Annotated in this window: 191 protein-coding genes, 2 tRNA genes, 2 rRNA genes, 3 pseudogenes and 1 riboswitch (2 of these 199 only partly in view); of the genes and pseudogenes, 109 read left to right on the plus strand and 89 right to left on the minus strand. The window is 69.8% G+C overall.

Translation table 11 applies throughout. The annotated features are described in order from the left end of the window. From ACQEVJ_RS03275 to ACQEVJ_RS03300, 6 genes are all read left to right on the plus strand, one after another. Positions 1-768: ribosomal RNA gene (locus tag ACQEVJ_RS03275) — 23S ribosomal RNA — on the plus strand (it extends 2,337 nt beyond the left edge of the window). A gap of 71 nt (positions 769-839) precedes the next feature. Continuing rightward, a 5S ribosomal RNA gene (gene rrf / locus ACQEVJ_RS03280) occupies positions 840-956 on the plus strand. Between the two features lie 439 nt (positions 957-1,395). Further along, positions 1,396-2,649, plus strand: a complete 1,254-nt coding sequence (locus tag ACQEVJ_RS03285) for an ISL3 family transposase (RefSeq protein WP_433112536.1) — start codon at positions 1,396-1,398, stop codon at positions 2,647-2,649. Continuing rightward, positions 2,550-2,957, plus strand: a complete 408-nt coding sequence (locus ACQEVJ_RS03290) for an ISL3 family transposase (RefSeq protein ID WP_433112539.1) — start codon at positions 2,550-2,552, stop codon at positions 2,955-2,957. Before ACQEVJ_RS03285 ends, ACQEVJ_RS03290 begins: the two co-directional genes overlap by 100 nt. An 834-nt stretch (positions 2,958-3,791) precedes the next feature. After that, complete coding sequence (locus ACQEVJ_RS03295) at positions 3,792-3,959, plus strand: hypothetical protein (protein WP_433097002.1); 168 nt, start codon at positions 3,792-3,794, stop codon at positions 3,957-3,959. Between the two features lie 431 nt (positions 3,960-4,390). Further along, positions 4,391-4,774: a cell division protein SepF gene (locus ACQEVJ_RS03300; RefSeq protein ID WP_433097004.1), complete on the plus strand. Its 384-nt coding sequence runs from the start codon at positions 4,391-4,393 to the stop codon at positions 4,772-4,774. A 220-nt stretch (positions 4,775-4,994) separates the two neighbouring features. On the opposite strand, the gene ACQEVJ_RS03305 is transcribed toward ACQEVJ_RS03300, so the two are convergent. The 4 genes from ACQEVJ_RS03305 to ACQEVJ_RS03320 all read right to left on the minus strand — a co-directional run bounded on the left by ACQEVJ_RS03305 (position 4,995) and on the right by ACQEVJ_RS03320 (position 9,965). Further along, positions 4,995-6,308: a hypothetical protein gene (locus tag ACQEVJ_RS03305; protein ID WP_433112542.1), complete on the minus strand. Its 1,314-nt coding sequence runs from the start codon at positions 6,306-6,308 to the stop codon at positions 4,995-4,997. Positions 6,309-6,576: 268 nt separating this feature from the next. Next, entirely contained in the window at positions 6,577-8,298 is a 1,722-nt protein-coding gene (gene argS / locus ACQEVJ_RS03310; RefSeq protein ID WP_433097006.1) for an arginine--tRNA ligase, read from the minus strand. Between the two features lie 51 nt (positions 8,299-8,349). Beyond that, a complete protein-coding gene (plsX, locus tag ACQEVJ_RS03315) occupies positions 8,350-9,378 on the minus strand; it encodes a phosphate acyltransferase PlsX (protein ID WP_433097008.1) in 1,029 nt (342 codons plus the stop codon). Between the two features lie 17 nt (positions 9,379-9,395). Continuing rightward, the gene (locus ACQEVJ_RS03320) at positions 9,396-9,965 is read right to left on the minus strand and encodes a DUF1707 SHOCT-like domain-containing protein (protein ID WP_433097010.1); all 570 of its coding nucleotides are present in this window, start codon (positions 9,963-9,965) and stop codon (positions 9,396-9,398) included. Between the two features lie 388 nt (positions 9,966-10,353). Here ACQEVJ_RS03320 and ACQEVJ_RS03325 point away from each other — a divergent pair, with 388 nt between their 5' ends. Then, on the plus strand, positions 10,354-11,313 hold the full coding sequence (locus ACQEVJ_RS03325) for a hypothetical protein (RefSeq protein WP_433097012.1): 960 nt from the start codon (positions 10,354-10,356) through the stop codon (positions 11,311-11,313). 164 nt (positions 11,314-11,477) lie between these two features. On the opposite strand, the gene ACQEVJ_RS03330 is transcribed toward ACQEVJ_RS03325, so the two are convergent. From ACQEVJ_RS03330 to ACQEVJ_RS03345, 4 genes are all read right to left on the minus strand, one after another. Then, entirely contained in the window at positions 11,478-11,648 is a 171-nt protein-coding gene (locus tag ACQEVJ_RS03330; RefSeq protein ID WP_433097014.1) for a hypothetical protein, read from the minus strand. A 61-nt stretch (positions 11,649-11,709) separates the two neighbouring features. Further along, a complete protein-coding gene (locus ACQEVJ_RS03335) occupies positions 11,710-12,246 on the minus strand; it encodes a YbhB/YbcL family Raf kinase inhibitor-like protein (protein ID WP_433097016.1) in 537 nt (178 codons plus the stop codon). A 19-nt stretch (positions 12,247-12,265) separates the two neighbouring features. Further along, on the minus strand, positions 12,266-13,057 hold the full coding sequence (locus ACQEVJ_RS03340; RefSeq protein ID WP_433112545.1) for an ABC transporter ATP-binding protein: 792 nt from the start codon (positions 13,055-13,057) through the stop codon (positions 12,266-12,268). Positions 13,058-13,079: 22 nt separating this feature from the next. Beyond that, on the minus strand, positions 13,080-13,985 hold the full coding sequence (locus tag ACQEVJ_RS03345; RefSeq protein WP_142563547.1) for an ABC transporter permease: 906 nt from the start codon (positions 13,983-13,985) through the stop codon (positions 13,080-13,082). Between the two features lie 397 nt (positions 13,986-14,382). Here ACQEVJ_RS03345 and ACQEVJ_RS03350 point away from each other — a divergent pair, with 397 nt between their 5' ends. From ACQEVJ_RS03350 to ACQEVJ_RS03370, 5 genes are all read left to right on the plus strand, one after another. Continuing rightward, positions 14,383-16,062, plus strand: a complete 1,680-nt coding sequence (locus ACQEVJ_RS03350) for a peptide ABC transporter substrate-binding protein (RefSeq protein ID WP_433097018.1) — start codon at positions 14,383-14,385, stop codon at positions 16,060-16,062. 133 nt (positions 16,063-16,195) lie between these two features. Continuing rightward, complete coding sequence (locus ACQEVJ_RS03355) at positions 16,196-17,122, plus strand: ABC transporter permease (RefSeq protein ID WP_433097020.1); 927 nt, start codon at positions 16,196-16,198, stop codon at positions 17,120-17,122. Next, positions 17,115-18,062: an ABC transporter permease gene (locus ACQEVJ_RS03360; protein ID WP_433097022.1), complete on the plus strand. Its 948-nt coding sequence runs from the start codon at positions 17,115-17,117 to the stop codon at positions 18,060-18,062. Before ACQEVJ_RS03355 ends, ACQEVJ_RS03360 begins: the two co-directional genes overlap by 8 nt. 13 nt (positions 18,063-18,075) lie before the next feature. Beyond that, complete coding sequence (locus ACQEVJ_RS03365) at positions 18,076-19,107, plus strand: ABC transporter ATP-binding protein (RefSeq protein WP_433097024.1); 1,032 nt, start codon at positions 18,076-18,078, stop codon at positions 19,105-19,107. After that, the gene (locus ACQEVJ_RS03370; protein WP_433097026.1) at positions 19,091-20,107 is read left to right on the plus strand and encodes an ABC transporter ATP-binding protein; all 1,017 of its coding nucleotides are present in this window, start codon (positions 19,091-19,093) and stop codon (positions 20,105-20,107) included. The genes ACQEVJ_RS03365 and ACQEVJ_RS03370 overlap by 17 nt, the downstream gene beginning before the upstream one ends. Positions 20,108-20,118: 11 nt before the next feature. Here the strand turns inward: ACQEVJ_RS03370 and ACQEVJ_RS03375 are convergent, their stop codons facing one another. Further along, positions 20,119-20,925, minus strand: a complete 807-nt coding sequence (locus ACQEVJ_RS03375) for an SAM hydrolase/SAM-dependent halogenase family protein (RefSeq protein WP_433097028.1) — start codon at positions 20,923-20,925, stop codon at positions 20,119-20,121. Positions 20,926-21,031: 106 nt separating this feature from the next. Here ACQEVJ_RS03375 and ACQEVJ_RS03380 point away from each other — a divergent pair, with 106 nt between their 5' ends. The 4 genes from ACQEVJ_RS03380 to ACQEVJ_RS03395 all read left to right on the plus strand — a co-directional run bounded on the left by ACQEVJ_RS03380 (position 21,032) and on the right by ACQEVJ_RS03395 (position 23,512). Next, the gene (locus ACQEVJ_RS03380) at positions 21,032-21,313 is read left to right on the plus strand and encodes a DUF3263 domain-containing protein (RefSeq protein WP_433097030.1); all 282 of its coding nucleotides are present in this window, start codon (positions 21,032-21,034) and stop codon (positions 21,311-21,313) included. A gap of 94 nt (positions 21,314-21,407) precedes the next feature. After that, a complete protein-coding gene (gene otsB / locus ACQEVJ_RS03385) occupies positions 21,408-22,229 on the plus strand; it encodes a trehalose-phosphatase (protein WP_433097032.1) in 822 nt (273 codons plus the stop codon). 10 nt (positions 22,230-22,239) lie between these two features. Continuing rightward, positions 22,240-22,839 carry a hypothetical protein gene (locus ACQEVJ_RS03390; protein WP_433097034.1) on the plus strand — a complete coding sequence of 200 codons (600 nt, stop codon included), beginning with the start codon at positions 22,240-22,242 and terminating at the stop codon, positions 22,837-22,839. 73 nt (positions 22,840-22,912) lie between these two features. Further along, positions 22,913-23,512 carry a hypothetical protein gene (locus tag ACQEVJ_RS03395; RefSeq protein ID WP_433097036.1) on the plus strand — a complete coding sequence of 200 codons (600 nt, stop codon included), beginning with the start codon at positions 22,913-22,915 and terminating at the stop codon, positions 23,510-23,512. Positions 23,513-23,525: 13 nt separating this feature from the next. Here the strand turns inward: ACQEVJ_RS03395 and ACQEVJ_RS03400 are convergent, their stop codons facing one another. Both ACQEVJ_RS03400 and ACQEVJ_RS03405 read right to left on the minus strand, forming a co-directional pair. Beyond that, the gene (locus tag ACQEVJ_RS03400) at positions 23,526-24,683 is read right to left on the minus strand and encodes an MFS transporter (RefSeq protein WP_433097038.1); all 1,158 of its coding nucleotides are present in this window, start codon (positions 24,681-24,683) and stop codon (positions 23,526-23,528) included. 111 nt (positions 24,684-24,794) lie between these two features. Then, positions 24,795-26,219, minus strand: a complete 1,425-nt coding sequence (locus ACQEVJ_RS03405) for an alpha,alpha-trehalose-phosphate synthase (UDP-forming) (RefSeq protein ID WP_433097040.1) — start codon at positions 26,217-26,219, stop codon at positions 24,795-24,797. A 103-nt stretch (positions 26,220-26,322) separates the two neighbouring features. Here ACQEVJ_RS03405 and ACQEVJ_RS03410 point away from each other — a divergent pair, with 103 nt between their 5' ends. The 5 genes from ACQEVJ_RS03410 (at position 26,323) to groL (ending at position 31,173) form a co-directional block, all read left to right on the plus strand. Continuing rightward, the gene (locus tag ACQEVJ_RS03410) at positions 26,323-26,874 is read left to right on the plus strand and encodes an RNA polymerase sigma factor (protein ID WP_433097042.1); all 552 of its coding nucleotides are present in this window, start codon (positions 26,323-26,325) and stop codon (positions 26,872-26,874) included. Between the two features lie 96 nt (positions 26,875-26,970). Beyond that, positions 26,971-27,110: riboswitch (SAM riboswitch) on the plus strand. A gap of 14 nt (positions 27,111-27,124) precedes the next feature. After that, on the plus strand, positions 27,125-28,399 hold the full coding sequence (gene thrC, locus ACQEVJ_RS03415) for a threonine synthase (RefSeq protein ID WP_433097044.1): 1,275 nt from the start codon (positions 27,125-27,127) through the stop codon (positions 28,397-28,399). Positions 28,400-28,444: 45 nt separating this feature from the next. Next, a complete protein-coding gene (locus ACQEVJ_RS03420; RefSeq protein WP_030509193.1) occupies positions 28,445-28,720 on the plus strand; it encodes a MoaD/ThiS family protein in 276 nt (91 codons plus the stop codon). A 256-nt stretch (positions 28,721-28,976) separates the two neighbouring features. Further along, the gene (locus ACQEVJ_RS03425) at positions 28,977-29,177 is read left to right on the plus strand and encodes a cold-shock protein (protein WP_030509192.1); all 201 of its coding nucleotides are present in this window, start codon (positions 28,977-28,979) and stop codon (positions 29,175-29,177) included. A 373-nt stretch (positions 29,178-29,550) separates the two neighbouring features. Continuing rightward, positions 29,551-31,173 (plus strand): chaperonin GroEL, encoded by a 1,623-nt coding sequence (groL, locus tag ACQEVJ_RS03430; protein WP_433097047.1) that lies wholly within the window; start codon positions 29,551-29,553, stop codon positions 31,171-31,173. Between the two features lie 72 nt (positions 31,174-31,245). Here the strand turns inward: groL and ACQEVJ_RS03435 are convergent, their stop codons facing one another. After that, on the minus strand, positions 31,246-31,674 hold the full coding sequence (locus ACQEVJ_RS03435) for a GNAT family N-acetyltransferase (protein WP_433097049.1): 429 nt from the start codon (positions 31,672-31,674) through the stop codon (positions 31,246-31,248). Beyond that, positions 31,671-33,656, minus strand: coding sequence for a HelD family protein (locus tag ACQEVJ_RS03440; RefSeq protein WP_433097051.1), 1,986 nt, complete (start codon positions 33,654-33,656; stop codon positions 31,671-31,673). Before ACQEVJ_RS03440 ends, ACQEVJ_RS03435 begins: the two co-directional genes overlap by 4 nt. Positions 33,657-33,793: 137 nt before the next feature. Between ACQEVJ_RS03440 and ACQEVJ_RS03445 the strand changes: the two genes are divergently transcribed. Beyond that, positions 33,794-34,102 carry a hypothetical protein gene (locus ACQEVJ_RS03445; protein WP_433097054.1) on the plus strand — a complete coding sequence of 103 codons (309 nt, stop codon included), beginning with the start codon at positions 33,794-33,796 and terminating at the stop codon, positions 34,100-34,102. Positions 34,103-34,573: 471 nt separating this feature from the next. Here the strand turns inward: ACQEVJ_RS03445 and ACQEVJ_RS03450 are convergent, their stop codons facing one another. After that, a complete protein-coding gene (locus ACQEVJ_RS03450) occupies positions 34,574-35,443 on the minus strand; it encodes an SCO6745 family protein (protein WP_433097056.1) in 870 nt (289 codons plus the stop codon). Between the two features lie 97 nt (positions 35,444-35,540). On the opposite strand from ACQEVJ_RS03450, the gene ACQEVJ_RS03455 reads away from it, so the two are divergent. Beyond that, a complete protein-coding gene (locus ACQEVJ_RS03455; protein ID WP_433097058.1) occupies positions 35,541-36,080 on the plus strand; it encodes a CGNR zinc finger domain-containing protein in 540 nt (179 codons plus the stop codon). Between the two features lie 10 nt (positions 36,081-36,090). Here the strand turns inward: ACQEVJ_RS03455 and ACQEVJ_RS03460 are convergent, their stop codons facing one another. The 3 genes from ACQEVJ_RS03460 to ACQEVJ_RS03470 all read right to left on the minus strand — a co-directional run bounded on the left by ACQEVJ_RS03460 (position 36,091) and on the right by ACQEVJ_RS03470 (position 40,808). Next, the gene (locus tag ACQEVJ_RS03460; RefSeq protein WP_433097060.1) at positions 36,091-37,746 is read right to left on the minus strand and encodes a DNA repair helicase XPB; all 1,656 of its coding nucleotides are present in this window, start codon (positions 37,744-37,746) and stop codon (positions 36,091-36,093) included. Positions 37,747-37,836: 90 nt separating this feature from the next. After that, positions 37,837-38,373 (minus strand): hypothetical protein, encoded by a 537-nt coding sequence (locus ACQEVJ_RS03465; RefSeq protein WP_433097062.1) that lies wholly within the window; start codon positions 38,371-38,373, stop codon positions 37,837-37,839. 47 nt (positions 38,374-38,420) lie between these two features. Continuing rightward, positions 38,421-40,808 (minus strand): helicase-associated domain-containing protein, encoded by a 2,388-nt coding sequence (locus ACQEVJ_RS03470; protein ID WP_433097064.1) that lies wholly within the window; start codon positions 40,806-40,808, stop codon positions 38,421-38,423. Positions 40,809-41,017: 209 nt separating this feature from the next. Here ACQEVJ_RS03470 and ACQEVJ_RS03475 point away from each other — a divergent pair, with 209 nt between their 5' ends. After that, positions 41,018-41,416 carry a cold-shock protein gene (locus ACQEVJ_RS03475; protein ID WP_433097066.1) on the plus strand — a complete coding sequence of 133 codons (399 nt, stop codon included), beginning with the start codon at positions 41,018-41,020 and terminating at the stop codon, positions 41,414-41,416. A gap of 121 nt (positions 41,417-41,537) precedes the next feature. Here ACQEVJ_RS03475 and ACQEVJ_RS03480 read toward each other — a convergent pair whose 3' ends face one another. Then, complete coding sequence (locus ACQEVJ_RS03480) at positions 41,538-42,797, minus strand: MFS transporter (RefSeq protein WP_433097068.1); 1,260 nt, start codon at positions 42,795-42,797, stop codon at positions 41,538-41,540. A 107-nt stretch (positions 42,798-42,904) separates the two neighbouring features. Between ACQEVJ_RS03480 and ACQEVJ_RS03485 the strand changes: the two genes are divergently transcribed. After that, positions 42,905-43,702 (plus strand): DUF3027 domain-containing protein, encoded by a 798-nt coding sequence (locus ACQEVJ_RS03485; protein WP_433097070.1) that lies wholly within the window; start codon positions 42,905-42,907, stop codon positions 43,700-43,702. A 2-nt stretch (positions 43,703-43,704) separates the two neighbouring features. Then, on the plus strand, positions 43,705-46,695 hold the full coding sequence (locus tag ACQEVJ_RS03490) for a sacsin N-terminal ATP-binding-like domain-containing protein (protein WP_433097072.1): 2,991 nt from the start codon (positions 43,705-43,707) through the stop codon (positions 46,693-46,695). 62 nt (positions 46,696-46,757) lie between these two features. Here ACQEVJ_RS03490 and ACQEVJ_RS03495 read toward each other — a convergent pair whose 3' ends face one another. After that, positions 46,758-47,018: a DUF2530 domain-containing protein gene (locus ACQEVJ_RS03495; protein WP_433097074.1), complete on the minus strand. Its 261-nt coding sequence runs from the start codon at positions 47,016-47,018 to the stop codon at positions 46,758-46,760. A 136-nt stretch (positions 47,019-47,154) separates the two neighbouring features. On the opposite strand from ACQEVJ_RS03495, the gene ACQEVJ_RS03500 reads away from it, so the two are divergent. From ACQEVJ_RS03500 to ACQEVJ_RS03510, 3 genes are all read left to right on the plus strand, one after another. Next, positions 47,155-48,618: an NCS2 family permease gene (locus ACQEVJ_RS03500; protein ID WP_433097076.1), complete on the plus strand. Its 1,464-nt coding sequence runs from the start codon at positions 47,155-47,157 to the stop codon at positions 48,616-48,618. A gap of 74 nt (positions 48,619-48,692) precedes the next feature. Then, positions 48,693-49,175, plus strand: a complete 483-nt coding sequence (locus ACQEVJ_RS03505) for a helix-turn-helix transcriptional regulator (RefSeq protein ID WP_433097078.1) — start codon at positions 48,693-48,695, stop codon at positions 49,173-49,175. Positions 49,176-49,185: 10 nt separating this feature from the next. After that, a complete protein-coding gene (locus ACQEVJ_RS03510) occupies positions 49,186-49,611 on the plus strand; it encodes a VOC family protein (RefSeq protein WP_433097080.1) in 426 nt (141 codons plus the stop codon). 63 nt (positions 49,612-49,674) lie between these two features. Here the strand turns inward: ACQEVJ_RS03510 and ACQEVJ_RS03515 are convergent, their stop codons facing one another. Further along, entirely contained in the window at positions 49,675-50,361 is a 687-nt protein-coding gene (locus ACQEVJ_RS03515) for an alpha/beta fold hydrolase (RefSeq protein WP_433097082.1), read from the minus strand. A 74-nt stretch (positions 50,362-50,435) separates the two neighbouring features. Here ACQEVJ_RS03515 and ACQEVJ_RS03520 point away from each other — a divergent pair, with 74 nt between their 5' ends. The 4 genes from ACQEVJ_RS03520 (at position 50,436) to thpR (ending at position 53,433) form a co-directional block, all read left to right on the plus strand. After that, positions 50,436-51,092, plus strand: a complete 657-nt coding sequence (locus tag ACQEVJ_RS03520; protein WP_433097084.1) for a winged helix-turn-helix transcriptional regulator — start codon at positions 50,436-50,438, stop codon at positions 51,090-51,092. A gap of 106 nt (positions 51,093-51,198) precedes the next feature. Then, the gene (locus ACQEVJ_RS03525) at positions 51,199-51,642 is read left to right on the plus strand and encodes a MarR family winged helix-turn-helix transcriptional regulator (protein ID WP_433097086.1); all 444 of its coding nucleotides are present in this window, start codon (positions 51,199-51,201) and stop codon (positions 51,640-51,642) included. Positions 51,643-51,647: 5 nt separating this feature from the next. Then, positions 51,648-52,901, plus strand: coding sequence for an MFS transporter (locus tag ACQEVJ_RS03530; protein ID WP_433097088.1), 1,254 nt, complete (start codon positions 51,648-51,650; stop codon positions 52,899-52,901). Continuing rightward, positions 52,864-53,433 (plus strand): RNA 2',3'-cyclic phosphodiesterase, encoded by a 570-nt coding sequence (thpR, locus tag ACQEVJ_RS03535; protein ID WP_433097090.1) that lies wholly within the window; start codon positions 52,864-52,866, stop codon positions 53,431-53,433. Before ACQEVJ_RS03530 ends, thpR begins: the two co-directional genes overlap by 38 nt. Before the next feature lie 100 nt (positions 53,434-53,533). Here thpR and ACQEVJ_RS03540 read toward each other — a convergent pair whose 3' ends face one another. Beyond that, the gene (locus ACQEVJ_RS03540; protein WP_433097092.1) at positions 53,534-54,502 is read right to left on the minus strand and encodes an aldo/keto reductase; all 969 of its coding nucleotides are present in this window, start codon (positions 54,500-54,502) and stop codon (positions 53,534-53,536) included. 51 nt (positions 54,503-54,553) lie between these two features. Next, positions 54,554-55,123, minus strand: a complete 570-nt coding sequence (locus ACQEVJ_RS03545) for a helix-turn-helix transcriptional regulator (RefSeq protein ID WP_433097094.1) — start codon at positions 55,121-55,123, stop codon at positions 54,554-54,556. A gap of 255 nt (positions 55,124-55,378) precedes the next feature. Here ACQEVJ_RS03545 and ACQEVJ_RS03550 point away from each other — a divergent pair, with 255 nt between their 5' ends. From ACQEVJ_RS03550 to ACQEVJ_RS03560, 3 genes are all read left to right on the plus strand, one after another. Further along, a complete protein-coding gene (locus tag ACQEVJ_RS03550; protein ID WP_433097096.1) occupies positions 55,379-56,347 on the plus strand; it encodes an FAD-dependent monooxygenase in 969 nt (322 codons plus the stop codon). 37 nt (positions 56,348-56,384) lie between these two features. Next, a complete protein-coding gene (locus ACQEVJ_RS03555; RefSeq protein ID WP_433097098.1) occupies positions 56,385-56,966 on the plus strand; it encodes a TetR/AcrR family transcriptional regulator in 582 nt (193 codons plus the stop codon). A gap of 81 nt (positions 56,967-57,047) precedes the next feature. Further along, entirely contained in the window at positions 57,048-57,800 is a 753-nt protein-coding gene (locus ACQEVJ_RS03560) for an SDR family NAD(P)-dependent oxidoreductase (protein WP_433097100.1), read from the plus strand. Here the strand turns inward: ACQEVJ_RS03560 and ACQEVJ_RS03565 are convergent. After that, entirely contained in the window at positions 57,792-58,766 is a 975-nt protein-coding gene (locus tag ACQEVJ_RS03565; protein WP_433097102.1) for a helix-turn-helix transcriptional regulator, read from the minus strand. The two genes, ACQEVJ_RS03560 and ACQEVJ_RS03565, sit on opposite strands and share 9 nt — an antisense overlap. A gap of 62 nt (positions 58,767-58,828) precedes the next feature. Between ACQEVJ_RS03565 and ACQEVJ_RS03570 the strand changes: the two genes are divergently transcribed. Together ACQEVJ_RS03570 and ACQEVJ_RS03575 are read left to right on the plus strand one after the other, a co-directional pair. After that, complete coding sequence (locus ACQEVJ_RS03570; RefSeq protein WP_433097104.1) at positions 58,829-59,950, plus strand: epoxide hydrolase family protein; 1,122 nt, start codon at positions 58,829-58,831, stop codon at positions 59,948-59,950. A gap of 94 nt (positions 59,951-60,044) precedes the next feature. Continuing rightward, complete coding sequence (locus tag ACQEVJ_RS03575; protein ID WP_433097106.1) at positions 60,045-61,094, plus strand: hypothetical protein; 1,050 nt, start codon at positions 60,045-60,047, stop codon at positions 61,092-61,094. A gap of 142 nt (positions 61,095-61,236) precedes the next feature. Here ACQEVJ_RS03575 and ACQEVJ_RS03580 read toward each other — a convergent pair whose 3' ends face one another. Then, positions 61,237-61,671, minus strand: coding sequence for a CBS domain-containing protein (locus ACQEVJ_RS03580; protein ID WP_433097108.1), 435 nt, complete (start codon positions 61,669-61,671; stop codon positions 61,237-61,239). A gap of 63 nt (positions 61,672-61,734) precedes the next feature. Next, positions 61,735-62,097: a hypothetical protein gene (locus ACQEVJ_RS03585; RefSeq protein WP_433097110.1), complete on the minus strand. Its 363-nt coding sequence runs from the start codon at positions 62,095-62,097 to the stop codon at positions 61,735-61,737. A gap of 91 nt (positions 62,098-62,188) precedes the next feature. Between ACQEVJ_RS03585 and lhgO the strand changes: the two genes are divergently transcribed. The 3 genes from lhgO to ACQEVJ_RS03600 are packed head-to-tail and all read left to right on the plus strand — an operon-like array spanning position 62,189 to position 65,512. Further along, positions 62,189-63,373, plus strand: a complete 1,185-nt coding sequence (gene lhgO, locus ACQEVJ_RS03590) for an L-2-hydroxyglutarate oxidase (protein WP_433097112.1) — start codon at positions 62,189-62,191, stop codon at positions 63,371-63,373. 18 nt (positions 63,374-63,391) lie between these two features. Continuing rightward, the gene (locus ACQEVJ_RS03595) at positions 63,392-64,114 is read left to right on the plus strand and encodes a response regulator transcription factor (protein ID WP_433097114.1); all 723 of its coding nucleotides are present in this window, start codon (positions 63,392-63,394) and stop codon (positions 64,112-64,114) included. A gap of 3 nt (positions 64,115-64,117) precedes the next feature. Continuing rightward, entirely contained in the window at positions 64,118-65,512 is a 1,395-nt protein-coding gene (locus ACQEVJ_RS03600) for a HAMP domain-containing sensor histidine kinase (RefSeq protein WP_433097116.1), read from the plus strand. Between the two features lie 211 nt (positions 65,513-65,723). Here the strand turns inward: ACQEVJ_RS03600 and ACQEVJ_RS03605 are convergent, their stop codons facing one another. Further along, positions 65,724-65,852: a hypothetical protein gene (locus ACQEVJ_RS03605; RefSeq protein ID WP_433097118.1), complete on the minus strand. Its 129-nt coding sequence runs from the start codon at positions 65,850-65,852 to the stop codon at positions 65,724-65,726. Positions 65,853-65,926: 74 nt separating this feature from the next. Continuing rightward, entirely contained in the window at positions 65,927-67,834 is a 1,908-nt protein-coding gene (locus ACQEVJ_RS03610; RefSeq protein WP_433097120.1) for an efflux RND transporter periplasmic adaptor subunit, read from the minus strand. 145 nt (positions 67,835-67,979) lie between these two features. Between ACQEVJ_RS03610 and ACQEVJ_RS03615 the strand changes: the two genes are divergently transcribed. The 10 genes from ACQEVJ_RS03615 (at position 67,980) to ACQEVJ_RS03660 (ending at position 79,650) form a co-directional block, all read left to right on the plus strand. Then, the gene (locus ACQEVJ_RS03615) at positions 67,980-69,134 is read left to right on the plus strand and encodes an efflux RND transporter periplasmic adaptor subunit (protein WP_433097122.1); all 1,155 of its coding nucleotides are present in this window, start codon (positions 67,980-67,982) and stop codon (positions 69,132-69,134) included. Then, positions 69,131-69,886: an ABC transporter ATP-binding protein gene (locus ACQEVJ_RS03620; RefSeq protein WP_433097124.1), complete on the plus strand. Its 756-nt coding sequence runs from the start codon at positions 69,131-69,133 to the stop codon at positions 69,884-69,886. Before ACQEVJ_RS03615 ends, ACQEVJ_RS03620 begins: the two co-directional genes overlap by 4 nt. Then, on the plus strand, positions 69,883-71,166 hold the full coding sequence (locus ACQEVJ_RS03625; RefSeq protein WP_433097126.1) for an ABC transporter permease: 1,284 nt from the start codon (positions 69,883-69,885) through the stop codon (positions 71,164-71,166). The genes ACQEVJ_RS03620 and ACQEVJ_RS03625 overlap by 4 nt, the downstream gene beginning before the upstream one ends. A 28-nt stretch (positions 71,167-71,194) precedes the next feature. Continuing rightward, positions 71,195-71,800 (plus strand): hypothetical protein, encoded by a 606-nt coding sequence (locus tag ACQEVJ_RS03630; protein WP_433097128.1) that lies wholly within the window; start codon positions 71,195-71,197, stop codon positions 71,798-71,800. Further along, positions 71,797-72,486 (plus strand): response regulator transcription factor, encoded by a 690-nt coding sequence (locus ACQEVJ_RS03635; RefSeq protein WP_433097130.1) that lies wholly within the window; start codon positions 71,797-71,799, stop codon positions 72,484-72,486. Before ACQEVJ_RS03630 ends, ACQEVJ_RS03635 begins: the two co-directional genes overlap by 4 nt. Then, the gene (locus tag ACQEVJ_RS03640; protein WP_433097132.1) at positions 72,470-74,062 is read left to right on the plus strand and encodes a sensor histidine kinase; all 1,593 of its coding nucleotides are present in this window, start codon (positions 72,470-72,472) and stop codon (positions 74,060-74,062) included. The genes ACQEVJ_RS03635 and ACQEVJ_RS03640 overlap by 17 nt, the downstream gene beginning before the upstream one ends. 6 nt (positions 74,063-74,068) lie before the next feature. Beyond that, positions 74,069-74,626: a hypothetical protein gene (locus tag ACQEVJ_RS03645; protein ID WP_433097134.1), complete on the plus strand. Its 558-nt coding sequence runs from the start codon at positions 74,069-74,071 to the stop codon at positions 74,624-74,626. Between the two features lie 49 nt (positions 74,627-74,675). Further along, positions 74,676-76,406 (plus strand): ABC transporter, encoded by a 1,731-nt coding sequence (locus ACQEVJ_RS03650; RefSeq protein ID WP_433097136.1) that lies wholly within the window; start codon positions 74,676-74,678, stop codon positions 76,404-76,406. After that, complete coding sequence (locus ACQEVJ_RS03655) at positions 76,403-78,136, plus strand: GTPase (RefSeq protein WP_433097138.1); 1,734 nt, start codon at positions 76,403-76,405, stop codon at positions 78,134-78,136. Before ACQEVJ_RS03650 ends, ACQEVJ_RS03655 begins: the two co-directional genes overlap by 4 nt. Before the next feature lie 134 nt (positions 78,137-78,270). Next, a complete protein-coding gene (locus ACQEVJ_RS03660) occupies positions 78,271-79,650 on the plus strand; it encodes an FAD-dependent oxidoreductase (RefSeq protein WP_433097140.1) in 1,380 nt (459 codons plus the stop codon). 2 nt (positions 79,651-79,652) lie between these two features. Here the strand turns inward: ACQEVJ_RS03660 and ACQEVJ_RS03665 are convergent, their stop codons facing one another. From ACQEVJ_RS03665 to ACQEVJ_RS03690, 6 genes are all read right to left on the minus strand, one after another. Beyond that, positions 79,653-80,744, minus strand: a complete 1,092-nt coding sequence (locus tag ACQEVJ_RS03665; RefSeq protein WP_433097142.1) for an SPFH domain-containing protein — start codon at positions 80,742-80,744, stop codon at positions 79,653-79,655. Between the two features lie 3 nt (positions 80,745-80,747). Further along, a complete protein-coding gene (locus ACQEVJ_RS03670; protein WP_433097144.1) occupies positions 80,748-81,179 on the minus strand; it encodes an NfeD family protein in 432 nt (143 codons plus the stop codon). Between the two features lie 106 nt (positions 81,180-81,285). Further along, the gene (locus ACQEVJ_RS03675) at positions 81,286-81,717 is read right to left on the minus strand and encodes a VOC family protein (RefSeq protein ID WP_433097146.1); all 432 of its coding nucleotides are present in this window, start codon (positions 81,715-81,717) and stop codon (positions 81,286-81,288) included. 46 nt (positions 81,718-81,763) lie between these two features. Then, a complete protein-coding gene (locus tag ACQEVJ_RS03680) occupies positions 81,764-82,954 on the minus strand; it encodes an Ig-like domain-containing protein (protein ID WP_433097148.1) in 1,191 nt (396 codons plus the stop codon). A 38-nt stretch (positions 82,955-82,992) separates the two neighbouring features. After that, entirely contained in the window at positions 82,993-84,084 is a 1,092-nt protein-coding gene (fahA, locus tag ACQEVJ_RS03685) for a fumarylacetoacetase (RefSeq protein WP_433112548.1), read from the minus strand. Further along, positions 84,081-85,247 (minus strand): homogentisate 1,2-dioxygenase, encoded by a 1,167-nt coding sequence (locus tag ACQEVJ_RS03690; protein ID WP_433097150.1) that lies wholly within the window; start codon positions 85,245-85,247, stop codon positions 84,081-84,083. The genes fahA and ACQEVJ_RS03690 overlap by 4 nt, the downstream gene beginning before the upstream one ends. Positions 85,248-85,339: 92 nt before the next feature. Between ACQEVJ_RS03690 and ACQEVJ_RS03695 the strand changes: the two genes are divergently transcribed. Further along, the gene (locus ACQEVJ_RS03695; RefSeq protein WP_433097152.1) at positions 85,340-86,095 is read left to right on the plus strand and encodes a uridine kinase; all 756 of its coding nucleotides are present in this window, start codon (positions 85,340-85,342) and stop codon (positions 86,093-86,095) included. On the opposite strand, the gene ACQEVJ_RS03700 is transcribed toward ACQEVJ_RS03695, so the two are convergent. Beyond that, positions 86,064-86,717, minus strand: coding sequence for a helix-turn-helix domain-containing protein (locus ACQEVJ_RS03700; protein WP_433097154.1), 654 nt, complete (start codon positions 86,715-86,717; stop codon positions 86,064-86,066). The genes ACQEVJ_RS03695 and ACQEVJ_RS03700 overlap by 32 nt on opposite strands. A gap of 100 nt (positions 86,718-86,817) precedes the next feature. Here ACQEVJ_RS03700 and ACQEVJ_RS03705 point away from each other — a divergent pair, with 100 nt between their 5' ends. Then, positions 86,818-87,942 (plus strand): NAD(P)/FAD-dependent oxidoreductase, encoded by a 1,125-nt coding sequence (locus ACQEVJ_RS03705; protein ID WP_433097156.1) that lies wholly within the window; start codon positions 86,818-86,820, stop codon positions 87,940-87,942. Here ACQEVJ_RS03705 and ACQEVJ_RS03710 read toward each other — a convergent pair. Both ACQEVJ_RS03710 and ACQEVJ_RS03715 read right to left on the minus strand, forming a co-directional pair. Next, the gene (locus ACQEVJ_RS03710) at positions 87,939-89,060 is read right to left on the minus strand and encodes a PucR family transcriptional regulator (protein WP_433097158.1); all 1,122 of its coding nucleotides are present in this window, start codon (positions 89,058-89,060) and stop codon (positions 87,939-87,941) included. The two genes, ACQEVJ_RS03705 and ACQEVJ_RS03710, sit on opposite strands and share 4 nt — an antisense overlap. A 104-nt stretch (positions 89,061-89,164) precedes the next feature. Continuing rightward, complete coding sequence (locus tag ACQEVJ_RS03715; protein ID WP_433097160.1) at positions 89,165-89,479, minus strand: EF-hand domain-containing protein; 315 nt, start codon at positions 89,477-89,479, stop codon at positions 89,165-89,167. An 8-nt stretch (positions 89,480-89,487) separates the two neighbouring features. Here ACQEVJ_RS03715 and ACQEVJ_RS03720 point away from each other — a divergent pair, with 8 nt between their 5' ends. Then, the gene (locus tag ACQEVJ_RS03720) at positions 89,488-90,402 is read left to right on the plus strand and encodes an SDR family oxidoreductase (protein ID WP_433097162.1); all 915 of its coding nucleotides are present in this window, start codon (positions 89,488-89,490) and stop codon (positions 90,400-90,402) included. Between the two features lie 329 nt (positions 90,403-90,731). On the opposite strand, the gene ACQEVJ_RS03725 is transcribed toward ACQEVJ_RS03720, so the two are convergent. Continuing rightward, positions 90,732-92,939 carry a sialidase family protein gene (locus ACQEVJ_RS03725; protein WP_433097164.1) on the minus strand — a complete coding sequence of 736 codons (2,208 nt, stop codon included), beginning with the start codon at positions 92,937-92,939 and terminating at the stop codon, positions 90,732-90,734. Positions 92,940-93,120: 181 nt separating this feature from the next. After that, entirely contained in the window at positions 93,121-94,242 is a 1,122-nt protein-coding gene (locus tag ACQEVJ_RS03730; protein WP_433097166.1) for a cellulose binding domain-containing protein, read from the minus strand. Between the two features lie 857 nt (positions 94,243-95,099). Between ACQEVJ_RS03730 and ACQEVJ_RS03735 the strand changes: the two genes are divergently transcribed. The 10 genes from ACQEVJ_RS03735 to ACQEVJ_RS03780 all read left to right on the plus strand — a co-directional run bounded on the left by ACQEVJ_RS03735 (position 95,100) and on the right by ACQEVJ_RS03780 (position 106,246). Beyond that, positions 95,100-96,380, plus strand: a complete 1,281-nt coding sequence (locus ACQEVJ_RS03735; RefSeq protein WP_433097168.1) for a cytochrome P450 — start codon at positions 95,100-95,102, stop codon at positions 96,378-96,380. A gap of 60 nt (positions 96,381-96,440) precedes the next feature. Beyond that, complete coding sequence (locus ACQEVJ_RS03740) at positions 96,441-97,334, plus strand: terpene synthase family protein (protein ID WP_433097170.1); 894 nt, start codon at positions 96,441-96,443, stop codon at positions 97,332-97,334. After that, positions 97,331-98,947 (plus strand): prenyltransferase/squalene oxidase repeat-containing protein, encoded by a 1,617-nt coding sequence (locus tag ACQEVJ_RS03745; protein ID WP_433097172.1) that lies wholly within the window; start codon positions 97,331-97,333, stop codon positions 98,945-98,947. Before ACQEVJ_RS03740 ends, ACQEVJ_RS03745 begins: the two co-directional genes overlap by 4 nt. Before the next feature lie 190 nt (positions 98,948-99,137). After that, entirely contained in the window at positions 99,138-101,438 is a 2,301-nt protein-coding gene (locus tag ACQEVJ_RS03750; protein ID WP_433097174.1) for a nitrate- and nitrite sensing domain-containing protein, read from the plus strand. Beyond that, positions 101,435-101,869 (plus strand): roadblock/LC7 domain-containing protein, encoded by a 435-nt coding sequence (locus ACQEVJ_RS03755; protein ID WP_433097176.1) that lies wholly within the window; start codon positions 101,435-101,437, stop codon positions 101,867-101,869. The genes ACQEVJ_RS03750 and ACQEVJ_RS03755 overlap by 4 nt, the downstream gene beginning before the upstream one ends. Next, complete coding sequence (locus tag ACQEVJ_RS03760; protein ID WP_433097178.1) at positions 101,866-102,240, plus strand: DUF742 domain-containing protein; 375 nt, start codon at positions 101,866-101,868, stop codon at positions 102,238-102,240. The genes ACQEVJ_RS03755 and ACQEVJ_RS03760 overlap by 4 nt, the downstream gene beginning before the upstream one ends. Beyond that, positions 102,221-102,820, plus strand: a complete 600-nt coding sequence (locus ACQEVJ_RS03765) for a GTP-binding protein (RefSeq protein WP_433097180.1) — start codon at positions 102,221-102,223, stop codon at positions 102,818-102,820. Before ACQEVJ_RS03760 ends, ACQEVJ_RS03765 begins: the two co-directional genes overlap by 20 nt. A 357-nt stretch (positions 102,821-103,177) precedes the next feature. Then, positions 103,178-104,458, plus strand: coding sequence for an extracellular solute-binding protein (locus tag ACQEVJ_RS03770; protein ID WP_433112551.1), 1,281 nt, complete (start codon positions 103,178-103,180; stop codon positions 104,456-104,458). A gap of 7 nt (positions 104,459-104,465) precedes the next feature. Then, the gene (locus tag ACQEVJ_RS03775) at positions 104,466-105,392 is read left to right on the plus strand and encodes a carbohydrate ABC transporter permease (protein WP_433097181.1); all 927 of its coding nucleotides are present in this window, start codon (positions 104,466-104,468) and stop codon (positions 105,390-105,392) included. Continuing rightward, a complete protein-coding gene (locus ACQEVJ_RS03780) occupies positions 105,389-106,246 on the plus strand; it encodes a carbohydrate ABC transporter permease (RefSeq protein ID WP_433097183.1) in 858 nt (285 codons plus the stop codon). The genes ACQEVJ_RS03775 and ACQEVJ_RS03780 overlap by 4 nt, the downstream gene beginning before the upstream one ends. Here ACQEVJ_RS03780 and ACQEVJ_RS03785 read toward each other — a convergent pair. Then, complete coding sequence (locus tag ACQEVJ_RS03785; protein WP_433097185.1) at positions 106,212-107,765, minus strand: glycosyltransferase family 39 protein; 1,554 nt, start codon at positions 107,763-107,765, stop codon at positions 106,212-106,214. The two genes, ACQEVJ_RS03780 and ACQEVJ_RS03785, sit on opposite strands and share 35 nt — an antisense overlap. Positions 107,766-107,883: 118 nt before the next feature. Here ACQEVJ_RS03785 and ACQEVJ_RS03790 point away from each other — a divergent pair, with 118 nt between their 5' ends. Next, positions 107,884-108,708 (plus strand): N-acetyltransferase family protein, encoded by an 825-nt coding sequence (locus ACQEVJ_RS03790; protein ID WP_433097187.1) that lies wholly within the window; start codon positions 107,884-107,886, stop codon positions 108,706-108,708. A gap of 132 nt (positions 108,709-108,840) precedes the next feature. Here the strand turns inward: ACQEVJ_RS03790 and ACQEVJ_RS03795 are convergent, their stop codons facing one another. From ACQEVJ_RS03795 to ACQEVJ_RS03825, 7 genes are all read right to left on the minus strand, one after another. Further along, positions 108,841-109,554, minus strand: a complete 714-nt coding sequence (locus tag ACQEVJ_RS03795) for a hypothetical protein (protein WP_433097189.1) — start codon at positions 109,552-109,554, stop codon at positions 108,841-108,843. A gap of 156 nt (positions 109,555-109,710) precedes the next feature. Beyond that, on the minus strand, positions 109,711-111,885 hold the full coding sequence (locus tag ACQEVJ_RS03800) for a multicopper oxidase family protein (RefSeq protein WP_433097191.1): 2,175 nt from the start codon (positions 111,883-111,885) through the stop codon (positions 109,711-109,713). After that, entirely contained in the window at positions 111,882-112,373 is a 492-nt protein-coding gene (locus ACQEVJ_RS03805; RefSeq protein ID WP_433097193.1) for a DUF6220 domain-containing protein, read from the minus strand. The genes ACQEVJ_RS03800 and ACQEVJ_RS03805 overlap by 4 nt, the downstream gene beginning before the upstream one ends. A 213-nt stretch (positions 112,374-112,586) precedes the next feature. Further along, positions 112,587-113,072 carry a hypothetical protein gene (locus ACQEVJ_RS03810; protein WP_433097195.1) on the minus strand — a complete coding sequence of 162 codons (486 nt, stop codon included), beginning with the start codon at positions 113,070-113,072 and terminating at the stop codon, positions 112,587-112,589. Between the two features lie 75 nt (positions 113,073-113,147). Then, the gene (locus ACQEVJ_RS03815; RefSeq protein ID WP_433097197.1) at positions 113,148-114,206 is read right to left on the minus strand and encodes a glycosyltransferase family 9 protein; all 1,059 of its coding nucleotides are present in this window, start codon (positions 114,204-114,206) and stop codon (positions 113,148-113,150) included. Then, the gene (locus ACQEVJ_RS03820) at positions 114,194-115,027 is read right to left on the minus strand and encodes a glycosyltransferase family 2 protein (RefSeq protein WP_433097199.1); all 834 of its coding nucleotides are present in this window, start codon (positions 115,025-115,027) and stop codon (positions 114,194-114,196) included. The genes ACQEVJ_RS03815 and ACQEVJ_RS03820 overlap by 13 nt, the downstream gene beginning before the upstream one ends. Positions 115,028-115,069: 42 nt before the next feature. Continuing rightward, positions 115,070-116,527, minus strand: a complete 1,458-nt coding sequence (locus ACQEVJ_RS03825; RefSeq protein ID WP_433097201.1) for an MFS transporter — start codon at positions 116,525-116,527, stop codon at positions 115,070-115,072. A 78-nt stretch (positions 116,528-116,605) separates the two neighbouring features. Here ACQEVJ_RS03825 and ACQEVJ_RS03830 point away from each other — a divergent pair, with 78 nt between their 5' ends. Continuing rightward, positions 116,606-117,259 (plus strand): helix-turn-helix domain-containing protein, encoded by a 654-nt coding sequence (locus ACQEVJ_RS03830; RefSeq protein WP_433097203.1) that lies wholly within the window; start codon positions 116,606-116,608, stop codon positions 117,257-117,259. Between the two features lie 81 nt (positions 117,260-117,340). Here the strand turns inward: ACQEVJ_RS03830 and ACQEVJ_RS03835 are convergent, their stop codons facing one another. The 3 genes from ACQEVJ_RS03835 to ACQEVJ_RS03845 all read right to left on the minus strand — a co-directional run bounded on the left by ACQEVJ_RS03835 (position 117,341) and on the right by ACQEVJ_RS03845 (position 120,151). Further along, positions 117,341-118,480: a cation diffusion facilitator family transporter gene (locus ACQEVJ_RS03835; protein ID WP_433097205.1), complete on the minus strand. Its 1,140-nt coding sequence runs from the start codon at positions 118,478-118,480 to the stop codon at positions 117,341-117,343. Next, a complete protein-coding gene (locus tag ACQEVJ_RS03840; protein WP_433097207.1) occupies positions 118,473-118,880 on the minus strand; it encodes an ArsR/SmtB family transcription factor in 408 nt (135 codons plus the stop codon). The genes ACQEVJ_RS03835 and ACQEVJ_RS03840 overlap by 8 nt, the downstream gene beginning before the upstream one ends. A 167-nt stretch (positions 118,881-119,047) precedes the next feature. Continuing rightward, a complete protein-coding gene (locus ACQEVJ_RS03845) occupies positions 119,048-120,151 on the minus strand; it encodes a sensor histidine kinase (protein WP_433097209.1) in 1,104 nt (367 codons plus the stop codon). 188 nt (positions 120,152-120,339) lie between these two features. On the opposite strand from ACQEVJ_RS03845, the gene ACQEVJ_RS03850 reads away from it, so the two are divergent. Then, positions 120,340-121,134 (plus strand): lytic polysaccharide monooxygenase, encoded by a 795-nt coding sequence (locus ACQEVJ_RS03850; RefSeq protein ID WP_433097211.1) that lies wholly within the window; start codon positions 120,340-120,342, stop codon positions 121,132-121,134. A 58-nt stretch (positions 121,135-121,192) separates the two neighbouring features. Here ACQEVJ_RS03850 and ACQEVJ_RS03855 read toward each other — a convergent pair whose 3' ends face one another. Continuing rightward, positions 121,193-121,756 carry an Ohr family peroxiredoxin gene (locus ACQEVJ_RS03855; RefSeq protein WP_433097213.1) on the minus strand — a complete coding sequence of 188 codons (564 nt, stop codon included), beginning with the start codon at positions 121,754-121,756 and terminating at the stop codon, positions 121,193-121,195. 174 nt (positions 121,757-121,930) lie between these two features. On the opposite strand from ACQEVJ_RS03855, the gene ACQEVJ_RS03860 reads away from it, so the two are divergent. Beyond that, a complete protein-coding gene (locus tag ACQEVJ_RS03860; RefSeq protein WP_433097215.1) occupies positions 121,931-122,884 on the plus strand; it encodes a Gfo/Idh/MocA family protein in 954 nt (317 codons plus the stop codon). 32 nt (positions 122,885-122,916) lie between these two features. Here ACQEVJ_RS03860 and ACQEVJ_RS03865 read toward each other — a convergent pair whose 3' ends face one another. Then, positions 122,917-123,147 carry a hypothetical protein gene (locus tag ACQEVJ_RS03865; RefSeq protein ID WP_433097217.1) on the minus strand — a complete coding sequence of 77 codons (231 nt, stop codon included), beginning with the start codon at positions 123,145-123,147 and terminating at the stop codon, positions 122,917-122,919. 283 nt (positions 123,148-123,430) lie between these two features. Here ACQEVJ_RS03865 and ACQEVJ_RS03870 point away from each other — a divergent pair, with 283 nt between their 5' ends. After that, positions 123,431-124,048 carry an HAD-IA family hydrolase gene (locus tag ACQEVJ_RS03870; RefSeq protein ID WP_433097219.1) on the plus strand — a complete coding sequence of 206 codons (618 nt, stop codon included), beginning with the start codon at positions 123,431-123,433 and terminating at the stop codon, positions 124,046-124,048. 4 nt (positions 124,049-124,052) lie between these two features. Here the strand turns inward: ACQEVJ_RS03870 and ACQEVJ_RS03875 are convergent, their stop codons facing one another. Together ACQEVJ_RS03875 and ACQEVJ_RS03880 are read right to left on the minus strand one after the other, a co-directional pair. Continuing rightward, positions 124,053-124,841, minus strand: coding sequence for a class I SAM-dependent methyltransferase (locus tag ACQEVJ_RS03875; RefSeq protein ID WP_433097221.1), 789 nt, complete (start codon positions 124,839-124,841; stop codon positions 124,053-124,055). A gap of 42 nt (positions 124,842-124,883) precedes the next feature. Beyond that, positions 124,884-125,549 (minus strand): TetR/AcrR family transcriptional regulator, encoded by a 666-nt coding sequence (locus ACQEVJ_RS03880; protein WP_433097223.1) that lies wholly within the window; start codon positions 125,547-125,549, stop codon positions 124,884-124,886. A 76-nt stretch (positions 125,550-125,625) separates the two neighbouring features. Between ACQEVJ_RS03880 and ACQEVJ_RS03885 the strand changes: the two genes are divergently transcribed. The 3 genes and pseudogenes from ACQEVJ_RS03885 to ACQEVJ_RS03895 all read left to right on the plus strand — a co-directional run bounded on the left by ACQEVJ_RS03885 (position 125,626) and on the right by ACQEVJ_RS03895 (position 127,152). Continuing rightward, the gene (locus ACQEVJ_RS03885; protein ID WP_433097225.1) at positions 125,626-126,459 is read left to right on the plus strand and encodes a class I SAM-dependent methyltransferase; all 834 of its coding nucleotides are present in this window, start codon (positions 125,626-125,628) and stop codon (positions 126,457-126,459) included. 101 nt (positions 126,460-126,560) lie between these two features. Then, a pseudogene (locus tag ACQEVJ_RS03890) lies at positions 126,561-126,761 on the plus strand (glycerophosphodiester phosphodiesterase); the annotation flags it as partial. A gap of 91 nt (positions 126,762-126,852) precedes the next feature. Continuing rightward, entirely contained in the window at positions 126,853-127,152 is a 300-nt protein-coding gene (locus ACQEVJ_RS03895) for a glycerophosphodiester phosphodiesterase (RefSeq protein WP_433097227.1), read from the plus strand. 9 nt (positions 127,153-127,161) lie between these two features. Here the strand turns inward: ACQEVJ_RS03895 and ACQEVJ_RS03900 are convergent, their stop codons facing one another. Continuing rightward, positions 127,162-128,229 (minus strand): spore photoproduct lyase family protein, encoded by a 1,068-nt coding sequence (locus tag ACQEVJ_RS03900; protein ID WP_433097229.1) that lies wholly within the window; start codon positions 128,227-128,229, stop codon positions 127,162-127,164. Between the two features lie 101 nt (positions 128,230-128,330). On the opposite strand from ACQEVJ_RS03900, the gene ACQEVJ_RS03905 reads away from it, so the two are divergent. The 5 genes from ACQEVJ_RS03905 (at position 128,331) to ACQEVJ_RS03925 (ending at position 131,928) form a co-directional block, all read left to right on the plus strand. Further along, positions 128,331-128,819 (plus strand): nucleoside deaminase, encoded by a 489-nt coding sequence (locus tag ACQEVJ_RS03905; RefSeq protein WP_433097231.1) that lies wholly within the window; start codon positions 128,331-128,333, stop codon positions 128,817-128,819. Between the two features lie 157 nt (positions 128,820-128,976). After that, positions 128,977-129,504 (plus strand): hypothetical protein, encoded by a 528-nt coding sequence (locus ACQEVJ_RS03910; RefSeq protein ID WP_433097233.1) that lies wholly within the window; start codon positions 128,977-128,979, stop codon positions 129,502-129,504. A 28-nt stretch (positions 129,505-129,532) separates the two neighbouring features. Then, positions 129,533-130,000, plus strand: coding sequence for a histone-like nucleoid-structuring protein Lsr2 (locus ACQEVJ_RS03915; protein ID WP_433097235.1), 468 nt, complete (start codon positions 129,533-129,535; stop codon positions 129,998-130,000). Between the two features lie 386 nt (positions 130,001-130,386). Next, positions 130,387-131,304, plus strand: coding sequence for a TIGR03619 family F420-dependent LLM class oxidoreductase (locus tag ACQEVJ_RS03920; RefSeq protein WP_433097237.1), 918 nt, complete (start codon positions 130,387-130,389; stop codon positions 131,302-131,304). Between the two features lie 285 nt (positions 131,305-131,589). Continuing rightward, entirely contained in the window at positions 131,590-131,928 is a 339-nt protein-coding gene (locus ACQEVJ_RS03925) for a hypothetical protein (RefSeq protein WP_433097239.1), read from the plus strand. Between the two features lie 314 nt (positions 131,929-132,242). On the opposite strand, the gene ACQEVJ_RS03930 is transcribed toward ACQEVJ_RS03925, so the two are convergent. Genes ACQEVJ_RS03930 through ACQEVJ_RS03950 form a run of 5 tightly spaced genes read right to left on the minus strand, consistent with a single transcriptional unit; the run spans position 132,243 to position 139,895 of the window. Further along, a complete protein-coding gene (locus tag ACQEVJ_RS03930) occupies positions 132,243-133,226 on the minus strand; it encodes a DUF2804 domain-containing protein (protein WP_433097241.1) in 984 nt (327 codons plus the stop codon). Next, a complete protein-coding gene (locus ACQEVJ_RS03935; RefSeq protein ID WP_433097243.1) occupies positions 133,223-134,908 on the minus strand; it encodes a glycoside hydrolase family 2 protein in 1,686 nt (561 codons plus the stop codon). Before ACQEVJ_RS03935 ends, ACQEVJ_RS03930 begins: the two co-directional genes overlap by 4 nt. After that, on the minus strand, positions 134,898-136,922 hold the full coding sequence (locus tag ACQEVJ_RS03940; protein WP_433097245.1) for an alpha-galactosidase: 2,025 nt from the start codon (positions 136,920-136,922) through the stop codon (positions 134,898-134,900). Before ACQEVJ_RS03940 ends, ACQEVJ_RS03935 begins: the two co-directional genes overlap by 11 nt. Then, positions 136,919-138,574 (minus strand): glycoside hydrolase family 13 protein, encoded by a 1,656-nt coding sequence (locus ACQEVJ_RS03945; RefSeq protein WP_433097247.1) that lies wholly within the window; start codon positions 138,572-138,574, stop codon positions 136,919-136,921. The genes ACQEVJ_RS03940 and ACQEVJ_RS03945 overlap by 4 nt, the downstream gene beginning before the upstream one ends. Beyond that, positions 138,564-139,895 (minus strand): MFS transporter, encoded by a 1,332-nt coding sequence (locus ACQEVJ_RS03950; protein ID WP_433097249.1) that lies wholly within the window; start codon positions 139,893-139,895, stop codon positions 138,564-138,566. Before ACQEVJ_RS03950 ends, ACQEVJ_RS03945 begins: the two co-directional genes overlap by 11 nt. Positions 139,896-139,970: 75 nt before the next feature. On the opposite strand from ACQEVJ_RS03950, the gene ACQEVJ_RS03955 reads away from it, so the two are divergent. Beyond that, entirely contained in the window at positions 139,971-140,600 is a 630-nt protein-coding gene (locus tag ACQEVJ_RS03955; RefSeq protein ID WP_433097251.1) for a TetR/AcrR family transcriptional regulator, read from the plus strand. A 55-nt stretch (positions 140,601-140,655) separates the two neighbouring features. On the opposite strand, the gene ACQEVJ_RS03960 is transcribed toward ACQEVJ_RS03955, so the two are convergent. Together ACQEVJ_RS03960 and ACQEVJ_RS03965 are read right to left on the minus strand one after the other, a co-directional pair. Then, on the minus strand, positions 140,656-141,966 hold the full coding sequence (locus ACQEVJ_RS03960; RefSeq protein ID WP_433097253.1) for an MATE family efflux transporter: 1,311 nt from the start codon (positions 141,964-141,966) through the stop codon (positions 140,656-140,658). A gap of 127 nt (positions 141,967-142,093) precedes the next feature. Further along, positions 142,094-142,840 (minus strand): TetR/AcrR family transcriptional regulator, encoded by a 747-nt coding sequence (locus tag ACQEVJ_RS03965; RefSeq protein ID WP_433097255.1) that lies wholly within the window; start codon positions 142,838-142,840, stop codon positions 142,094-142,096. A 145-nt stretch (positions 142,841-142,985) separates the two neighbouring features. Here ACQEVJ_RS03965 and ACQEVJ_RS03970 point away from each other — a divergent pair, with 145 nt between their 5' ends. Next, positions 142,986-143,282, plus strand: coding sequence for a hypothetical protein (locus tag ACQEVJ_RS03970; RefSeq protein WP_433097257.1), 297 nt, complete (start codon positions 142,986-142,988; stop codon positions 143,280-143,282). A 45-nt stretch (positions 143,283-143,327) separates the two neighbouring features. On the opposite strand, the gene ACQEVJ_RS03975 is transcribed toward ACQEVJ_RS03970, so the two are convergent. Beyond that, positions 143,328-144,341, minus strand: a complete 1,014-nt coding sequence (locus tag ACQEVJ_RS03975; RefSeq protein WP_433097259.1) for a hypothetical protein — start codon at positions 144,339-144,341, stop codon at positions 143,328-143,330. Positions 144,342-144,789: 448 nt separating this feature from the next. After that, positions 144,790-146,193 carry a cellulase family glycosylhydrolase gene (locus ACQEVJ_RS03980; protein ID WP_433097261.1) on the minus strand — a complete coding sequence of 468 codons (1,404 nt, stop codon included), beginning with the start codon at positions 146,191-146,193 and terminating at the stop codon, positions 144,790-144,792. A 544-nt stretch (positions 146,194-146,737) separates the two neighbouring features. Here ACQEVJ_RS03980 and ACQEVJ_RS03985 point away from each other — a divergent pair. Then, complete coding sequence (locus ACQEVJ_RS03985; protein WP_433097263.1) at positions 146,738-147,382, plus strand: response regulator; 645 nt, start codon at positions 146,738-146,740, stop codon at positions 147,380-147,382. A 385-nt stretch (positions 147,383-147,767) separates the two neighbouring features. Here the strand turns inward: ACQEVJ_RS03985 and ACQEVJ_RS03990 are convergent, their stop codons facing one another. After that, a complete protein-coding gene (locus ACQEVJ_RS03990) occupies positions 147,768-153,032 on the minus strand; it encodes an amino acid adenylation domain-containing protein (RefSeq protein ID WP_433097265.1) in 5,265 nt (1,754 codons plus the stop codon). Between the two features lie 186 nt (positions 153,033-153,218). On the opposite strand from ACQEVJ_RS03990, the gene ACQEVJ_RS03995 reads away from it, so the two are divergent. From ACQEVJ_RS03995 to ACQEVJ_RS04005, 3 genes are read left to right on the plus strand one after another with little or no spacing between them, the layout of a single operon-like run. Continuing rightward, positions 153,219-159,227 carry an amino acid adenylation domain-containing protein gene (locus ACQEVJ_RS03995; RefSeq protein ID WP_433097267.1) on the plus strand — a complete coding sequence of 2,003 codons (6,009 nt, stop codon included), beginning with the start codon at positions 153,219-153,221 and terminating at the stop codon, positions 159,225-159,227. Further along, a complete protein-coding gene (locus ACQEVJ_RS04000; RefSeq protein WP_204050578.1) occupies positions 159,224-159,391 on the plus strand; it encodes an MbtH family protein in 168 nt (55 codons plus the stop codon). The genes ACQEVJ_RS03995 and ACQEVJ_RS04000 overlap by 4 nt, the downstream gene beginning before the upstream one ends. Then, the gene (locus ACQEVJ_RS04005; RefSeq protein ID WP_433097270.1) at positions 159,388-161,031 is read left to right on the plus strand and encodes a condensation domain-containing protein; all 1,644 of its coding nucleotides are present in this window, start codon (positions 159,388-159,390) and stop codon (positions 161,029-161,031) included. The genes ACQEVJ_RS04000 and ACQEVJ_RS04005 overlap by 4 nt, the downstream gene beginning before the upstream one ends. A gap of 5 nt (positions 161,032-161,036) precedes the next feature. On the opposite strand, the gene ACQEVJ_RS04010 is transcribed toward ACQEVJ_RS04005, so the two are convergent. After that, a complete protein-coding gene (locus ACQEVJ_RS04010; RefSeq protein ID WP_433097272.1) occupies positions 161,037-162,791 on the minus strand; it encodes a glycoside hydrolase family 15 protein in 1,755 nt (584 codons plus the stop codon). A 1,017-nt stretch (positions 162,792-163,808) separates the two neighbouring features. Between ACQEVJ_RS04010 and ACQEVJ_RS04015 the strand changes: the two genes are divergently transcribed. Further along, the gene (locus tag ACQEVJ_RS04015) at positions 163,809-166,436 is read left to right on the plus strand and encodes an ATP-binding protein (RefSeq protein ID WP_433097274.1); all 2,628 of its coding nucleotides are present in this window, start codon (positions 163,809-163,811) and stop codon (positions 166,434-166,436) included. 129 nt (positions 166,437-166,565) lie between these two features. Here the strand turns inward: ACQEVJ_RS04015 and ACQEVJ_RS04020 are convergent, their stop codons facing one another. Next, positions 166,566-166,775 carry a hypothetical protein gene (locus tag ACQEVJ_RS04020; protein ID WP_433097276.1) on the minus strand — a complete coding sequence of 70 codons (210 nt, stop codon included), beginning with the start codon at positions 166,773-166,775 and terminating at the stop codon, positions 166,566-166,568. 252 nt (positions 166,776-167,027) lie between these two features. Here ACQEVJ_RS04020 and ACQEVJ_RS04025 point away from each other — a divergent pair, with 252 nt between their 5' ends. Together ACQEVJ_RS04025 and ACQEVJ_RS04030 are read left to right on the plus strand one after the other, a co-directional pair. After that, positions 167,028-171,464: an HAD-IC family P-type ATPase gene (locus ACQEVJ_RS04025; protein WP_433097278.1), complete on the plus strand. Its 4,437-nt coding sequence runs from the start codon at positions 167,028-167,030 to the stop codon at positions 171,462-171,464. A gap of 376 nt (positions 171,465-171,840) precedes the next feature. Beyond that, positions 171,841-172,080, plus strand: a pseudogene (locus tag ACQEVJ_RS04030) (DUF2637 domain-containing protein); the annotation flags it as partial. Positions 172,081-172,176: 96 nt separating this feature from the next. On the opposite strand, the gene ACQEVJ_RS04035 reads toward ACQEVJ_RS04030, so the two are convergent. Next, the gene (locus ACQEVJ_RS04035; RefSeq protein WP_433112553.1) at positions 172,177-172,563 is read right to left on the minus strand and encodes an RNA-binding S4 domain-containing protein; all 387 of its coding nucleotides are present in this window, start codon (positions 172,561-172,563) and stop codon (positions 172,177-172,179) included. A 61-nt stretch (positions 172,564-172,624) separates the two neighbouring features. Here ACQEVJ_RS04035 and ACQEVJ_RS04040 point away from each other — a divergent pair, with 61 nt between their 5' ends. The 3 genes from ACQEVJ_RS04040 (at position 172,625) to ACQEVJ_RS04050 (ending at position 174,628) form a co-directional block, all read left to right on the plus strand. Then, positions 172,625-173,086: a hypothetical protein gene (locus ACQEVJ_RS04040; RefSeq protein WP_433097280.1), complete on the plus strand. Its 462-nt coding sequence runs from the start codon at positions 172,625-172,627 to the stop codon at positions 173,084-173,086. Positions 173,087-173,214: 128 nt separating this feature from the next. Then, positions 173,215-173,634, plus strand: coding sequence for a hypothetical protein (locus ACQEVJ_RS04045; RefSeq protein WP_433097282.1), 420 nt, complete (start codon positions 173,215-173,217; stop codon positions 173,632-173,634). A 211-nt stretch (positions 173,635-173,845) separates the two neighbouring features. Next, complete coding sequence (locus tag ACQEVJ_RS04050) at positions 173,846-174,628, plus strand: transposase family protein (protein ID WP_433097284.1); 783 nt, start codon at positions 173,846-173,848, stop codon at positions 174,626-174,628. A 7-nt stretch (positions 174,629-174,635) separates the two neighbouring features. On the opposite strand, the gene ACQEVJ_RS04055 is transcribed toward ACQEVJ_RS04050, so the two are convergent. The 15 genes from ACQEVJ_RS04055 to pglW all read right to left on the minus strand — a co-directional run bounded on the left by ACQEVJ_RS04055 (position 174,636) and on the right by pglW (position 207,268). After that, entirely contained in the window at positions 174,636-176,513 is a 1,878-nt protein-coding gene (locus ACQEVJ_RS04055; RefSeq protein WP_433097286.1) for a hypothetical protein, read from the minus strand. Between the two features lie 164 nt (positions 176,514-176,677). Further along, positions 176,678-178,945 carry an AAA family ATPase gene (locus ACQEVJ_RS04060; RefSeq protein WP_433097288.1) on the minus strand — a complete coding sequence of 756 codons (2,268 nt, stop codon included), beginning with the start codon at positions 178,943-178,945 and terminating at the stop codon, positions 176,678-176,680. Then, positions 178,926-180,041 carry a hypothetical protein gene (locus ACQEVJ_RS04065; RefSeq protein ID WP_433097290.1) on the minus strand — a complete coding sequence of 372 codons (1,116 nt, stop codon included), beginning with the start codon at positions 180,039-180,041 and terminating at the stop codon, positions 178,926-178,928. The genes ACQEVJ_RS04060 and ACQEVJ_RS04065 overlap by 20 nt, the downstream gene beginning before the upstream one ends. Positions 180,042-180,123: 82 nt before the next feature. Then, the gene (locus tag ACQEVJ_RS04070) at positions 180,124-183,369 is read right to left on the minus strand and encodes a DEAD/DEAH box helicase (protein WP_433097292.1); all 3,246 of its coding nucleotides are present in this window, start codon (positions 183,367-183,369) and stop codon (positions 180,124-180,126) included. Continuing rightward, positions 183,366-184,613, minus strand: a complete 1,248-nt coding sequence (locus ACQEVJ_RS04075; protein WP_433097294.1) for a protein kinase domain-containing protein — start codon at positions 184,611-184,613, stop codon at positions 183,366-183,368. Before ACQEVJ_RS04075 ends, ACQEVJ_RS04070 begins: the two co-directional genes overlap by 4 nt. Before the next feature lie 94 nt (positions 184,614-184,707). Further along, complete coding sequence (locus ACQEVJ_RS04080) at positions 184,708-185,382, minus strand: vWA domain-containing protein (RefSeq protein WP_433097296.1); 675 nt, start codon at positions 185,380-185,382, stop codon at positions 184,708-184,710. 2 nt (positions 185,383-185,384) lie between these two features. Beyond that, complete coding sequence (locus ACQEVJ_RS04085) at positions 185,385-186,452, minus strand: FHA domain-containing protein (protein ID WP_433097298.1); 1,068 nt, start codon at positions 186,450-186,452, stop codon at positions 185,385-185,387. A gap of 79 nt (positions 186,453-186,531) precedes the next feature. Next, complete coding sequence (locus tag ACQEVJ_RS04090; protein WP_433097300.1) at positions 186,532-188,457, minus strand: DNA/RNA helicase domain-containing protein; 1,926 nt, start codon at positions 188,455-188,457, stop codon at positions 186,532-186,534. Positions 188,458-188,562: 105 nt separating this feature from the next. Beyond that, positions 188,563-188,826: a MazG-like family protein gene (locus tag ACQEVJ_RS04095; RefSeq protein WP_433097302.1), complete on the minus strand. Its 264-nt coding sequence runs from the start codon at positions 188,824-188,826 to the stop codon at positions 188,563-188,565. A 718-nt stretch (positions 188,827-189,544) separates the two neighbouring features. Further along, complete coding sequence (locus ACQEVJ_RS04100; protein WP_433097304.1) at positions 189,545-191,635, minus strand: DEAD/DEAH box helicase; 2,091 nt, start codon at positions 191,633-191,635, stop codon at positions 189,545-189,547. Then, positions 191,632-192,972, minus strand: a complete 1,341-nt coding sequence (brxD, locus tag ACQEVJ_RS04105; protein ID WP_433097306.1) for a BREX system ATP-binding protein BrxD — start codon at positions 192,970-192,972, stop codon at positions 191,632-191,634. The genes ACQEVJ_RS04100 and brxD overlap by 4 nt, the downstream gene beginning before the upstream one ends. Beyond that, the gene (gene pglZ, locus ACQEVJ_RS04110) at positions 192,969-195,677 is read right to left on the minus strand and encodes a BREX-2 system phosphatase PglZ (RefSeq protein ID WP_433097308.1); all 2,709 of its coding nucleotides are present in this window, start codon (positions 195,675-195,677) and stop codon (positions 192,969-192,971) included. The genes brxD and pglZ overlap by 4 nt, the downstream gene beginning before the upstream one ends. Next, on the minus strand, positions 195,674-199,324 hold the full coding sequence (locus tag ACQEVJ_RS04115) for a phage resistance protein (protein ID WP_433097310.1): 3,651 nt from the start codon (positions 199,322-199,324) through the stop codon (positions 195,674-195,676). Before ACQEVJ_RS04115 ends, pglZ begins: the two co-directional genes overlap by 4 nt. Positions 199,325-199,424: 100 nt before the next feature. After that, the gene (pglX, locus tag ACQEVJ_RS04120) at positions 199,425-203,084 is read right to left on the minus strand and encodes a BREX-2 system adenine-specific DNA-methyltransferase PglX (protein WP_433097312.1); all 3,660 of its coding nucleotides are present in this window, start codon (positions 203,082-203,084) and stop codon (positions 199,425-199,427) included. Then, positions 203,081-207,268, minus strand: coding sequence for a BREX system serine/threonine kinase PglW (gene pglW / locus ACQEVJ_RS04125; RefSeq protein ID WP_433097314.1), 4,188 nt, complete (start codon positions 207,266-207,268; stop codon positions 203,081-203,083). Before pglW ends, pglX begins: the two co-directional genes overlap by 4 nt. Positions 207,269-207,525: 257 nt before the next feature. Between pglW and ACQEVJ_RS04130 the strand changes: the two genes are divergently transcribed. The 9 genes from ACQEVJ_RS04130 (at position 207,526) to ACQEVJ_RS04170 (ending at position 215,005) form a co-directional block, all read left to right on the plus strand. Beyond that, positions 207,526-209,370: a GmrSD restriction endonuclease domain-containing protein gene (locus ACQEVJ_RS04130; RefSeq protein WP_433097316.1), complete on the plus strand. Its 1,845-nt coding sequence runs from the start codon at positions 207,526-207,528 to the stop codon at positions 209,368-209,370. Beyond that, positions 209,367-210,341, plus strand: coding sequence for a CBS domain-containing protein (locus ACQEVJ_RS04135; RefSeq protein ID WP_433097318.1), 975 nt, complete (start codon positions 209,367-209,369; stop codon positions 210,339-210,341). Before ACQEVJ_RS04130 ends, ACQEVJ_RS04135 begins: the two co-directional genes overlap by 4 nt. Positions 210,342-211,101: 760 nt before the next feature. Then, positions 211,102-211,347 (plus strand): hypothetical protein, encoded by a 246-nt coding sequence (locus tag ACQEVJ_RS04140; protein ID WP_433097320.1) that lies wholly within the window; start codon positions 211,102-211,104, stop codon positions 211,345-211,347. 116 nt (positions 211,348-211,463) lie between these two features. Further along, positions 211,464-211,595, plus strand: a complete 132-nt coding sequence (locus tag ACQEVJ_RS04145; RefSeq protein WP_433097322.1) for a hypothetical protein — start codon at positions 211,464-211,466, stop codon at positions 211,593-211,595. Between the two features lie 175 nt (positions 211,596-211,770). Beyond that, on the plus strand, positions 211,771-212,877 hold the full coding sequence (locus ACQEVJ_RS04150) for a replication initiator (RefSeq protein ID WP_433097324.1): 1,107 nt from the start codon (positions 211,771-211,773) through the stop codon (positions 212,875-212,877). After that, positions 212,874-213,065 (plus strand): helix-turn-helix transcriptional regulator, encoded by a 192-nt coding sequence (locus tag ACQEVJ_RS04155; protein WP_169983532.1) that lies wholly within the window; start codon positions 212,874-212,876, stop codon positions 213,063-213,065. The genes ACQEVJ_RS04150 and ACQEVJ_RS04155 overlap by 4 nt, the downstream gene beginning before the upstream one ends. Continuing rightward, the gene (locus ACQEVJ_RS04160) at positions 213,062-213,769 is read left to right on the plus strand and encodes a hypothetical protein (protein ID WP_433097326.1); all 708 of its coding nucleotides are present in this window, start codon (positions 213,062-213,064) and stop codon (positions 213,767-213,769) included. The genes ACQEVJ_RS04155 and ACQEVJ_RS04160 overlap by 4 nt, the downstream gene beginning before the upstream one ends. Next, positions 213,763-214,416, plus strand: coding sequence for a tyrosine-type recombinase/integrase (locus ACQEVJ_RS04165; RefSeq protein WP_433097328.1), 654 nt, complete (start codon positions 213,763-213,765; stop codon positions 214,414-214,416). Before ACQEVJ_RS04160 ends, ACQEVJ_RS04165 begins: the two co-directional genes overlap by 7 nt. A 67-nt stretch (positions 214,417-214,483) precedes the next feature. Next, a complete protein-coding gene (locus ACQEVJ_RS04170; protein ID WP_433097330.1) occupies positions 214,484-215,005 on the plus strand; it encodes a hypothetical protein in 522 nt (173 codons plus the stop codon). Between the two features lie 188 nt (positions 215,006-215,193). On the opposite strand, the gene ACQEVJ_RS04175 is transcribed toward ACQEVJ_RS04170, so the two are convergent. Next, positions 215,194-215,266, minus strand: a tRNA-Arg gene (locus ACQEVJ_RS04175). Positions 215,267-216,138: 872 nt separating this feature from the next. On the opposite strand from ACQEVJ_RS04175, the gene ACQEVJ_RS04180 reads away from it, so the two are divergent. Then, positions 216,139-217,269 (plus strand): D-alanyl-D-alanine carboxypeptidase family protein, encoded by a 1,131-nt coding sequence (locus ACQEVJ_RS04180; protein WP_433097332.1) that lies wholly within the window; start codon positions 216,139-216,141, stop codon positions 217,267-217,269. 65 nt (positions 217,270-217,334) lie between these two features. On the opposite strand, the gene ACQEVJ_RS04185 is transcribed toward ACQEVJ_RS04180, so the two are convergent. Continuing rightward, the gene (locus ACQEVJ_RS04185) at positions 217,335-217,970 is read right to left on the minus strand and encodes an SAF domain-containing protein (RefSeq protein ID WP_433097334.1); all 636 of its coding nucleotides are present in this window, start codon (positions 217,968-217,970) and stop codon (positions 217,335-217,337) included. A 184-nt stretch (positions 217,971-218,154) separates the two neighbouring features. Then, positions 218,155-218,961 (minus strand): S-methyl-5'-thioadenosine phosphorylase, encoded by an 807-nt coding sequence (locus tag ACQEVJ_RS04190; protein ID WP_433097336.1) that lies wholly within the window; start codon positions 218,959-218,961, stop codon positions 218,155-218,157. A gap of 72 nt (positions 218,962-219,033) precedes the next feature. Here ACQEVJ_RS04190 and ACQEVJ_RS04195 point away from each other — a divergent pair, with 72 nt between their 5' ends. After that, positions 219,034-219,204: a hypothetical protein gene (locus ACQEVJ_RS04195; protein WP_433113331.1), complete on the plus strand. Its 171-nt coding sequence runs from the start codon at positions 219,034-219,036 to the stop codon at positions 219,202-219,204. A gap of 62 nt (positions 219,205-219,266) precedes the next feature. Here ACQEVJ_RS04195 and ACQEVJ_RS04200 read toward each other — a convergent pair. From ACQEVJ_RS04200 to ACQEVJ_RS04210, 3 genes and pseudogenes are all read right to left on the minus strand, one after another. Next, positions 219,267-219,464: pseudogene (locus ACQEVJ_RS04200) on the minus strand (FmdB family zinc ribbon protein); the annotation flags it as partial. 86 nt (positions 219,465-219,550) lie between these two features. Continuing rightward, positions 219,551-221,056 carry a potassium/proton antiporter gene (locus tag ACQEVJ_RS04205; protein WP_433097338.1) on the minus strand — a complete coding sequence of 502 codons (1,506 nt, stop codon included), beginning with the start codon at positions 221,054-221,056 and terminating at the stop codon, positions 219,551-219,553. A 33-nt stretch (positions 221,057-221,089) separates the two neighbouring features. Beyond that, the gene (locus ACQEVJ_RS04210) at positions 221,090-221,656 is read right to left on the minus strand and encodes a 5-formyltetrahydrofolate cyclo-ligase (protein ID WP_433112555.1); all 567 of its coding nucleotides are present in this window, start codon (positions 221,654-221,656) and stop codon (positions 221,090-221,092) included. Between the two features lie 33 nt (positions 221,657-221,689). On the opposite strand from ACQEVJ_RS04210, the gene galU reads away from it, so the two are divergent. The 7 genes from galU to ACQEVJ_RS04245 all read left to right on the plus strand — a co-directional run bounded on the left by galU (position 221,690) and on the right by ACQEVJ_RS04245 (position 226,662). Further along, complete coding sequence (gene galU, locus ACQEVJ_RS04215; RefSeq protein WP_433097340.1) at positions 221,690-222,595, plus strand: UTP--glucose-1-phosphate uridylyltransferase GalU; 906 nt, start codon at positions 221,690-221,692, stop codon at positions 222,593-222,595. Between the two features lie 4 nt (positions 222,596-222,599). Continuing rightward, entirely contained in the window at positions 222,600-223,784 is a 1,185-nt protein-coding gene (glp, locus tag ACQEVJ_RS04220; RefSeq protein ID WP_433097342.1) for a molybdotransferase-like divisome protein Glp, read from the plus strand. Next, the gene (gene moaC / locus ACQEVJ_RS04225) at positions 223,781-224,257 is read left to right on the plus strand and encodes a cyclic pyranopterin monophosphate synthase MoaC (RefSeq protein WP_433097344.1); all 477 of its coding nucleotides are present in this window, start codon (positions 223,781-223,783) and stop codon (positions 224,255-224,257) included. Before glp ends, moaC begins: the two co-directional genes overlap by 4 nt. A gap of 4 nt (positions 224,258-224,261) precedes the next feature. Then, on the plus strand, positions 224,262-224,738 hold the full coding sequence (locus tag ACQEVJ_RS04230; protein WP_433097346.1) for a MogA/MoaB family molybdenum cofactor biosynthesis protein: 477 nt from the start codon (positions 224,262-224,264) through the stop codon (positions 224,736-224,738). Between the two features lie 55 nt (positions 224,739-224,793). Further along, on the plus strand, positions 224,794-225,435 hold the full coding sequence (locus ACQEVJ_RS04235; protein ID WP_433097348.1) for a GNAT family N-acetyltransferase: 642 nt from the start codon (positions 224,794-224,796) through the stop codon (positions 225,433-225,435). A 386-nt stretch (positions 225,436-225,821) separates the two neighbouring features. After that, positions 225,822-226,535 carry a divisome protein SepX/GlpR gene (gene sepX, locus ACQEVJ_RS04240; protein ID WP_433097350.1) on the plus strand — a complete coding sequence of 238 codons (714 nt, stop codon included), beginning with the start codon at positions 225,822-225,824 and terminating at the stop codon, positions 226,533-226,535. 50 nt (positions 226,536-226,585) lie between these two features. Then, positions 226,586-226,662, plus strand: a tRNA-Ala gene (locus ACQEVJ_RS04245). A 272-nt stretch (positions 226,663-226,934) separates the two neighbouring features. Here ACQEVJ_RS04245 and ACQEVJ_RS04250 read toward each other — a convergent pair. After that, positions 226,935-228,470 carry a S8 family peptidase gene (locus ACQEVJ_RS04250; protein WP_433097352.1) on the minus strand — a complete coding sequence of 512 codons (1,536 nt, stop codon included), beginning with the start codon at positions 228,468-228,470 and terminating at the stop codon, positions 226,935-226,937. 376 nt (positions 228,471-228,846) lie between these two features. Between ACQEVJ_RS04250 and ACQEVJ_RS04255 the strand changes: the two genes are divergently transcribed. Beyond that, positions 228,847-230,289 (plus strand): sensor histidine kinase, encoded by a 1,443-nt coding sequence (locus ACQEVJ_RS04255; RefSeq protein ID WP_433097354.1) that lies wholly within the window; start codon positions 228,847-228,849, stop codon positions 230,287-230,289. A 62-nt stretch (positions 230,290-230,351) separates the two neighbouring features. Next, a protein-coding gene (locus ACQEVJ_RS04260) for a TetR/AcrR family transcriptional regulator (protein ID WP_433097356.1) crosses the window boundary here: on the plus strand, positions 230,352-230,686 show its 5' portion. 304 nt of this gene lie beyond the right edge of the window; only the first 335 of its 639 coding nucleotides appear in the window; its start codon is at positions 230,352-230,354; its stop codon lies beyond the right edge, outside the window.

The following is a 230,686-nucleotide window of genomic DNA, read 5'->3' on the forward strand; positions in this document are numbered from 1 at the left end:
GAAGCTCTGACGCTAGTCAGGGTGGAGTCATTGGTGAAATACCACTCTGGTCGTTTTGGACGTCTAACCCGCGCCCGTGAATCCGGGTGGGGGACAGTGTCTGGTGGGTAGTTTAACTGGGGCGGTTGCCTCCTAAAAGGTAACGGAGGCGCCCAAAGGTTCCCTCAGCCTGGTTGGCAATCAGGTGTCGAGTGTAAGTGCACAAGGGAGCTTGACTGTGAGACTGACGGGTCGAGCAGGAGCGAAAGCTGGGACTAGTGATCCGGCATCGGCGTGTGGAAGCGGTGTCGCTCAACGGCTAAAAGGTACCCCGGGGATAACAGGCTGATCTTCCCCAAGAGTCCATATCGACGGGATGGTTTGGCACCTCGATGTCGGCTCGTCGCATCCTGGGGCTGGAGTAGGTCCCAAGGGTTGGGCTGTTCGCCCATTAAAGCGGTACGCGAGCTGGGTTTAGAACGTCGCGAGACAGTTCGGTCCCTATCCGCTGCGCGCGCAGGAGACTTGCGAGGGGCTGTCCCTAGTACGAGAGGACCGGGACGGACGAACCTCTGGTGTGCCAGTTGTTCCGCCAGGAGCACGGCTGGTTGGCTACGTTCGGTAGGGATAACCGCTGAAAGCATCTAAGCGGGAAGCTCGCCTCAAGATGAGGTCTCCCACCACGAGAGTGGGTAAGGCCCCCTAGAGATGATGGGGTTGATAGGCCGGAAGTGGAAGCGTAGTAATGCGTGGAGCTGACCGGTACTAATAGGCCGAGGACTTGACCATAATATGCTCGCGTCCACTATGTGATCTCAGAGACAGCAACCATTGCTTGGTGGTTGTGTGTTTCATGGGGTTACGGCGGTCATAGCGGCAGGGAAACACCCGGTTACATTCCGAACCCGGAAGTTAAGCCTGTCAGCGCCGATGGTACTGCACCGGGGACGGTGTGGGAGAGTAGGACACCGCCGGACAATCTTTCATGCGGTAGGGCCACCCTGGTTTGGGGTGGCCCTACCGCATTTTCGGGACCATTTTCAGCCGCCACCGTTGGTGGGGTGTGGGAGATGGTGTGTGGTGGGGGTGCCCCGGCCGGTTGGCCGGGGCTTTCGCATTTCCAGAGGCTCCGCCCGCGGGGTGTGGTGGTGCGTTCCATGGCGTCCTGGTGGCGTCCTCCTGGGTGCGACCGTGTGCCGCGACAGGCTGGGCCGGCGCGAGGCGGCGGGCCGAGATGACAGGGCGGCGTGGTGCCGCCGCTTTGCCGGAACCGTAGAGGGTCAGTATTCGGGCTCTGGCACTAGTTTTGTGATTTTCCCGCGCTCGGCTGCAAGGCGTTGCTGATCATGCTGATTGACGATCTCTGAGTTGCTCGCGGTTCTCTTCCCTCACCTGGCCTGCCTGCAGATTGACGAGGTGTGCCGGTCCGGCAGGTCGGTACGGATACGAGCCAGGACCCGCGCTTCGCAAGCGGCGTGCTCGCGGTGCGGGACGATCTCCCAGCGCGTGCACAGCAGCTACGAGCGGCGGGTGTGCGACAGCGCGGTCGGCGGCCAGGAGACGGTGCTCCACCTGCGGGTACGGCGGTTCCGGTGCGGCAACGACGACTGCACTGTGAAGACCTTCGCCGAGCAGGTGCCCGGACTGACCATCCGCTACGGCCGCTACAGCGTCCCGCTCCGCACGCTGCTGCAGACAATCGCCCTGGCCCTGGGTGGCCGGGCGGGTGCCCGGCTCACCTGCCGCCTGGCCGCCACGGTGAACCGGATGACGCTGATCCGGATGATCCGATCCCTGCCCGATCCCCAGCCGGGCGACGGGCCACAGGTGCTGGGCGTGGACGACTTTGCCCTGCGCCGCGGCCGCACCTACGGCACGATCCTGATCGACATCACCGCCAGCCGGCCGGTCGACGTGCTGTCCGAACGCTCATCCGACGCCCTGGCCGCCTGGCTGCGCGAGCGTCCCGGCGTGGAGATCATCTGCCGGGACAGGGCCGGCTGCTACGCCGACGGCGCCGCCCGGGGTGCCCCGCAGGCGATCCAGGTCGCCGACCGGTGGCACATGTGGGCAAATCTGGGTGACGCCGTCGAGCGCACCGTCACCAAGCACCGCGCTCACTTACGGGACCTGCCGGTCGTCACCCCGCCGGTCGAGGTGACGGCACCGGCCCCGGCGCCGGTCGCCGCCCCACCTGCAGGCGAACCCGCTTGCCCGGAGCGGCGGCCCGGCCGTCTGGCCGAGTGGACCCGCCACCGGCACGCCCTCGTCCACCAGTTGCTCGGGCAAGGCCGCGACCTGCGCGCAATCGCCCGCGAGCTGAAGTTGGCCCGTAACACCGTCCGGCGCTTCGCCCGCGCGAGCAGCCGGGAGGAGTTGCTCGTGCACAACGGCACCGGCAAACGCCCCAAGATGATCGAGGAGTACGCCGGCTACCTGCGGCAGCGCTGGGAGCAGGGCTGCACCAACGCCGAGCAGCTCTATCAGGAGATCACGGCCATGGGCTACCGCGGCAAGGCCACCTGGTGCGCCAGCTCGTGGAGCCCTGGAGGTCACAGACCAGCATCGCCCTGCCGCCACCCCCGCCCACCGTCCGCCAGGCCACCGGCTGGTTCCTCCGCCACCCCGACGCACTCGACGCCGACGAGCACCAGCACCTGCAGACCTTGACCGCGGCCTGCCCGGCCCTGGCCGCGCTCCGCGAGCACGTCCGCGCCTTCGCCCAAATGATGATGCGGCTCACCGGTGACGGCCTGGAGCAGTGGATGAAGCGGGTCCAGGCCGACGACCTGCCGGAACTGCCCTCCTTCGTCACAGGGCTGCGGCGCGACTTCGACGCCGCCAAAGCCGGCCTGACCCTGCCCCACAGCTCCGGGAAGGTGGAGGGCCACTTCAACCGCGTCAAGATGCTCAAGCGGCAGATGTATGGCCGGGCCAACCCCGATCTCCTGCGCAAACGCGTCTTCCTCGCCGACTGAGGCGGGTCAACGCACGGAATCAGTGCCAGAGCCAGCATTCGGCGTCCGTTGACGAGGGGGATGTGGTGCCGCCGTGGGTGGGCGCGAGCAGCAAGCGGGAGGAGCGGAGCGGGCGGGAGGGAGGACCGCAGCGAAGGCCCAGCGGAGCGGGCTTCGCGAGGACCGGACCTTCCGGCCGGCGCAGTGACGTCCCACCCCACCCGGCCAACACGCCCCACCGTGAGACCTCCCGCCGCCGGGCGCAGCGACAAGACCTACAGGCCGTCTCCAGCGGCGGCCGGCGAGACGCCGGAACCGACGGCCGTGGGCACGCCCGCGCTCGGCAAGCGGATGCAGCACTTCCTACGCCCGTAACCAACCTTGTCCCGTCTCCCCGCCTCGCTGTCCCCCCGTCGAGGTGCATGAGGACTCCTCGGCGTTTCTACGCCCAGCAGACGCTCTGAGCGACACGCCGTTGTCTGGCCCCGAATTTTCAAGGGCTGGGCCATCGACCGGCCCACTGCACGCGCGAGAGAATCGGCGGGTGCTTCTGGAGAGACCACGGCTGTGCGAACGCTGCTCCCGGCCCGCCGAGTCCGGGGACGCGCGGCTGATCGTCGCCTATCGTTCTCGGCCGCGGCGGCCGCACGGTGTCGGACGACGCCCTGTTCGGTCAGCTCGCCGAGAACCGGCACCGGTCACCAGCACGCGTCGCCGGTGTCTCCCATCGGCCGCGAGACCGGAGAGGCGTCCAGGCCTTGCGGCCTGCACCGGCTTCACGGCCTGCACCGGCTTCACGGCCTTCCCACGCTTCTCAGTGCTCTCAGCCTTCTCAGAGTTCTCCATGCTCCCCTCGTGGAGCGTGAGCAGGATGCGGGTCTGTGCCGCTTCGAAAACCGTGAGCCGGTCGAAATGGTGCTCGATATCGGTTCCACGGGAGACGCTGCGAGGAAAGAGTTTTCCATGGCCGTTCCCCCAATTGCGGCGACTCCCGTTCGCGGGCTGGCGTCCGGAGAGCGGTGATATGCGCCACACGCCGCTGTCGAAAACATTTTCGAAATGTGAATTCGGAGCGTCTCCGCGCGCAATTCGATCTTCATTGCAGCCGCCTCGATTCGCGCCTCTCGGTGACGCCATACGGGGTTCTACCAGCAAGATCGTATTTTGGGAACCCGGCATCGGCGGCGTCCGTTGTGATCTACTGAAGGCCTGCCGTCGTTCGAGGTGACTGTGAGAAATGTTTGCGAAGGGTTCCATGGGGTAGGCGGGTTCGCGAGTTACCCTGGAAGGGCTGACGGAATTGACGACGAAGACACACATGCCCGGCCTCCACATTATCCAGCCAACAACACTTAAACGGCCGGGCGTGTCGGCGGGGGTTCGCTGAATCGTCGATTACGGTCCCGTGTATCGGGACGAGCCCGGAAAAGGACAAGCCGGAAAAGGACGAACCGATGGGGGCTGTGCGCAAGGTGGCGAGCTACCTTGGCCTGGGTGGGGCAGAGCAGTACGACGACGAGACCTACGCCGAGGACGAGTACGAGGACGACTGGATGCCGGCGGCCGAGCGTGCCGCCAAGCGCTGGCACCCCAACGCCGACCCGGCCCGTATTGTCATGGTCCGCCCGCAGAAGTATGACGACGCCCTGACGATCGGCCGGCACTTCCGCGAGGGCCACACGGTGGTCATGGACGTGGCGAGCATGTCGATGGCGGAGGCCACACGAATGGTGGACTTCGCCGCGGGCTTGGCCTACGGCTGTGAGGGACGTATCGAGCGGATCGCGGACAAGGTCTTCCTGATCACACCGGCGACGGTGGAGGTCTCCACCGCCTGAACCGCCGGTCAGAGTCCGAACCCTGTGCCCGCCGCCCACTCCGGTCGGCGGGCACAGTCGTCCGCGGCGCCGGCGCTTACGCAATCAGCACGCCCCAGCGCAGGCGTCGGCCTCCTACACGGCCCGGCGTAGTAGCCGTAGCGCAGGTGTCGACGTCCCACGCGGCCCGCAGACCCCGGTGCAGGCGCCAGCCCTTACACGGTCTGCAGAGCCCGGTGTCCTACGCGGCCCGCGGGCCCCGGCGCAGGAGGGTGGACACCTCGGCGAGGTCGCGGGCGGCGGCGGAGGCGCGCTCCTCCGACTCCCTGGCGTACTCGTGCAGGGCCCAGACGGCCTTGTCGGCGAGGTCGGTGAGCTTGCCCGCCCGTGTCTGGACGTACCGCACGTCGGAGTGTTCCCGGACGCGGTGCCGCCAGAGCAGATGCCCGCCCACGGCGGCGATCAACAGGCCGACGAGGGCGAGCGGCGGCGAGACCACGAGCCCGGCGACCAAGACGACGACGGCGAGGACCAGGAGGACGTATCCGGGCCAGGGCCGGGTGCGTTTCGGCACGCACTCGGTGACGAGCCGCTGCTCGGCCGCCGCCATCGACTCCTGGTCGGGGCCCTCGGGTCTGAGCCTGATCGGATAGCCGAGGATCGGCACATCCAGGGTGTCGGGCGGCGGCTCGCTCACCACCTCGACGAGGGACTCCGCCGCCGCCCTGACCGCCGGCGCCGCCACGTGCAGGGCGAGCGCGGACAGGTGGGGATCGGCGTCGGGACCCAGGTCCTGCAGCAGATGCCCGGTGAGCGAGCTCAACGGCCCTTCCTGGCCGCCCTGGCCGGCCAGGGCGCGGAGCACGGCCAGCGGCTCGTCCTCGGCCCACACCGTGCCGCGTACGACCTTGGTGACCTCGCCTGCCTGCCGGGTGGAGGTGATCTCGGTGCAGCGCTCGCGCAGGCGGCACAAGGTGACCGACGCCCGTAGCGACCGCTCGATCTCGGCGACCTTCGCCAGTTCGGGGAACGCCTCCAGAGAGGCGGGCACGGACGTCTCCGGCAGACCGGGCACGAGGGCCTTCAGCCACCGGTCGTCGGTGGCCGGCACGTCCACCGCGTCGAGCTTGCGCAGTACGAAGATCTTGCCCACCGGTCCGTACGCCCCGCGGGCGGCGGCGAGCCACAGCGCCCGTTGGCCGGGAGCCACCGGACGGTCTTCGGACAGGTTGCCGAAGGCGGTGCCCAGCCAGGAGGCGTGGATCCGGTCGCCGTGGCCGCAGACGGCGAGGGCCAGACACAGGAACAGGGCGGTGCGCCGCTCGTCCAACTGGTTGGCCAGGGCCAGCGGCTCCAGGGCGTCCTTGCCGGACAGGATGAGGACGAGGGCCTCGACGGTGGGCCCCAGCCAGTAGCCCGGCACGTCGGTGATCCCCGGCGGCAGGTCGGGCACGGTCCCGTCGGCCGCCAGGCTGACGATCAGCGCCTCGGCGTAGCGGTGCAGCTCCGTGGCCTCGGCCAGGTTTCCAGGGTCCGGACTTGTGGTCAGGTCCATGCTCACGCGGAACGCTCCCCGAGGGCTCGGCTGGCACTCCCTTGACCGCGCCAGACTAGACGCTTGGTGCGACAGTCACGGATGAGGCGCGCCGTGGACGAGCCTGACCCGCGGAAACCGAGAGGCCGGGCCGCCCTGGACTGGAGAGCGGCGGTACGGGCGGCCGGCCGTGGTCGGGCGGGAATGCCGTCCCCGGCCTCGGAGACGGCGTCTCCGGCGCCGGGGACACTTTCCCCGGTGTCCGCCGAAGCGGAATCCGGCACCTCGCTCACATCCGCTCGGGGACTTCGATGCCGAGCAGGTCGAGCCCGCGCAGCAGCACACGCAGAGTGAGCGCCGACAGAGCCAGACGCGACTGCCGTACGGACTCCTCCTCGGCCTTGAGGACCGGGCAGCTCTCGTAGAACGAGGTGAACGCCTGGGCCAGGTCGAACAGGTAGTTGCACAGCCGGTGGGGCTCGGACAGCTGGGCGACGGCGGCGACGACCGAGCCGAAGCCGAGCAGCTGCAGCGCGAGCGCCCGCTCGGCCGGATGGCCCAGCGTGATCGGGCCGGTGACCGACTGCGGGTCGATCCCGCCGTTGCGGAAGATCGACCGGATGCGGGCGGTGGCGTACTGGAGGTACGGCCCGGTGTTGCCGGTGAGGGCGAGCATGCGGTCGAAGTCGAACACGTACTCGCTGTCGTGGCTGACCGACAGGTCCGCGTACTTGACGGCGCCCATGCCGACCTGGCGCGCGATCTGCCGGCGGGCCTCGGGGTCGTACCCGCGGTCGGCGATGACGGCCTCGGCGCGGACGACGCCCTCGTCCAGCAGCTCGGTGAGCTTGATCGAGGCGCCGCTGCGGGTCTTGAACATCTTGCCGTCGCTGCCGAGCACGCTGCCGATCTGGACGTGCTCCGCCTTGACGTCGTCGTGCAGCCAGCCGGCCATCCGCGCCGCGGCGAAGACCATCTGGAAGTGGAGCGACTGGGTGGCGCCCACGACATACAGGATGCGGTCGGCCTTCAGGTCGCGCACCCGGTAGCGGATCGCGGCGAGGTCGGTCGTGGCGTAGCCGTACCCGCCGTCGCTCTTGCGGACGATGAGCGGCAGCGGCTGGTCGTCGCGGCCCTTGAAGCCGGGCGGGAACACGCAGAGCGCGCCCTCGCTGATCTCGGCCACGTCCGTGCGCTCCAGTTCGTCGCAGACGTCGGCGAGCATGGGGTTGTACATGCTCTCGCCGGCGATGTCGTCGTCGGTCAGCGTGACGCCGAGCGTCCGGTAGACCTTGTTGAAGTAGCGGTTGCTGTAGTCGACGAACTCGCGCCAAAGGCGCAGGGTCTCCGGGTCGCCGCCCTGCAGCAGCGGCACCCGGCGGCGGGACCGCTGCTGGAACTCGGGGTCGGTGTCGAACTTGTGCCGCGCCGCCTGGTAGAAGGCGTTGCCGTCGCCGGCGGCCAGCATGCCGAGCGCCTCCTCCTCGCCGATGTCGAGGAGGTGCTCGATGAGCATGCCGAACTGCGTGCCCCAGTCACCGAGGTGGTTCTGCCGGATCACCTGGTTGCCCAGGTGCTCATGGGTGCGCGCGAGGGTGTCGCCGACGATCGTGGTGCGCAGGTGGCCGACGTGCATCTCCTTGGCGGCGTTCGGCGCCGAGTAGTCGACGATCACGGTCTGCGGGGCCGGCTGCGGCACGCCGACGCGCTCGTCGAGCAGCCGCTGCGCCGCCTGCTCGGCGATCCAGCCGTCGCGCAGCGTCAGGTTGAGGAATCCGGGCCCGCTGACCTCCACGCTCACGTCGGCCGTGTCGAGGTGGTCGGCGATGGCCTGGGCGACCTCCCGCGGGGCACGTCGGAGCCGCTTGGCCAGGCTGAGCGCGACGTTCGCCTGATAGTCGGCGAACTGAGAGGGCCTGATCAGCGGATCTTCGGTGGCGTACTCCGTACCGAAGGCGGAACCCAGCGCCTGCTGGACCCGCTCGGTGAGCACGAGCTGCGGGTCGGTCATGCACCAAGCTTATCGGCGCGCACCTTCTGTCCGCCGTTCCATATCCGGTGGTCACCAGCGGCGGTGGGACTTGTTGGTGGAGGCGATCCGCTCGCCGATCCTGGCGACGATGCCCTGGGCCGACAGGCGGGCCGCGAGCTCGCAGGCGGCGGCCACGCCGCGCGCCCGCGACGAGCCGTGCGCGATCACCACGGTGCCGTTGAGGCCGAGCAGTACGGCCCCGCCGTGCGCCTCCGGATCGAGCCGGCCGGCCAGCTCCCGGAGCCGGGCCCGCTGCAGCATCCCGCCGAGCCTGGCCACCCGGCTCTCCGCGATCGTCTCTCTGAGCTGCTCGAAGGCGTACCGCACGGTGCCCTCGACGGTCTTGAGCGCCACGTTGCCGGTGAACCCGTCGGTGACGACCACGTCGACCTTCCGGTTGAGCAGGTCGTGCCCCTCGACGTTGCCGGTGAAGTCGACGCCGGGCGTGGCGGCGAGCAGTTCGTGGGCCCGTTTGGCGAGCTTGTTGCCCTTCTCGGCCTCGGAGCCGATCGTGAGCAGGCCGACGCGGGGGCGGTGTATGCCGAGCGCCGTCTCGGCGTACGCCACGCCGAGGTGGGCGAACTGCACCAGCATCTCCGGCTTGGCGTCGGCCGTGGCGCCCGCGTCGAGCAGCACGGTCGGCTGGGGCAGGGTCGGCAGGCCGACCGCGATCGCGGGGCGCATGACTCCCTGCTGGGCTCGCAGCCGCAGCCGGCCGGTGGCGACGACGCCCGCTGTCGACCCGGCGGACACGACCGCGCAGGCGTCGCCGCGCCGTACGAGATGGCAGGCGATGGCGATGCTGGAGCGGGGCCGTCTCAGGCTCGCCAGCGCGCCCTCGTCCATCGCCAGCGCCTCCTCGGCGCGCACGATGGGGATCTCGGTGACCGCGTGGTGCCGGGCCAGCTCCTGGTAGAGCAGGCGGGGATGACCGACGAGCACGACGGGCACGTCCCGCTCCCGAACGGCCTGTACGGCTCCCGCGACGATCTCCCCGGGCGCGTTGTCGCCGCCCATGGCGTCGAGGGCCACGGGCAGCGCACGGCCGGCGGGCTGCATGGCCGCATCGTAGGCCGTCAGCGACGGGTCCCGCGGTAGACCACGATCTTGCCGAAGCGCGCGTTGCCGGTGACGCGGATGAGCGGGCCGTCGCCGTCGCCGTTCCCTCCGGTCACCGAGCGCTTCGAGAAGACCGCGCTGCCCTCGTCGACCACCCTGGCGTTGGCCGGCACGGTGACGATGAGCTTGCCGCAGAAGGAGTTCAGCTCCAGGGTCACCTCACGGCCGGGCAGGACCGCGTCGCTGAGATCCACGATCAGCGCGCCGAAGACCGAGCTGAGTTCGGTGTGCCGCCCGGCGATCCAGCGCCCACGCCGTATGATCTTGCTGAACACCGCGGAGACCCGGTGCCGTTCCGTGGAGAGCGCAGCCGGTGGATGGGACACGTCGGGCAGGTCCCTGGTCAGGGGGACGAGGTCGCCGATGGTCACGGCGCTGTAGGTGGCGTCGAGCCTGTCGGCGTGCTCGACGCTCGTCAGGCGGCCGGTGGCCAGCGCCTCACCGAGGACGGCCGCGACCTGGTCGCGGTCGGCGTCCGAAGCGCGCTGTGCGGGGTCGTCGCCCGCGTACGGCGTGAGGGAAGTCACCTCGCCAGCGTAGCTCTTATCGAGATATGTCGCGATACGGCGGCTTCGTGGCCGGTCCCGGTCCTGCCGGGTCGCGACGCCCGTCGGCGCGTCGCTAAAAGTGAGCGGAAAGATCTGCGGGGGGGCCTGGGCGCGGTGTTTACCGTCGCTTTCTCCTGAGGCGGGATTGGGGTGACCGCGAAGTGGTCGTCCGGTGCTCGATATACCGACTTTCCCGGCGGGGTGCCCGCCGGGCATCCCCTGGTCGGCAGGGCTTTCCGCCGTGATCGGCAGTGATAGAAATGCCGACGTCTTTGTCGGCGTGCTCGCCGACGCACGGGGGTTCTTGGGTTCGTCATTCCCACTCTCGTGAAAAGGAATATGAACCGGGGGCAAGTCAATGAAACGAGTGGTTAGGACAGCCGTCGTCGCCGTCACGATCGGCATCGCCGGCATGCTGGCCGCGCCCGCGCAGGCCGACGTGTGCGCGCAGAAGTGCACGGAGCACCGGGTCACGGCGCTGGCGAGGCTTCTGGCCGATCTGCAGGGCACGGCCGTCGCCGGGGCGACGGGCGGCGTCGTCGCACAGGCCGACGCGGCCGCCGAGGTGGCGGTGAACCTGACCGCTGACATCAGGGCCGACCTCGTCGCGGTCGCGAATCTCACCGGCACCGTGACGGCCAGTCTGTGCGCCGAGGCGAACGCGCAGATCAGCGCGGCGGCCGACATCGCGGCCGACATCGTGGCCGACGCCGCCGTCACCGTCAACGCCAACGTCGTCGCCAGGCTGGAGGCCCACCTGACGGCCGCCCTGACCGCGGTCGCGAGTGTCAACGCCGACGTCATCGCGGCCGTCGCCGCCAAGGTGGACGTCGCCGCGGTCGTCGCCGCCCAGGTCGGCAAGCCGGTCGTCGCGGCCTCCGGCCAGGCCGCCGCCGCCGTGGACGCCTCGGCCGCGGCCGTCGCCACTGTGGGCGCCACGGTCCGCGCCGGGCTCAACGTCACCGCCAGGCTCAACGCGCTGCTCAGCCTCAAGGGCGCCGTCGCGGCGACCGCCGGCAGCGCGGGCGGCCTGCTGTCGCTGGTGCCGTGCGAGACTCCGGCGGACCGCGCCGTGAGCAGCACCCAGACGACGACCGCCGAGGCCGCCGCCCGGGCCGACGCCAACGCCCACGCGGTCACCAGGACCGCCCAGAACACCACGGACGCTCCGGCGCAGGGAGCCGCCGCAACGGTGGGAGCGGCGGCCGAGCTCGCCACCTCCGCGACGGCCACGGCCGACGCCGCGGCGTCGAGCGCGGTCTCGTCCGCCCCGGGCACGATGACCGGCATCGCGCCGACCGGACGCCAGGGTGGATACGGCAGGTGAGCCACGCTTGAGGGCCTCCGCCGCCGTTGCGGCGACATGCCGGGCGGCACCGTGGCCCCGCGTACGGCAGGACCACAGGAAAGACGTCGATGACGAAAGCGGCCGGCGCCCCCGAGGGCGCCGGCCGTCCGGCGTCGCGCCCGGTCCCGTGGACGGGAAGGGCGCTAGTTCGGCGAGTCGAAAAGGGTGCGCAGGTGGGTGCGCCTGGCGATCTGGGCCTGCAGGCGGGCCATCTGCCAGTGCAGCTCGATGAGCTGCTCGGCGATCAGCCCGACGGGAAGCTCCGAGGGATCTTCGGCGGCCAGATTGTCGATCGCCGTCGCCAGGTCGCTCATCCGACCCTCCCCTATGTCGAATCTACGTTCGAATCATAGGGGAACGAGCGGCCCTCTCGCATCAGGTTTCGTACACAGGTGCGATATAGCCTCGGGCGAGCGTGTTGGCGGTGATGTTGAAGCCGACCACGGCCGGCGGCGTGTCGGTGTCCACGCCCAGGGACTCCACGCCCAGGGCGTGCACGGCGAACAGGTAGCGGTGCGGGTGGCCGGGGGGTGGCGCCGCTCCGCCGTACTCCTTTGTGCTGAAGTCGTTGCGCGCGTGCTTGGCGCCCTCCGGCAGCCCTTTGAAGTCGGGGCCGTTGCCCGCGCCCGCCGGCAGCTCGGTGACGGTGGCCGGGATGTCGTACAGCACCCAGTGCCAGAAGCCGCTGCCCGTCGGCGCGTCCGGGTCGAAGCAGGTGACGGCGTAGCTCCTGGTGCCCTCGGGGGCACCCGACCAGCGCAGATGCGGGGAGACGTTCTGCCCGCTCATGCCCCAGTCATTGAATACGTGAGCCTCGGGGAGCCGCTCGCCGTCGCGCACGTCGTCGCTCTCGACGGTCAGCGCGGGCACCTCGGGCAGATGGTCGTACGGGATCGGTGGCGGCGTCGGCACGTTCGCCCCTCCGTTTCTCTCAGGCCTTGTTGTACGCCTCCAGGACCTCCTGGGGGTCGCCTTCCATTCTGATCTTCCCCTTGTGCAGCCAGATCACCCGGTTGCACGTTTCCTCGATCACGTCGAGGTTGTGGGCGACCAGGAAGACCGTGCCGGCGGAGTCGCGCATCTGCTTGATGCGCTGCTGGCTCTTCTTCTTGAACTCGCGGTCGCCGGTCGCGAGGGCCTCGTCGATGAGCAGCACGTCGTGCGTCTTGGCGGAGGAGATGGCGAAGCGCAGCCGGGCGCCCATGCCGGACGAGTACGTCGACATGGGGAACTGGACGAAGTCTCCGATGCCGGAGAAGTCCACGATCTCGTCGTACTTCTCGCGCACCTCGCCCGGGCTCATGCCCATCGCGTAGCAGCCGAGGATGATGTTGCGCTCGCCCGTCAGCTCCTTCATGAGGGCCGCGTTGACGCCGAGCAGGGACGGCTGGCCGTTGGTGTAGACGGCGCCCTTGTGCGGGGGCAGGAGGCCGGCGATCGCGCGCAGCAGCGTCGACTTGCCCGAGCCGTTGCGGCCGATGATGCCGATGGCGTCGCCGTGGTGGGCGACGAAGCTCACGCCCTTGACGGCGTGGACCTCCTTCATCTGCGGCCGGCCCTGCCGCCGCAGGATGCGCATCAGCGCGCTGGCCGCGTTGCCCTTCTCGGAGTCGCTGGCCGAGCCGTACACCTTGTAGACGATGTGGAGGTCGTCGACGATGACGGTCGGGCTTCCGGCCTTGGGATTCTGCGGGTTCTGCGTCTCTGGGGTTTGGGGCGCCACCTGCGACAGCTCCTTGGTCAGCTCAGCCACGGCCGTACCTCTCCTCGGCCCGCCAGAAGTACCAGAAGCCGACGATCAGCGCGAACACTGCCCAGAATAGACAGGTGACCCACGCCCAGCGCTCGGGAAACCGCTGGTAGATCAGCAGGTCGCGCATGAACTCGATGTAGGCGGCGGCGGGGTTGAACTCCAGCGCCCACCTGAGGAAGTCCGGCAGGTCCTTGGTGCGGTCGTCGATCGCGTAGAAGACGCCGGAGGCGTACAGCCAGGTGCGCGTGATGAACGGCAGCAGCTGGTTCATGTCCCGCATGAACGCGCCGAGGCGGGCCATGAACATGCCCATGCCGATGTTGAAGACGAGCTGCATGAGCAGGACGACGGGGATCAGCAGCCAGAGCCAGCTAATCGGCTCTCCGGTGACGAGCACAAGGAGGACGAGCACGGCCATGGAGTAGCCGAGCTGCTGGAGCTCCTGGATCGTGTACGCCAGCGGGAGCGCGCCCCGGGGGAAGTGCAGCGCCCGGATGAGGGACAGGTTCGACGAGATGGACTTCGCCCCGCTGATCACCGTGCGCTGGGTGAAGGTGAATACCATGACCCCGGTGATGAGGAACGCCGGGTAGTTGTCGATCTTCTTGCTCTGCCCGAGGATGACGCCGAACATCAGCCAGTACACCGCGGCGTTGAGCAGCGGGGTCAGCACCTGCCAGAGCTGGCCGAGCATCGACTCGGAATACTTGGAGACGTTGCGCGAGGTGGCGTACGTGAGGATGAAGTGCCGCCGGTCCCACAGTTGGCGCAGGTAGGCGGGCATGCTGGGGCGTGCGATGGCGCGTCGTAGTCCGTGACGCTCGGCGAGCGCGGCCAGCGACTCCGGGGCTCGGCCGCCACCCTGGGCCTCCGCGAGCGCGGATTCCGGCTGGCTCATGGCATGGACTCTATTGGATGGAGGTCGGTGGGACGGCTGTCGCACCGAACGTGGCTGCGACTGGTCAAAGGTAGCCCAGGACATCCTGATCCGGGGACCGGGGCGCGGGTGTGGCCCCACGCCCGGTCAAAGGACCCACCGTCTGTCGGTATATGTACTCTAAAGGGGAGTTTGATGCCGTGCTGGGCATTTAAGGTTGGGCTCACAGGAATGTGTGTGACGCCCGACTGACGCACGTGTGACCGAACTGCAACGTGCCGGAGACTCCTCTGGTGCGCCCGGTAAGGGATGCTCCGGACGACTGGCAGGACGTCAGCTGGTTTGACGAAGCCCGGCAAACCGGGTGCCAACCAGCGCGAACGCCCATCCTTAGAGGGAGGACCAATCCACTATGCGCGTGACTAAGGGCGCAAAGATCGCCACCGGCACCGCGCTGCTTGCGCTCGGCGTCGCCGCGTGCGGCGGGGGCAGCGGCTCCAGTAGTGGCGGTGGGGACAACCCCCGGGCCGCCACGGGGACCGTCTACATCCGTGGTTGTGAGCCGCAGACCGGCTTCGTCCCCGGAAACATCAACGAGACCTGCGGCGGCACGATCAACGAGTTCGTGTACAGCCGGCTCGTCAAGTACAACTCGGACACGGCCGCTCCCGAGCTCGACCAGGCGGAGTCGATCGAGACCACCGACAACAAGGTGTGGACGATCAAGCTCAAGCCCGGTCTGAAGTGGACCGACGGCACACCGGTCACCGCGAAGAACTACGTCGACGCCTGGAACTACACCGCGTACTCGCCGAACGCCCAGCTCGGCAGCTTCTGGTTCGGTGACATCGTGGGCTACGACAAGGTCAACACGCAGGACCCCGACGGCCCCGACGGGCCGAAGGAGGCCCCGAAGCCGGAGACCGACAAGCTGGAGGGCCTGGAGGTCGTCGACGACCTCACCTTCAAGGTCACGCTGTCCGCGCCCGTCGCCGTGTTCCGCACCAAGCTCGGCTACACGAGCTTCGCGGCGCTCCCCGACGCCTTCTTCAAGGACCCGAAGGGCTTCGCGCAGAAGCCGGTCACCAACGGTCCCTTCAAGTTCGTGCAGTGGGACCACAACTCGCAGATCATCGTCGAGGCGAACCCCGACTACGCCGGGCCGGAGAAGCCCAAGGTCAAGAAGATCGTCTACAAGATGTACAAGGACGACAACGCGGCGTACGCGGACCTGGTCTCCAACAACCTCGACTTCACCGAGCTGATCCCGCCGTCGGCCCTCGCCGGCGACAAGTGGAAGACCGACCTCGGCGACCGCGCGATCGACGGTCAGCAGGGCGTCATCCAGACGGTCACCTTCCCGCTGTACGACAAGGAGTTCGGCGGCAACGCGGACTTCCGCAAGGCGGTGTCGTACGCGATCGACCGGAAGACGATCACCGACAAGATCTTCAACAAGGGCCGCGTGCCGATCAACGGCTGGGTCTCCCCGATTGTCGAGGGCTTCAAGGACGGCGGCTGTGGTGACCTGTGCACCTACAACCCCGCCAAGGCCAAGGAGTACCTCGCCAAGGCCAAGTCCGAGGGCTACACCCCGCCGGCCGAGTTCCCGATCTGGTCCAACGCGGACGGCACTCACAAGGAGTGGATCGAGGCCACGGTCAACAGCATCAACCAGGCCTTCGGTCCCGACGCCGGCGTGAAGTTCGTGCACAAGGACATGCCCACCTTCGCCGAGCTGCGCGACACCATCACGCAGCACAAGATCAAGGGCGCGTTCCGCACCGGCTGGCAGATGGACTACCCGCACATCGAGAACTTCCTGAACCCGCTGTACAAGACCGGCGCCTCCTCCAACGACGGTCTGTACGACAACAAGGAGCTCGACAAGAAGCTCCACGAGGCCGACACCGCCACCGATCCCGCGCAGGCCAACACCCTCTACCAGGAGGCCGAGGCTATGCTGCAGCAGGACATGCCCGCGATTCCGCTGTGGTCGTACGGTCTGCAGGCCGGCACCTCCAAGTGGGTGACCGGCGTGAAGGTCACCCCCTTCGGCGTGCTCGACCCGCTGTCGATCGCGATCAAGGAAGCGTAGGGACAGCTCGTAGGTGAACCCCCCGAGGCCGGTTCCCCACCGGGGCCGGCCTCGTGGGCTGTCCATTCGCGACTTCCCGTGTTGACCCACGGGGGTCGCATGTACGACCTTTAGCGTCAGATCGGAGGTGCGCATGGGCCGATACGCGATCCGGCGCCTGCTGCAACTCGTGCCTGTCGTGCTGGGCACGACCTTCATCATCAACTACATGGTCTGGCAGCTCCCAGGTGATCCGTTCGCCGGGAGATGCGGCCAGCGGCCCTGTCCGGACAGCTATGTCACCGCCATGCGCGAGCAGTTCGGCCTGGACCAGCCCATCCTGGTGCAGTACTGGAGCTTCCTGAAGAACCTGTTCACCGGGAACCTGGGCACCGACTTCAACGGCGTGTCCGTCGCGACCCAGCTCGGCGACGCCTGGCCGATCACCATCAGGCTCGCACTGATGGCGGTGCTCTTCGAGGCACTCATCGGGATCGGCGCCGGCGTGCTGTCGGGGCTCAAGCGCGGCGGCTTCCTCGACAACGTGGTGACGATCTCCACGCTGTTCCTGCTGTCGCTGCCCATCTTCGTCACCGGTTACCTGCTGCAGTGGATCCTCGGCGTGCAGTTCGGCGTGATCTCGCCGACCGTGACGGACGAGGCGACGATCCCCGAGCTGATCGTCCCGGCGCTCGTGCTGGCCAGCCTCAACATGGCGTTCACCGCGCGGCTCACCCGTACGAGCATCGTGGAGAACCTGCGCGCCGACTACGTGCGGACGGCCGTGGCCAAGGGACTGAGCAACCGGCGGGTGGTCGGGATCCACCTGCTGCGCAACTCGCTCATCCCGGTGCTGACGTTCCTCGGCACCGAGATCGGCTCGCTGATGTCCGGCGCCATCATCACCGAGGGCATCTTCAACATCCACGGCATCGGCGGCCTGCTCTGGCGGGCGATCAACGGCCAGGACTACACGATCGTGGTGCCCGTGGCCACGCTGCTCGTGCTCGTGTACCTGCTCTCCAACCTGCTCGTCGACCTCCTCTACGGCGTGCTCGACCCGAGGATCCGCTATGAGTGACCCGACCGCGACGCAAGACCTGATCAAGGGGGCGGACGACCCGACCGCGAGCCCGGTCGCAGTCCGGGACAGCCAGCGCAGCCTCTGGCGCGACACGTGGGACATCCTGAAGCGACGCAAGATCTTCTGGATCTCGCTCGTGATGCTGGTCGTGTTCCTCCTGATGGCGGCCTTCCCGTCGCTGTTCACGCACAAGGACCCGGAGTACGCCACGCTCGCCAAGAGCATGGAGCTGCCGAGCGCGGACGCGTGGTTCGGCTACGACCTGCAGGGGCGCGACGTCTACGCCCGCGCCGTGTACGGCGCCCGCACCTCGATCATCGTGGGTGTGCTGGCCACGCTGGCCACCGTCCTGCTCGGCGGCCTGACGGGCGTGCTCGCGGCCTACTTCGGGCGCTGGATCGATGCGATCGTCTCCCGCGTCGGCGAGATGTTCCTCGGCCTGCCGTACGTGCTGGGCGCGATCATCATCCTCGGCACCATCGCGCCGGCCCAGTCGAACCCCGGCAAGGCCATGATCATGGCGGTCGTGATCATCGTGCTCGCCCTGCTGGGATGGCCGATCCTCATGCGTATCGCCCGCTCGGCCGTGATCCAGGCAAAGCACCAGGACTACGTGCAGGCCGCCAGGGCGCTCGGCGCAGGCCCGCTGCGGATCATCTTCAGGCACCTGCTGCCGAACTCGATGGCGCCGATCCTCGTGTACTCCACGATCACGATCGGCAGCTACATCGGCGCCGAGGCCACGCTGTCGCTGCTGGGCATCGGCCTGCGCTCGCCGGTGATCTCCTGGGGTATCGCGATCGCCGACCACGCCTCGTACATGAGGACCGGGGCGCACGCGTTGCTCTTCCCCGCGGCGTTCCTGTCCCTGTGCGTGCTGACCTTCGTCATGCTCGGCGAAGCCGTACGCGACGCCCTCGACCCGAAGCTTCGATGAGGAGGCACAGCGAGTGACGGAAGTGCTTTCCGAGCAGGTGGGCAGAGGCTCCCACAGCGGCGCCCTGCTGGAGGTGGACGACCTCCACGTCGAGTTCCGCACCCGGGCGGGCGTGGCCAAGGCCGTCAACGGCGTGACCTACAGCGTGGACGCCGGCGAGACGCTCGCCGTGCTGGGCGAGTCGGGCTCGGGCAAGAGCGTCACCGCCCAGACCATCATGGGCATCCTCGACATGCCCCCGGGGAAGATCACCGGGGGCGAGATCCGCTTCCGGGGCGTCGACCTGCTCAAGCTCCCGGAGGACCAGCGCAGGAAGATCCGCGGGGAGGGCATCTCCATGGTCTTCCAGGACGCGCTGTCCGCGCTGAACCCGGTCTTCCCTGTCGGCTGGCAGATCGCCGAGATGTTCCGCATGCACCGCGGCACGTCGCGGGCGGAGGCCAAGAAGAAGGCCATCGAGCTGATGGACCGGGTCAGGATCCCGGCCGCCAAGGATCGGGTCAACGACTTCCCGCACCAGTTCTCCGGCGGCATGCGTCAGCGCATCATGATCGCCATGGCGATCGCGCTCGACCCGGAGATCCTGATCGCGGACGAGCCGACCACCGCGCTCGACGTGACCGTCCAGGCACAGATCATGGGTCTGCTCGCGGAGCTGCAGCGCGACAGCAACATGGGCCTGATCCTGATCACCCACGACCTCGGCGTCGTCGCCGACGTCGCGGACAAGATCGCGGTCATGTACGGCGGGCGCATCGTCGAGAACGCCCCGGTGCACGACCTGTACAAGAACCCGGCCCACCCCTACTCGAAGGGGCTGCTGGAGTCCATCCCCCGGGTGGACCAAAAGGGCCAGGAGCTCTACGCGATCAAGGGCCTGCCGCCCAACCTGCTGGAGATGCCGACGGGCTGCGCCTTCCACCCGCGGTGCCCGTACCGGCGGGACAACTGCGTGACCGACGCGCCCCCGCTGTACACGATCAGTGGTACCCGCGGCAGCGCCTGCCACTACTGGAGGGAGGTCATCGATGAAGAAGAACGCTGAGTCGATCCTCGAAGTCCGCGACCTGGTCAAGCACTTCCCGCTCACTCAGGGCATCGTCGTCAAGCGGCAGATCGGCGCGATCAAGGCCGTGGACGGGGTCTCCTTCGACCTGCACCGGGGTGAGACGCTCGGGATCGTCGGCGAGTCGGGCTGCGGCAAGTCCACCCTGGCCAAGCTGCTGATGGCGCTGGAGCGGCCGACGTCGGGCTCCGTGCGCGTCCACGGCAGGGACATCGCCACGGCCAGGGGCGCCGAGCTCAAGCGGATGCGCCGCAACATCCAGATGGTGATGCAGGACCCCTACACCTCGCTGAACCCGCGGATGACCGTCGGCGACATCGTGGGGGAGCCGTTCGAGATCCACTCGGACGTCGTGCCGAAGGGCGGCAGGCGGCGCCGGGTGCAGGAGCTGCTGGAGGTGGTCGGCCTCAACCCCGACCACATCAACCGCTATCCGCACCAGTTCTCCGGTGGTCAGCGTCAGCGCATCGGCATCGCCCGGGGTCTGGCGCTCCAGCCTGAGATCATCATCTGCGACGAGCCGGTCTCCGCGCTCGACGTGTCGATCCAGGCCCAGGTCATGAACCTGCTGGAGCGGCTGCAGAACGAGTTCGACCTCGCCTACATCTTCATCGCGCACGACCTGTCGGTGGTCCGCCACATCTCCGACCGGGTCGCGGTGATGTACCTCGGCAAGATCGTCGAGCTGGGCAGCGACGCCGATATCTACGACGGCCCGACGCATCCGTACACGCAGGCGCTGCTGTCGGCCGTGCCGGTGCCCGATCCCGAGGGCCGGGAGACCCGTCAGCGGATCATCCTGCAGGGCGACCCGCCCTCGCCGGCCAACCCGCCCTCGGGCTGCCACTTCCGGACGCGGTGCTGGAAGGCGCAGGACATCTGCGCCGAGCAGGCGCCCGCGCTGGAGGCGCGCCCGGGCAGCGACCACCCCAGCGCCTGCCACTTCGCGGAGGTCCGCGACGTGGTGAACGCCCAGTAGGACCGGCCGGGTCAGCGCCCGGGCGACAGCCGTACGTGCGCGCCCGGGGGCAGACCCAGGCGGTCGGCGGCGTCCCCGGCGTTGATCGCCATCGCGACCAGGCCGGCGGAGTCGGCGAACGCCACCAGGTCGCCGGGCGGCACGGCGGTGAACGTCTCCCGGAACGGCACGGAGACCTGGCGGCGCCCGAGCCAGACGGCGATGGTGTCGCCGAGCCGTACGCCGAGCTCGGCCAGGTCGGAGGCGGTGATCGACAACTGGACGTTGCCGTGCCTGTCCACCGACAGCACCTCGCCCTCGGCCGCGCCGTCCCGCAACCGGCAGGTCGGCGCGGGCAGGGTCACCAGGCGGTCCACCGGCATCGGCGGCCCCACATCGGCGGCCGTACGTCCGGTGCACAGGTGGGCGGCCACCGGGGCGAACAGGTCCCGTCCCGGGAAGGTCGGAGAGACGTTCGCCAGGAACAGGTCCTTGTTCGTTATCTCGTAGGCGGCCTCGGCGCCCCCCGCGGCGCGGACGGCCCACGACAGGACGCCGTTGTCCGGGCCGAGGAACACCCGTCCCCCCGCCTCCACGGCGACCGCGCGGCGGTTCACTCCCACGGCGGGATCGACGACCGCGAGGTGGACGCCGGCCGGCAGGTAGGGCAGGGTCTGCGCGAGGATGGCCGCGCCGCGCCGTACGTCCCCAGCGGGGACGAGATGACCCACGTCGATGATCCGAGCCTGCGGAGCGATGCCCGCGATCACGCCGTGGCACGCGGCGACGAACCCGTCCTCCAGCCCGTAGTCGGTCAGAAGCGTGATTACAGAGCTCACACCACGTGACATTACGTCCGTCCTGCCCGGCCTGAACACCCCGGGTTCGTCTGCCGGGCTTGGCATTACCATGGGACGGGCCCGCGAGCCGATCGAGGAGGAGCGGATGGACACCGAACCGGCCGGCGGCGAAGGGCTCGACCTCTCGGACCGCGACCGCGAGATGCTGGCGTTCGAGCGCCAGTGGTGGCGTTACGCGGGCGCCAAGGAGCAGGCGATCAGGGAGGCCTTCGGCATCTCCGCGACCCGGTACTACCAGTTACTCGGGGAACTCATCGACCGGCCTGAGGCGCTGGAGCACGACCCCATGCTCGTCAAGCGGCTGCGCCGGATGAGGGCCGGCCGGCGGCGCGACCGCTCGGCCCGCCGCTTCGGACTGAACTCCTGATTCCCGTCGGTTTCTCCCATCGCATGCATGAGCCCCGCTCCCGGGGCATGAGGTCGTCGAGGCGTACGCACGTGACCCCCTTCGGAGTGAGGACATGACCCTGCCCGCGCACGCAGGACTCGACGCGATCGCCGCCGATCCGGCCGGCGCCGTGATCGGGCTCGACTACGACGGCACGCTCTCCCCGATCGTGCCCGACCCCGCCGCCGCCCGGGTGCATCCCGGCGTGCCCGGCGTGCTGGCCGCCCTCGCCCCGCTGGTGCGTGCCGTCGTGATCGTAACCGGCCGCCCGCCGCGTACGGCGCTCGCCCTCGGCGAGGTCCCCGGCGGACCGTCCCTCGCCGACGTGCCCGGCCTGGTGATCCTCGGCCACTACGGACTGGAACGCTGGGAGGACGGCCGCCTGACGGCCCCGCCACCGCCTCCCGGGCTCGACCTGGTCCGCGCCCGGCTGCCCCAGCTCCTGGGGGGCCTCGACGGTGTGTGGATCGAGGACAAGGACCGGGCCGTCGCCGTGCACACCCGGCGGTGCGCCGACCCCGCGGGGGCGCTCGAGGCGCTGCGCGGGCCGGTCGCGGCGCTGGCCGAGGAGGCCGGGCTGGCGGTCGAGCCGGGCCGCATGGTGCTGGAGCTGCGGCCGGCCGGAATGGACAAGGGACAGGCCCTGTCGGCCTTCCTCGCCGAGCGGGACGCCCGCTCGGTCATGTTCGTCGGCGACGACCTGGGGGACCTCGCCGCCTTCGACGCGGTCGAGTCGGCCGGGATCCCCGGCGTACGGGTGTGCAGTGGCTCCACGGAGGTGACCGCCCTGGCGGAGCGCGCCGACGTGGTGGTGGACGGGCCCGACGGTGTCGTGGCCTTCCTCGGCGACCTCGTGGCGAGGCTCGGCAAGCCGTCTGCAAGCGGCCGGGCGTAACGTCCGGGGCATGAGGAAGACGATCTCGGCTGCGGCGGCCGGCCTGGCCGTGCTGGCGGCGTCCCTGGCGGCTCCGGCGGCGGCGTTCGCGAACGACAGCGCGGCCACCAAGCCGCTGCACCTGCGCAAGGGCCTGACTCTCAGGATCCCGTCGTCCTGGAAGGTCGACGACAGTCGCAAGGACTGGCTGCGGGTCATCACCGGTTCGTGCCCGACCGAGGGCACCGACACGTACGGCTTCCGCGACTCGGGATGCCACAGCTTCTGGGTCATGGGGCCCAAGGCCATCAAGGTCGGCCACGAACTGTTCCGGCAGTACACGCCGGACGGCCAGTTCTACCCGGCTACCGACGTCGGGCCCTGCCCGATCAAGAAGAACCTCTACATGGGCCAGAGCAAGCTCGCCGAGAAGGGGCTGCGGCAGGTCGGGCCGGGGCACAAGGCGTACTACCGCGACTGGGCGGGGACCTGCGTGACCATGAGCTCGTACAAGGTGAAGGCGCACTACAACCAGCGCGAGTGGTTCCTGCCGACGTCGAAGATCCTCGTGATCGACCAGTGGGGGACCCCAGGCCTGAGCACGATCCTCAAGAACGCGACCTGGAACTGACGCAGCGTTCGGGCGATCCCTTGGATATCGGGCCGCAAGTCGTCCGCAAGTGACCGCGCCTAGTGTGCCGGACATGTTCAGAAAGACGATCTCGGCCGCGGCGGCCGGCCTGGCCGTGCTGGCGGCCACCCTGACGGCTCCGGCGGCGGCGTTCGCGAGCGAAAGCGGCGGCACCAAGCAGGTCCACCTGCGCAACGGCCTGACCCTCACGATCCCCGCGTCGTGGAAGGTGGCCAAGGACGACAAGGACTGGGTCCGCGTCATCACCGGCTCGTGCCCCACCTACGGCACCGAGGACTTCGGTTTCCGCGACTGGGGGTGCCACAGCTTCTGGGTGCTGGGCCCGAAGGCGCTCAAGATCGGGCTCCGCACGTTCCAGGCGTACAAGTCGAAGTACGGCTACGACCCCGCGACCGACGTCAGCATCTGTCCCAAGAGCTACAAGCTGTACAAGGGCGAGTGGAAGGTCGCGGACAAGGGGCTGCGGCAGGTCGGGCCCGGCCACCAGGCGGACTACCACAAGTGGGCGGCGACCTGCGTCGACAAGAAGTGGCGGGTGAAGCTGCACTACAACCAGCGCGAGTGGTATCTGCCCACGTCGAAGATCCTGGTCCTCGACCAGTGGGACCACCCGGAGCTGAACGCGATCCTCAAGAACGCGACCTGGAACTGACCGGCCCGGGTTCTCAGGAACGCGATCTGGAAGCGGCCATTCCGCCCGCGGCCATCGCGATCAGGGCGGGCGCGAGCAGGAACGCCGTGTGCGTACCGAAGCCGTCGCCCAGCGCGCCGAGTACGAACGGCCCGCTGCCCGAGCCCACGCCCGCCCAGATCGAGGCCGTGCCCGACGCCTGGTCCGGCCGGCCTCCCGACACCTCGATCATGCGCGTGAGGCCCATGGGGAACTGGACCGAGATGCCGAGCCCGCTGAGCGCGAGCCCGGCGTAGCAGACCGGCGCCGAGGTCCCGGCCCAGAACAGCGCCCAGCCCGCCAGGGTCACCCCGAGCGAGCCCAGCAGCACCGACCCCGGCGCGAAGCGCAGGGCCAGCCGGGCGCCGCCGAACCGGCCCACGGCCATGCCGGTCAGCATCGCGGTCAGCCCTGTCGCCGCCACACCGGGCGACAGCCCGGTCCGCTGGGAAAGCAGTTCGGCGGCCCACAGGTTGAAGGCGAACTCCAGGGCCACGCAGCACAGCAGGACCACCCCGGCGACGTGGAAGCGCCAGCCGTACGGGACCCTGGAAGAGGTCATGGGCGACGGCGGCGGGGCGGGCAACGGCGTCACCCAGACCCGGCCCATGAGCAGGGCCAGCAGGAGCGTGGAGGCCACCGGCACGAACAGCGCGGGCCGCCAGCCGACCGGCGACTCGGCCACCACGCTGAAGACGTAGGTGGTGGCGATTCCGGCGGTGACGCCGACCGCGTTGGCCTCGCTGATGACGGCCGCCCCTGCCGGGCCGTGGTGGTCGCTGAGCACCGCCATCATCACGTACAGGGCCGTCGAACCGCAGCCGCCGGCGAGCGTGAAACCGGTCAGTGTGAACGGGAGCGCGTGCCCGAACGCGACGAGGAGCACCCCGGCGTTCATCCCGGTCAAACCGGCCCAGGTGACGACGCGGCGCCCGAACCGCCTGGTGAGCGCGGGCAGGGCCAGCCCGCCGGCGATGCCGCCGACTGCCATCCCGGTGCCGTGCAGCCCGGCGACGGCCTGGGAAACGCCGAGCTCGGCGCGCAGGAGCGGCAGGGCGGCCGACAAGCCGTACAGGTAGGTGGCGAAGGTGGCGAGCTGGAGATAGATCAACCAGGTGGGGCTGTCCCTGGTGACCTTTATGTTGCGGTCCAAAACCAGGCAAGGGTAGCGCAACAGATCATCCGCGACGAGAGCCGATCGCCCGGCGGCGACCCGGTTCAGGGCAGTGCGGCGACCCGGTTCAGGGCAGTGCGGCGACCCGGTTCAGGGCAGTGCGGCGAGCTGGTCCTCGAACCAGCGCTGGGGCGGCAGGGCGGTGGCGGCCTCCCGCAGCCGCAGGCCGCGCGTGAGACGCTCCTGCTCCGGCAGCGTCAGCGCCTCGTGCAGCGCCGCCGCCGTGCCCGACACGTCGTAGGGGTTGACGAGCAGGGAGTCGGCCCCCAGCTCGGCCGCCGCCCCCGCCTCGCGGGACAGCACCAGCGCGCACCGGGGCGACAGGATCGGGCCCTCCTTGGCCACCAGGTTCATGCCGTCCCTGATCGGGTTGACGAGCAGGACGTCGGCCAGCCGGTAGGCGGCCAGCGAGCGCGGGTAGTCGTCGTTCACGTTGAGGATCAGCGGGTCCCAGTCCTCGGTCGCGTACTCGTCCTCGATCTCCTTGGCGCAGCGCTGCACGGCCGCCGTGTACTCGCGGTACTCCGGCAGGTCGTGCCTGGAGGGGTAGGCGAACGCGAGGTGGACGACCCTGCCGTGCCATTCGGGATGGGCGGCGAGGAACTCCTGGTAGGCCCGCAGGCCGCGCACGATGTTCTTGGACAGCTCGGTGCGGTCGATGCGCACGATCAGCTTGCGGTCGCCCACGAGGTCCCTGATCACGGTCATGTGCGACTCGACGTCCGGCTCGGCCGCCCGGGCCAGCAGCGCCTCGCCGTCCACGCCGAGCGGGTGTACGCCGATCCGGGTGGTCCGCCCGTCGTACGTCACCGTACGGGCGGCCTGGTCCACCCGGGCCCCGAGCAGCGTTTCGCAGCAGTCCATGAAGGCGCGGGCCCAGCGCGCGGTGAGGAATCCGGCGTGGTCGGCGCCGAGGATGCCGGTCAGCACCTCCGCCACGACGTCCTCGGGCAGCAGCGCGAAGTATTCGGGCGGCGCCCAGGGCGTGTGCGAGAAGTGGGCGATGCGCAGGTCGGGCCGCTCGACCCGGAGCATCGCCGGGGTCAGCGTCAGGTGGTAGTCCTGCACCATGACGCGCGCCCGGTGCGCCGCCTCCTCGGCGAGGGCCAGCGCGAAGGCGCCGTTGTACGTGCGATACGACTCCCACTCGCGGCGAAACCGCGTGCCGAACTCGGGGGCGAAGGGCATGTTGTAAAGCAGGTGGTTGACGAACCAGAGGGTCGAGTTGGCCACGGCGTTGTAGGCCCGGTGGAAGACCGCGGGCGGGATGTCCAGCATGCGGATCGGACCCGTCTCGAAGGCCCGGTCGAGCCGTCCGCCGGGCGCCTGGCGCACCGCGCCCCGGTCGCCGTCCGACAGCGCCGCGCAGACCCACAGGACGTCGGTGCCCTTGACCACCTCGGACAGGCCGGAGACCAGCCCGCCCCCGCCCCTGCGCATGGTCAGGCCGCCGTCGTCCGACAGCGTGAAGGACACCGGGCCCCGGTTGGACGCGATGAGAATAGTGCTGCTCATCTTGGGATTCCCTCGATCAGAGCGGGCGCGCATGCCGGAAGATTAATAAAAGCCGACCTCCGTCAATAGGATGTCAACCGATCGCGGGAGGGCTGAATACGGCATGGCACTGGATGACACGACCGAGGAACTGGCCCGATCTGCTGCCCAGGGGGACCACCGCGCGCTCGGTGAACTGCTGCGGCGCATCGAGCCCGACGTGCTGCGGCATTGTGAGCGGCTTCTACCGTATCGGCAGGACGCCGAGGAGGCCGCGCAGGACACGCTGCTCGCCGTGGCGCGCAACATCGCCAGGTTCGAGGGGCGGGCCAAGTTCAGCACCTGGCTGCACATCGTGACGGTGAACTGCGCCAGGACCACCTATCGCACGCTCAAGCGGCGCTCGTCCGAGCAGGCGGAGGAACTGCCCGAGCAGCGGCCCGATCCCCGGCGGGTCAGCGTCATCGCCGGGTCGCGGCTCGACCTGCTCGACGCGATGGAGGCGCTGGAGGCCGAGAGGCCCGACCTCGCCCAGGCGCTCGTGCTGCGCGACATCTGCCAGCTCGACTACGCGGAGGTGGCCGACCAGCTGAAGATCCCCCTCGGGACGGTCAAGTCCCGTATCCACCAGGCGCGCAAGTACGTGCAGAGCGCCCTCGGCGAGGCGTACAGCTGATACGAATCGTCTCGCGATGTGAGACGTCGGAACGGACACCGGGGACGCCGGGGTACAGTGCTAGGGACCTTCTCGCGAAGGTCCCACAACTGAACATGCTCATCCAGAGGGGTGGAGGGACCGGCCCTGCGAAGCCCCGGCAACCTTCCCGGAGTCGAACTCGTGCCCACGAGGCCCGGCCGGGACAGGTGCCAATTCCGGCTCGCGGCCAGGGTGGTCGCGAGCGAAGATGAGGGAAAGGCCTCGCTTCATGGCGCACACCAGCACTGCCGTCAACCCCGCCGCGAACACCGTCGAGTTCGGCCCCGCCACCGGTCTTTCGTGTCGCGAATGTGGCGCTCTTTACGACCTCGGCCCGATTTTCGCCTGTACGGAGTGTTTCGGCCCCCTTGAGGTGGCATACGACTTCGGCGAGGTTCGCCGGGAGGACATCGAGTCCGGCCCGACGAACATCTGGCGATACCGCGCCCTGCTCCCCGTTCCCGCCGGCGTGGCGGCCAAGCCCAACCTCCAGCCCGGCTGGACCAAGCTCGTGAAGGCCGACAGGCTGGCGGCCGAGCTGGGCCTGCGGTCGCTTCACGTCAAGGACGACTCCGGCAACCCGACCCACTCCTTCAAGGACCGGGTCGTCGCGATCGCGGTCGAGGCCGCGCGCAACTTCGGATTCCACACCCTGTCGTGCTCCTCCACCGGCAACCTCGCCGGTGCGGTGGGCGCGGCCGCCGCCCGGGCCGGGTTGGACTCCTGCGTGTTCATCCCCGCCGACCTGGAGCCGGCCAAGGTCACCATGGCCGCCGTGTACGGCGGACGCCTGGTCGCCATCGAGGGCACCTACGACGAGGTCAACCGGTTCTGCTCCGAGCTCATCGGCGACGAGCTGGGCGAGAAGTGGGGCTTCGTCAACGTCAACCTCCGGCCCTTCTACGCCGAGGGCTCCAAGACGCTGGCGTACGAGATCGCCGAGCAGCTCGGCTGGCGGCTGCCCGACCAGATCGTCATCCCGGTGGCATCCGGCTCGCAGCTCACCAAGATCGACAAGGGCTTCCGCGAGCTGATCAAGCTGGGCCTGGTCGAGGAGCGGCCCTACCGGATCTTCGGGGCGCAGGCCGAGGGCTGCTCGCCGGTCTCCCAGGCGTTCAAGGCCGGGCAGGACGTGGTGCAGCCGGTGCGGCCCGACACCATCGCCAAGTCCCTGGCGATCGGCAACCCGGCGGACGGGCCGTACGTGCTCGACATCGCCCGGCGGACGGGCGGCGCTGTGGAGGACGTGAACGACCAGGAGGTGGTCGAGGCGATCCGCCTGCTGGCCAGGACCGAGGGCGTCTTCGCCGAGACCGCGGGCGGCGTCACGGTCGGCGTGCTGCGCAAACTGGTGCGCGAGGGCCGCCTCGACCCCGACGCCGAGACCGTGGTGCTGAACACCGGCGACGGGCTCAAGACGCTCGACGCGGTGGCCGAGCACGCCCGCCCCACCGCCGTCATCCGTCCCTCTCTCGACGCGTTCCGTGCGGCATTCGCCAACTGAAAGCGTTTCAAAAGGCCCATCGGCAGTAACGAAAGCGAGCGAACAATGAGCGTTTCCGTGCGGATTCCGACGATTCTCCGGACGTACACCAACGGAGCCGCGGAGGTGAGCGGCGAGGGGGGAACACTCCGCGAGGTCCTGCAGAAGCTGGACGCGGACTACCCCGGCATCGGCGGGCGCATCCTGGACGAGACGGGTAAGATTCGGCGTTTTGTCAACGTCTACGTCGGGGAAGAGGACGTCCGATTCGCCGACGGTCTGGACACCGCCACGCCGGACGGGGTGCAGATTTCGGTCATCCCCGCCGTCGCAGGAGGCTGAGCCGCCGCGCCGGGGCCGAGCACCTGACATGCGCTTCTATCGGGGAAGAAGTCGTGCGGTGCCATGGCAAATGGTGCAGCTCTCAACTATTAAACAGCAAAGTGAATATTCTTCGATCCCGCTTTGAGCGAACGCCAAGTAGTAGTTTGCGGATTGACTCTGTTGTCCTACGCCTTGACACAGGTATGGTCGAGGACGATCGACAAAACCGGGGGCTTCTTGGGTGTGGTCCCCAGCCCAGCAAGAGGAGTCGGAAGTGGCGCAGGGCACCGTCAAATGGTTTAACGCGGACAAGGGCTACGGCTTCATCGCGGTAGACGGTGGTAAGGACGTGTTCGTCCATTACTCGGCAATCATGATGGACGGCTACAAGGCCCTCGAGCAGGGTCAGCGGGTTGAGTTCGACATCACGCAGGGTCAGAAGGGCCCGCAGGCGGAAGCCGTACGGGCCGTCTGATCCCGTCATCGACCTTGGAAGGCCCGGCGCACGGATCCCGAGTGCCGGGCCTTCCGCTTGCTGTATTTCCCGCTTCGCCATCGGGGCGCTCACGTCCGCCGGGTCGTGCCGGAGGCGCGCCCCGCAGGCTCGTCCGGTGTCTCCCGCTTCGTCATCGGATCGCTGGTCTGGACATAACGTCCAAGCTGGTCAGCACGGCTTCCGCTTGCACTCTCAGGGGTAGAGTGCTAAATACTTGTTTGGCACTCTGAGGTCGAGAGTGACAACAATCGGGATCGGGGCGATGGGGCCCGCGCAGGGATAGCGGGTCCAAGCCGTCGCGGGCGTCGGCTCGGTCCGTTGAAGACACCCTGCTACTGGGAGGTCTAGCCTAATGGCAGCCAAGATGATCGCGTTTGACGAGGACGCCCGGCGCGGTCTCGAGCGCGGGATGAACCAGCTCGCCGACGCCGTGAAGGTGACCCTCGGCCCCAAGGGCCGCAACGTCGTGCTGGAGAAGAAGTGGGGCGCCCCCACGATCACCAACGACGGTGTCTCCATCGCCAAGGAGATCGAGCTCGAGGACCCGTGGGAGAAGATCGGCGCCGAGCTCGTCAAGGAAGTCGCGAAGAAGACCGACGACGTCGCCGGTGACGGCACCACGACGGCCACCGTGCTCGCCCAGGCGCTGGTCCGCGAGGGTCTGCGCAACGTTGCCGCCGGCGCCAACCCGATGGCGCTGAAGAAGGGCATCGAGGCCGCCGTCGAGCGCGTCAGCGAGGAGCTGTCGAAGCTCGCCAAGGACGTGGAGACCAAGGAGCAGATCGCCTCCACCGCCTCCATCTCCGCCGCCGACACCGAGATCGGCGCCCTCATCGCCGAGGCGATGGACAAGGTGGGCAAGGAAGGCGTCATCACCGTCGAGGAGAGCAACACCTTCGGCCTGGAGCTGGAGCTCACCGAGGGCATGCGCTTCGACAAGGGCTACGTGTCCGGCTACTTCGTGACCGACCCCGAGCGCATGGAGGCGGTCTTCGAGGACCCGTACATCCTGATCGTCAACTCCAAGGTCTCGGCGAACAAGGACCTGCTGCCGCTGCTCGACAAGGTCGTGCAGTCCGGCAAGCCGCTGGTCATCATCGCCGAGGACGTCGAGGGCGAGGCCCTGGCCACCCTGGTGGTCAACAAGATCCGCGGTCTGTTCAAGTCCGTGGCCGTCAAGGCTCCGGGCTTCGGCGACCGCCGCAAGGCCATGCTGGGCGACATCGCCATCCTCGCCGGTGGCCAGGTCATCTCCGAGGAGGTCGGCCTCAAGCTCGAGAACGCCACCCTCGACCTGCTCGGCCGCGCCCGCAAGGTCGTCATCACCAAGGACGAGACCACGATCGTCGACGGCGCCGGTGACGCCGAGCAGATCGCCGGCCGGGTCAACGAGATCCGCGCCGAGATCGAGCGCACCGACTCCGACTACGACCGCGAGAAGCTCCAGGAGCGCCTCGCCAAGCTGGCCGGCGGCGTCGCCGTCATCAAGGCCGGCGCGGCCACCGAGGTCGAGCTCAAGGAGCGCAAGCACCGCATCGAGGACGCCGTCCGCAACGCGAAGGCCGCGGTCGAGGAGGGCATCGTCCCCGGCGGTGGCGTGGCCCTGCTGCAGGCCGGCGCCAACGCGTTCGACAAGCTCGAGGTCAACGGCGACGAGGCCACCGGTGCCGCGATCGTCCGCAAGGCCCTCGAGGAGCCGCTGAAGCAGATCGCCGTCAACGCCGGCCTCGAGGGCGGCGTCGTGGTGGAGAAGGTCCGCAACCTCCCGGCTGGTGAGGGCCTCAACGCCGCGACCGGCGAGTACGTCAACATGTTCGAGTCCGGCATCATCGACCCGGCCAAGGTCACCCGCTCGGCGCTGCAGAACGCGGCGTCCATCGCGGCGCTGTTCCTGACCACCGAGGCCGTCATCGCCGAGAAGCCCGAGAAGGAGAAGGCCCCCGCCATGCCCGGCGGCGGCGACATGGACTTCTGATCCATCTGCCTGCTTCGTCTCAACGGAAGGGCGGTTCCCCCTCGGGGGAACCGCCTTTTCCCGTACTGCGCGTCAGGTGAGGCGCCTGACCCAGCGGGCGCAGTCGGTCTGCATCGCGTATCCCGCCGCCGTCCAGGCGTGGTGCGCCGGGGCGTTGTCGTGCAGGACCATCGCGTCCGCACGGAACGCGCCGAACTTCCGGAACCGTTCCTCGGCGGCCCGGATCAGCCCTGATCCGATGCCCATGCGCCGGTGGGCCGGGTCCACGGCGAGCCGGTAGAGGTGGGCGCGCCAGCCGTCCCACCCGGCGATGAGCGTGCCGACCATGCGGCCGTCGATCTCGGCGATGAGCAGCGCCTCGGGATCGCGCTCGACCAGGGCCACGACCTTGCCGGCGTCGTCGTGCCTGTCGGTGTTCTCGGCGGCCTCCAGCCAGAACCGCAGCACGGCGGGGACGTCGTCGAGCGCTCCATGGCGGATGCGTACGTCGGGCAGGTTCATCGCAGCTCCTCGGGCAGGTCGTGGCTGTGCAGGACGGTCAGTGACGTCACCGCCCGGGTGAGCACCACGTAGAGGCGGGCGAGGCCGCGCTCCTCCGCATCCGCGATCGCGGCCGGCTCGGCGACGATCACGTGGTCGTACTCCAGGCCCTTGGCGAGCGTCGCCGGGACCAGCAGCACCCGGTCGTCGCCCGTCGAGTCGGGGCCGAGCACCGTGTGCGGCACCGAGGCGGCCTCCAGAGCCGCCGAGAGCGCGGGAAGGCCGGAGTCCGCAGCGATGACGCCGATGGAGCCCTCCTGCGCGAGAGCCTGCCGTACGGCCCCGGCAAGAGCGGCGGCGACGTCGGTCTCGCGCCGTACGGACAGGGAGCCGGCGCCGGGCCGCAGCGAGCGCGGCGGGGCGAGCTCCGGCGCGACGGAGGGCAGCAGCCGCGCGGCGAAGTCGAGGACCTCGCGGGGCACGCGAAAGCCGAGCGTGAGCTCGGTGACCTCGCCCGAGGGCTGGCCGAGGTGGTCGAGCACGGTCTTCCACGAACGCGCCGACCAGGGCGTGGTGCCCTGCGCGAGGTCGCCGAGCACGGTCGCCGAGCCGTTGCGGCAGCGGCGTCCGAGCGCGCGCAACTGCATCGCCGACAGGTCCTGCGCCTCGTCCACCACGAGGTGTCCCTGCGACGGCGTCCGCTCGATCAGGTCGCCGAGTTCGTCCAGCAGCGCCGCGTCGGCGGCCGTCCACTTGGCCGACCGGTGCGACTTGTACGGCTTGTGCCACACGATGAGCTGCTGCTCCTCGGGGGAGAGGTCCGACCTGGCCGCCTTGGCCAGGAACTCGGGGTCCGACAGCAACCGGAACAGCACCTGCTCGGGGGTGAGCTTCGGCCAGGCGGCGTCCAGCACGGCCTTGACCGGCTTCGACCGGGCCACCGCGTCCTGCACCCGGTCGTCGGGCGACTCGCCGCGCCGTTCCATCTGCACGAGCACGGCGTGGGCGAGCCGCTGGGCCAGGGTGGCGCGGCCCGGGCCGTACCTCGTCGTGCCGCGCAGCGAGGCGACGATCTCACGGACCTCGTGATCGGGCACCCGGTAGCGGTTGATGCCCTTGGTGAACAGCACCCCTTCGGCCGGCTTGGTGACGTGCAGCCACAGCGCCCGCTTGACGACCTCGGCCATGCGGGCGTCGCCCTTCACGGCCGCCGCCGCGGGGTCCTCGGGATGGGCGTGGTCGCCAAGGACGCCGGCCACCGTCGTCTGGTCGACCTTCACCTCGCCGAGCGCGGGCAGCACCGAGGAGATGTAGGAGAGGAAGGCCCGGTTGGGCCCGACGATCGTCACACCCGAGCGCGACAGCTTCTCGCGATGGGTGAACAGCAGGTAGGCCGCGCGGTGCAGGCCCACGGCCGTCTTGCCGGTGCCCGGCGCGCCCTGCACGCAGACGGTCACGCCGAGGTCGGAGCGGACGATCTCGTCCTGGTCGGGCTGGATGGTCGCCACGATGTCCCGCATCGGGCCGGTGCGGGGCCGCTCGATCTCCTCGGTCAGCAGCCTGCTCTGCCCGAGAGCCCTGCCGTCGAGCGGTTCGTCCTCGTACGCGGTGAGGTCGCCGCCCTGGTAGCCGAACCTGCGGCGCAGCGCGACCCCCATGGGGTCGGCGGGGCTGGCCTGGTAGAAGGCGCGCGAGATCGGGGCGCGCCAGTCGATCACGAGGGGCCGGCTGCTCTCGTCGTGGACGTGCCTGCGGCCGACGTAGACCATGCTCGGCAGGTCGTCGTCGGCCGCGCGGTCCAACCGGCCGAAGAACAGCGGCGCGTCGGGGTGGTCGGCCAGTGCGGCCACCCGCTGGTCGAGCAGGCCCTGCAGGACCTGCTGCGACACCCAGTCGCCGGCGGCGTCCGCCGACAGCGACTGCGCGTGTTCGCGCATCGCTCGCAGCGCGGCGCGGGAGGCCGCGAGATGGGCGCGCTCGGCTTCGAGCACATTTCCGGGCATGCGGAAACTCCTCCGGGCATGACGGGGACAGGACTTGTGGAAGCGGGAAACACAAGAGCTTAGCGATGGGCACCGCGATGCCGAAACAGTATTTCTCTCGCGTGTCGCCGTTTCCCGGGGTGGGTATCTGTACCCGGGTGACGCGCACCGTGGTTCCTCCGGCGATCCAGGCGGCGGCGAGCCTGCTGCTCGCCACGCTGTGGGGGTTCGCGGTGTTCGGCGACTGGGGCAGGCAGGCGTTCTGCACGACGAGCCTGGGGCCGTCGCCGGACTGCGCGGACCGGATCGCCTCGGTGATCGCGTTGTCCGTGATGGTCGCGATGGTCGCGGCCTGCGCCACCGGGGTCGCCTGGCTCGCCAGGCGCGAGTCCCTGTACGGCGTCGCCGTGGCGGCCTGGGTGGTCGCGCTGGTGGTGCTGTTCGTCGGCGGCCTTGCCGCCCAGTGACCGGAACATCGACGGGAACGGCGACGGGAGGCCCGGCGGGCGCCGCCAGGTGACCTGAACCGTGCGGAGGACCGTCGCGCGACAACCGAAAGCTCACCGCGGTGCCATCGGGCACCCGGACGTTCCGCAAGGGCCGCCCGGGCGCGTGATGGCAGGCGTGGTTCCTATCGGTGCTTCTTCAGCGGGCACTCCGTGGTCGGACGCTCACGGAACGACGGCGCGGTAACGCCCGGCGCTCCTTGGCGGACAAACCAGAGGTAAGGCGAAAAAAGCGCATATTGCGTGATTCGCCTCACTTGGTGGGTATTGCCGCCACCAGGGCTGTGTCATGTGCGGGTAAGGCGCGAGGGGGTGATGTGGTGTCGAGGGCCAAGGGTATTTCCTGGACCTAGTTGTCCGGATCGGCCGGTGAAGACCGACGCGGGCTTCCGAGTGGGCGAAGAGCCTGCCGGCCGGTGAGCCGTTCGAGCCTCACTCAGGGGCCTGGATCTTGCCGATGCCGAGTGTGGTGACCGTGGGCAGCAGGCCCGACTCGAACACGGCCCCGAGCAACGGCCGGTTGAGCTCGGCCAGCCGCTCGGCCCCTGCCTCGCCGAGCGCGCGCCACGGGCCCGCCGCCAGCTCGTCGGTCATGCGCTCGACCTGGTCGCGCAGCGCCCGCCCCGCCGCGGTGGCCGTTCCCTCGTCGTCGACCAGTCCGCGTCCGGCGAGCCGGTCGCGTGCGGCGGCCCACTCGTCGTCGCTCCAGCCGCGACCGGCGAAGTTCTCGGCGGGGGCCGCCCCGACGGCCGCGAAGGAGACCAGGGCCTCGCAGGCGTCCAGGCCGGCGGCGTGCAGGGCCGTCAGGTGCCCGTCGCCGCGGTGCTCGCGCAGCACCGTGTACGCCTGCCACAGCGCGAGGTGCGGTTCCTCCGGCCAGGGGAGGTCGAGGTTGGCCGCGGCGAGCGGCCGGTGGGCGACGTCCACGCTCTCCGCCGCCCTGATCGCCAGCTCGGCCGCCTCCTTGATGTCGGCGCCCATCCCCTCGCCGAGGAGTCCGCGCAGCGTACGGTCCATCGCCCGCAGCCGCGCATCGAGCACCTGCGCGGGCGTCGCGGTCTCCCAGATGCCCGGCACGTAGTCGTCGATCATGCTCGGGCTGAAGCTGTAGTAGGTGGCGGCCGCCAGCGCGGGTCCGGCCGCGCCCAGCGGCGCGGTGCGCCAGGCGAAGTAGCTCGGCCAGCGCGTCGTGACGTCGTAGCCGAGGGCGGCGGCCTCCTCGAAGGCCTCCGGGCTGAAGTAGAGCGTGGCGTGGACCGGCTCGATCTGATGCCACATGGTGCGGGCCAAGCGTGCGGACATCCCTCAAACCTCACTGTCTACTTAAGATATGACAGTGACGATAGAGCCGTGGCGCATCACTGGTCAATCCGAGATAGACAGTTATGTCGGAAGCAGGGTGGAACTCGCCGTCCTCCTGGTGAACGTCCTGGCCGCCGAGTCGGTGCACGGCCGTCCTGTCACACCGCCGCGCACCGGCGGCGAACGGCTGGCCGCGATCCACGCCGGCCTCGCCGCCGCCGGTCGTCCCGCGAGCGGGCTCACGGCGGCCGACGCCGACCGGCTCGCGGAGGTCGCCGCCGAGCTGCGCCCGCTGTACGGCGCGGGGGACCGCCTGCCCGAGGCCGCCGCACGGCTCAACGACCTCCTGGTGCGGTACGGCGCTGTGCCCACCCTGCACGGAGACCCAGGAAAGCCGCTCCAGCTCGCCTTTCACCGGCCGGACGCGACGCTCGTGGACGCCTGGGCCGCCGACATGGGCACCGCGCTGGCCATGGTCGTCGGGGTCGGTCAGGGGGCGCGGCTCGGCGTGTGCCAGGCCGCGACGTGCTCCCTGGTCTTCTTCGACACCACGCGCAACGCCTCGCGCCGCTTCTGCGATCTGTCGTGCCAGAACCGGGCCAAGGCCAGCGCCTACCGCGCCCGGCGGCGTACGTGACCCAAGAAGGTCAGCGCGCCGGGTCCTCCTCGCCCACGTCGTCGGCGTCGATGATGTGGTAGGCGTATCCCTGCTCGGCCAGGAACCGCTGCCGGTGCGCGGCGAACTCCTGGTCGACCGTGTCGCGGCTGACCACCGAGTAGAACCGCGCGCCGCCGCCGTCCGCCTTGGGACGCAGCACCCGGCCGAGGCGCTGGGCCTCCTCCTGGCGCGAGCCGAACGTGCCGGAGACCTGGATCGCGACGGCCGCCTCGGGCAGGTCGATGGAGAAGTTGGCGACCTTCGAGACCACCAGAACCCGGATCTCCTTGTCGCGGAACGCCTGGAACAGGCGCTCGCGCTCCTTGACCTTGGTCTCGCCCTTGATGACCGGCGCGTTCAGGTGCTCGCCCAGCTCGTCGAGCTGGTCGATGTACTGCCCGATGACCAGCACCTGCTCGTCCGCGTGCCGTCGCACCAGCGCCTCGGTCACCCTCGTCTTGGCGGGCGTGGTCGAGCAGAACCGGTAGCGTTCCTCGGTTTCGGCCATGGCGTAGGACAGCCGCTCGTCGTCGCTCAGCGTCACCCGCACCTCGACGCACTCGGCGGGGGCGATGTAGCCCTGGTTCTCCATCTCCTTCCAGGGCGCGTCATACCGCTTCGGCCCGATGAGCGAGAAGACGTCGCCCTCCCGGCCGTCCTCGCGTACGAGCGTGGCGGTGAGGCCGATGCGCCGGCGGGCCTGCAGGTCGGCGGTCATCCGGAAGATCGGCGCGGGCAGCAGGTGGACCTCGTCGTAGACGACGAGTCCCCAGTCGCGGGCGTCGAACAGCTCAAGGTGCCGGTACGTGCCCTGCCGCCGGGTCGTCATGACCTGGTAGGTGGCGATCGTGACCGGGCGGATCTCCTTCTTGGTGCCGGTGTACTCGCCGATCTCGTCCTCGGTCAGCGAGGTGCGCCTGAGCAGCTCCTGCTTCCACTGGTGGGCCGAGACCGTGTTGGTGACCAGGATCAGCGTGGTCGCGCGGGCGTGCGCCATCGCAGCAGCGCCCACGATCGTCTTGCCCGCGCCGCACGGCAGCACCACGACGCCGGAGCCGCCGTGCCAGAACGCGTCGGCCGCCTCCTTCTGGTACGGCCGCAGCGACCAGCCGTCCTCGCGCAGGTCGATGGGGTGGTGCTCGCCGTCGACGTACCCGGCCAGGTCCTCGGCCGGCCAGCCGAGCTTGAGCAGCGTCTGCTTGATGTTGCCGCGCTCCGAGGGGTGCACGGCCACGATGTCGGCGCCGTAGCGCTCCCCGACCAGCGGCTGGATCTTCTTGGAGCGCAGCACCTCCTCCAGCACGGCGCGGTCGGTGCTGGTCAGCACCAGGCCGTGGATGGGGTGCTTCTCCAGCCGCAGCCTGCCGTACCGCGCCATGGTCTCGGCGATGTCCACGAGCAGCGCGTGCGGCACGGGGTAGCGGCTGAAGCCGATCAGCGCGTCGACCACCTGCTCGGCGTCGTGCCCTGCGGCCCGGGCGTTCCACAGCGCGAGCGGGGTGACCCGGTAGGTGTGGACGTGCTCGGGGGCGCGTTCGAGTTCGGCGAACGGCGCGATGGCCTTGCGGCACTCGCCCGCCCTCGGGTGGTCGACCTCCAGCAGCAACGTCTTGTCCGACTGGACGATCAGTGGCCCGTCACTCAATGCCTGCCCCCCTCATGCCCGGCTTCCCCCTCGTACGGCTAACGCCTATCAAACACGAGGCCGGGCCGAATCAGTCCCAGTCGCGGGTAATCAGTCCAGGTAGCCGTTGACCCCGGCCCAGATGACCGCGCCGATCCCGACCACGAACAGGACGACGTTGATGCCGATGGCGATCCACGTCCACTTCAGCAGCTTGCGGGCCTGGTCCGGCTCGGTGTCCACCTTGCTGAGCGCGATCCCGGACAGGATCGCCCCGGCGATGCCGCCGAGGGAGATGTAGCAGCTCAACGCCAGCACGAGGCTGATGACGAGGGCCACGATCGCGTGCGTGCGCGGGCCCTCCTGCCTCGGCGGGTAACCGCCGGGCGGGTAGTAGCCGTACTGCTGCTGGTAGGGATTCGGCCCCGGCTGCCCGTACTGGCCCGACTGGCCGTATTGACCGTACTGTCCGTACTGCTGGTTCGGGTCGGGTCCCGGCGGCGGGCCGTACGGCCCGTACTGCTGCTGTCCGTAGGGGTTGGAGCCGGACGGCTGTCCGTAGGGGTTGGAGCCGGACGGCGGTCCATAGGGGTTGGACGGGGTCTGCCAATCCTGGGGTCCCTGCCCCGGCTGCTCTGGAGTCGTCACCCTGAAATCCTTTACTACGGGGGACCTCAAGGTTTACCACGGTTCTGTCATCGGCCGATCTCGGCGATGCCCGTGATGCGGTGCAGGGCGAAGCGGTGGACCGTCGCCCTGGTCTCGTCGTACGCGGTGAGGTAGCCGCCCTCCATCCGGGCCGGTTCGAGGATGCGGCTGGTGGCGTGTCCCTGCGAGTCGAGGTAGCCGATCCACACCCGCGACCCCTGCCGGATGGCCTCCTGGAGCGCGCCGATCGTGGCGGTCGCGGGGGAGCGGGGCACCTGGCCCTCCGGCGCCTCCACGGGCCGCCGCCGCGCGTCTCCCGCCCGCATCGCCCGTACGGCCGCGGCGACCACCTCGGGGTCGGGCGCGGTGCTCGCGGTCACGCGGGCGGCGAGCTGCCCCTCGGTCCGCCGGGCGTCCGCCCGCGCGACGACCACGTCGCCGTCCAGCGACTCGGCCACCGGCGCGTACCCCATCGCCCGCAGCGAGTCGACCAGCGCGGCCCGGGACGTCTTGGAAGCCAGCACGGTCGGCGCGAGCCGCCGCAGCCGCAGCAGGTGGGCCCGCTTGTCGGCGAGCACCTCGTCGAGCAGGGCCGGGTCGTCGCACCGGATGTACGCCGACGCCGAGCCGACGCGCATGCGGCCGTGACGGCGGGCGACATCGGTGACCAGGTACGACAGCGGCTGAGGGACCGGGGTCGCCGAGTGGCGCCCCAGCATGGCGAGCAGATCGCCGGCCGAGTGTCCCGCGTCGAGCGCCCGGCGGACCGACTGCTCGGAGAAGCGGTAGACCGTCGCCCCGCCCTTGCTCTCCACGTCGGCCGTGAGCGCGAGCCTGCGGCCGAGGTCGGTGGTCAGCGGGCCCGGCGCCACGGCCGTGAGGTCGGCCTGCAGCAGCACGTGGTCGACCGGCTCCGGCAGCAGCGGCGCCAGCAGGCGGGCCGCCCCGCCGTCTCCGCGCGCGACCGCACGGCCGTGCGTGGACGGCACGCCGAGCCCGGTCACGCCGATGTGCTCGGCCTCGCGCAGGGCGAAGCGTACGAGCCGGTCGCGCAGCGCGGGGCGGCGGCGGGGCTGCTCCCAGGCGAGCCGGGCCAGCACGGACTCGGGCGTCGGCGCGAGGCCGGGCGGGGCCGGCTCCAGCACGGCGAGCATGCGCGCCCGCGTCTGGGCGGCCCCCGGCCTGCGCAGGTCGGGGTGGAGGGCGTTCAGCGGGCGGTCGCGGTCGTCCCGCTCGCCGATCAGCCCGGGGGCGCGTTCCATCGCGGCCCACGCGTCGGCGAGCACCGCCCAGCGGTCCTCGGTGGCCTTGATCCGCCAGCCGTCGTAGCCGCCCGTCGGCAGCCATTCCCCCTCGCCCGCGGCGACCAGCCCGGCCGCGTGCGCGACCTCGACGACCAGCCCCGCCGCCCACTCCGGCAGGTCGAGGAGCTGGGCCGTCCGCCTGAGGTCGCGTACGGCGAGGCCGCCCGCGCGCAGCACGCCCGGCGGGTCCACGCTCCACACCTCGCACAGCTCCTCGACCGTGCGCACGAACGTGAACGCCTGCCCGGCTGCCGTGCGGTCGGCCAGGCCCTGATCGCGTACGGGCCCGTCCAGGGCGGGCGCGCCGGGGGACAGGTCGCGGTGCACCCGGCCGTCGCGCAGCACGAGGGCGACCTCACGGGGGAGCGCGACGGTCTCCTCCCCGGTCGCGCCGAGCAGCCCGCGGGCCAGCAGCTGCTCGATGGGCGACTGGGCGCTCGCGGCGTCCACCTCGCGGCGGGCGTTCGGCAGCCGCCCGCTGGCCGGGCCCCAGACGAGTTCGCCGAGGGCCGCCCTCGCCTGCGGGGACACCTCGTCGACGAGGCGGGCGACCGTCGCGGGCTCGGCCAGCAGCGTCGCGAGGCGCTCCGTGGCCGCCCGCCCGCCGTCCGGCCGTTCACCGTCAGTCTGGCCGCCGCCCTTGTACGCCGGGTCGATGTCCCGCAGGAGCACCTCGAGCCGTTCGGGCGGGTGGTGGCGGAACACCTCGGCGGCCGGCGGCCCCAGGGCGGCCGGGGGTTCGAGCGCGTCGGCCACTCCCGGTGAGGGCAGCAGCGCGTCGTCGGGCCCGTAGACCAGGGCGCGCGTGGTCAGCAGGTCGAGAGCGGCGTCGAGGGCGGGCCGGAGGGCCTCGTCGTCCGGATCACCGGGAACGGCACGGCGGAGCAGGGACAGCAGCGTCCCGCGATCGGCGGGGCCGGGCCGCAGGGCCAGCGTCTCCAGCACGGCGAGCGAGAACCGGTCGAGCCGGTCGAGCGCCCTGCCGATGGCCGAGGGGCTGCAGGCGCGGGCGGCCAGACCGTCGATGTGGGCGGGGACGGGCGTGACGAGTTCGGGCCGCGCCGCCACGAGCGCCCGCAGTCGCTCGTCGGAACGGCCGCGCAGCCACTCGCTGAAGTCCGTGCCCATCATCTTCTCCATGGTAGGGCGGGGCGTTCATCCGGCCGCCGGAGCGCCGGTACGACAGGGGGTTTCGCGCGCTCGCGCGGCCCCGAGAGAGAAGATCCACACGAATCTATTCATGGGATGCTTCATTGGCCATTGAGTGGGTCCACGGGGCCTGTCTCTGGGCATAACCTACCTACAGTCACCTTCACGACAGTCTGAACGAGGTCACCCCTGTGCCGAGTGGCAAGGTCAAGTGGTACGACGCCGACAAGGGTTTCGGCTTCCTCACCCGCGACGACGGCGGTGAGGTCTTCGTGCATTCCTCCGCCCTGCCCAAGGGGGTCGAGGCGCTCAAGCCCGGGCAGAAGGTCGAGTTCGGTGTCGCCGAGAGCCGCCGCGGTCAGCAGGCGCTCTCGGTGACGGTGATCGACCAGCCCCCGACGCTGGCGAAGGCCACCAAGGGCAAGACGAAGCGGAAGAAGCCTGACGAGATGGTCGTGATCGTCGAGGATCTGATCAAGCTGCTCGACGACATCTCCAACTCCTACCAGCGGGGCAAGCACCCGGACGCGGCCCACGCCAAGAAGATCGCGACCGTGCTGCGCGCCGTCGCCGACGACCTCGACGCCTGATCGACCGCCTGACAGATCGCGTACGTCCCCGCCGCCCGGCCAGGCACTGGGCGGCCGGGCACTGGGCGGCCGGTACTGAGCGGCCGGGACTGGGCGACGGGGTGCGGCGGGCCCCGGGAGTTCAGGTGACCGCGGCGGCGCGGGCGGCGAGTCTGCGGCGGCGGAGCATGACGAGGCGGCCGAAGGAGAGCGCGAGGGCGGCGGACATCACGCCGAGCCCGGCGGGACCGGCCACGAACAGCGACATCACCAGGCCGAGCAGGCCGCCGAGGACCCAGGCGATTTGAAGCAGCGTCTCGGCGACGCCGAACGCCGAGGAACGCACCTCCTCGCCGATCTCACGTTGCACGATGGCGTCGAACGCGAGCTTGCCGAGGCCCTGGGCGAACGCGCCCACGAGGGCCACGGCCGCGGCGGTCCACACGTTGAAGAAGAACGCAGCGGCGACGGTCGCGACCGTGGCCAGCGCGAGCGTGGCCATGACGGTCAGGTGCGGCGACCGGGAGCGGGACCAGGAGCCTGCGGCGGCCCCGGCCAGGCCGCCCGCGCCCGCGGCAACGGCCAGCAGCGCCAGCGCGACCTTCGGGTCCACGCCGCGCAGGTGGCCGTCCTGGACGAGGAACAGCAGGAAGAACACGAGGAAGCCCGACTGCACCCGGATCGCGGCGTTGGCGCCCATGGCCTCGCTCACCACCGGGCCCAGGTTGAGCACGGTGCGCCATCGGGGGCGCGGCTCGGCCTGCTCCAGGTCGGGCGCGTCCACGTGCCGCGGCAGCCGTACGGCGAACACCCCGGCCAGCAGGAACAGTGGCACGGCGCCACGCAGCACCCAGTCGGCCCCGGCGGCGGCGGACAGGCCGGTGGCCACGCCGGCGCCGGCGCCGGCCGACACCAGAGCGAACAACGCGACCCTGGCGTTGGCGGTCACCAGCGGGATGTCGGCCGGCAGCACGCTCGGCATGATCGCCGCCCGGGACACGTTGTAGGCCTTCGACAGGACCAGCACGGCGAGTGCGGAAGGGAACAGCGTGACGGCGTCGGAGGTGTGGATGGCGCCGGCCATTCCCCAGCACAGCAGGCCCCGCGCGAGCAGGGTGCCGGCCATGATGTAGCGGCGGCCCGAGCGGAGCCGGTCGAGCACCGGCCCGACGAACGGCGCCACCACCGCGAACGGCAGCATGGTGATCAGCAGGTACGCCGCGACCTGGCCGCGGGCCTGGCCGACCGGCAGCCCGAACAGCAGCGCCCCGGCGAGGGCCACGGTGACCAGCGCGTCCCCGGCCGAATGCGCGGCCGTCAGCTCGATGAGACGGCCGAGGCCGGTGCGGCCCGCCCCCTGGGCATGCGTGAGCCGGCGTGTCGCGCGCGCCGGTGCTCTCACAACACGCGTAACTTTCGCCCAAATCTTCACCATAGGCACCGAGGGTCCTTCCATGATTTGCCCATCGAGCCGGTGCGGTCCGCTCGCGGCGTGGGTGAAAATGGAGTGTGAGTCGTACCCGAATCCGTAGCACTCCAGTCGACGAGGCCTGTGCGGCGGCGGTCGACCTCGCCCGCCGGGCCGCGGACGATATCGCGCGCCCCGGGGAGGTGGGAGAGCACCTGGGCTTCGACAACGAGGGCGACCGGGTCGTCACCCATTACTTCGAGTGCCTCGACCGCGCCTACCGCGGCTGGCGCTGGGCGGTGACCGTCACCCGGGCCTCCCGTGCCCGCATCGTGACCGTGAGCGAGACCTTGCTTCTGCCCGGCTCCGGCGCGCTGCTCGCTCCCCCCTGGGTGCCGTGGAACGAGCGGCTGCGCCCGGGCGATCTCGGCGTGGGCGACCTGCTGCCGGCCGAGGCCGACGACGACCGGCTCGTGCCCGGGTTCTCCACCGCCGAGGAGGACGCCGACAAGCAGATGATCTTCGAGCTGGGCCTGGGACGCGCCCGCGTCCTGTCGGTGCTCGGCCGCGACCTCGCCGCGCGGCGCTGGCGCGCCGGTGAGGCCGGACCGCACACCCCGATCGCGCACGCCGCCCCCGCGCAATGCTCCACCTGCGGCTTCTACTGGCAGCTCGCCGGGGCGCTCGGTCTCGGCTTCGGCGTCTGCACCAACGAGTACGCGCCGGACGACGGCCGCGTGGTGTCCGCCGACCACGGTTGCGGGGCGCACTCCGAGGCGACCACCGTGCCCTCGATGGTCATGGACCCGGCGCCCCCGATCCTGGACGATATGGGATACGACATCATCGAGTCGGGCTCCGTGGACGAGGCCGGCTCCGAACCTCTGGGCCACGCCTGATCATGTTCGACACCGCGCGCCTGCGTGACACCGTTCTCGCGGCCTGGACGGCCTCGTCTGCCCGCTTCCGCGAGGACGCCAACGCCGAGGAAGACTTCGCCCTCGGCGGCTACCGCGACCGGCTGGTCGTGGAGCTCGCCCAGAACGCCGCCGACGCCGCGCTGCGGGCCGGCGTGCCGGGCCGCCTGCAGCTGACGCTCGCCGACGGCGTGCTGCTGGCCGCCAACGTCGGCGCGCCGCTCGACGAGACCGGCGTCGAGGGTCTGAGCACCCTGCGTGTCTCGGGCAAGAAGGACGAGGCGGGAGCGGCCGGCCGGTTCGGCGTCGGCTTCGCCGCCGTGGTGTCGGTCACCGACGCGCCCTCGATCGCCTCCCGGCTGCCCTCCTCGGGTGAGGTCTACGGAGTGCGGTGGTCGCGTGAGGAGACCGCCGCGCTGGTCGCCGCCCGGCCGGAGCTCGCCGCCGAGCTGGAGGGCCGTGAGGGGCACGTCCCGCTGCTGCGTCTGCCGTTCTCCGACGATTCCCTCGACGTCCCCGAGGGTTACGACACGCTCGTCCGGCTCCCGCTGCGCGACCAGGCCGCCGAGCAGGCCGTACGGCGGATGCTGGAGGAGGCGGGGCCCGCGCTGCCGCTGTCGATGCCGGCGCTGGAGACCGTCGAGATCGTGGTGGACGGGCGGACCCGCACGATCTCGGCCGAGGGCTGGCACGTGGTCGCCGAGTCCGGCACGTTCACCTCCGAGCAGGTGGCCGAGCTGTTCGCCGACCGGCCGACCGAGGAGCGGGCCCGGCCCTACTGGGAGGTCCGCTGGGCCGTCCCCGGCGACCGCCGTGGCGACGTCCCCCGGGTGGTGCACGCGCCGACGCCGAGCGACGAGCCGCTCGACCTGCCCGCCCTGCTGATCGCGTCGTTCCCGATGACCACCGACCGGCGGCACGTCGCCCCCGGGCCGCTCACCGACTTCCTGGTCGCCCGGGCCGCCGAGGCCTACGTACGGCTGCTGGGGGAGCTCCCGGCGACCCCGGACCTGCTCGACCTCGTGCCCGGCCTGATGGGCAAGGGCGCGCTCGACGCGGCGATCAGGCGGGAGATCGTCAAGGCGCTGCCGGACACGCCGCTGCTGCCGACGATCTCCGAAGGCGTCGTGCCGGGAAACCAGGCGCGGGCGGTCGAGGGGTCGGCCGAGTTCCTGGCGAAGATCGCCGGCATCGTCCCCGGGCTGCTGCCCGCGGGCTGGGCCTCCCGGCATCCGGCCCTGACCACGCTCGGCGTTCGCCGGGTCGATCTGGCCGACGTCGTGGACATGCTGTCCGGCGAGGCCGTGGAGGACAAGGACCCGGCGTGGTGGCGGTCCGTGTACGAGGTGCTGCCCGCCGACGACCTGGAGGCGGTCGGCGCGATCCCCGTGCCGCTGGCCGACGGCCGCCTGGTGCGCGGCCCGCGCGGCACGCTCGTGCTGTCGCAGGAGGCGGGTTCTCCGGACCCTGTCTCTTCGCTCGCTTCGCTCGACCCTGCCCAGCTCGCGCCGCTCGGGCTGCGGATCGTCCACCGGGACGCCGTCCACCCGCTGCTGCTGCGGCTGGGAGCGGCCGAGGCGACCCCGCGTACGGTGCTGGAGGACCCGCTCACCCACGCGGCCGTGTCCGAGTCGCTGAACAGCGCCGACCCCGAGCCGGTGGCCCAGGCCGTGCTGGCCCTGGTCGACGCGGCGGGCCTGACCGCGGGGGAGGCCCCGTGGCTGACCGACCTGGCGCTGCGCGGCGCCGACGGCGAGCTGTACGCGGCGGGTGAGCTGCTGCTGGCCGAGGGCTCGCTGGCCGGTCTGATCGACCCCGAGGTGCCGTTCGGCGTCGCCGCCCCCGACCTGGTGGAGAAGTTCGGCCCGCACGTGCTGGCGGCGGCCGGGGTGCTCGACGGCTTCGCCGTCGTCAACGGCTCCGACGTGCTGCTCGATCCCGCCGAGTGCGACCACGACCTCGACCTCGAGGACGAGTGGCTGGAGGCCGTGCTCGACCTGCTGCCCGACTTGCTGAACGCCGACCTCGACGTGCCACCGGTGGTCCGGGAGTTCGCCGCCGTACGCGACCTGGAGTACGTCGCCGACTGGCCGAACGCGCTCGCGCTGCTGTCGCGGCCCCCGCTGCGCGCCGCCCTGCGGCCCATGCGGGTGCTCGCGGCGGGGGAGACCGTCGAGGTGCCGTCGTACACGGCCTGGTGGCTGTCGCGGCACCCGGTGCTCGGCGGGCGCAGGCCGACGGAGCTGCGGCTCCCGACGGGCGACCCGCTGCTGTTCGGCCTGTACGGCGAGGCGCCGGCGGGGATCGACGAGGACGCGCTGAAGATGATCGGCGTCCGGTCCACCCTCGCCGAACTGCTCGACTCGCACGGCGGCCCGGAAGAGCTGCTCGACCTGCTGGCCGACTCGTCCCTGGAGGTCGACCGGGCCCAGCTGCGGTCCCTGTGGATCGCGCTGGCGGCCGTCGATCCCGCCCGGGTGAGCCCGCCCGAGGCCGTACGGGCCGTGCTGAAGGGCACGGTCACGGTCGCCGACGTCGAGGACGGCCCTGTCGTGGTGGAGGCGCCCGACCTGCTCGCCCTGGTCGAGGACCGGCCGCTCGTGCTCGCGCCGTTCGACCTCGCCGAGGCGTTGTCGGAGGTGCTCGACCTGTCGCTCGCCGGTGAGGTGGTCACCGGGGCGGTCACCTCGACCGGAGCCGAGAAGCCCGTGCCGCCCGAGGTGCGCTCGCTGCTGCCCGGCGCCCCCGTGACGTACGTCGAGCACGACGAGCTGCTGGTGGACGGCAGGCCGGTGCCGTGGCGGTTCTTCGAGGGCGCGGTGCACGCCACCGGCGTCGACGGCCTGGCCAGGGGCCTCGCCTGGGCGGCCGGTCAGTGGGGCGACCGCCTCGCCGTGGCGGCGCTCCTGCGCGACCCCGCCCGGGTCCCCCTGCTGCTCGCCGAGGCCGACCTCGACCCCACGGCGTCGCTCTGAGCTCAGTCGCTCTGAGCTCAGTCGCTCTGAGCTCAGTCACTCTGAGCTCAGTCACTCTGACTTCAGGGACGGCGGGGTTCTGATTCGCCGACTTCGGCGGCGGGGGCGGACTCGCGCAGCCGGGCGTCGCGGCGGCGGATGTAGAGGAGCCCGAACAGGCCGAGGCCGATCCCGGCGACGCACACCCAGATCGGCCGCGGGTCGGCCGGTCTGACCACCAGCAGCACGACGGCCAGGGCGATCAGCCACAGGGCCGTCCCGACCAGGATCGTGAGGGTGTCCCTCGTCCTGAGAGGCATGGGGTCCGGCCGGCGCTCGCTCACGCCAGCCAGCTTAGAAGGTCGCGCGAGCGAGCCGGTATCTTCATGACAAACCGGTCACGAAAGGACAACGCTGCTCCCCTGGCTCTTTCCGCGGATGGTAAGGGCCTGCGACTCTGCGCGCGTGAATGCGAACCCCATGAACACCCCTAATTTCCTCGATCGATACTTCTCCATCTCAGCCCGTGGATCCTCCGTCGGCCAGGAGGTCCGCGGCGGCATCGCCACCTTCTTCACGATGGCCTACATCGTGGTGCTCAACCCGATCATCATCGGCACCGTCGCCGACAAGACGGGCCAGTTCCTCGGCGACGGGAACAACCCCAACATCCCGCTGGTCGCCGCGGCCACCGCGTTCGCCGCCGGCATCCTCACGATCATCATGGGCGTCTTCGGCCGGGTGCCGTTCGCCCTGGCCGCCGGCCTCGGACTGAACGCCTTCCTCGGCTTCGGCATCGCCAGCCAGATGTCCTGGGAGGACGCGATGGGCCTGGTGGTGCTGGAGGGCATCGTCATCGCGATCCTCGTGTTGACGGGCTTCCGCGTGGCGGTGTTCCACGCGATCCCGGCACAGCTCAAGACCGCGATCAGCGTCGGCATCGGCCTGTTCATCGCGCTGATCGGGTTTGTGGACGCCGGGTTCGTCCGGCGCATGCCGGACGCGAGCGGCACCACCGTCCCGGTCAAGCTCGGCGCGCTGGGCAACGGCTCGCTGACCGGCTGGCCCACGCTCGTCTTCGTCGTCGGCCTGCTCGTGACGGCCTTCCTCGTCGCCCGCAGGGTCAAGGGCGCCATCCTGATCGGGATCGTCGGCACCACCGTGCTCGCCGTGATCGTCGAGGCGATCGGCAAGATCGGGCCGCAGATGCCCGATGGCAGCAACCCCAACGGCTGGTCGCTCAACGTGCCCGCGTGGCCGAAGAACTTCATCGAGCTGCCCGACCTGTCGCTGCTCGGCCAGTTCAGCCTGTTTGGCAGCTTCGCCAAGATCGGCGGCCTGGCGGCCGTGATGTTCGTCTTCACCCTCATGCTCGCCGACTTCTTCGACACGATGGGCACGATCGTCGGCGTGGGCCGCCAGGCGAACCTGGTGCAGGAGGACGGGACCGTCGAGCGCACCAAGGAGATCCTGCTGGTCGACTCGCTCGCGGCGGCGGCCGGCGGCGCGGCCAGCGTCTCGTCCAACACCACCTACATCGAGTCGGCGGCCGGCGTCGGCGAGGGCGCGCGTACCGGTCTGGCGAGCATCGTCACCGGCGTGCTGTTCCTGCTGGCCATGTTCTTCGCCCCGCTGACGGAGATCGTGCCGTTCGAGGCGGCGACCCCGGCCCTCGTGGTCGTCGGCTTCCTGATGATGACCCAGGTCAAGGAGATCGACTTCAGCGACTTCGAGACCGCGATCCCCGCGTTCCTGACCATCGTGCTCATGCCGTTCACGTACTCGATCACCGCCGGGATCGGCGCGGGATTCGTGAGCTACATCGCCATCAAGGCGTTCCGCGGCAAGGCGCGCGAGCTCCACCCCCTGATGTGGGCGGTGGGCGCGCTGTTCGTCGTGTATTTCGCGCTGGAGCCCATCAAGAGCCTGCTCGGCCTGGGCTGACCTGCGCTTTCCGGGAGGCCGCCGCGGCGACACGCCGCGGCGGCCTCCTCGTTTTTCCAGGTTAGGGTCGTGACGTGGCATTGAGGGGACGGCGGACGGTGCCGGTGGAGCTGCTGCCGCGGCTGCGCCTGGCCAGGGACCGCATGGACCGCGACTACCAGAGCGAGCTCGATCTCGACCGGCTGGCTGCCGTCGCCGGGGTCTCCAAGTTCTACTTCGTCCGCTGCTTCGAGGCGGCGTACGGCGAGACGCCGATGCGCTACCTCACCCGGCGACGGCTGGAGCGCGCCCAGGACCTGCTGCGTTTCGCCAACCTGACCGTGACCGAGGTCTGCATGGCTGTGGGGTTCAGCAGCCTGGGGTCGTTCTCGGCCAAGTTCCGCCGGATGGTGGGGGAGAGCCCGAGCGAGTACCGCGACCGGTGGGCGGCGCGCGGCGGCCCCCGCGTCCCCGGCTGCTTCCTGTTCATGAACGGAGTGCTCGACCTGGGCGGCGCGCCGAAGCGGGACAACGATTGTGCAATTTTGGAGAAGCCCAGGTCAGAGGGGTCGAAGTAGCGTCTGGCGCATGATTCGGAACGTCTCCTTGATCACGCTCTACTGCCGGGACCAGGACGAGGCCCGCGACTTCTACGTGGACGTCCTCGGCTTCGTCCCCAACGCCGACGTCCAGTTGGACGGGTTCCGCTGGGTCACCATCAACCACCCCGACCACCCGGAACTCGAGATCACGCTGATGAAGCCGGGGCCGCCGCTCGACGACGAGGGCGCCGACTTCTACCGCAGGCAGCTCGACAAGGGCCAGGCCGGCGCCCTGGGGCTGCGCGTGGACGACTGCCGCAAGACCTGTCAGGAGCTCACGGCCAAGGGCGTGACGGTCCTGCAGGAGCCCGCGGATCGGCCGTACGGGGTGGAGGCGGTCATCCGCGACAACCAGGGCAACTGGCTCGTCCTGGTCGAGCCGAAGGAGTTCAGGCCGGAGGACTTCGCCTGACGCGAAGTACGCACGAGGCCCGGCCCCCCACGCGGGGACCGGGCCTCCCGCACGCAGAGGGGTTCAGAGGTAGGACACCAGCCTGTCGGCGAGCTCGACGGGACGGCTGAGGGCGACCAGGTGACCGCCGGGCATCTCGTCCACCTCGATGCCGAGCCGTTCGCGGACCACCCGGCGCTGGAACTCCAGCGGGAACAGGCGGTCTTCGCGGCCCTGGAGGAAGCGCGTCGGCACGTCCGGCCACCTGTCCAGCCGCCACTGGCGCGTGAACGGCGTGCCGGACTGGACGGTCTCGCCGTCGGCCAGGATCTTCCGTGTCACCTCGGGTGGCACATCGTGGAAAAAGTGGATCAGCGGGTCGACGCCGTCGCTCGCGGCGCGCCCCTCGCGCGCGGCCTGCTCCGCCATCGCCTCCGCCTGCCCCGTGGCGTCCCACCACTCTCCGGCCGTCTCCCCCGGTCGGGGAGTCATGGCGTTCAGCAGCACCACCAGGGCGACCGGCAGTCGCAGGCACACCAGCGGCGCGGTGTAGCCGCCCATCGACTGGGCGACCAGGACCGGCCGGGGCGTGTCCCCTACGGCCTTCACCACCACGTCGGCGTACTCGTCGAACCCCGCGGAGTCGTCGGCGGCCGGCAGTTCCACGGGGATGGCCTCGTGACCTCGGTTGCGCAACTCGGGAACGAGCCGGTGCCAGTAAGAGGCGTTGCCGCCCGCCCCCGGGATGAGCACGAACGTCGCCATGCTCATCGCCCCCGTCTTGTCGAGTTCATGCTCCTAATTTAGGAGTAAATGATCCTGTAAAACAAGCCTATGCTGACGGCATGGCCGGCAAGAGGGAGTACGACGATCCGTGCGGGGTCGCCCGCGCGCTCGACGTCGTGGGTGAGCGGTGGGCGCTGCTGGTGGTGCGTGAGCTGCTGCTCGGGCCAAAACGGTTCGGCGACCTGAGCCGCGGACTGCCGGGCATGAGCCCCAACGTGCTGAGCCAGCGGCTGCGTGAGCTGGAACAGGCCGGTGTCGTACGCCGCCGCAGGCTGGGCCCGCCCGCCGCCGCCCAGGCGTACGAGCTGACCGAGCGGGGGCGGGAGCTGGACGACGTCCTGCTCGTGCTGGCGAGATGGGGCAGCAGGGCGCCGCTGACCACTGGGGCGAGGCTCGGCGTGGACGCCCTGGTCCTCGCGTTGCGGACGACCTTCGACCCGGCGGCGGCGCAGGGGTGGGCGGCGCGGTGCGAGCTGCGGATCGGGGACGACCGCTTCGACGCCGTGATCGGTCCCGACGGCTTCCGGGTCGTGCGGGGCTGCGCCGAGCGGCCCGGCGCGGTCGTCACCGCCGATCCGGAGGTGTTCCGGGCCCTGGTGTTCGGCGGACGGCCGCTCGCCGCCGCGATAGAGGCGGGCGAGGTGCGGGTGGAGGGGGATCGCCGCATGGCCGAACGCTTCCTCGCCTGCTTTCCACGCCCCGTGCCGGCGTCCTGATCGCCCTCGGTTCCGCGCCGGTACGGTGTGTCGCGATCGACGTGCAGAGCCGGACGATTTGGAGGAATGCGGACATGCGCCATATAGTTAGCAAAGGTAATGAGTCATGCTAACGAACGCCCAGAACTTGCGCAGCGACGCCGCTCTCGCGTCCGCCTTGCGCGTATCCCTCGCGCGGCTGACGCGACGGATGCGCAGGCAGGCCGCACACCACTCACTGACGCCCACACAGCTCGCGACGCTCGTCGCCGTAGAGCGCCACACCGCGATGACCCCCGGCGAACTCGCGGAGCACGAGAAGGTGCAGCCGCCCTCGATGACCCGCGTGATCGCCAAGCTGGAGGCCCGGGGTCTGCTGGAGCGCGAACCTCATCCGACCGACCGCCGGCAGGTGACGGTGAGCGTGACGCCGCAGGGGGCGGCGCTGCTCAAGGAGGAGCGCCGAACGAAGGAAGCCTGGCTGGCGCAGCGGCTCAAGGACCTGACGCCGGAGGAGAGGGCGACGCTGCGAGCGGCGGCGCCGATCCTGGAGAAGCTGTCCACGATGTAGGCGGCATGTTCCGCTCGCTGCGGAACTACAACTACCGCCTGTTCGCCTCCGGCGGCGTGATCTCCAACGTCGGCACCTGGATGCAGCGCACCGCCCAGGACTGGCTGGTCCTCGACCTCGCGCACGGCCGCGGCTCGGCGCTCGGCGTCACCGTGGCGCTGCAGTTCCTGCCGACGATGCTGTTCGGGATGTTCGGCGGGGTGATCGCGGACCGCTACCCCAAGCGCCGGATCCTCATGGCGGCCCAGACGCTCATGGGGCTGCTTGCGCTCACCATGGGCGTGCTGGTCCTCACGGGGACGGCCCAGGTCTGGCACGTGTACGCCATGGCGTTCACGCTCGGCCTGGTGTCCTGTGTCGAGGTGCCCACGCGGCAGTCGTTCGTGGTCGAGATGGTGGGCCGGCGGGACCTGCCGAACGCCATCGCGCTGAACAGCTCGACCTTCAACCTCGCCCGGGTCGTCGGCCCGGCGGTGGCCGGCCTGCTGATCTCCTGGATCGGCACCGGCCCGATCTTCGTGCTGAACGCCGCGTCGTTCGCCGCAGTGATCACCGGACTCGCGCTCATGCGGGTGTCGGACCTGCGCTCGCCGGAGCCCGTGCCGCGGGGCAAGGGCCAGCTCCGCGAGGGCCTGCGCTACGTCGGCGGCCGGCCCGACCTGCTGCTGCCGCTGCTGCTCGTGGCGTTCATGGCGATCTTCGCGCAGAGCTTCTCGACCAGCATCGCGCTGATGGCCAAGCAGGCGTTCGGCGCGGGCGCGTCCTCCTTCGGCGTGGCGTCCAGCGCGTTCGCCGTCGGGGCGTTCGGCGGGGCGCTGCTGGCCGCGCGCCGGGTCAAGCCGAGCCGCAGGTTTCTGATCGCCGGGGCGCTGTGCTTCGGGCTGTTCCAGGTCGTCGCCGGGCTCGCGCCCGCGTACGCGGCCTTCCTGCTGATGCTCGTCCCCGCGGGCATGGCGATGATCACGGTCAACACGACCGCGAACACGATGGTGCAGCTCGGCGCCTCGCCTGAGATGCGCGGCCGGGTCATGGGGATCTACGTGCTGGTCTTCACCGGGGGAGCGCCGATCGGGGCGCCGCTGGTGGGCTGGCTCTCCGAACTGGCCGGTCCCCGGGTCTCGGTCGTGGCCGCCGGCGTGCTGAGCATGTGCGGCGTCTGCCTGGCGGTGCTGGTGACCCGGATGGTCGCGGCCCGCGTGGCGCTGAGGGAAGAATCGGCACGTGAGCAGATTGTTCGTGGCGCTGCTGCCGCCGCCTGAGGCGCTGGCGGAGATCGCCACGGCGGTCGAGCCCGTACGCGCCGAGTGGTCGGAGCTGCGCTGGGTCGATCCCGCGCTCTGGCACGTGACCGTGGCCTTCCTCGGCGAGGTGCCCGACGAGGTCCTGCCCGAGCTGCGCGTACGGCTGACCCGCGCGGCCGCCCGATACTCCCCCGAGACGGTGTCGTTCGGCGGCGCCGGTGCCTTCCCCTCCGCCTCCCGTGGACGCATCTTCTGGGTCGGCCTGGACGCCGGGCCGGCGTTGACCAGGCTCGCCGGGTCGGTGGCGGCCGGCGCCCGGCGGGCCGGGGCGGCGGAGACGGACCGCAAGCGGTTCCACCCCCACCTCACCCTGGCCCGCTCCAGGACCCGGTCACGCCACGGCGACGACCTGCGCCCCCTGGTCGGCGCCCTGAGCGCCTTCGGCGGGCGGCGCTGGGAGGTGTCGTCGGTGCACCTCGTACGCAGCCACATCGGGGCGAGCGTGCGGTACGAGCAGGTCGAGGCGTACCCATTGGCAGTGCGCGACTAGGCTCCATGACGTGGATCGTCCTCGTCGCTGGCTGTTGCCCACGGTGCTCGCGCTGCTCGTGATCATCGTGATCGTCGGCGCACTCCTCAACAGCGCCTGATCACCAGGCGTACTCCTCCGGGGAGGTCTTGAAGCCGGGGAAGATCTCGTCGAGCCGGGCGAGCGCCTTGTCGTCCAGCTCGATCTCCAGCGCCCGGATCGTGCCGTCGAGCTGCTCGACCGTACGGGGGCCGATGATCGGCGCGGTGACCGCCCGCTGGTGCAGCAGCCAGGCCAGCCCCACGTTGGCCGGGTCCTCACGGAGCTCGTCGCAGAACGCCTCGTACTGCTCGATCTTGTCGCGGTGCTTGTCGAGCTGGGCGACTATGTGGTCGGCCGCCGAGCGGCCCTTGTCGATCTTGCGGAGGATGCCGCCGAGCAGGCCGCCCGCGAGCGGGCTCCACGGGATCAGCCCGAGGCCGTAGTCCTCGCAGGCCGGGATGACCTCCAGCTCGGGCGCGCGGACGATCAGGTTGTAGTGGGACTGCTCGCTGACCAGGCCGAGGGTGTTCCGGCGGCGGGCCGACTCCTGGGCCTTGGCGATGTGCCAGCCGGCGAAGTTCGACGAGCCGACGTACAGGATCTTGCCCTGCTGCTTGAGGATGTCCATGGCCTCCCAGAACTCCTCGAACGGGGTGTCCCGGTCGATGTGGTGGGCCTGGTAGACGTCGATGTAGTCGGTCTGCATCCGGCGCAGCGAGGCCTCCGCCGCCCGCCGGATGTTCAGCGCGGACAGCTTCTCCTCGTTCGGCCAGTCGCCCATCGAGCCGTACAGCTTGGTGGCGATGACCGTCTTCTCGCGGCGGCCCCCGCCCTGGGCGAACCAGCGGCCGATGATGTTCTCGGTGATCCCCTCGCCCTTCTTCCACCCGTACACATTGGCGGTGTCGAAGAAGTTGAGGCCGAGCTCGTGGGCGCGATCCATGATCGCGAACGAGTCCTCCTCGGCGGTGAGCGGACCGAAGTTCATGGTCCCCAGGCAGAGCTTGCTGACCAGCAGGCCGGTGCGGCCAAGGTGTCCGTATTCCATGCCCTCCACCCTAGGTACCTGGAGTGGACTCCAGGCGAGTCGCGACACGCGTCAGATGTGGAAGTCCCAGGTGAGGCGGCCCTCGCTCAGGTCGTCGGCGAGGCCGCGCACGAACTCCAGCTCCGAGGTGACCTGGGCCCGCTGATACTCCGACTCCACGAGGAAGAGGCGGGGCACGAAGGTCAGGCTGTCGGCGATCTCGGCCTCGAGCGCGGACAGCCGTGCCTCCAGCGCGGCGATCCGCTGCCGCAGCGCCGCCAGCGCCTCCTCCGGCGTCAGGACGGGCAGGAAGGCGAGCGCGGCGGGAAACTCGGGGAACTCCCTGGCGGGGGTGGACACCATGGTCCGCATCCACTGCTTGAGCGTCTCCCGGCCCGTCTCGGTGGCCTCGTAGACGGTCCGCTCCGGCCGGTTCTCCTCGCGGGTGGTCTCGCGGACCGCCAGCAGCCCGTCGCGGACCAGGCGCTCGATCGTCTGGTAGACGCTGTTGCGCTGCGCGACGTTGACCACGTCGTCCTGGTGCCGCTCCTTGATCATCTGCTGCATGCGGTACGCGTGCATCGGCGACTCGCAGACCAGGGCGAGCACTGCCGTGGCCAGGGGGGAGCGCCGTGTCGACATGGCGCCCATCATAGAGGCCTTGCCGTTGAATAGTCATAATATGTATAGTCATCGCATGACCAAGAGAGCACTGATCATCGGTGGCGGGATCGCGGGTCCCGTGACGGCCATGGCGCTGCAGCGCGCCGGAATCGACAGCGAGGTCTTCGAGGCCTACGACCGGGGCGCCGAGGGCGTCGGCGCCTTCCTCACGCTCGCGGTCAACTGGAGGCTCTGCGCCTGCTCGACCTGCACGACCTCGTCTGCGACCTCGGCATGGACACGCCGGTCATGGAGATCCGCAACGCGCGCGGCAAGCTGCTGGCGACCACGAGCCAGCCGAGCCGTACGCTCCGGCGCGCCGACCTCTACCAGGCGCTGCGCGACGAGGCCGTACGGCGGGGCGTGCGGATCCACTACGGCAAGCGGCTCACCGACGCCTCGGCGACCTCGAACGGGGTGCGGGCGGTCTTCGCCGACGGGAGTGAGGCCGAGGGCGACCTGCTGGTCGGCGCCGACGGGCTGCGCTCGCGCACCCGCGCTCTCATCGACCCCGGCGCCCCCCGCGCCCGGTACGTCGGGCTGCTGAACACCGGCGGCTACGCCGAGGGCGCACGGGTGCCGGGCCGGCCGGGGGTCACCAACTTCATCTTCGGCAGGCGGTGCTTCTTCGGGTACATGATCCACCCGGACGGGCGGGTGTGGTGGTTCGCCAACCCGCCGAGCCGCAGGGAGATGGCCACCGAGGACCTCGCGGCGATCACCCCCGACCAGTGGCGGGCCAGGCTCATGGACCTGTTCGAGGGCGAGACGGGGCCGATGCGGGAGATCATCGCCGCGACCCCGCACATCCTGCCCGGCTGGAACACCTACGACTTCCCGAGCGTGCCGAAGTGGTTCACCGAGCGCATGGTCATCCTCGGAGACGCGGCCCACGCCACCTCGCCGTCCTCGGGGCAGGGGGCGTCGATGGCGATCGAGGACGCCGTCGTGCTCGGGAAGTGCCTGCGCGACGTGCCGGACACGGCGGACGCGTTCGCCGCCTTCGAGAGGCTGCGGCGCGAGCGGGTCGAGCGCGTCGTGGCGCAGGGCAAGCGCAACGGCGACGGCAAGGCGCCGGGCGCCGGCGGGGCCTTCGTCCGCGACCTGATCCTTCCCGTGATCATGCGTCAGGTGGAGAAGCGGAACGCGCTGGCCTGGATGCACGACTACCGCATCACCTGGGACGACCGCGTCCCGGCTTAATTGACCGATCGTTCTCGAATGGCCTAGGGTCGAGGCCATGGCACGGACCAAGGAGTTCGACCCCGACGTCGTGCTGGAACGGGCCCTGGACCTGTTCTGGCGGCGCGGCTACGAGGCCACGTCGATGGCCGACCTGGTCGAGCACCTCGGCATCGGCCGCGCCAGCCTGTACGCCACCTTCGGCGGCAAGCACGACCTCTACGTGAAGGCGCTGGAGCGGTACGCCCAGACGCGCGACCCTGACCTCGTCGAGCTGCTGTCGCAGCCCGGCCCCGCCCTGCCGGCCGTACGAACCCTGGTCGAGCTCTACACCGAGGACTCGATCCGCGACCGCGACCGGCGCGGCTGCATGATCGTGAATGCGGCGACCGAGCTCCTGCCGGACGACGAGCCGGTCGCCCGGCTCGTCGAGACCAGTTGGACGGGCCTGGAGACGGCGCTGGCCTCGGCGCTCATCCGCGCCCGCGCCCAGGGGGAGATCTCCGCCGAGGCCGACCCCCGAGCGCTGGCGCGGTTCGTGCTCGTCTTCCTGCAGGGGCTTCAGGTGATGGCGAAGGGCCACGGCGACCCCGCCCGCCTCCGCGACGCCGCCGCCCAGGCCCTCGCGATGCTCCGCTGACCTCTCACAGTGGGCTTTCTGCATGCCCTGATTTTTGACCGTTCAGTCTTGAAAGTAGCCGCTCAGGCAAGGGAGCGAGACATGAGGTTCGCGGACAAGGTCGTGCTGGTCACCGGAGCGGGTTCCGGCGTCGGCCGGGCGGTCGCCCATGGGTTCGCCCGGGAGGGCGCCGCCGTGGTGGCGGCCGGGCGGGGCCGGGAGTCGCTGGAGCAGACCGTCAAGCTGATCGAGGCCGAGGGAGGCCGGGCCGACGCGCTCACGGTCGACGTGACCGACTCGGCCGGTATGGGCCGGCTCGTCCGGGAGATCGTCACCCGGTTCGGCCGCCTCGACGTCGCGGTCAACTGCGCCGGGATCTTCGCGGCGGGCACGGTCGTGGAGATGCCGGAGGAGGACTGGGCGCGTGTCCTCCAGGTCAACACGACGGGCGTCTTCCTCGCGATGAAGCACGAGATCGCCGCGATGCGCGCGCAGGGATCCGGCGTGATCGTGAACATCGCCTCGAACATCGGGGCCCACACGCGCAGGGCCGGGCTGGGCGCCTACGCCGCGTCCAAGGCGGCCGTCAGCGCTCTGACCCGCACCGCCGCGCTGGAGAACATTCGGGAGGGCGTGCGGATCAACGCGGTCAGCCCGGGGCCGCTGGACACCGCGATGTCCCTGCGCCCCGGCGAGATCGAGGACGACCGGGCCGCCCGGATCCGGGAATCGCTGCCGATCGGCCGCGTCGGCGGTCTCGACGAGATCGCCGGCACCGTGCTCTGGCTCGCCTCGGACGACGCCGGTTTCGCGGTGGGGCTCGACCTGGTGCTCGACGGCGGCGCCTCAGCCTGACCCCTCTGCCGCGATGGCGGTCGCGCGGGCATAGCGGGCGGTGAGGGCGCGCAGGTGGTCCACCAGTTCCGGCGGGCCGGTGACCTCGAAGTCGAGGTCGAGCAGGCCGAGGTGGACGGCGAGCGAGTTCAGGGTGTCGGCGCCGGTGGCAAGCACGCAGGTATGGCCGTCGACGTCCTCCACGACGCCGACGGCGGGATTGATCCGCGCGACGACCACCTCGGCGGGGGCGTGGACGAGCACCCGGGCGTGGTGCCGCCAGGCCGACGACGACACGCCCCGGGCGACGTACGCCGCCGCGCCGCCCTCCGGAGGGTCGCGGGGCGGGAAGCGCGGGCCGGTGGGAGTGCGCGGCGCGATGCGGTCCACCCGGAACGTGCGCCAGTCGTCGCGGCCGACGTCCCAGGCCACGAGATACCAGCGGCGGCCCCAGGACACGAGCCGATAGGGCTCGGCCACCCGGCCGCCGGAGGAGCCGTCGTGGCCGCGGTAGTCGAACCGCAGCCGTTCGCGGTCACGGCAGGCCGCGGCCAGCACGCTCAGCACGGCCGGGTCGACCGCCGGACCTGGCCGGTCGGGCGGCACGGGCTCGGTATACGCCTGCAGGGCGCCGACCCGGCGGCGCAGGCGCGACGGCAGCACCTGTTCGAGCTTGGCGGCGGCGCGCTCGGCCGCCTCCTCGACGCCCGCCACACCGGCGGCGGCCCGCAGTCCGATCGCCACGGCCACCGCCTCCTCGTCGTCGAGGAGCAGGGGCGGCATCGCCGCCCCGGCGACCAGCCGGTAGCCGCCGTCCGTGCCCCGGCTGGACTCCACCGGATAGCCGAGATCACGCAGTCGGTCGACGTCGCGGCGCACCGTCCGCTCGCTCACGCCGAGCCGTTCGGCCAGGGTCGCGCCGGGCCAGTCGCGTCTGGCCTGGAGCAACGACAGCAGGCGCAGCAGCCGCGCCGAGGTTTCCAGCATGTTCTCAGTCTGGCGGCACTTCAGGACAGAACCTGTCCGGAAGGGTCCGTAATGTCGGCGTCATGAGCGAGAACACGCAGATCGCGTCCCTGATCAGGCCTTTCCGCATCGACGTCCCGCAGGCCGACCTCGACGACCTGAAGGACCGGCTGGGCCGGACCCGCTGGCCCGACGAGATCCCGGGAACCGGGTGGGAGTACGGCGTGCCGGTCGAGTACGTGAAGCGGCTGGCCGAGTACTGGCGGGACGGATACGACTGGCGTGCCCACGAGGCCGAGATCAACCGGTATCCGCAGTTCATCACCGAGATCGACGGGCAGGACATCCACTTCCTGCACGTGCGGTCGCCGCACGAGGACGCCCTTCCGCTGATCCTGACCCACGGCTGGCCGGGCTCGATCGTGGAATATCTCAAGGTCATCGAACCGCTGACGAACCCCGAGGATCCGGCGCAGGCGTTCCACCTGGTGATCCCGTCGCTGCCCGGCTTCGGCTTCTCCGGCCCGACGAGGGAGCGGGGCTGGAACCGGTTCCGTACGGCCCGGGCGTGGGCGGAGCTCATGCGCAGGCTCGGCTACGACCGGTACGGCGCGGTGGGCAACGACGGCGGCTCGTTCGTCTCGCCCGAGGTGGGCCGGGTGGACCCCGAGCACGTCGTCGGCGTCCACGTCACGCAGATCTACTCCTTCCCCTCGGGCGGCCCGGCGGAGATGGCGAACCTCACCGACGAGGAGCGGAAGGGACTGGAGGTGCTGCAGTGGTTCTACGAGAACAAGATGTCGTTCAACATGGTCCACTCGCAGCAGCCGCAGACGCTGTCGTACGGGATCTTCGACTCGCCTGCCGGGCTGCTGGGCTGGAACACCCAGTTGTTCGGTGAGGACGTCGACGACGACTTCATCCTGACCAACACGATGCTCTACTGGGCGACCGGCACCGCCACGTCGGCGACGCGGTTCTACTACGAGGACGCGCACGCCGAGCATCCCAAGGAGCCGACGACGGTCCCGCTCGGCCTGGCCATGTTCGAGGGCGACTTCGTGTCGATGCGCACCTTCGCCGAGCGCGACCACAAGAAGATCGTCCACTGGCGGTCGTACGACGGGGGTGGTCACTACGCCGCCCACCTGCGGCCGGACGTGCTCGCCGCCGATCTGCGCGACTTCTACGACGCCCTGCGGTGACGGGCCGGCCGCACACCCGCTCCTGACCGGTTCCGGGACGACCGGGGGCATGTCGCCCGCCGCGCGCGGGACGGGCATCGGGAATGATGGCCGCATGGGGAGCACAACGGGGCGGACGCGGACGAGAAGGATTCCGCGGGCCGTCCTGGCTCTCCTCGCGGTCGCGGGTGCGGTGCTACCGGCGACGGCGGCGCGGGCGGACGACCGGGAGCGGCTGCTGTTCCGGATCCGGGACGAGCGCGTCAGCGAGTCGAGCGGCCTCGCCGTCTCGCCCACGCACAAGGGCATCGTCTACACGCACAACGACAGCGGCCACGGACCGCAGATCTACGCGATCGGCCCGGACGGCCGTACGCGGGCGACCTTCACGATCGGGAACGCCGAGGCCAGGGACTGGGAGGGCATCGCGGCCTCCACCGACCCCGTGACCGGGCGCGGCGTGCTGTGGATCGCCGATATCGGCGACAACATGGACGGCGCCTGGCCGGACGTGTCCGTCTACAAGGTCGCCGAGCCCCGGACGATGGAGGACGCGACGCTGCGGGCCGTCCGGTATCGCTTCCGCTACGCCGACGGTCCCCGCAACGCCGAAGGCGTGATGGTCGATCCCCGCACAGGCCGGCTGTACATCGTCAGCAAGGAGTTCTCCGGGGGCGTCTACGCCGCCCCAGCGAAGCTGCGCACCGACAAGGTGAACGTCCTGCGCCGGGTGGGGCCCGCGCCCCTCATGGCCACCGACGCGGCGTACGCCCCCGACGGGTCGAGCTTCGTCATCCGTACGTACTTCTCGGCGTCCGTCTACCGTGCGCCCGGCGAACTGATCGCGCACGTCACGATGCCGCCGCTCTACCAGGCCGAGTCGATCACGTACACGCGGGACGGCACGGCTCTGCTCACCGGGAGCGAGGGGAAGGACAGCCCGGTCTACCGGGTGCCGCTGCCCGTCGCCGCCCGTCCGACTCTATCGCCCAGTCCGTCCCGGGCCTCCGCCCGGCCGCGCGCGGTCGCGGCGTCGAGCGCGGAGGCGAGCGGGGCGACCGCCGGGGGCGGCCTGCCCGCCGTGCCGATGCCGGTGTTATGGGTGACGGTCGCTCTCGGGGCGATCGGGATCATCGCGTTCATCGCCTACCGCACGGGCCGCTGAGGGAGGCGGTCCGGACCATGCGCCGCTCGGCGCGGGCGATCCTCGCCGTGGCGCTCGCCGGCCACGCGGCCGCGGGGAGGGGGCATGCGAAGGGCCGGGACGCCGCTCCCGGCGGCACCCGGCCCGGAGATCGCCGCGAGAGTCAGCCCCGCGCGTAGATGCGGTGCACGAACTCCGCGAGCTTGCTGTCGGGTAGCTCCTTGGCCAGGTCGGCCTCGGTGATCATCCCGACGATCCGGTGGTTGTCGATCACCGGCATGCGCTTGATCTGGTGCTCCTCCATCTTCGCCAGGGCGTCCTCGACGCTGGCGCCGGCGTCCACCCAGACCAGGCCGCGGGCGAGCTCGCTCGCCGTGGTCTGGTCGAGGTCCTTGCCCTCGGCGCAGCACTTGATCACGATGTCGCGGTCGGTGATGATGCCCTTGAGCCGGTCGTCGTCCCCGCAGATGGGCAGGGCACCCACGCTCATGTCCCGCATCATCTCCGCGGCCCTGCGCAGGCTCTCGTGCTCGCCGATGCATTCCGCGCCCTCGTGCATGACCTGACCGGCCGTCTTGCTCACTCCCTCTGTGGTCATGACTAACCCCCGATTCCCTCTTTTAGGCTGTTATGCCCCATTTGTCCGGAAATAAGAGCGCGGTCACAGCCGGGGTAGGAAGTGCTCGCCGAGCAGGGCTCGTTCCACGAGCGTGATCGACTCGGCCAGTCGTACGAGCCGGGGGCCCTCCTGGCGGTAGGCGTCCAGGACGGCCTCGATCGCGTGCGGGGGCAGGTGCTCCTTCAGGTCCACCGCCGCTCCCCGGTATCCCTCCCTGGCCGCCTGGATCGAGGCCGCCACCTGCTGGCGGGCCATCCGGGCGAGCGCGAGCGGATGACGGCGCAGCACGCCGTACGCACGGTAGTCCGGCGGCACCGCGTCGAGCAGCCACGAAACGGCCGAGACCTCCCAGTCGGGGCTGCCAGGAGGGCGCACCTCCGGTGGCCAGCCGGGTGGCACGTACACTCCGCCATCGTACCGAACACAGGTTCGATCACCATGGAGCGGCTCCGGCTGCGACAATGTCCCGCATGCTGTTGTCGACAACCGCACCGACATGAGGATCGGGATCGTCGGCGCGGGGATCCTCGGTCTGGCCGTGGCCCGGCAGATGGCGCAGGCGGGCGCCGAGGTGACCGTGCTGGAGAAGGAGCCCCGGGTCGCCGCCCACCAGACCGGGCACAACAGCGGGGTCGTGCACGCCGGGATCTACTACCAGCCCGGCTCGCTCAAGGCGACCCTCTGCCGGGAGGGCGCCGCCATGCTGCGCGAGTACTGCGCCGAGCACGGCCTGCCGTACGACGAGGCGGGCAAGCTCGTCGTGGCCTCCACCCGGGCCGAACTGCCCGGACTGCGCCGCATCGCCGAGCGGGCCGCGGAGAACGGCGTGCCCGGCATCGCCGAGCTCGACGCGATCGGCCTGCGGGAGGTGGAACCGCACGCGGTCGGAGTCGCCGCCGTCCACTCGCCGCACACCGCGATCACCGACTTCTCCGCGGTCGCGCGCCGCTTCGCCGCCGACGTGGCCGAGGCCGGCGGGTCCGTACGGCTCTCGCGTCCCATACGCGCGATCAGGCAGACCACCGACGGCGTGGCGGTGCTGGCCGGGCCGGAGAGGTTCACCTTCGACCGGCTGATCTCCTGCGCCGGCCTCGGCACCGACGGCGTGGCGGACCTGGCGAGAGCGGGCGGCGACGTGCGGATCGTCCCGTTCCGGGGTGAGTACTACCGGCTCGCCGGTCCGGCACGCGGCCTGGTGAGAGGCCTCATCTATCCCGTGCCCGACCCCCGCTACCCCTTCCTCGGCATCCACCTGACCCGCCGGATCGACGGGGAGGTCCTGGTCGGGCCCAACGCCGTGCCGGCGCTCGCCCTGGAGGGCTACTCCTGGCGGTCGGCCTCGCTGCGCGACCTGCGGCGGATCGTCGCCTGGCCGGGCACCCGGCGGATGGCGGCCGAGCACTGGCGCACCGGACTGCGCGAGGTGTACGGCTCGCTGGCCAAGCGGGCCTTCGTGGCCGCCGCCCGGAGGTACGTGCCCGAGCTGGCCCCGGCCGACCTCGTACGCGCCGGAGGCGGTGTGCGGGCACAGGCCGTGGCGCGGGACGGCAGGCTGCTCGACGACTTCGTCATCGATGTGCGCGGGCGAATCGTGCTGGTGCGAAACGCGCCCTCACCTGCGGCGACGAGCAGCCTGGCGATCGCGCGGCACATCGCTTTAACGGTTCCCTTAACTTCCTAGGTCTAGAGTGCTGCCGCCATGGTCGCTGAATCTCCCGAAGCCCGGCTGCTGATCGTCGAGGACGAGCCGAACATCCTCGAACTGCTCGCGGCCAGCCTCCGGTATGCCGGATTCGAGGTCCACACCGCATCCAACGGCGGCGAGGCGGTCGCCGCGGCTCAGCGGCACCGACCGGATCTGATCGTGCTCGACGTCATGCTGCCCGACATGGACGGGTTCGACATCGTGCGCAGGCTGCGCGGCGGCGGAACCCACACCCCTGTGGTCTTCCTCACCGCGCGGGACGCCACCGAGGACAAGATCCGGGGCCTGACGCTCGGCGGCGACGACTACGTGACCAAGCCCTTCAGTCTTGAGGAAGTCGTCGCCCGGATCCGGGCCGTGCTGCGCCGCACCGCCGGGGACCCGATGGTCATCCCGCCGCGGCTGACCTTCGCCGACATCGAACTGGACGAGGAGTCCCACGAGGTCTGGCGCGGCGGCCGGGCCGTGCCCCTGTCGCCGACGGAGTTCAAGCTGCTCCGTTACTTCATGTGCAACGCCGGCCGGGTGCTGTCCAAGGCCCAGATCCTCGACCACGTGTGGGACTACGACTTCCGCGGCGACGCCGGGATCGTCGAGTCGTACGTGTCCGTGCTGCGCCGCAAGCTCGACAACGCCCATTCCCGGCACCACCCCCGGCTCATCCACACGCTGCGCGGCGTCGGCTACGTCATGCGGACACCGCCCACCGGCGCCTGAGCCGTGGCGGGGCGCACGCCGCTGCGGATCCGGCTCAGCGCGGCCATGCTCGCGCTGGTCGCGGTCGCCCTCGCGGTCATCGGCGTGGGCAGCGTCTCTGTGCTGCGCGACTACCTGGTCAGCCGGGTGGACATGCAGGTCGGCATGCTGGCGCGCGAGACCGAGAAACGGCTCGACCGGGGTCCGGGGGCGTTCGTACGGCTCAGGGTGCCGCCCGAGGGCCGCGTGGAGATCCGGGACACCGGTGGCAGGACGCTGCTCGCCCAGGGGGGCATGGGCGTGGAGAGCCTGCCGGGCCCCGGCACCGTGACCTCCCGGAACCCGGTGACTGTGCCGGCGGTGTCGGGCGACGGCCTGTGGCGGGCCCGGGTGGTGCCCGTCGAGGGTGTCGGCACGGTCGTCGTCGCGATGGACATGGCCTCGGTCGGGCAGATCACCGGGCGGCTCGCCCTCATCGAGGCGCTCGTCGGCGGCGCCCTGATGGTCCTGCTCGCCGTCGTCGGCGTCGTGATCGTACGGCGCAGCCTGCGGCCCCTGGGGGAGATCGAGGCGACCGCCGAGGCCATCGTCCGGGGGAACCTCGGCAGCCGGATCCCCGACCGCGACCCGCGTACCGAGGTCGGGCGGCTCGCCCGCGCGCTGAACGGCATGCTCGCCCAGATCGAGGCGGCGTTCCAGGCCCGGGCGGCCTCCGAGGCGGCGGCCCGGGAGTCGGAGGCGCGCATGCGCCGCTTCGTGGCCGACGCCTCGCACGAACTGCGCACGCCGCTCACCTCGATCAGGGGCTTCGCCGAGTTCCACCGGCAGGTGCCGGACGCCGACACCACGCGGCTGATGTCGCGCATCGAGAGCGAGGCCGCCCGCATGGGGCTGCTGGTGGACGACCTCCTGCTCCTCGCCCGGCTCGACCAGCAGCGCCCGCTGCGCACGCAGCCCGTGGACCTGCTGGCCCTGGCGGCCGACGCGGTCCACGACGCCAGGACCCTCTGCCCCGACCGCGACGTCTCGCTGGTGGTCGAGGGGGACGCGGCGCTGATCGTCTCGGGGGACGAGGTGCGGCTGAGGCAGGTCGTGGGCAACCTGATGAGCAACGCCACGACCCACACGCCCGAGGGAACGCCGATCACCGTGCGCGTCGGCAGCCTGGACGGCACGGCGTTCATCGAGGTGGCCGACAAGGGGCCCGGCCTCGCTCCCGAGCAGGCCGCCCGGGTCTTCGAGCGCTTCTACCGCGCCGACCCCTCCCGTACGCGGCCGTCCGGGGGCAGCGGCCTCGGGCTCGCGATCGTGGAGTCCCTCGTCCGGGCCCACGGTGGCGAGGTCGGTGTGGAGACGGCCCCCGGCGTCGGCGCCGCCTTCCGTGTCACCCTTCCCCTCACCCCCGAAGCCCGCACCTGACCGGAGCGGTCCGCGGAAGATCGGCGCACCCGCGCGGTCCTTGTCATTGGAGTCGAGCGGCCGCGACCAGAGGGCCCGTATCGAGAAGCATCGTCAGATCGGGCGATTCAAACCCTGGCGGAGCACCTCTTCGTGGCGTTCCGCCAGCTCGCCGACTCCCGAGTTCATCGCGCCGATGAACGACAACCGTCGCCGGCCTTCTTGCTCCGCATCAAGACCTGTCTAGGCTCTCGTTCGCCTCGACCAGCCGGAGCGCGATCGTATGCAGATCGCGGACCTGCTCGGGCCGCAGCCTGTCCACCAGAGTGTGCAGATCCTCGTAGTCGCACCTTGTGGTCACGGGAACACTGTACGTTGTCGCCGTCCATCGACCAGGAGATCGTGTCTTCACGCCGGGCGGGTAGTGAACGGGCATCAGCGGGCGGCGGGGAAGCCCTCGTCGGGGAAGGCGGTGGAGGCGGCGGGCAGGACGACCTGGTCCCCTTCGGCGAGGCCGCCCGTGATCTCCACGTAGCTGTCGCCGCGTACGCCGACCTTCACCGTACGGCGCGACTGCGTCCCGCCGTTGGCCACCGTGACCACGGCCGTGCCGTCGCCCTGGGCGCGTACGGCCTGTGAGGGGACGTAGAGCGCGTCGGCCGCCTCGCTGGTCGTCACCCGTACGGTGGCGCTCTGTCCCAGCAGCAGCCGGGCGGGGCGGCTGTTCAGGACGATCGTCACGCCGTAACGGACCAGGCGGTTGCTGGTGGTCGCGGTCGGGTCGATGTGGGCGACCGTTCCGGGGTACTCCTGCCCCGGTTGGGTGGGCATCGTCACGGTGGCCGCCTGACCGACCTTCAGGAAGCGGATGTCCGACTCGGTGAACATCGCCTGGACCTGCAGGTCGTCGAGGTCGCCGAGGGTGAGGAAGGTGCCGGAGGTGTAGCGGGAGCCGGTGGTCCCCGCGACGGACAGGATCGTGCCGTCCGACGGAGCCTTGATCCTCACGCCGGCGAGCGCCTCCTTGGCCTCGGCCAGCTCGGTCGTCGCCTGGCTGACCTGCGCCTCGGCCTGGGCCTCGGTGAGCCGGGCGCCGCCTCCCTGACCGCCTTGGCCGCCCTGACCTGCCTGGCCACCCTGTCCTGCCTGGCCACCCTGTCCTGCCTGGCCGCCGCCGAAGCCCGCGCGCCCCTGTGCGCCGCCGCCCTGTCCTTGCCGGCCCTGTTCCTGCGAGTTCTGTCCCTGCGTGCCCTGTCCCTGGCCGCCCTGGCCGGGTGCGCAGGCGGAGGAGGAACCACTGGAGGAGGGGCTCGGCTTGGCGGACGGCTGCTGAACCGGCGCCGTCGGCAGGATCGAGACGCTCACCTCGGGATTCGGCGCGGTCGCGCCGCCGTCAGCGGGGGCCGGACGGTGCGCCCTGGACGGTTTCGGGTGCGGATGCGGGCGTGGTGTGGCGGTGGGCTCCCGACTGGGCTCGGGCTTGGAGCCGCCGTGGTCACCACCCAGGTACGTCACGAGCCTGATGCTCGCCGCGCTCGCGCGGTTGTTCGCGGCGGCGGCGGCCGGTCGGCCCGAAGGCCGGGCGGTCGCGGAAGACGGCGAGGAGGGACGTGCGGACGCCTGCCCGGAAGGCCGGACGGAGGGCGTCGGACACGAGATCGGGCCACCGTTGCCGGAGCCCCCAGAGCCGCCCGTGTTCCCCGCTCCGGTTCCGCTGCCAGAGCCGCCCGTGTTCCCCGCTCGGGTTCCGCCGCCGGAGCCGCCCGCGTTCCCTGCCCCGGCTCCCGCGCCCGTTGCGCCGCCGGGGGTCCCGGCTCCGCCTGCGCTTCCCGAGCGGTTTCCGCCGGTGGAAGCTCCGGTCCCGGATCCGCCCGCGTTCCCTGCCCCGGCGCCCGCGCCGGTTCCGCCGCCGGAGGCGCGGACTCCCGAGCCGGCTCCGCCGCCGGAGGCGCCGGCTGCGCTCGTGGTGGCGGTGCCGTTCTTGACGTCGTCGAGGGTCTCCTCGGCGGCGGCGAGGGCGGCCTTTGCGGCCTCGTAGTCCTCCCTGGCGATGGTGTCGTCGATCCGGGCGAGGATCTTGCCGCGGCGGACCTTCTGGCCCACCTTGACGTAGACCTTCTCGACCGTGCCCTCGGCTCCGAACGCGAGATCGCGCACGCCGGTGTCGATCGTGTTGCCGGCGGCGGAGACGTACGACGCGACCGTGCCCCGCTTGACCGAGGCGAGCGCTATCCGGTCGGCCACGGAGGTGTCGCCGCCAGTGGCGGAGATCACGGCGACGCTCGCGATGACGATCCCCGCCAGCGCGAGCCCTCCGACGCTGAGTGGAGTGCTCGATCTCATGGCGGACATCCTGCTGACGCCACGTGACCGGTGGCTTGGCCGTACCTGAGAGTTGTCTGTGGATGCGGGACCGGACGCGGACTGTCAGCAAACCCTCAGCATCGGCCTAGGTTGCCCGAAGCGGGGTTTGCCATGGTTCGTCGTCGTGAAGCTGTCGACGAAGCGCAGGACGCTGATCATCAACGGTGTCCTGGTGGTACTGCTGCTCGGCGGGATCGCGGCGGCCTGGGCATCCGTGGGAGGCGACGCCTCCGGAAACGGCGCCGCGCCGCTGACGACCCGGGTGACCCGCGGGACCGTGCTCGCCTCGGTATCGGCCTCCGGTTCCGTCGAGAGCGCCCGGACGCGCGCCCTCGATTTCGGTACGAACGGCACCGTCGAGTCCGTCCTGGCCGAGAGCGGCGACAAGGTCAAGAAGGGACAGGTGCTCGCGCGCATCGACGACACGGCCGCCCGGGAGAGCCTGGAGGCGGCCCAGGCGAGCCTCGACGCCGCCGAGGAGGCCGACACCTCGACGGCCTCGGGCTACTCGCAGTACATCAGCGCGAGGAACGCCTACCGGTCGGCCAAGCGGGCGCTGGCGGGCACGGTGATCAAAGCGCCCTTCGCCGGGGTCGTCACGGCGGTCAACGGAGCCGAGGGCGGCTCCTCGGGCGCGTCCGGCGGCTCCGGCGGGTCCTCCCAGGGCGGCCAGGCGCAGTCGCAGGGCGGGTCCGCAGGGTCGAGCGGGACCGGCGGGTCCAGCGGCTTCATCGAGATCGCCGACCCCGCCCGCCTGCGGATCGTGGGGAACTTCACCGAGGCCGACGTCAGCAGGATCAAGGTCGGCCAGGCGGCGACCGTGTCCTTCGACGCCCTCGCCGGGGTCACCGCCGCGGGCAAGGTGACGGTGGTCGACCCGCAGCCGCAGACGAACAACAACGTCGTCCAGTACGCCGTGACGATCTCGCTGACCGACGTGCCCTCCACCGTACGGCTCGGCCAGACGGCGACGGTCCAGGTGACCGTGGGCAAGGCGGACGACGTGCTCACGGTGGCGTCCTCGGCGGTCACCACGGCGGGCGGCCAGACCACGGTGACCGTGCTGGAGAACGGCAAGCAGGTAGTGAAGCGGGTGGAGGTCGGCCTGAAGGGCGACACCACCACTGAGATCAAGTCGGGACTCCAGGAGGGCGACCAGGTGGTGCGGCCCCAGGCGTCGACGACCGGCGGGGGCGGCGGCATCCAGTTCCCCGGCGGCGGCGGAGGCGGGTTCGGCCGCGGCTTCGGCGGCGGTGGCGGCGGCGGAGGCAACCGATGAGGGCCGGCCCGCCGCCCGTGCTCGACCCTCCTGTGCTCGATTTGGGCCACGTCACCAAGGTGTACGGCGAGGGCGAGACCGCGGTGCGCGCGCTGCGCGGCGTGTCGCTCAGGGTGGAGCGCGGCGACTACGTGGCGATCATGGGCGCCTCCGGCTCGGGCAAGTCCACGCTGATGAACATCATCGGCTGCCTCGACGTCCCGTCCGGGGGGACCTATCACCTCGACGGCACCGACGTCGGCGGGCTCGACGAGCGGCGGCTCGCGGTCGTCCGCAACCGCAAACTCGGCTTCATCTTCCAGTCCTTCAACCTCATCCCCCGGATGAGCGCGCTCGCCAACGTCGAGCTTCCCCTGGCGTACGGCGGGGTCAAGGCCGCGGAGCGGCGCCGCAGGGCGCTGGCCGCGCTCGACCGGGTCGGGCTCGCCGAGCGCGTCCACCACCAGCCCAACGAGCTGTCCGGCGGCCAGCAGCAGCGGGTGGCGGTGGCCCGCGCGCTCGTCACCGCGCCGACCCTGCTGCTGGCCGACGAGCCCACGGGCGCTCTCGACAGCAAGTCCAGCGAGGACGTCATGAACATCTTCGACCGTCTCAGCGCGAGCGGCCGGACCCTGGTCGTCATCACCCACGAGGAGGAGGTCGCCGCGCACGCCAAACGGGTCGTCCGCCTCATGGACGGCCAGATCGTGGAGGACGTGCGCACCACGCCGGTCGGCGGGCTGCCCCCGCGGCTCGCGGAGGTGGCCTCGTGAACGCCGCGGAGGTCCTGCGTTTCGCCCTGCGCGGCCTGGCCGCCAACAAGATGCGCAGCGCGCTCACCATGCTCGGCATCCTGATCGGCGTCGCGGCGGTGATCCTGCTGGTCGCGGTCGGCGAGGGGTCCTCCCAGCAGATCCAGCAGAACATCCAGCGGCTCGGGGCCAACTCGCTGACCGTCACGCCGTCCACCTCGGGCGGCGGGGGCGGCCCTGGCGGCGGGTTCGCCCGCGGTTTCGGCGGGGGAGGGGGCGGCCAGGCCGGGCGGCAGAACACCGGCCCGCGCACCCAGGCCAAGGACCTGACTGTCGACGACGCGCGGGCACTGGCCGACCCGGCGAGCGTCCCCTCGGTCAAGAGCGTCTCGCCGGTCGTGACGGCCCAGTCCCAGACCGCGACGTACGAGGGGGCGAGCCACTCGATCAGCCAGCTCGTGGGCACCTACCCGAGCTACTTCGAGGCGTCCAACAAGCCGGTGGTCAAGGGCGCCTACTTCTACAACGACGACGTGCTCGCCGCGCGCAAGGTCGTGGTGATCGGGCAGACGGTGGCCGAGAACCTGTTCGGCACGGTCGATCCCCTCGGCAAGCAGATCAGCGTGTCGGGCGTGCCGTTCACCGTCGTGGGCGTGCTCAAGGAGGCCGGCTCGTCCGGGTTCCAGGACGCCGACGACGTGGCGATCGCCCCGCTGCCCGCCGTACAGCAGAGCCTGACCGGCTTCGGGCCGCTGGGACAGATCCTCGTGCAGGCGAAGAGCGCCGAGACGGTGGACGCCGCGCAGACCGAGGTCACCGAGGTGCTCAACCAGCGGCACGGCATCACCAACTCGGCGAGCGCCGACTATCGCATCCTCAACCAGGCGACCCTGCAGGAGACGGTCAGCGCGGCGACCGGGACGTTCACGGTCCTGCTCGGCGCGGTGGCCGCGATCAGCCTGCTCGTCGGCGGCATCGGCATCACCAACATCATGCTCGTCACGGTCACCGAGCGGACCAGGGAGATCGGCATCCGCAAGGCGATCGGCGCGCCCAAGGGCGCGATCCTCGGCCAGTTCCTCGCCGAGGCGACGATGCTCAGCCTCGTCGGCGGCCTGCTGGGCGTGCTGATCGCCGTGATCGGCGCCCAGTTCACGATCGCGGGCGTACAGCCCGTGATCGTCCCCACGTCGATCGCGCTGGCGCTCGGCGTCTCGGTCGCGATCGGCCTGTTCTTCGGCAGCTATCCCGCCAACCGCGCCGCCGGGCTGCGGCCGATCGAAGCCCTCCGCTTCGAGTGATGGCCGGACCCATGGAAGGGAGATGGATGTGAGCAGGCACGACACCGAGGAGCTTCTGGAGACCTCGCCGTTCGACGACGACCTCCAGGAGGTGCTGGCGGCGCGTCCCGCCCGGGCGGGCGGGTCGAAGCTGACGCTCGCCCTGGCCGGAGGCGTCCTGCTCGTGGCCGGGCTGCTCCTCGGCATCCAGGTGCAGAAGCTCCTGGGCGGCTCCACGCCGGGACAGGTCCCGTCCCGCGCGGCCGGTGCCGGGGCGTACGCCGGCGCCGGTCAGGCCCCCGGGGGCGGTGGGCTCGGCGGCGGGTACGCACGAGGCGCGGGCGGGGGCGGCGGCTTCGCGGGCGGCGGCGCCGGACGCGCGGGCGGAGGGGCCGGCGCAGGCGCGGGCGGCATGACCTTCGGCACGGTCAAGCTGGTCGACGGCGACAAGATCTACGTCGAGACCGTGAACGGCGGCGTGGTCACGGTGACGACCTCGGGCGACACCAAGGTCCAGGTCACCCGGTCGGGGAAGGTCTCCGACCTCAAGCCGGGCAGCTTCGTCACCGTCGCGGGGAACGCGGACGCCCAGGGCCAGGTGGCGGCGACGACCGTCACCGAGGGCTCGGCCATGGGCCGGAGGGCGGGGTCGTGACCAGGGAGGGTCGCCTGCTGGTCGTCGACGACGAGCCCGACATCAGGGAGTTGCTGTCGGCGAGCCTCCGGTACGCCGGGTTCGAGGTGATCACCGCGTCCACCGGCCGCGAGGCGGTCCAGATCGCCGGCAAGGTGCGCCCCGACCTGATCCTGCTCGACGTCATGCTGCCGGATCTGGACGGCTTCGCCGTCTCCGACCGGCTCCACGCCTCCGGGCGGCGGGTCCCTGTGCTGTTCCTCACCGCCAGGGACGCGAACGAGGACAAGATCACCGGTCTCGGCTGCGGCGACGACTACGTCACCAAGCCGTTCAGCCTGGAGGAGGTGCTCGCGCGCATCCGGGCCGTGCTGCGCCGCACGCGCGGCGGCGACGCCGTCCCCGCCCGGCTGCTCGTCGCCGATCTGGAGCTCGACGAGGACTCCCGCCAGGTCTGGCGCGGCGGCGTCCCCGTACGGCTGTCGCCCACCGAGTTCAAGCTGCTGCACTACTTCATGGTCAACCAGGGCCGGGTGGTGTCGAAGGCGCAGATCCTCGACCACGTCTGGCACTACGACTTCGGCGGCGACCACAACGTGGTCGAGTCGTACGTCTCCTATCTCCGGCGCAAGATCGACACCACCGGGCCCAAGCTGATCCACACGCTCCGCGGCGTGGGCTATGTCCTCCGTGCGCCGCGTCAGTGACCTGCTCCACATCGGCGGGCCGGCCTGCGACGCCGGTGCGAAGGCCGGTGAGTCCACCCGCACCCGCCGGTGGCCCCGGCTGCCGCGCGCGGGCGCGCTGCTGCGCCTGCTGAGCATCCGCGAGCTGCGGCGGCGGGCCGCGAGGACCCCGCTCTGGCTGCGGCTCGTGGCGGGGACGCTGCTGCTCGTGGCGCTCGCGATCGCGCTGACCGGCGGCTTCGGCGTCCAGCTCCTTCGGGGCTACCTGGTGGACCGGGTCGACGGGCAGCTCATGGCCGTCGGCCGCCGCCCGGCCGACCTGCCGCCTCCGTCCCAGATGACGGGCAACATGTCCCGGCCGCCGCGGCAGTTCGGCTCGTACTACATCGTCCTGCTCGACCGGAACGGCGCCGTCGTCCGCACCGTCCAGGAGCCGCCGAACGCCGATCCGCTACCCGCGCTGCCCAGGCCCCGGCAGGACCGCGGGCAGTGGCTGTTCACGGTGGAGAGCCCCTCGGGAGCGCTGTGGCGGGCGATCGCCGTACGCGAGGAGGACGGCACCCGCTTCCGCGTCGCGGCCATCAGCCTGGCCGACATCGACGGCACGGTCTCCCGGCTGGTGGTGATCGTCTCAGGGGTCGGCCTCGCGGTGCTCGTCGCGCTCGGGATCGCCTGCTACTGGCTCGTACGGCGCAGCCTGCGCCCGCTGGGGGAGATCGAACGGACGGCGGAGGCGATCGCGGCAGGCGACCTGTCGCGGCGGGTCCCGCTCCGGCACCGGCGCACGGAGATGGGCCGTCTCGGCCGGTCCATCAACGGCATGCTCACGCAGATCGAGACGGCGTTCCAGGAGCGGGAGGCGTCGCAGGAGCGGATGCGCCGGTTCATGGCCGACGCCTCCCACGAGCTGCGCACCCCGCTCACCTCGATCCGCGGCTTCGCCGAGCTGTACCGGCAGCAGAGTTCGCAGGACCCCGTCCTGCTGCTGCGCCGCATCGAGGACCAGGCCGTACGGATGGGCCTGCTGGTGGACGACCTGCTGCTGCTCGCCAGGCTCGACCAGCAGCGCCCCCTCGAACGCCGCCCGGTCGACGTGCTCAGCCTCGCGGCGGGGGCGGTGCTCGACGCGCAGACCCTCGCGCCGGACCGGGAGATCGACCTGCTGCGGCTGGACGACTCCGACGAGCCGGTGCGGGTGCTCGGCGACGAGGCGCGGCTGCGCCAGGTCGTCGGCAACCTCGTCAGCAACGCCCTGCGGCACACCCCCGCGGGCACCGCCTTCCGCGTCGGCGTGGGGATCGTGTCCGGATCGCAGGCCCTCATCGAGGTGGCCGACGACGGGCCCGGCCTGGCCCCGGGCGACGTCGAGCGCGTCTTCGAGAGGTTCTACCGCGCCGATCCCTCGCGCAGCCGGTCGGATTCCGGCGGCACGGGACTCGGGCTGTCCATCGCCGCCGCTCTCGTCGAGGCCCACGGCGGCACCATCACGGCCGACAGCGAGCCCGGCCGCGGCGCGGTGTTCCGCGTCCGCCTCCCCGCGTGCCCTCCTCGAAGAGAGGTTCCTCGAAGAGAGGCTCCCGAAGAAAGGTTAGGGTGATCCCCCTTGCGATACCTGTCCATCGCGGTCGCCGCGGCGGCCCTGGCGGTCACGGTGACCGGCTGCGGCGGCGGTGACGACACCGCCGCCACGACCACCACCACGCAGGCGGCAGGCGGCGGCTCGAGCGCCGACCCCCGGGCCGCGTTCACCGAGTGCATGCGGAAGAACGGCGTCACGCTGCCGACCGGGCGTCCGTCCGGGATGCCGAGCGGACGGCCCAGCGGACGGCCCAGCGGCAGGCCCAGTGCTTGGCCGAGCGACCGGCCCGGCGGGGGTTTCGGCGGGTTCCGGTCGATGGACCCCGCGACGAGCAAGGCGTTCGAGGCGTGCCGCTCCCTGATGCCGCAAGGCGGCGGCCGGGGCGGGTTCGGCGGCGGGCGCGGCGTCGATCCGCAGGCCATGCAGGCGTTCCGCACCTGCATGAAGGACAACGGCGCCGAGCTGCCCGCCGACGGGCGCGTACGCGATCTGGCCACGGCGGACCCCAAGGTGGCCAAGGCGTACGAGAAGTGCAAGGTGCTGCTGCCCGCGCCCACTCCCGCTGCCGCGCCCAGCGCCTGAGCGGCCGGGGCGGCTGATTCGGCGGCCTTCCACAGGGAAGGTCGGGTGTATGGCGGGGAACACCGACAGGCTGCGGGCCGCCCTGGAGACCCTGCGGCGTCACCTCGATCAGGACCTGTTCCCCCTGGAGATCGGGGACGCCGCGGCCGACCGGCGCGTCCTGGGGGAGCTGCGCGGGCAGCTCGACGACTACCTGCTGCCCCGCCTGGCGGCCATCGACGCGCCGCTGCTGGCCGTGGTCGGCGGTTCCACCGGGGCGGGCAAGTCCACCCTGGTCAACTCGCTGGCCGGCGCGATCGTGACCGAGCCCGGGGTGCTGCGGCCCACCACGCTCGCGCCGACCCTGGTGTGCAACCCCGCCGACGCCGCCTGGTTCACCTCCGCCACCGTCCTGCCCGGGCTGGCCAGGGTGACGGGCGGGGCGGCCGGCGGGGGACGCGGCGAGCCGGGCACCCTGCGGATCGCCCCCGTGGACGCCCTGCCCCCCGGGCTGGCGCTGCTCGACGCCCCCGACATCGACTCGATCGTCACGGCTAACCGCGAGCTGGCCGCCCAGCTGCTCGCCGCGGCCGACCTGTGGCTGTTCGTCACGACCGCCGCGCGGTATGCCGACGAGGTGCCGTGGAGCTTCCTGCGCCTGGCCCGGGAGCGGAGCACGGCGCTCGCGGTGATCCTCCAGCGGGTCCCGGCCGAGGCACGCGAGCCCGTGGCCGCCGACCTCACCCGGCTCCTGCAGGAGAACGGCCTCGGCGGCACGCCGCTGTTCACCGTCGCCGAGCTGGAGCTGCCGTCGGAGCGCGCCCGGCTGCCCGCCCACGTCGTGCAGCCGATCGCGACTTGGCTCGCCGACCTGTCCGTGGACGCCAAGGCGCGGGCCGAGGTCGTACGGCGGACCCTGACCGGCGCCCTCGACAGCCTCGGCACCCGGGTGCCCGACCTGGCCGACCGGGTGGAGCGCCAGCGGGTGGGGATCGCCGAGCTGCGCGACATCGCGGGCAGGGCGTACGACGTGGCGATGTCGGCGTTCGACGAGGGGATGCGCGACGGCAGGCTGCTGCGCGGGGAGGTGCTGGCCCGCTGGCAGGACTTTGTCGGCACCGGCGACCTCATGCGGGCCCTGGAGTCCCGCATCGGCTGGCTGCGCGACCGCCTCGCCGCGGCCTTCCGCGGCCGCCCGGCGCCCGACAGGGAGCTTCGGGTCGCGCTGGAGAGCGGGGTGGAGTCGCTGATCCGCGCCACCGCCGACGCCGCCGCGGAGCGGGCCGTCGAGGCGTGGCTGGCCCTTCCCTCCGGGCGCGACCTGCTGGAGAGGTCCGGCGTCGCCGTCTCCGGGCGGCTCGGCCGCGCGTCCGCCGACCTGCCGAGCCGGGCAGGCGTGGCCGTACGCGACTGGCAGGGGCACGTGCTCGATCTCGTCCGCTCCGAGGGCGCCGACCGGCGCACGCTCGCCCGGGCGGCGTCGTTCGGCGTGAACAGCCTCGGCGTGCTGATCATGCTGGCGGTGTTCTCCACGACCGGGGGGATCACCGGCATCGAGCTGGGCATCGCCGGCGGCACCGGCGTGCTCAGCCAGAAGCTGCTCGAAGCCGTCTTCGGCGACCAGGCCGTGCGCACGCTGACCCAGGAGGCGCGCGAGGACCTGCGGCGGCGTGTCCGGGTGCTGCTCGACGACGAACGCGCCCGCTTCACCTCTCTGGTGGAGGGGCTGGGCCCGGCTCAGGAGACGGCTGCCCGCCTGCGGGAGGCCGCCAAGGCCGTACAGGAGAGGGGCGTCCTGTGAAGCTCCCGCGCAGGAAGGCGGAGGTGCCGCTGGACGACCGCCTGGAGGCGCTCGCGGAGGCCGCCGACCTGGCGGAGGGCCGGCTCGGCCGGGAGGCCGTGGACCACGCGCGCGCCGTGGTCGCCCGGGCCGGCGTACGGCGCGGCCTGTCGGTGGAGCACACCGCGGTCGCCCTCGCCGGGGCGACGGGGAGCGGCAAGTCGTCGCTGTTCAACGCCCTGTCCGGGACCGAGCTCGCGACGGTGGGGGTGACCCGGCCGACGACCGCCAAGGCGCAGGCGGCCCTGTGGGGCCCGGACGGCTCGGGACCGCTGCTCGACTGGCTCGACGTCCCGTTGCGCCACACGGTCGAGGGCGACGCGTCCGGGCTGATCCTGCTGGACCTGCCCGACCACGACTCCATCGAGCTGTCCCACCGCAGGGAGGTCGACCGCCTGGTCGCCGCGGTCGACCTGCTGGTCTGGGTGCTCGACCCGCAGAAGTACGCCGACGCGGCCGTGCACGAGCGCTACCTGCGCCCGCTCGCCCGGCACCGGGACGTCATGGTCGTCGTGCTCAACCAGGTGGACCGGCTGCCGGAGCGGTCGGTCAAGCGCTGTCTCGACGACCTGCGCGGCCTGCTGGCGGCCGACGGGCTGGAGGGGGCGCCGGTGCTCGGGGTCTCCGCCCGCACCGGCGAGGGCGTTCCCGAACTGCGGGCGCTGCTCGACCGCCAGGTCTCCCGCCATCGCGCCTGGTCGTCGCGTCTCGCCGCCGACGTGGCCTCGGCCGCCGCCGCGCTCTGGGCGGACACCCGACCCCCGGACACGCGACCCCCGGACACCCGACCCCCGGACACCCTGCCCCCGGCCGCCCGCGAGCCGGAGCCGGGCGGCGTGGCGCTGCCGGCGGGCACGTCACCGGCGGTGAAGACGCGGGAAGCACCGCCGGAGCAGCTGAAGGCGCCGGAGCCGGGGCGAGTGGCGGTGCCGGAGGTCACGGTGAGCAGGGCTCTGACGCGGGCGCTGGCACAGGCGGCCGGGGTGCCTGTCGTGGTCGAGGCGGTCGCGAAGTCGCATCGGCACCGCTCGGTCGCCGCGACGGGCTGGCCGGTGACGCGCTGGCTGCGCAGGCTGCGGCCCGATCCGCTGCGCCGTCTCCACCTGGCCAAGGGAGCCCGTTCCTCGCTGCCCGCGGCCACCGCCGTGGAGGTCTCGGCCGTGGACACCGCCCTGCGCGACGTCGGAGCCGCCGCCTCGGCCACGGTGCCCGAGCCGTGGGCGACAGCCGTACGGCACGCGGCGCGGGCGCGGTCCGAAGAGCTGACGGACGCCCTGGACCGCACGGTCGCCGCTGCGACATCGGGCGGCGTCTCCAGTGCCCCTCGGTGGTGGCGCGTGGCGGGGACGGCGCAGTGGCTGACCGTCGCCGCGATGGTCGCGGGCGCGATCTGGCTGCTCGTACGCTTCGCGCTGGACTACCTCATGCTGCCCGGGCTTCCCACCCCCACGGTCGGCCGGGCGCCGTGGCCGACCGTGCTCCTGCTGGGCGGCGCGCTGGCGGGGGTGCTGATCGCCGCGCTGTGCCGGGTGTTCGCCTGGGCCGGGGGACGGCGCAGGGCGCGCAGAGCCGCCAAGGCGTTGCGCGCCGGCATCGAACGGGTCGCCGGAGAGCTGATCGTCGCGCCCACCAGGGACGAGCTCGCCCGCTACGCCAGATTCGCCGACCGCATCACCCGCGCGGCCTCCTGACCCCGGAAGCCGTGATCAAGGGATGGGCAACGATCCCGGCGAAGGCGCCACTGAGAACGCCGGCGAACGGGCGGTGACAGGGGACGGCAGGCGCGTGACAGAGGTTTGGCAGAGCGGCCTGTCACGGTCGGGACATGCGTGAGAACACGGACGTACTGATCGTCGGAGCCGGGCCGACCGGGCTCACCCTCGCCGTGGACCTGGCCCGCCGGGGCGTCGCCTGCCGCATCGTCGACCAGGCGCCAGAGCCCTCGGGCGGCTCCAAGGGCAAGGGCCTGCAACCGCGTACGCAGGAGGTCTTCGACGACCTCGGGGTGATCGGCCCGATCCTGGCGGCGGCGACGCCCTACCCGCCGCTGCGGGTCAGGGTGGGCGCCGTGCCGATCTGGCAGGCCCGCATGCACAGGCCCGCCGGGGCCACGGACATGGTGCCGTACCCGACGGTGCTGATGCACCCGCAGTGGCGCACCGAGGCGGTGCTGCGCGAGCGCCTGACCGAGCTGGGCGGGAAGGTGGAGCAGAGCACCGCGCTGACCGGCTTCGAGCAGGACGCGGACGGGGTGACCGCCAGGCTCGGCACGGGAGAGAGCCTGCGGGCGCGTTACCTGGTCGCGGCGGACGGCGGCAGGAGCCCGGTACGCAAGGACCTCGGCATCGGCTTCACCGGCGAGACCCGCGAGGAGGAGCGGATGGCCCTCGGCGACGTACGCGTCGAGGGGCTCGGCCGGGACCACATCCACGTCTGGGTGCGGCCGGGCAGGGGGATGGTGGCGCTCTACCCGATGGCCGGCACCGACACCTTCCAGATGCTCGCCTCGCTGAAGCCGGGGGTCACGCCGGAGCAGACGTTGTCCGGTTATCAGCGGATGTTCGCCGAGAGGTCCATGCTGCGCGGGGTGCGCCTGACCGAGCTGCTGTGGTCATCCCTCTACCGGGTGAACATCCGCCTCGCCGACCGCTACCGCTCCGGCCGGGTCTTCCTGGCCGGGGACGCCGTCCACGTGCATCCGCCGGCGGGCGGGCAGGGGCTCAACACGGGCGTCCAGGACGCCTACAACCTGGGCTGGAAGCTCGCCCGGGTGCTCGACGGGGCGCCGGAGGCGCTGCTGGACACCTACGAGGAGGAGCGCAGGCCCGTCGCCGCCCGCGTGCTCGGTCTCAGCGTGGATCTGCTGGACAAGAAGTCCTACAAACGCGACGAGGACACCTACCAGCTCTCGCTGAGCTACCGGGGCGGCTCGCTCGCCCGGCGCGGCGGAGACCGGGTGCCGGACGGCCCGCTCCCGCTGGCGGACGGGACGCGGGCCCGCATGTTCGACCTGCTGCGGGGCCCGCACTTCACCCTGCTGTCCCCCGACCCCGCTCCGCGCGTCCCCGGTGGTCCCGAGGTGCGCGCGTACGCGCCGGCCGAGCCGTACGGCGGCGAGCGGCACACCCTCGTCCGGCCGGACGGGTACGCCGGGATCTCGACCTCCTCGGCCGAGGAGCTCGCCGCCTACCTGGCCATGGTGTGACCCTATTGGCGCTCGTCCGGGCGTACGGCGTGGGCAGGGTCGGGGTTCTGGACGCCGTCCGCGCCGAGGGTGGGCCGCCGGGACTCGATCTGGCGCGGTCCCAGCTCGCTGTCCTCGGCCGCAGCCTTGGCCTCGGCGGCGGCGCGCTCGGCCTCGGCGACCGCCTCGATGCCCGCCGCGCTCCGCTCGTGCCTGCCGTCCGCCACGGTGGCCCTGCTGGCGGGCAGCGACTCGGTGAACGCCTTCGACAGCGACTGGAGCGCCGAGGTGACCTCGCTCGGGATCACCCACATCGTGTTGCCCTGGCCCTGGGCGAGCTGGGGCAGCACCTGGAGGTACTGGTAGGCGAGCAGCTTGGGGTCGGGGTCGTTGCGGTGCACGGCCTGGAACACCTCGTCGATCGCCTGCGACTGACCCTGGGCCTTGAGGATCTGCGAGGTGCGCTCGCCCTCGGCGCGCAGGATCGCGCTCTGCTTCTCGCCTTCGGCCGTGAGGATCTGCGACTGCCGCTGGCCCTCGGCCGTGAGGATCGCCGCGCGCTTGTCCCGCTCGGCGCGCATCTGCTTCTCCATGGCGTCCTTGATGGTCTTCGGCGGGTCGATCGCCTTGATCTCGACCCGGTTGACCCGGATGCCCCACTTGCCGGTGGCCTCGTCCAGGACGCCGCGCAGCTGGCTGTTGATCATGTCACGAGAGGTGAGCGTCTTCTCCAGGTCCATGCCGCCGACCACGTTGCGCAGCGTCGTCACGGTGAGCTGCTCGACGCCCTGGATGAAGTTGGCGATCTCGTACTCCGCCGCCCGGGGATCGGTGACCTGGAAATACAGCACCGTGTCGATGTCCACGACGAGGTTGTCCTCGGTGATGACCGGCTGCGGTTTGAACGACACCACCTGCTCGCGCAGGTCCAGCAGCGGGCGGACCCGGTCGATGAAGGGGATGACGAAGTTCAGGCCGGGGCCCAGTGTGCGGTAGTACCTGCCCAGGCGCTCGACGTTGCCGGCTCTGGCCTGGGGCACGATCCGGACCGCCCGCAGCACCGTCAGGATCACGACGAACGCGATGACGATTCCGGCGATCACTGCTGCGTCCATTGCTCACTCCCGGGGGTAGACGAGGGCGGTGGCGCCCTCGATCTCTATGACATCGACCGTGGCCCCTGGCGGGATCACGAGCGTCTCGTCGTAGGCACGAGCCGACCACTCCTCGCCGCCGATCCGCACCCGGCCGTCCCTGCCGGTGACCTCCTTGGTCACGTACGCGGACTTGCCGACGAGCGCGGACACCCCGAAGCGCTTCGGGGGCGGCTGCTTGATGTGCCGGAGCGCGATCGGGCGCGCCCCGGCGAGGCCGGCTGCGGAGGCGATGACGAACACGGCGAGCTGGATCGCGGGCGGCAGCCCGACGACCGCGACCACGGTCGTGAGCAGGGCCGCGAGGGACAGCAGCCCCAAGGCCGCGGTCAGCGTGAAAATCTCCGCGACACCCAGCACCGCCGCCAGGATGAGCCATACGATCCAGGAGTTCATTGCCGCCTCCATAGCAATGAACGAACACCACTCGGGTCCGGTTCCTCCTTCTCAACCTAACGCCTACGCCGCCGGTCTCCCAGAGAGCCGGCTCTCACGCGGGGTTTCACGTAGGGGACGCGGTGACGCGGAACTCGTTGCCCTCGGGGTCGGCCATCAGGATGTGGTCGTCGAACGCCTCCAGGATCGTGCCGCCGGCGCGCACCAGCCGGGCGGCCTCCGCCCTGATCCGCTCCCACCGGTCGGCCGCCGTGCCGTCTCCCGGCACGCGGACGTCGATGTGGAGCCGGTTCTCCGCCGTCTTCCGCTCGGGGACCCGGAGGATGGAGAGCCGGGGGCCGACCCCCTCGGGGTCGCAGAGGCAGGCCCCGTCGTCCTCGGCGCCGCCGGCCGGCAGGTCGAACCGCGCGAACGGCTCCTCACTGGTCGCGTACCGGGCTGCCGGGATCTCGTCGACGTAGCCGAGCGCCGTCTTCCAGAACTCGGCGAGGAGCCGCGCGTTCTCGCAGTAAAGGGACAAATCGATTGCTACTGCCATGCCTAGACCGTAATGCAGGGAGCTGACTTGAACACGGCCACCTCTGTCAAGAGGCGGCGGGAGGAGTCTCGGCGCCGTCGTGCCGGAGGGCGCTGCCGGCCAGCCATCGGGGCCAGGAGAGCTGCCAGTAGCCCCAGCCGTTGTTCCACTCCAACTCGCGAGTGGTGCCGGTGACGATGACGGGATCGCCGCGCAGCGCGTGCTCGTAGAACCACCGCGCCTGGTCGGGCCGGACGTTCAGGCAGCCGTGGCTGACGTTGACCCGGCCCTGCGCCCACACGTTGTCCAGCGAGTGGACGTACTCGCCGCTGTTGGAGATCCGTACGGCGTGGTCGATGAGCTTGTCGTAGTAGCCGGGGTCGCCCTTGCGGCGGCCCGGCGAGACCATGCGGACGGGGTTGCCCTTGTCCATCGTCAGGTGGATCCCGCTCGTGGTCGTGTACTCCCTGGTGGTCGCCATGCCGGCGCTGATCGGCATGCGCTGGGCCACCCTGCCGTCCTGCCGCACCACCATCTGGTGGGTGCGGGTGTCGACCGTGCTGACCATGGCCCGCCCCACGGTGAAGGCCACGCTCCGGTCGGCGGCGCCGTACGTGCCGGGGGCGGCGTGGACGCCGGCGAGATGGGCGGTGAAGCGCACGTCGCCGCCGGCCGGCCACCACTTCCGCGGCCGGTAGACGACCTGGGTGGAGCTCGCCCAGTGCCAGGCGCCCTCGGCCGGGCCCCGGACCGCACGGACCTCCAGCGCCCGCTCGACCGCCGCGCGGTCCTCGACCGGCCCGGTGAACGTCACGATGATCGGCATGCCGATCCCGACGGTCTCCCCGTCATAGGGGACGATCGAGGCGACGGCGACCTCACGGCGCGGGGTGAGCGTGCGGAACCGGCCCGCGACCTGGGCGGCGACGCCTTGGGCGCCCGTCGCGACGGCGTTGACGACATACTGCGTGCCGGGACGCAGCGTCCACGACGACCGCCACACGGTGCGGGCCGGGTCGAACGCGCCGGGCACCGGCTCGCGCCCCGCGAACGCCAGCACGCTGGTCAGCCTGCCGCCCTCCGCCCTGACGACCAACCCCGCCCCCGGCGGGACCGCCGCCGCGCCGGAGGCCGGGGTGATCGTGATGCGCGGCGCGGGCGGCACGCGTACGGCGCAGCCCGCGGCAAGCGCGGGACAGGCCACGAGCAGCACCGCGAGCAGCGCGCGGGCGGCGGGAGGCAGGGTGCGTGGCTTCACGGGCACCCAAGATAGCGACGGGTGACGACAGGAACACGCTAAGTCGCAGGAAGGATCCTTCCCGAGACCTCGCCGAGGCTGATCCCGTGCGAGGTCCACGCGGTGATCGTGACGGTGTCGCCGTCCTCCAGGAAGATCCGGGTCTCGCCGGGCAGCTTGACGGGGTCCGCGCCGTTCCAGGTCAGCTCGATGAGCGAGCCCGGCTGCCCGATCGACGACACCGTCCCGCTCGCGAACAGGTCGCCGGTGCGGAGCCGGGCGCCGTTCACGGTCATGTGGGCGAGCATCTGGTCGGGCGTCCAGTACATGTCGCGGAACGACGGCGTCGAGACCGTCTCGCCGTTCAGGCCGACGCGCAGCGTGAGGTCGAGCCCCCACGGCGCCTGCCTGGTGAGGTACGGCAGGGGCTCGGGGTCCTGCGACCGGCCCTCGACCCTGGCCTCCTCCAGGGCGTCGAGCGGCGTGATCCACGCGGACATCGAGGTGGCGAACGACTTGCCCAGGAACGGCCCGAGCGGGACGTACTCCCACGCCTGGATGTCGCGGGCGCTCCAGTCGTTGACGAGCGCCACCCCGAAGACGTGGTCCTCGAACGCGCCCGCGCGCTCGCCGAGCCGCGTCGGCACCCCGACGACGAATCCGAGCTCCGCCTCGATGTCGAGCTTCTGCGACGGGCCGAACGACGGCCGCTGCCCGCACGGCCGCCTGATCGGCGTCCCCGAGACGACGACCGTGCCCGCCCGCCCGTGGTAGCCGACGGGCAGGTGCCGCCAGTTCGGCTTCAGCGGCTCGTCGTCAGGCCGGAACATCCGCCCGAGGTTCGACGCGTGCTCGAGCGAGGCGTAGAAGTCCACGTAGTCGGCCACCTCGACCGGCAGGTGCAGGGTCACCTCCGCCAGCGGGATCAGGTGGTCGCCCGTGGCCGCCGCCTCGCGTACCCGCGCGCGCGTCTCCTGCCAGGCCGCACGGCCCAGGGCCAGCAGCGGGTTGAGGCTGGGCGCCGCGTAGACGTCCCCGCCGAGGGCGGCCGCCAGGTCGAGGACCTGGCCCCCGACCCGGACGCCGACCCTGCGGGGCTCGCCGGGCCGGGAGAACACGCCGTACGGCAGGTTGTCGAGCCCGAAGCTCATCTCGCCCACGTCCACGCGTAGTCGGTGTCCTCGCACGCGAGGGCGGCCTGGCCGAGGTCGAGCGGGCGGAACGTGTCGATCATCACGGCCATCTCGGTCGTCTCGGTGTGTCCCTTGCGCACGGCCTCGACGGCGGCCTCCACCGCGCCCGGCTGCGGCCCATGCGTGAAGCCGGCCGGGTGGAGCGAGATCGAGCCGACGTCGATGCCCGACCCCCTCCTCGCCGTGTAGTCGCCGCCCACGTAGAACATGAACTCGTCGGAGTCCACGTTGTGGTGGTTGTACGGGATCGGCACGGCTTCGGGGTGGAAGTCCAGCGGCCGGGGACAGAACGAGCAGACGACGAAGCCCGGGCCCTCGAAGGTCTGGTGGACCGGCGGCGGCGCGTGGGTGCGCTTCACGATCGGCTCGAAGTCCTGGATGTTGAACGCGTAGGGGTAGAGGCAGCCGTCCCACCCCACCACGTCGAAGGGGTGGTGGGCGTAGGTCAGCCGGGTCAGCCCGCCCCGCGTCCTGACCAGGACCGGCACCTCCTCCCCATCCACGAGCAGCGGCTCGGCCGGCGCGCGCAGGTCGCGCTCGCAGTAGGGCGCGTGCTCCAGGAACTGGCCGAACTGGGACAGGTAGCGCTTCGGCGGCCTGATGTGCCCGGCCGCCTCGATCACCAGCGCCGTCACCGGGCCCTCGGGCACCCACCGGTGGATCGTCCCCGTCGGGATCACCACGTAGTCGCCCTCGGCCACGTCCAGCGCGCCGTACGCCGACTCGAACCGGGCCCGGCCGCTCGCGATGTAGACGCACTCGTCGCCCATCGAGTCGCGGTACAGCTCGCTGGGCGCCTGCGACGCGGCGTACGAGATGCGGACGTCGGAGTTGCCGGCGAGCGGCATCCGCCCGGAGACGAGGTCGCCGTCGGGCGTCAGGTCCTGAGTACGGAAATGGCGCGGGGACAGCGGCAGGTTGGGCGTGAGGCCGGGCGCCCCCGCGTCCACGGCCTCGGCCTTGACGATGGCGGTCGGCGCGTGGCGGTGGTAGAGCAGCGAGGAGTCGGAGGAGAAGCCTTCCTCTCCCATGAGCTCCTCCTTGTACAGCCCGCCGTCGGGTGTGCGGAACTGCACGTGGCGCTTGCGTGGCACTTCCCCGACCACCCGGTAGTACGGCATTGCGCCTCCTACGCCTGTCCGTTAATCGGACGCGAGTGTCCTATATATGTACGACGATTCGCCATGCCGCCGTGAATGTCAAGCTGCGGGCCATGAGCACAGCGGAAGTCCACCTGTCCGTCTCGACCTGGCGGCAGCCGTCGCCCTCGCCCGCGTCCCCCGTGCGTACGGCGCTGGTCGGGCGGATCGCGGAGCGCGTGCTGGCCCTCGGGCCGGGCCGGCTGCGTGTCGGCGTGGACGGGCTCACGGCGGCCGGGAAGACGAGCTTCGGCCACGAGCTCGCCGAGCACCTCGCCCGGGCCGGGCGCCCGGTGCTGCGGGCGAGCCTCGACGACTTCAAGCGGCCGTGGCGCGACCGGCACCTGTACGACCGGGAGTCGGGTGAGGGCTACTACCGGAACGCGTACGACTACGACGCGGCGATCGCCCTGCTGCTCGACCCGGCGGGGCCGGACGGCTCGGGGAGCGTCGCGCTGTGCTCCATCGACCCGCTGACGCAGGTGGACCACTCGTCGGTGCTGACGACCGCCGCGCCCGGCGCGGTCACGATCGTCGACGGGGTCTTCGCGTTCCGCCCGGAGATCGACGCGTACTGGGACCTGCGCGTCTGGATGGAGGTGCCACCGGAGACCTCGGTGCGCCGCGGAGCCCGAGCGCGACCAGGACTGGGCCGGGTCCGAGGCCGAGGCGCTGCACCTGCACCGCTATCTGCCCGCCGAGCGCCTCTACATCGCGGAGGCCGATCCGGTGGGGCGGGCCGACGTGGTCGTGGACAACACGGTGTTCGCCGAGCCGATCCTGGTGAAGTGGTGACCGTCAGCGCGGGGGTTCGGACAGGGCGGATGTGAGGCGGTCGGCGGCTTCCAGGACCAGCGGGCCCACCTTGTCCGCGTCGAGGTCGGCGAAGCTGACGAGGCCGACGGACGCCTCCAGCCACGGCAGGCCCGGAATCGGCGCGGCGATGCCCTGCGCGCCCTCCTGGAGGTGTCCCCTGCTCGTGCGCAGCGGCGGCTCCGTGCGGCCCTCGCGCAGCGCGAGCAGCGCCAGCCCGGCCGCGCCGCGCGTCAGCGGATGGCGCGAGCCCTCCCGATAGGCGACGTGGAAGTCGGTCCACGACGGCTCGACCACCGCGACCGCCAGGCCCTCGTCGCCCTCGGCCACGGTCAGGTGCGCGGTCGCCCCGGCCTGCTCCGCGAGCGCGCGCAGCGCCGGCAGCGCCGCCGCCCGCAGCAGGGGATGCACGGCCTGGGCCAGCACGAGCACCCCGAAGCCGAGATGCACGCGGCCGTGCGCGTCCCGCCGGGCGAAGCCCTCGGCCTGCAGGGTCGTCAGGAGCCGGTAGACGATCGGCCGGCTCAGGCCCAGCTCCTGGGCGAGCTCGGTCGGCGTGCGGCCCCGGTTCGCGTCGGCGAGCAGCCGCAACAGCCGTAAGCCTCGTTCGAGTGTCTGCGCCGATTCGGCCGCCATCATGCCTCCGATTATCACCGCCCCGGTGCGCCGGTAGGCGAAACCTACGCCCGACGTAGCCTACGTCGGACGTAGGTTTCGGTCCGCGATCAAGGAGTGGTGGATGAAGTCGGCGATCGTGGTGGGGGCGGGCATCTGGGGGTCGTCGCTGGCGCTGCGGCTGGCCGACGAGGGCTGGCGGGTGACGCTCGTCGAGCAGTACGCGCCGGGTCACGTGCGTCAGGCCAGCGCAGGGGAGACCCGCCTGCTGCGCTGCGCGCACGGCTCTGACGACTGGTATCCCCGGCTGGCCTGGCAGGCCCGCGACGCCTGGCGCCGGCTGGAACAGCGGACCGGCGAGGACCTGTACGTCGAGTCGGGGCTGATGTGGTTCGCCCGCGACCCGGACGGCTGGGAGACGCGCAGCGCCCGGGTGCTCGAGCGGCTGGACATCCCCTGCGAGCTGCTCGATCCGGCCGAGGCGGCGCGGCGGTTCCCCGGCCTGCGGGGCGACGACCTCGCCTTCGTGCTGTGGGAGCCGAACGCCGGAGTGCTGCGGGCCCGGCGGGCGACGCAGGCGACCGCGCGCCTGGCCGGCGCGGCCGGCGTGCGGCAGATCCGCGCCCGGGCCGTGCCGTACGGGCGAGGGGCCGGCGTCGTGGTGGATGGCGAGGTGCTGACGGCGGACCGCGTGGTGTGGGCGTGCGGCGCGTGGCTGCCGCGGCTGTTCCCGCACGAGGCGGGGCACGTCCAGGTGACGCGGCAGGACACCTTCCACTTCGGCGTGCCCAGGGACTGGACGACGCCGCCGCTGCCCGCGTTCTGCGACTACGACCTGTCGGCGTACGGGCACGGCGACCTGGACGGCATGGGGATGAAGATCACCGGCGACGCCGAGGGCGAGCCGTACGACCCGGAGAGCGGCGGCAGGCGGGTGCTGCGGCACACCGAGGAGCAGGCGCGCGCCTACCTGGCCAGGCGGTTCCCGTCGCTGGTGGGCGCGCCGGTGGTGTTCAGCCAGGTCTGCCAGTACGCGCTGACCAAGGACGCCGAGTGGATCATCGCCGAGGTCGAGGACGGCGTCTGGCTGCTCGGCGGCGAGTCCGGGCACGGCTTCAAACACGCCCCGGCCCTGGCCGGACACGTCGCGGAGATCCTCGACGGCACGCGGGAGCCGGAGGCGCGGTTCGGCCTGCACGAGCGGCCGGTGGCCCGGGGCCTGCGGACCAGTGGCGGCACCACTCCCTAACCGTCAGGCGGGCTCTGACGGGCCTGGCGGGCGCGCAGCACGATCTCCAGCTCGAACCGGACGTCGGGGTCGGCGAGCGCGTCGCCGTACAGCTGCTCGATCTGGCGCAGGCGATACCGCACGGTCTGCGGGTGGACGTGGAGCGCCGCCGCGACCTCGGCGACGCCCCGGCCGTGCCGCAGCCAGGCGAGCAGGGTCTCGGCCAGGCGGTCCTGCTGGGTTTGCCGCAGGTGGGCGAGGGGCGCGAGGCGCACCTCGGCCAGGGCGGCCACCAGGTCCTCGTCCTTGAAGACGACCAGCGTGGCCATGTGGTCGGCGCAGCGCAGCAGTCCCCGCCGGGGCAGGACGCCGCGGGTGCCGAGGTCGAGGGCCTCCCTCGCCCAGCCGAGCGAGTTCGCGGCGGCGGCGAGCGGCACGGCGGGGCCGATCGCGGCCCGCCAGCCGCGCAGGGCGCTCTCCAGCGCCTGCACCTGTCCGGGGCCGCCGGGGTCGGGCACCACGAGACACGGGACGTTGCGGTCGAGCCCGGTCAGCACGTCCGGTGGCAGCACCGGCAGGGGAGAACCGCCGTCGCGTTCCTCCAGGGCCACCCCGGCGACCGTGCGGGGGAGCCGCCAGCCGGCGGTCCTGGCCAGGTCGGCGACGGCCTCCGGCGAGGCTGCGGGCCGGGTGAGCAGCAGATCGAGCAGCCGCCGGCGGCGGCGCTCCATCTCGCCGGCCGCGTGCGCCCGCGCCTCGGCGAAGCCCTCCGCGGCCGCGTCGGCGAGCTGGTCGAGGTAGACGAAGATGGCCTCGCCCAGGTCGTACAGCGTCCGCGGATCGAGGCCGAGCTGCTCGGACTGCTCGGTGAGCCGCCGCCAGGCCACCCGCGCGCCCAGTCGCATCGCGGTCTGGAAGGGCACGAGGTCACGCCCCTCGGCGGCCTCGCCCCTGCCGATCGTCCGGAAGACCTCGGGGTCCCACGGCGCCCGCGGGTTCTCGATGCGTTCCAGGAACCCCCGCAGCGCCTGGTTGACCGACAGCCGTAGGACCTTGATGTAGATCTCGTCCGCCGGGCGGGCGTATTCGGGCACCCGCCGCTGGATCTCCGCGATCATCCGGTCCGCGACGTCGCCCATGCGGGGGCGCAGTAGCCTCGCGACGCCCGCCGGCACCGCGCCCCAGAACTCGTCGTCGCCTTTCAGTGCTTGCTCAACGCCCGCTCAACGCAGCTCAAAGCCGCTCAGTGCCCGCTCAGCCAGGCGCCGAACTCCTCCAGGTCGATCAGGCCGTCGCGGTCGGCGTCGACCCTGTCGATCGCGCCCTGCGCCCCTTCCTGCGTGAGCGGCCGGCCGAGCACATCCATCAGGCGTACGAGCTCCTCGGCCGAGATCCGCCCGTCCCCATCGGTGTCGATAAGTTGAAAAGTCGCCGCGTATTCGCTCATGCCGTCCTCCTCCGGGATCGCGATCAGCACCCTAGCTGAAAGCACGCGCTGCCCCCAGGGATCGCGGCCAACCCGCGGGCTCCGTTTTTTGTCGGTGGCGTGTGCCAGCATGCCGTCTCATGATGAGCAGCCTGGATGGGAAGGTCGCACTGGTCGCCGGGGCGACCCGGGGCGCGGGGCGCGGGATCGCGGTCGAGCTGGGCGCGGCGGGGGCGACGGTCTACGTGACCGGCCGCAGCACCCGCGAGCGGCGCTCGGAGATGGACCGGCCGGAGACGATCGAGGAGACGGCCGAGCTGGTCACCGCCGCCGGTGGGCGGGGGATCGCCGTGCCGGTGGACCACCTCGACCGCGAGCAGGTGCGGGCCCTCGTGGAGCGGATCGACGCCGAGCAGGGCGGGCTCGACGTGCTGGTCAACGACATCTGGGGCGGCGAGCTGCTGTTCAGCTGGACCGACCGGCTCTGGGAGCACTCGCTCGACGACGGCCTGCGCATCCTGCGGCTGGCGATCGACACACACATCATCACCAGCCACTACGCGCTGCCGCTGCTGATCCGCAAGCCGGGCGGCCTGGTGGTCGAGGTCACCGACGGCACGGCGGAATACAACGCCGCCAACTATCGCGTCTCGTTCTTCTACGACCTCGCGAAGACGTCCGTGAATCGGATGGCTTTCGCCCAGGCCAAGGAGCTGGCCCCGCACGGCGCGACCGCGGTGTCGCTCACGCCGGGCTGGCTGCGTTCGGAGCTCATGCTGGAGCACTTCGGCGTGACGGAGGCCAACTGGCATGACGCGCTGGACAAAGTGCCGCACTTCGCCATCTCCGAGACCCCGGCCTTCGTCGGACGCGCGGTGGCGGCCCTGGCCGCCGACCCGGAGGTGAGCCGCTGGAACGGGCAGTCGCTGTCCAGCGGCCAACTGGCCCAGGTGTACGGCTTCACCGACGTGGACGGCAGCCGCCCCGACTGCTGGCGTTATCTCGTGGAGGTCCAGGACCCCGGCCGCCCCGCCGACGTCACCGGCTATCGGTGACAGAGCCAGTCCGGTTCCCGCTTCCGCCCCCTGGAGACGCCCGACGGGACCGCAAGGAGCGGAGCGGGCGGGAGCGAGGACCGCAGCGAAGGTCCAGCGAAGCGGACTTCGCGAGGACCGGAGCTTTCGGCCGGCGCAGTGACGTCCGGAAAGCAGTGACGTCCGGAAAGCAGTGACGTCCGGGAAGCAGTGACGTCCGGGAAGCAGTGACGTCCGGAAAGCAGTGACGTCCGGAAAGCAGTGACGTCCGGAAAGCAGTGATGTCCGGAAAGCAGTGACGTCCGAAAATCAGATGTTCGGCGGCGGCCCAGCGAGGTGGCTCGCACCGATCAACGGGTGCCGAGGGTGGCCGTGACCAGGGTCCAGTCGATGTGGGCCTCGGCCGCGTTGCCGCCCCCCGTGCCCGCCACCCAGTGCGCGACCTGCGGCGTCTCCCTGCTGTCGGGGACCACCCAGGTCGCGCCCGTGTCCGCGCCGTCGCGGTGCAGGCGGGCCACTCCCGCGCTGTCCACGGTCACCTTCCAGGTGGCGGGTCTGCCGGCCTCGGGGAGCGTGAGGATCCTCTCCCAGGTGCCGGATCCCTTCGTCATCGTCCACACGCCGCCGCGCTGAACCGTCAGCATGAGCCGCCGGGCGCCGTTGGCGACCTTCGTCCCGAGGCTGACCCCTCGCCCGGTCCGCGGGTCCAGGGCGCTGTCGTCGATCACCCGGCCCCGGAACTCCACGGTGAAGTCGCACGCCCTGGTCACGTCGAGGGGCAGCACGGCCGAGACGACCCCGCTCGTGGCGCTGCGCAGGCGCAGGCCGCCGTCCACGACCGCGGCTCCCCGGTCGAGTTCCCATCCCGCCCAGGAGCCGCCCGCCACGTGATCGGTGACCTCGACCAGCTCCAGCACGGCCTCCCCGTCGCCGGTGACCGACACACCCGGCGGGCCGCCCGCCGCCGGGATGGTCCACCGCGCTCCGGGCGGGCCGGCCGGGGGGACGGCCTGCGTGGTCGCGGCGCCCCCCGCGTCGACGATCACCCGCCACCGGTCTCCCACCCCGGGGACGGGCGCCCACCCGTCCGCCGTCAGGGCGTGCAGGCCGTCGGGCCGTACGGCCAGGTGGAGGAGGCGCGTGCCCGTGCTCACCTCGATCCCCAGGCCGTCGCCGGAGCTCGGGAAGCGCGTCACCCTGCCGTGGAAGGTCAGGACGAAGCCCTCAGGCGGTCCGTACGGGCGGCTGATCCGCCCGGCGGTCAGGCGCAGAGCACGGGCGTCATCAGGGGAGGAGGCCGCCGAAGCCGGGCCGCCATCGCCGAATCCTCCGATGACTTCGGCGCCGCCGCTCATGGTCCATCCGCCCCAGCCGGGAGCGATCCCGGTGAAGACGTCGGCCAGGTCGAGGCGGGCGACCTTGATCTCGATCTGGTTGTGCTCCCAGACGACGAAGAACCGGCCCGGCTCGTACTCGTCGGCCGACGCGTAGACGTCCCAGCCGCGGGCCGCGCCACGGGTGAGCCGCCTGCCGTCGGCGAAGAGCCGCCCCGGGCCCCACGGCGCACCCGGACGTCTGACCTTGTAGTAGAGGACCTCGCGGTACTGGTCGGGCTTTGCGGACGCCGGGCCGGTGAACGGCCCGGCCAGCGTGTTGTAGACGGTCAGATAGCGATCGAGGGAGTCCTTCGTGAAGAAGGTCTTGACGTAGTAGTTCGGCAGTTCGGGGTCCACGGCGAAGGCGGACCAGGTCAGCCCGCCGTCGGTGCTGGTCGCGGTCGCGGCGTACGCGGCGTGGGTGCGGTAGTGGGCGTCCTTGTCCGCCGCGGTGCCGCCGCGCAGCGTGCGCGCGACCATGAGCAGGGTGCGCGGATCGTCCTGGGCCACGACGACCTGCGGCTCCTCGACGGACAGGCCGGGCGGATTATCCGCCAGGGCGCCCGGCGTCCAGGTGACCAGGTCGGCCGAGCGCAGCACGCCTGCCCTGGTGGTGCCGCCCGCCGCCTGCCAGTACGGCACCAGCCAGACGCCCTCGTGCCTGAGTGGTTTGCCGGCCACGACGACCCCCCGGGAGTTGGGCGGCACGGCGACGGAGACGGGGTGATCGGCCCAGGTGCGGCCGCCGTCGGTGCTCCTCCTGGCGACCATCGTCACCGGGAAGCCGTCGACGTTCCCCGCGGCGTCGCGATCGGCCGCGATCGTGATCCGGCCGAGCAGCGCCAGCAGCGCGTCGCCGTCCTTGAGGAACACGACGTAGTGGTAGCGATGGGTGGAGGTGTCCGCCGCGAGCGTGCCGGTGGTCCAGGTGCGGCCGCCGTCCCCGGATCGGGCGTACATGATCGCGCCCTGGTCGGTGGGCGAGGGGTCCACCGGATCGGCCGCCCCGGCCCGCCAGGCGACCACGAGGCGGCGGGCGTCGAGGGCGGCGACGTCGGGGACCCGGTTGCCCTCGTGGGCGAGTTCGCGCACAGAGCCGGTGCCGCCGTACACGGTGACGGGGTCGCGGACGGCGGCGCCGACCACGTCGATATCCGGCCATGACCGGTCAGAGGGGATCACCCGTACCAGGGAACACGGCCGGCGACCGCGAGACGGCGGCTGTCACGAACAGTTCGAAAGACGTGCATCCGGCCGTAAGCGCGCGTCCCCCGGGCCCGCATAGGGGGCACCGGGGGACACCGGGGGACGCACGCCTGCCGGGCGGGCCGACCGCGCCGATAGAGGCCCGGCCCGATCGAGGTCAGGCGGCCGCGCAGGCGGGCGTGGGGGCGGAATCGGAAGCGTTCCAGGAGGCGATGAAGCCCAGCGTGGTGCTCGCGCCGGCGTCGAGGGAGCCGTTCCAGCTCTCGTTCTTCACGGTCACGCTCGCCCCGCTCTGGGTGGCCTTGCCGCCCCACGCCTGGGTCACCTGCTGCCCGTTGGCGAAGGTCCAGGTCACGGTCCAGGCGCTGATGGGAGCGGTGCCCGTGTTCTTGACCGTGACCTCACCCTGGAAGCCGCCGCCCCACTGATTGGTGATCTTGTAGGTCGCGCTGCAGCCCGACGGGCCGGACGAGGGCGAGGAGGAGGGGGACGGCGACGGCGACGGAGAAGGCGACCGGGTCGGCGAGGGGCTGGGGCTGGGGCTGCGACTCGGGCTCGGGCTCGGGCTGGGGCTGGGGGACGGCTGCGCGCCGCCGAGCAGCGCCGACAGGGCGGGATACCACTTGTCCGCCATCTTCTGGTTGCCGCTGTCGTTGGGGTGCACGCCGTCGTAGGTGTCCGTGCTCGTGCTGAAGCCGGTCCACTGGTCGACGACCACGATCGGGGAGGCCGCAGTGGTCTTCGCGGCGGCCCAGCCCGGGATCGCGCTGTTCAGGGCGACGGCCCGCTGGGCGCACTCGGGGCAGGTGCTCGGGTTCATCGGGATGATCTGGGCGACCAGGATCTTCATGCTCGGGTTGCTCGCCCGCATCTGGTCCACGAGCTTGCCGTAGGCCGCGAGGATCGTGTCGGTGGGCTTGTTGCTCCACACGTCGTTGGTGCCGAAGTGCATCATCACGATGTCGGGACGGGTCGCCGAGAGCCAGCCCGGGAGCTGGTTCTGGTCGGCGACGTTCGTGACGAGGAAGCCGCCGTGGCCCTCGTTGTCACCGTCGTACGGCACCCCGCACCCCTGGGCGGGCAGCGTCCCCACCATGTCGATGTTGGTGAAGCCGCCGTTCTGCAGCTTGTTCCACAACAGGGCCCGCCAGCAGCCGGGCGATCCGGTGATCGAGTCACCCAGGGGCATGATCCGTACCGTGGCCGCCTCGGCGGGCCGGGCGACGAGCAGCCCGAGCACCACGAGCAGGGCCGCCACCACCGCACTTCTCTTCGACATCGCGTCTCTCCCTCGTGCTGTCCCGCGCGATGGTAGAGACCGGCCCGTCGCCCGGCCCAGGGACGAGGCGCGGAAAAAGCCCTGACCAGCGGGGATGCGTGTACGTTTCATCCGATGACTCGCGGCGCGGGCGGGCGTCGCTTCCGGCTCGTACGGTCTCCGCCGGCACAGCGGCCCCTGCCGTCCGCAGCCGGGGGACGGTGCCGTGTTCCACCGCCGGGCACGAGCGAATATGCTGCTCGGGATTAACTTTCCGCACGTCACCGAGAGGATTCGGTCCCCATGTACAAGGAGTTCCTCGGCGAGGTCGTGGTGTGGCTGATTCCCATCGTCATCCTCGTGGGCATCGCGCTGCTGGTGACCAGCCACGCCTGACGACGCGTCGTGAGGGGCCGGGCCGTGAGGCCCGGCCCTTCCCTTTTTCCCGGCACGTCAAACCGTCTCAAGCGACAAATCTGGCTATAGGCGCATCTAGGGCCACACCGGCATAAAAGTGTCACTGACCTGCAATGTTGATCATTTGGAGTCGATCATGTGATACTGCCCGAAGTGACGCCAGAGAGGCCGAGAGGACTCATCTGGCGAGGAACGAGGTGTGAGGGAGCGAGGGGAGTTTGCCGGCTCTGCCGACTGTCCGATCCACGACGAGTAAGTGATCCACGTCCGCGCCCTCACGAGCACGACCAGCGGTTTCCGAGCACATCACGGTGCCGCTGCCGCAGCGTGCCATGAGCTCGCGGGCGCCGCCACCAGGTGGGAGACAAACCGCGATGTCTGCCGATACCGGTTTCCGCTCAAGTGACGCCCCTCGATCCCTTCCCCTCCGCCGCGCTCTGCCCCGCCTACTCCGCGACCCCGTGAACGCGCTTGCCGATTTCGGCAGGCAGGCCCGAGGTGACGTGGTGCGGATCCACCTGGGGCCGTTCCGTCCGTACCTCGTCAGCCACCCCGACCATGTGCAGCACGTTCTGCGCGGCAACTGGACGAACTACGTCCGCGACGGCATGTTCTGGAAACCCCTGGAGCGGGTGGCCGGGAACAGCATCATCAGCGACGGCCCGGGCTGGGAGTCCAGCAGGAAAATCCTGCAGCCGCTGTTCACCGCGCGGTACGTGAACTCGCTGGCCCAGGGCATGGTCAAGGCGATCGAGGAGTGCCTCGAGGAGCTGACGCCCCATGCCCGCGACGGGCGGCCGGTGGACATCGGCGAGGAACTGGCCCGCATGGCGAACCGCGCCGTCATCCACGTCCTGTTCGGCGACAAGATCCCGTTGAAGGACGCCGAGCGGCTGGCTCCCGCGTACGCGACCGCCGCGTCGTCCTTCACCTTCCGGCTGTTCATGCCCTTCATTCCCTACTCGGTGCCCGTTCCGGGCGACCGGGCCTTCACGCGCGCCGTGAAGACGATCGACAGCGTGGTGGTGCCGCTGGTCCGGCAGGCCCTGCGCGACCCCGGGGAGGGCCGCGACATCATCTCCGCGCTCGCCCGCGCCCGCGGCCAGGAGGGGGACGGATCGGGTGAGCAGCAGATGCGCGACGACCTCGTCAGCATCTACGGCGCGGCCGCGGAGACCACGGCGACGGCGCTGACCTGGCTCTGGCCGCTTCTCCACGCCCATCCCGACGTGACCGCGCGCCTGTACGACGAGGTGGACGAGGTCGTCGGGACGGGCCCCGTCGATCCGGAGCAGCTCCCGCGGCTGCGGTACATGAAGGCCGTGCTGCAGGAACTCCTGCGTCTGTACCCCTCGGGGTGGATGTTCCCGCGCATGGTGGTCGCCCCGGACGAGATCGGCGGCACCAGGGTCGAGGCCGGTTCGCAGGTTCTGATCAGTCCGTACGTCACGCACCGGCTCGACGAGTTCTGGGATCGGCCGATGGACTTCGATCCGGAGAGGTTCGCCCAGGACACGGGGGAGCGTCGGCACCGCTACGCCTACTTCCCGTTCGGCGGTGGTCCGCACGTGTGCCTCGGGCTTCACCTGTTCTACGTGGAGGCGCCACTCCTGCTCGCCTGCCTGCTGCGCAGGTTCAGGCCGGTCCTGGTGAACCCGGGGCCGTACACCGCCGTCCCGGCGGGCTCCGTCCGGCCGAAGGAGACGGTGGAGCTGCGCCTGCTCCCCCGCGACACGGCCTAGGCGCAGATGCCCGCGTGAGGCGGGACGTAGAAAAAGGGTCGTTTCGCCGGAAAGGGTGTCATGTCGCCTGTAGAGATCGACGAGATCGAGAGGACCGCGGATCAGGGTAGGACGGTCGGTCTCGCGTTGGCCTGTCAACGAGACCTCGCGGATCACGCGGCGCGATATCCCGGGCTCTTTCCCGCCGATCGGTTCGGTCCGAGCCTGTTCGCCGGGCTCTCCCTGGCCAACGCCTTCGGCGCGCCGTGGTCCACGGCCGACCAGTTGCGTTTTCTGACCAGGGTGTCGCTGTGGGTGTTCGCCGCCGACTGGCAGGTGGACGACGTCACGAGATCCCGCGCCGACCTGGATGATCTCGTGTCGAGCTGCCTGCGGACCGCGGCCGGCGACGACGGGATTCCGGCCACGCCGCTCGCCGGATTTCTCGCCGATATCGCGTGCGATCTGAATTCCGTACCCGAATTCCCGGGCATGCGCGCGACCTGGAGCCAAAGCCTTGAGCGATTTCTCGTCGCGATGACACGAGAATGGGAGTGGCGCGCGTCGGCGTCCGATGGTGGCCCTCTGCCCGGTGTTCCGGAATATCTCGGCAACGCCGACAGCACGGCCGCGTCTTTCGTCAATGTCTCGCACTGGATATACAGCCGCGACACGCGGGCGATCGAGCACATCGGCGCGCTGACCGCGGCCGGCGCGCTCGTGCAGCAGGTGCTCCGGCTGCTCAACGATCTCGCGTCGTACGAACGGGACCTGGTTTCGGGGGACCTCAACGTGCTGGCCCTCGGCATCGGCCGCGCGGAGGTGACCGAGTTGATCGCCGAACTCGTCGCCCGCTGCCGGGAACAGATCGAGCCTCTGAAGGGGCGATGCCCGCGGGCCGCCGCCTATCTGGAGCGCCAGATCGGCTTCAGCGCGGGGTTCTACCGCCTGACCGACTACTGGAGCGGGCGGTGAGCGTGAACGACCTCGCCCTCGGCGTACCGCCGGTGGACACCGGCACCCTGGCCCGCGAACTCGTGTCCGGCCTCATGCTCCGGCCCTGGGGCGAGGTGTCCGCCTCGGTGTACGAGACCGGCCGGGTGGTCGCGCTCGCACCCTGGCTGACGGGACACGCGGAGCGGGTCGACTACCTGCTCGCGCGGCAGCGGACGGACGGCGCATGGGGCGCCCCGGACGGCTACGAGCTCGTGCCGACCCTCAGCGCGACCGAGGCTCTGCTCTCCCGGCTCCGGCACGCCGGCGACGCGTCGCTGTCGGAACCGGTGACGCGGGGGCTCCTCGCGCTGTCGCGCGTCCTGTCGGCGTCCGGCGGCCTGTCGCTGCCGGACACCCCCGCGGTCGAGCTCGTCGTCCCCTCGCTGATCGCTCTCATCGAGGACCATCTGCGCGAAGCGCCGGACCTAGGGCTGCCCTCCGTCCGCCTGGCCGTGCCGCCGGGCATGGACGCCGCCAGGCTCGCCCGGCTCAGGGGCGCGCTCAGATCGGGCGCCGACGTACCTCAGAAGCTGCTGCACGCGCTCGAGGTGGCAGGGGAGGCGGCCTGCCACGCGCCGGGCCTGGTCCCCACGGCGATCGGCACGGTCGGGGCCTCCCCCGCGGCGGCCGCCGCCTGGCTGGGTGACAGGGCCGGGTGGAGCGACCGTTCCGTGCATCCCCGTCATCCCCTGGTACGCCGCCATCTGGAGGCGGTCGCACGTCGTTACGGCGGCCCTGTCCCGGTCGGCCTGCCCATCACGTTCTTCGAACGGAGCTGGGTCCTGAGCTGGCTGGCGCGCGCCGGTGTCCCGTTCGACGCGCCCCCCGAGATGGTCGCCGACCTCTGCGTGACGGTGGGGCAGGAGGGAACGGCGGCCGGGGCGGGGCTCCCGCCGGACGCGGACACCACGTCGGTCGTCCTGTACGCGCTGGCGCTCCTGGGCGTCCGCCTGGAGCCGGAGAGCCTGCTGGCGTACGAGTCGGAGACGTGCTTCCACACCTGGCCGGGCGAGCAGGGCTTCTCGACCAGTGTCAACGCCCACGTGCTCGACGCGTTCGGGGCGTACGTCGAGCGCCACCCCGAGGCGGCCGGCCGCTACGAGGGACGCATGGTCAAGCTGGCCCGCCTGCTGCGCGACCACCAGCAGGCGGACGGAAGCTGGTCGGATCGCTGGCACGCCTCCCCCTACTACGCGACGGTCAGCTGCGCCCTCGCACTGCACGAGTTCGGCGGCGCGGACTCGGCCGCCGCCGTACGCCGGGCGGTGCGCTGGGTCCTCGGCACACAGCACGAGGACGGCTCCTGGGGACGGTGGACGGGCACGCGCGAGGAGACGGCGTACGCCCTTCAGATCCTTCTCATGACAGGCTCGGGCGAGGACGAGCGACGGGCGGCCGCGGCGGCGCGCGGGTACCTGTTCCTCACACGATCCGCCGGGACGGAGGACCCGGCGCTGTGGCATGACAAGGACCTCTATCTCCCGGGGGCCGTCGTGCGCGCGGCGGTGCTCGCCTCCTGCCATATGGCGCGGCGCGACCCGGCGGTCCTGGCGGCTATCCAGCGCAGTCACAATCCTGTGAGGAAGCAGTAAATAGGCCATCGTTCCATAAAATGGGACATGTAGCCTCTTATGGGCGCGGTGTCGCCTTGAACGGTTTTGACCCTATTGCTAAGGTTCCAGAGCGTCGTAGCGGAAAGACGCTCCCGCCCTTGAGGGGTCATCGGCACCAATCATCCTGAAGCTTCTTCAGGTTTTGCGCACTTCACAGGATGGACGGCCCATGCGCTTCCGCAATTCCAGAGTACAGACCAAGGTGACGGCTCTGCTGCTGTCGCTCGCGGCGCTGTGGGCGTTCGCGGCATGGGTGACCTTGCGGGAAGGCGTCAACCTCCTGTGGGTGAGCACGCTGGACAACGCCGTCGTCCAGCCGAGCGAGCCGTTGCTCGTGGAACTGCAGAAGGAGCGCCGCCTCACGCTCGTGCGCCTCGGCAATCCCGCACAGGTGCCGCGCGCCGACCTACAGGCGCAGCGCGCCCGCAGCGACGCGGCCGTGAAGAACTTCGAGGAGATGTCGGCGGGCGACAACGTCCGCCTGGCGGCGACGCCCGTCCTCGAGACGCGCCTCGACGAGACCAGGCGGCGGCTGGGCGCGCTCGCAGCCGCGCGCAAGCAGATCGACTCCGGTCAGATCGACCGCGACCGGGCGGCGCGGGCGTTCACCGACGTGACCGACGCCATCTACGGCCTGTACGTCTCCCTCGCGACTCTGGACGACGAGGCGGTCGCCAAGGACGCCCGCACCCTGGTCGAACTGACCCGCGCCAGGGAGATGTTCGCGCAGGAGGACGCGCTCCTGGCGGGGGCCCTCGCGACGGGACGGCTGACCGACGCGGACCGGGCCCGGTTCGCCCAGCTCGTGGGCGCCCAGCGATACCTCACGGACCAGGCGGCGGGCGAGCTGCCCTCGGCGGATCAAACCGCCTTCGAGCGGATGACCGATGGGCCGGCCTTCGTCCGCCTGCGTGCGATGGAAGAGCAGGTCATGCGGGCCGGGCGGCTCGACACCACACTCCCGGTGGCCCAGGACCAGTGGCGAAGCGTCGCGGAGACCGTCCTCACCCAGCGGCAGGACGCCGTGGAGAAGGCCGGCGTCGGTCTGGTCGACCGGGCGGCGTCGGTGGCCGTCGGAGTCGTCGTCCGTCTGGCGCTGGCCGGCGGTCTCGGCCTGGTGGCGGTCATCGCGTCGATCATCCTGTCGGTCACCACGGCCCGGGCGCTGGTGCGCCAGCTGGAGAAGCTGCGCGAGGCCGCGCTCGAACTGGCCAACGAGCGGCTGCCCGGTGTGGTCGCCCGCCTCGCGCAGGGCGAGAAGGTCGACGTCAAGGCGGAGGCGCCGCCGCTCGAATTCGGACCCGACGTCATCGGGCAGGTGGGCGCGGCGTTCAACACCGTGCAGGAGACCGCCATCCGCACCGCCGTCGAGGAGGCCCAGCTCCGGCAGAGCATCCGCGACATCCTGCTCAGCCTCGCCCGGCGTACGCAGTCGCTCGTGCACCGCCAGCTCACGCTGCTCGACGTGATGGAGCGGCGCGAGTCGGACCCGGCGGAGCTGAAGGACCTGTTCCGCATCGACCACCTCGCCACCCGCATGCGGCGCAACGCCGAGAACCTCATCGTCCTGTCCGGGGCGTCTCCCGCCCGCGCCTGGCGGCGCTCGGTGCCGATGGTCGACGTCGTACGCGGCGCGCTGGCCGAGGTCGAGGACTACACCCGCGTCACCGTGATGCCGATGGGGCAGACCGCGCTCACCGGACGCGCGGTGGGCGACGTCATCCACCTGCTCGCCGAGCTGATCGAGAACGCGGTGTCGTTCTCCCCGCCGTACACGATGGTGCAGGTAGGCGGCCAGGTGGTGGCCAGCGGATACGCGATCGAGATCGAGGACCGCGGCCTCGGGATGAGCGCCGAGGGCCTGGAGGCGACCAACCAGCGGATCGCCGACCCGCCCGAGTTCAACCTGTCGAGCACCGCCAGGCTCGGCCTGTACGTCGTCAGCCGCCTGGCCGAGCGGCACGGGATCAAGGTGTCACTCAAGGCGTCGCCGTACGGCGGCACGACCGCGGTCGTGCTGCTGCCGCGCGACCTCGTCATCGAGGGCGGGGAGGACCTGCCCGAGGAGGAGACCGGTCTCGGTCTCCCGCGGCGGGAACCCGGCCCCCGGAAGATCGCGCTGGTCGGCGCGCCCGAGGCGGTTTCCGGACCAGTTCAGGAGGTGGTTCCCGTGCCGAGGGCTCCCGAGCCGCCCAGGCCCGTGCAGAGCGCCCCACTCTCCGGCGGCGCCGATCCGGACGGGCCCGCGCCCTCGGGCGGGTTCACCCCGTCAGGACTGCCCTTCCGGGTGCCGCAGGCCAACCTCGCCCCCGCCCTCGCGGAGGAGCCGAGGAACGCGGGCGATGCGGAGGAGGAAGAGGACCGCTCGCCGGAGGACATCCGCAAGATCATGGGCTCGTTCCAGTCGGGGACGAGGCGCGGCAGATCCGAGGCCGCGAAGATGCTGGGTGAAGAGGAGGACAACCTGTGACGCAGAAGACCGGGGCCTCCGCGGACCTCGCGTGGCTGCTCGACGACCTCGTCGCGCGGGTCCGCGAGGTCGAGCACGGCATCGTGCTGTCCACCGACGGCTTGCTGCTGGCCGGATCGCAGGGACTTCACGTGGAGGACGCCGAGCACCTGGCCGCCGTCGCCTCCGGCCTGCAGAGCCTGGCGCGCGGCGTCGGTGAGCGCTTCCAGGGCGGGTCCGTACGGCAGACCATCGTGGAGATGAAGTCGGCCTACCTGCTCGTGACCGTGGCGGGCCAGGGCGCCTGCCTGGCCGTGCTGTGCACGGGAGACGCCGACGTCGGCCTGGTGGCCTACGAGATGGCCATGCTCGTCGTGCGCGTCGGGCAGTACCTCACCTCGCCCGCCCGGACGACGATCGACCGGGCCACGGGGAGAGAGGTCCGCCTGTGAACTCCGAGTGGGGCCCGGACGAGGAGCGCTTACTCGACGCGCCGACCATCCGGCCGTACGTGATCGCGCGCGGCCGTACGGAGGCGCAGGACCGCTTCGACCTCATCTCGCTCGCGGTGACGGTCCGGCCCACCACGGGAGCCGAGATCGGGCTGGACCCCGAGCATCAGGCGATCGTGCGGCTGTGCCGCAGGCCGCTGTCGGTCGCGGAGATCGCGGCCCATCTGGACCTGCCGGCCGGGATCGTCCGGGTCCTCCTCGGCGACCTGTTCGACCGGGGTTTCGTGGCCGTGCAGCAGCCTCAACCGGAGATGGACGTGCTCGACGAGCGGATGTACAAGGCGGTGCTCGATGGCCTTCGGGCGCTCTGATTCCGCGATGACCCCGCCGAAGATGCCCACGGCGATCAAGTTGCTGATCGCCGGAGGCTTCGGGGTGGGCAAGACCACGATGGTCGGGGCGGTGTCGGAGATCCGGCCGCTGCGCACGGAGGAGACGCTGACCGACCGCAGCGTCGGCGTGGACGACCTGTCCGGGGTCGAGGCGAAGGCGACCACCACGGTCGCCATGGACTTCGGCCGGATCAGCATCGGGCAGGACTTCGTCCTCTATCTCTTCGGCACCCCCGGCCAGGAGCGGTTCTGGTTCGTCTGGGACGAGCTCGCCCGGGGAGCGCTCGGCGCGGTCGTGCTGGCCGACACCCGCAGGCTCGCCGACTGTTTCCCCTCCGTCGACTACTTCGAGCGGCGCGGCACGCCCTTCGTCGTCGCGGTCAACTGCTTCGAGGGCGCCCCGGTCTTCGAGCTGGACGAGGTCAAGCTCGCGCTCAACCTCGGCCAGGATGTGCCGATCATGCTGTGCGACGCGCGCAAGCGGGAGTCGGGCAAGGAAGTCCTGATCGAGCTCGTCAAGCACGCGTACGGCAAGCGGCCGACCGCCGCCACCCGCTGACGCTTTCGTCGGCTCCTCACCCGGTCTGGTGTCCGGGTTTCTTCGCGTGCGCAGCTTTTCTTCTGTTGCGTACGATTTACGTTTCGCGGCGAAGCGATGTTTCCGTACCCTCGGTTCGCGCATGACCCGCGCCCTATCGGGTTTCGGCTGCCCTTAATACCGCCTGATTGCTATCTATTCATCCCTTTTGGGCGTCGTGAGTCGGCCGTGCTTTCCTTCGCCGTCGACCGTGCGTAACAGGTGCACAACAGCCGTTGATCTGAACCTAACCCCACTGTAACGTCTGCCCCATCGCAGAAACTATCGGGCGACTGCCGAAAGTTTCGGTCGGAATCCAGAAGGGAAACCACCGTGAAGATGAGTCGGCGAGGTGCGGCGCTCTTAGCGGCGTCGGCACTGGTCCTCGGGGGATGTGGTAGTACCGGGAACGACGCCGGCGAGAGCAAGAGCTCAGCCGGCGGCAAGGTGACCGTCGAGTTCTGGAATATCTGGACCACCGAACCCCTGAAGAGCTACGGCGCTCAGGCGATCAAGGATTTCCAGGCCGCGCACCCGAATATCACCATCAAGAGCGTTCCCTACGAGAACGAGGCGTTCAAGGCGAAGCTGACGACGCTCACCCAGTCCGGCAAGGCGCCGGACATCTTCCAGACCTGGGGCGGGGGCGTGCTCAAGCAGCAGGTCGACGCGGGCCTGGTCAAGGACCTCACCTCCGACGCCGGCTCCTGGCTCGGCAACTTCACGGACGCCGCGCTGTCGGCCTACCAGGTCGACGACAAGACGTACGCGATCCCGGACGACATCGGCATGGTGGGCTTCTGGTACAACAAGGCGCTGTTCAAGAAGGCCGGGATCGCCGAGCCCCCGGGGACCTGGTCGCAGCTCATCGACGACGTCAAGAAGCTGAAGGCCGCCGGGGTCACCCCGATCGCGCTCGCCGGCAAGGACAAGTGGCCGGGCCACTACTACTGGGCCTACCTCTCCATGCGGATCGGCGGCCTCGACGCCCTCAAGCAGGCCGGTGAGAGCAAGGACTTCACGGGTCCGGCCTTCGTGCAGGCGGGGCAGAAGCTCAAGGAACTGGCCGATCTCCAGCCGTTCCAGAAGGGCTACCTCGGCGCGACGTACGGCGACCCGGGCGGCCAGGCCGCGACGATGGGCGACGGCAAGGCCGCCATGGAGCTGATGGGGCAGTGGGCGCCCGCGGTCCAGAAGGACGCGGGCAAGGGCCTCGGCGACGACCTCGGGTTCTTCCCCTTCCCGGCGGTGGACGGCGGCAAGGGCGCGGTCACCGACGCCTTCGGCGGCGGCGGCGGCTTCGCGATCGGGGCCGACGCCCCGGCGGAGGCGATCGAGTTCCTGAAGTTCCTCACCGACAGCACCGAGCACCGCAAGGCGGTCGGGACCGGCGGCGTGCTCCCGGTGCTGAAGGGCGAGGAGGACGCGGTCAAGGACCCGAACCTGAGCGTGGTCGCCAAGAACCTCGCCGGGGCCACCGGGTTCCAGCTCTACCTCGACCAGGCGTTCCCGCCGGCCGTCGGCCAGGAGGTCAACGACACCGTGGCCCAGTTGATCGGCGGAACCAAGACGCCCGAGCAGGTGGCGCAGGCCATCACGGAAACCGCGAAGCAGGAGTAACTGTCGCGTGAAGACGACGAGACCCCGGAGCCGCAGGCTCCGGGGGTTCACCACGATCCTTCTGTTCCTGCTTCCCGCGCTCGTGCTCTTCTTCGGGCTCGTCGTGGCGCCGATCCTGCTCGCCTTCTACGCGAGCGTGTTCAAGTGGAACGGCATGCGCGGGCTGCCGACGGACTTCATCGGCATGGCGAACTTCACCCGCCTGCTGGCCGACGAGGTCTTCCTCGGGGACCTGTGGCGCGGGCTGCTGCTGATCATCTTGTCGGTGGCGATACAGCTTCCCCTCTCGCTGGGCATCGCCATGCTGCTCAACCAGAAGATCCGCGGCCGGGCGTTCTTCCGCCTGCTGTTCTTCGCCCCGTACGTGCTGTCGGAGGCGATCACCGCGGTCCTGTTCATGATGATCCTGTCGCCCACGGACGGCCTGGCCAACTACATCCTCGGCTGGTTCGGGGTCGACCCCCTCGACTGGTTCGCCGACCCGTCGACGGTCATGATGTCGGTGTTCATCGTCATGACCTGGAAGTACTTCGGCTTCCACATGATCTTGTACATCGCCGGGCGCCAGGGCATCCCGAAGGAGCTCACCGAGGCCGCCCAGATCGACGGCGCGACGGGGTGGAAGGTCTTCCGCTACGTCACGCTGCCGCTGCTCGGACCCACGATCCGCATCAGCGTGTTCCTGTCGGTCATCGGTGCGATCCAGCTGTTCGACCTGGTCTGGATCATCACCGGCGGAGGCCCCTCGCACTCCTCCGAGACCATGGCCGTCACGATGTTCCAGTTCGGCTTCAAACGCTTCCAGGTCGGCTACGCGAGCGCGATCAGCGTCGTGATGTTCTTCATCAGCCTCGTGTTCGCGATCTTCTACCAGAGATACGTCATGCGCCGCGACCTCGAAGGAGCCTCCACCGTGCTGCGGGATCAACGATGAGCGCCAACCGCCACAAGCAGTCCCCGACGTCGGGCGGTCCGCTGCGCAGCCTCTCCCTGCACGCGGTCGTCGTGATCACGGCGTTGTTCGTCGGCGTCCCGCTGCTGTACGGCGTGCTCGGCGGTTTCAAGACCACCCGGCAGCTCTCGAGCAACCCGATCGGCCTGCCCGACCCCTGGGTGCCGGAGAACTACACGAGCATCCTCGCCTCGGCATCGTTTTGGCGCATGCTCTGGAACAGCACGTACATCGCGGTGCTGACCACGCTCGTGGTCGTCGCGGTGTCCGCGCTGGCGGCCTTCGTGTTCGCGCGCTTCGCCTTCCGGGGGCGCGAGGCGCTGTTCACGATGTTCGCCGCCGGGCTCATGTTCCCGTTCGCGGTGGCGATCCTGCCGCTGTTCGTGCTGCTGCGGATGTTCGGGCTGCTCGACAACCCGCTCGGCGTGATCCTCCCGCAGGCGGCCTTCGGCATGCCGATGACGATCATCATCCTGCGTGGCTTCTTCCGGGCCATCCCGGGGGAGATCGAGGAGGCGGCGATCCTCGACGGGTGCACGTCGTTCGGCTTCTTCTGGCGGATCCTGCTGCCGATGGCCAGGCCCGCGATCGCCACGGTCTCCGTGCTGGCGGTCGTGAACAGCTGGAACCAGTTCATGCTGCCGCTCGTGGTGTTCAGCGACGACAGTTTCTTCACCATCCCGCTGGGCGTCCAGCAGTTCCAGGGGCAGTACGCGACGGACATCGCCCGGGTCATGGCCTACATCGTGGTCGCGATGCTGCCCGCCCTCGGCTTCTACGCCGTGGCCGAGCGCCAGCTCGTCAGCGGCCTGACCGCGGGGGCCGTGAAGGGCTGACCCGCGTGTACAGCCGTACGGCGTAGCCGAGCACGCGGACGGTCCGCTGCCGGCGGTAGCTCTCACTCAGCAGCAGCCGCTTGGCGGAGTCCCGTGAGGACGAGAGGTCGGCGGGCGCGGGATGGGGACGGCTCACCACCCATACCCGCGGCGCCGCGCCCAGCGATGCGGCGATCTCGCCCGCGGGCAGCTCACGCCCGGCGAGCGTGCCCGACGCCGCGCCGCCGGCCCGCAGCGCCGCGTCGCGGACGCCCTGGAACGCGGCAGGGTAGGCCTCGGCGACCAGGCGGCGGATCGAGGGCAGGAACAGCACGGCGTCTCCGGGCCGCCGTTCCGACCCGACGATCGCGGCCACGGCGGCCGGGTCGTCCGGGCGGCTGTCGATCCGCCTGACGTCGGCCTGGGCCGGCAGGGACGCCCCCAGCATCAGAGCGGGCAGCGCCAGCGCGGCCGCCGCCCGCACCCACCCCGGCGCCGCCTCCGGCAGGAGCCGTACGGCCCGGGCGAGTCCCGCGCCCAGCGCCATCGCGAGCCCCGCCATCGAGAACAGGACATAGCGGTCCTGGTAGAGCGGGTGGATCTGCGACACGGCGAGCAGCAGGGTGGGCGGCACGAGCGCCAGCGGCACGGCGAACGCGGCGATCCCGGGCAGCCGGCCGGGGCCGCCGGGTGTTCGTCCGGCGGCGGTTCCCGCCAGGTCTCCCGCACGACTCGTCGTCAGACCCAGCACGACGAGCACGACGGTCGCCGCGAGGAGCACGCCGGTCCCGGCGAACCGCGTCACCAGGGCCTTCACCTCCGGCAGGCCGGGCCGCTCCAGCCACGCCACCTGGCCGCGCTGGCCGAACGCCGTCCACGCCACCGGCAGGACGGCGAGCAGGGCGCCCGCGACGGCGGCGGCCCAGCGCGGCGCCACGCCCTTGCCCCCGCCTCGCGCGGTGACGAGCACCGTGACCGCGTGCGCCGCCAGGGCCAGGACGGCGAACAGGTTGAGCAGGCACGCCACGGCGACCGCCACGCCGTACCGGACCCAGGTGCTCCGCGACGGGCCGCACAGTGGATTGCACAGCGCTGTGGCGAGCAGGCGTGTCGCCTCCACCACCGCCGCCGCGACCAGCGCGTACGGCCTGCCCTCCTGGGCGTGGAAGACGACGACCGGGGCGGCGGCGTACGTGAGGCCCGCGTACAGGCCGGCCGGGGCCGAGACCAGCCGCCGCCCGACGGCCGCGACACCGGCCGCCGCGACAGCCGTGGCGAGGACGGACGGAATCCGGATGACCACCTCCGCCGGGACGGCGCCTCCCGCGAGCCGGATGAGCGGGTGGAGGAACAGGTAGTAGCAGCCGTGGACGGCGTCCACGTTCCCCAGCGTGCGCCACAGGTCCGGCAGCGCCCGTCCCGCCACGGCGTACGTCGTGGCCTCGTCCTGCCACATCGAGCCGCGCCGGACGCCCCACAGGCCGCCCAGCAGCGCGGCCAGGGCCGGGACGATCAGCACGGCCCGGTCGCTGGTCCTCACATGTCCTCCGCCTGCTCCGCCCGGGTACGTCCCCGTCCGGTGCCCCGGCGGGGAACGGGAGCATGAACGCGCCCTAAGGTGATCGGAACAAGGGGAGAACTCGCAGGGGGGAGCACCGATGGAGGAACCGATCGTCCGCCCCGTCGCCGACGCCGACATGCCCGGTCTTCGCGCCGTCGCGAACCGCTTCGGCCTCCTGGGCATGTGGCCGGAGCAGCCGGACTTCGTGGACGCAGAACGCGAGTTCGGCGCGGTGCTCGTGGGCGAGGTGGACGGCGCGATCGTGGGCTTCGGCGGCACGCTGCGCCGGGGGACGGTCACGCATCTCGGAGACCTGTTCGTCCTGCCGGACCACCAGTCGTCGGGGGTGGGCCGCACGATCCTTTCCCGCCTGCTGCCGCGCGACACGCCCAAGGTCACGTTCGCATCCGCCGACAAGAGGGCGCTCGCGCTGTACGTCAGGAACGGGATGCTCCCGCGCTGCCCGCTGTTCTACCTGAAGCGGGGGCCGCTCGGCGACCAGCCGGTGCGGCGGGAGAGTGGTCAGGCGGTGCCGGGGGATGCGGACGTCCACGCGGCGGCGGCCATGGACGCCCACGTCTCGGGCGGGGACCGGACCTCGACGCTCACCTGGTACGCCGGGCTGCCCGGCGTGACCCTGCACGTCAGCGGCTCGGGCTACGCGTTCGTCAGGACGGCCGGAGACAAGGTGGTCATCGGGCCGGCTGGTGGCGCGACCCCGCAGGACTGCGCCGACATCGTGCTTGAGGCGGCGAACGCCCACCCCGACGCCGGGCTGGTCCACGTGGCGGTGCCCGGCACGCATCCGCTGCTCGCCCTGCTGCTGGACGCGGGCTGGCACATCGGCGACATGGACACCCTGCTGACCAGCGAGGACTTCATGCGGCTCGACTGCTACGCCCCACACCCGGACCTCGGCTAGTCCGGATCCTCTGGAGCGGGAGGCCGGCGGCCCCCGTCCCCGGCCAGGGGGACACCGGGGATGAGGGCAGCACGGCTTCGCCGCGTCCGGCGATCGCCGGACGGCGCGTCCCGGGCCTGCCGGCCCGGGACGTCACACCCTGCGGAGGTAGTGGGCGGAGGCCCAACCGGGAATGCCGCCGGCGGCGTCCACGGCCACCCAGCCGTGGGTGGCGTCGCAGCCTCCGGCGATGTTCCCGTCGGCCGGTCGCAGCCTGCCGACGGGCTTGTGGTGGATGCCGGCGCCCTCGCGGACGTTGAGGAAGCTGTCCTTGCGCACGTGCCGGAGGCGGTAGGTGCACGAGAGCGAGGGCCGTCCGCTCGGGTCGAGCCTGTGGAGGTAGCGGGCGGCGGCGAAGCCCGACGCCCCACCGGCGGTCTTCACCGCGATCCAGCCGTTGGCGGCGGTGCAGGCCCCGGAGAAGCCTCCGTCGGCCGGCCGCAGCTTGGCGACGGGGGCGTGGTGGATGCCGGCGCCCTCACGGACGTTGAGGAAGCCCCCCTTGTGCACGTCCCGGAGCCGGTAGGCGCACACGAGACCGGGCCCCTGCCTGGCCTCGTGCACGACCTGCCCGTAGGGTCCCGACGCGGTGGGTTCACCGGGACCGGGCGGCCGGACCGCCGCGAGGTCCGAGGCGGGATCCCCCCGGACATCCGACGCGGGCTCGGCCGCGATCCTCGACGTGAGGCGCCCCCCGGCGTCGGAACCGGCCTGGCCCGCGACGGCGGGCGCGGGATGGCCTGCGACGAGCCACCCCGTGGCGGCCCACGCCGCCAGCGCGGGAACGATGCTCTTCGCCACTGTCACGATCTCTCCCTTCGGTCGGCATCGCCCACGCCCGGCCGGGGGGGACCCGGGCCAGCGATGCTCACCCGAAGTTCTGATCTGATTACCCTGCGTTTACACCTCGATTGAATTCCCGCCTGGATTTTTTACCCGACACACCGGGGAGAAGGGGATGAGTCACCCGCTGTGCGCGCCGTGGAAAGGCGTGGTCACCCCCTCGTACGCCAGGTGCAGCATCATTCCCAGGTCGGCGTGGCTGAGGTTGTGACAGTGGTTCATCCACAGCCCCGGATTGGTGGCGCGGAAGGCCACCTCCCACACCTGGCCGGGCCGTACGTCGAAGGTGTCGAGCCACAGGGGGCTGCCGGTGACGGAGCGGCCGTCCCGCGAGAGCACGAGCACCCGATGGCCGTGGAGGTGCCAGGGGTGGGTCTCCCGGCCGCGGTTGACCACGGTGAGCCGCACCAGGTCGCCCTCCCTGACCACCTCGGTGGGGATGTTGGGGAAGGCGTGGCCGTTCACCGTGTGCGCGTACATCGGCCGCCCGCTCGTCAGCGCGAACCCCCTGTCCAGGACGAGCGTGAAGTCCCGGTCGAAGTGGCTCCGTGCCGTGTACGGCGTGGGGGCCGGGGCGCCATACCGGGTGAGGTCGAGTTCCGGCCAGTCCGCCGTCCGGCTGTCGGCAGCGGGAACGGCGCCGGGATCCGCGGTCGCCGTCGCGCTCGCACCCGCGGCAGGGGCGCCCTCGCCCGTGCCGGACGCTCCGCCCGCCGGGGTGAGCCGTACGGAGTCGGTGCGGTCGTCGATCCGCAGGAGCGCGGGGCCTGACGGCATCGTGAACGCGAGGTCATACCGGCCGCCCGCCGCGAGTCGCAGGCCGGCACGGCCGAGCGTGCCCGGTCCGTTCAGGTCCGTCCCGTCCACCGCCACCAGCCGGTAGGGCGTGCCCGCCAGCGTGAACCGATGCGGCGTGTTGTCGGTGTTGATCAGGCGCAGCCGTACGGGCGTGCCGGGCGCCGCCTGCTGGACCAGGGGCTGGTCGCGATCGCCCGTCACCGTCACGCCGCCGAACGTGTGCACGGGCAGCGTGAGATCCACTCCGGTTGTCGCGGTTCCCTTCGGCGTGACGACGAGCGTGCCGTAGAGCCCCATCCGGACACCGAGGTCGGACACCTCGTGGGTGTGATACCAGTACGTCCCCGCCTGGGCGGCGACGAAGCGGTAGACGAACTCCCCGCCGGGCGGCACGGCCTCCTGGGTGAGGCCGGGCACGCCGTCCTCGCCCGAGGGCACGTCGTAGCCGTGCCAGTGCAGCGTCACCCCGGACGTGATGTCCGCGTTGCGCAGCCGCACCTCGACGAGGTCGCCCTGGACGGCGGTGATCGGGGGTCCGGGGACCTGGCCGTTGAAGGTCCACGCGGAGACCTTCCGTCCCGAGGACAGCGTGATGGTCGCCGTACGGGCCGTCAGCTCGAACCGGCGCACGGTGCCGCCAGGTGGAGGTACGGCCGGGCCGCGCAGGTCGGTCACCGGACGGGCCGGTCCTCCCATGGCGGAGGCGGATCCCCCCGCGGCGGGGTGCTCGTGCTCACCGGAGTGAGCGGAGTGTGCTTCGGCGGCGGAGCCCATGGCACCCATCGCGGCGGTCCCTCCGGGGGCGGAGCCCTCTGCCGTGCTCTCGTCCGAGAAGGGCACGAACGCGAGGGCGGCTCCGAGCACGGCCGCCACGGCGGTCGCCGCCGTCGCCGTCCGCAGCCCGGGGACGTGCGTGCTCATCGCTCGCCAGGTCACCAGCACGGCCGCCGCGACGACGGCCAGGAGGAGGAGAGCGGTGGACGCGTCCGCCGGGTATCCGATCAGGAAGGTCTGCACGATCCCGGCCCCCGCCGCGTACCCGGCGCCGAGCAGCGGGACCACCACCGCGGGCGCTCCGACCGCGTCCGGTGCGGGAGGGACGGCAGGCTCACCCGGCCCGGCCGCGTCCGCCGCCTGCGGGGCCGCGTCCGCCGACTGGGCGGTGTCCGCCTGCGCGGGCGTGTCCGCCCGCGAGACGGCGTTCGCTCGCCGGGCGGCGCGGAGCAGGCGCGGCCCGGCGAGCGCGGTGGCGACGGCGCCCGCCGCGATGAGAAGCGGCAGGGCGAGGGTGATCTTCTCCTGCACGAACCACCAGCCGGCCCCGGCCAGCGCGAGGACGGACCAGACCCGGGCCAGCGACGCGACCAGGGCCACCGCGAACAGGGCCGCGGCCGTCCTCGCACGGCGGGCCGTGGCGGCCACGCCCGCGCTCACCCACGCCGCCACGGTCAGGACCGAGACGAGCAGGTCGAGCGCCATGAGCCGGTCGGTCGTCATGAGGCGCGGACCGGACGGCCCTCCGCGGCGGCCCCCGACGGGGCGGGCTTGGCCCATGCGAGCTGCCGCGCGTTGCGGAACACCATGCCGCAGGCGCCCACTACCGCCATGCCGTTGACGGCGTGCAGGCCGAGGATCGCCAGGGAGAGCGGCGTGGTGTTGCCGGTGCTGTCGTCGAATAGGCCGCCGAGCGCGATGATCAGCGCCTGCACGATGACCAGCCCGACGGGCAGGATGGTCAGCCCGATCTGGCGTCCCGGCACCCTGGCGGCCGCCGCGGCGGCGGTGGCGACCAGCGACAACACCGGGATGACCATCATGCCGTTCATGCTGTGCAGGGCGAACGAGGAGTCGTCCTGGGGCTTGTCGAACGCGCCGACGGCCGCGAGATACATCTGCACCACGGCGGCGGCGAGCAGCAGTCCCGCTAAAGCGGCGTAGACCTTGCGCACGCTCTTGCTCCCTTCGGTCAGCGGATTGCGGGTCACGGGGATCCTGTCCCACGTGGCCGGCGGCGTCGTCCCTCGTCGAGAGACACGTCGGCTACCGCTGGGGGAGTACGCGGGGGTGCGTGCCGTCCGTCCCCTGGCGGTATCTCGATGGTGGCCGCCGGGGCCGCCGGTGTCGTCGCACGCGGGGAGGCTCTCGGGCCTACCGCCGCGGGATCAGCGTCGTACGCCGCTACCGCGAGGGGAGTATGGTCATTGCGGCCAGTTTGCGATAACGGCCGGGGTGATGGCGTCGGCGTAACAGTTCAGGGTCGTACGGCGCGGCCGGTCAAGCACGCAGACCTTGACGTCCACCCGCTTGATCTGGCCGTCGGACGACAGCCGGAAGGGGCTGCCGGACGCGCAGGTCGTCCGCGGCTGGGCCCATCCGGTGCCCCCGCCGACGTAGTGGAAACGGGCCCGCACGTAGGCGCAGTGCCCGCCGTGCGCGTCGCGGTCGTACAGCGTGCCCGAGACGACGAACGTCTCCGCGGTGAAGCGGGTGATCCACACATCGGCCTTGGCGTATCCACGGTGCCCGCTCCGGGACTGCACCGGTCCCCAGTGGATCAGCGGCGCCGCCGCCCGCGACCCGGCCGCGGCGGTGTGGCTCCCAGCGGTGGCGTGGGCCGAAGCGGCCGGCAGGCTCCCGGCGATCGCGAACGCCAGCAGTCCGCCGATGACGAGGTTCTTTCCCATGTCCGCCGACCCTAGGGTTCTCCACTTGGAGGAACCTTGCACTCCGCTGGTGCTCCCCGCACGCGCCCCGAACGGTCATGTCCCGCCGCGGCACCGGAGCAGGTCTTCGGCCTGTTCGACGACGCCGTCGACCGGGACCTCGGCCACCCACGACTCGTCGTGCGGGCACCGCTCCGCCCGGGGGTCGTGCCCGCTGACGCCGCAGACCGGGCACCGCGCGGTCCAGGAGACCAGCGGCCGGTGGAGGGCGCGGGTGAGGGGCCCGGCGTTGATGAGGTTGCCGCACCAGAAGACGCCGACGGTGGCCGTCCCGACCGCCGCGGCGAGGTGGCGGGGGCCGGTGTCGTTGGAGATGACCAGGTCGCACCGCTCGTACAGCGCGGCGAGGCCGCCGATGCCGAGCGTGCCGACCGCCGTGACGGCGGGCCGCCGCATCGCCGCCGCGACCTTCTCGACCACCTCCCGTTCCGTCTCGATACCGGTGATCACGACCGGGCGGCCGAGCCGGTCGGCCGCCTCCGCGAAGGCGCGCGCCGGCCAGCGCCGCCGTGGGTCGCTCGCCCCCGGATGCAGCGCGACCAGGCCGCGCGGCGGCTCGCCGTACACGCGGGCGAGTTCGGCGCGGTCGGCGTCGGTCACCGCGATCCTCGGCTCGTACGTCTCGGCCGTCCCGCCGACCAGCGCGGTCACCTCCAGGTAGCGCAGCGTCTCGTGCTGGTAGTAGACATACGGCACCCACAGGTCGAGCCGTTCGGCGTCCGGCGTGCACAGGCCGGCCGTCACCCGGGCGCCGATCGCCTTGACGAAGGGGTTGGAGTTGCGCCCGCCGCCGTGGATCTGCACGGCGAGGTCGAACCGGTGCTCGCGCAGCTCCTCGAACAGGCTCTCCGGAGCCTCGTGGCCGCCGTCCGCCGACGACACCCCGGAGATCGGCGGCAGGGCGATGACGTCGTCGACCGGTCCCGGCCTGCCGTCCAGGAACCGGGCGTGCCAGGAGATGCCGAGGAGGGTCAGCCGGGCCTCCGGGTAGGCCCGGCGGAGCGCCTCCAGGGCGGGCATCGCGAGGACCAGGTCGCCCAGGGCGTTGGCCCGCAGCACCGCGATGCGGCGCACGCCCTCGATCAGCGCGCCCATGCCGCCTCGAACACGTAGTCGTAGCACTCGGCCCTGCGGTCGGTGACCGTCGTGGGCAGCTCCAGGTGGTAGGCGCGGCTCGGCAGCAGGCCCGCGCCGCCGTACCTCTCCATGACGCGCAGCTGCGCCACGACGTCCTCACCCGCGTGCCGGGGCGGCACCGACCGCCAGAAGCCGAAGCCGCCGCACTCCAGCAGCCGCTCCCGGTCGTACAGCACGCAGCCGCCGATCCAGGCCACCTTGTACGGCCGCCACTCCCGGGGACCCGGCGAGCCGAGGTGTTCGCGCGCGAGATGCAGCGGGTTGGCGGCGTTGTGCAGGGTGTGGCGCTGCCAGGCCGGCGACTCCCGGCGCACCCGCTCGGGCCGCACGCCGTCCGTCCACTCCTCGTACGGCGCGAGCTCGGCGGGGCGTACGTCGTCGCGGTAGGACAGGCCGTGCACGGCGTAGCCGACGAAGCCGCAGCGCAGGTCGCCGATCGCGGACAGCAGGACCTCGATCGCCTCCGGCTCCAGCCATACGTCGTCGTCCAGGTAGAGCACCAGCCGCCGCTCGGCATGGCCGAGCAGGAACGCGCGTTGCTCGGCCATGCCCCGCGGGGGCAGGTGGCGGTGGACGGCCACCTGCCTGTCGCGGTGGCCGAGGATCCGCAGCTGCGCCGCCACCAGCGGGTCGCCGGCGACCGGCTCGTGCGACTGGTCCGAGATCACGACGCGGAACCCGGACAGGGTCTGCGCCGCGAGGCCCGCCAACGTGACGGCCAGCGCGCCCGGGCGGTCCTTCGTGGGCACGAGTACATCCAGGTCAGACGGGGCGAACATGCGCGCCTGATACCCCTGAGGTCGTACGGCAAACAGAGCCGGTCAGCCGCTCACGCCCGCCGTGTCCCTCTCCTCCGCCCGCGTCTCGGGAGACGGGTTCGGCCGCAGGAGGGTCAGCGTGAGCAGGCACCCCACCGCGGCCAGGAGGGCGGCCCCCCCGAAGCCCGCGCGCAGCCCCCCGATGAGGGCCGTCCGGGGATCCGCCGCGCCCCCGGAACCGACCGTCGACGCGAGCAGCAGCAGGGCGGTGACGCCGAGGCCCGAGCCGATGCGCTGCGCGGTGTTGACGATCCCCGCGGCGATTCCGGTGTCGGCCTTGGCCACCGCGGTCACGGCGGGGACCGTCACGCCGACGAAGGCGGCGGGCATGCCGACGCCGAGGACGAGTCCGGCGGGCAGCACGTCGATCGCGTACGTCACCTCGCCGGGCAGCCGGGCGAACCAGGCCAGCGCCACGGCCTGCAGGCCGAGTCCCATCGCGAGGACGCCCCGCGCGCCGAGGCGCTTGAGCAGGCCGGGGATGAGGACCCGCGAGGCGGCCAGACCGGCCGCCGCGACCGGCAGGACGGCCAGCCCCGACTCCGTCGGGCGGTAACCCTGAGTCTCCTGGAGGTAGAGCGACAGCAGGGCGAACGCCGGCACGTGGGCGGCGCCCACCAGCGTGTTGACCACGGCGGAGCCGCTCACCTGGCGGATCCGGAACAGGCGCAGGGGCATCAGCGGACGCTCGGCGCGTGCCTCGATCGCCACGAACACCCCGAGGAGGACCAGGCCGGCGGCCAGCAGGACCCACGCGCGCAGCCGGGTGCCCGGGTCGGCGAGGGCGCCGAGGGCGTAGCCGATCAGCAGCAGCGCCGCCGTGCCCGTCAGCGCGCCGGGCAGGTCGAGCCCGCCGCGCGAGCCCGGGGACGCCGGGAGGCGGGGTGGGTCGGCCGGGAGCACCCGGCGCATGAACACCAGCGCCACGACGCCGACCGGCAGGTTGATCAGGAAGATCGAGGGCCAGCCCAGGGCCTGCGTGAGCAGGCCGCCCGAGGCCGTGCCGATCGCCGCGCCGGACGCCCCCATCGCGCTCCAGACACCGAATGCGCGCCGGTGCGCGGCCGGTGTGGTGAACGTGGCGGTGAGCAGGGAGATCTGGGCCGGCACCACGACGGCGGCGCCGAGCCCCTGCAGGGCACGTGCGGCTATGAGCAGCCACGCCCAGGGCGCGAACCCGGCCACGGCCGAGGCTAGGGTGAAGACCGCCAGCCCCGCGCCGAAGACCCGGCGCGGCCCCAGCAGGTCGGTCGCCCTGCCGCCCACGAGCATGAACCCGCCGAACGCGAGCAGGTAGGCGTTGGTCACCCAGGCCAGCCCGGCCTCGTCCAGCCCCAGGTCGGCGCCGATGGCGGGTAGGGCGATGTTGACCACGGCGAGGTCCAGGAAGACCACCAACTCGACGGCGGTGATCAGCAGCAGCGCCGCTCCCCGCCCCATCAGGACGCCTTTCTCCGGCATCGGTCACCTCATTTCACTAGAGTGAGACTCCAGTGATATTCCGCTAAAGTGGTGCTCTAGTCAACTGAGGCGAGGGACATGGCGGCATCCAGGCGGCAGGCGGAGGCACGGGGAACGGGGGTGCGGGCGGCGAAGGCGGCGGCCACCCGGGCCCGGATGCTCGACGCGGCGCGCGCGCTGTTCGTGGAGCGCGGGTACGCCGCCACGACCATGCAGGCCATCGCCCAGGAGGCGGGGGTGGCCGTGCAGACGCTCTACTTCACGTTCGCGACGAAACGGGCGATCCTCAAGGAGGTCCTGGACGTCGCGGTGGCCGGCGACACCGAGCCGGTGGCCACGCTGGACCGGCCCTGGGCGGCCGAGGTCATGGCAGCGCCGCCCATGGAGCAGCTCAGGCGGCACGTGGACGCCACCGCGCGGATCCACGAGCGGGTCGTGCCCGTCGTCGAGGTGCTGCGCTCGGCCGCCGCGGCCGATCCGGAGATCGCCGAGCTGTGGCAGACGACCGTGTCCCAGCGCCACACCGTGATGACCGCGTTCGCGGGCGCTCTGGCGGCCAAGACCGCTCTGCGGGGCGGGACGACCGTCGCCCGCGCCGCCGACGTCCTGCTGGCCGTGCTCGCGCCGGAGATCTACCACCTGCTCGTCCTGCAACGCGGCTGGAGCCCGGAAGAGTGGCGCGAGTGGGCCTTCGACGCACTCGTCCGGCAACTCCTGCCCGACGAGGAATGACTATAGCGATGCTCTAGCGAACAAAAGGTGGGCCAACGGTGCTCGGCCCCCACCTGCCCGGCAGTGGGCCGCCGATGACGGTCAGGAGGGGCGGTCGGAGAGGCGGTCGGCGCGGGGGAACCTGATGTATCGGCGGACGGCGCAGCCCTGCGACCGGCGGTCGTCCCCGGATCGTGTCCGCCCGTTGACGTGCGCGGGGCCGTGCGCGTCGGCACAATGCGGTTCGGCCGCCTCTACCGCCGTTTCGCCGATCGCGAGGAGCTCCGGCGGGGCGTGGTCGACCTGGAGTGTGGTGTGGTCGATGCCGTACTCGTCGTGGACCATTCGCTGTGCCGCCTGCCGTACGGCGTGGCAGTCGGCGCCGGGGGTGACCAGGATGTGGGCGGACATGGCGGGGTAGCCGCTGGTGACCTCCCAGATGTGCAGGTCGTGCACTTCGACGACGTGTTCCAGGGCGGCGGCCTTGCGGCCGATCTCGGCGGGGTTCATTCCGGCGGGGGCGGCCTCCATGAAGACCCGGCCGGACTCGCGGACCAGGTCCCAGCCGGCCTTGAGCATCAGGGCGGCCACGACCAGGGCGGCCAGGGCGTCGGCGCGCCCCCAGCCGGTCAGCCAGATCACCGCGCCGGCGGCGGTGGTGGCGATGAAGGCGAACAGGTCGTTGAGGATGTGCTGGAAGGCGCCCTCGACGTTGAGGCTGGCGCGGTTGGCCTTGTTCAGCAGCCAGGTGGCGGCGAGGTTGACGGCGATTCCGGCGATGCCGGTGGCGACGACGTAGACGCCTTCGACCTCGGGGGGTTCGATCAGGCGGCGAATGCCCTCGTAGACGAAGTAGACGCTGAGCAGCAGCAGGGTGATGCCGTTGATCTGGGCGCTGATGATCTCGGCGCGTTTGAGGCCGTAGGTGAAGCCGCCTTGGGGCGGGCGGGCGGCGATCCGCATCGCGATGATCGCGAAGGCGATGGCGATGGCGTCGGTGAGCATGTGCCCGGCGTCGGAGACCAGGGCGAGGGAGTGCGCGATGACACCGATGACGACCTCGACCGCCATGAAGCCGAGGATGAGCGCCAGCGCGCCGGTCAGCAGCCGCCGGTCGGCCTCGGCGCTGACCGCGTGACCGTGGCCATGCCCATGCCCATGCCCGTGACCATGTCCACGCCCGTGCGCACGGTCGTCGCCCGTCCCGGTGCGGTGCCCGTGCCCCTTGCCGGTCTCACCCATCGTCCCGGTCCTGCTCCTCATGTCCGATGTGCGTGATCGCCAGGTCGAACAGCATGCGTACGTGCGAGTCCGCGAGGCGGTAGTAGGCCATCCTTCCCGCGCGCCGCACCTTCACCACGTTGTGGACGCGGAGCAGGCGCAGGGCGTGGGACGCGGCGGACATGCTGTGGCCGGTCGCCGCCGCGAGATCGCACACGCACATCTCGCCGCCCTCCAACAGTGCAGCGATCAGCCGCAACCGTCCGGGATCGGCCAGGAGGCCGAAGACCTGCGCCAGGTCCTCCACCGACTCCGGGGCCGGCATCGTCCGCCGGACGCTCTCCACCCGGCTCGCGTCCACCACCGGGAGCGCGCAGGAGTCGGCCGTCACGAGATCCACAACACTTGAACGATCGTTCACGCGTGTGAGTGTAGGTGACGAGCGGCTCATGTCAACGCGTCCCGGTTCCTTCCCCCGCCGGAACCCCGCCGGAACCCGCCGGAACCCAGCCGGAACCCCGCCCGCACGACCCGTACGCGCCCGCGTGGACCCCGCGGCGGCCTGTCGCGCCCGCGGCGAGGTTCCGCTCAGGGAGCGGGGGCGGGGGCAAGTGGCAGCCGCAGCACGAAACGCGCCCCCTCGGCGCTGTCCTCGATGGTCAGCCGGCCGCCGTGGTTCTCGGCGATCTGGCGGGCGATGGGCAGTCCGAGCCCGGCTCCTCCCGCGTCCCTGCTGCGAGCCGAGTCGAGCCGCGTGAACCGCTGGAAGATCTTCTCCCGCTGGTCGCGTGGGATTCCGGGGCCGTCGTCGGCCACTTCGAGCACGGCCGTTCCATCGGGCGGCCCGCCGGGTCTTCGCGGTTCGCGCCGTACGGTGACCGTGACGGTGCTGACGGCGTGCCGCTGCGCGTTGCCGAGAAGGTTGCTGATGAGGCTGCCGAGCGAGTGGGGGTCTCCCAGCACGACGACGTCCGGGCCCAGCCGGGGGACCATCCGCTTCATGCCCGGCGACATCTGCAGTTCGCCTTCGGCCAGCCTCCCGAGATCCACCCGCTGCCGCCTGATGGGGAGCGCTTCGCTCTCCAGCCGCGACAGCGCCAGCAGGTCCGTCGCGATCCGCTGCAGCCGGTCGAGGCTCGGGAGCAGCGCCCTGGCCAGGGTGACCACGTCGGTCTCCTGCGGCGCCTGGAGCGCGTCCTCGATCTGGGCCCGCATGGCGGTCAGCGGGGTGCGCAGCTCATGGGAGGCGTCGGAACTGAAACGGCGCTGGCGCTCCAGCGCCTCCTCCAGCCGCCCGAGCGTACGGTTCACACCGGGGGCCAGGCCGTCGATCTCGTCGTACGCCGGGGCCGCCGGGTGGGGGCCGGCCGACTCGGTCTCCTCCCGCTCGGCCCGGGGCGCGGGCACCGGCCGGATCGCGCCGCCGGTGAGGCGGAAGCCGAGATACGTGATCGCCCCGGCCAGCAGGATCGCCCCGCAGAACAGCAGCAGGAGCAGCGCCGGGTGCGCGTACACCGGCATCTCCGGCCCGGGTTCGAGCGCGTGGAGCACCCGGTCGTCGTGCGGGGCCAGGTCGTCGGCCGGCAGGCGGACGGCGGTCAGCGGGATCGACGTCGCCGCCAGGCACAGCACCGCGACGGCGACACCGTGAGCCGGTGCCGGCCGGGTCGTGATCGACGAACGCTGCGGCATGGCGCACATCCCCCTGGACTCAGTGCACCACGAGGACATGCCGGAAGCCGCTCGGGGGCCCCGCCAAGGCCCAGGCGCCGTGCTGGACCGATCCCGCCTCGGGTCCCTGGCCGTCGCAGTTATTGGGCCTTCATTGTTAGGAAACTTTCCTTTATATTTGCGCCACCCCCCAGCAGTGAGGAGCACACATGCGAAGGATGCTGACCTTCCTCGCGACGGCGACGATCGCCATCGGCGCCACGGTGTTCATCGCCTCACCGGCTCAGGCGCACGGGTACATCTCGTCGCCCCCGAGCCGCCAGGCGATGTGCGCCCAGGGCCGCGTCCCCAACTGCGGCGACATCATCTACGAGCCCCAGAGCGTGGAAGGACCCAAGGGGCTGCGCAGTTGCAGCGGCGGCAACGCCCGCTTCGCCCAGCTCGACGACGAGAGCAAGTCCTGGCCGGCCACCAGCGTCGGCAGCACCGTCACCTTCACCTGGACGCTGACCGCCCGCCACTCGACCAGCACGTGGGAGTACTACATCGGAGGCACCCGGGTCGCCGTCTTCGACGATCACGGGGCGCAACCCCCTGCCACACTCAGCCACACCGTGAACCTGAGCGGATACACGGGCCGGCAGAAGGTGCTCGCGATCTGGAACGTGGCCGACACCGCCAACGCGTTCTACGCCTGCGTCGACCTCCAGATCGGCGGGGGCGGGACGCCCAGCCCCAGCCCGAGCCCCACGCCTACTGCCTCCCCGTCGCCGACGCGTACTCCCAGCCCGAGCCCCACGCCTACTGCCTCCCCGTCGCCGACGCGTACTCCCAGCCCGACTCCCACGCCGACCGTTTCCGGTGGCACCTGGGCCGCCGGTACGGCGTACAAGGCCGGCGACCAGGTCACCTACGGTGGGGCGACGTACCGGTGCATCCAGGCCCACACGGCGATCGTGGGCTGGGAGCCGCCGAACGTCCCCGCGCTGTGGCAGAAGATCTAGGGCGCCCGCGCCCCGCTCGAAGCGCCCGTCCCGGCCTGTCCGGGGCGGGCGCCGGCGGTCAGGCGAGGTGGACGTGCACCTCGGCGCCCTGCATGAAGGCCCGCGAGTACGGGCACTCTCCGTGGGCCTGCTCCACCAGCCTGCGGGCCGCCTCGGGCTCGACCCCCGGGAGGCGTACGGTCAGGTCGGTGGCGATCGTGTAGTCGTCGGCGGCGCCGCGCTTGCGCAGCGTGACGGCCGTGTCCACGGTGGCGTCGGCGGTGCGGACGCCCTGCCTGTCGGCGACCAGCGTGAGCGAGTTGTGGAAGCAGGAGGCGTAGGCCGCGGCGAGCAGTTGCTCCGGGTTGGTCGCCCCGCCGGGGCCGCCGAGTTCCCCCGGCGCCTTGATGGGGACGTCGAGCATGCCGTCGTCCGACGCCACCTTGCCGAGGGCGGACGAGGCCCGGGCCGTATAGAGATCGTCATACGATTCGCCGCCGCGTTCGGGTCGCTCGGGCCGCTCGGCGGGGCGGCTCTCGGGCATCCGCCCGGTGAGCTCGGCTTCGACTCCGGGCCCCGAGTAGTCGGGCCCGGGCGCCCGGTCGCTCGGCAGATGGGTGAACCGCCATGCTTCCTCGCTCATCGCGCATCCCCCGTCCGCTCGCGTCGCGTCCTGGTCGGGATCGGCGGGTCACCTACCCCCATGAGCTGCCCGATATCGGACTCCCGTGGCAAAAGTTGTCATCGGCGGCGCTGTGCTACGGTCCCGCACGTATTCCCCAATGGTTGTGAAATGGCGGCAAGGAGTGAGTTCCGTATGAGTGGGGCTGTCCGGTGGGGGATCCTCGGAACGGCGGGCATCGCCGCGCGGGCGTTCCTGCCCGCGTTGCGCGAGGCCGGCGGGGGTACGGCCGCCGTGGTGGCGGGCCGTGACCTGTCCCGGGCCGAGGAGTTCGCCGCGCGGAACGGCGTCGCCGGGGCCGTGCGCGGATACGAGGCCGTCATCGAGGACCCGTCGATCGACGCGGTCTACATCCCGCTGCCGAACGCCCTGCACGCGCGGTGGACGATCGCCGCCCTGGAAGCGGGCAAGGCGGTCCTGTGCGAGAAGCCGCTGTGCCTCACCGCCGCGGAGGCCGAGAACGTCATCGAGGTGGCGCGCCGCTCGGCCCGGCCGCTGTGGGAGGCGTTCGTCTTCCCGTTCCACCCGCAGACGGCGCGGCTGCGCGGCCTGCTGGCCGAGGGCGCGATCGGCGAACTGCGGGAGGTCTGGTCGTCCTTCCACTTCACGATGGCGGGCACCGAGAACATCCGGCTCGACGCGGCCCTCGGCGGCGGCGCGCTCTACGACGTGGGCTGCTACCCCGTACGGCTCGCGCAGCTGCTGTTCGGCGGTGACGCCGTCGCCGGCCATGCCGTCGCGGTCAAGGGCGAGGCGGGGGTGGACATCGAGACCGCCGGCGTGCTCGAGTTCGATCCCGGCCGGCTGATGCTGAGCTGCGGCTTCGACCTGCCGTTCACGACGTACAGCCGCCTGGTCGGCACCGGCGGGGAGATCCGGCTGACCAACCCGTTCCATCCCGAGCCGCACGACGTGCTCGAAGTGTGGCGCGAGGGACGCCTGGTCGCCCGGCACGAGCCGGGCGAGGGGACGGCGTTCTCCTGGGGCATCCGCCACATCCACGAGGTGCTGCGCGGAGAGGCCGAGCCACGGCACACGGCGGCCGACGACTCCCTCGGCACCGCCCGGTCCCTCGACATGCTGCGCTGACGCGCTGTCTCCCGGCCGCGGAGGCGGCCGGGTCAACTGTGCTGCGGGGCGTCCGCGTCCCTGGCGGCCTGGTGGTAGGAGTCGGAGGTGCAGCCCGTCGGCGCCGGGTGACAGCCGAACTCGCCGCAGCGGCGCAGCAGGCCCGGCCGGTCCGGGGTGTAGAGCTGGTCGAGGTTGACGACCACGTCGCGCTCGCCGAGCGGCTCGGGCAGCCGCACCTCCACCGGCACCGTACGCTCGCCGGAGCAGCCGTCCCCGGCCATCAGGAGCCGGGACTCGAAGCTGGTCCGAGTCCTCGTGCGTGACGGCCGAGGGTGTGGCCTTCCCCGTCGCGCCCGCGCGGAGCAGCGCCCGGGCGCCGATCTCGTTCACCACGGTGGCGTCCGCCGTGCTCCCCAGGACGGAGACGAGGCGGTCGCCGGCCCTGCCGACCAGGTAGACGGACCCCGCACAGCATCGCGCACAGGACGAGGAGGGGCAGCCGTCTGACCGTCACCCGCCGATCATGTCATTCGGGGAGGTGGCCACGCGTGGTATGCATGGGCGGTGACGATCCCCCGGCCGTACGACGCGGTGCTGTGCGACTTCGACGGTGTCATCCGCTTCTACGACCAGACGGAGCTGACCGAGCTGGAACGAGCCGTGGGCCTGGCCGAGGGCACCACGGCCAAGGTCGTCTTCGCGCCCGGGGTGGACGGGCCGGCGCTGCTGGGGCAGATCACCGTCGAGCAGTGGATGGAGGCGGCCGAGGCCGCCCTGGCCCTTGAGGTGCCGCGGGAGCAGGCCCGCGCGCTGGTCACGGCGTTCGTCAAGGCGCCCGCCCGGGTGGACGAGGACGTGCTCGGCCTGCTGCGCCGGGCCCAGGCGCACGTGCCCGTCGTGCTGGTCACGAACGCGACGCTGGATCTGGAGGACGACCTCGCCTGGCTGGGCCTGAGCCACTTCGCCGACGAGGTGGTCAGCAGCGCAAGGGTGGGAGTGGGCAAGCCCGACGCCCGCATCTACCAGATCGCCGCCGAGCGCGCGGGTGTCCCGCTCCAGCGGTGCCTGTTCGTCGACGACCGGACGGAGAACGTCGAAGCGGCCAGGGCGCTCGGCATGACGGCCGTCCTCTTCACCGGCGTGCCGGATCTGGAGACGGCGCTCGCGCCGCTGCTGGGCTGACCCGTCAGCCGAGTCTTTCGGCCAGCGCGAGCTGGGTGAGGTAGCGCTTCACGATGCGCCCGCCGTACTGGCCGTCGATCAGTGCCGCGATGCAGCCGAGCAGCCCCGCGAGAGCCTCGGCGGGCAACGCCCGGTGGTTGGAATACGTGCTGAGCAGGTCGAGATACTCGCGCGTCGTGTAGGCGTGATCCCACTCGTAACGGTGGAACCGCACCGGCCCGAAGCGACCGGAGGCGTCGATTTCGCCGCTGTCGTACGGAATGTCGCTCCCAGGTTTCAACCGCAGGTCGGGCGGCGTGGCGGGGTCCCACCGCTCGTAACAGCGCTGGGCCTCCGCGAAGAACTCCGTGCTGCCCCCGGCGACGTGCTCGGTGGAGACGACGGCCAGCAGGCCGCCCGGCCGCAGCGCGTCGGCCGACCTGCCCACCCGCGTCCGGGGGTCGAGCCAGTGGAAGCTGGTGGCGGCGAAGACGACGTCGAACGGCTCCTGCGGCAGCGGCCATTCCTCGAAGGCCGCGTTGACGACTTCGACGTTGGGGAATCGGGCGAGCTTGCGGCGGGCGAGCGCAGCCATCTCGGTCCCCAGCTCCACCGCCGTGACCTGGCAGCCGCGCGCGGCGAGGGCCGCCGTGGCCTGGCCGGTGCCGCAGCCGATCTCCAGCACCCGGCCGGCCCGGGGGATGTGCTCGTACATCGCGGCGGGGTAGCCGGGCCGCATCCGGTCGTAGAGGGCGGCGTCCTCGGTGAAGGTGCGGCGCAGCATGAGGCGGTCGCCGTCGTCCGTGCTCGTCACGCCTGATCACGTTACCCGCATGGGCCGCGTTTCTCGCAGGCGTCAGGGCCGGGGAGTTCGAGCTCGGTTCGCGGTGACCTTGGCGTAGAAGGGGGCGGCTTCCTGCGCTCGCGACTCGCTCCGTACGACGCCGGCGATAACCGTGGTCACCATCTTGTGGACGGCGTCGGCCTGCGGCGGGCCGCCGTCCCGGTCGGCGAACAGCAGGTGTGAGGCTCCCAGCAGCGTGGGAGCGAGCGTGTCGACGTCGGCGTCCGGCGCGATGCGGCCCAGGTCGCGCTCGGCCGTGAGGTAGGAGGCGAGCATGGCCGCGGCCTCCGTCAGGAGCGGGAGGCCAGGGCCCGGCCTGGCCTGGCGCAGCCGGGCGCGCAGGTCGTCGCGGGAGATGATCAGGCCGACGACCGCCACGGCGACGGAGCCGAACAGGTCCGTCAGCACGGCGGTCAGGTTGCCGGCGACGGTGCCGGTCCCGGCGGACTGACGCAGGGCGGCGGCCTGAGCGTCGATCCTGGCGATGCGGTCGAGCACGAGCTCGGCGAGGAAGGCGTCGAAGTCGGCGAAGTGCCGGTGCAGCACACCCTTGGCGCAGCCCGCCTCGGTGGTGACCGCCCGGCTGGTCAGCGCGCTCGGCCCGTCCCTGAGCAGGACGCGCTCGGCGGCGGCGAACAACTGCTCCCGCGCGTCGCGGAGAGCGACCCCCGTCGGCACCGTTCCATCCCCTCCTGTCCGTCCGTCGACTTTATCCGGTTTGACGAGTGGGCGCTTGCCCACTCATAGTGGGCGCATGCCCACTCCAGCTTCTGAGAACGAACCACACAAGGCCAGAGGGATGGCGGAGTCGTTCGGCGTGGACGCCGAGCGTTACGACCGGACCAGGCCGCCCTATCCCGGCGGGATGGTGGAGCGAATCGCCGCCGCCAGTCCCGGGCCGGACGTCCTCGACGTCGGCTGCGGCACCGGCATCGCGGCCCGGCAGTTCCGGGCGGCGGGCTGCACGGTGCTCGGAGTCGAACCCGACGCGCGGATGGCGGACTTCGCACGCCGTGACGGACTCGAGGTCGAGGTGGCGACCTTCGAAGCCTGGGACCCCGCCGGTCGCACGTTCGACGCGGTGGTCGCCGGAACGGCCTGGCACTGGGTGGATCCGGCCGCCGGAGCGGCCAAGGCGGCCGAGGTGCTGCGTCCCGGTGGCCGGCTGGCGGCGTTCTGGCACGTGTTCGAGCCTCCGTCGGCCGTGGCGGAGGCCCACGCCGCGGTCTACCGGCGGGTGATGCCCGGCTTCCCGTCCCAGGACCGGCCTGCGGGGTCGGCCCTCGACGGCTACCGGCCGCTACTCGCCAAGGCCGCCGACGGGATCAGGGAGGCGGGCGCGTTCGGAGACCCGGAGCTGTGGCGGTACGACTGGCAGCGGTTCTACACCCGTGACGAGTGGCTGGACCAGATGCCCACGTCCGGCGCCCTCACCCAGGTCCCGTCGGACAAGCTCGCAGAGGCGCTGGCGGACGTCGGGGCCGCGATCGACGCGATGGGAGGCGGTTTCACGATGACCTATGCCACGGTCGTGGTCACCGCGCGTGCCTCTGACCGATCCGGGCGGAAACGTCCGGAGACGGCGTGATGCTCACCGAGCAGGCATCCAGCCGCCACCGGGAAATCAACTTGATGTAATGGCATACGGTCAGGTTCTCCCCGTAGTCACTCCCGACTCCGAGGAGAACCATGCGCCGGCGACTCGGCCTCATCGCCGCGATCGTCCTGATCGCCCTCACCTCGATCGTCCCCGCCGCGGCGGCGTCAGCGCCGCTGGTCGTGGCCCATCGCGGCGCGTCCGCGTACGCGCCGGAGAACACCGTCGCCGCCTTCGAACTGGCCCGTGACCAGGGCGCGGACATGTTCGAACTCGACGTCCAGGAGACCGGGGACCACCACCTGGTCCTGATGCACGACACGACGCTCGGCCGTACGACCGACGCGGAGGAGGTCTTCCCCGGCCTGGCTTGGCCGGGTCGTCGTGCAGTCGTTCGACTGGGACTCGATGCGCCGCTTCCACCGCCTCATGCCCCGGGTGCCGATCGGCCTGCTCGGCACGCCGCAGGTCGCGGACCTGCCCGGCCTGGCCCGGTTCGCCGACCAGATCAACCCGCCTCACGCCGACGTCACGGCGGAGTACGTCCGGCGCGTCCACCGGCTGCGGATGAAGGTCCTCGCCTGGACCGTGGACGACCCCGCCGCCGTACGCCGCCTGATCGGGGCGGGCGTGGACGGCGTCATCACCAACAGACCGGACGTCGTACGCGAACTCGCGGGATGACGGCGGCGCTCAGAAGGCGTAGCGGACCCGGCAGTACGGGATCTTTTCGGCGATCAGGTCGGTGAGCGCGGTGACGTAGCGGCCCTTGTGGCCGCTCTTGTAACGGACGTTCCAGCCGCCCGTCTGCGAGCGCTTCGGCTGCTGGAGGTCGGGACGCCACAGCACCTCCTCGGCCTTGGGATGCCAGCCGAGGTTGACCTCGTGCAGCCGGTCGTTGTGCGTGAGGAAGATGACCTCGGCGGCGAGCTGGGCGCGGGCGGCCGGGCTCAGCGCGTCGTCGAGCTGCCCGAGCAGCTCCGCCCAGTCCTCCAGCCAGCCGTCGCGGACGACCACCGGGCTGAAGTTGATGTGCACCTCGTATCCCGCCTCGACGAAGTCGCCGATGGCCGCGATCCGGTCGGCGACCGGCGAGGTGCGGATGTCGAGCAGCTTGGCGTCGGCGGCCGGCATCAGGCTGAACCGGATGCGCGTACGGCCGCGCGGATCCCAGCCGAGCAGGTCGCGGTTGACGTACTTGGTGGCGAAGCTCGCCTTGGCGTTCGGCAGGTCGCGGAAGAGATCGACGAGGTCGCGCACGTTGCCGGAGACGGTCGCGTCCACCGAGCAGTCGGAGTTCTCGCCGATGTCGTAGACCCAGGCGTGCGGGTCCACCTGGTTGGGCTCGGGCTTGACGCCCTGCCGCCCGGCGTGCCCGGCGAGATAACCCGTGATCCTCTCGATGTTGGCGAACACCGTGATCGGGTTGCTGTAGCCCTTACGGCGCGGCACGTAGCAGTACGCGCAGGCCATCGCGCAGCCGTTGGCGGTCGAGGGCGCGATGAAGTCGCTCGACCGGCCGTTCGGCCGCGCGGTGAGCGACTTCTTGACGCCGAGGACCAGCGCCTCGGTCTTGATCCTGACCCAGCGGGCCACGTTCGCCTCGTCGCCGTACAGCTCGGGGATGCGGTGGTGGGCCTCGATCTCAATCCGCTCGGCCTCGGAGAACCGCTCCAGGATCTCCTTGCCGCGCGGCAGCTCGGCCGCGGCGGGCTCGACGTAGATGCGGCGGATGTCCAGCAGTCTCTGGCCTTCGTTCACCCGGATATAACAACTCGATAAAGCCATGACTTCCCAGGTCAGATGCTCCTCCGGCATGCCCCTCGCGCTTACCCGCCCCGTTCGGCGTTACTGTTTCGATCATGAGTTACGAGCCGACGACTGAGGAACTGCGGCACCTGCGCCGCTGTGTGGAGCTGGCGAAGGAAGCGCTGGAGGCGGAGGACGAACCGTTCGGCTCGGTCCTGGTCTCCGGGGACGGGAAGGTCCTGGCCGAGGACCGCAACCGGGTGGCCGGCGGTGACCACACGCGGCACCCCGAGTTCGAGCTGGCGCGCTGGGCCGCGGGGAACATGACGCCGGAGGAACGCGCGAAGGCCACGGTCTACACCTCCGGCGAGCACTGCCCGATGTGCGCGGCGGCGCACGGATGGGTGGGTCTCGGGCGGATCGTCTACGTGGTGTCGTCGGCCCAGCTCGCGCAGTGGCTGGCCGAATGGGACGTGCCGCCCCCGCCGGTGCGTACGCTCCCCGTCAACGAGGTCGCGCCCGGTGTGCGGGTGGCCGGGCCCGTGCCCGAACTGGCGGACGAGGTCCGCGCGCTGCACCGCCGCCTGCACACGGGTTCCTGAGGCGGGGCCGTTTTCCCGGTGCCGCCTGCCGGAGCCGGGCGGATCGCGGCGTGCTACGAGGTGCTGGTCGTCGAGGACGACCTGATCGTCTCCGGATGGGGCACGCACGGCCACGAGTGAATCCCTGACGTGGCAGGGGGCCTGGGATACTTCGGCGGTGTCCGGGCAACATCCGCCGCACGAGGCGAACACGCGCCGCGCATGGCCGTGGCTGGTCCTGGCGGTGCTCGCCTCGGCGGCGCCCATGGGTTTCCCCATCGCGACGCAGGGCGGTGACCCCGGCTACCAGCCGATCCTCTCCTTCCTGGGGCTCTTCATCGGGGTCGCCGCGCGCCGGTTCTTCGGCCTGGACGTCGTGATCGCGTGGTATCTGCCGATGCTCGTCCTGGTGGCGGCCGTCTTCCACCGGCACCTGCGGAAGGCGAGGTGGGTCGTCGTGGCACTGCTCGGCGTCATGGCGATCGTCAATCTGGTGGTCGCGATCGACGAGTTCCCGCGTGCGGTGACCGTGGCGGGCATCAGCGCGGGCAGCCAGCCCGACTACTTGTCTCCGGGGATTCTCCTGCCCGCCCTGCTCACGACGGCAGCGTACGGTGTCGCCGCCGTGGCTCTCGTGCTCGGGTCGAAGAACCCGGGAAGGCGGGCCGGCGATGCAAGCACCAGTAGGATGCCACGGTCCAGTTAGACGAAGATCCACCCTGGAAGGGCTGCACGTGGCGCAGAAGGTGATACTGGTTGACGACCTCGACCACTCCGAGGGCGACGATGTGGCGAGACGGGAATTCCCGCTGCTGAACCGGACCTTCGCCATCGACCTGTCCGACGCGAACCAGCAGCGGCTGAGCGCGGCTCTCGCGCTCATCGAGGAAGTGCTGGAGAACGCCCGTGAGGTGAAGCAGGCGTCGCGGTCCAAGAAGGCCGCGGACACCTCCCCGCGTCTGCGCGGCTACACGCTGACGGACGTGCGTGAATGGGCCCGCGAGCAGGGGCTGGACGTGCCCGCGCGCGGGAAGATGGCCGACGAGGTCATCGAGCAGTTCGTCGCGGCGCACCCCGACGCCGACCCCGACGCCGACCCGGACGCCGACCCGGAGGACTCCACCGGAGAGCCCACCGAGGATTCCGCGGCGGGAACCGCGGAGACGGCCGCCGCGCACGCGGGGGCGGCTGCCGGCGCCTGAGCGGACGCCTCTGAGCGGATGCCTCGGCAGGAGGAATCTCGCCCCGGCCCGGCAGGCCGCCGGGAACGTCATGCGGCCGCCTTGGGCCGGGCGAAGGGCATGAGGCCGCCTTGGGCCGGGCGAAGGGCATGAGGCCGCCTTGGGCCGGGCATCCGCTCGCCTTGCCGCTCCCTGACCCGCGCCGCCGCCGAGAATCGGTGCGCGGCAGACCTTCGTCACCCGCCATTGCCGGTTTCGACGTCCGGCCACGGGCAACGCCAGCCTTGGGGCGTTCTTGGATCTAAAGCTCGACTTGCCCAAGTTTTCCGCAAGCGGCCTTTCCTAGCGTCTCCGCCGACGCCCGATCAGGGCGGTTCTTCTACCGGCGCAGTGCGAAGGAAACACTCATGCGGCTCGGATACACGGTCCCCCAGTACGGCGCGTTCGCCGATCCGGAATTCATCCGGCAGGCGAGCACGGATCTCGAAGCGATGGGCTACGACAGCCTGTGGGCGGGCGACCGCATCTTGCTGCCGCTGACGCCCAGCGATCCGTACCCCGGAGGAGACGGGACGGTCCCCCCGGCTTTCGGGACGTTCTTCGACCCACTCACCGCACTGACGCTGGCCGCGGTCAGCACGCGCGAGATCCGGCTGGGGACCAGCACACTCAACGCGCTGTGGCAGCCGCCCGTCCTGCTCGCGCGTACGCTGACCTCGCTCGACCTGCTCAGTCACGGACGCCTGGATGTCGGCATCGGTCTCGGCTGGCTTCGCGACGAGTACACCGCGACCGGGGTGCCCTGGCAGGGGAGGGGAGAGCGGCTGGAGGAGACGCTCGACCTGATGGAGGCCGTCTGGACGGGTGAGGTGGTCGAGCACAAGGGCGCCCTGTGGACGGTCCCGCCGTCGCACATCGACCTCAAGCCCTGCCAGCGGCCACGCCCTCCGATCCTGCTCGCCGGTTACACGCCTCCGGCGCTGGAGAGGGTCGGCCGGCGGGCCGACGGCTGGCTGAGCGCGGCCATGCCGATGCCGTATCTGACCTCCCTGTGGGACATGGCGCTGGGGGCCGCGTCCCGCGCGGGCCGGGATCCGTCCGCTCTGCGCATGGTGGTGCGGGTCAATCCCGTGATCACCGACTCGCCGGCGCCCGCCGACCAGGTGCCGCACGTGGGAACCGTACGGCAGGTCGCCGACTACCTGCTGACCCTCGCCGAGGCGGGGGCCCACGAGGCGTTCGTCGACCTGCAGACCGCGACCTCTTCGCGTGACCAGTTCCTCGACGTCGCGCACGCGCTCCTCACCATGCTGCACGCGGGCTGAGACCACGGCCGGTGTGTCCCGCCCTCCTCGCCGGCGCCTGTCACATCCGCCGTGTCCGACGCAGAGAGAATCGGACATTAGGGGATAAAGGCGTCATAAGGGCCCGAGGAGTGCCCTCAATGGAACAAGGAGGCATTAAATACCGTAGATCGCCGTTTGTCGCCCGTTCCATCTGGAAAGTATGACGTCGCGGGGCAATGACCACTTAACGGTCATTAGGCGACATTCCTGTTCATTTAGGAATGGCGCACACATTAGGCAGTTGATCCTTTAGAGGGGGACGAAATGCCCAAGCTCAAGAAGGTCATCGCCGGACTCGCACTTTCCACCGCGCTCGGCGGTGGTGCCCTTCTCGCGGGCGCCACGGCCGCGAGCGCGACGACCGCCCCAACTGGCTGGGGTTATACCAACCCGTGCACCAACGAGTTCGACAACGGGTTCAACAACACCTTCGAAAACAGCTCCGTCCGGAACGATGGCTTCCGGAACGACTGCTGTCAGAACAACTGTCAGAACAGGTGCCAGAACAACCGCTCGGACCTCGACGACATCCTCTGGGACGTCTGCGTCGCCGGCCGCTGCTCCGATGTACTCCCCGCATTGTTTGCCTGCGGTTTCAACTAAAAAGGCCGGCCTGACGTCCTGGGGAAAAACACATGCTTCGGGGTGAATGGTCGAAAGGCCTGGGTGGCCGTGTCCATGAGCAACGTAGCGTCGGCTGATTCAAGAGATGCTCCGAGCGCGAGCGCTCGCATATCGACTCGTCGGTGAGCGCTTTCGAGCACGGGAGTATTCATTCCCCAGAGCAGGGACAAGGGCTCCGGCGGCTGAACCGCCGGAGCCCAGGCTTTTTCCCCGGCAATGGTGCCAATTGCAGGCCGTGCGCCCTCGGATCACGTAGGGCGCCGAGGGCGTCCCCGGCCGGTAGGCCGCGAGGATCACCAGCGGTTGCGGGCCTCCTCGGCCCAGCCGGTGAGGCCGTCGAGGTCCACCCAGGCGCCGTCGTCGGCCCGGGCCCGTCCGGAGAAGTGGCCGAAGCACTGGTGCGTCTCGTTGCCCACCAGGCCGAGCTCGGTGCGGGCCACTTTCTCGTGGAACGGGTGGAACTCCACCTCCACCCGCGGGCCGGTGATCCGCCACGGGCGCAGCCAGTCGGTCCGGTCGTACGACCACTCCAGCTCGTCGCCGATCTTGTGCAGGCGGCCGCCGACGAACAGGGCGTTCTCGGTGGAGCCGGTGCCGTCGGTCCACTTGCCGCCGAGCTGGATCGCCAGGCCGGGTCCGCTGCCCGCCGCCCAGTTCCACGTGATGGAGTACGGCCACTTCCCGCGGCCGTGGTCGAGTACGGCGAACGACTCCGCTTCGTCGATCGGGAACTCGGCCGACTCCAGCCGCAGCCGCCCGCGCACCGGACGGCCGACGTCCTTCACCGTGTACTGGAACCGGTTCTGCCCCCACGGCACCACCACGCCGAGCGACTCGTGGCCCTCCGGCAGCGGCACCTCCAGGTCGAGTTCGATGCCGGGCGCCGCGGCCCGGATCGTGGTGCCGGAAGCACCCTGCTCGATGTCGATCGTCACACCGCCGCCCCGTACGGACGCCGTCCCGGCGCCGCTGCGGTCGGGGAAGACGGCGCCGCGGGCCAGCGGCACCACGACGTCCTTGGCGATCTCCACGCGGGTGTCCCGGTCGAGCACGTAGACGCCGTTCACCGCGGCGTAGTCCAGCGACGACGCGACCAGGCCGATGATGTGGCGGGGGGTGACGACGCCCCAGTATTCCCAGCGCTTGCGCCGTCCCCAGCCGCGCAGGTTGCCCCGGTGCAGAGGACGGCGGGTCCAGCCCACCGCGCCGGGGTTGAGCCGCCCGTCCGGCAGGCACAGGTCGACGGGTGCGGTGATCTCCCGCTCGTGCGTGGTCATGCGAACCTGAGCCTTTCCGTGATCGAGCGTACGAGGTCCTCGGGGAGCTTGAGCACCGCCCGGTCGTAGGTGAGCAGGCCGTTGATCTCGTCTTCGACGTCGGACAACTGGGTGTAGACGGTCGCGCTCAGGCCGCGCGCGACGGCCGGGATGATCTGCTCCTCGTGCAGCCGGGCGAACGCCTCGCCGAGCGCGTCGGCCGTGCCGTACCGCCGGTAGCCGAACTCCTTCTCGCCCCAGACGTGGCCCTCGACCCGCAGGCTGTACCCGCCGTATTCGGACAACACGAGCACCCGGCCGTCCGGGCGCGGCGGGCGGAACCGGCGGAAGTAGACGTGCAGGCTGCGCAGGTCGCCCGCGCGCTGGTCGTGCCAGCCGCTGGCGTGGTCGACCGTACGCGTCGGGTCGAGCCGGGTGAGCTCCGCGGCGATCCGCGCGGCGTCGAACTGGCCCCAGCCCTCGTTGAACGGCACCCAGACCGCCAGGCTCACCACGTTGCGCAGGTGCTCGACCGTGGCGCGCATCTCGGCCTCGAACGCCGTACGGCCCGCCGCGTCGGCCCGGCCGAACCGGCGGTGGCGGCGGTCGTCCAGCCGCACGAGGGGCAGGAACGCCGGCGTGGTGATGACCCACGGACGGTACGGCTCGCCGCCGTTGACCATGTCCTGCCAGACGAGGATGCCGAGCCGGTCACAGTGGTGATACCAGCGCAGCGGCTCGATCTTGATGTGCTTGCGCAGCATCGTGAAGCCGAGCCGCTTCATCGTGGCGATGTCGTGGATCATCGCCTCGTCCGACGGCGGCGTGTAGAGGCCGTCCGGCCAGTAGCCCTGGTCGAGCACCCCGGCGTGGAAGTACGGCCGGCCGTTCAGCAGCAGCCGGGGGACGCCGTCGGCGTCGGGCCCGACGGAGAAGGAGCGCATGCCGAAGTAGCTCCGCACGTGGTCCGCGCCGAGCGACACGGTGACGTCGTACAGGAAGGGATCCTCGGGGCTCCAGGCGCGCACCTCGGGCAGGGGAACCCGCACCGGCTGCCCGGTCGGCACTGTGACCCGCGCGACCGTTTCGCCTCCGGCCGAGATCTCGACGTGCGCTTCGCCGCCGGACGCGTGGACCGTCACCTCCACGCAGGAGTCGTCGAGCAGCGGGGTCAGCGTGAGCCGTTCGACGTGGACCTCGGGCACGCGCTCGGCCCAGACCGTCTGCCAGATGCCCGACTGCGGGGTGTACCAGATGCCGCCGCGCCGCAGCCGCTGCTTGCCCCGCGAGCCGTTCCCGGTGTCGTCCTGCACGGCGACGACGAGGGTGTTCTCCGACGAGCGCAGCGCGTCGGTGACGTCGAAGGAGAACGGCAGGTAGCCGCCGGTGTGGCCGCCGACCTCGTCGTCGTTGACCCACACCCGGCAGGTCTGGTCGACCGCGCCGAAGTGCAGGATCACCCGCCCGCCGGCGAAGTCCTCCGGCAGCTCGAACGAGCGCCGATACCAGAGGGTCTCCCCGGGAAGCAGCCGCCGGTTCACCCCGGACAGCGGCGCCTCCGGCGAGTACGGCACGAGGATCTCGCCGTCGTACGTCTCGGGGGCGTAGTCCCTGACCGCGTACTCCCAGCGGCCGTTCAGGTTGAGGTAGCTGTCGCGGACGAGCTGGGGTCGCGGGTACTCCGGAAGCGGGTTATCCGACACGGGTGAGCCTCTTCAGTTCGCCGGTGGCGTCGAACGGCCACGGCCGGGGCAGTCCGTGGCTCATCAGCAGCGCGCCGTGGTGGGTCTCCCCGGTGTCCTCGTCGCGGTAGCGGGCGTCCGGGTCCAGACCTTTCAGCCGTACGGGGGCCGTCACGCGGACCAGCGTGGTCGGCCGCCAGGAGAAGACCACGATGTGCGGATCGAGGGTGTACTGCACGGCCCAGTCGGCGAGGCGGTCCATCCGGCCCTCGTGGACGACCGGACGGATCAGCTTGTACTGCTCTGTCAACTGCTTGGCCTGCTCCAGGTCGGCCGGGTCCCAGCGCCGCAGGTCGCCGCCGATGCCGAGCGCGCCCGACATCGCGACGTGGAAGCGGAAGGCGAGCGGCGTCTGCCTGCCGGTGAGCGCGTTGGGGCTGTCGGTCACCCAGGCGCCCATCGTGCAGGCCGGATAGATCTGGCCGTAGCCGTGCTGGATCGCGATCCGCTGGGCGGCGTCGGTGTTGTCCGAGGTCCAGATCTGGTCGGTGCGGGCGAGCATCCCGAGGTCGGCGCGGCCCCCGCCGCTCGCGCAGCCCTCGATCATCAGATGCGGGTGCGCCGCGCGCAGCCGGTCGATCACGGCGTAGACGTTCCTGATGTACGGCACCCACACCTCGTCGCCGGCCTCGGTGATCGGCCGGTTCATGTCCCACTTCAGGAACGCGATGTCGTTGTGGGTCACCAGCTCGTCCAGCCGGTCGTACGCCCACTGGGCGACGTCGTCCCGGGAGAAGTCGAGCAGGAGCTGGTCGCGCACCTCGGTCGCGCGCCGGTTCGGCTGGCGCAGCACCCACTCGGGGCGCGTGCGGTAGAGCTCGCTGTCGGGATTGACCGACTCCGGCTCCACCCACAGGCCGAATCTCATGCCGAGCCGCTTCACGTGGTCGATCAGCGGGGTGAGGCCGTCCGGGAAGCGGTCGGGGTTCGGCCACCAGTCGCCCAGGCCGGCCGTCTCGCCCGTACGGCCCGCGAACACGCCCGTACGCCCGCCGAACCAGCCGTCGTCCATCACGAACAGCTCCACGCCGACGCCCGCGGCGAGCTCGGCCAGCTCCATCTGCTGGGCCTGGGAGATGTCGAACTCGGTCGCCTCCCACGAGTTGTAGACCACCGGCCTGACCCGGCCGGGCGCGGGCAGCACGTGGCGGCGGATGTGGTCGTGCCACCGGTGACTGACCCCGCCGAACCCCTCGGCCGAATAGACCCCGGTGAACGCGGGCGTCTCCAGGGATTCGCCGGGTCCGAGCCGCCAGGTGACCCCCTCGTGCCCGAACCCGCCGCTCCAGCCCGCGCGGCCGTCGTGGTCGCGTTCGACGGTGATGCGCCAGCTTCCGCTCCAGGCCAGCGCCGCGCTCCACACCTCGCCGCGGTCCTCGGTCGCGTCGCCCGCGTCGATCATCACCCACGGGTTGGCGTGGTGGCCGCTGTGCCCGCGCCTGCTGGTCAGCACGGTCTCGGCCACGGGCAGTGCCGTACGCCGGACCTGGAACTCCGCGCCCCACTCGCCGGTGACGTGGGTCAGCCGGTAGTCCTCACGCCGGGGAACCGCCCAGGCCGCCGAGTCGCAGCGCAGGACCGTGATCGGCTCCTCACCCGTGTTGCGCAGGGTCGTCCAGCGGTCGATCGCGTCGCCGTCCGGCCTGACCCGGTAGTGCAGGTCGATCTCCAGCGGGTAGTGCCGGTCGGCCATCCTGATCGTCAAATGGCCGCCGTCCATGTCGTGGCCGAGGTGACGCCACTCCACCCCGCGTACGGCGTCGCCATACCTGACCTGCAGGCCGGCCACGCCGAACCGGTCGCCGCCCTCGCTCGGCAGCTCCTCGGGTCCGGCGGGCAGCGCGCGGGCCTGGCCGAGCGTGAGCGGCGGCCCCCAGTGCGCGCAGCGCGGCGCGCCGTCCGGCCCCAGCCGCACGGCGTACGCGCTGGACGGGGTGGTGAGCAGCCACAACCCCGGTTCGGTTTCGATGGTCAAGAGAGCCACACTCCGGTGTCGGGCGGCAGCAGATCGCCGTCGAGCGGTCCGCTGGCGAGCAGCACGTCGTGGTGCCAGGCGAGCGGCACCGGCTCGGCGCCGAAGTTCACCATGAGCGTGAAGCCGGGGTCGCGGGCGAAGGCCAGCACGCCGGGCGGCGCGTCCAGCCAGGTCAGGTCGCCGTCGCCGAGCGCGGGATGATCGCGCCGGATGGCGAGCGCGGCGCGGTAGAGGTTCAGCGTCGAGCCGGGGTCGTCCCGCTGGGCGGCCACGGTCAGCGCCGCCCAGTCCTCCGGCTGCGGCAGCCACGTGTCTTCGGCTCCGAAGGCGTACGGCGGAGCCGCGCCGGACCAGGGGAGGGGCACCCGGCAGCCGTCCCTGCCGATGAACGTGCGCAGCGTGCGCTCGAACATGGGATCCTGCCGGGCCTCGTCCGGAATGGCGAGGTGTTCCGGCAGGCCCAGTTCGTCCCCTTGGTAGATGTAGGCCCCGCCGGGCAGGGCGAGCAGCAGCAGCGCCGCCGCGCGTGCGCGCCTGGTGCCCAGCTCGACGTCGACGTCCATCCGGCCGAGCAGCACCTCCGGGGTGGGTGCGCGGACCAGGTCCTGGTCGACGCCGAACCTGGACACCATGCGCGGCACGTCGTGGTTGCCCAGCACCCACGGGACCGACCCGCCCGTCTCACGGGCCAGCCGGTGCGACTCGTCGATGACCGTGCGGAACTCCTCAGCCGACCACGGCGTGGGCATCAGCCCGAAGCCGAACAACTGGGCCAGCCCGTCACCCGCCAGGTAGGGCCTGGCCTGGTCGGGGTGGCCGAACCACATCTCCGCCACGGTGCAGGCGGGCGCGGTGCCATGGTCGCCGGCATAGGAGTCGAGGATCTTCCGCCAGGACCGGTACAGCTCCAGCAGCTCCGGCTGGTGTTCGTACGGCACGGCCGCGTGACCCGGCGTGAGCGGGCCGCCCTGGCTGCCCGGGACGACGTCGGGCAGGCCCTCCTGCTTGAACAGCATGTTGGCCACGTCGATCCGGAACCCGTCCACGCCCCGGTCCAGCCAGAACCGCAGCACCCGCTCGAACAGGGCGACCACGTCGGGGTGCCGCCAGTTCCAGTCGGGCTGCCCGGAGTCGAACAGGTGCAGGTACCACTGCCCGTCGGGCACCCGCGTCCAGGCCGGGCCGCCGAACACGGACTGCCAGTTGTTCGGCTCGTCGCGGAAGACGAACCGCTCGCGCTCGGGACTGCCGGGACCGGCGGCCAGCGCCGCGCGGAACCACGGATGCTCGGCCGAGCAGTGGTTGGGGACGATGTCGACGATCACCTTGATGTTCTTCGCCGCGGCCGCCGCCACGAGCGCGTCGAAGTCCGCCAGCGTGCCGTAGCGGGGATCGACGTCGCAGTAGTCGGCCACGTCGTAGCCGCCGTCGGCCAGCGGCGAGGGATAGAACGGGTTCAGCCAGATCGCGTCCACACCCAGGTCGGCCAGGTGGCCGAGGCGGGACAGCACACCGGGCAGGTCCCCTTCGCCGTCGCCGTTCGCGTCGGCGAAACTGCGCGGGTACACCTGGTAGACCACCGCGTCCCGCCACCAGGCCCCCTGGTCGTACGGCTGCGCGGGCCTCTCGGCGGAGTGGTTTTCAGCGGACACCGCGGATCCTCCAGATCAGACAGGCCCCGAGCGTGGCGAAGCCCGCCGCCACGCCGTACATGAGCGGGTAACCGCCGGCCGAGGTGACCAGCGGTGCGGCGATCACCGGGCCGAGCGTGTTGGACGCGGAGTTGGCCAGGCTCACGATGCCGAGGTCCTTGGCCCGGTCGGCGTCCGCGGGCAGCAACTGGGTGACCATCGCCTGGTCGACGGCGGCGAACATGCCGTAGCCCGCACCGAGCAGGACGGACGCCGCGATGGCGGCGGACCAGCTGGTCAGGAACGTCAGCACCAGCCCGGACGCGGCCATCGTGAGGCCGCCGACGAAGACCGCGGGCCTGCGGCTGCCGTACCGGTCGGACAGCCAGCCCGCGAGCAGGGTCGGCACGACGCTGCTCAGCGTGAACACCGCCACGAGGACCACGACGCCCTGCTCGACGGTCGAATCGGGGAAGAGCCGCTCGTAGTGGACCGCGTCCCGCAGGTAGTACTGCAGATAGCCGATCGCCATCGCGAGCGTGAGGGTGATCAAGAGCCGGCTCAACCAGGACCAGGCGAAGTCGGGATGCCTGCGCGGGCTCACCCACAGGCCGCGCAGGAAGGACCGCACGTCGAACGGCGGCGACCCCGCCGTGCCCGCGGCGGTGGCGACGGCTGCGGCCGCGGGGGCGGTGGTTCCGACGGCGACTGCGGCGGTGGCGGCAGCGGCGGCAGTGGTTTCCGCGGGTTCGCGGGTGAACAGGCCGAACGGCAGCACGAGCAGCAGGATCAGCACCGCCATCGCGAGGAACCCGGCCTTTGTGCCGGTCAGCAAAACCGTGGCCACGACCCCGCCGAGCAGCGGACCGGTCAGCTGGCCCACGCCCGCCAGCGCGGACACCTTGCCCCGCTGACGGACGGGCACCTGGTCGGGCACGGTGGCGATGGCCGCGGCCAGGGCGGCGGTGAACGCCAGCTGGGCCACCGCCCAGCCGACGACCAGCCCGGCCAGCGACTCCTGCCAGGCGAGGAACACCAGGGACGCGGCGCAGACCAGCGCTCCCCCCACGATCCAGGGACGGCGCCGGCCGAACCGGGAACGGGTCCGGTCGGACATGGCGCCGAACAGCGGGTTGGCGATGATCGTGCAGACGGCGCCGACGGCGAACACGGTCGCCAGCGACGCCTCCTTGTGCACGGGGTCGATGTGCGCCACATGTGAGGGCAGCAGGATCTGGTTGCCGACGGTCATCGCCATGATGACGCCCATCTGGGCGAGCGCCAGCAGGGTCATCCAGCCGGTGGTCACCCGTCCTGCGGGTGTCACGCGCACCTCGTCCATGCGATTCCTTCGAGGTTCAAAACATGAGAGGGTGCCACGTTAGAACATGACAGGGCGTTATGTTAAGACTGATCGGTGGACAACCCCGGCATCCGGCGGCGCCCGGTCCAGAAGCGCAGCATCGACAGGGTCGAACGCATCCTCGACGCCTGCGCCCGCCTCCTGGACGAGGTGGGCCTCGACGCGCTGACCATCGTCGACGTCGCCAGGCGGGCCGAGGTGCCGAGCGGCACCATCTACCAGTTCTTCGACGGCAAGCCCGGCATGCTGCGCGAGCTGGCACTGCGCAACCTGGAGCTGCTGCTGGTGCGGCTGCGCCGCCGGGTGGCCGGGGAGGACGCGCTCACCTGGCCGCGCGCGGCGGAGCTCGTCCTGACCGAGACGGTCGAGATGCGCAGGACCGTCCCCGGCTACACCGTGGTCGACTTCGCCGACACCCGGCCCGGCGGGCCGACGTTCCTGCCGCCCGGCGAGGCGAAGGAGGGCGGGGACGTGCTGGCCGAGCGGCTCTACCAGTTCGCCCTGGACGAGGCCGGGCTGCCGCCGCTGCCCGATCCGTACCGCGTGATGCGGCTGGCCATCCAGGCCACGGCGGCCGCTCTCCAGCTCGCCTTCACGGCCTCACCGGAGGGCGACCCGGCCATGATCGAGCAGGGGTGCAGGCTCCTGAGGGCCTACTTCGCCGACGTGTCCTCGCTCGGCTGAGCACCGGAACGGGCGCGTCGCTGTCGATCTACAGACCGGGTTGTCCGCGCCCGGGTCACCGTACGGCGCCGACCACCGCCCAGCGGCCGGACCGCAGCCTGGCCAGCACGGTGATCATCCGGATCAGCAGGAAGGCCGACAACCCCGACCAGATCCCCACCAGTCCCCAGCCGAATCGCAGCGAGGCCCACACCACCGGCAGGAACCCCAGCACCGCGCCACTCGCCGTCGCGGTACGCAGGTATGCCGCGTCCCCGGCGCCGAGCAGCACTCCGTCCAACGTGAACACCACACCGCCGATCGGCTGCAGCGCGACGAAGAACCACCAGGCGCCGGGCAACTCGGCCAGCACCGTCGCGTCGGCGGTGAACACGTGGGGCAGGGGACCGGCCAGCGCCGCGAACACCGCGCCGAGCAGGGTCCCGAAGACCAGCCCGCAGCCGGTCACCTGCCAGGCCAGGCGGCGCGCCCGTTCCGCGTCGTTCGCGCCGAGCGCGGCCCCGACCAGCGCCTGGGCGGCGATGGCCAGCGCGTCGAGGACGAAGGCCAGGAACATCCACAGCTGGAACACCACCTGGTGGGCGCCGGCCGCCGCGGCGGAGGTGTGCGCGGCGACCGCGGTCGCCGACACCCAGCACGCCTGGAAGGCCAGGCCGAGCAGCACCAGGTCGCGCGCCAGACCGAGTTGGGCGCGCATCGCGGCCGGAACCGGAGCGAGCGGCACGCCCTCGGCCCGCAGCGCCCGCACGAACAGGCTCGCGGAGATCAGCTGCCCGATCACGTTGGCGACCGCCGACCCGTCGATCCCCCAGCCGAACCCGTACACCAGCACCGGGCACAGCACGGTGGAGATCACGTTGCCCGCGAGCACGTAGCGCAGCGGGCGCCGCATGTCCTGCACGCCGCGCATCCAGCCGTTCCCGGCCATCGTGATCAGGATCAGCGGAGCGCCGAGCAGGGCGATCCTGAGCCAGCTCACCGCGGCGTCGGCGACCCGGCCGTCACCGGTGAGCAGGCCGGCGACCGGCGTGGCGAGCAGTTGCCCCGCCACGGTGATGACCAGTCCCACGATCGCGGCGAGCCAGGTCGCCTGCACCCCCTCGGCCACGGCGTCGGTCCGGCGGCCGGCGCCGTGCAGCCGGGCCGCGCGGGCGGTCGTACCGAAGGACAGGAACGTCATCTGGGAGGAGATCTGCGCCAGCACGATCCCGCCGACGGACAGCCCCGCGAGCGGCACCGCGCCGAGATGGCCGACCATGGCCGTGTTGACGAGCAGATAGAGCGGCTCGGCGGCCAGGACCCCGAGCGCGGGCACGGCGAGCGCGAGTATCTGACGCAGCGGGGCCCGGCCCACGTGCTCACCCATGCGTTCCTCCCGGGAAGGGGGCCGGCCGGCGCCCGACGAGCCGTATCAGCTCGCCACGGCATCGGGCGACAGGAACGCAATCATCTTGCTATTGCGAATAATGCGCAACAAGCTCCCCCAGCCGCGGTCAGCGGTTGCCGGCTCCTTGATGCACCGTCGTTTCTTGATGCGCCGGCGGCCCGGCGCCGGTGCGCGGTACGGGACGAGTGGCGGCGATGGGCGAGTTCGGGACGTCGTGCAGAGTGAGTCGGGCGGGCGGGGGGAGGGGGTCGGCCGGTCCGGCGCGGAAGGCGCTGAGCAGGTAGGCGACGAGCCGCCGGGACGCGGCCTGGGCCTCTTCGGCGGAGCCGGTGATGACGCCGCAGTTGGCCATGAGCAGCAGGGCGAGGTCGTCCGGAGAGAAATCGGCGCGCAGCCGCCCGGTCGCCTTGGCGCGTCGCGTCAGCTCGGTGAAACCTTGTATGGCGCGGTCGCGCTCCCGCTCGATGTCGACCGCGTCGGGGAACGCCGCGACGAAGGCCGTGCTGAAGCCACGGTCGGCGGCCTGCATGCCGCAGACCTTTTCGATGGCCGTGCAGAAACCGCGCCACGGGTCCGGATCCGCCAGCGCGTCGTCGACGACCGACACGCATGCCTCGAACTGATCGGCGAAGACCTCGGTGACCAGCGCTTCCTTGGTGGGGAAGCGGCGGTAGAGCGTCGCGACCCCCACACCGGCGTGCCGGGCGATCGCGGCCATCGGTACGTCGAGGCCGCGGTCGGCGAACAGCCGGCGGGCGACCTCGACGATGCGGTCGCGATTCTGCCGGGCATCGGCGCGCAGTCCCACGGCCCCCTCGGGGACGGCCGCCATCCGAGATGCCTCAGCGCTCATGTTTCTCACTTCTGGTTAAGTGGACAAGGCTCTCCACTAACCACGTTACGTTGGCGGCAGGAGACACCCCTCGTGATGGAGGTTTTCTGTGCGATACCGGGGGCCGCTTCCGAGGCGAGCGATCGGCCGTTTCAACTCCTGCGTCATGACGTTGCGCTCGTCTCCCCGGTGGGGCCGGCGGATCAGCAGGCGCCTCACCGTCGTCACCTACACGGGACGCCGCTCAGGACGCACCTTCAGCACGCCCGTCGCCTTCCGCCGGGTGGCCGACACCGTCACGATCGGCGTTCAGTTCCCCGACGCCAAGACGTGGTGGCGCAACTTCCTGGCCGAGGGCGGCCCGATCTCCCTGCAACTGGACGGGGTCGACCGCACCGGCCATGCCGTCGCCCGGCGCGACGAAGCGGGCCGCGTGACCGTCACCGTCCGTCTGGAGCAGTGACAGGCCGGCCCTCGCCGAGGGAGGCGAGGGCCGGCCGACGGTCGATCAGGACGTGGGAGTCGGGGTCGGCGTTTCCGTGAGCGTCGGCTCGGGGGTGGGCGCCGCGGTCTCCGTGGGAGCCGGGGTATCCGCGGGGGGCGTGGCCGGGTCGGGTGTTGCGGCCGGCGGCTCTGTGGGGATGGCCGTCGGCGTCGGACAGGGATCGGGGGCGCGCCAGGCGGGCTTCCCCGAGTGCCACTTCAGTGCGTACGGAGAGTTCTTGCTGAGGTACCACAGCCGCTTGCTCGGCCGCGAGAGGTCGAAGACGTAGGCGGCCGCCGCCGACTCCCCCTGAGGGGCGGCGGGCGTCGTCTCCTCGGTCTGCGGAGGTGCGGAGCTCGTCTCGCCAGGGGGAGCGGGAGCCGCCGAGGTCCCGCCGGGAAGCGGAGTGGGGGTGCTTTCGGGACTCGTCGGCGTGCCCTCAGCGGGGGCCGGCGTGCCTTCGGAAGTCGTCGGCGTGGCACCGGGGGCTGCCGGTGTGGTTTCGGGAGCTGTCGGCGTGGCTTCGGGATCCGTCGGGGTGGCGGACGGAACCGGAGCCGGGCTCTCCGGGGCAGGATCCGGCGTGCCGGGCTGGGCGGCCGCGACGACCGAGATCCAGGCGTCCTGCCGGATCTCGCCGCCCCGGCGGGCGGTGAGCACCTGAGTGGAGTCGTCGATCGCGTACGACCGCTCGAAGCCGTCCTGGCTGCGGACAGTGATCGAGTCGTCCGCCACGGCGACGGCCTGCCCGGTCTGGGTGAACACCGTGACCGTGCCGCACCCGTCCTTGGTCGGCACGACCACCTCGCCGTGCAGCGCCCCGAGGAATGGCCCCACCAGGGGCACCTCGGTGGTGGGCGTCGCCGTGGGGGAGTCGGTCACGGTCTCGGCCGGGGCGGCCGTCGGCGTGATCGTCACGGTGGCCGTCACGACAGGCTCCGAAGTGTCGGCCGGCGGGGTGACGGGGGTGGCGGCGGAGGCCGCAGTCACTCCGATGCCGCCCGACGCCGTCAGCACGAACGCGGTCGCGAGGATCATGGGTTGGGAGATGCGCCGGCGCGGCCCGCCCGGTCGGGACAACAGTCCTTTCGGGCGGTGGGGGTTGGTCGGCTTCACCGTTCCTCCGTATCGTTCGATCCAATGGTCTCCGCCGAATGGGGCGGCGGTCGTACCGGAGCGCTCTGCCCCGATACCCGACGGAAGCGACCGGTGAATTTGTTGCCAAACCGTGTCACTTCCGAGGGATTGAGGAGACCTTCCCCGTATCTACCGAATCCATGCGGGCGAAATCCGCGGCCATGAGGGGGCCCGGGTGCTTTCGGCAGGTCGCGGGGGATGAACCGATTTGAGATTCGGACGTCATCTGAGGCGGCCACGCGACGGGCGATGCGAGGGCCCCCGCCCGGATGAGGCGTTCTTCCGGCCACTCACGCGATCACGGTTACGGGCCGGGCGCGTGTCGCGCCCGGCCCGCACTGGTGTTCCGTCAGCTCGCGGTGCAGGACAGCGTGGGGACGCTGTTGCCGCCGTTCCACGATCCGAGGAATCCGAAGGTCGTGGCGGCCCCGGCGCCGAGGCTGCCGTTGTAGCTCTCGTTGCGGGCGGTCACGCTGGATCCGCTGCTGGTGACCGTCGCGTTCCAGGCGTTGGTGACGGTCTGGCCGTTGGCGAAGGTCCACGTCACGGTCCAGCCCTTGATCGCCGAGCTGCCCGCGGTGACCTTGACCTCACCCTGGAAACCGCCCGGCCACTGGCCGACGACGGAATAGGAGGCCGTACAGCCGCCGGGCTTGGGCGACGGTGAGGCGCTCGGAGACGGCGACGGGCTGGGCGACGGCGACTTCGACGGCGAGGCGCTGGGGGACGGGCTGGGCGACTTCGACGGCGAGGCGCTGGGCGACGGCGAGGGGCTGCTGCCGCTGTAGATCGAGGCCTCCTTGGCGGTCGCCTTGATGCCGTTGGCGCCGTTGAAGATCCTCGTGCCCCAGGTGGTGAGCTGCTTGGGGTCGAAGTTCACCGTCATGTCCAGGATCGGGTCGCTGTTGCCGCTCCAGGACCAGGCGAGCCAGCCCAGGCCGCGCGACTGCGCCTCGGACAGGATCGTCTCGTGGTCCACCTCGCCCGAGTTGAACTGCCAGCCGAACTCGCCGATGACCAGCGGCCAGCCCTTGGCCTGGAACCGGTTGAGGTAGTCGACGATGCTCGCGGCGGTGTTGAACACGGCGTACATGTGGATCGACAGCACGGTGTTGTGGCGGCTGTCGGCGTCCAGGACCGTCTGGGCGTTGTCGCGCATGACGTACTGCCAGTCCTGGCCCCAGTTGGGCGCGTCGACCATGAGCAGGTGCTCGAAGCCGTTGCTGCGCATCTTCTTGATCGCGTTCGCGGTGGCGTCGGTCCACTGGGCGGGGTTGGTGTTGCCGATCGGCTCGTTGCCGATGTTGATGATGACGTAGTTCTCCTGGCCGACCAGGGCGCTCTTCTGGCTGATCCAGTAGTTGACCGCCTCGTCGAGCGATGCGGCGGCGCCCTCCTCGCCGTACCCGGTGGTGTCGTGGACCTCGAGCACACAGATCAGCCGGTTCTGCTTGCACAGCGCGATCACGTTGGCGACGTCGTTGGACGGCCCCCACCGCTTACCGCTGCCCAGCACCACGCGTACGGTGTTGGCGCCGAGCGCCTTGATGTCGGCGAACGAGCTGGTCTGGTTGGTGTACCAGACGTGGGGGTGGCTGACGCCCCGCATGATGAATTCCTTGCCGCTGGCCTCGACGATCTTCGTGCCGCTGATGTGCAGGCCCACGGCCGCGGACGCGGGCTGGACCGAGACCAGGATCGACGCGATGGCCGCGAGCACGGCGGCGCCGAGGGCGACGAGCTTGTTCTTCATGTACCTACCTCGTGGTTGGGGTCCGGACGGATGGCCCGGAGCCCGTGCTCACCGTGGCGACATCGACTGATCCGAGGTAAGAAACCGGCCCCGACGGGGCGACCACGAGCAGGCGTGCGAATGTTCGCATGGACGGTTTTCCCTCCGAGCACGGACAACCGGCCATGCACGATCAGGCGGGGACCCTGACCGTCCTACTCCCGCGTGCATGGAAATCTGAAAGGGAGGCTCACACACCAGCGGAAGCGCCGTCAATAGTTTGGAGACCAGAGAAATAAACGGCTGGACGATCGCGGGTTGGCCGATCGCCCCGGCCTCGGCGAACCCGCCGATCCGCTCGCGCGCCGCGGGAAGGGCGACGACGGGGTGTGGTTTTCCGCACCCCCGAACGGCCATACGCCTCATGGCGGCGGAGCACTGCTCTGGAACACCGTTTTCGTACTGGCCGGCTGGACGCGTACGGGCCGGCGGAGGCCGGGGTACGGCAGGAAGGCACCATGGTCGTCGTGCGAGTGGAGGATGACGTGATCGAAGCGGAGCCGGCGTGCGCGTGATGCTGGCCGAGGACTCGGCACTGCTGCGCGAGGGCCTGGTGCGGCTGCTCAAGGAGGAAGGTCACGACGTCCTGGCCGCGGTGGGCGACGCCGACGCGCTCCTGGAGGCGGTGGACGGCGAAAGACCCGACGCGGTGGTGGTCGACGTACGGATGCCGCCCACCCACACCGACGAGGGCCTGCGCGCCGCGCTGGAGATCCGGCGGCGCCGGCCGGAGGTCAAGGTGCTCGTGCTGTCGCAGTACGTCGAGAAGAAGTACGCCACCGAGCTGATGAGCGGCAGCATCGACGGGGTCGGCTACCTGCTCAAGGACCGCGTGGCCCAGGTCGGCGACTTCCTGGACGCGCTGGAGCGGGTGGGGGCGGGCGGGACGGCGTTCGACCCGGAGGTGGTGCGCCAGCTGCTCGCGCGCACCAGCCACGCCGACCCGCTGGCCCAGCTCACCGCCCGCGAGCGCCAGGTGCTTGAGCTCATGGCCCAGGGACTGACCAACGCCTCGATCGCCCAATCGCTGCACGTGTCGCAGAGCGCGGTGGAAAAGCACGTCAACGCCCTGTTCGACAAGCTCGCGCTGTCGCACACCACCGGCTACAGCCGGCGCGTCCTGGCCGTGCTGCGCTATCTCGGCTCCTGAGCGGCTGCGGTTTTCCGCTGCCGGTCAGGTGGCCGGTTCTTCGTTCGTGATCCGAGCGGCCGTGTGGTCAACGTCCTGGGGCACCGATGACTGCAGAGTTCTGGTGACGGGGGTATCAGCGCGTTTGCCGTCTGGCCAAGCCGGCGATCCTCCTCGGCGGGCTTCGTGAGATCGAGGTGGAGACGACTGATCGCACGGCCCTTCGCAGTCATCACTCGCTTCCCGCTCGGACAGAAGTGAGCGGCGATGGGATGCGATCCTCCGATCGACGGCGCTGCGGCTCCACAACTACCCGTGCTACGGTCGCGCCCCGATCTCGCAGAACGCCATGCCTCCGATCTGCCGAAACCTGCCGTTGTGCCGGTCTCGGCAGCCGTGACCAGGCTCAGTGAACGGCCGTACGGCGGCGGACCGCCTCCAGGCCGATGACGTCGTCCGGCGGCGCGTCCGGCACGTCGTGGTCGAACCGGGCCAGCACCCTGACCTTGAGCGCCACCAGCGCGATCACGGCGATGGCCAGCGCGAACACCACGTACATGAACGCCACGCCCCGGCCCTCGCCGACGCCGATGACCTGGCCGACCGTGCTCGCCAGCGGCCCGTCCGGGGCGAGCAGCGGCTCGAACAGCGAGGTCCCGTACGGAGCGACCAGGCCGAAGCCGATCGGCAACGTGGACCAGGCGACGAGGGTGTTGAGCGCGATGACCCGGCCGTGGAACCGCTGCGGCACCTTGACCTGGATGATCGTGGCGTAGACGCCGTTGACCAGGGTCAGCGCCAGCGACATGCCGAACGCTCCGGCGGCGATCACGATCAGGCTCTCCTGCAGGCCGGTGACCAGGCAGAACGCGGCGAGCACGAGCGTGGCCAGCAGCACGCCCCGCATCCGGAGCCGCCGCGGCCCGCCCCACACCGTCATGGCGAGGCCGCCGAGCAGGACGCCGAGTCCTCCGGCGAAGGACACCCGCCCGACGTCGGACAGGGTGGCGAAGCCCAGCACGAGCGGGGTGAGCAGCAGGAACAGCGGCGACAGGAAGACGTTCAGGCAGGCGAAGAACAGCAGCATGCCACGGAACCCGCGCTGCCCCCACGAGTAGCGGAAGCCCTCGGCCATCTCCCTGACCAGGGATTCGCGCCGCTTCCAGCCCATCGCGGAGGGGAAGCGGACCAGCAGCACCGAGCACAGCGCGAAGGCGTAGCTGGCCACGTCGATGATGAGGATGCCCCTGATGCCGATCGCGGACATCAGTCCGACCGCGACCAGCGGCACGATCAGTTGCGCGGTGCCGGTGACCACCTGGAGGACGCCGTTGGCGTGCCCGAGGTAACGCTTGGGCACGAGCTGCGGCACGGCCGCGCCGTACGCGAGCCGCTGGAACGTGAGCGCGACGGACAACAACGCGAGCAGCGGGTAGACGTGCCACACCTGGATGTGACCGGTCCACAGCAGCAGGCCGAACGCGAGCTGGGTGCCGCCCGCGGCGGCGTCGCCGGCCAGCATGACTTTCCGCCGGTCGTAGCGGTCCACGATCGCCCCGGCCAGCGGCGCGACGAGCATGCCGGGCACCAGCGCGATGACGGAGAACAGCGCGAAGTTCACCAGCGAGCCGGTGGTCAGGTAGATCCACAGGGGAATGGCGAACTCGGTGAGCGAGGAGCCGATGATCGAGACGAGCTGCCCGGCGGCCACCGCGCCGAACCGTTTCATGCTGGGCCGGGGTCCGCGCGCTGTCACGGGGGTGTCCGTCCCGGCGGTGGAGGTGGCGTGCAACCACCACGACCGGTCGCGGTCCTCGATCTCGGCGGTCCGCCCGGCGGCGATGGCGGCGCGGGTGCCGGTGACGATCTCGGCCAGTTCGCCCGCCCGGTGCTTGACGAAGAAGTGGCCCGCCTCGTCCAGGACGACGACGGCCGTCTCGCCGGTCAGGTGGTGCCACTCCAGGTAGCGCTCCTGGTAGAACTCGGTGGCCGGGTCGCGGTCGCCGACGACCGAGATGATCGGGGCGCGCAGCGGCTCCGGGCTCTCCGCGAACAGCCGGGTGAAGTACGCCTCGGCGTCACGGGTGCCCTGCCGCCGGTTGCGGATGATCGCGGCGAGCTGGTCGGGGTCGAGCTCGTCGATGTCCAGCCCGGCCGCGACGAGCGCGTTGGCCCAGACGCGGTCGCTGCGCAGCCGGTCCGCCAGGTCCCGCAGCGGCGTCATGATCGTCTTGGGCCGGGCGAACGGGAAGCCGCCGCCCAGGTAGAGCGCGTCGACCGGCCGCCCGGCCGCCTCCAGCCGCCGGGCGATCTCGACGCAGAGCATCACGCCGAGCCCGCAGTGGCCGTACAGGGAGAGCGGGCCGGGCACGTCGGCCAGGATCTCCCTCACGCAGGCGTCGGCGACCTCGGCGACCGGGCGGGTCTCCTCGTCCAGGCCCCACTCCTGGCCGGGCACGGCGACGGAGTGCAGCGCCCAGTCCGGCGGCAGCGCGTCGGCGAGCGGCTGGTAGATGGCGGCGCTGCCCCCGCCGTACGGCACGCAGACCAGGCTGGCGGAGACGGCGCGGGCCGGGGTGAGCCGGTTGAGCAGCTTCCTGGGGCCGTCGTCGGGCGCGGCGGCTTTGGCGGCGAGGGCGCGGACGGTGCGGTGCCGGAACAGGTCCATGATCGTGACTGGGCGTTCGGTCACGCCGCGCAGCCGGGCCACGACCTGGGCGGCGAGCAGCGAGTGGCCGCCCAGCTCGAAGAAGTCGTCCTCCGCGCCGACCCGGTCGAGTTCGAGCACCCCGGCCCAGACCTCGGCGATCGCGGTCTCCAGCGAGGTTTCCGGCGGGACGTATCCGCCGTCCTCGTCGGGACGGTCGGCGCCCGGCTCCGGCAGCGCGGCGCGGTCCACCTTGCCGTGGGCCTTGAGCGGCAGCCGGTCCAGCCAGACGTACCTGGCCGGGATCATGTACTCGGGCAGCCGGTCGGCCAGATACGCGCGCAGGTCGGCGACGCTCGCGCGTTCCCCGGTCAGGTAGGCGACCAGGCGGTCGCGGCGCAGGTCCACCACCGCCTGTCCGACGGCCGGATGCCCGGTCAGGACCTCCTCGATCTCGGTGAGTTCGACCCGGTAGCCGCGTACCTTCACCTGGAGGTCGCGGCGGCCGAGGAACTGGAGGTCACCGGAGGGCAGCCAGCGGCCGAGGTCGCCGGTGCGGTACATGCGTGATCCCGGCTCGCCGTACGGGTCGGGCAGGAAGCGCTCGGCGGTGAGGGCGGGGCGGCCGAGGTAGCCCCTGGCCAGCCGGTCGCCGCCGAGGTGGATCTCGCCGATCACCCCGATCGGGGCGGGTTCGCCGCGTCTGTCCAGCACATACGCCCTGGCTCCGGGCAGCGGACGGCCGATGGGCAGGGTCTGGGTCTCCTCGGCGCCGGTGACCTCGTGGGTGGTGACGCCGACGGTCGCCTCGGTCGGCCCGTAGTGGTTGACCACGCGCGGCCCGTGCAACGATCCGGCCCACGCGGAGGTGGACGCCTCGCCGCCGAGCACCAGGAGCTTGCGCGGCAGCACGCCGGGACCGTCCGGGCCGGCCTCGGCGATCAGGGAGGCCAGGTGGGAAGGGGTGGCCTTGAGGTAGTCGGTCCCGCTCAGCGTCTCGGCCAGTTCGGCGGCGGGTCTTCTCGGGTCGAGCAGGTGCAGCGTGCCGCCGGTCATCAGCGACAGGTAGAAGATCGTGATGCCGAAGTCGAACGACAGGGACTGCATCAGCGCGTACGAGCCGCCGGGTTCGACGGCGAGCCGTTCCCGGACGCCGGCGAGGTAGGTGAGGACCTGGCGGTGTTGCACCGCGACACCCTTGGGACGGCCGGTGGTCCCGGAGGTGTAGATCACGTATGCCAGGTCGGCGCCGGTCAGGCCGGGGTCGGCGGGCACGTCGCCGGGTGGCAGTCCGGCCAGCAGGTCCTCGGTGACGGTGACCCGCACCCCGGCGTCGGCGGTCATGTAGGCCAGCCGGTCCTCCGGCTGGGCCGGGTCGAGCGGGACGTAGGCGCCGCCGGCCTTCAGGACGGCCAGGACCGCGACGGCCAGGTCGGCCGACCGTTCCAGCCGGATGCCGACCCGGGAGCCCCTGGTCACGCCGAGACTCTGTAATCGACAGGCCAGGGAGTCGGATCTGTCGGCGAGGGCGGCGTAGGTGAGCGACTGGCCGTCACAGGTCACGGCCACGGTGTCCGGCGGCCCGGCGACGAGGTCGTGCAGGAGTTCCCGGCCGAGCGGGGCCGGGGCGGGGGAGCGGGAGAAGGCGAGGACACGTTCGCGTTCGCCCTCGGCGAGCAGGGGCAGCTCCGACAGCCGCAGGGACGGGTCGGCGAGGGCGGCGCGCAGCACCATCCCGAGGTGGGTGGCCATCCGGGCGGCCGTGCCGGGGTCGAACAGCGCGGTGTTGTAGGTGAGCTGGCCGCTCAGCCCACCGGGCTTCTCGAACAGGTAGAGCGACAGGTCGAACCTGGCGATGCCCGCCTCGACCGGGAAGGCCGACAGCGCGGCGCCGACGGAGGGGCCGGTGGCGGGGGCGGTGAAGTTCTGCAGGGCGAGCATGACCTGCACGACCGGGGACCGGCTGACGTCGCGTTCGACGTTCAGCTCGGTCACCAGCCGGTCGAACGGCAGGTCCTGGTGGGCGTAGGCGTCCAGGGCGCGGTCGCGTACCCGGGTCAGGAGTTCGGCGAAGGTGGGGTCGCCGTCGAGGTCGGCCCGCATGGCGAGGGTGTTGACGAACATGCCGACGACGCCGTCCAGCTCGGGCAGGCCGCGCCCGGCGATGGGTGAGCCGACCGCGAAGTCGGTCTGCCCCGAGTAGCGACCGAGCAGCGCCTGGAACGCGGCGAGCACCACCATGTACGGGGTGGCCCCCGCGGCGAGGGCGGGTCTGGCCAGATCGACGTCCAGCTCGAACCGGTGGGTGGCCCCGGTGTGGCCGAGCACCGGCGGCCTGGGCCGGTCGGCGGGCAGGTCGAGCACGGGCACCCCGGCGAGCCGGTCCCGCCAGTGGGCCACCTCGCGTTCGTGGCGGCGGTCGCGCTGCCAGGCCGCGTAGTCGCCGTACTGGACGGCGGGCGGCGGCGGGGTCCGGCCGCCCATGATCTCGAACAGCTCGCGCATGATGATCTCGAACGACCAGCCGTCGGTCACCAGGTGGTGCGCGGCGAGCATGAGCACGTGGTCGCCGGGCGCGAGCCGGACCAGCAGGGCGCGGACGAGTGGCCCGGCCGTGAGGTCGAACGTCCTGGTCAGCTCCCGTTCGACCAGTTCGCGGGCCTCGTCGGGGCCGGCGGCGTCGGCGGTCAGGAACTCGGCGCGCGCCTCCTCGTCGATCAGCACCTCGGGCAGCCCGTCCGGTGTGGTGCGGAAGCGCATGCGCAGCGCCTCGTGACGGCGGACCACCTCGTGCAGGGAGCGCTCCAGGGCGGCGGCGTCCAGGTCGCCGGCCACGCGGACGGTGAGCGGCACCGTGTAGACGGTCGTGCCGGGCGCGTACTGCTCAAGGAACCAGATCCGTTCCTGGGCGGGGGAGAGCGGCGCGGCGGTGCCCGGGGGTCTCGGTGTGATCGTGACCGTGCCGTCGCGGCGCCGCAGCCGCTGCGCGAGTAGCGCCTTCTTGTCGGCGGACAGCGTGCTCACCGTGCCTCCAACTGGTTTCCGTCAGGGAAATTAACTGGAAAGTGTCTTTACAGTTAGCGCCGCGACGGCGAGTGTGACACACCCTCGGGCCATGCGTGAAGAGGCTTGTTCGCAGGCAGTCCGGTGTGATTCACTAACGCCCGCCGCAAGACTGTAAATAAACCTTCCTATTTTGGCGGTCGCATCGTGGCACAGGCCCAGCCGCTCTCGTACGGTCAGGAAAGGCTCTGGTTCCTCCACCGGCTCGACCCGGAGGACCACTCGTACAACACCTGTCACGCCTACCGATTACGCGGTGACCTCGACGTCGGACGGCTTGAACGCGCGTTCACCGCCGTCGTCGCGCGGCACGAGACGTTGCGCACCCGGTTCGAGGAGATCGACGGCCGGCCGGTCGCCATCGTGCTCCCGCCGGAACCCGTCACTCTGGAACGCTTCGAGACCGACGGCGAGGACGAGGCCAGGCGGCTCGTCGCCCGCCGGGCCAACACGCCGTTCGACCTGTCCGCCGCCCCGCCGGTACGGATCACCCTGGTCAGGATCGCACCCCGCGACCACGTGCTCGCCGTGGCGCAGCACCACATCGTCGCCGACGGCATCTCCGTGGCCGTCCTGCGGGACGAACTGGCCCATCACTACGGCGGCGGCGACCCGCTGCCCCCGCTGCCCCTGCAGTACGGCGAGCACGCGCGGGCGGAACGCGCGGCCGACGACGGGGCCGACCTCGAATTCTGGACCACCAGGCTGGCCGGGGCGCCCGCCCTGGAACTGCCCCCCGACCGGCCCCGCCCGCCCCGCCGCACCGGCAACGGCGGCGAGATCCGGTTCACCCTGCCGCCCGGCTTGGCCGCACGGGTCGCCGCCTTCGCCCGCGAACGCCGCTGCACCCCCTTCATGGTGCTGCTCACCGCCTACCAGGTGCTGCTCCACCGGCACAGCGGCCAGACCGACTTCTGCGTGGGCTCGCCGGTGTCCGGACGCGACCGCACCGAACTCGAACCCATGATCGGCTTCCTGTCGAGCACGCTGGTGCTGCGGGCCGACCTGTCCGGCGAACCCACGTTCGGCGAGGCGCTGACCCGCACCCGGCGCACGGTCATCGAGGCCATGGGCCACGCCGGGATCCCGCTGGAACGTCTGCTCGGCGCCCTCGACATCGCCAGAGACCTCAGCCGCACCCCGCTGTTCCAGACCATCTTCGGCCTGCACGCCCAGAGCGGCGAGCACAGCGAAGGACCGCTGCCCGGGCTACGCGCGGAACCGTTCCCGCCCGGCTGGATCGCCGCCCGCACCGACCTGTCCCTCGACCTGTGGCCCACCGAGGACGGCGGCTACCTCGGCGTGCTCATCTACGGCACCGACCTGTTCGACCGGGACACCGCCGCCCGGCTCGCGGCCAGGTTCGAGACCCTGCTCGACTCGGCGCTGTCCGCCCCCGACCGGCCGGTCGGCACGCTCGGCATCCTCCCCGGCGCGGAACGCCGCGCCCTGCTCGCCCACGACACGGAGACCCCGCTGCCGCCGGTCACGCTGGTGGACCTCTTCCTCGACCAGGTCGCCCGGCGGCCCGACGCCGTCGCGGTGGGCCCGGCCGACGGCGGCCTCACCTACGCCGGCCTGGCCGCCCGTGCCCGCGGTCTCGCCGTACGGCTGCGGGACCGGGGCATCGGGCCCGGCTCACTGGTCGCGCTCCGGCTCGACCGGGGCCCGGAGATGCTGGTCGCCCTGCTCGGCGTGGCCATGTCCGGCGCGGCCTACCTGCCGGTGGACCCGGCCTACCCGCCCGCCAGGGTCGCCTACGTCATCGAGGACTCCGGCGCGTCGCTGGTCCTGACCACCGCCGACCTGGCCGACGTTCCGCCCAGCGACGAGGAGGTGCCGCGCCCCCGGCCACGGAACACCGCGTACGTGCTCTACACCTCCGGCTCGACCGGCCGTCCCAAGGGCGTCGTCGTGCCGCACCGGGCCCTGGTCAACTTCCTGCTCGCCATGCGCCCGTTCGCCGGGAACGCTCCCGGCCAGACCTGGCTGGCGCTGACCTCGCTCGCGTTCGACATCTCCACCCTTGAGATCTACATGCCGTTGATCACCGGCGGCCGGGTCGTGGTGGCCGACGACGCCAGGGACGGGCACGCCCTCGCCGCGCTGATCGCCGACCAGGGCGTCACGCACGTCCAGGCCACCCCGTCCGGCTGGCGGGTCCTGCTCGCGGGGAAGGCCCTGGACCACGCCCGGATCACCGCGTTCGCCGGGGGCGAGCCGCTGCCGCTCCAACTCGCCCGCGAACTGCGCGCCGGAGCCGTCCGGCTGGTCAACGTGTACGGTCCGACCGAGACCACCGTCTACTCCACCGCCTGGGACGTCCCGCCCGAGCCGCACGAGATCTCCATCGGCCGTCCGGTGGCCAACACGACCACGTACGTGCTCGACCCGGCCGGGGATCTCGCGCCCATCGGCGTGCCGGGAGAGCTGGTCATCGGCGGCGCCGGCGTGGCCACCGGTTACCTCGGCCGTCCCGCCCTGACCGCCGAGCGGTTCACGCCCGACCCGTACGGACCGCCGGGCGGGCGGCTCTACCGCACGGGCGACGTGGCCAGGCGGCGCGCGGACGGCACGATCGAGTTCCTCGGCCGGGCCGACAACCAGGTCAAGATCCGTGGCCACCGGGTGGAACTCGGCGAGGTCGAGGCCGTCCTGGAGACCCACCCGGCCGTACGGCAGGCCGTGGCCGTGGCACGCGGCGGGGAACTGGTCGCCTTCGTCGTCGCCGACGGCGACATCTCCGGCCTGGCCGCGCACGCCGCCACGGAACTGCCCGGGCCGATGGTGCCGCGTGTCCTCGTCCTGGACACGCTGCCGCTCACCCCGAACGGCAAGGTGGACCGGGCGGCGCTGCCCGACGCGGAACCGGTGGCGACCGTGGACACGACGCCGCCGCGCACCCCCGCCGAGCGGCTGGTCGCGGACGTGTTCGCCGAGGTGCTCGGCCTGGACGCGGTCGGCGCGCACGACGACTTCTTCGCGCTCGGCGGGCACTCGCTGCTCGCCACCATGGTCACCGCCCGGCTGCCGGTGCGGATCCCGGTGCGCGAGGTGTTCGCTCGGCCCACGGTCGCCGGGCTGGCCGAACTGCTCGACGCCGGGCAGGCCGGTCCCGGCGACGTGCCGCGCCCGCGCGGCGGCATCGACGCGCCGCTGTCGGCCGGGCAGGAACGGCTCTGGTTCCTCAACCGGCTCGACCGCGACGGCGACGCCGCGTTCAACATGTGGCTGGTCCGCCGCCTGCGCGGGCCGCTCGACACCGGCGCGCTGGAACGGGCCTTCACCGAGGTCGCCGGCCGGCACGAGAGCCTGCGCACCCGCTTCCCCGACGTGGACGGCGATCCCGTCGCGGTGATCGAACCGGCGGGACCCGTGCCGGTCGAACGGCTGGACGCGGACGGGGAGCCCCGGGCCGCCGCGCTCGTCGCGGACCGGGTCAACACGCCGTTCGACCTGGCCGCGGGGCCTCCGCTGCGGGTCACGCTCATCCGGCTCTCGTCCGAGGACCACGTGCTCTGCGTGGTCATGCACCATGTCATCGGCGACGGCTGGTCGCTCAACCTGCTGCTCGACGAGCTGGCCGACGCCTACTCGGGACGCCCGCTGCCGCCGGTGCCGCTCCAGTTCGGCGACGTCGCGGTCTGGCAGCGCGGGCGCGACCTGACCGGGCTGCTGGAGTACTGGCACGACCGGCTGGCCGACCCCACACCGCTCGACCTGCCCGCCGACCGGCCCAGGACCACCGCCGGGCCCGGCCGGGCGGAGCGGGTGTCCTTCCGGCTGCCCGCCGCCGACGCCGACGCGCTGTCCGCCATGGGCCGCCGCAGGGGAGCCACCCTGTTCATGACGCTGGTCGCGGCCTACCAGGCGTTGCTGGCCCGGCACACCGGCCGCACCGACATCCTGGTCGGCACGTCGGTCGCGGGCCGGGACACGGTCGAACTGGAGTCGGTCGTCGGCTATCTCACCGACGTGCTCGTCCTGCGCGGCGACCTGGCGGGCGACCCGACCTTCGCCGGGCTGCTCGGCGAGACCAGGCGGCGGGTGCTTGACGCCTTCGCGCACCAGGGCATCCCGTTCGAGCAGCTGGTGGCCTCGCTCGGCCTGGAACGCGACCTCACCAGGACGCCGGTCTTCCAGACCATGGCCATCCTGCACACCCAGGACGCGGGCCGGGTGCCCAGGTCCTTCCACGGCCTGGCCGCCGGGCACTTCCCCGGCGGGCACGACCGGGCCAAGTTCGAGCTGATGCTGGAGGCCTGGCACGACGACGGCGACCTGCTGGTCGAGCTGGAGTACGACTCGGCGCTCTTCGACGCCGAGACCGTCGCCGCCCTGGCAGCCCGGCTGGAGGTCCTGCTGCGCGACGTGGCCGCCGACCCGGACCGGCCGCTGTCGGCGTTGCCCATGCTCACCGGCGCCGACCGGGACTTCCTGCGCTCGGCGTCGCACGGCCCGGCACTGCCCGCCACCCCGCCGGTGCCCGCGCTGATCGCCGAGTCCGTACGGACCAGGCCCGGCGCGGTGGCGATCGGCTGCGGGGGGCGCGAGGTCACCTACCGGGAACTGGACGGCCTGGCCGAGGCGAGTGCCACGGAGATCAGGGCCGCGGGGATCCCGGAGGGCGGCATCGCGGCCGTGCCCGCGGAACGTTCCCCGGAGACCGTGGCCGCCCTGCTCGGCGCGTGGCGGGCGGGCGCGGCCTACCTGCCGGTGGACCCGGCGCTGCCCCGCGGCCGGCGTGACCTCATGGCCGCCGAGATCGACGGCGTCGCCGCCGACGGAGCCGCGTACGTCGTCTACACCTCCGGCTCGACCGGCACGCCCAAGGGAGTGATCGTCGATCACGACGGACTGGCCGCCCGGGTCGCCTGGATGCGGGACGACTACGGCCTCGGCCCGGCCGACCACGTCGTCCAGTTCGCCGCGCTCGGCTTCGACGCGCACGCCGAGGAGATCTTCCCCGCTCTGGCCTCCGGGGCGCGGCTGGAACTGCTGCCCGATGGGGCGGTCACCCTGCCCGACCTGCTGCGAACCCCCTCCGGGCAACGGGTCACCGTGCTCGACCTGCCCACCGCGTACTGGCACCACCTGGTCGGCCGCCTCGACGAGGTGGCCTGGCCGCCGTCGCTGCGCCTGGTCATCCTCGGCGGCGAACAGGTCCAGGCGGCGGCCGTGGACCGCTGGCGGGCCAGGTTCGGCGACCGGGTCAGGCTGGTCAACACGTACGGGCCGACCGAGGCGACGATCATCGCGACCGCGGCGGACCTGACCGGCTTTGGGACAGGGGAGCGCCCGCCGATCGGCCGGCCTGTCGGCGGCGTCACGGCCGTGGTGCTGTCCGAGCACGGGGTCCCGGTGCCGCCGGGCGCGCCGGGCGAGTTGTACCTGGGCGGGGCGGGCGTGGCCCGGGGCTACCTGCGCCGGCCGGGCGGGACCGCCGAACGGTTCGTGCCCGACCCGTGGGGTCCGCCCGGCGCACGGCTGTACCGGACCGGCGATCGGGCCAGGTGGCGGCGGGACGGTCAACTGGAGTTCCTCGGCCGCCTGGACGACCAGGTCAAGGTGCGCGGGTTCCGGGTCGAGCCCGCCGAGGTCGAGGCGTGCCTGCTCGGCCACCCCCGCGTACGGCAGGCCGCCGTCGCGGCCGGGGACGACCGGCTCGTCGCCTACGTCGTACCGGAGGGGGAGGTGGACCCGGCCGAGCTGGCCCGGTTCGCGGCGGCGGAACTGCCCGCCCACCTGGTGCCCTCCGGCTGGATCGTGCTCGAGGCGTTGCCGCTGACCCGGAACGGCAAGGTGGACCGGGCCGCGCTGCCCGCCCCTGCCGCCGAGGAGTTCACCCGGCGGTCCGGCCCGGTGCCGCCCCGCACGGACGCCGAGGCCCTGGTGGCCGACGTGTACGGCGAGGTGCTCGGTCTCGGCGAGGTCGGCGCGTTCGACGACTTCTTCTCCATCGGGGGCCACTCGCTGCTCGCCATCCGGGTCACCGCCCGGATCAGCGCGATCACCGGGGTGGAGGTGCCGATCCGGGCCGTGTTCGAGGGACCGACGGTCGAGGCCCTGGCGGAGACGGTCGAGGAACTGCTGGTCAAGGAGCTGGCCGCGCTCTCCGACGAGGAGGCGGCCCGCCTGGCGATGGAGGCCATGTGAACTACCAGGTCGTGGTCAACGACGAGGAGCAGTACTCGATCTGGCCCGCGGACACCCCGCCACCGGACGGCTGGCGGGCCGAGGGCGTCGCCGGCGACCGGGAGGAGTGCCTGCGCCACATCGAGCGGGTGTGGACCGACATGCGCCCCCGGAGCGCCCGGTGATCCCGTTACGCGGCCTGGCCGCCCGCTACACCGGCCGCGAACGGGTCGGCCCGGCGACCATGGGGCAGGTCAACATGGTCCGCTGCGTGCGCGTCGACCCGCCCGAGCACATGAACTACGAGGTCGTGCGGAATCTGCCGCAGGGGACCACGTACCAGGGGGTGGCCGACGCGGTCGGCCTGCTGATGTCCCGGCACGAGTCGCTGCGCACGACGTTCCACGACGGGATCCAGCGGGTGGCCGGCGACGGCGAACTCACCGTCGAGGTCCACCCGGCCGGGGACGGGGTGATCGGGCGGGTCGCGGCGGACCTGCGTGGCCGCAGGTTCGACGTCGCCGCCGAACTCCCGCTGCGGGTCGCGGTGATCGCCGGGGACGACGGGCCGGAACAGGTCGTGCTGGTCACCACGCACAGCACCGTGGACGCCGTCGGCCTGGCTCTGCTCGCCGCCGACTGGGAGGAACTGGTCCGGGGCCGCACGCTCGGCCCGACCGCCCTGCAACCGGTGGACGTCGCCACGATGGAGGGCAGCTCGGCCGGCCTGCGCCGGGCCGACGCGGCCCTGCGGTACTGGCGGACCCAGCTCGGCCGGATTCCCCGCTCCACGCTCACCGTCACGGTGGACGACCGCGATCACGACTGGTCGTTGCCCCGGCTGCGGGTGCGCTCCGCGGCGGTGGCCGCCGCGCTGGCCCGGATCACCGCGCGCACCGGGATCAGCCGGTCCGGCGCGCTGCTCGCCGCGTTCGGCACGCTCGCCGGGCTGCGCGCGGGCCAGCCCGTCTGCCCGATCATCTCCATCTCCGCGAACCGGTTCCGGCCCGAGCTGCGGGAGTACGTCGGTCCGCTGGCCCAGGACGCGCTGATCCCGATCGACCTGACCGGGCCGGCCTTCGACGCCGTGTTGCGGGCCACCCGGGCCGCCTCGCTGGCCGCGTACCAGAACAGCCGGTTCGACTCCGCCGCCCTGGTACGCATCATGGAGGAGGTCTCGGCCGACAGGGGTGTCTTCTTCGCCAGGGACCTGGTCTTCAACGACATGAGCGCGGCCGCGCCCGCCGGGCCGCCGCTCCGGGGCGCACCGGCGGAGCGGGCACTTGGCGAGGAGCCGGACATCCGGTCGGCGTGGTTGCCGGACGAGACGCTGCCCACCCGGGTCTCGCTCTGGGTGAACCGGCTGGAGGGCGAGGCGGACGTGACGCTGTGGGCGGACCCCAGGTGCCTGCCCGGGGCGGACACGCTGCTGCTGGGTGAGGGTGTCATGCGGCTGCTGGCCGAGGCGGGCCGCCGGGACGTGCCGCTGGCCGACCTGCCCGGCATCACCGGGATCACGCCGCTGCCCAGGGACGGCGAATGGCTGGTCGCCGACTCGTGCTGGGTGGACCTGGCCGAGGTCCGGCGGCTGGTCGCCGACGCCGTGCCCGGGCCGTCATCGGTCTCGGCGGTGCCGGACGAACGGCTCGGCCACCGGCTGGTGTGCCACCTGGCCGCGCCGGTCACCCCGGAGGAGGCGCACGCCGCGTGCCTGGCGCTGCTGCCGGGCCGGATGGCCGCGATCGCGCCGCACCACTACGTCGTGGCCGGGGTCACCGAGGGGACGGGCCGTCCCGCCCCGGCCGAGGTCCCGGTCCCGGGCTGACGGCTCTAGCAGAGCGCCAGGGCCGTATGGATCAGCTGGAGGTGGGTGAACGCCTGGGGGAAGTTGCCCAGATGGCGCCCCTGGACGGGGTCGTACTCCTCGGAGAGCAGGCCCACGTCGTTGGTGAGGGCCAGCAACCGCTCGAACAGGGCCATGGCATCGTCCTTGCGGCCGACGAGGTCGAGCGCTTCGGCAAGCCAGAAGCTGCAGGCGAGGAAGGCGCCTTCGGCCCCGGGCAGGCCGTCGATGTCGTTGCTCTCGGAGATCGGATAGCGCAGCACGAAGCAGTCGGTCATCAGCTCGCGCTCGATCGCGTCGATCGTGCCGACGACCCGGGGGTCCTCAGGGGGCAGGAAGCCGACGATCGGGATGAGGAGCAGCGCCGCGTCGAGTTCGCGAGAGCCGTACGACTGGGTGAACGTGCCGCGTTCGCGGTCGAAGCCCCTGTGACAGACCTCGGCGTGGATCCGGTCCCGCATGGCCCGCCAGCGCTTGAGGGGACCGATGTGGCCGAGCTCTTTGATCGCCCGTACCTGCCGGTCGGCCGCCACCCACGCCATGACCTTGGAATGGACGAAGTGCCGCCGCGGGCCGCGGATCTCCCACAGGCCCTCGTCAGGCTGGGACCAGCTGTGCTCCAGGAAATCCATCAGCCGGCAAACGATGGACCAGGCGTAGTCGTGGGGCGGCATCCCCAGCTTGCGGGCCCGGTAGAAGCAGTTGAGCACCTCGCCGTAGACGTCGAGCTGGAGCTGGCCGGCCGCGGCGTTGCCGATCCGCACCGGCCGGGAGCCTTCGTACCCGGAAAGCCAGTCGAGCGTCTGCTCTGGCAGGCGCCTTTCGCCTGCCACGCCATACATGATCTGGAGGTCCTCCGGGCGGCCCGCGACGGCGCGGAGCAGCCAGTCGAGCCAGGCGCCCGCCTCGGTGACGTATCCGGATTCGGTCAGGGCGTCGAGTGTCATCGCGGCGTCGCGCAGCCAGCAATATCTGTAGTCCCAGTTACGCACCCCGCCGAGATTCTCGGGCAGCGACGTGGTGGGAGCCGCCACGATGCCGCCGGTCGGGCTGTAGGTGAGCGCCTTGAGCGTGATGAGGGAGCGGACCACCGCGGCGCGGTAGCGGCCCGGGAGCCAGCAGCGGGAGACCCACCTCTCCCAGAACAGGCTGGTCTCGGTGAGTTGTTCGATGGGGTCGATGCAGTGGGGTTCCGGCTGGTGCGACGGGTGCCACGTGAACACGAACGACTGGCGTTGCCCTGCGGCGATCGCGAAGGTGCCGGTGTGCCGGTCGCCGCTGCCCTCCAGGTGGAGGGGAGCGTCGATCCACACCGAGTCGGGCCCGCCGATGGCGTGGAGGCGGCCGTCGAAGCGGCGAGCCCAAGGGACGATCCTGCCGTAGTCGAACCGGATGCTGATCTCTGCGGTCATGTCCACCGTCCCGGACACGCCCTCCACGATCCGGACCAGGGCGGGGTTGGCGTGCCGGGGAGGCATGAAGTCGATGACCTTGACGGTCCCTGTGGAGGTCTCCCATACGGTCTCGAGGATCAGAGTGTCATCGGCGTACGCGCGTCGCGTGGCCATCTCGTGCCCGGTGGGGGCCAGCCGCCAGAACCCGTTGGACTCGTCGCCGAGGAGCTTGGCGAAGCATGCGGGGGAGTCGAACCGGGGAAGGCAGAGCCAGTCGATTGATCCGTCGCGACCGACGAGGGCGGCTGACTGCGTATCCCCGATGAGGGCGTAGTCCTCGATCCGCATGTGGACCACGCTACTCGCCGGGCGACGCGTCATCGCTCGGGCGTGTCTTCGTGTGAGGGCCTGTGCGAGCGGACGCCAGACCTTCATGAACACCTAGGCTAAAGCCTTGCTACCACCTCGCTGCTTGGCTGAGGGGGCGCAGGGCGAGACCGGGCCGCTGATCCTCTCGGCCGCGTTGCTGTCGTAAGTGAGTTCATGCCTGCCCATCAGTTCCGCCCGCTCGAAGATCAGACGCGAGCGTCAGCGAACCGCGATCGCTCCACCATGTAGTCGATTCGGGTGGTCGGGGGCTGACTGGTGAAGTGGAGCGTTCAAAATCATCCGTGGATATTCCGTGAGCGGTGTTTCACGCCAATGCGCAGCTGTAGGCAGCTGCATGCCAGTGATCGCGAAATATCCGTGAAGTGATCTTAACCGCCTTTTGTCAGGCCAGCCCACCCATACGAACAGGCCCTCGGATCACTCGACACCCTCCAGACGGTAGCCCTGGCATCCACGCACTTGGCGTAGACGCGTTGCTGGACCTCCACGCTATGTGTTGGGCCACCTCGATTGACGGCCCGTGTTCAGCCGGAGCGAGACGGCCGCGTGCCGCAGGTCATACACCGGATCAAGGTTGTTTTCCAGCATCGCCGCAAAGCCCTACCTGTCCAATTGGGGCAACTTCAGACTGCGGCTTGACGAGGTGAACTTTACCTCCGGAATCACACCGACCTTAGACGGGGCCGGAGGGAAGAAGGGCAGCAGAAAAGCGCCGCAGCCATGCCAGCCTCCGATATTGTGGTGCCATCGGACATCGCGGATAAGGCCTGGGATGATAAAAGCTCCTTCGCTGACAAACGCGCTGTCGTTAGATGGTGGACGAATTGGCTCTTTATAAGCTACAAGCCCCAGTTCCACCGACCTTCGAACGTCCCTTGGCACCCACCACTGGCTCGCTTAAGATCAGGCTACGGCACCTACCTCCTTGAGTCTTTGGGCACCGCTGCCGAGCGGAGGCCAGCGTCTGGAGGACATGTGAGAAGCAGCGCCTTCGTCGGCCGCGCGGAGCATGTGGGCGCACTAATGGAGCTGGCCGAGAACGTCTGTTGCGGGCAAAGCCGCGCATTGGCGGTCGAAGGCCCGCTGGGGATCGGCAAGTCTGCACTGCTCGATGAGTTCACGCGTCGAGTGCGGGAGCGCATGGCGGAACCCGTTCTCAGGGTGATTCGTGCCAGATGTCAGCCGTTTGTAGGTGAGGACAATGCCTACGGGCCTGTGATGACTCTCTTCGATGCCCTTCAGCCGCTGACGACCACTCGTCGCATCAAAGATGCGACAGTCCAGCACCTGCCGGAGCTCGTAGGAGCATTGCCTGCAGTGGGTTCGATGCTTGCGGTCGCGATGCAAATCACCCGAGCCGCAATCGATTCCAGCTCTGTTCAGGGTGACAGCTTGCAGGCGTACCGGCAGAGCGCGGCCCGTGGTCTCGCATCGGCGTTGCTTGATGCACTGCTGGAAGCGGGGCCCACCTTGCTGCTGATCGACGATGTGCAATGGCTCGATCCCAGCAGCCTGTTGATCTTCGACCATTTGATGGAGGAGTTCTGGGGCAGCCCTGTCGGCCTTGTACTGGCTCACGAAACGGATCAAGACAGTGAGCCACCGCTCGCCCAAGGGGCCGTGAAGGAGCTACTCGATAGGTGGCACCTGCGGGGACGGCTGGAGCGAACCACGCTCCGCGGGCTGCCAGACGACGCCGTGGCTGAACTCGTACGCCTCCACCATGGCGCTCCCGTATCCCCGGCATTTCTGGCCCGGCTAAGCCAGCTTACCGGTGGACGGCCTGCCTATGTCGCCCAGCTCTTGCCACTGATCGATACCGATGGCGGTCTCGACGGCCCGCTACCAGAGGCCTTGTACCGTGCAGTTCGGCGACCAATTGCGCGTCTGGAGCCCTCTACACGTGAACTGCTGGTCACGGCGGCTACCCAGGGAGGGACCTTCCTGGCGTCAGTGGTGGCTCGGACGGCCAGCCAAGAAGAAGACGAGGTTCAGGACCAGTTGTACTGGCTCTCCCGGGAGCGTGGACTTATCACAGCGGTGCCAAGTCCTTCTTGGGCGCCCGATACTGACTGCTATCAGTTCGACAACCTCCTGCTGCAGATGGAACTGTACGCAGAGCAGAGTCCTGGTCGGCGTCGGCAACGCCATACACAAATAGCTAAAGCGCTCATGGCGGCCAGCGATGAGCCTCCACTGGTGGCCCGGCTCGATCGCGCCCGGCACTTCCGCATGGGCGCCCCACACCCGGCCTCTGGACCTGAGCATCTCAAACTAGCCAGGGAAGTGGCGGTCAACGGCCTGTCCTTTCCCGAAGCAGAATCGCTCTGCCGCTTCGCAATCCGCGAGATCGAGCGTCTGCCAGAGCGGGCAGCTGACCGGGACTACCTGCTAGCCAAGGCCATAGAGCTCTTGCTCAATCTCACCGAGGTGCAGTGGCACGCGCGGCGACGCCCTGAGGGCGACGACTTGGAAGCACTAGCCGCGCAGGCAGAGGAAGCGGCCCGCCGCTGTGGCGACCTTGTACTGACTGCCCGTACAGTCATGCTCCGAGGCAAGGTTCTTCTACATACCCAGGGTTTGGTGCCCTCGCTGGAAAAGCTAAGGCAAGCGGTCGAGCTCGCCAAGGACACTGACGATCCTCTGGCGCTCTTCATCGCCCTCGCCGAGTACGGACGCCAGTTGCCTAAGCGCAATTTGACCGACGGCCTTACGGTGCTCCGGGAAGCGCAACGACTCTACGAGACCGATGCACGGCTACATGATCTGTCCGATCCTGTCGTTCGTCATGCCCGCAATCTCACTGATATGCAGCTCGGGGTGAATCTCTTCGACGCGGGAGATTTCGGTACGGCGCTGGAACATCTCACTGCATGCGTGGAACGGCTCCGTGGAGATCCGCTCCGCGCGGAGTTGCCTATCGCGCTCAACTATCTTGCTCAGCTGTACTCGGCCATGGGGAACTCAGACGCCGCAGAGAACGTCCTGCGAGAAGCCCTCGCCTTCGAAGAAGACCGCGGTGGTCCCAGTGGCTGGCACGCCTACAACAGCGCTCTTCTCGCTAAATTGATGGCACGCGACCCATCTCGCAGGCATGCCTGTCGGCCGATGCTTGCTGCGGCGTGGAGGGAGACCGAGCAGACCTGGCTACTCAACCTGGTCCCTATCGTCCGCAATCTCTACGCCGAAGTATTGCTCCTGCTGAGTGACACCGATCCAGGTCTGCTGGGCGAAGCACTGCGACTAGCCGGAGACACCATAGCGGAGACCCGACGAACAGGCATGATCCGGAGCGAGGTCGCAGCGCTGTCCCTATCCAGCAGGATGTATCACCTGCGCGGTGAGACTGAAGCCGCTGCATCATTGGCCCGGGAGACCCTCAGCATGCTCCAGCGAGTGGGAGACCTTCCTGCGCTGCGTACCGAAGAGGTCCTCCACTACGCAGCGGAGGTACTGGAAGCCGTGAGCGATCAGGAGACCGCCAGCCGGCTGCGCACAGAAGTTCAGAACCGTATACGCCGTATCGCCGCTACCCTCACAGACCCAGCACAACGAGACCGTTACTTGCGACAAGCGCTGATCACCAACAAATTCACACCCTAGAGGTACGGCCGCGCTCACTGGGCTGCTCTCAGCGACCTGCGGCTGCATGGTGCCGGAAGCCGCACCCGAAGGGGAACCGCAGGTCAACTAGGCGCCCCCGGCCAGGCGCGACGCAAATCTACGGCGCTCTCACCGGTGGTTTCCTCGGGTCGCCTCGTCGTAGAGACCCGCACCGAGGTAGCCAGGGGAGGTACGGCGCGATGAAGCCGTAGGTGAAGTCGGCGATCCACAGGTGAAGTCCCGCTTGACCAGGTCGGCCGCCCGCTGATGCCCAGGGCCGGGAATGGTGGTGCGGATCTTCTTGCCGCCGCGGGCCCCGTGCAGGCCCAGGGCGCGCATGCGCTTTGTCCTATTCGGGTCCGGGTCAGGCGAGACGGACCCCGGTCCAGCCGCCGGTTGTCGCGTACTCCCGGCCAGACCAGGCGTCGGCCCCCGAACCGGGGTCACTTTCCGGAATCCGGGGCGACGTGAGGTGTGAACTTTGCGCGTGGGTGGGGACAGGTTGGACGGGCTTTTCCTGCGGAGGCACAGCGCTGCACCGTGCTTCATCACTGCACCGTGCTTCATCAGGGGTGGTTTCGGGGGATGTCGATGTCATTGCTGGCGGCGTTGCGATTACCGGTGCTCCTGCCGTTGAAGGCGGTAGAGGCCGGTCTCGCCGGGGCGCGTGGTGTGGCGGATCTGGCCGGGCAGCTGGTCGGTCTGCCGCGTCGCGGTGTGTGGACCCGGCCGGGGCGGTGCTACATCGAGCTGCGCGGCGTGAACGCTCCGGGGGGCGCACGCGTGGCTCGGCTGGTGGAGCGCGCGCTTGAGCGGCATCCGGGTGTGGTGTGGGCGCGGGTGAATGCGCCGTCAGAGCGGGTGGTGATCGAGCTGGCCTCGCCTCCGCCCTCGGAGCGTGAGCTGATCACCTTGGTCGCGCATGCGGAGGCCCACGGCAGGGCGCCGGAGGAGGAGGACTACGAGGAGTGGTGCCCGGAGCCGCATCATCCGTGTGAGGGCCCGCGGACGCAGCAGTCGGTCTGGGCCTTGGCCGCGGATGGTGTGGGCTTGGCGGTGTCCCTGGTCACCCGGCTGGCGCCGTGGACGCCGCTGCCGGCCGAGGTGGCGGCACTCGCCGGGGCGATTCAATATCATCCGTGGTTGCGCCGGCTGGTCGCCCATGGCTTGCACGGTCAAGAGCAGGCCGAATCGGTGCTGCCGGTGGTCAGCGCACTGGCCCAAGGGGTGGCCACCCGCGGCGGCGGGTTGGTGCTGGATGTGGCTCAGCGCCTTTCCCAGTGGCGGGAGGCGCAGGCGCACAGCCGGGCGTGGGACGCGGCGGAGCCCCAGCTGGTATCCGGACCGCAGGATGCGTGCGCCGAGCCGATCGTGGTGGAGCGGCCCGGGGAGGCTCACCAGGACTCTGTCGCGCGCTATGCCCAGAGGGCCATGGGGATCAGCGCGGTGATCGGCGCGATGACCGCGCCGTTCGCCGGGCCCCGGCGCGGGCTGGCGGTGGCGCTGGCCGGCGTGCCGAAAGCGCCGTCCGCCGGGCGGGAGGGCTTCGCCACCAGCCTCGGCCGGTTCCTGGCGCTGCGCGGCGTGATCGTCATGGATCGTGGTGCGTTGCGCCGGCTCGGGCAGGTGGACACCGTGGTGCTGGATGAGCAAGCGCTACGCGATGAGGGATTCCAGCTCGCCGAGTTGGTGCTGCTGGACGGCACGGATCCCGAGCGCGAGCGGACCCGCGACCGGCTGTTCGAGCTGTTCGACCCCGATGCGGCCCTGCAGGTCCGCCGCGACGACGATGGCTGGGTGCTCGGCCCGCTGGACGAGTTGGATCTGAGGGGGCGTACGGGACGACCGGTTGCGGACCGGCTGCGCCGGCAAGGCTGCGAGCGGCTGCTAGGCCTGGCCAAGGGACACCGGCTGCGTGCTGTGGCAGGGCTGGCCACGCAGGCGGCGCCGGTCGTGCAGGCGCTGGCGGCGGCCGCTCGCCGAGCCGGGGTACGCGTAGTGGTGGCCGGCGACCGTGCCGAGCGGGCATTCGACTTCGCCGACGCGGTCATGCCGGCGGGAGGACGGCTGGTGGCGACCGTTCGTGAGCTGCAGGCAGACGGCGCGGTCGTGCTGCTGGTGTCGGGGAACCGCCGGGCGCTGGGGTCGGCCGACTGCGGGATCGGGGTGTATCCCGATGACGCCCCACCGCCGTGGGGCGCACACCTGCTGATCGGCTCCGACCTGGAGTCGGCGGTGCTGGTCGTGGACGCTGTGGGTGTCGCCGCACGGGTCGACCGCGACAGCGACATGCTGGCCGCGGGCGGCAGCGGTGTCGGCGCGGTCGCCGCGTTGCGGGCTCCCGCCCGCCAGGCGTGCGCGCGGGGAGCCGCGGCCGGCAATGCCGCCGGGGCCGCCGCCCTCGGCTTGGGCCTGTGGCGCGCCCGGCAGTTGCTGTCCCATCCGGTCGCCCCGCCCGTCGCGGCCACGTCATGGCATGTGATGCCCGCCGATCGGGTGCTGGCGCGGTTGGGCACGAGCAGGGACGGCCTGACAGGCCAGGAGGCCGCCGCCCGGGCACGTGCCCGGCGCCGGCGCGACGAAGTGGTGCGCACGAGCCTGCCGTCGGCCTTCATCGATGAGCTGGCCAACCCCCTGACACCGGTGCTCGCCGCCGGGGCCGCGTTGGCCGCGGCGACGGGATCCAGAACCGACGCCGCCCTGGTGACCGCGATAACCGGCACCTCGGCGCTGGTCGGCGCCATCCAGCAGGTCAGGACCGACCGGGCGCTGGCCACACTGCATGCCCGCTCCGCGATCGGTGCGCGGGTACGGCGCGGCGGCCTCGAGCGGCTGGTCGCCGCCGAGGATCTGGTGCCGGGGGACGTCATCATGATGCGGCCGGAAGACGTCGTCCCCGCCGATTGCCGGCTGCTGGAGGCCGAAGGGCTGGAAGTCGATGAATCGTCCTTGACGGGGGAATCCGTCCCAGTGGTGAAGGACCCCGCGCCAGTGGCCGCGACGCAGATCACCGACCGCCGCTGCATGCTTTACGAGAGCACCACGATCTCCGCGGGACGGGCACTGGCCGTTGTCGTGGCCACCGGGGCGGCCACCGAAGCCGGGCGCAGCATGGCCACGGCCCGTCAGGCCGCCCCGACGACGGGCGTGGAAGCGCGACTGTCTTCGCTGACGAAAGCCGCCCTGCCCGTGGCGTTCGGATCGGCGGCCGCGGTTGTCGCCGCCGGACTGCTGCACGGGCGCCACCTGACCGACACCCTCTCCTCTGCGGTGAACCTCGCCGTCGCCTCCGTTCCCGAAGGGCTGCCGTTCCTGGTCAACGCCGCACAGCTGGCCGCCAGCCGCCGCCTGGCCGATGAGGGCGCCCTGGTCCGCAATCCCCGCACCATCGAGGCACTGGGACGCGCCGACGTGCTGTGTTTCGACAAGACCGGCACCCTCACCGAGGGCCATCTCCAGCTCGCACTGATCAGCGACGGCGAGCACGCCCTCACACTGGATCGGCTCGACATCCGGCACAGGGCAGTCCTGGCCGCCGCGCTGCGCGCCACTCCACCGGCGCGGCAGGCCGAGCCCATGGCCCACCACACCGACCGCGCGGTGGCTGCCGGAGCCCGTCGTGCGCGCGTCGCCGTACGCAGAGGAGCCCCCCGGTGGAGGCGCACCGACACCCTGCCCTTCGAGCCGTCCCGCGCCTACCACGCCACCGCCGGGCGCACATTACGAGGCGTCCTGCTCAGCGTGAAAGGCGCACCGGAGAACGTGTTGTCCCGATGCAGCCACCGGCGCCTGGGCGACCAGATGACCACGCTGGACGAAGACGCCCACAAGCGACTCGCCGCGACGGCCGAGGACCTGGCCGCCGCTGGACGCCGCGTCCTGGCGGTGGCCGAACGCACCCTGAGCCCGGACGAACAACTCACCGACGACGCCGTGAACGGCCTGGTCTTCCTCGGCTTCATCGCCCTGGCCGACCCGGTACGCGCCAGTGCCGCTCCAGCCACCGAACGGCTGCACGAGGCCGGCGTGCAGACCGTCATGCTCACCGGCGACCACCCCGCCACTGCCGACGCCATCGCCACTACCGTCAGCCACAGAGCCGACCTCACCGTCTGCACAGGACCGGAACTGGACAGACTCGATGACGACGATCTGGACGCTCTGCTGCCGGGGGTCGACGTGATCGCCCGGTGCAGCCCGCACCACAAGGTCCGTATCGTCCAGGCGTACCAGCGTATGGGACGAGTCGTCGCGATGACCGGCGACGGCGCCAACGACGCCCCCGCCATCCGGCTCGCCGACGTCGGCATCGCCCTGGGACGGCGCGGCACACCCGCCGCCACCGCGGCCGCCGACCTGGTCGTCAGTGACGACCGCCTGGAAACCATCGTCTCCGCCCTCATGGAAGGCCGGGCGATGTGGGCCTCGGTCAGATCCGCACTGGCCATCCTCATCGGCGGCAACCTCGGAGAGGTCTGCTTCAGCGTCCTCACCGCCGCACTGGCCGGCAACGCGCCGCTGAGCGCACGACAGATCATGCTGGTCAACCTGCTCACCGACCTGGCTCCGGCGCTCGCCATCGCCGTGCGTGAACCGGCCGCGGAGACCGGCGAGCAACTCCTGCGGGAAGGCCCTCACCACTCCCTGGGCATCGCGCTGACCCAGGAAATCCTGCAGCGCGGCATCACCACCGCCGTCGGCGCCTCCATGGCCTGGGCCGCGGCCCGGGTGACCGGCAGGAAACGCCGCGCCGGCACTGTGGCCCTGGCGGCGCTCGTCGGTACCCAGCTCGCGCAGACGCTCACCGCGGGGATCCTGGACCGCAACATCCTGCTCGCCGGCCTCGGCTCGGCCGCGGTCCTCGTCGGCGTCATCCAGACTCCCGGCGTCAGCCAGTTCTTCGGCTGCACGCCGATGGGGCCCTTCTGCTGGGGCATCGCACTTACCGCGATCGCCACAGCCACGCTTCTCCACGCAGCCCTGAACCGTGTGTCCCGGCGGACAGCCCACCATCTGGCCACGCCGTAGGCGTGATATTCGTCCCCCCGCCGCTCGCCCGCGTCCGGGTAATAACGGTCGGCACTATCAGGGCGGCGGTCGCGCTCGTCGGCCCGCCGGATCTGGTGTGGGTTCCACTGGCCTTGAGCGCCCGGCCTGTACGACGGCAACCGTCCGCGCGGCCCGCCAGCAGCCTGAGCAGGGCCCGCCGCGCCACGGTCGCGGCCGACCTCACTCCACGAGCCCTGGCCAACAGCAAAACGGGACAAATATTAGCTTGGCCCATTATAACGTGATCTGCCCCTGGCCAGGCACCACGCAAATCTACGGCGCTCTCACCTGCGGTTTCTTCTGGCCGTCTCGTCGTTGAGACCCGCGCGGAGGTGGCCAGGGGAGGCGGGGCGCGATGAGTCCCTACCTACGCCTGGATGCCTACATTCGATGGACGACAACCGCATCCGTGAGCCTGCTGGCCGTGATCGCCGCGGTCGTCTCGTACCGGCACATGCATGAGCTGGCAGTGCGGCACGGCGAAAGTGAGTTGGGAGCGGCCCTGGTGCCGTTGGCTGTGGACGGCATGATCGTGACCTCATCAATGTCAATCCTGCTCGCCAGCCGGTATGGCAGTCGCGGGGGAGTGCTCCGTGCGGAGGCTCGAGGCTCGTCTACCGGCTATGTCGGCGGTGAGGTTGTCGCCGATCACCCAAGAACTCCGCATCCAGTTTCGATGCGGCATGCCCGTTCACTCCGGGGGTGCCCGACGGCCCCGCTCCTCCACCACCGGGCGCCCGAGCAGTTTGTCGATGCTGCGGCGCTCGCGTTTGGTGGGACGTCCCGCGCCACGAGCCCGAACGGCCACCGTCATGGCTTCCTCGCGCGGAGGAGGCGGAGGGCTCTTGTCGACGTAGCACTCGGCGGCCACGGCCGCACCGACGCGCTTGGTGATTACGCGGGAGACGACCACAATGCGTTCGCGCCCCTCGTGCCGCAGACGGACCTCGTCACCGACCCGGACGACGTGCGCGGGCTTGACCCGCACTCCGTTGACCCGGACGTGACCGCCCCGGCAGGCGTCGGACGCGATCGAACGAGTTCTGGTCAGCCGTACTGACCAGATCCAGATGTCCACCCGCGCACTCACCTGCTCACCCGACACTCCGACACTGTACTGAGAGCGGCGCGCTGCCAGCATGCAAGCCCGCCTGGCCAAGGGCAATCGGCGTGCCGACGACCTCAACAGGGACGGCCGGGCTGGCGTGATCATCGATGTGGACCTCCCTCAGACGGTTGGGTTCCACTCCGTTGCCCACGATGACCACGCGGAGGTCGACGCCCTGCTCCACAAGCTCCCGATGCTCCAAACGAAGCTCGCTGAGCTGCCCGAAGAGCTCCAGCGCGAGCTGTTCACAGCCTTCCGCTTGGAGATCCGCTATGACGCGTGCCTTGGGGTGGCGTTGATCCGAATCACCCTGGACCACGAAACGATCGAAGGAGCCGCGGCGATGGCAGAAGAACTTCCGGGAAACGAAAACAGGCGCCTGCCGGAGACAGGCGCCTGTGCCGAAGATTTGATGAGTGCCCCCGGCAGGATTCGAACCTGCGGCACCCGCTTTAGGAGTGCGGAGGCCATTACACCTGCGCAGGTGGCTTGAGCTGGGCAAACAGCCCATGTGGTGCTTGTGTCTTGCAAGATCATCCCGCGCATATCCCGGACAAGCCGACCGGACCATTGCGGGCTTGGTCGCCCAACTGTGCGTTCGCTGAGGGCCGTGTCTATGTAGTGGAGCGGCTACGGCCTCAGCATCGTCGGCACCGCGCTGCTGAACCACGCCACCTACGGCCTCGGTACCGTCCGATCGCCGCCGGCCTGCAGATCCCCGAGGAGACCGTCCGCCGCTGGCTGCGCCAGGCCCGGCGCAGTGTCGACCGGATCCGCCGGCGAGCCGCCGACGCCCTGTTCCACGCCGACCCCGACATGTTCGCCCGGCTCGCCCCGCTGCGCTCAGCGTTGGCCGACGCGCTGAACATGCTGTTCGCCGCGGCCGTCGCCACCGCCCGCCGGCACCGTCTGGAGTCGGTCTGCCTGTGGTGCATCGCGGCCATGATCTGCGGCGGTCATCTCCTCGCGGACGCCCGCCCGGACGGATCCTTATCAACGGACACGCGGGGCACATCCAGTCGGACCAGAACAACGGAGTGAGCGGGTTCAGTGGGTCCAGCGGATCAGCAGGGTCGAAGAACATGCACTCAGGATGACCAGTGCCTCCGACGAATCAGTGAGTCATTTTCATCCTGATCACGCTGGTCAGGATGGGCGCAGGAGGCGGGCTGGCCGGACAAGTTGGGAGTGAGGTGAGGCTCCCGGTAAGACAGCAGTCGACCAAGATCCGATGCCCCAACCGGAAGCCTCGATGCTGTCTTACCCTGCCGCGATTCCCCTGTCGAACCGCACCCTTACCCGTCTGGCCGAACTCATCCGCGCCCGCCGCGCCGAACGCCGCAGCCGGTGGCGGCGCCTCACGCCAAGACAGCAGGCACTGCTGGTACTGGCTCACCTGCGGAACGGGGACACCTACGCCCGCCTGGCCGCCGGCTTCGCCATCGGCACCACCACCGCCTGGCGGTACGTGCGCGAGTCGGTCGACCTGCTCGCCGCCCTGGCCGACGATGTCCAGGCTGCCGCGCTCCGGGCCGCCCGGCTGGCCTACGCCATCCTCGACGGCACGCTCATCCCGATCGACCGGGTCGCCGACCAGAAGCCCTACTACTCGGGCAAGCACAAGCGCCACGGGGTGAACGTCCAGGTCCTCGCCGACCCCGCCGGTCGTCTGGTGTGGGCCTCTCCGGCTCTCCCCGGGGCCGTGCACGACCTGACCGCATCCCGCATCGTGGGTCTGATCGACGCCCTGACCGCCAACGGCGTCGTCACCTTCGCCGACAAGGGCTACCAGGGCGCGAAAGGCACGGTCCGCACCCCGTTCAAGCGCCACCGACACCGTCCCCAGCTGTCGCGCGGGCAAAAGGACGTCAACCGCGCCCACGCACGCATCCGAGCCCTCGGCGAACGCGCCATTGCGACCCTGAAAGCGTGGAAGTTGCTGTCAAAGCTCCGCTGCTGCCCTCACCGCGCCACCCCGATTGTGCAGGCCGTCCTCGTCCTGCAAGCCGTCGAAGACGACCGCTACTTAGGATGAAAAAGGCTCAGTGGCAGCGCGTGCAAGTAGAGCCGAGTGAATCGGTCGCCAATGGGCAAACGCAGCACTCCGGGCAGATGTATCGATTGCCAGAAATACGTGCCCAGCAGGGCGACGCCAGAGCATCCTGTCCGAAGATGCGCTCCACCCACCCTGGCCCGCTGATCTCGGGGTTTAGCAGTTCCTGCTCAGGCTCAATGATGGGAATCCGTGCCTGACAAGTACCACAACGCTCATGTCCCCACCGAGCCCTGCAGGAGTGGCACTCGATCACGAACACGTCACCCACTCGCTGAAGTCGGCGTGCCTCCGAAGCCACTGAGCACACGGGGCAGGTCAGGAGAGGTAGAAGCGATGTCGCTGCAAGGTCAAACGACTTGAGGATTTGGGAGATGTGGTCGCCGTAGTCCCTCTGCCACCCGGTTCCACGAGCTGCAACTGCAAGGTCTCTCACGACACCGTCGAGTCGCGTCTGCTCGGAGGTTACAAGTGGACGCCTAAGTCTCAACTCGTTGCCAACTCGATGGAACAGAGGTGAAAGATTCGGCTCGCCGATACCAGAGGACTCGACGTGGTCTACCAGCCGGAGGGGCATGGGCTGCTCGCCCAAGGTGAGCGGTGGAGGGTAGGCCATCAGCGGCGGAATCCGCACGGCGAGCGCGATACCTCTTGCGACACGCTCCAAACTTGTTGTTTCTAGGGGTGAAACCGGCACACCGGTCAGCAGGGTCCCAGGCTCCGGAGAGTCGTCTTTGGCGGAGATCATCGCTCCGGCCACTACCTTGTCGGGGTTGTTGCGAATATCGCTAGCCGATGCAAGGAATACGACTACCGTCGGGCGCTCAGCGGCATCTTGCAAGTCGCTCCACCTCTGACCGATTGCTGCATGGTCATCTTGAGGGCCAACCGCGTCAAGAAGGGGAACTATCCGGGTCGTCGAGCCTTGGGAGCCGACTGTGAGAACGCCATCGGCTCCTCGGGTCAGCCTCGCATTCCCCCAGGTGCCTTCCAGTTCAACACCCTCGCCCAACCCGGGCAGGGTGCCTGATGGTGGCGCGTAGCCAAGGTCGCAAAGAGCACGAGTTACGAGTCCAAGCACGTAGTGATCGAACGCTTTGTGGCGGTTCGCCAGCCGTTCTTGCCTCGCGGCAGGTGTCTCCGACGCGATCTCGGGCCGCTCGTAGGCGGTCCACACGTCGCCCGCGGCGCGGTAGTGGCGGTCGTTGTTGATGACGTTCGTTCGTCTCAGACTGCGTTGACCAGTCACCTTCCTCCTAAGGAGGAGGGAGAGGGTGCTGCCTCGCAGCGCCTGGACCCAAGCGGCGAGCTTCTCCAGCGCTTCAAGGGTCTTCACTGCGTGGATGTGTGACCCGGCTGCCTTCGCTGCGTCGTCCCCCCAGAACGAGTACAGCCGTTCAGTCCGCTGGTAGGTGCCTACGTGCTGGGTTGGGTTCAGATCTGAGAGACCGGATACGAGTCTGCGGAGCTTTCGGATCCTCTCCAACAGCGCGGAAGACAGGATCGGGTGAACCAGCTCTGTGACCATACGGTTCTCGTAGAGGTTTGCATCTTCCTCACGAGTAACTGCCAGCGCACGCCTGGGCACCGGACCGGCGAGGGTTCTGCCAGCCCAGTCCTCGGTGTGCGCCGCAAGCCGTTCGAGTGAACGTCGGGCAGGACGCTTGACCCGCGAGACCGGGAGCAGCTCCGAACGTTCCCCGAGCCGAGTCACGAATCGTTCCGTGATGTGTGCGATCGATGGTAGTCGTTCGGCGAGGAGCTTCTCCCGTTGTTCCAGGTCGATGGTGTCCTCGTCATAGCCGGCAAGTAGCGGGGAACCAAGTAGCTCTGCCCAGGAGCCCGAGTTGACTGCCTCAGACAGCATTTGGCTCAGAGAACTGAGGGCATCGAGATCTTCTGATGTCACCGAGTCCCGTGACTGACTGCCGGTTGCTGGATCGAGCAGGTGAACCGACCCTGAAACCCATCGGCCAGACCATTCGATTCGCCGCGGCGACGGCAGCCCCGAGACGCGGTCCTGGTCAGAAGTCACGACCCGAATCCACCCCGAAGCTTCTTCGACTCCTTACGTAGAGCTTCCAGTGTCTTGCTTGGGTGTGAGGAAGACTGCAACTGGTCCCAGTGGAGTTCAATTGTTTCGGCGAGGGCATCAAGGTCCTCTGGGCGCACGCCAAATCGGTCCTCCAACTTGCGTACCAGTTTGGTGGCGACCAAGTGGTCGACGGCCTCCGTCAAATCGCCTCCACCATCAAGTACCACAGGCACGAACCGATCGATCTGACGCTCCAGCCGGTTACCCCAGCCGACGCCGAACTTCTCGAACTCCTCACGCATGCTTGACCTGAGGAAGTCCTTCACCTTGGTAACTTCCTTGGCATATTCAAGCGTTGCGGTGATGAACGCCTGATCGAGCGCATCGAAGGAAACGGGATCTGCTCGGCCCTGGTTGCGGGCCTGGAACGGAACGTAGGTAGCTGGCAGTACCTGGACGTGTGCACGGTCGTACGTCTTGTCGGCGAACGCAACGGTTGTCTCGTCGTGGTTGGCGGTCCCCACAAACCAGACGTTTCTCGGCAGTGGGAGCCGGGACCCTTCAAACATCTTGGGCAAGTGGGGGATCTCGCTGGTAAGGAGGTCGAGGTAGCCCTGGTCTGTCGTTGAATTCTCAAGTAGCGAGAGCATCACACTGAAGTACTGCTCAGGATGGGCAAGGTTCATCTCGTCCAACACGACGACCATCGGGCGATCTGCGTTCGCAGGCAACAAGGCTCGGTATAGAGACTTGGTGAACTCGCTCTCCGCGAAGCGTTTCTCGAAAGCGTTGTAGTAGCCGAATAGGTCGTCCTTGTCGCGCCACCCCGCCTGGACCTCGACGATCTGAACGGCAGCGTCACCGGCTAACGCCTTGAAGAACTCGCGAGGCAAACTTGTCTTGCCGGTGCCCGAGATCCCTTGAAGCAGATGGAGCCTGCTGGAAGCGAGGCCTGCAAGGAACAGGCGAACGTCTGACTCGGAGTAGTAGAAGCTCGTCGCTGGATTCGTTGCCATCCGATTGCGAATCTCATCGACCAGATCAGCCAACGTGTCGAAGTCGCGACCAATCACCTCGCGCGCAAGCTCAGGGTCTTCGTCGTAGTCCGAACAGGCAGGGAATGGCTTCGTAGAACTCTCCTTGGCTTGAAGCTCCTCCCAGTCGCTCTTCTGTTGGGCTATGGCCTGTCGGAGGGTCTCCCGCTGCGAGGCGAGAGCATCACGCTCGTCTCGGAGCACCTCCAGTTCGCCGACATTGACCAAGTAGCGACGGAGCTGGGAATCGATCTGGTCGTACCGGCTTCGCCAGTATGCGGCCTCATTCTCGGCGTCCGTCACGCGAAGCGCCTTGCTGCGCAGCTCCGACACCTCATCCTCGGGAGGCCTGCGCGCCAGTACGTCCTTCTTGATCCGCAACTCTTCGGACAACTCTTCAATCCGGCGCTTCAGCCCGTCCGGATCATCGCCGAACCGTGCCAGCTCGTTGCGAAGCTGACGGACTTCGCTGTCCTTCCTTGCAACACGGTCTAGCTCCGCTTGCAGCCGGGCCTTGGTGTCTTCGAGGTCATCTCGAACGGTAGTGATCTCGGTTTCGACTCTGCGCTGTACAAGCGAGTCGAGCGAGGCTTCCCTCGCCTTCAAGAACTCCGTCGTGGAAGACACCTCGGCTTCCAGGGCGCGGACATCGGCCTGGCGCTTTCGGAGAGACTCCCACTCCGAATCGAGTTGTGCTCGCTCCGCAGCCAGACGCTCTTGTTCGGCCGCAGTGGCCTCCAACGCTTTCGCCTTGCCTTCGGCGCCCCACGTTGCGGCGTCGATAAGCATCGCGTCGATCTTTTCTGAGACTTCCTTGGTGATCGCCCTCAACTCGTCGACGAACCCGGCCTTGGCAGCCATCCGCTTGGCTGCGAGGTCCTTCTCGGCGACGGCAAGCTCAGCCTCGCGCTTGTCGAGCGCGGCTTGCTGCTCCTTGACCTCCAAGCCCTTGGCGTTGAGATCCGCCTCCTTCTCGGAGAGCTTCTCGCGGGCTCGCTTGTAGTTCTCGCCTTGCTGCTTGACTTGGTCGAAGAGGTTCTTCAAGCGGGTTGCAGTGACCGTGGCCGTCTCGGGTTCGACGGGAGGCACCTCGTCGACGACATCCTCGGGAATTTCTGGGAGCGCAGCAAGGCCCTGCTCGATGTCGTCAACCTTGCGGGCGTTGGCCTCCCCAGAGTTCGCTGCTGGGCGTTGCGGGCCCGCGCCCTGCCTAGCTTTCGACTTGGCCATGCCCGCCCCCTTCTCCAGCCAGCAGGAGTTGCCCCACGTTCACAATCTGTTGCGCCAGCTCCACCAACTCCTGAGACGGAGAACCACTGCCGAAAAGGGAATCGTATCGGGCAGTTGCGACAGAAATGTCCTGGATCCGTTGATCTCCTGCGTTTAGACGGGTCACCAGAAGTTCCAGAACCTTACGTCTGGAGTCAGACCGAGGTGCCGCGGCCCATCGTTGTGTGATGCTTGGGCTCAGGGCGAAGCGCTCCGCTACCGCCCGGGTCTCCTCGTCGGTCAACCGCTCGACTGCTGCCAGGCCAGACTGGTAACGGTAGTGGTCAACCCACCGGCCCAAACTCAGCTCAATGAGGCTCACGAGGTGCGAGGAGAACACGGCTCGGAATTCGCCGATACAGAGATGGCCGAGCACGTCAGTTAGTTCGTCGAGTGCGATCTCAAGTGACGACTTCTGCGCTTCTGTCGCGCCGAGAGGAACTTCCTTGGCCCACTTGACTACTGACTCGTATTGATCGACTGCGGTATTCAGTAGCCTCCCCAGGCTTAGCTGCGGCGAGTCCTGCGTGGTGACCACGGCAAGTCCGCTCTTGTCTCTGCTGACCGGGCTGACGACCAAGCAAGGTTCGCCAGAACTGATGACAGCCGTCCGCTTCTGCGCCTCATCGGAGCGACTGAAGCGGGCCAGTTCCACCGCAGTTGGCTGCAGGTCTCCCGTCTCATGTGTGTCGAGAAGGAGCGCATCGATCGACGTCCTGCGGCCAGCGGTTCCAATGTCGAATCGCCCTCTGAAAGACCCTGAATACCGAATCTCAAGTGGTTCGACTTGCTCACCGGGCTCGGGCCACAACTCTCCAGTGGCTGCGTCTCGGTAGACCCACCCCACCGTCGACCGCACAGCGACGATGCCCTGACCAGAGTTCGCCGCATCCAACCGCTCCTGGTCGGCGGTGGCGAGCAAGTAGCGAATCAAGTCCTCGGGGAGTTGCAGTAGGTCCGCGATTCTGGATGCATCTCTCTCGCCGGCCTGTCGAATGCGCAGGACAGTGTTCAAGATGACATCGTGTTCAACCTGCTGCTGGTCCTCAATGAACACACGCCACCTGGTTGCTGGGGTGACCAGCGCATGACGGAACTTCCTCGGCCAATCTCCCAAGAGATACGCCTGAAGCCTCTTGCTATCGCCGGAAGCCATCGGCGCCTCCGGTCAAGTCATGGAATGCAGCCAGCGAGGGAACTGTCTCACGGCCCTCGTCAGAGGTCATGAGACCGGCATCTCCGACCGCGATGAGGAGCCTCTTCTGTCGACTCATGGCGACGTTCAAACGGTTGGGCAAGACCAGAAAGCCGAATGGGTTCGACCTGCGTGACCCGGGCCTGCTGGATCTCGTCGTCGAGAGGTAGACGACGTCGAACTCCCTTCCTTGGAAAGCATCCACTGTGCCGATGCGCACTCTGGGGAGGCCTCTGGATGTGTAGAGCCAAGGCGAGGCAGGGTTGGTCACCCACTGGTTCTGGTTGTTCCTGACCGCGAGGCCGGCGTCTGACATTCGCTGCCAAATCTGGTCGACTTGCCCGGAGTAGAAGGTAATGACGCCGAACGTCAACTCCTCCGACTGCCGCAGCGCATTATCGAGCTCTTCCACGATGACTTGCGCCTCAGCGGGTCGACTGATGCTGGTCCCAGTGCGTTGTTCTGGTCCGGCTGCGAACGGCACATCGATCCATCCGCAGGAGGCGGTGCCGTACTTGGCTAGGCCGTGCCCGAACGGTGCCGGGTCGTTGATGCCGTTCTCCAGGTGCTCCCCAAACGGCTCATAGAACTGGTCACTGATGAAACGGCCGAGAGTGGGGTGGGTACGGAACTGCCGGTCGAGCGTGATGACTCGTTTGTTGCCGTCCGACCGCTCTAGTTCTTGCAGAGTCGTAAACAGTCGCTCGAACATGGACTGTCTGAGCGTTTGCTCAACAATGTTGCTGTCATGTCGCTGCGAAAGGAGCGGGAGTAGTTCGTCATCCAACAGCTGTGGCAACTGCCTGTGGTCGCCGACGAGGACGATGCGATTCATCGCCAGACTCATCGGGATCATCATGTCGAGCGGATTGGCCCTAGCCGCCTCATCAAGGATGACCGTGTCGAAAAAGCCCTTGTGGGTCTCACGCATCGCTCCGGAAGCGGACTGCTGACACGTTGCCGCAAGTGCGCGGGAATGCCTCTGTAGGGACTTTCGCACCGCTCCGGGCTGGTGCGCGACAGCGTCCCGGTAGTCCTCGACCGCGAGGTCGATATCGCTCGTGGACTTGCGCACTTCGGTCTCCGTCGAGTCGATGGCGCGTTTCAGGAGCGCCTCGACTTCTGGCCGGGTGGCCACGATGCTCGATGCCGCGCGGGCATTCATCACCCTGTCGAGCAACACCCTCTTCAGGATTGCCATGTATGCCGAGGCCGTCTGTTCATCTGCGGTGGTGGCCGCCTCGTCGAGCATGGAGCGCTGCCGGTCATCCAGGAGTTCCCTCAATGGGTGGTAGAGAGCGGCGTCGCGCGCTCGCGCCCTACCGTCATCCTCGAAGCTCTCAGGAGATGAGCGTAGGCCGCGGGCCAGCACCTCAACCTTCCGGTGACCTGCGGTAGACCCACCGCCTCCCAACTCCTTCTCGACTCGTCGCGCGAGTCTCCTGGCCGTTCCGGATACTGCGCTGTCGGTCAGCTGAGTGCTTGCCGCGAGCCAGACTAAGAGATCGACAGTGCCCGGAACATCAAATGGTTGAGTCAGGTAGGCAGTCAATCTCTCGCGAAGCTGCCTCAACGCTTGTAACAGCTCGGTCGACTTCTCACCCTCGTAGCGATGTTCCAATCGCTGTTGCAGGTCTGCGGTCCACGCATGGAGGTAGGCATCGTCTTCGGTGCCTCGGTGTCTTGCGCCAATCTTGACTGGAGGCAGCGAACCATCGTCTGCAGCCTGGATGAGGTTCTCGACAGCATCGTGCTGGTAGCTGGCAAAGAGGACTCGTCGATTGCTCGCTAGATGGCCCTTGCTGAGCTCTGCCAGTCGGGCCTGAATGGCTGCGATGACCCTGGTCTTGCCTGTGCCGGGTGGCCCCTGGATGAGAACCAGGTCCTGAGAGTTGATCGCGAGGTCGATGGCTTCAACTTGCGCTGGGGTGGGTTCGCCGCCAAGCAGGGCTCGCGCCCGTGCCGACAGCGGTTCGTGACGTTGCGTTCTACCGACCGGGTCCGGGCGCTTGCCAGCAAGAATCAAAGAGAGTTGGCGTGCAGGAGAAGTTCTTGCCAGCGAGATTTCCTTCTGCGCTGTTTCACGCCGACTAATGCGGATGGAGTCGGTCGTGTAGACACCATAGATCTCACCTTTGGCAGGGATGTCGCCTTTTCTGACTTCGCGTTCGGGAACGAGAACCAAGGTGCCGCGTCCAGTCGTCCGAGCTTCACCAATAACGAAGCCGCGGTCGTCCTTAGTTCGGCGGTCCGCGGGTGCGTTCGGCTGCTCGCTGCTGCCATCAAGGAAACTTCGTGTGAGCGACGCCTCCAGGCCGACGGTGTCGTTACCTATGCGTTCCAAGAGGGCGCTGGCATGGCTGTTGTGCACCAGGTCGAACTCGATTGAGCCGTCACCCAAGACTCGGTACCGGTCGTATTCGGCCCATCCGATGTCTTTCGCAGACTCCTTCGCGGCCCTCTGTTCTAACCTGCTGTACTCGTTCCAGATAGCGAGGAATGCGTTCTCCGCCGAGGACAGGCGTCTGAGTTGCTCGCGGTCCTCCGTACTCACTAGACCGACGCGCGTGTGATCCTTGATGTCGATTCGTCCCCTCACGAGGACCAGTCTTTGGTTTCGGTTCCTAGGCTTCCGGGTCACTCTTGCCACCAAGAGCCGACCACCTTCGAGACCGATGTCCGCGACGATGCCAGAGCCAACCACTCGGAATCCGGTCTCGTTGAACTCGCCCGCACCGGTGGAGACCACGGTGATTGGGTCGTTTGAATCAAGGAGTAACTGAGCCTTCAGCCACGTCATGACCTCTTGCGACGAATCGTTGCGTCGGCGGTACCTGTTGACGTCGGCGACAGTGCGATCGTCCACGCCTACTTCACGTGGTTCAGCCCACAGTTCTACATCGTCATACCGCAGAACTTTGAGTTTCACCTCACCAGGCATCTGTTGCGTGGGACCGTCAATAGACAGAAGCTCAGCGACGTAGGCTTTTCTGGCGGTGACGTCAGCGAGCCAATCGGCGTCATGAAATCTGGGGAGTTCGCAGAGAAGCGCTTCGTTGCTGCGTCGGACGATGACTTCTGTTGGTGTTACATCCAGACTGACAAGAGATCCTACCGGAAGTGAACCCTCCCCGATGGGGACAAGACTGATCGCCCTCTCATCCGAGTGCGCAAGGCTTTCAAGCTTCATGTCGCCTCGATTGAGGTGATCCGGAGAGTGCGCGCGGGCCTGCCGCTCGTCTCAACCCTGACGCGGTATTCCTTCCTATTCTCGGGGTAGGGAATTCGCTCGACGCGCTTGCCAGCTCCATCGGTGACGTGAACACCTTCGCGGGTACCGAGTTCAAAGCCCTTGCCGACGGGCGTGAAGGTGAGCAGTGGATCCTTCGAGGCGTATCCACCCCACAATTGCCTCTCACCGACTGGCGTCGAGCGGTGGAGGGAGAGTGTCAGCGAGTCTCGCGCCTGAGGGTCGACATCCGCCCACTCGGTCTCGCCCCATTCGGGAAAGACCGTTGCCAAGACAACCGGCGGCGTCTCTCGGCCGCAGGCAGGGCATTGGGGCAGCAGGCGGAAGTAGCTCCAACCGCAACCGTCCGCGCACTCGACGACATTTTCGTGAGCAAGCCACAGGGCGTCTCGCCACCTGGCGGCTCCCGGACGCGCGAGTGGGTTCAGTTTCCCTACGCCGAAGGTCTCCAGGAAGAGTTGCCGCATTCGTCCGCTGAGAGCGAGGGTGAACAGTTTCGCGGACAGGCGCCTCGTGGGCAGTCGATTCGAGTCGTCTGCGGGATCTCCGACATAGGCCAGCGCGCCGGTGTTGATCGCCTCTGCAGCCGCATCGCCGTCAAGACTCTCCGCAGCCTGTCCTTCGAGCGGGTGGGTAAGAACCAACAACCGGAAGGTCAGGATTGCCAAGGTGTAGGCGTCGGCGAGCGTAGACGGTGGTGCCTTCTTCGTGACTCGCTCCGGGACCGCGTAACCGGGGAAGCCGATGATTTCCCACTTCGGGTTTGCTCTGGAAGTCAGGTTGTCAGTGTCGATCAGCCATGTTTCCTCGCGACTGACATCGTCCGAGATCATGACGTTGTTGGGGTTGAGGTCCACATAGGCGAGGCCTCGTTCGTGGAGAGCAGCGAGACACTGGGCGACGTTGGCCGCCAGTGCCAACCTCCGTCGGATGCCTCCCGTGTTTCTGTACCAATCGATGTTGCCTGTCTCCCGTGGCCCGAACTCTCGGGGGAGATAGGGCTCACGCAGCGGATTCATGTCTGAGGCGAGAGGCATCAAGTACCCAGATCCGCCATCTCGGATGAGGGAAGTTGGTGCTGCGAGAGGGAGGCTGTCGAGAGGAAGTCTCCTTACTTCCTCGATTCGCGCAAGATCAGTTTCGCGTTCCAGAAGCTTGATGGCGAAGCCGGGCTGGCCATCCACGCGATAGACAGTCCCTTGGGCGCCGCGAGCAATCTCTTCTCCAAGCACATACTCAATCCCGGTGTCATCGCGTACGCGGCTCCCGGAGCGACCATCAGAAAGCATCGTCTTGCTGCAGTCGCGCGATTGATTCGTCGGACATGGACTGAGACTTCACGTCCGAGTCGAAGATGGACAGGGTCACTTGCGTCACTGTGTTGGTGACCCACTGGAGGAAGTTCCTGACCTCGGCTGCCTCGCTCGCTTCCATCACGTCTCCACCGGACGCGAACTTTGCCAGCAGGTCCCGGTCAGCATCAGCGCCGACCGCCAACGCAAATCTGGACGACTTGGAACCACGGTCGCTGTCGAGCAGTGCTTCAAGCTCACCAGCCAACGCAGGCACGGGTAGACCGTCGGAGACGAGCGCGATCGTGGGCCGGTATGCCTTCGACGAGATCTCGTCCCGGTTTTCGATGAGCTCACATGCGAGTGTGAAGGCATGCCCTATCGGGGTCTTGCCACCGGCTTTCAACGGGGTGAATGCAATGTTCCCGACCGGAACGTTCTTCTGAATCACATCGGCGGATTCACCGCCAAATGCGATGAGTGTGAGGGTGATGAACCCGTGGCCGGCATCGACCGAAGCGAGCTCCCTGATCATCTCGGCGACGCTGTCGTTGAGGACGTCGATCTTGTCGTCCTGTCGCATGCTCCCGCTGGTGTCCAGCAGAAGGATGACCGGAAGGGTCCTGGCCTGTACGGGCTCGATGTCATCAAGGAGAGACATGCTCAGTTCCCTTTGATTCGCAGGAATGGTGGGGTGGTCAGATCAGGTTCGTACGTGCCGCGGGGTCGCTTCTTGCCCGAGAGCCTGACGTTGAGGACTCCGCCGGCAAGCGCCAGGTGCTCATTTGGCGCTAGGGCCTGTTGGACAGCTCTCTGCAACGGTGCAGCTACCCCGTCTTCTCTGACGATGTCCGTGCCGTTCTTGGATCCCAGCTCCTCGACAAAGATTCGGCCGCTCTTATTGATCACCTTCAGGTGGTCTCTGCTTACCTTGCTGGCAGCCGCGTCCTCCAACACCTCTCGGACGTCGTACCTGCCGGTGTCGCGACCACGCCCCACAGTGAGCTCGGAGCGTTCGGCAAGCGGAAGCCTGTCGACTTCATCATCACCAAGGAGGAGCACTATCTCTTTGGTGCTCTCTCGGAACCCCAGTCGCCTTGCAGGAGCGGAGCAACTCGGGCACACGACCTGGCCATCGCGGAAGGCAGGATCCTCTTCGATGACCGCCTTGCTTCCCCAGTGACAAGTGCTCGTGGTGCATCCCCACTCGTACTTGAGCACGTCCCTGGCTTCGGGAGTCTTGAAACCCTTGGGAGTCAGGTTGGCTTCCTCGATTCGCCAGGACACCTCTTCCGCCGGAATTGGGCTGTAGTCGAGCCGGTCGAATACGACCGCTCCGTCACGTACAACTGGCTTCCAGATGCGGTCCGTACCTTGGAGCCAAGGAAAGTCACGCCGGTGGTCACGGTAGAGGTCCGTGGTCAGTACGGAGGCGGTTTCAAAGTATGTCGCGAGTTCGAGCACTTCGGGGTCAGCCCAGGACACCGAACGTGCCATGCGCTTGCGCTTCCACTCCGACAGACCACGCTTCCCGGCATCGTCGAGTTTGTAGTAGAGACTGTTGTCGGCGACCCCGTAGAACCGAGCGTTGGGGTCTTGTTGCTCCCGCCAAGCCTTCACGGCCGCCTCCACCCAACCCCAGCTTGGGTCGCCTCGGAGCAGCACGATGGGCGAGAGGTCGATGATGACGCTCGGCGGAGTCGCCTTCCCCCAGGACTGCATGCTCTCCATCCTATTGACGGCATCCGACAGTGGAGTTGCCTCGGTTTGATAGACACATCAGGGCTTGCGGCTATACGGCAGCGTGCACCTAAATCCCTAGCTGGGAATTTGGTAATAAGGGTGGTGGGGACGCGTCGGCGAGCGCCGAGGTCCCGATCGCAGGGATCAGGTCTGCTAGGAAGTTGCGGGTAGCCGGGTCGACCGCGTAAATAATCGTGCCGCGCATCCCGCGGGTGAGCAGCACTTTGTAGACGTTGCGAGCGAGCTGATCGAAATCGGCGTCTGGGACGGCTTTCCTGCTCTTGAAGGCGGGATCCCTGTTCTCAGAGCGGACCGTTACGAGAGAACCGTCCCGCACTCCAAGGTCGGGCCCGATGATGACGCCCGACCAGTCGTACTCGAAACCTTGGGCGGTGTAGATACAGCCGACTTGGCCGAAGCCGCTCGGTTCGGTTGCCCACAGCATGCTGGGCGGCGCATCGCCGACGGCTCGGTCCTTCTTGACGTTCCAGGGTCGTGACCAGTCGCCGATGACGACGTCGTCCACGAGGGAGTCGTCAGGGCGGGGGTCGCTCCACGGCCAGCAGAACCCGGCGGTCATCCGCGCGGTGCCGGGCTTAGCACCGAGGGCGGCCTCAAGTTCCTGAGGGGAGTGCGCGAGTCGCACCTCGAAGGTCTCGTCGCCGTCCCAGGCCACCGGGCCTCCGCTGTCCAGGCCAAGCAGGCGGAGGACCCATTGCTCGTATTTGCGGCTGCCGCCGCAGCGGAACTGTTCGTCCAGGGAGACACGGTTGACCGCGTAACCCCGCGACCGCGCGTACTCCTCGATGGTTTGCACGGCGCCGATCTCGCCAGGCCGTACGACCTGGTGCTCGTCGAGCAGGAAGACGGGCACCCGGGCGGCGGCCATCAACTCATCCAGTTGGGGCCGGCCGGTGCGCTTGGCTGCCGGTGTGAAGCGGTTGGTCGATGTTTCGCGGATGCGGTGCGCTTCATCGCAAATCAGGACGTCCAGGCTGTTCTGCTCAGCGCCGGTGAAGCTGTTGAAGTACATGAAGAGGTTCTTGATCCGTGTGCTGCCCCGGCCGGGATAGCGGCGCATCGTCTGCGTGAACGACTGCGAGCCGGTCGCATGCAGCGCCGTCCTGCCCTGTCGGTAGAGCTCACCCAGCAGGGACAGGGCGATCACGCTCTTGCCGCTGCCGGGGCCGCCGGTGACGATGACGACCTGCTTGAAGTCGGCCCGGCGTGCCTTGTCAACGGCGCGCATGACCAGTTCGTAGGCGACCTGCTGCTCGTCGAGGAGGGTGAACTGCTCCCGCTCGCGAATTTCCGTAGCCGCGTACGCCATGAGTTGCTTGCTCGGCGCGACTGGGCTGCTCAGGAGCCGGTCGGCGGCTTCGGCGCCCGGCTTGTCGGCCAGTCGCTCCCGTAGGTAGTTGTGGAAGTCGCCGCGCCGCTGCTTGGTGAAAAGCCTGCTCCGCTCGTCCCGGACCTGGTCATGCAGGCCGTCCACGTCGAGGTCCATGGCATTGTGCAAGTAAGCGGCGCCATGGACGGCTTGCGGCCGATCCTTGAGCACGCCGAGGAAGTCACACATGTACTCGCAGTAGCGCCGGACCTGCTCGGCAGGGTTGAGCATCTCCCCGCCCGGCATGCCGTCCACGATGACGAGGTGCTCGCCTTGATCGGACGGCTCTGCCCTACTCCACTGCTTGAGCTCTACGACGACGTAGGAATCTTCGCCTGTCCGCGGGTGCACGCCGGCCAGCACTACGTCGGCGCGCTTGCTGGTCAACGGAAGCTTGTACTCGACCAGCATCTCGACCTTGCTGAGCCCGGCGTCAGCCAGATCTCGCGCCAATGCGGGAAGGCTCCGCTCCCAGGATCTGGCCTCGGACGGGGAGGGGCCACGGCCGGTCGTCACACGCAGATGCTCGCTGATCTGCTCGGCAAGCGCCGCTTCGTTCGGCGAGGCAATCAGGCTCTCCACGGACAGCCGTAACGCCGTCACAGGCTTCCCCCAGGCAGCACGAGAGAACTCGTGCGGGTGGGGGCGTATCCGCTCCGGCATCAGCCGTACAAACGCGGAAGCCCGTCGGGCCGCATCACATGGTCATCACGAGGTTAACGGAGGCGCTTTCCTCGCAGAGCCCCGGTAGAGATCAGGATCATAACGACGCTCACTCTCGTCCAGCTTGGCGTTGGCCGCCTCGACGAGGTCGACGCCCAGGAGATCGGCCAGGCGAACGAGGTAGGCGGTCACATCGGCGAGTTCAGACCGTACGCGGTCGAAGGTTGCCCCATCTAGGTTTCGTGACTCTTCCGGCGCCAGCCACTGGAACTCTGCCAGCAACTCGCCGACTTCGCCCGTGAGGGCCATCACCAGGTTCTTCGGCGTATGGAACTACTCCCAGTCGCGGGCACTCGCGAAGTCCTGCAGCCGCACGGCCAGCTGATCCAAGTCGGTCTTCGCATCTCGTAACGGTACTGCTGCGACGGTAGAGATCGTGCGGCATGAGCGTTGTGCAGGCGTCGTGCGTGCCGTCGGAGACGCTGGCGCTGTGCTCGCGGAGGCTGTACGTCAGATTGTGACCAGACAGTCCGTGTTCTTCTTGCTTTGGTCAATCAGGACTATTCAAACTGGTCGACATGGCGCGAATGATTTCAGTGATCCTCGAAATCCAGCGGTGGGACGCAAGCCTCTTCAGGAACCAATCCACGGACGGCGCGCAGGGCAAGTGCAGCGCGCACGGTAAGAGCTCGTGTGACCGTCCGGCCATGGCCTACGTTGCCCTCTCGGATGTGGGTACGGACCGGAAGGAGTGGGGCGCTTGTGCCGAATGGCTCCGCACGAACGAGGACGCCGTCACGTACCTGGCAGCGCATCCGTTGGACTGAATGGCATTGTAGATACGGGATTCCATCCAGTGGCGTCTTTCAGGTCACATGGAGCGTTCGGCCGTGCGATCGGGCAGCGGCGGACTCGCCGGGCTAAGTCATGCGTCAAGCGAGGTTCGGGCACGGGACAGGTACGCATCGTGACCGGCGGAGCCTGGGCAACCTTGACGACCGCTGGTTGAATTCAACTCCTGGCCCCCTCAAGTCGTGACGTTGACGAACCTCTGCGCCTCGCCCAGAACGGCGGCGGATCCTCGGAGGTCGGCTAGCCGAGTGGCCAGAGTCTGCTCGGCGAGCTGAGGTGGAAGTGCCGCGTTGAATTTCAGGCCTTCGAGTGCTTTTCGATCGGGTTCCGGTCGGATGAGCATCTCTCTCGCACCGTGTATTGAGGCATCCCATTCTTCGCGTGAGATGTCCGCCCGAAGCCGAAGGCTAGCGTCACTCACCTGCTGCTTCTGGTCAGCGATGGAAGCGAATGTGCTCTGCAATGTGAGGTTGGCACGGTAGCCGGCCCAGGTCCACCATCGGAGATCAGTGCCCTCTCGGATGATGACCGTTCCGCCCGGGTGGACTGTGGCGAGGGAGTCCTTTCGGACTGCGGCAAGCATCGTGACTGCACGTTGGGTGAGCTGTACTGGTGGGTCCGTGCCCAGGAGCACATCACGCATGGCCCTGGCGAGCTCGAAGGAGGCGCCCCTGGCTGCGGAGGAGCCCCAGCGAGCCTTGCCCTCAAGCCCGTCGAAGGGTTCGACGAAGCACCGACGGCGTTTCCAGTCGATCCAGGTGACCTTCCAGGTGCGTCCACCCAGCAGGATCAGGCGTGGCCCATCGATCTTCTCGGTAAGCAGACCAGGGTCGGTGCGGCCAATCTCCTCTCTCCCGGAGAGCACGGTGAACTCCGGTGCAGCGGTGAAGACGGTGGTGAGATCCATGAAGTTGCGGCGTCCGAAGCGCTTCTCTGCGAGCGCTCCGATGAAGAGCATTCCCCCGTCCTGTTCGAGGAAGCCCTCCGCGATCAGATAGTCAACTACCGGCCGGGCAGCATCGCTGAATAATCCATTCCACCACTGTGGCCAAAGTTGGGACCCCACTCGATGTTCTTGTAGGCAGAGTGCGAGCATCTGCTGGGCCATGATGTGACGCGGCTCAGGCGGTGCCGTGATCGGCTCGACGAAGCCCCGGCTCCACAACAGCAGGAGTCCTGCGGCGGCTACCAAGGCATCTTGATCCAATGCCAGGAACAGGCAGTTACGGGTGGTCCCAGAACGGCGTCCGGTGCGGCCGATCCGCTGCAGGAACGAGGCGACGGAGCCGGGCGCGTTGATCTGGATGACACGGTCCAGATCGCCAACGTCGACGCCAAGTTCCAGAGTCGATGTAGCGACGATCACACAGTCCCGGGCTCCCGCGAAGGCGTGCTCCGCGCGCCTCCGCTCGTCAGCGGAGAGCGACGCATGGGACAGGAACGTCGTAACCCCGCGCGCTCGCAGTGCAGCACCGATTTCTTCAACAAGCCGTTTCGAATCGGTGAAGACCAGCCGCTTTTCCCCTTGGTGGAGAGCCGCGATTATACGGGCGGCGTTCGGTACCGAGCCCACGTAATCAAGCTGGACATCGGGTTGCGCTGCCGAGGAGACGGCGGGTGCCACGATCTCGGCGAGCCGAACACCCTTGCTGGAACCTTGAAGCCACGCCAGCAGTTCAGATGGGTTCCCCACCGTGGCCGAAAGTCCGATCCGCTGGATGGGGCGGGCGGTCAGGTGGGTGAGCCGTTCCAGGACGGCAAGTAGGTGCCACCCCCGATCATCCCCGGCGAACGCATGCACTTCGTCCACGACCACGGCTCGAAGCCCAGCGAAGAACTGATGGTGATCGACCTTGGTCGAGACCAGCATCGACTCGATCGATTCTGGGGTGGTTAGCAGCACGTTCGGTGGGTCCCGTAGGATGGCCTCCCGCCTCGCGGTAGGCACGTCGCCGTGCCACAGCGCGACGCGACGGCCGACCCATGTCGAGTACAACTCTAGGCGCGGCAGCAAGTTGTTGAGCAGAGCCTTGAGCGGGCACACGTACAGCACCGAGACGCCGGTCCATCCGCCTTCGACCATGGCCGACAACACCGGGAACATGGCCGCTTCTGTCTTGCCCCCTGCCGTCGGTGCCAGCAACAGAGCGTCCGCGCCGTCAAGCACAGGCGTGACAGCGGAATCCTGAAGAGGGCGCAAATTTGCCCAGCCCAGAGTGTTGACGATGTGATGGGCCAAGGAGGGATGCAGGCGGTTGAACGTCACGGCAAATCAAGTTCCACGTCGCCCGGATCCGACGCTCGGACAACCAAGACGTTACGCTCTTCCTCGGTCAGTTCAGTAGCCGACATGGTGAGTGCGTAGTGCCGACGAGGATCGAAATCGGGAAACTCGTCCACCCGGTCGAGTACGTCGGCGACCAGTTTCCGCAGAAAGATCCGTGGTGCCACGCCAATCTTGCCACCGAGCCCACCCGTGACAGCGGAAGCCAATGTCGCGACGTAGGCATCGTCGACCTGCGCTCGCACCCGCTCTTGGGATCGCGCGCCGGCGGCATAGAGATCTCGTACGGCAGAGCCGAGCTGAACCAGCCGTGCCATATCAAACCCAGGTAGCCGGATCTGTACAGCTCGAGGGGAGTCGAAGCGTGAGTCCGTGCCGAAGTCGGTCGCCAAACGCTGCGCCAGAGGAGTCAGCCGCTGCACGCCTTGCTGACCGTCGTAGAAGGTGGGTGTCCCAGTGATCACGAGATAGAGGCCGGGGAAACGTCCCGAATCGACCTCGTCGATCAGCTGGCGTAGGGCATTCAGCCCCTTCTCGCGGACATCTGTCCGGACCCGTTGCAGGGTCTCGATCTCGTCCAGCACAACCAGGAGCCCAGGGTGGCCGCAGTCGCGCAGAACGGTGAGCAGCCCTTGGAGGAAGCCCAGAGCACCGAAGTGGTCAAGGTCGCCGCGGATGCCCGCCGCTCGTCGGGCTGACGCGGCGACGTTCGGCTGACCGCCGATCCATGCAAGGAGCGACTCGGCCAGCGCGTGATCCTCACTGATACGGGCTCGACGATAGGTACGCAGCGCAGCAGCAAACGCCGGCGTGGACCGCGCCACGCTAGCCAGCCGCTGCTCAAGCAGCTCGTCGACTCCAGCGCTCAAGGCGTCGACGTTCTGGGGGTCGATGGAGCCGACGGCGAGAACGTCCTCCTCAAGAGTAAAGAACCAGCCGTCGATGACATCCCGAAGAGCGCTGGGCTGCGCGGAAGCCGTGGAGAGCCGCTCAACCAGCCGGCGGTAGACGGTCTCCAGCCGGTGCAGGGGAGTCTCGGTTTCCGAGATCTGGATCTCTGTGGCGGCCAGGCCACGCCGCTTGGCGCGCTCAGCAAGCCAGCGGGTGAAGAACGTCTTGCCGGAGCCGTACTCGCCGCGGACTGCCTTGAAGACCGCCCCACCCGACGTCACGGTTGCGAGCTCGTCGTCAACCGCGTTCTCGAAGCGTTCCAACCCGACAGCGAACAGGTCGAGACCAGTTGACGGGACGGTCCCGCGGCGGAGGGCGTCCACCACCTCGCGGCGACGGACAGCGCTGACCGACACGGGTGTGCTCACGATGTCATCCCGAGGAACTGCTCGCGCAGCAGCGGGACGTTCAATTCGACGGTGCGTCCGCCGTCGGTCTCTGCCAGTACGACGTAGCCGTCCACATTGAGCAGCTTCGCTACTTGGGCGAGGTACCCGGACATACGGAAAACTGGCTGTCCAACGAGGGTCGCCGCAGCGGTAATGGGCAGCTTGCCACCCGCAGTGACCAGACCGTCGATGAACTTGGCGATCTCTGGGCCTTCGGGCGCACGCCGGACGAACGCGCGCTGAGCAGCGAGCAGTTCCGAGGCGGCGACGGACGCGCCGAGGGTGGGAGGAACCTCAATCTCCGCGACGGCGAAGAGCCCTTCGTCCAGCGTGAGCCGAGGCTTGCGCGACTTCTTCTTCGGCGCCAGAGCAGAGGCGGGGACCGAAGGCGCTGCCACGGGTGTGTCCCACCAGACGGGAGCGTGCACGGGCGTTCCGTACTCGAACCAGCCCTTGGGCACGAGATCTGAGGAGGGCACGAAAGAAAGTATCGGGATCACCATCTCGGCAGGGGCGGCTCCCCCGTGATAGCCCGCCTTACGTGGTGTGTACCGGATCCGCTCGTCCCAAGGCACGACGACTGTCCCGCCCGCCAGCACCCGTGGGCCGCGCACCTCGATCTCTCCAGCCTCCGCCGTTCCACGGCGATAGCGCGCGGAGTCCGCAGAGGCAGGGTGGATGTCCCCACCCCGGTCGAGCACATGCCCGTGGTCGGAGGTGAGGAGGACCGGGCGGCCTATCCGCCAAGCCTCATCCAGCAGTGAGTTCAGGTAGGCGATGTCGGAGAGTCGCCAGTGTGGCAGCCCGTCCTCGCGTCCGCGGTCCAACGCATCGTCAATCGTGTTCAGGACAACGCCTACAACCGTGGAGACGTCGCGGATCGCGGCCAATACCGAATCGGCGATGTGCGTGCCCGCGCCACCCCGCAGTTCACCCTTGTGGAACAACGCCGAAGTCCGACCACGCCAAAACGCCGTGAACCCGGCTTTCTCCTCCGGTTGACCTCCAGAGCGGAGTGCACCAGAGAGCATGCTCGTCCTCGAGAACTGGGTGATCGAGGGCACAGTGGCGATGGCGGGCTCCCGTCCGTCATCGCGGCGTCCGACTTCGATCCAGCGCCGTCCGTTAACAATGTCCTCGGCGAGTTCGCAGGCCACTGCGGCACTCATGCCATCCAACACGATGATCAAGGGAGGTCGTCGCTCTGCGATCGGCCGGGCGATCCGGTCCAGGAGGTTCTCAGCGAGCACGAGTTCTCTGGTGTCACCGGACAGTTCGGACCACGCCGCGAGCCGCTCAGCGAACACACGGTCGAAGTCGGCGCGACGTTCACGGACCGCGTCATACAGCGCCCTGTACGCCGCCCCTGCGGACGGAACCCGTGCGGTGTCTGCTCCCCAGATGTGAGCGAGGGCGCGATCAACCCATGCGTATTCCCGCAGGTAATCGGTTGCGCCGTCGCGCAATGTCCTAGGTGTTCTCGTGGTCACGGCGAGCCAGCGCACGAGCCGTACGGCTGACGCTGCTGCCTCCACCTCGGCAGCCCGCGCGATCGTACGGCGATGCTCGCCGAGTTTGGCCCATGCCGCCTCGATCACTGCGACGTCGCTAGACCGTGGCAAGGGCAGAGCCGACGAGATCTCGTTCGTCAGTCTGGCCATGCGAGCCTCGAACCCGGCGTCCAGAATCGAGCTGGCGCCGGCAAAACTGTCGGCGCCGAGCCCGCGGAGCATCTGTTGGGCACGGTCACACATCTCGTCGGCGAGTCGAGCTTGTGCGCCCAGACTCCAGCGAACGACCAGCGAATCGCAAGCCTCGGCGAAGCTTCGGATGTCGGTTGCGGAAGGCGCCTGCCCGCCGAAGAACCGCTCCTCCGCACGAACCCTCGCGGTGATCCGTGCCCTCGCGGTGTTGTCGTCGGGGTCGGTGCCTTCGGTCGTGTACAGCCCCGAAATAGCGAGCCCTAGCGGTACAGCCTCGTGGACCTGCCCGCTCCGAAACATTCGGAAGATCACTCGGGCTGCCGGGCCGATGCTCTCGGCGAGCCAGTCGCCCAGCCCGTCACGTTCTTCTTGACGGAGGTCCGTGAAGCGCATGATGGCGAGATCGTTGAGGGTCCACTCCAAGAGCGCTGCCGCGTCGAGTTGCTCCTCGTCGGAGGAGCCCCCGAACCTGACCGCCGTCAGCCGGTTCAGCGCGGTCTCCAGGGTGAGCAGCGGGCCGGTGAGCTTGCGCCATCCGGTCTCTCGGGGTTTGGCGTCCAGCAAGGACTCAGCCAGCCAACGCCAGTCCTTCTTGGCCAGCCGCGGATCCAGTCGCTTTGCCCCGAAGTCGTCGGCAACCAGATCCCACCGGTTGATCGGCCGAACGGTGTGTTCGATGGCTCCCGCCAGGACCGAGAGCCCTATCTCCTCATCGTCGCACGGCGTGAGCACGACGAGAAAGGTGCCGGGATCGCGTGGGGCACTGATCGCGTCCAGTACAGAGAGCACAGTAGGACAAGCCGCCACTTTGGCGTCGATGCCGTCGGGGGAGATGTCGGTCGTGCCGCGCCACTCTGGAGCAGCACGAAGGAGTAGCACCCGTTCGGGGCGATTGCGTTTCTCGGTGAACGACTTGGCCCGGCGAAGTTCGCCTTCGACGACCGCATGGTTCGCCGTAGGGATGGTCGTCGGAATCGTCATCGCACGATCCGCCAAGTGATCTCGAACTCGGCGTCCGGGTTCGCCTCCGCTTCCTTGCGCAGTTCTTCGACGACCGCGAGAGTCTCGGGGCCTCGCACCGTGTGGCGAGTGGTGCCGGGGATCGGCTTCGGCTTCTTGCCGTCATCGATGGGCGGCAGTGGAGGAGGGGGAGGCGGGGGCGTCTCGGTGAGCAGGTCGATCGCGTCCTGCTCTGCCCGCGTCAGCGCACTAGCAAGTTGCACCTCGTGCTCGTCGTGACCCGCGGCGATGCGAAGCTGATCGAGGATCGCTCGCGCGGGCTCCGCTTTCTCGCTCGTGCCGTCACCGAGCACGGGAAGCTGGTCGATGAGCCGCCAGCGCACGTTGGCAAGCGCGGTGGTCAGCGTCTTGGCGCTGCCTAGGCTCGCCCGGTAGATGGCGGACTCTTTGGGCAGCTTCGCGCCGGCCAGCGCCCGGATCACCGCTGTGGCATCGCCGATGGTGAGCAGGTTCAATGTGCTCGCCGCGGCCTGCGCGGTCGTCAGCCGTGCCGAACCATCCAGCCCCAGGGTGTCGGCATGCCGCTTGAGCTCGGCGACGTGAGCCTCGATCGCGGGCAGCCACTCTGAAGCCTTCGCACGTAGGTCCGCGGCGACAGCCTGTACGGCTCGCGCCGACAGCACCGGCGGCCGGGCCACCTCGAAGATGGCCCCCGCCCTCTCAGACGCCAACTCCCATTCGGTCTGCGACGGCAGTTCCTGCCGCTTCAGCACCAGGTCGCCGGTGATCTTCCCGAGCTCGGGAGCCTCCCGCTGCGGCTGGCCGCCCCTGACCCAGGCACGGTCTGTCTGGATCGCATAGCAGGACACCAGCAGGTCGATGACCAGCGGAGGCAGTCCCGGCTGTTCCTCCAGGATCCAGTCCCGGATCTTGGCGACGCTCACCTCGGCAGCGGCGGCCCCAGCGCGCCGGTCGATGAGCTGCTTCCATTCGTCCCCGAGCACGAACGCGGCCTCGTGCATCACGCCGACCTTTAGCGGGTTGGCAATCCGCTTCAGGACCGCCACGTTGTTCGACGCGACCTCGGCCCGGCCGACCTTGTCCTGGGCGGCCTGCTCGACCGTCTGCAGCACGATGGCAAGTTCCGACCGGGAGATCTCCTTACGGCGCCCCTGGATGTCGAAGTCGGGGTGCTTGGGATACCGATGGTCCAGGAGCAGGAGCGCCAGATAGCGCAGCGCCTCCGGGAAACCCTGACCGACTCGGGGCTTGAGCTGAAGCTGCGAGTCCAGGCAGAGCACGTGCTCCTCGACTCTGGCACCCAAGTCCGCGTCCCTCTCCCGGTCGCTATCGATGCCGTACGCCGCCTTGATCGTGCCGATCAGGTTCGACCGGAGCGCCGCGCGCCGGTTGTCCAACTGGGTGCGAGCGTGGTGACGGTCCTCCAGGCTGAGCGTGGGGGTGTAATCGGTGAGAAGATCCCGATCCAGCAGGAACTCAATCTTGATGAGGTCTTCCAGATCGCGGATCCGGTCGGCGGACAGGAAGTGCGGCAGCCATACCAACGTCGGCGGCCGGTCAAGATCGGCCTGCAACTCGCGGACCCGGCGCAGGTCTTCGGCGGGGCTGTGCGTGCCCTCGTCGAATGGGTAATCGATCACGAACCGGATCGCGTCCGGCTCGGTCGGCGAGAACTCTCCCGTGGCCACCTTGTCCCGATCGCGCACGTTCGCGAAGGCTACCTCTACGGTCCGCAGGGTTCCGCGCCAGATCACCGTGGTCGTGGGTACGAACTGCCCCTTGTCCACGACGCCCAACTCCGACCAGAGCAGCTCCTTGATAGTGGTGCGCTTGGCGGACTCGTCAGCCGCGTGCACGACCTGGGCCAGGATGGCCTTGGTGTCCACGCCAATCAGCGCGACCTCAACGGACGGGTCCTCGGCGTCGGAGACCCGGATCTCGCCGAACTCGTTGGCCATCTTCCGCAGCGTCTCAGCCACGGCCCGTGGCTCCCGCCCGGCCAGTGATGCGACGACCGCGCCGTGGTTGAGGGCGGCCAGCCGCGTTGAGCTGAGGTTACGCAGCGCGGGCACGCCTGGCACCAATGCTGCCAGCAGCAGCGTCTTGGCGATCAAGTCGTCAGAACGGAACGAGTGCCGCGCCGGCAATGCACGAGCCTGGTCCTCGGTGAGCTCGTGTTTCTTCAGCAGGTACGGCCGCAGCTTCACCTTGTAGAAGCGCTGCGCCTGGGCGAACTCGCCTTTCAACTTGTCGGAGAACGGCTCGTCCTTGCCGTCGGTGAGAACGTCATAGATGGCACCGAGTGGCATGAGCTGGCCTACCACAAGCACGTCCCGGTAAGCGACTAGGAGCTGCTGCATCAACCGCAGGGCGGACCGCTGCCGCTGTAACGCGCTCGACAAGTCCACCATCGCGTGCAGGAAGGCGGGGCTGAACGGGTAGGTCGCGCGGAACGACTCCCGGTTGCCAACACCACCCTGCGCGTCCAGGAGGGTCTCCCACACCTGGGAGCGGACGGCCGCCGTCTGCTCAAACGCTGCATCCAGCTCGGCCCCGGCGCCGGGCTTCACATGGAGCATCCGATACTTCACGATCTCTGGAAGGTTACGGTCCTCCAGCTTGATCACGTTGAACCGTTCGGCCCAATAGTTCAACGTGTCGAACAAGCTGCCCGCCTGGCCGCCGGCGATGTCTCGGCCCACCAGGTCCTTCAGGTCACGCTGTCGCGGGATGAAGCTGATGATCGGCGCAGGACGCTCGTTTTCCGCCGATTCCACCAGCTTGGAGATCTTCTGGGCCTCCATCGTCATGTGCTTGGTGTCGCTGACCAGGCCGGAGAGCCAGAGCACCAGCTCGTCCAGGAGCAGCACGACCGCGTCGTACCCGAGCACACTCTTGGCGTGCTTGCTGATCACCGACAGGCCCTCGTCAAGCGAGATGTATGACTCGGCATCTGACCGCACGGCCCGGGCGTACCGCTTGAAGGGCCCCATGAGAAGGTCACCGATCAGGCGCCGCCGCTCTGGATCGCTGGGTGGTGCGGCGAACGCCGCATCCAGCAGAGTCGTGTCCCAGGACTTCTGCCACTGCGAGCCACCGCGGGATATCTTCGCAATAAATGCTTGGTCACCGTCATCGGCACGCATCTGTGCCGCGTCCGCCATAAGTTCGTCATCGACGAACACTGCGGGCAGTGGCTTGTCCGGGTGAACCTTTAGTACATGAGCGACGTAGCCTCCAAGGACCGCCGCCTCCAGAGACCTGGCTTCGACCACGTGGTACGGCACGAGCAAGAAGCTCCGCCCGGCCAGCCACTTGTCGTGCTTGCCCACGATGTCGGCGAGTCCTCGTTTGCCGCGCGCCAGCGGATCCCCCTTGAGGATCGCGTGCAGCACCGCCATGAAGTGGCTCTTACCGGACCCGAACGATCCATCGAGGTAGGCGGCATTGGAGCGACGCCGCTCTACCGCGTCCTGGATGAGTCCCAAGGCCTTGTCGAAGCTGGCTGAAAGCTGCTCGGTGACCACGTAATCTCGGATCGTGGCGTCCTTAAACCGCTCGTCCACGCCGTCCGAAATGGTCAGGACATAGTCCCCGGACGTCACCCGCTCCGGGATCTCGATCAGGTCGCGCAGCAGCTTCGTCATCGTCTCTCGTAACCTCGTCGTCCTCGCCGCCGTCAATACGCAAGCGCTGTGCTTGCGTAAACGGCATCACGCAAGCAATTCTGCTAGCGGGTTGTCCAGCCTACGAGCGGCGTGGTCGTGGGTCTGGCTGTTTGCGTACTGTACGGCCCCGGCCGGTCGCCTTCGGCCGCCAGGCAGCCAGCTCATCGTTGGTCAGTTTCAGCTCACGCTGCTGCTCCTCCAGGTACTCGGCGTATCCGCCTGCGGGAATGCGCCCCTCCGCATCACGCTCACCGTGCCACTGCCACACCCAGGGCATGACCTCGGCCAGGCCGGCGACCAAAGGCGTGAGCCGGTCACGATCCCAGCCTTCATCGAACCGTCGCTCCTCGATCAGTGTGAAGAGCGCCTGCGCCTGCTCAAGGTGGTTCCATCCTGCCCAGCCGAGCAGCAGCGACCCATCGGTGTCCGGAGAGGCGTGCGGGTAGGAGATGAAGCGCTCCTTCGGCACGTCGAGCTTGCCACGGTTCCGCCAGTACGACGCCTTGAGGAAGTCACCCAAGCCATACTTGTCGGGCACGTCGATGTCGAGCCGCTGCCCCGTCCGGTCCTCTTCGCGCTGCCGTTCCCAGGTGTGCTCCCAGCGGGCGCGCTTGACCAGCCCGGACTCCTTGTAGCGGAGTTGAGCGAGGTACGGCACGTGCTCGGCCTCGACAATCTCCGCGACCACATCGACGAGCTTGACGTCATCGCCTCCGTAGAGACGGGCCACAGACACGAAATCGGAGTCCCTCGAGAGGCGGTCGGCAAGCCGATAGACCGTCATCGGCTTGGACTGCTCGCCCCCGGATCCGTCGGGGGCGAACCAGAGCGACCGCTCCTCGCATCGGTCGAGCAGCCAGTTCCGAAGAGCTTCTTTCTCCTTCTTCTCCCACGGCTCACTCGCCCAGCGCCGCTTGCACTCCGGCCGCTCGATCAGCGCCAGATCCCGGCGTCGCTCGATCGTCCCGATGCGCTTCTCCACCACCCGCCGGTATGCCTCCGGCCAGTGCTTCGGAACCTCCGTGATCGGCGTTGACCCATGCCGTTCGAACCACGACGTCTCGGCCTCGCCCCTGGCAACGTCCCGAGCCAGCACGATTTCGAAAGCACGCTCTCCGAGCTTCACATCCGGTACATCTTCCGGTTCCGCGATCACCTCGACTGATTCAGCGTCATCAATCAGCCCGTATAGGCGATAGACCTCCCAATCCAACTCCTCCTGCAATGCGATCATTCTGCCCTTAACGTGCCTATATTCATCAAGAGCTGCATCCAATTTTTCTCGTCCTGGTACGCCGTCGGCACATATAGCCATCGGTTCAACTCTGGACAGCTTTTGCCCGAGCAGATTCAGTTGTCGCGATAGCTCTAGAGGGAGTTCTTCCGGGAGCGGGAAATCTTTTAGCTTGTCTCCGTCAATTCTATATCGCTCCTCCCATGGCTCATCTTGCACTCCGCGACCGATACCACTGCCCCCCTTGGGTGGCATGAGCTGCCGAAACCAGAATCCGACAACCGAACTATTTAGAGCTCCCACGAGAGCAACGTGATCGCCTTCACCTGCCGCTTCAGGTAACTTGATTACCGGAGCGGGTCGATTGAATATCTTACCCCCACCATCAAATACGAAGTGGTTATGTGTGGACATGTAAGCGAAAACGATCGACGAGCGCGTTGAGTATGCGGACGCAGTGTGTTGCATGTACTCCCACCAGTCAAGCCCTGCATCCGCCATGTTTCCCTGAAATGTACGGCGCTCCTTGAGGAGTTCTCGCCATGGCCACAGTTCGTGCGCGAAAGACTTCTGATCTAGGTCTGCGGTATATGGGTAGAGGATCCAATTCTCAAGGTTGATCCGCCAGTCGCGAACGTTCTCTCCAGAAATAAGTGGTTTTAAGGCCGATCTGTCCACCCTAAGCCTGAAGGTACTGCGTCCTGGTCGGAGGAATGCTTCATCTGCCCCAGCTCGAATGCTCCGACCGATGGGCATCCTGATGCGATCTTCAAGACGCTGCAAGCTTGCAGAAGAAATCTGGCGTAGCACATGGGAGGATCCACCCCCTGACAGGCTCCACGGATACGTGAGGAGCCTTTCCCGAGGAAGATCACGAACGGAGACCCATTCGCTATCGCTGTTCGGCAATTGAATCTGATCGAGGATCGCTCGCCACACGTGGCCATCTGCGGGATTCGCCGGCTGGCCAGGCTCACCACGTATCCCCATCACTGTACGAATAACTCCATTTGAGAGCGGGAGTTGATTTCGGCCAATGAGGATGACGGTGGGCGTTCCGTGCCCAGGGATTCGAACTCCTGACGTATCAATAATGTGAGTAAGCTGTGGAGAGAGTCGAGGATCTGCTCCCGAAAAATAATCCTCGATCAACTTTTTTCCAAACTTACTCTTCATGAAGGAGTTCGCTGTTATTTGGCCAACGATTCCGCCATCGCGACTGCTTCCACTGGCTCGCTTTGCAAGGCGGAAGAACCGCTCCGCAAACGGAACAGAAAGTGCGTATGTTCCTGAGCATGTTGAGTACGCTTTTCGGTAGTTTGCATTTTCCCGACTATCTTTCACTGAGATATAGGGCGGGTTGCCGACAACGACATGGTAGCTGCCGACTTTGAGGATGTCGCAGTCCCGCATGTAGTCGAAGACGTCTTCGGTCCGGAAGGTGAAATCCTCAGGGCGTTCGATGATGCCGGGGATCTCATCTTCGCGTACAGGGCCGCCTTCGCCGTGGAGGAGAGAGTCGCCAACGGCTACATTTATGGCGAGGTCACCTCGAAGCTCTGTGAGTCGGTAAATAGCTCCGGCCTGCATAGCAACGAGGAGCAGGCGGAAACGGGCAATCGCAGCAGCGAAGGGGTTCTTGTCGACGCCGTGGATCGAGTTGAGTGTGCGGGCGATCAACTCCCAGCGGTCGGCCGCCGGCGCCCTTCGTTCCCATTCGCCGAGCAACCGGTGGAACGCACCAAGCAGGAAGTGGCCAGAACCACACGTTGGATCGATCAGCCGGAACTTTCCGTCGAGGAAGTCGTCAGCGAACTCTTCCAGTGCGGGCGTCAGGGTGTAGTCGAGAATGAACTCCTCGACGAACTCGGGGGTTTGCCGCAGCGCATAGGTGTCCTTGGCGTGCTGGGAGAGGTCCTCGTAGAGATCTCCGAGGAAGCGGGTGTTCCAGCCCGGGTCGGTGAAGTCGTGGCGGATCTCGCCGCTCTCATCGGTCTCGCGCCAGAACGCCAGCAAGCCCTTCGTGGCCTCGTGTGACGGGGTGATCGTCCACATCGGGTTATGGGCCTTGTCGAAGAGCCCGGCCGTGACCTTGGTGACCGAGAGGGCGTCGAAGGAGCGCTCAATCCAGCCGCGGTCGGTTGGGTCATGGGCGGTGTTCCAGTACTCGTCCTGGCGTTCCTTCGCCACGGCCAGGCGGGAGCCATACTGCTCGGACGCCCGTCCCGCGATGTAGGGGTGTTCGAGGAGTCCATTGTCCTCGCAGAAGCGGACGAACACCGTGCCGAGCACCCAAGCGACAGCGGCCTGAGTCACGCGGTCGTCGAGCCAGGAGTTCTTCAGGCCGGGGTCATACGGCACCGCCGTACGCTCGGCGTCTCGGGCCGCGCGCCACTCAGTACGGAGAGCCTCGTCGAACTCGTCTGCCGCCCGTGCGCGCAGGTCCTTCTCCAGTTCGCGGACCTGAACCTTGAGGTCACGAACAAGGGCGGAACGGTCGATCACGAGACTCTCCTGAGCTGGTCGGCGCGGGCAAAACCTGGGGGGATGGCAAGGTGCTCGGCGTCGCCGGGCATCACACCGATGCCGTGACCATCAAGGGTAGGCGGTCGCTTGGGGTCGCTCATTGGACAGAGCAACCAGAGCGCGTGGGGGTTCGCTGCGGACTGCCGGGCGCGGGAGGCCAGCCGGGCGAGCAGCTCGAAGCCGCCGATGTAGCGGGCGAGTGGAGTGGCATCGGTGAGCAGCACGACTCCCTCGGTGCCGTGAATCCGCTGCTCCAGGCGGCGCAGTGACTCACTGACCATAATGCCGAAGCCGGCGCGGGCGTCGGGGGCCGCGTCGGCGACGTCCGCGGCCACCACGACGCCCCAGTCGGGCCAGCCCTGCCCGTCGCGGATCGCGTGCAACTCCCGAACGAACTCGGCGGTCACGTCCAGTGCGGTCACCTGCGGGAGGGCGTGCAGGGCGTTGCGTACGGCTACCGCCTCGCTGACCCCGACCTTCAGCACGAGGAAACCTCCACGCTCGACCGACTCGTCCAGGCGCTGCCAGGCCTCGTCCTTGGAGGCTCCGCCGTACGCCATGGGGGTCAGCGTGCCGCCGGTGTGACTGCGAACGTGGGTCCGGGTGCTGGTGGGCAGGACGTACCGTCCGCCGGTGACCTGCACGGAGTAACCCATTTTGGCCAGCAGAGGCCGCAGTTCGGCAGGCTTCGGCGGCGTGGTGAGCTCCGGAAAGCGGGCCAGAACTCGCTCGACGAGCTGCTCCGGGGTGACTCCCGGAGCGCCCAGGTAGCCGACGATCTGTGCGAGATGCAGAGCGCGCTCGGGGTCGAGGTCCCGGGGGTAGAGCTCCAGCCGCGGTGACACGGCAGCGGTCCTGGAAGCTGCGCCGGCGAGCGCGACCAGTCCGGTGTCAGACATTGACACCATGCCCTGGGGCTTCTTGACCCCGCGTAGCCCGGCCAGTACGCCTACGGTTCCAGGGAGCGGGTTGCGAGTGACGAGCAGTTCGGCGCGCTCGCCCAGCTTCACGGCATATTCGAGAAGCTCCGCCTCGCTCGGCGCGTCCTTGTCCTCACCAGCTGATACTGCGACCAGCATCCTGTCGGGGAGATCTCTGTCGGTCTCACGGCGGCGGGTCTTCAGCTTGGGATTGTCGAGCTTCAGCTCGGTTTCGATCGCTGCCCGGACACACGCCAAGGCGTGTGCGAGCCGTACCTCTTCGTCTTCGAGGCCCGAGCCGCGGCGAGCGAGCAGCGCGACGGCGATCTGTCCGATCTCCAGCACCCGGCCGCTCTCCCGCAGGATGTCGGCCACGTCCTTGCGCAGGGCGGTGGTCACCCGGATGGTTTTCGCCCAGCGCTCACGGGTCTCGGTGAGGACGTTCGAGACGTACGTGCGGTCGAGACCGGCGTATTCGGCGATCTTCTGCGCCGAAGACCAGGCAGCGATGGACGGGAGCGTGCCGTCGATCGGCAGCCGCAGCGCCAGCCGTACGACATTGACCCGGCCTTCGCTGCGGGCAGTCAGCTTGGGAACGAGTTGCTCGGCGGCCTCTTCGACCGTGAGGTGGGCCAGGTCGTGCTCGACGACGGGCGCCGAACCAGGGGCGGGCTGGATCAGGCCGAGGCTGCGCCGCCACTGACGGGCCCGTCGTACGAGCTCGTTCTTCGGGCCGAGGCCGACGCCGCGCAGGCGCATGATCTGCGAGGCGGGGATGCGGATCAGCTCGCCTACGGTGGCGACCTCAAGCTGATGTAGGGCGACAGACTGGGCGTGTCCAGTCAGGCCGGCAGCTTGTACCGGGGTGTCGAGGCGAGCGGCCAGCGCTGCGGCGTCACGCTTTTCTGTTGGGTCGTCGGTCACCGCGCGTACCGTGTGGGGCGTGGTCAGCGGCTCGCTCTTGTCGAGGTCGCGGAACACCTCGGACCATCCGCGGCGCAGTGCCCGAAGGTCGGGGAAGCGCTTGGAGACGTCCCGGTGGAGTGCCTTCTCGAAGAAGGGGACCAGGCGGTCGCGAAGCACCGGATTGAAGGCCGCCTCGGCGAGCTGCGGAGTCTCCTCTTGGAGCATCCCCGGCGCGGTCGCGCCGTCGCCCCAGCTTGGTAGCTCGCCTGCGGCCATGTTGTGTAGCGTGACCGCCGCCGCGTACCACTCGGCGGCCTTGTCGAAGTACGGCCTGCGGTCCTCGCCGAGAAACGGGTCGAGATAGGGCGGAGTCCCTGCTCGAGTGGCGCTCTCGGAGGCGTCCGCCAGCGAGAAGTCGAACAGGACCAGGCGGCGAGCCTTCTTGTTCAGCTCTTTGACGCCGATGTTCTCTGGCTTGATGTCGCGGTGCCAGACACCCGCGCCGTCGAGATAGACCAGGGCGTCGAGGAGGTGGTCACCGAGGCTCTCCAGCTCGTCCAGGCCGAGCCTGCCCTCGTGGCGCAGGTGCTCGGCGAGGGTCCGTTCTCCGGCGCGTTCCAGCACGATGAGGGTCCGGCCGCCGATCTCCAGAGGGCCGTCGATGAGCCGGACGATGTGGGAGTCGTGGAGCTGCCGTAACTGGTTTGCCTCACGGATGAGACGGGCGGCGCTGGAGTCGCTGAGGGCGACTTTCAACACCTCACCGGTCGTGGTCAGGAAAGCGCGGGCGGTGGAGCCCTTGCCCAGGACCTTCTCCACGGTCCAGCGGCCGATAGTGGAGCCTCTGACGGCTTCCAGAGGGTCGCGGTCGGGCTCGTCGGGTTCGGCCAGCTCCGCCTCGACGACATCGAGGCGCTCCAGGAACTGGCGTACGGTCTCGAACCGGTCGACCGCCTGAGTGTGAGTCGCGTTCCGGACGAGGTCGTCCATGCTCGGCGTGATTGAGTCGCTGACAGCACTCGGCACGAGCGCGAACTCGCTCTGCAGCCGCTTTCCGAGCCCGGCTCGGTCCTCGGCGGGCGGCTGGCCGGTCAGGATCAGATGGCTAAGTGCGCCGAGCCCGAAGATGTCGAGCAGCGCGCCGTCGGCGTCAACCGTACCGAACTCAGGGGCGAGGTAGGGCGCGGCGGACAGCTCCAGGTGCTGTGCGAGCGAGGTTCCGTCGCTGCCGAGCAGCGTGGTTCCTTGCGGCCGGGACGCGGCCTGCCAGTCAGCAATCTTCAGGCGGGGGTACCGGCCGTCCATCGCCACCCAGACGCAGCGGGCGGCCAGTGCGCGATGGTAGAGGTGGCGGCGGTGCGCATGGTCGATAGCCTCGGCGAGCTGGCGGATCATCTCGACCCGGGTCTCCACCTCCAGGCTGTCGCTTTGGACCGCCATCAGGTGGTCGAGCCGCTGCCAGTCCTCACCGTGCTTGAAGACTATGGACGGGCCGGCGTCGTGCTCGTCGCTGAACAGGTCAGCCGTAACAATGCCCTCGTGGTTGATGCCCTGCAGTGCCAGGTACTCGCGGTGGGCCGCGCGGCGGGTGGAGGTGCGTGCCTCTTCCGTGGCGCCGAGCTCGGACAGGTACACGCGCACGCGGCGCGGCTCGTCGCCGGGCAGCGCCGTGTTGCTCGCGAGGAAGTCGGTCCAGGTTGGACCGGCGTCAAAGGAGCGCCGGTCAAGCTGGTAGGGACCGATCTTGTAGCGTTTGCGCAGGCCGCTGACGCCGATGTGAGCGAGTAGCCGGTTCAGTTCTTTCGAGATCTGCGGCGTCACCCCGCCTCGGCCATGGTGCAGGCCGTCCCAGATCCCGGTTAGTCCGGTCTGTGCGCCTTGGCGGCCATAGACCTTGACCTTCTGGATGTCGTCGAAGCGGCACTCCAGGTTGGGGGCGGAGAGGAAGACGGCGGGCTCGATCCACGGGACCGTGATCTTCAACTTGAGATCGCGTACGGCCTGCTCCAAGCGGCCCTTGAGTTCCTTAGCCTTCTGGTCGGTGAAGTGCAGCGGGTTATCGATCGTCCGGATCCGCTCGTCACGGAAGATCCATTTCGAGCCTTCGTTGACGGCCTTACCGGGGTGGCTCTTGATCTCGACCAGGAAGAGGCCACCCGGGGTGGCGATGAGCAGGTCGACCTCGCGAACGTGACCGAACTGCCCGGTGAAGGTGAAGGTGCTCCACGCGCGGTAGGGCTCGGTCTCGGGCATCAGGGCGCGGATGTGCTTGAGCGCGTCCTCTTCCCATTGGAAGTCGGACCTGTGCCCCACCCAACGTCCCTGCCCCGTACTCATCGGCCTGCTCTTCTCCCTGACCAGCCTTATTCCGTTGGCATCTTGCCAGCTTCCATCCCTACTGGCACGGCAGTACACACCACCGAGCGGACAATCAAGACGGAAGTGACGATGTGTATCGGCTGGTGTGCGAATTGTGACGATACCGCAAGCCGAATGAATTCAAACGCCAGCAATGCCGGGGAATCGTAAGGACAACGCCGTGTCCCACGGCTAGAGTTTTTGATCATTGTCGGCGCCTACGCCTGAGGAGCGTCATGCCCTTCCAGAACCCGAGCTACGACCTCGGAGAGTTGCTGAGCATGGTTGCCGACGGCAGGATACAGCTCCCGGACTTCCAGCGCCCCTGGAAGTGGGACGACGAGCGGATCAGGTCCCTGCTCGCCACCGTGACTATGGACTACCCGCTGGGCGTCATGATGACCTTGGAGACCGGCGGTTCGGGCGCTCGGTTCAAGCCTCGGCCGCTTGCCGGGGTGACGCTAGAGGGAGATCCTGAACCGGGGCAGCTGCTGATGGACGGCCAGCAGCGGATGACCTCCCTGTATCAGGCGCTCAAGTCAGGACAGGCCGTCGAGACCTGGGACGGCCGGAAGAACGAGGTGCGATGTTGGTACTACATCCACATCGACACCGCGATCTCTGACGATGGCGATCGCGAAGAAGCCGTGCTATCGGTCCCCGAGGACCGCATCGTTCGCGACAACTTCGGCCGTGGAGTGGTCCTCGATCTCAGCAGTAAGGAAAAGGAGTGCGCTGAGGGTTACTTTCCGCTCCGTCTAGCCTTCGACATCGGAGCCACCCAGAGATGGATGTGGCAGTACGCCGCCAACGATCCCGAGCGGCAGGTGAAGTGGGAGGCCTTCACGAAAACGGTGCTGGACGTTATCGCCAAATATCGGATACCAGTGATCACCCTCACCAAGACCACCCCCAAGGAGGCGGTCTGCACCGTCTTCGAAAAGGTCAACACCGGGGGAGTCACCCTCACCGTCTTCGAACTGCTGACGGCCACCTATGCGGGCGACCGTGAATACTTCCGCCAGAACGGCCACGACTTCCAACTGTTAGAGCACTGGCAGAAGATCCTTGAGGACCTGTCCGAGCACCGGGCTTTCAACGGGCAGGACGAGACGGAGCGACTGGCCAGCAGCGACTTCCTACAGGCCGTTTGCCTGGTGGCCACCCAGAGACGGAACCGGGCACACGCCAGTCGGAATCCTGGCGTGCCGGTTGCGAGCTGCAAGCGTAAGGACATCCTCAATCTTCCCCTTGAGGAGTACCTCACCTGGGCACCCCAAGTCGTCGAGGCGTACCACTGGATCGCCCGCTTCCTGGCCGCGCAGGGCATCTTCAAGTATCGGGACCTTCCGTACCGAACCCAGCTCGTCCCGCTGGCCGCGATCCGTACCCTGCTCGGCGTCGCCACCGATGAGCCAGAAGCTCTGGACAAGATCACCCGCTGGTATTGGTGCGGGGTACTCGGCGAGCAGTACAGCGGCGCTCTGGAAAGCCGGTTTCCTCGTGATCTAGAGCAGGTCATCGCGTGGGTTCGGGGGGGTAGGGAACCCGAGTCCGTCACCGCCGCCACCTTTCGCGCAGCGCGACTGGACAAGCTGCAAAGCCGAAACAGCGCCGCATACAAGGGCGTGTACGCCCTGGTACTCAGGCAGGGTTGCTACGACTGGACGCATAGCAAGGATGTAATCGACGCGACCATCTTCGAGGAGCAGCAGGTCGACGTCGTACGGATCTTCCCAAAGGCCTGGTGCGAGAAGAACGGCATCCCCGCGGACCAGAAGAACAGCATCATCAACAAGACCCCGCTGACCACGCACACGGCTCGGATCATCGGCTCTCGATCGCCGTCCGTCTACATGCGAGCGCTAGAGACGGAGACCGGGCTGCCTGCCAACTGGCTGGACGACGCGGTCAGTACTCACCTGATTGATGCCGCCGATCTGCGGGCTGCCGACTTCAAGAAGTTCTACGCCACGCGGCACAAGGAGCTGATCGCACTCATAGAGGACGCCATGGGTCGGCTTACCATCCCAGCCGAGACAGCGCCCGAGAGCGCAGCCGACTACCAGGAGGTGGAGTGAGCGACGAGCTCAAGCAGTTCCTGGAAGAAGCCGCCGCGGCGCCAGTTAACTTGACTGTCCGGGAACTGTTGGCCAAGTGGAACGTCAAGATCCGCAACTTCAACACCGTGCCTCGGATCGCAGCCGACCTCGTCAACGCTGGCCTGAAATGCGAGCCGTCTTTTGACGAGGTCAGCATGGGCACATTGGTCTGCGTCTCCGCCGTAACTCCATCCAGCGACCAGGAGCAGATCGATGACGCGTCAGAGCTAGCCCTTCCGCATGCCAAGCTCGTCGTCGCGGACATCGCCTCGGCAACCCGCGAAGTGGTGTCGATCCCGCCGGAGGCAACGCTGGAGCAAGCACACACCGTGATGATGGACCACGGTTACTCCCAACTCCCTGTCATCACCGACGCCGGGATCCTCGTTGGCGCCGTCAGCTGGGAACGAATCGGCCACATTCGGGTCGGGTCACCGAACGCCGGCCTGGCAGATGTCATCGATTCGAATCCGAACATCGTCAAGCTTGACGATGACCTGCTCAAGAAGATTCCGATCATCTACGATGCAGGCTTCGTTTTTGTTAGCGACGCTGAGGGTGACATCTGTGGGATCGTCACGACGGCCGACCTCACCGAACAGTTCAGGCTGCTCGCTGAGCCGTTCTTCCTGGTAGGCGAGATCGAAAAGCGGCTGCGCCGCTGTATTGAGAAGAGCTTCGCTGTCGAGGACCTCCGGTGCGTGGGAAAGAACCTCACCTCCGTCAACGGCATGGCCTTCGGGCAGTACGTACGGTTTCTTCGGACTGAAGGCATCTGGTCGCGGCTCGGCTGGCAGATCGACTGCACGCTTTTCACCGGACGCCTTGATGAGATCCGCGAGGTCCGCAACGAGATCATGCATTTCCGACCTAATCCGCTGACTGCCAAGCAGCGCGAGCGCCTGCAACGCTTTACTTCCTGGATGCGTGACCTCGACCCCCAACTCTGACCAATGAAGAAGGGTGATCTACCTACCTGGACATGCCGTTGTTCACGTTGCCATTGCTCGATACGAAGTGGCGGCAGCATGGTTTATAGTGAGCAGTGAGCTGAAGATGACGCATTCACTAGAATCTACCGCGCCGCTCTCTGGAAGATCCCCGATCGTCGTCAGCGCGAGCACTGTCCTAATCGGGCGAGACTGTCCAAAATGTCATACATGGTCTACTTTTCACATCGATCATACCCCAAAAGATCGCAATTTTTAAGAGCTTGGAGAATGGCCACGTCTTTGACGGCTCCACGCTATTTGCTGCACTGGGGCACGTAAATCGTCTTTGATGATTGTCTATTTGCGAGAGCCATAGTCGGTGTGATGAGGCTGTGGGTTCGTGTAAAAGTAGGACGTTCCAAGACGTTGCTGCCCCGCTCAAGTACGTTATGCGATGGTAAGGACTGGCGATGGAGGGCCGAGGCGGCCGATCGCCCCGACGACCATTTATGGCGAGCGCCGGAGTGAGTGATCGTCACAGTCTTAAGTGGTGACTTCTGCCGGTCTTTTGGGCGCGCGGGCGGTGCGTGCCCGGACCGGCCGAAGAGCCGCAGTCGGGCACGCTTGCCGACCGGCGCGCCCGGCGGGCCGCGGAGCGGACCGCCCTTGAATAGCGAGAAGAAAAGTTTCTTCCGGCAGCAGGACGGGTCGTGTCCTGCTTCGGTTGATGCTTAACACTGAGGCCTCGGTTGATGGTTCACGTGATCAACCCTGCGTCATGGCCGCCCGCGAACGCCAGCGGGACAAGAAGACCGGCCGCCAGCGCAACGGGTGGATGTCCTGGCCGACGCTCGTCCTGGCCGGCGGGATCACCCTGTCCCTGGCCGCCAATCTGCACCAAGCCGAACCCACCGTATGGGGCTGGCTGACCGCTGCCACCCCCGCGGGGGCGTTCCTCATCGCCGTTTCGATGCTCGAACGCCGCCCGCCGCCCCTCGTCCCGCCCAGTCCACGCCCGTCCTGACCGTCGACGCCGTCCCGTCCGCACCGTCCCCCGCTCCGGCGCTCGTCCCCGCCGTACAGGACAGGCAGGACGGCGAGCCGGGACCATCCCCGGCGCTGGTCGACTACGCCCGCCGCGTGGCTGATGAGCACCAGGCCAAGCACGGCAAGCCGATCACCCGCGACCTGCTGCGCGCCCGCCTGGGCGTGTCTAACCAACTCGCCTCCGACCTGCTGCGCACCCTGCGCACCGCATCCGAACCCGCCTAGTGAAAGGAGATCACCGCATGAATGACGACCACCGGACCGCGCTCATCGCCGGGCTCCGCGCCCTGGCCGACTTCCTGGACGCCAACCCGGCCGTCCCCGTCCCACGCTCGGTCAACGCCCTGCACTTTGCCCGGCCTGCGCCGAGACCTACCGGGTCGACACCCAGTGTTCGACCTTGCCGCGCAGGTGGATCGGCTCCTACCACCTCATCCGCGCCGGACTCGTCGGCGGCAAGGGCGTCCCCGCTTCGGTGACCGGGCACCCGTGCCTGTTCGTCACCCTCACCGCACCGTCGTTCGGCCCGGTCCACACCCGCAGGCAGCACAACGGGAGCGTCCTGCCCTGCCATCCGCGCCGTGACGCCGAAACCTGCCCGCACGGGCGCGTCCTGTCCTGCACCGCCCGGCACAGAAGCGAGGATGACCGCCTCGGCGAGCCGCTGTGCCCCGACTGCTACGACTACACGGGCTCGGTCCTGTTCAACGCGGTCGCGCCGCTGCTGTGGAAGCGCTTCGCCGACGCTCTACGGCGGCACCTGGCCAAGCTCGGCGGCCTGACTCTCCGCGACATGCGTGACCAGCTCGTTGTCTCCTTCGCCAAGGTGGCTGAGTACCAGCGCCGCGGCGTCGTCCACCTCCACGCCGTGATCCGCCTCGACGGCCCGGCCGGACCCATCTCCCCGCCACCGGCCGTACAGCACGCCGCCTCCGTAGTCACAGCCAAAGTGCCCGCATACAACGACCAACCGGAACAGGTGCTGCGCTGGGGCACGCAACTCGACACCCGCCCGATCACGATGAACGGCGAGCTCACCGACCAGGCCGTAGCCGGATACGTGGCCAAGTACGCAACCAAGGCCGCCGAATGCGTCGGCACCATCGACCGGCGCATCCTCCCCGGCGAGGACCTGACCGCCCTACCCGTCCGCGACCACGCCCGGCGACTCATCGCCGAATGCCTCCGCCTCGGCGCCATCGAGGAACTGGCCGACCTCCGGGTCACCCAGTGGGCGCACATGCTCGGCTTCCGCGGCCACTACTCCACCCGATCCCGCCGCTACTCCACCACCCTCGGCGACATCCGCGCCGACCGCCAAAACCACGCCCGCGACGAAGACATCACCACCGGCCGCCTGCCCCTCCTCGACGAAGACACCGTCCTTGTGATCAGCGAATGGGAGTACGCCGGAAAGGGCTACTCCCCGGGAGACGCACTCGTCGCCGGACTTGCGGGCGTGCCCTTGCCGTCATCGTCGCCACCGGATGGGGGCGATGCCCGATGACCCGGCGCGACGAACTCTTGACGGTGCCCGAGGTCCTCGCCGAGCTGGGCGGCGTCTCCCGCCGGACCTTCTACCGCTGGCGCGAACTCGGTCACGCGCCCAAGTGCATCAAGCTTCCCAACGGCGAACTCCGCGTCTGGCGCAGCGACCTCACGGCCTGGCTGGCCTCACTACAGGAGGCCGCGTGAGCACCAGTTATGACGTGAAGTTCTGGGACATCCGTCGCAACGCCTCCAGCAAGACGCCTTCGTACGTTACGCGGTGGAAGGTCGGCCCCAAGGAGAAGTCCAAGACCTTCCGTACGAAGGCACTCGCCGAGAACTTTGTGTCCGATCTGCGGCAGGCGGCCAAGCGGGGCGAGGCTTTCGACCTGAGTACGGGGCTTCCCGAGTCGATGGCCAAGCCAGCCGATACCGGGCCGACATTCTTCGACTTCGCCCGGTCGTACATGGCGGCCCGCTGGGTCCACTCGGCGGCCCGGACTCGCGAGACGATGACGTACGCCCTGCTGTCTCTCGTCCCCGCTCTCGTCAAGGATCTGACGGGCAGGCCGGAGGACGAGGACCTCCGCGCGGTGTTGCGGGAGTACGCCTTCCTGCCGGACAAGCGGCATGGAGAGCTGCGGCCGGAACACAAGGCGGCGCTCGCCTGGCTGGAAGCGGCGTCCTTGCCCTTCGTCGACCTGATGGAACCGGCCGTGATCCGCTCGGCCCTCGACGCTATCGCCCTCCGCTTCGACGGCGAGCCGGCGGCGGCCAATACCGTACGGCGCAAGCGGGCCGTGCTCCATCACATGATGGAATCCGCGGTGGAGCTCAAGAAGCTGCCCGCAAACCCGCTGCACGCAGTGAAGTGGAAGCCGCCGGAGCCGTCGACCCGCGAACGGTGGTGAACCCGGCTCAGGCGCGGGCGTTGCTCGACGCGGTGACCCAGGTGGGCCGTACGCGCGGCCCTCGGATGATGGCCATGTTCGCCTGCGTGTACTACGCCGCCCTCCGCCCCGAGGAGGCTTCGGGGCTGTGCCGACAGAACTGCGACCTCCCCGCCGAGGGGTGGGGCCTGATCACCCTCGAGAAGGCGCGGCCACAAGCGAACAAGCGGTGGACGAACTCGGGGGAGACCCACGACGAACGCGGCCTCAAACACCGGGCCAAGGACGACACCCGCGAAGTTCCGATCCCCCCGGTTCTCGTCGCGATCCTCCGCGAGCACATCGAGACGTACGGCACAGCAAAGGACGGCAGGCTCTTCCGGACGAGCAAGGGCCGGCCGTTCTCCTCGTCGGCGTACTCCGCCGTCTGGCAGGAGGCCCGGCGGCTGGCCTTCGCCGTCGAACAGGTGGTGTCCCCGCTGGCGGCTCGCCCGTACGACCTCCGGCATGCGGCGGTCTCCTTGTGGCTGAATGCGGGCGTCCCACCGACCGAGGTAGCCCAGCGTGCCGGACACGGCGTTGACGTGCTCCTACGCGTCTATGCGAAGTGCATCGAGGGGCAACGCGCTCGCGCCAACGGGCAGATCACTAAAGCCCTGGAGCTGTAAGGCTCCGCCGTGCCGGTGTCGAGACAAGCGGTCGGGTCGTGGACCCGGCCGCTCTTACCGTTGAGAGGTGTCGGAAACCCTCGCCTACCGAGATCAGACCTTCATCAACTTTCGTGACTTCCGCTTCGACTCTCCAACTGGGCATGCGTTCCGATGGGTCGACGTCAAGCGGTTCGATCTGCCTCGCTCTGATCTCGGCGACGACTGGCTGTTGACGGCGTTGATCGGCCATGTGGCCTTTCGAGACGACTACGCGGGGGGAGGCGTAGAGGCCGAAGGACTACGGCATGGGCCCTACTGGCTGCGGCACATAACCCCAGCCCGCTATGGCCAGATCGATCAGGAGCACGCGAACGAACTCCTTCACGGCTGGACCGAACAGTTCGGGGCGCTTCCCCCTGCCTTGGCCGCTCGCCTGGAACGAGAGGTTTACCCATGGGTCGCGGCGGCGACGAGCCGATATCAGCTCGAGGACCTCGGCCACGAAGCCTTCCATGACTGGGGCGGAGTCCACACCGACTTCCACGAACTGGTCCTCATCGACCGCACGGCCGGCGTCCTCTTGCTGCTTGTGGCCGCTGATGACTGATGTCAGACCTGACCGGAGAACGGCACCACCATCTGCGTTGACCTGGCCGAACGGCCCAAAGATCATCCCGTGCATATTCCGTGAACGGTGATTCAGGGCTGCTCTCGGTGGCCTACGGCTGCATGCGGTAGGAAGCCATGCCGAGAGAGAAGCCCCAGGTCAGGCAGCAAATGACAAGGTCAACTAGGTGCCCCCGGCAGGATTCGAACCTGCGGCACCCGCTTTAGGAGAGCGGTGCTCTATCCCCTGAGCTACGGAGGCGTGATGTGCACCAGTAAGCCTAGCGAAAGGTTGGGCCCGCTCGCGCCTCCACCGGGGGTGTCGTTTCGAGGTCGCGGGTCATCGGCGGGCTGACCTGCGGTAAAGGCATGGCAAGTGGTCGTACGCCGGCTGGGGGAGGGTGGTTACGGTCGCTGACCGTGACCGTAACGCGACGTGGATCCGCGCGTGGGCTGCGATCGGTGGTGCTTGTCGCGGCGCTGCTCGCGCCGGCGATCCTGGCCTCGGGCATGCTCATGGCCGACTTCATCGGCTACGGGAAACGGGCGCGGAGCGACTTCTCAAGCACTGCGGCCGTACGTGCGGAACCGGCTGGGACGGCGGACGAGAAAGGCGCCGAGACCGCGGGAGACCGGGCCCTCGCCGGGACGCCCGGGACACCCGGTACGCGGCCGACTGTGCCGCCGAATCTCGCAGAGGGGCAGGGGGCCCGGAGGATCGCCGTGGTTCCGATGGCGAGGACGCTGCGCAAGCCCCTGTTGGACCCGACCCCGGTGCCCGAGCCATCCGGTCCCGCGCGTCTCTACGAGGGCCCTGTACGGATCCCTCCGATCGTCCAGCCCGTCCGTGAGGTCGTCCACGGGGACCCGCCAAAGGTGAGCCGGCCGGTAGAGAAGCCGGAACCTCGCAAGGAGACGACCTTCTCGTGCGCACCCGAGTGGCGGGACACATGGCTGTGGGAGCTCTGCCGGGAACGTGAGGGCCAACCCGAAGGCGGGCGATGAGCTGGAAACGCGCAAATGCGACGTGACCGGTCGATAGCGCTTATGCGAACCGGGGCTCGGGCACACAGGGCGCTGTAGTAACGTGCGTCCCTGACCCAGGTCACGAGTTCGCAAACGGGGGAGTCGATCGTGTCATCTCCTCGATCAGCCAGGCTGATCGCGGTCGTCACGGCGATGACTTCGCTGGCCGTTTCCGCGCCGTACGGCACGGGTGCGGCAGCCCAGGCCGACACCACGACCGCGAACGCTCGTACGGAGGCCGCCGGAGAAAGCTCCCGGGCCGGCGAGCTCGACAAGGACCCCACCACGCTGACCGAGCTGCGGCGGGAGGCCCAGAAGGCGTACAAGTCCATCGAGGACGCGAACAGGGCCCTGATGGCGCGCCAGAAGAAGTTCGGCGCCGTGGAGAAGGAACTGGCGACCAAGCTGCAGAGTCTCCAGCAGGCCTCGGCGGAGCTCAACAAACTGCGCAAGCCGCTGTCCGACCTCGCCTCGTCCTTGTACCAGGACCCCTCGCTCGACGGCATCAGCCCGTTCTTCAGGGCGGGAAACGGCACGGACACGCTCCGGAGGATCGCCGACCTCGACCACATTGTCGCCGGGCGGAACAACGTGCTCGGCGACGCGGTGAAGCTGCTGGAGCGGCAGCAGCAGCTCGCGCAGGAGGCGCAGGAGCTCCGGGCGGCCAGCCTCCTGCAGGAGGCGCAGCTGAGCGCGCAGGTCACCGCTCTACGCAAACGCTCCACCACGCTGGTCCGGTCGCTGACCAAAGCGCTGATCAAGCTCGGCGTGAAGATCGGCGACGGGACGCAGGGGGCGGGCGGCTGCGACCCGACCAGGATCGGTCAGGCGGAGCAGTACCCGAACGGCCTGCTGCCCAAGAGCATCCTGTGCCCCCTGCCGCAGGCCGGAGAGGAACTGCGGGCGGACGCGGCGATCGCCTTCGCCGATCTCAACATCGCCTACAAGAAGCGCTTCGGCACCTCGATGTGCATCTCCGACAGCTATCGCAACCTGAGTGAGCAGCAGTCCATCTACTACCGGCGGCCCGGTTTCGCGGCCACTCCGGGCAAGAGCAACCACGGTCTGGGGCTCGCCGTCGACCTGTGCGGCGGGGTGCAGAGCTTCCGTTCAGTTCAGTTCAACTGGCTGGAGGCCAACAGCAAGCGGTACGGCTGGATCCACCCCGACTGGTCGTATCACAGCCCCTTCGAGCCCTGGCATTGGGAGTACGACCCCGAGCTCGGCTCACGGCTCTGACGGGTACGCGCCGGCTGAACCAGAGCACCGTCTGGTCAGCGGTCTTCGCCGCCGCACATGGCCGATCAGTGGGGGTGGATGGTCACCGAGAGCCTGCCCTGTGCCTCGGCCTGGGCGAGCTGGGCGGCCTGCCCGGGGGTCGTGGCCAGCACGAGCAGCGCGCCGCCGTCCGTACGGCCCGGCGGCCGGGCGACCACCCGCACCTCCTGGGCGACGGTCCGGGCCTGGAAAGGGCCGTCCTCGAAGGCCGCCAGGACGTCGATCACGTCCCCCGGCGACAGCAGGCGGGCGGCGTCGGCATCGGCGATCCTGACCGGCGTCGCGACCATCCCCGGCTCAGCGGCCGAAGCCCCCGGCCCACCCCCGGCCGACTGCCCGGCCAGGGCCTGGCGGAACAGGCCCTGGCCGAGCAGCCGTGCGTCGGTGAGGAGTTCCCCTCGGCGTAACGGACCGGCGAGTACGCGGCCCGAGACCGGGGCGCCCGGCGCGTACGCCCCGGCGGGCACCGTGTCGGGCGGGAGCCGTACGACCACCACGTCGGAGGCGGCCAGCCGGCCTCCGGGGAGGTCGCGGGCGGCGGCGAGGACCTCCACCCCGTCAGGAGTGCGGACGGCCAGCAGCACGCAGGCCACCGCCAGGCCGGCGAGGACGGCGGCGATCGGACGGCGACGGCGTGCCGACAGCCGCCTCAGCGCACGCATGACCACCTCGGCACGAACCGCGGCCTTCGCCTCATGGCGGATACCGGTGGCGTCGTGGAGGCTCGACGTCGACGGCCCCCTCGCGTCGCCCGTCCGGGCGATGTCCGAGCGGCGGCGTCACGCCGCCGGTTCCGCGGTCCGAGAGGGTCCTGCGGCCCATGGTCGGTCATGGCACGCATCGGCGTCAGGGGAGCTCGATCGGCAGCTTGATCCCGTCGAGGGCGTTGCCGCAGGGGCAGGGGCGCTCCTCCGGAAGGGTCTCGACGACCTGCGCGACCAGAGTGCGCATCCGCTCCACGTTGGCGGCGAAGAAGGCCAGGACCTCTTCGTGGGTGACCCCCTCACCGGCCTCCACGCCGGCGTCGTGATCGGTCACGAGGGCGAGCGTGGTGTAGCAGAGGGCGAGTTCGCGGGCGAGCACGGCCTCAGGGTGCCCGGTCATGCCGATGATCGACCAGCCCGCACCCGCGAACCACTTCGACTCGGCCCGGGTGGAGAAGCGGGGCCCCTGGACCACGACCAGAGTGCCACCGTCGACCGTGTCCCAGCCCGTCTCGCGCGCCGTGGCCACGGCGGCCGCCCGGCCGGAGGGACAGTAGGGGTCGGAGAACGACACGTGAACGGCCCCGCCCGCGTCGTAGTAGGTCTGCTCGCGGCCCTGCGTGCGGTCCACGAGCTGGTCGGGGATCACGAGGGCGCCCGGGCCGATCTCCGGGCGCAGGGACCCGACCGCGCTGGGCGCGAGCACCTGGCGGACGCCGAGGGACCGCAGAGCCCACATGTTCGCCCGATAGGGGATGCGGTGCGGAGGAAAGGTGTGGCCGCGGCCGTGCCGGGGGACGAACGCGACGGTCCGCTCGCCGATGCGGCCCACGGTGATCGAGTCACTCGGCGGGCCGTACGGCGTCGGCACGTCGATCTCTTCGGCGTCCTCAAGCAGCGAGTAGAACCCCGAACCGCCGATGACCCCGATGTCTGCGCGATTGACCATGGGCCGACACTAGCGAACGGCGACGCACACCCGCCGCGCCCTGCCGGCCCCTGTGGATAACCTCAGGCGGCGGTGGAGCCGGACGACGACGTGCTCGACGACGTGCTCGACGAGGAGGTGCTCGACGAGCTCGTGGAGGCGGCGGGCTCCTTCTTGCCGGAGTCGCCGGACGACTTCGAGGACGACGCCGTCGTGCTGGACGTGGTCGTCGACGAGCTCGACGAGCGGCTGTCGGTCCGGTAGAAGCCGGAGCCCTTGAACACGATGCCAACGGCGGAGAAGACCTTGCGCAGCTTGCCCTGGCAAACCGGGCACTCCGTGAGCGGGTCGTCAGAGAACTTTTGGACGGCCTCCAGCTGCTCACCGCAAGCGGTACAGGCGTACTGGTAGGTAGGCACTCGCTCCTCCTGAGACTGGCACTCGACCGGGTCGATTGCTAATGGTAAGCAGTCAACAAGCCCAAACGCCACTCCAGCCCGGTTTATTGCCCCGCGCCGTCCCATTCGCTCACACCGCGATCCGCGCGCGAAACACCAGGGCAAGACCGTGATCCGCCCGCAGAAACACCCGCGAACCCCGGCGACGGCGGTCAGCCGCCGCGTTCGCCGTACCAGCCGGCGAGCTTGCCGCGGCGGCTGACGGCGCGCAGGCGGCGTTCGACCGTCTCCCGCTGGGCGGCCGTGGTGACCACGAGAAGCTGGTCGCCCGCCAGCAGCCGGGTCGTCTGCGTGGGCACGAACGACTGCCCCTTCCGGACGACGAGCGTGATCGAGGTGTTCGCGGGCAGCCGGAGCTCGAAGATCTCCACGCCGTGCATGAGCGAGCCGGACGGAATGCGGACCTGCAGCAGGTCGGCGTTCAGCTCCTCCAGCGGCGCGGCCTCCACGTCGAGGTCGCGGGCCTCGCCCTCCGCCGCCAGGCCGAGCAGCCTGGCGAGGTAGGGCAGCGTGGGCCCCTGCAGGAACGTGAACACGATGACGATGATGAACACGTCGTTGAACAGGCTCTTCGCCCCGGGCAGGCCGGCGGCCCAGGGGATCGCGGCCAGCACGACGGGCACCGCGCCACGCAGCCCTGCCCACGACAGGAACACCTGCTCGCGCCACGACAGCGAACCGAGGCGCAGGAGCCGCACCAGCACCCCGGACACCAGCACGGACGCCGGGCGGGCGAGCAGGACGAGCAGCAGGCCCGACACCAGGGCCGGGACGAAAACGACGGGCAGTTCGCGTGGGTCGGCCAGCATGCCGAGCATGACGAACAGCCCGATCTGGGCGAGCCAGGCGGCGCCCTCGGCGAAGCCGCGCGTGGCGGCGCGGTGGGGGAGACGGGCGTTGCCCAGGATCAGCGTCGCCAGGTACACCGCGAGGAACCCGCTGCCGTGCAGCAGCGTGGCCCCGCTGTAGGTGACGAGCGCCAGCGCCAGGACCGCGATCGGGTAGAGGCCGGAGGCGGGCAGTGCGACCCGGCGCAGCGCGTACACCCCCGCCGGGCCCACGGCGAGGCCGACGGCGGCGCCGATGACCAGTTCGACGGTGGTGTCCAGCAGGACGTGCGGCAGCGAGAGGGTCAGCGACGGGCCCGTGCTCAGCATCATCACGAGGATGACGGTCGGGGCGTCGTTGAAGCCCGACTCGGCCTCCAGGATCCCGGCGAGCCGGGGCGGCAGCGGCAGCCGTCTCAGCACGGAGAACACGGCCGCCGCGTCGGTCGACGCCAGGAACGCGCCGAGTAGCAACGCCATCCGCCACTCCATGCCGAGGAGGGCGGCGACGGTCACCGCGAGCACGACGACGCTGACCGCGATCCCGACCGTGGCGAGCACAAGCGCGGCCGGCACGGCGTTGCGTACGTGGTTCCAGTTGGTGGTGAGACCGCCTTCGGCCAGGATCATGGCGAGCGCGACCAGGCCGAGTTGCTGGGCCATCTGGGCGTTGTCGAAGTTGATGCCCCCGATGCCGCCCTCGCCGAGCAGCAGGCCGAGGCCGAGGAAGATGAGCAGCGTGGGAAGGCCGGTGCGGTGCGCGATCCGTACGGACGCGATGGCCGCGATGACGACGACGGCGGACAGGAGCAGCCAGACGTTCAGACCCACCCGCTCCTTTCGCCGTCTCTTAGGCCAATCTTGTCATATCTGTACCAATCGGGCGATTCCGCTTGGGAGGGCGGCGAAGCGTACGCGCTGGTCGTGGGGCTCCGCGGGAACTCCCTCCATCAGCTCGCCCTCGTGCAGGAGCGCCACCGTTGGCACGTTCGGCCCGACGCGGGCGAGCGCCCGGTCGTAGAATCCGCCGCCGCGGCCGAGCCGTACGCCGGTGACCCGGTCCACGGCCAGGGCCGGCGCGATGACCAGCGCGGCGGTGCGGATCGCGTCGACGCCGCGCCGGACGTCCACCGGCTCCATGACCCCGTTCGGGCCGGGCGCCAGCGAGTCGGGGCCGTCGTACACCGCCCAGTCGAGGTCGCCGTCCGGGCGCTGCACCGGCAGGATCACTGTGGCGCCGTGCTTCCACAGGGCCAGGATCAGCCCCTGTGTGGACGGCTCGGTGCCCGTGGACCAGTAGCAGGCCACCAGCCCCGCCATCTGCACCCACGGCTGGTCGAGGAGTAACTCCCTGATGGCCGCCGACGACTCGCGCAGCGTCCTGGGATCGAGTTCCGACCGGCCGCGCAGAATACGCCGACGCAGGTTCATCTTGTCCAAAGACTGCTCCGTTAGTGTCTACTCATGGCTGACTTCGATCCCGTGACCAAAGCCGTCGTGCCCGCCGCGGGTCTCGGCACCCGCTTCCTTCCCGCGACGAAGGCGACCCCCAAGGAGATGCTGCCCATCGTCGACAAGCCGGCCATCCAATATGTGGTGGAGGAGGCCGTCTCCGCCGGGCTGCTCGACGTCCTCATGGTGACCGGCCGCAACAAGCGCTCGATCGAGGACCACTTCGACGTAGCGTACGAGCTGGAGGACGCTCTTCGCGCCAAGGGCGACGAGGAGCGGCTCAACCAGGTGAAGGAGCCTGTCGACCTCGCCACCATGCACTACGTGCGGCAGGGTGAGCCCAAGGGCCTCGGCCACGCCGTCCTGTGCGCCAAGCAGCACGTCGGCCACGAGCCGTTCGCCTGCCTGCTCGGCGACGACCTCATCGACCCCCGCGACGCGCTGCTCAAGCGCATGATCGAGGTGCGCGCGACCTACGGCGGCAGCGTCGTCGCGCTGATGGAGGTGCCGCGCGAGCATGTCTCCCTGTACGGCGCCGCCGCCATCGAGGCCACCGGCGAGGACGACGTCGTCCGCGTCACCGACCTCGTGGAGAAGCCCCCGGCCGACGAGGCGCCCTCCAACTGGGCCATCATCGGCCGGTATGTGATCGACCCCGCCGTGTTCGGCGTGCTGGAGCGCACCCCGCCCGGGCGCGGCGGCGAGATCCAGCTCACCGACGCCTTGCGCACGCTGGCCTCGATGAGCCCGGGCGAGGGCGGTCCGGTGCACGGCGTGCTGTTCCGCGGCCGTCGTTACGACACCGGCAACAAGCTGGAGTATCTGCAGACCGTGGTGCAGTTCGCCGCGAACCGGGACGATCTCGCCCCCGAGTTCCTGCCCTGGCTGCGGGAGTTCCTGAACAAGTCCGGACAGTGAGCCGATGAAGCCCGTCGACCGCCATCTCGCCGACATCCTCGCGACGGTGCGCCCGCTCGCACCGCTCGAGGTCGAGATCGAGGCCGCCCTCGGCGCCGTGCTGGCCGAGGACGTCGCCTCGCCCGTCCCGCTGCCGCCGTTCGACAACTCGGCGATGGACGGCTACGCCGTACGGGCCGAGGACGTGGCCGCCGCGCCCGTCACGCTGCCCGTGATCGGGGACGTGGCGGCGGGGGACGGCGGGCTGAACGCCCTCGGCCCCGGACTGGTCACCCGCATCATGACCGGGGCGCCGATGCCCACCGGCGCCGGCGCCGTCGTCCCGGTGGAGTGGACCGACGGCGGCACCGCCCGCGTGCGGATCGACAGGCCGGCGCCGCTCGGCAACGCGATCCGGCGGGCGGGCGAGGACGTGCGGGCGGGCGACGTGGTGCTCCGCGAGGGAGCCAGGATCGGGGCCGCCCAGATCGGCATCCTCGCCGGGGTCGGCCGGCGCCGGGTGCTGGTGCGGCCCCGGCCGAGGGTGGTCGTGCTGTCCACGGGTGCCGAGCTCGCCGAGCCCGGCACCCCGCTGGGCGCGGGCCGCATCTGGGAGTCCAACAGCTTCATGCTCGCTGCGGCCGTACGCGAAGCGGGGGCGGAGGGGTTCCGGGCCGGTTCTGTGACCGACGACCCCAAGGAGTTCATGGACACGCTGGACGCCCAGCTCCTGCGGGCCGACGCCGTGATCACCAGCGGCGGCGTCTCGATGGGGGCGTACGAGCCGGTCAAGGAGGCCCTGTCCCCGCTGGGCACGGTGACGTTCGAAAAGGTCGCCATGCAGCCGGGCATGCCGCAGGGCTTCGGCGTCGTGGGGCCCGACCGCGTGCCGATCTTCACGCTGCCGGGCAACCCGGTCTCGTCGTTCGTGTCGTTCGTGCTCTTCGTCAAGCCGGCCCTGCGGGTGATGCAGGGCCTCCCGGCCGGGCCGCCCGCGGCCGTACGCGCGACCGCGACCGCGCCGCTGCGCTCTCCCGCGGGGAGGCGGTCGTATCTGCGGGCCGTGCTGACCGGGGAGACCGTGGCGCCGGTGACCCGGCAGGGCTCGCACCAGCTCGCGGCGCTGGCCGGGGCGAACGCGCTGATCGTGGTGCCGGAGGACGTGACCTCGCTGCCCGAGGGCGCCGAGGTGGAGGTGATCCCGCTATGAAGCTGACTCACGTGGACGAGACCGGCGCCGCCCGGATGGTGGACGTCTCCGAGAAGGACGTCAGCGCGCGCACCTCAATTGCGACCGGGCGCGTGCTGCTGTCGCCGGAGGCGGTGGCGGTGCTGCGCGCGGGAGACGTGCCCAAGGGCGACGCGCTCGGCGTGGCGCGGATCGCCGGGATCATGGGCGCCAAGCGCACCCCCGACCTCGTGCCGCTGTGCCACCCGATCGCCCTGACCGGCGTCAAGGTCGACCTGGCCGTCGTGGACGAGGGGGTGGAGATCACCGCCCGGGTCCGTACGGCCGACAGGACCGGTGTCGAGATGGAGGCGCTCACGGCCGTCACCGTCGCGGCGCTCGCGCTGGTGGACATGGTCAAGGCGGTGGACCCGGCGGCCGTGATCAGCGACGTGCGGGTGGAGGAGAAGACGGGCGGCAAGACGGGCCACTGGACCCGTTCCGGACAGGAGTAAGAGCGTGCGGGCTTTGGTGGTGACGGTCTCCAACCGGGCGTCGGCGGGCGTCTACGAGGACCGCTCCGGGCCGCTGCTGGCCTCCCTCCTGAAGGAGGCGGGCTGCGACGAGGTGGACGGTCCCCGCGTGGTCCCCGACGGGGACGCCGTCGAGGCCGCACTGCGCGAGGGCGTCGCCGCGGGCTACGACGTGATCGTCACCACGGGCGGGACCGGCGTGACACCCCTCGACCTCACCCCGGAGATGACCCGCCGGGTGCTGGACCGGGAGATCCCCGGCATCGCCGAGGCCGTGCGCCAGGTCAACCGGGAGAAGGTGCCGACGTCGATCCTGTCCCGCGGTCTCGCCGGGCAGGCCGGCAGGACGCTGGTGGTCAATCTGCCCGGGTCCTCCGGCGGCGTACGGGACGGCATGGCCGTGCTGACCCCGATCCTGGCCCACGTCGTCGACCAGATCCACGGCGGCGACCATACGCGCTGAGGATGGGGCGCGTCCCGCGTGGCGCGTTGACCGTGTTCCGGTGGATGATTGACGAATGGATCGACTTCGCGGCTGGCCGGCGTCCATGGCCGAGGGGCCCGTCGGGCTGCGGCCGCTGCGCCTGCGTGACGTGCGGGACTGGCGCGAGACCCGCCTGCGCAACGCCGAATGGCTCCGCCCCTGGGAGCCGAGCAACCCCGAGACCCCGCTGTTCCGCACCGGCCTCGGGCCGTACGTCTCGATGGTCGGCACGCTGCGTCGCGAGGCCCGTCAGGGGATGGCCATGCCCTGGGTCGTCACGTACGACGGACGGTTCGCGGGGCAGCTCACCGTGGGGGCGATCGTGTGGGGGTCGGCCCGCTCCGCGCAGGTGGGCTACTGGGTCGACGGCGCGCTGGCCGGGCGGGGCATCATCCCGACCGCGCTCGCCATGGCCGTCGACCACTGCTTCTTCACGACCGGTTTACACCGCCTGGAGGCCAACATCCGGCCGGAGAACCACGCCAGCCGCAGGGTCGTGGAGAAACTCGGGTTCCGCGAGGAGGGCATCCGCCGGCGTCAACTCCACATCGACGGCGCTTGGCGCGACCACATCTGCTACGCGCTGACCGTCGAGGACGTGCCGCGCGGACTGCTCGTCCAGTGGCGCCGCACCATGAACTCGGCCGCCCGCCGCAGCGAGTCCAGCCCCGGTTAGGGGCCCGCGCCCGGATGGCTGCAATCGAAGGACAAGCCGATCACTAACGGGCGCTGTGATGCTCCTTGGCGGTAACCGAAACCGCGCCACGGGAGGCATCCACATGAGGAAGCGTGCTCCGTCCATCGCACCCCGACCGCCGCTGGCCCGCCGGTAGCACGTCTTCGGGCGAGCGACCGGCGTGGCCTCTGGGGATCGCGCGCTCGCACGGGATCGAATTACATGAAGAGCTTTGACGATCTCGCGACACACCGGACTGAATGCTCGTCATTCAGTGACACACAGTCCTACGGTGCGTGACGTGAACACCTCTCCGCCGACACAGGGCCACGGACGTGTTCACCATGCCCTCTGGCCTGTCCGTACGGTGGTCCGGAGGTGGGCGCATGGGTAGCGCCCTGCTCTACCTCGCCATCGTCGTCATGTGGCTCAGCGTCCTGCTGCCCATGTGGCTGCGCCGGGACCGGCACACCGACGACGACCTGTTCGAGGAGCAGGTGGAGGCGTCCACGCTGTCCGAGCCGCCCGCCGCCGACGACTCATCGGAGGGCGACGCCTCCGCCGATGCTTCCGACAGCTCCGACGGCACCGGTGACGCGGACGGGGGCGACGCCGACACGGTCGTCACACCGCCGGCGGCGTCCGCGGACTCCGCCGCGTCTTCCGTTGCGGCGCCGGGCGCCGAGGCCGTCACCCCGGACCAGATCGCGGCGGAGCGCCACACGCGGGCCCGCCGTGTCGCCGCCCACCGCCGCGCCCGGATCCTCGCCCGGCGCCGGCGGCGGCTCCTGTGGAGCATCCTGCTCGTGCTGGCCTCCGTGGTCACCGCGGCCGTCCGCGTGATGCCCTGGTGGGCCGTCGCGCCCTCGGGCGTGCTCCTCGTCGGCTATCTCGCCGTGCTGCGTGTGGCCGTACGCGCGGACAGGGAGCAGCGGGAGAGGGCCGCCCGGGCGCGGGCCGAGCACCTGCGCCGCCAGCGGGAACGCCGCCGTGCCCTGGCCGCCGCGGCCCGCGAGGCGGAGATCATCAAGTTCGAGGCGCGCAAGCGCGTCCAGGTCTTCGACCAGTACGCCGACGGGCGCCGCGCGGCCGGAGACTGACTCGGTGGCGCGAACACCCCGCGGAGTTTGCTAATCTAGTCGAGGTCGTTGGGGCTATAGCGCAGTCCGGTAGCGCACTTCGTTCGCATCGAAGGGGTCTGGGGTTCAAATCCCCATAGCTCCACCACGACGAAGGCCCGCCAGGTGATCCACCTGGCGGGCCTTTTCGCTGTTCAGGGCCGTGTCGCTACGTGCCGGGCCGTTCGCCGTCGAGGCCCGTAGGTACGGTCACCGCCTCGTTCCCACTGTCAGAAGTCAGCGAACACTCGCGCGCCGGCGGAGAAGCGATCGTGGGTCGTCTGGTCCGACTCCTGGTCGCCGAATGGCGCTGGGCCCGCACCGTCATGACGGTGCGGGCCCAGCGTGGTGGTGTTACTCAGGTGATACCAGGGTGTCAGCTCACTTGACGACCGCGAGGGTGTCGACGACACCAGCGCCGAAGAAGCTGTTGTCGTTGACGGTGCCGGTGCAGGCCGCGGTGTTCAGCGGGCACGGCTTGGGAACGGCCCGCGCCTTGAGCTCGCTGAGCATCTGGGCCGGCGACCAGGACGGGTGCGCCGACTTCATCTGCGCCATGACGCCGGCGACGTGCGGGCTCGCCATGGACGTACCGCTCTTGGTGCCGTAGCCGTCGGCCCCCGTCCGGGTGTTCCACGTCGTCGAGTAGATCGACGAGCCGGGAGCCGCGACGTCGATCTTGCCGAGGCCGTAGTTGGAGAAGGACGACCGGACGCTGTCCAGCGTGGTGCCCACGCGCTGCAGGGATGCGACCGTCACGACACCGTCGAACTCGGCCGGGATGTCGCTGCAGTGGCTGTTGATCGTGCGCACGGTCGGCTTCGGCGCGTCGTTGGGGCTGCCCGTGTCCACGGTCTTGTTGGCCATGTCGTAGTTGGAGTTGCCCGCCGCGGCGACGTTGACGACGCCCTGCTTGGTGGCCCACTCCACGGCGCGCCGGACGGCCTCCTTGCTGGCGGCCTGGTCGGGCTGGTCGTCACACCAGAACTCGAACGGGTCGACGTAGTAGGAGTTGTTCGTGACGTCCATGTGCTTCAGGCCCGCCCACATGAAGCCGCAGACGGCGTACTCCGGGTAGATGAAGCCGTCGTCGTTGACGACCTTGACGGATGCCATGCGCACGTTCGGCGCGACACCGACGATGCCGATGTTGTTGCGAGCGGCGGCGATGGTGCCGGCGACGTGCGTACCGTGGTCGCTCGTCGTCGGGCGCCAGGCCAACGGCGTCTGGTCCGGACGGCCGACGTTGGTGCAGTTGACCGAGTTCGCGACGTCGATGTTGGCCTTGAGGTCCGGGTGCGTCGGCGAGATGCCGCTGTCGAGCACCCCGACGAGGACGTTGCGGTTGCCGTCAGAGATCGCCTGCGCCTGCGGGGCCTTGATCATCTGCATGTCCCACTGGACGCCCTCGTTGGGGTCGAGGCTCTCGCCAGGCTGCGGGTCGGACGGGATGTCGCCGTTGTCCGGCTTCTTGGCACCCTTCTTGTACCCGCTGGCGCCGGGACCCCACGGCGGGGCCAGTTCGGTCGGCGTCCCCTCGGAGACCCCGGCCGTGCGGGTGGCGCCGACGGAGGCGACCGCGTTGCCACCCTTGGCGGTGACGTTCGCGCGGAAGGCCGCCCGGTCGGAGTGGGCGACGACCACACCGATCTCGGGCCAGGACTGGACGACAACACCTCCGGCGGACTGGACCGCGCGCTCGACGAGACGAGTCTGGCCGGGGTTGGCGATCCGGGCGTTGACGACGTAGCTCATGAGCATCCCGTCGGGGATGTCCACGTTGACCGGTGTCGACGTCGGCTCGTCGGTGGTGGCCGCGTTGGCCGAGTCGGTCGCGCCTCCAAGGAAGGCGGCACCCACCATGGCGAACGCCGCGGCGGTGGCCGCGAGGCGTCGCTTGGGCAGGGCATGCTGCATGCGTTGCTCCTCGAACGGTGAGGCCGCGGCACCATCGCCGCGGTCTGGCTGGCCCCGATTCCGAAAGCCCGAAATCGCCCCGAATCCAGCCTTTAATGTTGGTTGGTGACGGTAACAGCTCGATCGTGAATTGTTCAAGAGTTCACCAAGGCGGAAGGTTGACCGGACCCACCTGCTCGCCGGTGATCACACGCACACGGTGATCGTCTCCGAACGGCACTTCCGGGCTTCGTGAGGTCACGCGGAGGAGACGCGGGAGAACCCTTGGCCTTTCACAGGGGATGCGGGTAGGGCCTTGACACCCTGCCGAGATTGAGGTGTCGCCTCTTTCCCGGCCCTTTCCGCCCCATGTGGTCCACTGGCCGGAGGGGGCAGGATGAACCTGCAGGGCCGCTTCTCCATCACCAGCCGCATCACCCTGTTCACCGGGGTGATGGCCACCCTGCTGTGCGCGCTGCTGGCCCTGCTCCTCATGACGGCCATCCACCGCTACGCCAGCGACACCGTCACCAGGGAGGTCGCGGCGGCGGGTGGCCGTGTGGCCGTCCAGATGGAGCGGGGACAGCCGGCCTATCCGCTTGCCGAGCGCGAGTTCCGCAACCTTCAGGTGGTCGACCCATCCGGCCGTGTTGTCGCTTCGACCCCCGATGTGCGGGGGATGCCGAGGATGGCGCGCTTCACCCCGCCGGACAGCAGGAACAGCGCGACCAGCGTCGTGTGCGGCGGTGTCTTCGCGGCTGCCGACTGCAACGTCGTCGTGGCGCAGTGGGCGCACCGCGCGGGCGAGAGATGGATGGTCTACAGCGCATCCCCGGCGGTGCCCCCGTGGGTCGACCCCCGCTTGGCCGGGCTGGTGGGAGTGGGCGCGGCGGCGCTGGCCGGGGCCATCACCTACCTCGGCCATCGGAACGTGCGGGCGTCGCTCAGGCCGGTCAACGCCATTCGGGCGGAGCTCGACGAGATCAACGGGGACTGCCCCGGTCGCCGTGTGCCGGTGCCGGCCACGGACGACGAGATCCAGGGGATGGCCGAAAGCGTGAACCACACGCTCAGCCGGTTGGACACCGCGCTGCGACAGGTGCACGGCGCGCTGCGGCGACAGCGTGAGTTCGTCTCCAACGCCTCCCACGACCTGCGCACCCCGATAGCCGCGATGCGTGCGGAAGTGGAGGACGGGCTTGCCGCGCCGGAGGAGACCAGCGTGCCCGAGCTGGGTTCGGTCCTCCTGCCCAGCCTTGACCGGCTGCAGGCGATCGTGCGCGACCTGCTCACCCTTGAGCGACTGGACCACGGCATGCGCGGGGAGCAGCAGCGGCTCGATCTGGCCGAGGTCGTGGCCGCGGAGCTGCGGAACCGCCGTCACCCGGCCAAGCGCGTCGAATCCGCCCTCCAGCCCGGGGTGTTCGTGCTCGGCGACAGGGTGTGTCTCGCTCGCCTGCTGACCAACCTCCTCGACAACGCCGAACGGCACGCCGGGACGACGATCACCGTGTCCGTACGGCACGAGCCCGGCGGCGGGTGCGGCGATCGGCGCTATCCGGAGGGCGCGGCGGTGCTGGAAGTCGTGGACGACGGGCCGGGCATCGAACGGGACAAGCGCGAAGTGGTGTTCGACCGGTTCACCCGGTTGGACTCGGCTCGCAGCAGGGACGCCGGGGGTGCGGGGCTGGGGCTGCCGATCGCCAGGCAGATCGCGGAGACCCACGGAGGCAGCCTGACGATCGAGGACAGCTCCGTCGGCGCCCGCTTCGTCCTGTGCCTCCCGTCCGCTCCCGCCGAGGCGACGACGGCTCCGGCCGGCGACAGCCCCTCCTCCTGAACGGACCACCGTCCACGAAAATCCATTGACGGAGTGAGTGCTCACTCCATAGCGTCGTGGGCATGACAGATTCCGTTCCCCGCCGGCGGGCGCCGGCGATGAGCCCCGAGCAGCGCAGGGCGATGATCGTCGCTGCGGCGCTTCCCCTGGTCGCCGAGTACGGCGCCGCTGTCACCACAGGTCAGATCGCCCGGGCCGCGGGCATCGGCGAGGGCACCGTCTTCCGGGCCTTCGGCGACAAGGACGAACTGCTCGACGCGTGTCTGGTCGAAGCGATGAACCCCGGTCACGTGCTGCGCGAGCTGGCCTCGATCTCCCTCGACGAACCGCTTCCCGACCGGCTGACGCAGGCGGCCGAGGCGCTGCGCGCCCACCTGGGACGCATGGGGACCGTGAT

The organism is Microbispora sp. CA-102843, from assembly GCF_050936215.1.
Lineage (GTDB): Bacteria > Actinomycetota > Actinomycetes > Streptosporangiales > Streptosporangiaceae > Microbispora.

Excerpts from the sequence above, each read along its gene's own strand:
- ACQEVJ_RS03300 (WP_433097004.1), top strand. The coding sequence starts at position 4,391 with ATGGGGGCTGTGCGCAAGGTGGCGAGCTACCTTGGCCTGGGTGGGGCA.
- ACQEVJ_RS03305 (WP_433112542.1), bottom strand. The coding sequence starts at position 6,308 with ATGGACCTGACCACAAGTCCGGACCCTGGAAACCTGGCCGAGGCCACG.
- argS (WP_433097006.1), bottom strand. The coding sequence starts at position 8,298 with ATGACCGACCCGCAGCTCGTGCTCACCGAGCGGGTCCAGCAGGCGCTG.
- plsX (WP_433097008.1), bottom strand. The coding sequence starts at position 9,378 with ATGCAGCCCGCCGGCCGTGCGCTGCCCGTGGCCCTCGACGCCATGGGC.
- ACQEVJ_RS03330 (WP_433097014.1), bottom strand. The coding sequence starts at position 11,648 with ATGAGCGACCTGGCGACGGCGATCGACAATCTGGCCGCCGAAGATCCC.
- ACQEVJ_RS03345 (WP_142563547.1), bottom strand. The coding sequence starts at position 13,985 with ATGAGCCAGCCGGAATCCGCGCTCGCGGAGGCCCAGGGTGGCGGCCGA.
- ACQEVJ_RS03355 (WP_433097020.1), top strand. The coding sequence starts at position 16,196 with ATGGGCCGATACGCGATCCGGCGCCTGCTGCAACTCGTGCCTGTCGTG.
- ACQEVJ_RS03360 (WP_433097022.1), top strand. The coding sequence starts at position 17,115 with ATGAGTGACCCGACCGCGACGCAAGACCTGATCAAGGGGGCGGACGAC.
- ACQEVJ_RS03370 (WP_433097026.1), top strand. The coding sequence starts at position 19,091 with ATGAAGAAGAACGCTGAGTCGATCCTCGAAGTCCGCGACCTGGTCAAG.
- ACQEVJ_RS03380 (WP_433097030.1), top strand. The coding sequence starts at position 21,032 with ATGGACACCGAACCGGCCGGCGGCGAAGGGCTCGACCTCTCGGACCGC.
- otsB (WP_433097032.1), top strand. The coding sequence starts at position 21,408 with ATGACCCTGCCCGCGCACGCAGGACTCGACGCGATCGCCGCCGATCCG.
- ACQEVJ_RS03390 (WP_433097034.1), top strand. The coding sequence starts at position 22,240 with ATGAGGAAGACGATCTCGGCTGCGGCGGCCGGCCTGGCCGTGCTGGCG.
- ACQEVJ_RS03395 (WP_433097036.1), top strand. The coding sequence starts at position 22,913 with ATGTTCAGAAAGACGATCTCGGCCGCGGCGGCCGGCCTGGCCGTGCTG.
- ACQEVJ_RS03405 (WP_433097040.1), bottom strand. The coding sequence starts at position 26,219 with ATGAGCAGCACTATTCTCATCGCGTCCAACCGGGGCCCGGTGTCCTTC.
- ACQEVJ_RS03410 (WP_433097042.1), top strand. The coding sequence starts at position 26,323 with ATGGCACTGGATGACACGACCGAGGAACTGGCCCGATCTGCTGCCCAG.
- thrC (WP_433097044.1), top strand. The coding sequence starts at position 27,125 with ATGGCGCACACCAGCACTGCCGTCAACCCCGCCGCGAACACCGTCGAG.
- ACQEVJ_RS03420 (WP_030509193.1), top strand. The coding sequence starts at position 28,445 with ATGAGCGTTTCCGTGCGGATTCCGACGATTCTCCGGACGTACACCAAC.
- groL (WP_433097047.1), top strand. The coding sequence starts at position 29,551 with ATGGCAGCCAAGATGATCGCGTTTGACGAGGACGCCCGGCGCGGTCTC.
- ACQEVJ_RS03435 (WP_433097049.1), bottom strand. The coding sequence starts at position 31,674 with ATGAACCTGCCCGACGTACGCATCCGCCATGGAGCGCTCGACGACGTC.
- ACQEVJ_RS03440 (WP_433097051.1), bottom strand. The coding sequence starts at position 33,656 with ATGCCCGGAAATGTGCTCGAAGCCGAGCGCGCCCATCTCGCGGCCTCC.
- ACQEVJ_RS03450 (WP_433097056.1), bottom strand. The coding sequence starts at position 35,443 with ATGTCCGCACGCTTGGCCCGCACCATGTGGCATCAGATCGAGCCGGTC.
- ACQEVJ_RS03470 (WP_433097064.1), bottom strand. The coding sequence starts at position 40,808 with ATGATGGGCACGGACTTCAGCGAGTGGCTGCGCGGCCGTTCCGACGAG.
- ACQEVJ_RS03490 (WP_433097072.1), top strand. The coding sequence starts at position 43,705 with ATGTTCGACACCGCGCGCCTGCGTGACACCGTTCTCGCGGCCTGGACG.
- ACQEVJ_RS03500 (WP_433097076.1), top strand. The coding sequence starts at position 47,155 with ATGAACACCCCTAATTTCCTCGATCGATACTTCTCCATCTCAGCCCGT.
- ACQEVJ_RS03510 (WP_433097080.1), top strand. The coding sequence starts at position 49,186 with ATGATTCGGAACGTCTCCTTGATCACGCTCTACTGCCGGGACCAGGAC.
- ACQEVJ_RS03515 (WP_433097082.1), bottom strand. The coding sequence starts at position 50,361 with ATGAGCATGGCGACGTTCGTGCTCATCCCGGGGGCGGGCGGCAACGCC.
- ACQEVJ_RS03520 (WP_433097084.1), top strand. The coding sequence starts at position 50,436 with ATGGCCGGCAAGAGGGAGTACGACGATCCGTGCGGGGTCGCCCGCGCG.
- ACQEVJ_RS03525 (WP_433097086.1), top strand. The coding sequence starts at position 51,199 with ATGCTAACGAACGCCCAGAACTTGCGCAGCGACGCCGCTCTCGCGTCC.
- ACQEVJ_RS03530 (WP_433097088.1), top strand. The coding sequence starts at position 51,648 with ATGTTCCGCTCGCTGCGGAACTACAACTACCGCCTGTTCGCCTCCGGC.
- ACQEVJ_RS03540 (WP_433097092.1), bottom strand. The coding sequence starts at position 54,502 with ATGGAATACGGACACCTTGGCCGCACCGGCCTGCTGGTCAGCAAGCTC.
- ACQEVJ_RS03545 (WP_433097094.1), bottom strand. The coding sequence starts at position 55,123 with ATGTCGACACGGCGCTCCCCCCTGGCCACGGCAGTGCTCGCCCTGGTC.
- ACQEVJ_RS03550 (WP_433097096.1), top strand. The coding sequence starts at position 55,379 with ATGGACACGCCGGTCATGGAGATCCGCAACGCGCGCGGCAAGCTGCTG.
- ACQEVJ_RS03555 (WP_433097098.1), top strand. The coding sequence starts at position 56,385 with ATGGCACGGACCAAGGAGTTCGACCCCGACGTCGTGCTGGAACGGGCC.
- ACQEVJ_RS03560 (WP_433097100.1), top strand. The coding sequence starts at position 57,048 with ATGAGGTTCGCGGACAAGGTCGTGCTGGTCACCGGAGCGGGTTCCGGC.
- ACQEVJ_RS03565 (WP_433097102.1), bottom strand. The coding sequence starts at position 58,766 with ATGCTGGAAACCTCGGCGCGGCTGCTGCGCCTGCTGTCGTTGCTCCAG.
- ACQEVJ_RS03570 (WP_433097104.1), top strand. The coding sequence starts at position 58,829 with ATGAGCGAGAACACGCAGATCGCGTCCCTGATCAGGCCTTTCCGCATC.
- ACQEVJ_RS03575 (WP_433097106.1), top strand. The coding sequence starts at position 60,045 with ATGGGGAGCACAACGGGGCGGACGCGGACGAGAAGGATTCCGCGGGCC.
- ACQEVJ_RS03580 (WP_433097108.1), bottom strand. The coding sequence starts at position 61,671 with ATGACCACAGAGGGAGTGAGCAAGACGGCCGGTCAGGTCATGCACGAG.
- lhgO (WP_433097112.1), top strand. The coding sequence starts at position 62,189 with ATGAGGATCGGGATCGTCGGCGCGGGGATCCTCGGTCTGGCCGTGGCC.
- ACQEVJ_RS03595 (WP_433097114.1), top strand. The coding sequence starts at position 63,392 with ATGGTCGCTGAATCTCCCGAAGCCCGGCTGCTGATCGTCGAGGACGAG.
- ACQEVJ_RS03610 (WP_433097120.1), bottom strand. The coding sequence starts at position 67,834 with ATGAGATCGAGCACTCCACTCAGCGTCGGAGGGCTCGCGCTGGCGGGG.
- ACQEVJ_RS03620 (WP_433097124.1), top strand. The coding sequence starts at position 69,131 with ATGAGGGCCGGCCCGCCGCCCGTGCTCGACCCTCCTGTGCTCGATTTG.
- ACQEVJ_RS03650 (WP_433097136.1), top strand. The coding sequence starts at position 74,676 with ATGGCGGGGAACACCGACAGGCTGCGGGCCGCCCTGGAGACCCTGCGG.
- ACQEVJ_RS03660 (WP_433097140.1), top strand. The coding sequence starts at position 78,271 with ATGCGTGAGAACACGGACGTACTGATCGTCGGAGCCGGGCCGACCGGG.
- ACQEVJ_RS03665 (WP_433097142.1), bottom strand. The coding sequence starts at position 80,744 with ATGGACGCAGCAGTGATCGCCGGAATCGTCATCGCGTTCGTCGTGATC.
- ACQEVJ_RS03670 (WP_433097144.1), bottom strand. The coding sequence starts at position 81,179 with ATGAACTCCTGGATCGTATGGCTCATCCTGGCGGCGGTGCTGGGTGTC.
- ACQEVJ_RS03675 (WP_433097146.1), bottom strand. The coding sequence starts at position 81,717 with ATGGCAGTAGCAATCGATTTGTCCCTTTACTGCGAGAACGCGCGGCTC.
- fahA (WP_433112548.1), bottom strand. The coding sequence starts at position 84,084 with ATGAGCTTCGGGCTCGACAACCTGCCGTACGGCGTGTTCTCCCGGCCC.
- ACQEVJ_RS03690 (WP_433097150.1), bottom strand. The coding sequence starts at position 85,247 with ATGCCGTACTACCGGGTGGTCGGGGAAGTGCCACGCAAGCGCCACGTG.
- ACQEVJ_RS03695 (WP_433097152.1), top strand. The coding sequence starts at position 85,340 with ATGAGCACAGCGGAAGTCCACCTGTCCGTCTCGACCTGGCGGCAGCCG.
- ACQEVJ_RS03700 (WP_433097154.1), bottom strand. The coding sequence starts at position 86,717 with ATGATGGCGGCCGAATCGGCGCAGACACTCGAACGAGGCTTACGGCTG.
- ACQEVJ_RS03705 (WP_433097156.1), top strand. The coding sequence starts at position 86,818 with ATGAAGTCGGCGATCGTGGTGGGGGCGGGCATCTGGGGGTCGTCGCTG.
- ACQEVJ_RS03710 (WP_433097158.1), bottom strand. The coding sequence starts at position 89,060 with ATGGGCGACGTCGCGGACCGGATGATCGCGGAGATCCAGCGGCGGGTG.
- ACQEVJ_RS03715 (WP_433097160.1), bottom strand. The coding sequence starts at position 89,479 with ATGCTGGCACACGCCACCGACAAAAAACGGAGCCCGCGGGTTGGCCGC.
- ACQEVJ_RS03720 (WP_433097162.1), top strand. The coding sequence starts at position 89,488 with ATGATGAGCAGCCTGGATGGGAAGGTCGCACTGGTCGCCGGGGCGACC.
- ACQEVJ_RS03730 (WP_433097166.1), bottom strand. The coding sequence starts at position 94,242 with ATGTCGAAGAGAAGTGCGGTGGTGGCGGCCCTGCTCGTGGTGCTCGGG.
- ACQEVJ_RS03740 (WP_433097170.1), top strand. The coding sequence starts at position 96,441 with ATGTCGCCTGTAGAGATCGACGAGATCGAGAGGACCGCGGATCAGGGT.
- ACQEVJ_RS03750 (WP_433097174.1), top strand. The coding sequence starts at position 99,138 with ATGCGCTTCCGCAATTCCAGAGTACAGACCAAGGTGACGGCTCTGCTG.
- ACQEVJ_RS03765 (WP_433097180.1), top strand. The coding sequence starts at position 102,221 with ATGGCCTTCGGGCGCTCTGATTCCGCGATGACCCCGCCGAAGATGCCC.
- ACQEVJ_RS03770 (WP_433112551.1), top strand. The coding sequence starts at position 103,178 with ATGAGTCGGCGAGGTGCGGCGCTCTTAGCGGCGTCGGCACTGGTCCTC.
- ACQEVJ_RS03780 (WP_433097183.1), top strand. The coding sequence starts at position 105,389 with ATGAGCGCCAACCGCCACAAGCAGTCCCCGACGTCGGGCGGTCCGCTG.
- ACQEVJ_RS03790 (WP_433097187.1), top strand. The coding sequence starts at position 107,884 with ATGGAGGAACCGATCGTCCGCCCCGTCGCCGACGCCGACATGCCCGGT.
- ACQEVJ_RS03800 (WP_433097191.1), bottom strand. The coding sequence starts at position 111,885 with ATGACGACCGACCGGCTCATGGCGCTCGACCTGCTCGTCTCGGTCCTG.
- ACQEVJ_RS03810 (WP_433097195.1), bottom strand. The coding sequence starts at position 113,072 with ATGGGAAAGAACCTCGTCATCGGCGGACTGCTGGCGTTCGCGATCGCC.
- ACQEVJ_RS03815 (WP_433097197.1), bottom strand. The coding sequence starts at position 114,206 with ATGGGCGCGCTGATCGAGGGCGTGCGCCGCATCGCGGTGCTGCGGGCC.
- ACQEVJ_RS03820 (WP_433097199.1), bottom strand. The coding sequence starts at position 115,027 with ATGTTCGCCCCGTCTGACCTGGATGTACTCGTGCCCACGAAGGACCGC.
- ACQEVJ_RS03825 (WP_433097201.1), bottom strand. The coding sequence starts at position 116,527 with ATGCCGGAGAAAGGCGTCCTGATGGGGCGGGGAGCGGCGCTGCTGCTG.
- ACQEVJ_RS03830 (WP_433097203.1), top strand. The coding sequence starts at position 116,606 with ATGGCGGCATCCAGGCGGCAGGCGGAGGCACGGGGAACGGGGGTGCGG.
- ACQEVJ_RS03835 (WP_433097205.1), bottom strand. The coding sequence starts at position 118,480 with ATGGGTGAGACCGGCAAGGGGCACGGGCACCGCACCGGGACGGGCGAC.
- ACQEVJ_RS03845 (WP_433097209.1), bottom strand. The coding sequence starts at position 120,151 with ATGCCGCAGCGTTCGTCGATCACGACCCGGCCGGCACCGGCTCACGGT.
- ACQEVJ_RS03850 (WP_433097211.1), top strand. The coding sequence starts at position 120,340 with ATGCGAAGGATGCTGACCTTCCTCGCGACGGCGACGATCGCCATCGGC.
- ACQEVJ_RS03855 (WP_433097213.1), bottom strand. The coding sequence starts at position 121,756 with ATGAGCGAGGAAGCATGGCGGTTCACCCATCTGCCGAGCGACCGGGCG.
- ACQEVJ_RS03860 (WP_433097215.1), top strand. The coding sequence starts at position 121,931 with ATGAGTGGGGCTGTCCGGTGGGGGATCCTCGGAACGGCGGGCATCGCC.
- ACQEVJ_RS03865 (WP_433097217.1), bottom strand. The coding sequence starts at position 123,147 with ATGGCCGGGGACGGCTGCTCCGGCGAGCGTACGGTGCCGGTGGAGGTG.
- ACQEVJ_RS03885 (WP_433097225.1), top strand. The coding sequence starts at position 125,626 with ATGCCCACTCCAGCTTCTGAGAACGAACCACACAAGGCCAGAGGGATG.
- ACQEVJ_RS03905 (WP_433097231.1), top strand. The coding sequence starts at position 128,331 with ATGAGTTACGAGCCGACGACTGAGGAACTGCGGCACCTGCGCCGCTGT.
- ACQEVJ_RS03920 (WP_433097237.1), top strand. The coding sequence starts at position 130,387 with ATGCGGCTCGGATACACGGTCCCCCAGTACGGCGCGTTCGCCGATCCG.
- ACQEVJ_RS03925 (WP_433097239.1), top strand. The coding sequence starts at position 131,590 with ATGCCCAAGCTCAAGAAGGTCATCGCCGGACTCGCACTTTCCACCGCG.
- ACQEVJ_RS03930 (WP_433097241.1), bottom strand. The coding sequence starts at position 133,226 with ATGACCACGCACGAGCGGGAGATCACCGCACCCGTCGACCTGTGCCTG.
- ACQEVJ_RS03950 (WP_433097249.1), bottom strand. The coding sequence starts at position 139,895 with ATGGACGAGGTGCGCGTGACACCCGCAGGACGGGTGACCACCGGCTGG.
- ACQEVJ_RS03960 (WP_433097253.1), bottom strand. The coding sequence starts at position 141,966 with ATGGGTGAGCACGTGGGCCGGGCCCCGCTGCGTCAGATACTCGCGCTC.
- ACQEVJ_RS03965 (WP_433097255.1), bottom strand. The coding sequence starts at position 142,840 with ATGAGCGCTGAGGCATCTCGGATGGCGGCCGTCCCCGAGGGGGCCGTG.
- ACQEVJ_RS03970 (WP_433097257.1), top strand. The coding sequence starts at position 142,986 with ATGACGTTGCGCTCGTCTCCCCGGTGGGGCCGGCGGATCAGCAGGCGC.
- ACQEVJ_RS03975 (WP_433097259.1), bottom strand. The coding sequence starts at position 144,341 with ATGATCCTCGCGACCGCGTTCGTGCTGACGGCGTCGGGCGGCATCGGA.
- ACQEVJ_RS03980 (WP_433097261.1), bottom strand. The coding sequence starts at position 146,193 with ATGAAGAACAAGCTCGTCGCCCTCGGCGCCGCCGTGCTCGCGGCCATC.
- ACQEVJ_RS04010 (WP_433097272.1), bottom strand. The coding sequence starts at position 162,791 with ATGCGGATCGAGGACTACGCCCTCATCGGGGATACGCAGTCAGCCGCC.
- ACQEVJ_RS04020 (WP_433097276.1), bottom strand. The coding sequence starts at position 166,775 with ATGCGCGCCCTGGGCCTGCACGGGGCCCGCGGCGGCAAGAAGATCCGC.
- ACQEVJ_RS04025 (WP_433097278.1), top strand. The coding sequence starts at position 167,028 with ATGTCATTGCTGGCGGCGTTGCGATTACCGGTGCTCCTGCCGTTGAAG.
- ACQEVJ_RS04040 (WP_433097280.1), top strand. The coding sequence starts at position 172,625 with ATGCAAGCCCGCCTGGCCAAGGGCAATCGGCGTGCCGACGACCTCAAC.
- ACQEVJ_RS04050 (WP_433097284.1), top strand. The coding sequence starts at position 173,846 with ATGCTGTCTTACCCTGCCGCGATTCCCCTGTCGAACCGCACCCTTACC.
- ACQEVJ_RS04055 (WP_433097286.1), bottom strand. The coding sequence starts at position 176,513 with ATGCTGTCTGAGGCAGTCAACTCGGGCTCCTGGGCAGAGCTACTTGGT.
- ACQEVJ_RS04060 (WP_433097288.1), bottom strand. The coding sequence starts at position 178,945 with ATGGCCAAGTCGAAAGCTAGGCAGGGCGCGGGCCCGCAACGCCCAGCA.
- ACQEVJ_RS04070 (WP_433097292.1), bottom strand. The coding sequence starts at position 183,369 with ATGAAGCTTGAAAGCCTTGCGCACTCGGATGAGAGGGCGATCAGTCTT.
- ACQEVJ_RS04080 (WP_433097296.1), bottom strand. The coding sequence starts at position 185,382 with ATGTCTCTCCTTGATGACATCGAGCCCGTACAGGCCAGGACCCTTCCG.
- ACQEVJ_RS04085 (WP_433097298.1), bottom strand. The coding sequence starts at position 186,452 with ATGGAGAGCATGCAGTCCTGGGGGAAGGCGACTCCGCCGAGCGTCATC.
- ACQEVJ_RS04095 (WP_433097302.1), bottom strand. The coding sequence starts at position 188,826 with ATGGCCCTCACGGGCGAAGTCGGCGAGTTGCTGGCAGAGTTCCAGTGG.
- pglZ (WP_433097308.1), bottom strand. The coding sequence starts at position 195,677 with ATGACGATTCCGACGACCATCCCTACGGCGAACCATGCGGTCGTCGAA.
- ACQEVJ_RS04115 (WP_433097310.1), bottom strand. The coding sequence starts at position 199,324 with ATGACGAAGCTGCTGCGCGACCTGATCGAGATCCCGGAGCGGGTGACG.
- pglW (WP_433097314.1), bottom strand. The coding sequence starts at position 207,268 with ATGAGTACGGGGCAGGGACGTTGGGTGGGGCACAGGTCCGACTTCCAA.
- ACQEVJ_RS04130 (WP_433097316.1), top strand. The coding sequence starts at position 207,526 with ATGCCCTTCCAGAACCCGAGCTACGACCTCGGAGAGTTGCTGAGCATG.
- ACQEVJ_RS04140 (WP_433097320.1), top strand. The coding sequence starts at position 211,102 with ATGGCCGCCCGCGAACGCCAGCGGGACAAGAAGACCGGCCGCCAGCGC.
- ACQEVJ_RS04155 (WP_169983532.1), top strand. The coding sequence starts at position 212,874 with ATGACCCGGCGCGACGAACTCTTGACGGTGCCCGAGGTCCTCGCCGAG.
- ACQEVJ_RS04185 (WP_433097334.1), bottom strand. The coding sequence starts at position 217,970 with ATGCGTGCGCTGAGGCGGCTGTCGGCACGCCGTCGCCGTCCGATCGCC.
- ACQEVJ_RS04190 (WP_433097336.1), bottom strand. The coding sequence starts at position 218,961 with ATGGTCAATCGCGCAGACATCGGGGTCATCGGCGGTTCGGGGTTCTAC.
- ACQEVJ_RS04210 (WP_433112555.1), bottom strand. The coding sequence starts at position 221,656 with ATGAACCTGCGTCGGCGTATTCTGCGCGGCCGGTCGGAACTCGATCCC.
- galU (WP_433097340.1), top strand. The coding sequence starts at position 221,690 with ATGGCTGACTTCGATCCCGTGACCAAAGCCGTCGTGCCCGCCGCGGGT.
- glp (WP_433097342.1), top strand. The coding sequence starts at position 222,600 with ATGAAGCCCGTCGACCGCCATCTCGCCGACATCCTCGCGACGGTGCGC.
- moaC (WP_433097344.1), top strand. The coding sequence starts at position 223,781 with ATGAAGCTGACTCACGTGGACGAGACCGGCGCCGCCCGGATGGTGGAC.
- ACQEVJ_RS04235 (WP_433097348.1), top strand. The coding sequence starts at position 224,794 with ATGGATCGACTTCGCGGCTGGCCGGCGTCCATGGCCGAGGGGCCCGTC.
- sepX (WP_433097350.1), top strand. The coding sequence starts at position 225,822 with ATGGGTAGCGCCCTGCTCTACCTCGCCATCGTCGTCATGTGGCTCAGC.
- ACQEVJ_RS04250 (WP_433097352.1), bottom strand. The coding sequence starts at position 228,470 with ATGCAGCATGCCCTGCCCAAGCGACGCCTCGCGGCCACCGCCGCGGCG.
- ACQEVJ_RS04255 (WP_433097354.1), top strand. The coding sequence starts at position 228,847 with ATGAACCTGCAGGGCCGCTTCTCCATCACCAGCCGCATCACCCTGTTC.